The organism is Kitasatospora sp. NPDC048298 (genome assembly GCF_043201465.1).
Classification (GTDB): Bacteria; Actinomycetota; Actinomycetes; order Streptomycetales; family Streptomycetaceae; genus Kitasatospora.
The window spans coordinates 1-188,769 of record NZ_JBICYZ010000010.1; the positions used below are offsets into that span (position 1 = coordinate 1).

At 74.4% G+C, this 188,769-nt stretch carries 107 protein-coding genes and 3 pseudogenes; 59 read left to right on the forward strand and 51 right to left on the reverse strand.

Features of this window, described 5'->3' with window-relative positions; genetic code table 11:
- Positions 1-124: 124 nt before the first annotated feature.
- Positions 125-1,537 (reverse strand): pyridoxal phosphate-dependent decarboxylase family protein, encoded by a 1,413-nt coding sequence (locus tag ACGF0D_RS11040; protein WP_392914799.1) that lies wholly within the window; start codon positions 1,535-1,537, stop codon positions 125-127.
- 273 nt (positions 1,538-1,810) lie between these two features.
- Here ACGF0D_RS11040 and ACGF0D_RS11045 point away from each other — a divergent pair, with 273 nt between their 5' ends.
- From ACGF0D_RS11045 to ACGF0D_RS11055, 3 genes are all read left to right on the forward strand, one after another.
- Entirely contained in the window at positions 1,811-3,169 is a 1,359-nt protein-coding gene (locus tag ACGF0D_RS11045; protein ID WP_392914801.1) for a cytochrome P450, read from the forward strand.
- Between the two features lie 95 nt (positions 3,170-3,264).
- A complete protein-coding gene (locus ACGF0D_RS11050; RefSeq protein WP_392914803.1) occupies positions 3,265-4,254 on the forward strand; it encodes a pentalenene synthase in 990 nt (329 codons plus the stop codon).
- Between the two features lie 100 nt (positions 4,255-4,354).
- Positions 4,355-5,554 carry a cytochrome P450 gene (locus ACGF0D_RS11055; RefSeq protein WP_392914805.1) on the forward strand — a complete coding sequence of 400 codons (1,200 nt, stop codon included), beginning with the start codon at positions 4,355-4,357 and terminating at the stop codon, positions 5,552-5,554.
- A gap of 31 nt (positions 5,555-5,585) precedes the next feature.
- Here the strand turns inward: ACGF0D_RS11055 and ACGF0D_RS11060 are convergent, their stop codons facing one another.
- From ACGF0D_RS11060 to ACGF0D_RS11080, 5 genes are all read right to left on the reverse strand, one after another.
- Complete coding sequence (locus ACGF0D_RS11060) at positions 5,586-6,878, reverse strand: MFS transporter (protein WP_392914807.1); 1,293 nt, start codon at positions 6,876-6,878, stop codon at positions 5,586-5,588.
- Between the two features lie 38 nt (positions 6,879-6,916).
- Positions 6,917-7,510: an ArsR/SmtB family transcription factor gene (locus tag ACGF0D_RS11065; RefSeq protein WP_392914809.1), complete on the reverse strand. Its 594-nt coding sequence runs from the start codon at positions 7,508-7,510 to the stop codon at positions 6,917-6,919.
- 68 nt (positions 7,511-7,578) lie between these two features.
- Positions 7,579-8,499 carry a transglutaminase-like domain-containing protein gene (locus ACGF0D_RS11070; protein ID WP_392882168.1) on the reverse strand — a complete coding sequence of 307 codons (921 nt, stop codon included), beginning with the start codon at positions 8,497-8,499 and terminating at the stop codon, positions 7,579-7,581.
- A 187-nt stretch (positions 8,500-8,686) separates the two neighbouring features.
- The gene (locus ACGF0D_RS11075; protein ID WP_392914811.1) at positions 8,687-11,563 is read right to left on the reverse strand and encodes an RNA repair domain-containing protein; all 2,877 of its coding nucleotides are present in this window, start codon (positions 11,561-11,563) and stop codon (positions 8,687-8,689) included.
- The gene (locus ACGF0D_RS11080) at positions 11,563-13,344 is read right to left on the reverse strand and encodes an RNA ligase family protein (protein WP_392914812.1); all 1,782 of its coding nucleotides are present in this window, start codon (positions 13,342-13,344) and stop codon (positions 11,563-11,565) included. Before ACGF0D_RS11080 ends, ACGF0D_RS11075 begins: the two co-directional genes overlap by 1 nt.
- Before the next feature lie 215 nt (positions 13,345-13,559).
- Here ACGF0D_RS11080 and ACGF0D_RS11085 point away from each other — a divergent pair, with 215 nt between their 5' ends.
- From ACGF0D_RS11085 to ACGF0D_RS11105, 5 genes and pseudogenes are all read left to right on the forward strand, one after another.
- A complete protein-coding gene (locus ACGF0D_RS11085; protein WP_392914814.1) occupies positions 13,560-14,345 on the forward strand; it encodes a class I SAM-dependent methyltransferase in 786 nt (261 codons plus the stop codon).
- Between the two features lie 146 nt (positions 14,346-14,491).
- A complete protein-coding gene (locus ACGF0D_RS11090; RefSeq protein WP_392914816.1) occupies positions 14,492-20,452 on the forward strand; it encodes a hypothetical protein in 5,961 nt (1,986 codons plus the stop codon).
- Positions 20,449-21,969 (forward strand): hypothetical protein, encoded by a 1,521-nt coding sequence (locus ACGF0D_RS11095; RefSeq protein ID WP_392914818.1) that lies wholly within the window; start codon positions 20,449-20,451, stop codon positions 21,967-21,969. The genes ACGF0D_RS11090 and ACGF0D_RS11095 overlap by 4 nt, the downstream gene beginning before the upstream one ends.
- 190 nt (positions 21,970-22,159) lie before the next feature.
- Positions 22,160-22,483: pseudogene (locus ACGF0D_RS11100) on the forward strand (carboxylesterase family protein); the annotation flags it as partial.
- A 197-nt stretch (positions 22,484-22,680) separates the two neighbouring features.
- Entirely contained in the window at positions 22,681-23,865 is a 1,185-nt protein-coding gene (locus ACGF0D_RS11105; protein ID WP_392914820.1) for a cytochrome P450, read from the forward strand.
- 75 nt (positions 23,866-23,940) lie between these two features.
- On the opposite strand, the gene ACGF0D_RS11110 is transcribed toward ACGF0D_RS11105, so the two are convergent.
- Positions 23,941-24,678: a FadR/GntR family transcriptional regulator gene (locus ACGF0D_RS11110; RefSeq protein ID WP_392914821.1), complete on the reverse strand. Its 738-nt coding sequence runs from the start codon at positions 24,676-24,678 to the stop codon at positions 23,941-23,943.
- A 56-nt stretch (positions 24,679-24,734) separates the two neighbouring features.
- Between ACGF0D_RS11110 and ACGF0D_RS11115 the strand changes: the two genes are divergently transcribed.
- From ACGF0D_RS11115 to ACGF0D_RS11150, 8 genes are all read left to right on the forward strand, one after another.
- Positions 24,735-25,547 (forward strand): gamma-glutamyl-gamma-aminobutyrate hydrolase family protein, encoded by an 813-nt coding sequence (locus tag ACGF0D_RS11115; protein ID WP_392914823.1) that lies wholly within the window; start codon positions 24,735-24,737, stop codon positions 25,545-25,547.
- Entirely contained in the window at positions 25,544-26,989 is a 1,446-nt protein-coding gene (locus ACGF0D_RS11120; protein WP_392914825.1) for an amino acid permease, read from the forward strand. The genes ACGF0D_RS11115 and ACGF0D_RS11120 overlap by 4 nt, the downstream gene beginning before the upstream one ends.
- Positions 26,990-27,225: 236 nt before the next feature.
- A complete protein-coding gene (locus tag ACGF0D_RS11125; protein WP_392882145.1) occupies positions 27,226-28,458 on the forward strand; it encodes an alpha/beta hydrolase family protein in 1,233 nt (410 codons plus the stop codon).
- A gap of 464 nt (positions 28,459-28,922) precedes the next feature.
- Positions 28,923-33,002, forward strand: coding sequence for an amino acid adenylation domain-containing protein (locus ACGF0D_RS11130; protein ID WP_392914827.1), 4,080 nt, complete (start codon positions 28,923-28,925; stop codon positions 33,000-33,002).
- Entirely contained in the window at positions 33,002-42,415 is a 9,414-nt protein-coding gene (locus tag ACGF0D_RS11135; RefSeq protein WP_392914828.1) for an amino acid adenylation domain-containing protein, read from the forward strand. The genes ACGF0D_RS11130 and ACGF0D_RS11135 overlap by 1 nt, the downstream gene beginning before the upstream one ends.
- A gap of 92 nt (positions 42,416-42,507) precedes the next feature.
- Complete coding sequence (locus ACGF0D_RS11140) at positions 42,508-43,575, forward strand: GSCFA domain-containing protein (RefSeq protein ID WP_392914830.1); 1,068 nt, start codon at positions 42,508-42,510, stop codon at positions 43,573-43,575.
- On the forward strand, positions 43,538-44,230 hold the full coding sequence (locus tag ACGF0D_RS11145; protein ID WP_392914832.1) for a hypothetical protein: 693 nt from the start codon (positions 43,538-43,540) through the stop codon (positions 44,228-44,230). Before ACGF0D_RS11140 ends, ACGF0D_RS11145 begins: the two co-directional genes overlap by 38 nt.
- Positions 44,231-44,262: 32 nt before the next feature.
- Positions 44,263-45,135: a TauD/TfdA dioxygenase family protein gene (locus ACGF0D_RS11150; RefSeq protein WP_392914833.1), complete on the forward strand. Its 873-nt coding sequence runs from the start codon at positions 44,263-44,265 to the stop codon at positions 45,133-45,135.
- A gap of 42 nt (positions 45,136-45,177) precedes the next feature.
- Here ACGF0D_RS11150 and ACGF0D_RS11155 read toward each other — a convergent pair whose 3' ends face one another.
- From ACGF0D_RS11155 to ACGF0D_RS11190, 8 genes are all read right to left on the reverse strand, one after another.
- On the reverse strand, positions 45,178-45,945 hold the full coding sequence (locus tag ACGF0D_RS11155; RefSeq protein WP_392914836.1) for a SpcZ: 768 nt from the start codon (positions 45,943-45,945) through the stop codon (positions 45,178-45,180).
- A gap of 333 nt (positions 45,946-46,278) precedes the next feature.
- Complete coding sequence (locus tag ACGF0D_RS11160) at positions 46,279-51,432, reverse strand: hypothetical protein (protein WP_392914837.1); 5,154 nt, start codon at positions 51,430-51,432, stop codon at positions 46,279-46,281.
- Between the two features lie 279 nt (positions 51,433-51,711).
- On the reverse strand, positions 51,712-55,857 hold the full coding sequence (locus tag ACGF0D_RS11165) for an AAA family ATPase (protein WP_392914839.1): 4,146 nt from the start codon (positions 55,855-55,857) through the stop codon (positions 51,712-51,714).
- A 5-nt stretch (positions 55,858-55,862) separates the two neighbouring features.
- Positions 55,863-56,960, reverse strand: a complete 1,098-nt coding sequence (locus ACGF0D_RS11170) for an effector-associated domain EAD1-containing protein (protein ID WP_392914841.1) — start codon at positions 56,958-56,960, stop codon at positions 55,863-55,865.
- A gap of 4 nt (positions 56,961-56,964) precedes the next feature.
- Positions 56,965-58,038 (reverse strand): trypsin-like peptidase domain-containing protein, encoded by a 1,074-nt coding sequence (locus ACGF0D_RS11175; RefSeq protein ID WP_392914843.1) that lies wholly within the window; start codon positions 58,036-58,038, stop codon positions 56,965-56,967.
- A 55-nt stretch (positions 58,039-58,093) separates the two neighbouring features.
- Entirely contained in the window at positions 58,094-59,431 is a 1,338-nt protein-coding gene (locus tag ACGF0D_RS11180; protein ID WP_392914845.1) for an alpha/beta hydrolase, read from the reverse strand.
- A 161-nt stretch (positions 59,432-59,592) separates the two neighbouring features.
- Positions 59,593-60,291, reverse strand: coding sequence for a hypothetical protein (locus tag ACGF0D_RS11185; protein ID WP_392914848.1), 699 nt, complete (start codon positions 60,289-60,291; stop codon positions 59,593-59,595).
- Positions 60,288-60,851, reverse strand: coding sequence for an RNA polymerase sigma factor (locus ACGF0D_RS11190; protein WP_392882116.1), 564 nt, complete (start codon positions 60,849-60,851; stop codon positions 60,288-60,290). The genes ACGF0D_RS11185 and ACGF0D_RS11190 overlap by 4 nt, the downstream gene beginning before the upstream one ends.
- A 406-nt stretch (positions 60,852-61,257) precedes the next feature.
- Here ACGF0D_RS11190 and ACGF0D_RS11195 point away from each other — a divergent pair, with 406 nt between their 5' ends.
- A complete protein-coding gene (locus ACGF0D_RS11195; RefSeq protein ID WP_392914851.1) occupies positions 61,258-62,088 on the forward strand; it encodes an SAM-dependent methyltransferase in 831 nt (276 codons plus the stop codon).
- Positions 62,089-62,238: 150 nt separating this feature from the next.
- Here the strand turns inward: ACGF0D_RS11195 and dnaE are convergent, their stop codons facing one another.
- Positions 62,239-65,802: a DNA polymerase III subunit alpha gene (gene dnaE, locus ACGF0D_RS11200; protein ID WP_392914852.1), complete on the reverse strand. Its 3,564-nt coding sequence runs from the start codon at positions 65,800-65,802 to the stop codon at positions 62,239-62,241.
- 357 nt (positions 65,803-66,159) lie between these two features.
- Here dnaE and ACGF0D_RS11205 point away from each other — a divergent pair, with 357 nt between their 5' ends.
- Both ACGF0D_RS11205 and ACGF0D_RS11210 read left to right on the forward strand, forming a co-directional pair.
- The gene (locus ACGF0D_RS11205) at positions 66,160-66,480 is read left to right on the forward strand and encodes a hypothetical protein (RefSeq protein ID WP_392914854.1); all 321 of its coding nucleotides are present in this window, start codon (positions 66,160-66,162) and stop codon (positions 66,478-66,480) included.
- Positions 66,481-66,585: 105 nt separating this feature from the next.
- A complete protein-coding gene (locus tag ACGF0D_RS11210; protein ID WP_392914855.1) occupies positions 66,586-67,500 on the forward strand; it encodes a Crystal protein ET79 in 915 nt (304 codons plus the stop codon).
- A gap of 73 nt (positions 67,501-67,573) precedes the next feature.
- Here the strand turns inward: ACGF0D_RS11210 and ACGF0D_RS11215 are convergent, their stop codons facing one another.
- The 7 genes from ACGF0D_RS11215 to ACGF0D_RS11245 all read right to left on the reverse strand — a co-directional run bounded on the left by ACGF0D_RS11215 (position 67,574) and on the right by ACGF0D_RS11245 (position 79,307).
- Complete coding sequence (locus tag ACGF0D_RS11215) at positions 67,574-70,270, reverse strand: LuxR C-terminal-related transcriptional regulator (RefSeq protein ID WP_392914856.1); 2,697 nt, start codon at positions 70,268-70,270, stop codon at positions 67,574-67,576.
- Positions 70,271-70,604: 334 nt separating this feature from the next.
- On the reverse strand, positions 70,605-71,561 hold the full coding sequence (locus tag ACGF0D_RS11220; protein WP_392914858.1) for a helix-turn-helix domain-containing protein: 957 nt from the start codon (positions 71,559-71,561) through the stop codon (positions 70,605-70,607).
- Between the two features lie 117 nt (positions 71,562-71,678).
- On the reverse strand, positions 71,679-72,431 hold the full coding sequence (locus tag ACGF0D_RS11225) for a carbohydrate ABC transporter permease (protein WP_392914996.1): 753 nt from the start codon (positions 72,429-72,431) through the stop codon (positions 71,679-71,681).
- Between the two features lie 65 nt (positions 72,432-72,496).
- Complete coding sequence (locus tag ACGF0D_RS11230) at positions 72,497-73,435, reverse strand: carbohydrate ABC transporter permease (protein ID WP_392914860.1); 939 nt, start codon at positions 73,433-73,435, stop codon at positions 72,497-72,499.
- The gene (locus ACGF0D_RS11235) at positions 73,407-74,678 is read right to left on the reverse strand and encodes an ABC transporter substrate-binding protein (RefSeq protein ID WP_392914863.1); all 1,272 of its coding nucleotides are present in this window, start codon (positions 74,676-74,678) and stop codon (positions 73,407-73,409) included. Before ACGF0D_RS11235 ends, ACGF0D_RS11230 begins: the two co-directional genes overlap by 29 nt.
- A gap of 165 nt (positions 74,679-74,843) precedes the next feature.
- Positions 74,844-77,591, reverse strand: coding sequence for an AAA family ATPase (locus tag ACGF0D_RS11240; RefSeq protein ID WP_392914865.1), 2,748 nt, complete (start codon positions 77,589-77,591; stop codon positions 74,844-74,846).
- 111 nt (positions 77,592-77,702) lie between these two features.
- The gene (locus ACGF0D_RS11245; protein WP_392882086.1) at positions 77,703-79,307 is read right to left on the reverse strand and encodes an MFS transporter; all 1,605 of its coding nucleotides are present in this window, start codon (positions 79,305-79,307) and stop codon (positions 77,703-77,705) included.
- Between the two features lie 460 nt (positions 79,308-79,767).
- On the opposite strand from ACGF0D_RS11245, the gene ACGF0D_RS11250 reads away from it, so the two are divergent.
- Both ACGF0D_RS11250 and ACGF0D_RS11255 read left to right on the forward strand, forming a co-directional pair.
- Complete coding sequence (locus ACGF0D_RS11250; RefSeq protein ID WP_392914868.1) at positions 79,768-80,535, forward strand: alpha/beta fold hydrolase; 768 nt, start codon at positions 79,768-79,770, stop codon at positions 80,533-80,535.
- Positions 80,536-80,741: 206 nt separating this feature from the next.
- On the forward strand, positions 80,742-81,806 hold the full coding sequence (locus ACGF0D_RS11255; RefSeq protein ID WP_392914871.1) for an alpha/beta hydrolase: 1,065 nt from the start codon (positions 80,742-80,744) through the stop codon (positions 81,804-81,806).
- Between the two features lie 24 nt (positions 81,807-81,830).
- On the opposite strand, the gene ACGF0D_RS11260 is transcribed toward ACGF0D_RS11255, so the two are convergent.
- On the reverse strand, positions 81,831-82,832 hold the full coding sequence (locus tag ACGF0D_RS11260) for a S41 family peptidase (RefSeq protein ID WP_392914873.1): 1,002 nt from the start codon (positions 82,830-82,832) through the stop codon (positions 81,831-81,833).
- A gap of 90 nt (positions 82,833-82,922) precedes the next feature.
- On the opposite strand from ACGF0D_RS11260, the gene ACGF0D_RS11265 reads away from it, so the two are divergent.
- From ACGF0D_RS11265 to ACGF0D_RS11295, 7 genes and pseudogenes are all read left to right on the forward strand, one after another.
- Positions 82,923-83,435 carry an ArsR/SmtB family transcription factor gene (locus ACGF0D_RS11265; RefSeq protein ID WP_392914875.1) on the forward strand — a complete coding sequence of 171 codons (513 nt, stop codon included), beginning with the start codon at positions 82,923-82,925 and terminating at the stop codon, positions 83,433-83,435.
- 220 nt (positions 83,436-83,655) lie between these two features.
- Positions 83,656-83,961: a GNAT family N-acetyltransferase gene (locus tag ACGF0D_RS11270; protein WP_392914877.1), complete on the forward strand. Its 306-nt coding sequence runs from the start codon at positions 83,656-83,658 to the stop codon at positions 83,959-83,961.
- Between the two features lie 414 nt (positions 83,962-84,375).
- Complete coding sequence (locus ACGF0D_RS11275) at positions 84,376-85,482, forward strand: LLM class flavin-dependent oxidoreductase (protein ID WP_392882073.1); 1,107 nt, start codon at positions 84,376-84,378, stop codon at positions 85,480-85,482.
- Positions 85,483-85,502: 20 nt separating this feature from the next.
- Positions 85,503-86,126, forward strand: a complete 624-nt coding sequence (locus ACGF0D_RS11280; RefSeq protein WP_392914879.1) for a CE1759 family FMN reductase — start codon at positions 85,503-85,505, stop codon at positions 86,124-86,126.
- A 209-nt stretch (positions 86,127-86,335) separates the two neighbouring features.
- Positions 86,336-87,862 (forward strand): FMN-binding glutamate synthase family protein, encoded by a 1,527-nt coding sequence (locus tag ACGF0D_RS11285; protein ID WP_392914882.1) that lies wholly within the window; start codon positions 86,336-86,338, stop codon positions 87,860-87,862.
- Between the two features lie 276 nt (positions 87,863-88,138).
- Positions 88,139-88,711 (forward strand): annotated as a pseudogene (locus ACGF0D_RS11290) (carbohydrate binding domain-containing protein); the annotation flags it as partial.
- Positions 88,712-88,885: 174 nt separating this feature from the next.
- Positions 88,886-89,845, forward strand: a pseudogene (locus ACGF0D_RS11295) (chitinase); the annotation flags it as partial.
- A gap of 129 nt (positions 89,846-89,974) precedes the next feature.
- On the opposite strand, the gene ACGF0D_RS11300 reads toward ACGF0D_RS11295, so the two are convergent.
- The gene (locus ACGF0D_RS11300; RefSeq protein ID WP_392914884.1) at positions 89,975-91,018 is read right to left on the reverse strand and encodes an NAD(P)-dependent alcohol dehydrogenase; all 1,044 of its coding nucleotides are present in this window, start codon (positions 91,016-91,018) and stop codon (positions 89,975-89,977) included.
- A 299-nt stretch (positions 91,019-91,317) separates the two neighbouring features.
- On the opposite strand from ACGF0D_RS11300, the gene ACGF0D_RS11305 reads away from it, so the two are divergent.
- Together ACGF0D_RS11305 and ACGF0D_RS11310 are read left to right on the forward strand one after the other, a co-directional pair.
- Complete coding sequence (locus ACGF0D_RS11305; RefSeq protein WP_392914886.1) at positions 91,318-92,643, forward strand: peptide ligase PGM1-related protein; 1,326 nt, start codon at positions 91,318-91,320, stop codon at positions 92,641-92,643.
- A gap of 41 nt (positions 92,644-92,684) precedes the next feature.
- Positions 92,685-93,683, forward strand: a complete 999-nt coding sequence (locus tag ACGF0D_RS11310; protein WP_392914889.1) for a zinc-binding alcohol dehydrogenase family protein — start codon at positions 92,685-92,687, stop codon at positions 93,681-93,683.
- A 50-nt stretch (positions 93,684-93,733) separates the two neighbouring features.
- Here ACGF0D_RS11310 and ACGF0D_RS11315 read toward each other — a convergent pair whose 3' ends face one another.
- Genes ACGF0D_RS11315 through ACGF0D_RS11325 form a run of 3 tightly spaced genes read right to left on the reverse strand, consistent with a single transcriptional unit; the run spans position 93,734 to position 96,456 of the window.
- Positions 93,734-94,264, reverse strand: a complete 531-nt coding sequence (locus ACGF0D_RS11315) for a MaoC family dehydratase (RefSeq protein ID WP_392882058.1) — start codon at positions 94,262-94,264, stop codon at positions 93,734-93,736.
- Positions 94,265-94,282: 18 nt separating this feature from the next.
- Positions 94,283-95,518 (reverse strand): aminotransferase class I/II-fold pyridoxal phosphate-dependent enzyme, encoded by a 1,236-nt coding sequence (locus ACGF0D_RS11320; RefSeq protein WP_392914891.1) that lies wholly within the window; start codon positions 95,516-95,518, stop codon positions 94,283-94,285.
- 2 nt (positions 95,519-95,520) lie between these two features.
- On the reverse strand, positions 95,521-96,456 hold the full coding sequence (locus ACGF0D_RS11325; protein WP_392882054.1) for an HpcH/HpaI aldolase/citrate lyase family protein: 936 nt from the start codon (positions 96,454-96,456) through the stop codon (positions 95,521-95,523).
- Between the two features lie 246 nt (positions 96,457-96,702).
- Between ACGF0D_RS11325 and ACGF0D_RS11330 the strand changes: the two genes are divergently transcribed.
- From ACGF0D_RS11330 to ACGF0D_RS11345, 4 genes are all read left to right on the forward strand, one after another.
- Positions 96,703-98,547, forward strand: a complete 1,845-nt coding sequence (locus ACGF0D_RS11330) for a hypothetical protein (protein ID WP_392914894.1) — start codon at positions 96,703-96,705, stop codon at positions 98,545-98,547.
- 394 nt (positions 98,548-98,941) lie between these two features.
- A complete protein-coding gene (locus tag ACGF0D_RS11335) occupies positions 98,942-100,021 on the forward strand; it encodes an inosamine-phosphate amidinotransferase 1 (protein ID WP_392882049.1) in 1,080 nt (359 codons plus the stop codon).
- A 127-nt stretch (positions 100,022-100,148) separates the two neighbouring features.
- The gene (locus ACGF0D_RS11340; RefSeq protein WP_392914897.1) at positions 100,149-100,808 is read left to right on the forward strand and encodes a hypothetical protein; all 660 of its coding nucleotides are present in this window, start codon (positions 100,149-100,151) and stop codon (positions 100,806-100,808) included.
- A 78-nt stretch (positions 100,809-100,886) separates the two neighbouring features.
- Positions 100,887-101,732 (forward strand): PIG-L family deacetylase, encoded by an 846-nt coding sequence (locus ACGF0D_RS11345; RefSeq protein ID WP_392914900.1) that lies wholly within the window; start codon positions 100,887-100,889, stop codon positions 101,730-101,732.
- A gap of 302 nt (positions 101,733-102,034) precedes the next feature.
- Here ACGF0D_RS11345 and ACGF0D_RS11350 read toward each other — a convergent pair whose 3' ends face one another.
- The 5 genes from ACGF0D_RS11350 to ACGF0D_RS11370 all read right to left on the reverse strand — a co-directional run bounded on the left by ACGF0D_RS11350 (position 102,035) and on the right by ACGF0D_RS11370 (position 105,836).
- Entirely contained in the window at positions 102,035-102,226 is a 192-nt protein-coding gene (locus ACGF0D_RS11350) for a hypothetical protein (protein ID WP_392914903.1), read from the reverse strand.
- Between the two features lie 102 nt (positions 102,227-102,328).
- Entirely contained in the window at positions 102,329-102,679 is a 351-nt protein-coding gene (locus ACGF0D_RS11355; protein ID WP_392914906.1) for a hypothetical protein, read from the reverse strand.
- Between the two features lie 112 nt (positions 102,680-102,791).
- On the reverse strand, positions 102,792-102,992 hold the full coding sequence (locus ACGF0D_RS11360; protein WP_392914909.1) for a hypothetical protein: 201 nt from the start codon (positions 102,990-102,992) through the stop codon (positions 102,792-102,794).
- A 67-nt stretch (positions 102,993-103,059) separates the two neighbouring features.
- Positions 103,060-103,242 carry a hypothetical protein gene (locus tag ACGF0D_RS11365; protein ID WP_392914911.1) on the reverse strand — a complete coding sequence of 61 codons (183 nt, stop codon included), beginning with the start codon at positions 103,240-103,242 and terminating at the stop codon, positions 103,060-103,062.
- A gap of 68 nt (positions 103,243-103,310) precedes the next feature.
- Positions 103,311-105,836 carry a S8 family serine peptidase gene (locus ACGF0D_RS11370; protein ID WP_392914914.1) on the reverse strand — a complete coding sequence of 842 codons (2,526 nt, stop codon included), beginning with the start codon at positions 105,834-105,836 and terminating at the stop codon, positions 103,311-103,313.
- A gap of 507 nt (positions 105,837-106,343) precedes the next feature.
- Here ACGF0D_RS11370 and ACGF0D_RS11375 point away from each other — a divergent pair.
- The gene (locus tag ACGF0D_RS11375) at positions 106,344-107,057 is read left to right on the forward strand and encodes a BTAD domain-containing putative transcriptional regulator (protein WP_392914917.1); all 714 of its coding nucleotides are present in this window, start codon (positions 106,344-106,346) and stop codon (positions 107,055-107,057) included.
- Positions 107,058-107,134: 77 nt separating this feature from the next.
- On the opposite strand, the gene ACGF0D_RS11380 is transcribed toward ACGF0D_RS11375, so the two are convergent.
- From ACGF0D_RS11380 to ACGF0D_RS11395, 4 genes are all read right to left on the reverse strand, one after another.
- On the reverse strand, positions 107,135-108,322 hold the full coding sequence (locus ACGF0D_RS11380) for an aminotransferase class V-fold PLP-dependent enzyme (protein ID WP_392914920.1): 1,188 nt from the start codon (positions 108,320-108,322) through the stop codon (positions 107,135-107,137).
- A gap of 13 nt (positions 108,323-108,335) precedes the next feature.
- On the reverse strand, positions 108,336-109,670 hold the full coding sequence (locus tag ACGF0D_RS11385; protein ID WP_392882024.1) for a pyridoxal-phosphate dependent enzyme: 1,335 nt from the start codon (positions 109,668-109,670) through the stop codon (positions 108,336-108,338).
- Entirely contained in the window at positions 109,667-111,160 is a 1,494-nt protein-coding gene (locus tag ACGF0D_RS11390) for a Y4yA family PLP-dependent enzyme (protein ID WP_392914923.1), read from the reverse strand. The genes ACGF0D_RS11385 and ACGF0D_RS11390 overlap by 4 nt, the downstream gene beginning before the upstream one ends.
- A 272-nt stretch (positions 111,161-111,432) precedes the next feature.
- Positions 111,433-112,191, reverse strand: a complete 759-nt coding sequence (locus tag ACGF0D_RS11395; protein ID WP_392914926.1) for a class I SAM-dependent methyltransferase — start codon at positions 112,189-112,191, stop codon at positions 111,433-111,435.
- Positions 112,192-112,474: 283 nt separating this feature from the next.
- On the opposite strand from ACGF0D_RS11395, the gene ACGF0D_RS11400 reads away from it, so the two are divergent.
- The 4 genes from ACGF0D_RS11400 (at position 112,475) to ACGF0D_RS11415 (ending at position 118,196) form a co-directional block, all read left to right on the forward strand.
- Positions 112,475-113,419 (forward strand): ABC transporter ATP-binding protein, encoded by a 945-nt coding sequence (locus tag ACGF0D_RS11400; RefSeq protein WP_392914928.1) that lies wholly within the window; start codon positions 112,475-112,477, stop codon positions 113,417-113,419.
- Complete coding sequence (locus ACGF0D_RS11405; RefSeq protein ID WP_392914931.1) at positions 113,416-114,807, forward strand: ABC transporter permease; 1,392 nt, start codon at positions 113,416-113,418, stop codon at positions 114,805-114,807. The genes ACGF0D_RS11400 and ACGF0D_RS11405 overlap by 4 nt, the downstream gene beginning before the upstream one ends.
- A 4-nt stretch (positions 114,808-114,811) precedes the next feature.
- A complete protein-coding gene (locus ACGF0D_RS11410) occupies positions 114,812-117,562 on the forward strand; it encodes an alkaline phosphatase family protein (protein WP_392914934.1) in 2,751 nt (916 codons plus the stop codon).
- Positions 117,563-117,737: 175 nt separating this feature from the next.
- Positions 117,738-118,196: a universal stress protein gene (locus ACGF0D_RS11415; protein ID WP_392882009.1), complete on the forward strand. Its 459-nt coding sequence runs from the start codon at positions 117,738-117,740 to the stop codon at positions 118,194-118,196.
- 41 nt (positions 118,197-118,237) lie between these two features.
- Here ACGF0D_RS11415 and ACGF0D_RS11420 read toward each other — a convergent pair whose 3' ends face one another.
- Positions 118,238-119,287: a lactonase family protein gene (locus tag ACGF0D_RS11420; protein ID WP_392914937.1), complete on the reverse strand. Its 1,050-nt coding sequence runs from the start codon at positions 119,285-119,287 to the stop codon at positions 118,238-118,240.
- Positions 119,288-119,571: 284 nt separating this feature from the next.
- Here ACGF0D_RS11420 and ACGF0D_RS11425 point away from each other — a divergent pair, with 284 nt between their 5' ends.
- The 9 genes from ACGF0D_RS11425 to ACGF0D_RS11465 all read left to right on the forward strand — a co-directional run bounded on the left by ACGF0D_RS11425 (position 119,572) and on the right by ACGF0D_RS11465 (position 165,234).
- Positions 119,572-120,621 carry an NAD(P)-dependent alcohol dehydrogenase gene (locus tag ACGF0D_RS11425; protein ID WP_392882005.1) on the forward strand — a complete coding sequence of 350 codons (1,050 nt, stop codon included), beginning with the start codon at positions 119,572-119,574 and terminating at the stop codon, positions 120,619-120,621.
- A gap of 61 nt (positions 120,622-120,682) precedes the next feature.
- Positions 120,683-122,509: a glycoside hydrolase family 15 protein gene (locus ACGF0D_RS11430; RefSeq protein WP_392914999.1), complete on the forward strand. Its 1,827-nt coding sequence runs from the start codon at positions 120,683-120,685 to the stop codon at positions 122,507-122,509.
- The gene (locus ACGF0D_RS11435; RefSeq protein WP_392914940.1) at positions 122,506-123,873 is read left to right on the forward strand and encodes a glucose-6-phosphate dehydrogenase; all 1,368 of its coding nucleotides are present in this window, start codon (positions 122,506-122,508) and stop codon (positions 123,871-123,873) included. Before ACGF0D_RS11430 ends, ACGF0D_RS11435 begins: the two co-directional genes overlap by 4 nt.
- An 8-nt stretch (positions 123,874-123,881) precedes the next feature.
- On the forward strand, positions 123,882-124,433 hold the full coding sequence (locus ACGF0D_RS11440) for a gluconokinase (protein WP_392882001.1): 552 nt from the start codon (positions 123,882-123,884) through the stop codon (positions 124,431-124,433).
- Between the two features lie 832 nt (positions 124,434-125,265).
- Positions 125,266-126,633 (forward strand): serine hydrolase domain-containing protein, encoded by a 1,368-nt coding sequence (locus ACGF0D_RS11445; RefSeq protein WP_392914942.1) that lies wholly within the window; start codon positions 125,266-125,268, stop codon positions 126,631-126,633.
- 147 nt (positions 126,634-126,780) lie between these two features.
- Entirely contained in the window at positions 126,781-144,441 is a 17,661-nt protein-coding gene (locus ACGF0D_RS11450) for a non-ribosomal peptide synthase/polyketide synthase (protein WP_392914944.1), read from the forward strand.
- A 10-nt stretch (positions 144,442-144,451) separates the two neighbouring features.
- Positions 144,452-164,356 (forward strand): non-ribosomal peptide synthase/polyketide synthase, encoded by a 19,905-nt coding sequence (locus ACGF0D_RS11455; RefSeq protein ID WP_392914947.1) that lies wholly within the window; start codon positions 144,452-144,454, stop codon positions 164,354-164,356.
- Between the two features lie 75 nt (positions 164,357-164,431).
- Positions 164,432-164,635 (forward strand): MbtH family protein, encoded by a 204-nt coding sequence (locus ACGF0D_RS11460; RefSeq protein ID WP_392881993.1) that lies wholly within the window; start codon positions 164,432-164,434, stop codon positions 164,633-164,635.
- Positions 164,636-164,724: 89 nt separating this feature from the next.
- Positions 164,725-165,234 carry a GNAT family N-acetyltransferase gene (locus ACGF0D_RS11465; RefSeq protein ID WP_359830103.1) on the forward strand — a complete coding sequence of 170 codons (510 nt, stop codon included), beginning with the start codon at positions 164,725-164,727 and terminating at the stop codon, positions 165,232-165,234.
- A gap of 213 nt (positions 165,235-165,447) precedes the next feature.
- Here ACGF0D_RS11465 and ACGF0D_RS11470 read toward each other — a convergent pair whose 3' ends face one another.
- Genes ACGF0D_RS11470 through ACGF0D_RS11490 form a run of 5 tightly spaced genes read right to left on the reverse strand, consistent with a single transcriptional unit; the run spans position 165,448 to position 170,899 of the window.
- A complete protein-coding gene (locus ACGF0D_RS11470; protein ID WP_392914950.1) occupies positions 165,448-166,482 on the reverse strand; it encodes an ABC transporter ATP-binding protein in 1,035 nt (344 codons plus the stop codon).
- Positions 166,479-167,501: an ABC transporter ATP-binding protein gene (locus ACGF0D_RS11475; protein WP_392914953.1), complete on the reverse strand. Its 1,023-nt coding sequence runs from the start codon at positions 167,499-167,501 to the stop codon at positions 166,479-166,481. Before ACGF0D_RS11475 ends, ACGF0D_RS11470 begins: the two co-directional genes overlap by 4 nt.
- Positions 167,498-168,394, reverse strand: a complete 897-nt coding sequence (locus ACGF0D_RS11480) for an ABC transporter permease (RefSeq protein ID WP_392881986.1) — start codon at positions 168,392-168,394, stop codon at positions 167,498-167,500. Before ACGF0D_RS11480 ends, ACGF0D_RS11475 begins: the two co-directional genes overlap by 4 nt.
- Complete coding sequence (locus ACGF0D_RS11485) at positions 168,381-169,349, reverse strand: ABC transporter permease (protein ID WP_392881984.1); 969 nt, start codon at positions 169,347-169,349, stop codon at positions 168,381-168,383. Before ACGF0D_RS11485 ends, ACGF0D_RS11480 begins: the two co-directional genes overlap by 14 nt.
- A complete protein-coding gene (locus ACGF0D_RS11490) occupies positions 169,346-170,899 on the reverse strand; it encodes an ABC transporter substrate-binding protein (RefSeq protein WP_392914954.1) in 1,554 nt (517 codons plus the stop codon). The genes ACGF0D_RS11485 and ACGF0D_RS11490 overlap by 4 nt, the downstream gene beginning before the upstream one ends.
- A gap of 250 nt (positions 170,900-171,149) precedes the next feature.
- Between ACGF0D_RS11490 and ACGF0D_RS11495 the strand changes: the two genes are divergently transcribed.
- From ACGF0D_RS11495 to ACGF0D_RS11505, 3 genes are all read left to right on the forward strand, one after another.
- Positions 171,150-171,749 carry a TetR family transcriptional regulator gene (locus ACGF0D_RS11495; protein WP_392881981.1) on the forward strand — a complete coding sequence of 200 codons (600 nt, stop codon included), beginning with the start codon at positions 171,150-171,152 and terminating at the stop codon, positions 171,747-171,749.
- 186 nt (positions 171,750-171,935) lie between these two features.
- Complete coding sequence (locus tag ACGF0D_RS11500; protein ID WP_392914957.1) at positions 171,936-172,718, forward strand: tyrosine-protein phosphatase; 783 nt, start codon at positions 171,936-171,938, stop codon at positions 172,716-172,718.
- Positions 172,712-174,487 carry a glycoside hydrolase family 3 protein gene (locus tag ACGF0D_RS11505; protein WP_392914962.1) on the forward strand — a complete coding sequence of 592 codons (1,776 nt, stop codon included), beginning with the start codon at positions 172,712-172,714 and terminating at the stop codon, positions 174,485-174,487. The genes ACGF0D_RS11500 and ACGF0D_RS11505 overlap by 7 nt, the downstream gene beginning before the upstream one ends.
- Before the next feature lie 128 nt (positions 174,488-174,615).
- On the opposite strand, the gene ACGF0D_RS11510 is transcribed toward ACGF0D_RS11505, so the two are convergent.
- The gene (locus ACGF0D_RS11510) at positions 174,616-175,953 is read right to left on the reverse strand and encodes a cryptochrome/photolyase family protein (protein ID WP_392914965.1); all 1,338 of its coding nucleotides are present in this window, start codon (positions 175,951-175,953) and stop codon (positions 174,616-174,618) included.
- Between the two features lie 172 nt (positions 175,954-176,125).
- Between ACGF0D_RS11510 and ACGF0D_RS11515 the strand changes: the two genes are divergently transcribed.
- Positions 176,126-177,109, forward strand: a complete 984-nt coding sequence (locus ACGF0D_RS11515; RefSeq protein ID WP_392914967.1) for an aldo/keto reductase — start codon at positions 176,126-176,128, stop codon at positions 177,107-177,109.
- 29 nt (positions 177,110-177,138) lie between these two features.
- Here ACGF0D_RS11515 and ACGF0D_RS11520 read toward each other — a convergent pair whose 3' ends face one another.
- The 3 genes from ACGF0D_RS11520 to ACGF0D_RS11530 all read right to left on the reverse strand — a co-directional run bounded on the left by ACGF0D_RS11520 (position 177,139) and on the right by ACGF0D_RS11530 (position 178,797).
- The gene (locus tag ACGF0D_RS11520) at positions 177,139-177,540 is read right to left on the reverse strand and encodes an SsgA family sporulation/cell division regulator (protein WP_392881970.1); all 402 of its coding nucleotides are present in this window, start codon (positions 177,538-177,540) and stop codon (positions 177,139-177,141) included.
- Between the two features lie 179 nt (positions 177,541-177,719).
- Positions 177,720-177,971 (reverse strand): hypothetical protein, encoded by a 252-nt coding sequence (locus tag ACGF0D_RS11525; protein ID WP_392914968.1) that lies wholly within the window; start codon positions 177,969-177,971, stop codon positions 177,720-177,722.
- A gap of 196 nt (positions 177,972-178,167) precedes the next feature.
- The gene (locus ACGF0D_RS11530; RefSeq protein WP_392914970.1) at positions 178,168-178,797 is read right to left on the reverse strand and encodes a DedA family protein; all 630 of its coding nucleotides are present in this window, start codon (positions 178,795-178,797) and stop codon (positions 178,168-178,170) included.
- A gap of 200 nt (positions 178,798-178,997) precedes the next feature.
- Between ACGF0D_RS11530 and ACGF0D_RS11535 the strand changes: the two genes are divergently transcribed.
- Complete coding sequence (locus ACGF0D_RS11535; RefSeq protein ID WP_392914972.1) at positions 178,998-180,218, forward strand: GNAT family N-acetyltransferase; 1,221 nt, start codon at positions 178,998-179,000, stop codon at positions 180,216-180,218.
- Between the two features lie 418 nt (positions 180,219-180,636).
- Here the strand turns inward: ACGF0D_RS11535 and ACGF0D_RS11540 are convergent, their stop codons facing one another.
- Positions 180,637-182,007 carry a hydrolytic protein gene (locus ACGF0D_RS11540; RefSeq protein ID WP_392914974.1) on the reverse strand — a complete coding sequence of 457 codons (1,371 nt, stop codon included), beginning with the start codon at positions 182,005-182,007 and terminating at the stop codon, positions 180,637-180,639.
- A gap of 218 nt (positions 182,008-182,225) precedes the next feature.
- Between ACGF0D_RS11540 and ACGF0D_RS11545 the strand changes: the two genes are divergently transcribed.
- The 3 genes from ACGF0D_RS11545 (at position 182,226) to ACGF0D_RS11555 (ending at position 186,221) form a co-directional block, all read left to right on the forward strand.
- Positions 182,226-182,960, forward strand: coding sequence for a LuxR C-terminal-related transcriptional regulator (locus ACGF0D_RS11545; protein ID WP_392914975.1), 735 nt, complete (start codon positions 182,226-182,228; stop codon positions 182,958-182,960).
- Between the two features lie 173 nt (positions 182,961-183,133).
- Positions 183,134-184,336, forward strand: coding sequence for an alpha/beta hydrolase family protein (locus ACGF0D_RS11550; protein WP_392914977.1), 1,203 nt, complete (start codon positions 183,134-183,136; stop codon positions 184,334-184,336).
- Positions 184,337-184,499: 163 nt separating this feature from the next.
- Positions 184,500-186,221, forward strand: coding sequence for a hypothetical protein (locus tag ACGF0D_RS11555; protein WP_392914979.1), 1,722 nt, complete (start codon positions 184,500-184,502; stop codon positions 186,219-186,221).
- Between the two features lie 95 nt (positions 186,222-186,316).
- Here ACGF0D_RS11555 and ACGF0D_RS11560 read toward each other — a convergent pair whose 3' ends face one another.
- The 3 genes from ACGF0D_RS11560 to ACGF0D_RS11570 are packed head-to-tail and all read right to left on the reverse strand — an operon-like array spanning position 186,317 to position 187,590.
- Positions 186,317-186,517: a DUF397 domain-containing protein gene (locus ACGF0D_RS11560; protein WP_392914980.1), complete on the reverse strand. Its 201-nt coding sequence runs from the start codon at positions 186,515-186,517 to the stop codon at positions 186,317-186,319.
- A gap of 27 nt (positions 186,518-186,544) precedes the next feature.
- On the reverse strand, positions 186,545-186,745 hold the full coding sequence (locus ACGF0D_RS11565) for a DUF397 domain-containing protein (RefSeq protein WP_392914982.1): 201 nt from the start codon (positions 186,743-186,745) through the stop codon (positions 186,545-186,547).
- The gene (locus ACGF0D_RS11570; protein ID WP_392914984.1) at positions 186,742-187,590 is read right to left on the reverse strand and encodes a helix-turn-helix transcriptional regulator; all 849 of its coding nucleotides are present in this window, start codon (positions 187,588-187,590) and stop codon (positions 186,742-186,744) included. The genes ACGF0D_RS11565 and ACGF0D_RS11570 overlap by 4 nt, the downstream gene beginning before the upstream one ends.
- A gap of 260 nt (positions 187,591-187,850) precedes the next feature.
- Here ACGF0D_RS11570 and ACGF0D_RS11575 point away from each other — a divergent pair, with 260 nt between their 5' ends.
- From ACGF0D_RS11575 to ACGF0D_RS11585, 3 genes are read left to right on the forward strand one after another with little or no spacing between them, the layout of a single operon-like run.
- On the forward strand, positions 187,851-188,219 hold the full coding sequence (locus ACGF0D_RS11575) for an ATP-binding protein (RefSeq protein ID WP_392914987.1): 369 nt from the start codon (positions 187,851-187,853) through the stop codon (positions 188,217-188,219).
- Positions 188,216-188,482 (forward strand): hypothetical protein, encoded by a 267-nt coding sequence (locus ACGF0D_RS11580; RefSeq protein ID WP_392914990.1) that lies wholly within the window; start codon positions 188,216-188,218, stop codon positions 188,480-188,482. Before ACGF0D_RS11575 ends, ACGF0D_RS11580 begins: the two co-directional genes overlap by 4 nt.
- Positions 188,470-188,604, forward strand: a complete 135-nt coding sequence (locus ACGF0D_RS11585) for a hypothetical protein (RefSeq protein ID WP_392914993.1) — start codon at positions 188,470-188,472, stop codon at positions 188,602-188,604. The genes ACGF0D_RS11580 and ACGF0D_RS11585 overlap by 13 nt, the downstream gene beginning before the upstream one ends.
- The last annotated feature ends 165 nt before the right edge of the window (positions 188,605-188,769 follow it).

Genomic DNA, 188,769 nt, shown 5'->3' on the forward strand with positions numbered 1-188,769 from the left:
CCCGGGGGGAACAGTGACCCGCGGCCCTACTGGCCGCGCGGGGGGGGGGGGCCCCCCCCCCGGGCCCCCCCGGGGGCCCCCGCGGGCCCGGGGGGGGGCCCCGCGGGGCCCGAGGCCGTGACTCTCAGGCCGTCGCTTTTCGGACGGCCCGGGCCAGCGCCCGGGCCGTCCGCCGGACGTCCGCCTCGGTGGTGCGCCAGTTGCTGAACGCCGCGCGCAGGGCGGGCCGCCCCGCGTAGTGAGTGGGGGTGAGGAAGGCCTCCTCGGCCAGCTCGGCGGCGAGTTCGGCCAGCCGCTCCGGGGTCGGGTCCGCCGCCAGCGTGAAGCAGACCACGTTCAGCCGCACCGGCGCGAGCAGTTCCAGGCCGTCGATCCGGGCCACCTCCGCGCCGAGCGCCCGGGCACCGGCGACGCAGCGCTCCACGATCTCCCGGTGCCCGGCGCGGCCGTACGCCCGCAGGGTGAACCAGGCGGCGAGGGCGCGCAGTCGGTGGGAGTTCTCCGGCGTCAGGTGGACCAGGTCCGGCTGCTCGCCGAGAGGCCCGAGGTAGGCGGCGGCGTTGCGGAAGACCCTGGCCTGGAGGTCCGGGCGGCGGGTGAACTGCACGGCGCTGTCGTACGGCACGTTGAGCCACTTGTGCAGGTCGACGCAGACCGAGTCGGCGAGGTCCAGGCCCGCCACCAGCTCCGCGTGCTCCGGCGACAGCGCGGCGAAGGCGCCGAAGGCCGCGTCCACGTGCAGCCAGAACCCGTACCGCTCGCGGAGCGCGGCGATCGCCCGCAGGTCGTCGAAGTCGACGGTGTTGACCGTCCCGGCGTTGGCCACCACCACGCACGGCCCGTCCGCCTCGGCCAGCGCCCGCTCCAGCGCCGCCACGTCCACCGCCTCCCGGCCCGGCAGGACGGGCACCGCCCGCAGCGCCGCGCGGCCCAGGCCCAGCACCGACAGCGCCTTGGCGACACTGGAGTGCGCGCTGCCGGACAGCACCCGCACCGGCCCCAGCGCGCCGGCGCCGTCCTCGGCGACATCCACGCCGAGCCGCTCGCCCAGCCACTCGCGGGCGACCGCCAGCCCCACCGTGTTCGACATCGCCGCGCCGCTCACGAAGGTGCCGTGGTGCGCCGCCGAGAGGCCGAACAGCTCGCGCAGCCAGCCGACCGTCTCCCGTTCCAGCTGCTGACCGGCCGGATCCAGCGAGGAGTTGGAGTTCTGGTCCACGGCCGAGGTCAGCCAGTCGCCGGCGAGTGCCGCCGGTGTCGCCCCGCCCGTCACGAACCCGAAGTAGCGCGGCCCGGCGCTCGCCGACAGCCGGGGCTCCCAGCGCCGCTCGAACTCCGCCAGGGCGGCGCGCACCCCGCCGCCCTCGGTGGCGAGCGGGGTGGCCGTGGGGTGCTGTGTCGGCTCGGCCTCGGGCCGTTCGGGCCGGGCGACCACGGGCCGCTCGTCGAGGCCGGCCAGGAAGGCGAGCGCGTGCCGCCGGGCCTCCTCCAGGACCTCGGGCAACTGGCCCAGATCGGCGGCGAGTTCGGGGTGCATGGCATTTCTCCGTTGGTCGGTCGGGCGGTGTGATGGAGGCTAGCCACCGGGGCGGGCGGCGTCCCGGTCCAATCCGGTGCGGGTGGCCTGAAACCTTCGACAGGTGGGGGGAATTCACGCCGTTCGGCTCAAAACCACCCCGGCAGTCGCAATTCCAGCCGGTCCCTTGACCTCTCCGGAGGTGGCGAACGATGATCACCGTGCACCGCGAGCGAGTGAATGTTCCACTGTCCGACGGATTTTCGATCCGAGGCTTCAGGGAGGTGCAGGGCTGTGCGTTCCACCACCGCTCCCGTGGCGGCGCCCGTGGCACAGGGGCGCTTTCCACTACTCGGTCACCTGCCGCAGCTGGCCGTCAGACGGGTCGAGTTCCTGCAGTCGATCAGGGCGCAGGGCGGCATCGTCAGGATATTCCTCGGGAATCGCCCGGTGTTCGTCCTGAACTCGCCGGAGGCCGTCCACGAGGTTCTCCTGACACAGAGCCGGAAGTTCGGCAAAGGGCTGCTGTTCGACGTCGCACGGCCTTTCATCGGCAACGGCATCATCACCTCCGAGCGGGATTTCCACATCCGCCAACGGCGGGCGCTCCAACCGGCTTTCCACCGGGACAGCATCGCCGCGTGCGTCGGCACGATGACCGACCTCGCCGAGGAGCAGGTGTCGGCCTGGCGCACCGGCGAGGTGATCGCCATGGACCTGGTGCTGCGCCGGATGATGACGGCCATGCTCGTGGCGACGCTGTTCAGCACCGAACGCCCGGACGGCGCCACGGCCGTCGCCGAGCTGGGGGAACGCGTCGCCGAGCACCTGACCACGGTGATGCGCGGGGTCTTCGTGGGCACCCTGCTGCCCGCTCCGATCGCCTCCTCACCCGCGCTGGGGCACCGCAGGTACCTGGCCGCCGCCGAGGCGCTGCGCGAACTCGCGGACACCGCCGTCCGGCAGGCCCGACACGACCCCGACGACCGCGGCGACCTGCTGTCGATCATGTTCGCCGGCACCCCGGGCAAGCCCGAGGGGATGACCGACCTGGAAGCCCGCGACGAACTGCTCTCCCTGCTGATGGCGGGGGCGGAGACGACGTCCACCACCCTGGCCTGGGCGCTCCACGAGCTCGGCCGGCGCCGGGACCTCGCCGAACGGATGAAGGCCGAGTGCGACGCGCTGCCCGCCGGCGCCCTGCCCGGCCCGGCGACGCTCCCGTTCACCGACCGCTTCCTGCGCGAGGTGCTCCGGCTGCACCAGCCCAGCTGGCTGCTCATGCGGCGCGCCCTGGAACCGGCGCGGGTCTGCGGGGTCGACCTCCCGCGCGGGGCCGAGCTGATCTACAGCGCGCTGACGATGCACCGCGACCCGGCGTACTACCCCGACCCGCTGCGGTTCGACCCGGACCGTTGGCTCGTCCGCCCCGAGAAGGACCTGCCGCCGGGCGCCTACGTCCCGTTCGCCCTGGGCAACCGGAAGTGCATCGGGGACCACTTCGCGATGACCGAGATGCTGGTCGTCCTGCGGTCGATCGTCTCCCGGTGGCGTCCGCGGCCGGTCGCGGGGCACCGGGTCCGGCCGGTGGTCCAGGCGCTGATCCGGCCCAACGCGCTGCCCATGCGCGTCTCACCCTGGCCGGCGGGCTGAACCGGTCCCGTTCCGACCGGCCCACCGGCCCCGTTCCGACCGGCCGGCTCCGTCCCCGGGGCCGACCGGTCCCCTTCCCGGAGGTGCGCCACACCATGACATCGACGGCAGAGCCCCTGTCCCCGGACCAGGAGGCGCCGGCCCAGGCCGCGGACCTCGCCTTCCTTCCCTTCCCGCGCCGGATCAGCCCGGACTTCCGGACCGCCCACGACCGCCACCTCGCCTGGCCGGAGTCCTTCGGTTTCCTGTCCACCGAAGCGGAGCGGGCCCACCACCTGAAGGGCCAGTTCCCGCTGATCGCGGCCATGTTCTATCCGAACGCGACCGGGAGCGAACTGGACCTCGGCGTCGACCAGCAGAGCTGGTACTTCCTGTTCGACGACGCGCTCGACGAACAGTGGGGCGCCTCGCCCGAGCGGGTCCGCCACCTCGTCGGACTCGTCCGGGAGGGCGTCACCGGCGAGGCGTCACCGCTGCCGCTGGCCGCCGCCTTCGCCGACATGCGCCGCCGCAGCTGCCAGGGCATGCCGGAAGACTGGATCCGGCGGTCCGCGGCCCACTGGTCCTCCTACCTGGAGCACCACGTCCACGAGGCGCGCAGCCGACAGTCCGGAGCGCCGCTGCCGCTGAGCACCTACCTGCGCGTCCGGCGCCACACCATCGGGGTCGCACCGGTCATCGACCTCGCCGAGCGGCTGTCCTCCTGCGTCCTGCCCGACCACCTGTACGCGCTGCCGCACCTGTCGGTCATGCGCGAGATGACGAAGACCTTCATCATCTGCGACAACGACATCGTCTCCCTGGAGAAGGACGCGGCCCAGGGGGAGCAGAACAACCTGGTGCTCTGCCTGGAACGGGAACACGGCCTCACCCGGCAGGAGGCGGTGGACCGGGCGCTGCACCGCCGCAGCGAAGCCCTGGAGCTGTTCACCGGCGCCCATCGGGCCCTGCTCGACGCCCCGGCGGCCGGCCGCCTCGACCCGGCCGAACGCGACCTGCTGCGGCGCTACTGCACCGAGGCGCTGCAGACCACCATCCGCGGCGCCTACGACTGGCACCACGCCTCCACTCGCTACCACGGGTGAGGCCCGACCGTTCCCTGACCCGCGTCCCACGACCCGCGTCCCATGACCCGCGTTCCACGACCCGCGTTCCCCGGACCGATCCAGCTGAGGAGCCCGCACCATGCCCGACCGCCGCTCGGCGTCCTTCGTCGCCTCCGAACGGGACCGGACCTGCCCGTTCGACCCGTCGCCCGACCTCCGCCGGATGCGCGAGGAGGACGGCCTGCCGCGCCTGCGGGTGACCCACCCGGTGCGCGGCGACATCGAGGCCGTCGTCATCACCAGGTACGGCGACGTCCGGGCGGCGTTCGCGGACGAGCGCCTGGTGACGGGCAACGGCATCGACCCCTCGCTGCCGCGCACCCTGTTCAACCACCCGGGCTTCCTGCCCGCCTACAGCGGCCAGGAGCACAGCCGCCTGCGTCGGATGCTCACCGGAAGCTTCACCGTCCGTCAGGTCGAGCGGCTGCGGCCCGCGATCGAGACGATCGTCGCCGACCACCTCGACGCCATGGCGCAGCGCGGGCCGGTCGCCGACCTGGTCGAGGACTTCGCCCTGCCCATCCCCTCGCTGGCGATCTGCGAACTGCTCGACGTCCCGTACGGGACCCGGGCGATGTTCCAGCGCTGCTCCCAGGTGATCATGGACGGGACCGCGGACGCCGGGCAACTGGTCGCCGCCTCGGCCGAGTTGAACACGGCCATGGCGGAGATCGTCGCCCACAACCGGGCCGCGCCCGGGGGCGGCGTGCTGGGTGAGGTGGTGCGGCAGCACGGCGCGGAGCTCACCGACGAGGAGCTCGTCGGCTTCGGTACCACCCTGCTGGTCGGAGGGCACGAGACCACCGCGACGATGCTCGCCCTGAGCGTGCTGGCCCTGCTCCGCCACCCGGAGCAGCTCGCCGCGCTGCGCGACGACCCCGAGGCCACCGGCCCGGCCGTGGAGGAACTGCTGCGCCATCTCGCCATCCCCGCACCGCTGCTGCGCACCGCCGTGGCCGACGTCGAGGTCAACGGGCACCGGATCGCCGAGGGCGAGCACGTGCTGCTCTCCCCGCTGACCGCGAACCGCGACCCCGAACTCGTCCCCGAGCGCCCGGACGACCTCGACCTGCGCCGCCGCCCGGTCGCCCAGCTGTCCTTCGGCTTCGGCGCCCACCAGTGCCTCGGGCAGCAACTGGCCCGGCTGGAAATGAAGGTGGCGCTGCCGGCCCTGCTGCGGCGCTTCCCCGCCCTGCGGCTCGCCGTCCCCGAGGCCGACCTCCGCTTCCGCGAGGGCTCGACGGTCTACGGCGTCGAGGCGCTTCCGGTCACCTGGTAGCCGGCTCGTCGCGCAGGCCCGGCGGGGGACCTCAGCGGGCGGCGGCGCGCGGGAGCTCGGCGCGGCGGACCGCCGGGGAGGCGAGGGCCAGCGCGGCGCCGAGGCAGGAGAGGGCGCCGCAGCCGACGAAGACCGGGGCGGCGCCCCAGGCACCGATGGCGGCGCCGACCAGCGGATAGCTGAGCGGGGCGAGGCCGACCATGGTGAGCATCATGACGGAGGTGACCCGGCCCAGGTAGGCGGGGTCGGCGGTGGTCTGGATCAGGGCGTTGTCCAGGCTGCCGAAGACGCCCGCGCCCAAGCCCACCAGGGCGGCGAGGACGGCCGCCGTCCACAGCTGCGGCACCAGCGCCATGGCCGCCGCACCGACGCTGCCCGCCAGCAGGGTGCCGGCCATGGTCAGGCCGGCCCGGGGAAGCCGCCCGACGACGGCGAGCAGCGCGGCACTCGCGGCGGCCCCGGCGCCGAAGCAGCCGACGATCCAGCCGTAGCCGGACGGGCCCCAGCCGCGCTCGGCGTTGAGCAGCACCATGCCGACGTTGAGGGTGCCGGTGAGGCCGAGTTCGCAGACGGCTCCGGCGGCGACCAGCGGGCCGAGCAGGGGGTGGCGGCGGATGTAGCGCAGCCCGTCGAGCAGCTCGGCGCGCGGGGTGCCGCGCCGGGGTGGGGCGGCGCTCGCGTCGTTCGGTTGCGCGTCGTTCGAGGGGGCTTCGAGCGGGCTGATCCGCACGGAGAGCAGCAGCGGCAGCGAGATCGCGAACAGCAGTCCCGCGGTCGCGAAGGCGGCGGCCGGGCCGCCCAGGCCCATGGCCAGGCCGCCCAGCGGCGGTCCGGCGATCTGGCCGAGGCGCATCGCCAGCGAGCGCAGGCCGGTGACCCTGGCCAGCTGGTCGGGGCGGGTGATCCGGGGCGGCAGGGCGCCGACGGCGGGGACGAACAGGGCGTCCACGCCACCGAAGACCAGCGCCACCGCGACCAGCAGCCAGAGTGCGGGCGTGGTCAGCGCGATGGCGGCGGCCACCGAGAGGATCAGCAGACAGCGCAGGGCGTCGCTGCCGAGGATCACCCGGCGCGGGTCGAGCCGGTCGGCCAGGACGCCGCCGCCGAGCATGAGCAGGGCGCGCGGGGCGGCGCCCGCTGCCATGACCAGGCCGACCTCGGTGGGCCCGGCGGACCGCTGGGCGGCCCAGGCGAGGGCGGCGAAGTAGACGCTGTCGCCGATCAGGGAGGCGGTGTACGCGGCGAGCCAGCGCAGCACGTTGCCGTCGCGGTGGGCGGGCGGTGTGGCGCTCGCGCGGGAAAGGGTCGGTTCCGCGAGGGTCATCGGGGACTCCGGCGGTCGGGGACACGGCGGCGCCGGTGTCAGGGGCGGAAGGGGAACCCGTACAGGTGGACGGACACGTGCTCGCGGCCGACGGTGTCGCCGGCCGTCCTCGCGGCCTTGCCACGCTCCCGCCAGCGGCGCGAGAGGGCCTGCAACTCCTCGTTCAGCTCGGCGAGTTCGGGCGCGGTGAGATCGAGCATCCACTCGGAGCTGAACGCCGCGTCCGCCCACTCCCGGCCCCAGGCGGCGCTCTGGTCGAGGTAGACGCGGTACTGGGCGGAACGGGAGTCGACCAGGCCCTTGGTCACCGCGTTGACGGCGGCGGCGCCCTCGGGCGTGCCGGCGAGCTCGGACTCCCGGAAGCCCCAGCCCTCCTCGGAGGCGACCTGCCACCAGCGCTCCCGGCCGTCGGTGCTCCGGCCGCTCGCCTCGATGACGAAACCCTGCTCGGCGAGCTTGCGCAGGTGGTAACTGACCAGGGACGGCGCCTGGTCGACCTGCTCGGCGAGCTGGGAGGCGGTCGCGCTGCCGGCGGCGTAGAGCAGGCGGTAGAGCTGCATCCGCAGCGGGTTGGTGAACGCCTTCAGGCGGGACAGGTCGGTGATCCGGTCGGGCCGGGGCTCTTCGGGCATGCTTCGACGATAGATCTGAAAGAAAAATTGCGCAATGAAATTTTCGGATCCAGGGCGTGGGGCGGCCGTCAGCGCAGGGTGACCTCGCGGGGGCCGTTGAAGGGGGCCAGGGACAGGACGGTCCTCGGGGTGCGCAGGGCGTCGTGCTCGGCGAAGAGGCGGCGGACGGAGGGGAGGTCGACCGGGCCGACGGTCAGGTGGGCCACCTCGTCGTACGGCGCGTGGGGCGTGTTGGTGGAGGCGGTGCCCCAGGTGTCCCAGAGGAGGGTCTCGACCTTGTTCAGGGCGGCGAGGTCGAGCCGGGTGGAGTGGGCGACGAACCACTCGCCGTTGAGCGGGCCCTCCTCGGGCGGGTGGACGCCGAAGGAGTCGGCGGCGGCCCGGTCGGAGCGGATGGTGCGCCAGGCCCGGCCGGCGACCAGGAAGCGGTCGCGCGGGACGTCCATCGGGTCGAAGTCCACCTCCCAGGCGGCGGCGACCTTCGGGTCGGTCAGCTGAGGGTCGGCGAGCAGCCAGCCGCGACGGTCGTCCCAGTACTCGGTGGCCACGTGGTCGCAGTGGAAGCCGTCCGGGCCGAGGTAGTCCGCGAAGCCGCAGCGCAGCCGGGCCGGGACGCCGACGTGGCGGAGGAAGGAGCAGTGCAGCAGGGCCAGGTCCCGGCAGACGCCGACGAAGCGGTCGGCCGGCGCCCGGGGGTGGCTGAGCGGGGCCGGGTCGCGGTCGGCGATCAGGTCCAGGATGTCGTCGAGGTAGCGCGTCTCGGCGTCGTGGTGGAGCCGGTCGGCCGGGATGGGGTGGTGGAACAGTTGGCCTTCGAGCCGATGGATGATCAGGTTCCGGGCGATCCGGGCGAGTCGGCTCGGATCCTTGGGGAGTTCGGTGTAGCGGGGGAGGTGGGCGCCGGGGTCGGAGAAGACGCTCTGCCCGAGGTAGAAGGCGGGGAAGTCGGCGGAGGGCACGGGGGAGCTCCCATGGGGCTTCGGCCGCATGATCGATGGCTGGGCCGCTGGTCCTCACCGTGGCAAATTTTGCGGGCGATTGTCCAGAAGAGCCGGACGGGAAGGGGTGGTTCGGCTGGTCGGTGTGGTTCCTCGGGCGGGCGTCGTGCGGGCGATCGGGATGGGTCCGGCGGGCCGAGGCGGCCGGTGGTTCGGCGGGCCGGGGGCGGCCGGTGGTTCAGCGGGTCGGGGTGGGGACGCCGCCGCCGTCGACGTACTCGACCCGGACGCCGGGCAGGGGCCGGGACCAGGCCTTGGCGAGCGGGGCGATCCGGGCGGCGGGGAGCGGGGCGGGGCCGAGGCCGATCGGGAGGTGGACGCGGCCGTCGGCGGTCCGGTACGGGTGGGGCCAGGCGTGCAGCCGGGTGGCCCCGGCCTCCTCCAGGGCGGTCAGCAGGGCGCGGATGCGGCCCCGGACCAGGCCGAGTGACTCCTCGTCGGTGCCGACCACGGCCCAGGCGGCGTGCCGCCGGTGCAGCGGGGGAGCGGCGAGCAGGGCCGGCCAGGGGGCTTCGGCGGCCGCACCGGAGGCTGCCTTACCGGCCTTACCGGCCTCGGTGGTCAGTTCCCAGGCGCGGTAGAGCTCCTCGGCGAGCAGGTCGCGCAGCTCCGCGCCGACCTGGGTGGTGCAGCTGCGGACCGGGGCGGAGGGGGTGAGGACGGTGAGCGGGCCCGAGCAGGGAGGCGTCGGGTCGCCGGTGAGGGCGACCGGCCGGCGCCAGTCCCAGCTCGCCCAGGTTTCGGTGAAGCGCAGGAAGAGGTCGTCCTCGGGGCCGCCGGTCGCCTCCAGGACGGTCCGCGCGGTCAGCACCGACCAGGCGAGCGAAGGCAGTTGACCGAAGGGCGCGGAGTCCAGGCCGCGCGCCCGGGCCCAGGCCTTGACCTGGCGCGCCAACCGGACGAAGCGGGGGTGGCGGTCGCCGAGCGCCGTGAGGATCGCCTCGGCGTCCGTGACCGCGCTCAGCGCGACGGCCTCGGCCTCGCCCAAATCGGCACGACGGTCGACGGCTCGGGCCGGATCGAGCGCGCCGGTGAAGACCACCACGAGGTCGACCGACAGGCCGTCGGCGGCCAGCCGAAGCCCCGGCACCCGGGCGCCGCGCACCTCGCGCAGCCCCCGGGCCTGTGGCAGCGCGGCCGCCACCCGGGCGCGGACGGCGGGCAGGTCGGCGGCGCCGGGCAGCGCGACCACCAGGTCCAGGTCCCCTCCGTCGAGCTGGCAGCCCAGCCGCCGGGAGCCGACCGTGTGCACCACGCCCTCCGGCAGGGCCGCCGCGACGCGCCGGGCCAACGCCCGGGCGGTGTCGGTGTGTCGGGCCGACTCCGGGGCGGGCGAGGCGATCGGCTGCTCGGGCACCGTCCGCACCTCGCCCGTCCCCAGCGAGACCACCGCGCGCGGCCGCATCGGCTCGGCGCCCCGACGGGAGAGCACCACCAACTCGCCGACCCGGGCCGGGACCGCGGTGAGCCGGGCCGCGCAGTCGGCGGCCGCGCGCTGCGGGTCCTCGCTGCGCCCGAGGGTCAGATGCGGGGTGAAGCCCCCCACCCGGCCGCGGCAACGGGGGAAGCGCCGCTCCAGCGCGTGCCGCAGCGCCGCCCACGGGGCGGGGGACGCGGCGGCCGGGTCCAGCCAGACGGTGGCGTCCTCGCGGTGCCCGAAGGTGTGCACGCCCTCCAGTCGCGCGGTGAACGGCGCCACCTCGGCGGCCGCCGCGCCCAGCAGCGGCAGGGCGCGGTCGAACTCGGCCTCCGGGACGAAGCCGAACAGCAGGTTGACGTGCGGGGGCCAGCGGCGCAGCTGCGGGTCGTACGCCTCGCGCAGCCGCTGGATCGGTGGCCACAGCTCCTCGGGCGGCAGCCAGGCGACGGCGGTGCGGGCGGTGGGCGCCGCGTCCAGGACGCCCGGTGAGCGGCCGGCCGAGCCCTCGCCGTCGAGTACGTCGAGTACGTCGAGCACGAGGTCGACGGCCACGCCGTAGTGGTCGGAGGGGAGGAGCCCGTCCTCGGTCGGGCGGTCGCCGAGCAGGACGGCGGCGGTGGCGTGGGTGCCGTCGCCGCGGTGCAGGACGCGGTCCAGGCGGCCCGGCCGGCCGGTCAGCGAGGAGACCGCGGCGAGCGGGTTGGCCGTCGGGTCGAAGGTCGGGGTGTCGTCGGCGGGCCCGCGCACCTCGGTCCAGGCGTCCCGCAGGCCGAGCGCGGCGGCCGGTCCCGACGCGTCGGAGCGGGCGTCGTTGAAGTCCCCGAGTAGCAGCAGCTCGCCCTCGACCCCGGCCGAGCCCTCGGCCAGTCGGGTGAGTTCGGCCCGGCGCCGGCCGGCGCCGTCCGGTGAGTGGTCGCTGCTGAGGTGGACGGCGGCGACGGTCAGCGGTCCGCCGGCGGTCCGTACCGAGAGGGCGGTGACGGCCTTGTGCGGGCCCAGCGCGTGCCGTCCGGCCGCCAGCACCGGCAGCCGGCTGAGCAGCAGCAGGCCGTGGTCGTCGACCTCGGGCCCCAGCGGGTCGGCGCCCAGGGTGTACCCGGCGCGGACCCAGGGCGCCGCCAGCAGCAGCGTGACCAGGGCGGGCTCGACCTCCTGGAGGGCGATGACGTCGGCGTCGGCGGCCGCCAGCGCGGCGAGCAGCAGGGGCCTGCGGCGGGCGGTGGCGATGCGGTCGGTGTCGTAGCGGTCCCAGAGGGTGTTCCAGGTGACCACGCGCAGGCCGGCGGCCGTCGGGGCCCGCGGACCGGCCTCCGCGGGCCGCCAGCCGCCGTCCGGGTGCCAGGCGTACGGGGTGGTCGCGGTGAAGAAGGGCGCGGGCAGCCGGGGCGGGTCGGTGCGGCGCCCGGCCTCGGTGCGGTCGAGCAGGTCGACGCCCGAGGCGCGGTCCCAGACCCGTACGCCGTCCGCCTCGACCCAGTGCACCCGGTGCCAGGGGATCTCGCCGGAGGCGGTGAAGGCCTCCAGCGGGACGCGCTCGGTGCGGTCGTCGCGCTGGCGTACGCCCAGGGTGAACCGGGCCGGGTCGAAGCGGGCGTCCCAGCGGATGCGCTGGCAGATCTGTTCGATGGGGCGCATCAGTCCTCCTGCTCGTCGATCGTGCCCGCCGTGTCCTCCACCGTGCCACCGGGGCCGACGTACCAGGTGCGGTGCGCCTGGCCGGGGTACGGCGGGCCGTAGCGGTGCAGCTGCGAGGCGAGCACCTCGGCGGGCACCGGGTGCGGCCGGACGGCGTTGCGGCGCAGCAGCTCGTCCGCGCCGACCACCGGCACGACCTGGGTGACCAGGGCGTCGCGGCGTTGGGCGACGGCGTGGACGAGGGAGCGCTGCTGTCGGTTGAGCGAGGTGGCGTCCCAGACGGCGGTGGGCCCGGTGGGGCCGCCGGGGACCAGGGCGGCCTCCAGTCGGGCCAGCCCGACGCGCAGCACCTCGGCGTTGTCGCGCTGGTCGGCGCGCGAGCCCCGGGCGGCACGCAGGTCGTCCAGGCTGATCCGGGCGGCCACGCCGCCGAGCCCGGCGGCGAAGCTGCTCTTGCCGCTGCCGGAGGGGCCGCAGAGGTGGACCAGCCGGGGGAAGCGGCCGTCGCGCCAGCGCCAGGTGGCCGCCACGGCCTCCTCGGCGGTGGCGATCCGGCCCAGGGCGTACGCCTCGCGGGCCTGGGCCCAGCAGCGGTCGGCGGCGTCGCGGTCCAGGCCGGCCAGCGCCTCGCGCAGGCCGGCCCGCAGCGGGGCGAGCGGCGCCTGGCCGAGCAGCCCGGCGTCCTCGGCGTACAGCGCCGACCAGGCGACCAGCTCGCGCTCCGCCCGGCCGGGGGCGGCGGTCGCGGCGACGGCGTGCAGTACCCCGAGGTCGGCGGCGGCCGAGAGCCTGACCAGCCCGGCGCGGCGCTCCTCGTCCGGGTAGGGCCGCTGGAGGGCCGGGTGCAGCCCGACGAGGTCGGCGACCCGCCGGGCCAGCGGCAGGCCGAGCGGTCCGGCCAGCCGAGGGGCCAGCGACTGGCGGGGGGCGGTGCGCAGCGCGGTGGCGAGCACACCGGCCAGCCGGGCGTCGCCGCCCCGGCCCAGTTCGTCCAGCCGGGCCGACACCTGGGCCAACTCCTCGGGCGGGAAGGTGAGTTCAGGGATCCCCAGGGCGGCTGCGAGGGCGGGGGGTTCGGGCAGCGCACCGGACCGTACGGCCCAGAGCGCGGCGCCCGGGCCGAGCCCGTTCTCCACCACCGCGGCGTGCATCCAGTGGGTGTCGGTGCGCACGTGCCGCGGGCGCACCCACTTGGCGACCCGCTCGCCGAACTCGGCCCGGGGGAAGCCCCGGACGGTCCGCACCACGTACCCCTCCTGGTGGTCGAGGTCCAACCGCAGGGCGTGCAGGGCCCGTTCGTCGTAGCGGCCGCGCCACAGCACCCGGGGGGTGGGGATGCCGAGGCGGCGCAGGAAGCGGACGGTGTCGTCCCAGTCCAGGCAGTGGTCCCGGCCGTCGGGCCCGCCGGTGGCGCCTGCCCTGCCCGCTCCGCCCGTCGCGCCCGTCCAGACCGAGAAGCCGTAGAACCAGCTCTCCAGGTCGGTGTACGGGATCGAGTGCCGGGCGAACAGGTTCTCGCCGCAGATCCGCCAGCCGTCCGGGATGCGCGGGGCGATCCGGCCCTGGAGGCCCTTGACCCAGGCGCGAGAGGGGTGGTGGGCGGAGTCCAGCGAGCGGGCGTGCAGGCCGTCGCGGTAGAGGGTGGTGTTCTCGCCGTCCAGCTTCTCGGTGACGACGACCTCGGCGCCGGTCAGTGCGGACAGGTCCCCGGTCCGTACGTCGTCCGCCGCGGCGCCCGGTGACCAGGGCAGATGCGGCGTCCGGGGGTAGTGCACACGCATGTCCGGCTCCCTGGGCGTTCTTGATCCGGCGGACACTGTAGGAGCGGCCGCGAGGCCCCGGCCACCGATTAACCGGGGGCCGGGCCGGTCGCCGGGGGGAGGGCCTGGCGGCGGAACCCGGACGACACGCGGGCAGGAACGTCACTGCACCCCCGCGCCACACCCCCGCGGTGCAATGGCGCGACCCGACACGCCGTCAACAGGGGAGGCCGACAGTGGAGACCAGGACGAGGGACGCGGATCCGGTCCGGGTGCTGGACGTGGCGAGCGCCGACTACCGCCGGGCGTTCGAACTCTTCCTGGCCGGCACCGACGAGAAGCCGATCACCCACGCCCGGCTGGGCGAGATCGCGGCCGCCCTGCCACACCGCCGGGTCCTGCTGGACCTCGGCGCGGGCGACGGCCGCACCACCGCCCACCTGAGCCGCTCCTTCGACCGCACGATCGCGGTGGAACCCAGCGCCGCGATGCGCGAGAAACTCCGCACGGCCTGCCCCGACGCCCTGGTCCTCCCGGAGCCGCTCGACCGGGCGCACCCGCCCGAGCAGGCCGACCTCGTCCACCTCTCGCACGTGCTCTACTACGTGCCCGAGGCGCACTGGCTCGGCACCGTCACCCGCGCCCTGGACTGGACGGCATTCGGCGGCACCCTCCTGGTGGTGCTCCAGAACCCGGAGAGCCCCTGCATGCGGATGGCCGCGCACTTCACCGGCGTCCGCTACGACCTCGGCCCGCTCGCCGACCGCCTGCGCGAGCGGCACCCGGAGCACGACTACGACCTCGAAACCCTCGACCTCCACTACCGCACGCCCCACCTCGCCGAGGCGGTGGACGTCGCCGAGTTCATGGTCAACGTCGCCGACCTGGCCACCCTCGACCCCCGCCCCTCCCGCACGGCCCTCACCGCCTACGTCCAGGAGCACTTCGCCCTCCCTGCCGGCGGCTACGCCATCGGCCACACCCAGGACATGCTCATCATCCGCCGCGCCGCCCGCACCTGACCCGCCGCCCGGGGCCCGTCCCCGGTTGACCCGCCGCCCGGGTTGTGTACGACCTCTCGTCAATCCGATGTTTGAAAGCCGAGAGGGAGTGCTGAACTGGCCGATTCCCCTGCGGACGAGCTCGGGAGCGTGTGAGGATGGCGGGCGTGCCGCCAGCTCCCGAACTTCGCCGTTGGCTCTCCAGTCAGCCGCCGGATGCCCTTCAGCACCTGCTCGCCTTCGTCGCCGTCGTGCACGGCCACCCCTTCGCGTACCGGGGCGAACCGACCCGGCAGGCCGGCGCGAACGCCGCGGGCATGCGTTCCTGGGTCGCCAAGGCGCCCATGGACCTGCTCCTGCACATAGCCGCGGTCGGCCACGAGGTGGCCGACCAGATGGCCCGTCAGCGCGGCTTCACGAAGCAGGGCTTACGGAGCGTGGGCACCGAGTGCCTGACGGCGGTGTTGACGAGCCTGCCACCGTCGCTCGCCTGCCTCGCCCTCCACTGGTATCCGCTGGCCGACGAGGACATGCCCGAGCGCGGCCGGGTCCTGGAGCACTGGGACGCACTGTGGGAGGCCGCTGTCACGCCGGCCGACTGGCCCGAGCCGAAACGCCGGCGCGCGAGCAGGACGGAGCCGCCCGGGTTCGGCGCGGCCGCGCAGGAGGACCAGTGCGGCGACCCGCACAGCACACGATCCGAAGCCGCAGACGGGGAGAACTTGGTGTCTGACGACCTGGCGGGGCAGCTCGAAGCCGCTGCGCACCGCCTGCGCAGGGAAGGCGAGGCGCTGGCCGGGCGGCTGGAGAGCCTCGCGGTGGACGTCCGCCGGGGAGCGGGGAATCGGGACGCCGGCCTGTCCGCGGCGGTGGACGCCTGGTACGACCGGCGGGCTGCCACGGCCGAGTTGGCGCTCGGACTCGGCGCCGACGTCCGGTGGACGGCCGCGCAGACCCATGACGACCTCGACCGGATCCTGGCGGACGTCCGCTCGGCGAAGGTCGTCGAGGAGATCGCGGCGGCGGAGGCCGAGCGTGCGGACCTCGTCGCCATGGTGGCCACGGTGAACTACGCGGGCGTGCGGAGTGCGCTGCAGGTGGAGATCGACGCCATCGACACCCGGCTCCGGGAGCTGCGGTCGGTCACGGAACGGCAGCCGGTGCCCGGCCCGGCCGACGTCACCCGCCCCGAGGAGTCCGCCGGGCCGGACGGGGCGGCCGAGGCCGCGGGCGAGGAACTGCCGTCCCCGGCCGGTGCGGAGGCGGAGGCGGATGCCGTCCCGGCCGCGATCGAGCGCGAAGCGCAGCCGCCGGAGGTCGCGGTCGAGGCGTCCGAGCAGCCCGTCGACACCCTCGACACGCCGGTCCCCGAGGAGGAGTTCGCGGTCCAGGAGACCGTACCGGCGGAGCCCACGGCGGGCGACGGCGCGACCGGATCCGAGCCGGCGCCGGCCGGCGAGGCCCCGGAGACCGTACCGACGGAGCCGTCCGTGTCCCCGCGGACCGCGGCCGAGTCCGACAGCCGAGTCGGGCCCGCCACCACCGCCACGGTCGCGATCGGTGAACCGCCGGTCGTGCCCGAGCAGTTGGTGGAGAAGCGCGCCGTCCACCCGCTCGGCATCCCGAAGCAGACCTCGCCCGAGGCCGAGCCGAAGGCCGCCGAGCCGGTCGCGGCACCGGTGACCGTCGAGCCGACCGCCGAGCCGACCGCCGAGCCGACCGCCGAGCCGACCGCCGAGCCGACCGACGTCTGGACGCGGACCGGTGCCGGCCCCTCCCCGGTCGCGCAGCTGATCTCCGAGGGCCGGCTGGCCGAGGCGTACTGGCTGACCACGGCCGCCCGGGAGCGCCGGGAGCGGCGCCAGTCCCTGGCCTTCGCCACGTCGGCGTTCGGGCTGGTCCCCGGGCAGCAGGCCGCGATAGCCCTGCAGATCGGCGTCGAGGACGGGGCGCTGCCGACCGCGGAGGACCGCGACGGCTACCTCATCGCGCTGGCCGCCGCGGTGCGCAGCGGACTGCAGGCGGGGTGGGCGCTGCCGATCGTCAACGACTTCGCCCAGCTCCCGGGCCTGCCCGAGGTCTGGAACGAGCTCTTCCGGACGCTGGCCCTGGAGATCCGCAGGGGGGTGTCCGTCCAGCCGGGCGACGAGGTCCGGCTCGGGCAGGACGACACCGTCGACCCGGCGGACCTGCGTGACCGGGCGCAGGCCCTCAAGGCCCGTCTGGGGACCAGCAAGGTGGCGTACCAGCTCGCGTCGCGGGTGCTCCAGACCCTGCTCAAGGACGACGCGGAGCTGGGGCACACCCTCAACCTGATCGTGGCGTGGTCGGCGGGCGGCGCCACCTCCGAAGAGCTCCGTCAGGACCTGGAGAACACCTACGGGGAACACGACGCGATCGATCGGATCATCAGGGAGGCGACGCGCCGGGTCAGTTCGCCCAACCAGCGGAAGACCAAGATCATCGCCACCGCCCTGGACCAACTCCGAGGGCGCATCGGGGAGGTGATGGCGCTGCTGCGCGAGGCGGTCCAGGTCGCCGAGATGCCGCCGCGCGGCGACAGCCGGCGGCTCGGAAGCGAGCTGGTCGCGGCGCTGCGGGCGGCGCGGCAGGCGGCACCGCTGCCGGGCCCCGGCGGCGAGGCGGTCCGGCTGCTGCTCGACTGGATCGGCACCGGAGACTCCCGGGGCGTCTCACGGGCCCTGCCCGGCCTGCCCGGCACCGACGTGCTGCTCGTCCTGCCCCGCCTGGCCTGGACCGCGGCGGCCGACGGCCAGGACACGCCCGACCTCGGCGCCGCGGACTCCCTGGACGCGCTGCTGGAGCTCGTGCGGCCCGCCGACCCGGGGAAGGCCTTCGCCGCCCACCTCGACCGCGGTGACCTGCACATCGCCGGGCGACTGCTCGACCTGGCGGCGGCGGGCCGGCTGGGCACCGTCGCCGCGCCCGAGGCGAACCAGCTGGACGCGTGGCGGCGCAGGCTCGGCGACGCCGAGGCCCATTGGCGGGAGCGGGCCGACGCGGCCCTGCGCCAGGCCGACAACCTCTTCGCGCAGGTCCGCCTGCAGAACCTGCTCACCCCCGAGCAGGAGAGCCATCTGGCGGCCCAGCTCCTCGACCTCAAGACCTCGGACCGCAGCCTGCGGTTCCGTCCGCTGCTGGAACGGGTGCGGGACGTCGTCTCCCAGCTGAAGGACCGGATGGTGGAGAAGACGGACCAGCTGCGCGAGCAACTGGTCGAGCTGAAGCTCGAAGCGGCGGACCTCGCCCGGATCAGCGCGCTGATCGACCGCGGCGACGTCGCCACCGCCGAGGAACTGCTCACCTTCGCCCGCAAGGGCGACCGCATCCCGGAGCAGGTCGTCGAGACCGGCACCGAGCTGGCGGCCTTCCTGGAGGGCGTGCGCCACCCGGACTCGCCCAAGGCCGGCAGCACCGGAGCCGACGCGCGCTGGTGGTTCGACCACTACGCGCGCGGGCGCTCCGGACAGGCGGAGACCGACGCGGTCACGGCGGCCCTGGCGGCCTGGGAGGCGCTCGGACGGTTGAACGAGCGCCGCAACTCCTTCCAGAAGCACGTCCCCAGCGTGTTGCGGATGCTCGGCCTGAGCGTCAAGGGCCCGGTCCGGCTGGTGGACCAGGACCGCAAGGACTGGCAGGTGATGACGCTCTCGATCACCGCGGAGATCAGCGACAACGTCCCGGGCTACGTGTCCCTGATCGGCTCCCGTGCCAAGGGCGTCTACCGGGTCCTCCTCGTCGGCACCGAGGAGGTCGGCGCCGACGCCCTGCTGCGTCACCTGCCCGAGTCCGCGCTCGGCGCCAACATCATCCTCTACCTGCAGCCGCTCGGCATCGGCGGGCGCCGGCGGCTCGCCCAGGCCTCCCACCAGAAGCCGCAGCAGGCGATCGTCGTCGACCCGGCGGTGTTCGGCTGGATCGCCGCCGGTGAGGCCCGATCCTTCCGCGCGGTGCAGCGGGTGACGCTGCCGTGGGCCGCGTACCGGCCGTACGAGCCCTTCCGGGCCGGTCAGGTCGCCGCCGAGGTGTTCAAGGGCCGCGACCACGAGAAGCGCACGATCATGGCCCGCGAGGGCGGCCTCTTCCTCTACGGCGGGCGGCAGCTGGGCAAGTCCTCGCTGCTCCAGCAGGTGGCCGACAGCTTCCGGTCCGGGCACGGCGGCAACCAGGTCGCGGTCTACACCGACCTCCGGTTCGCCGAGATCGGGCTCAGCCGGCTTCCGCAGGAGATCTGGGGCGTGCTGGCGCAGCAGCTGAAGGCCGCCGGGGTGCTCGACCGCAGCGTCTCGGAGCACGCTGCCCCCACCGCCATCGGCGACCAGGTCCAGCAGTGGCTGAACGCGAGCGAGGAGCGCCGTATCCTCTTCCTCGCCGACGAGGCGGACGCCTTCCTCAACGCGGACGCCCGGCCGGTCGAGACGGCGGGGGCGCAGTCGACCTTCCGGACCCTCACCGGCCTGATGAAGCTGATGGCCGACACCGAGCGCCGCTTCAAGATCGTGTTCGCGGGCCTGCACCAGGTGCAGCGCTACAACCGGCTCACCAACTCCATCACCGGGCACGGCGGCGAACCGGTCCTGGTCGGTCCGCTGCGCGCGAAGGCCGCGATCGACCTGGTCGTCGAGCCGCTGGCCGCGGCCGGACTCTTCTTCGAGAACCCCGATCTGGTCTGGAGCATCCTGGCCCTGACCAACAACCAGGCCAACCTCGTGCAGATCGTCTGCGAGGGGCTGGTCGAGGAGATGCAGGGCCGCTCCCTGTCCGCGGAGGGCGGGCGCCCCCGGATCACCAACGCCGACGTGCAGAAGGTCGTCGAGAACGGAGGCATCCGGGACAAGATCCGGGACCGGCTCCGCCTGACCATCGACCTGGAGGACAGGTACCGGGTCCTGACGCTGATCCTGGCCCTGCGCAGCCTCACGGACGGCTACGCCCGCGGCTACACGCCCCAGGAGCTCCAGGAGGAGGCGCACCGGGTCTGGCCGGACGGGTTCCCGGAGCAGAACGGCGTGGACGAGGTCAGGACCGACCTGGTGGAGATGGAGGGCCTCGGCCTGGTCCTCCCGCTCCCCGGCCGGAGCAACAGCTTCGTCATGCGCAGCCCGAACCTCGTCAACATGCTCGGCACCCGTGACGAGCTGAAAGCGGAGCTGCGCACCAGCGAGTTCACCCAGAAGTACGACTACAACCCGCGCGTCGCCCGCCGGTCCATCGGCGTCGACCGCAAGCGGGTCATGCGGATGAGCCCGTTGACGGACGAGCAGTGGCACGACGCGCTGTTCCGGCGCACGGCGGTGGTCACGGCCACGGCGGCGCTCGGTGCCGGCTCCCTGGCCAGGGCCGCGGAGCAGCACGTCGGACGAGCGTGTCAGGTGGTGCCCGTGGCGCCCGCGGAGCTGACCCAGACGGTCACCAAGTGGGCCCGGGAGCGCTCCCCGCACCTGCTCTTCGTCGACCTGCGGGGCGTTCCGGTGGCGCGGGTGCGGGCCGACGTCGAGCGGCTCGCCAAGTACGCCTCGGTGTCGGAGGAGGAGGGCAAGGAGATCCCGCGCCGGCGCGCGCTGGTGGTCGTCGACCCGTTGACCGCGCTGCGCCCCGACTTCCCGAAGGTTTCCCGGACGCAGCCGCGGCGCTGGAACACGACCAGCCTGCGGGCCTGGCCGGAGCAGCCCTTCGTCTCGGTCCAGGAGCGTCGCAACCTGATCGAGGTGACCGGGGGCTGGCCCGGCTTCGTCGAGCGGGCCATCGCCCAGTACCTGCAGGGCACCCCCCGGGAGACGGTCTTCGACGACCTCCGGGCCCGGACGGACGACCCGGAGTTCGCCCGTGACCACCTGCGGCGGGTCGGCCTCTCCGACCGCCGGGTCGGGCAGATGGCCGGCTGGGCCGACATGTTCAGCCCGGAGGAGCACCGGCAGGGAAGGGCCCACACCATCCCGCAGGACCTGGCCGTCGTGCTCGACGACGACCTGGACGAGGCCGAGGCGCTGCTGGCGGACCTGGAGGCCCTCGGGGTCCTCGACGACGACGGCGAGGTCCTCACCGTCGACAGCGTCACCTTCCGCGCACTCAAGACCGTGGCGGGCGCGCAGGGTGGGGCGGTGTGACCGAGCTCGTCGATCCGGCCGGCGCGCTGTCCGCGGAGGCGGTCCGGTACCTGCCGGGCGCACGGCGCCACTGTGCCGGGGTGCTCGCCGACCTGCGCGCCGGGCTGAGCTGCGTCTGGCTGTTCCCGGACGCCGAGGTGGAGTCGGGCCGCGCCGACCGGGCCGTGGAGCAGGTGATCCACGGCCTGGACGACGTCGTGGACGTTCCCGGCCGGGAGCCGGGTCCGCGCCCGGCTCCGGCCGCGGACCCGCCGGAGCCGTGGGGTTCCTGGGAGCCGCTCGGCAGCGGGGGCGAACCGGGCGATCACCGCTTCGAGGACGCCTTCGACGTCGACGACGGTTTCTTCGACGTCGACGACGGCTTCGGGGACTGGGACGCGTTCGGGGCTGTCGGCGGTGGCGGCCACCGGGCGTCCGACGGCCTGCCGCCGGCCCCCACCCCCGACGACCGGTCGTCCGACGGCCCGGACACCGACGTCGCCGCGCGCCTGGCCCGCAGCCTCGGCCTGGACGGGGACCTGGTCTCCGGGCTGGTCGGCGGCGCGGACGGCCGTACGCCCGTGCTCGTCGTCCGGGCCTGGGCCGAGGCGGACCCGCACGCGGTCTCGCGGCTGGTACGACGTTTCCAGGCCGCCGTGAAGGAGGCCGGCCTCAAGCCGAGCGATCGCCCGCGCCTCCTGGTGGCTTCCCGCCTCCAGGACCTGGAGGCGGACACCATGGGGCTGCTCGACGGAACGGTGTCGAGGCCGCACTGGTGGTGGGGGGTCTGGAACCACCTCGACACGGCCACCGTGGTCGCGGACGCGATCCCGCACACGGGCTTCGGACAGGCCCACGACCGCATGACGCCGGCCAAGCTCATCCGGCACGCCCTGCGCCGCGAGACCGTGGTCCAGACGGCCGGGCCGGATCTGGGACTGGCGGTGGAGCTCGCCAGGGCCTGGAACGGCAGGACCGGCGACCTGGCCTCCGCCCTCCGTGCGTGCTGCCCCGTGGACACCGCCGTCGAGCAGGGCGCCCAGGGGCAGGCCACGCCCGGAGCGGCGTACGCGCCGCTCCCCGAGAACGGCCTGCGTGAACGCTGGTCGGCCGGGCTGGTCGACAGCTGGGAGGGGCAGGTCCGGCACAGCCCCCGCGCCGGTGCGAGGAGCTCCGGTGGCACGGAACTCGACAAGCTGGTCTGGCAGGCCCAGAACCGCGTCCTGCTGCCGCTCATCGACGACGCCCGCCTCGGCTTCGTCGAGCTGCTTCCACGCATAGCGGTGCGCGGTGTCACCCGACTCGTCGACACCTATGTCCGGCGGTCCCTGCGCGACGCCAACGGCTCGTCGGCGGATGCGGCATCCATGGAACTCGGTGAGCTCTACGACGCGGCGGTGCACCGGGACATCACCCTGACCGAGGTCCAGTTCGCCCGGCTGCGCACGCTCCGGCGGGCCCGCAACAAGCTCGCCCACCGCACGCCCATCGACGATGCCCTGCTCCAGGACCTGCTGGACGCGCTCTCCGGCTTCTGACACCCGCGCCCGGTGAGGGGTGGCCCGGCGGGGCGGGCAGTGGGAATTCGGTTGCGGCCGTGCCGCGCAGGAGGAAGGCTCCTACGGCCCGAACCTCCCGAAACCCTTCCGAAACCGGACGTCCCGATGAGCAACGTCATAGCCGGCACCCGTCACGGTCAGGTCCGAGGAGGGCCGCGCCGCCCACGGCGCGGACACCTACGTCTACGAGTACACCCAGCCCTCCCCGGTCCTGGACGGCGCCCTCGGCGCCTGCCACATGGCCGAGCTCGGCTCCGTGTTCGGGAACCCGCACGACCCGCTGACGGACCCGTCGACCCATCCGCTGCTGTCCGACCGGATCCGCGGCGCCTGGACGTCCTTCGCCCGCCACGGCCGCCCCACCGACGGCCACCTGCCGTCCTGGCCCGCCTACCTGCCCGGCCGGTCCGTCATGTTCCTGGACGCCACCGCGCCCGCCGTCCGCCAGGACCCGGCCCGGCCCGAACGGCTCCTGTGGGACGGGCGGCGCTGACCGGAACGCCGGAGACCGGGCGGCACTGACCGGAGCGCGGGGGGACCGCGCGGCGCAGGGGGCGGCTCCGGCTCGAAAGAGGGCGCGCGCACGAGGCCCGCGCGCGCCCGCACGCCGCACGGGATCGGCGCCGAAGCGCGCGGCGGCGCGAGCACCTGGGTATCGGGAGTGGATATCGGGTGGTCTCGGGAGGGTCCATGAGTGAGCAGGAAGCGCCGCCGGTCTCGATCTTCTACCGTCGCGACGGGCTCGGCCCGGGCCCGGCGCTGAGCGAGGCCCAGCGGGGGGAGCCGGTCCGGCGGGTCCGGGACTTCTGGCTGCACCGGGTCGGCGAGTACTGGCTCGTCACCCGGCACGCCGACGTGCGGCGCGTGCTGGCCGACCAGGAGACGTTCGCGATGTACGACCCGGAACGCGCTCCGGTCCTGCCGAACGAGCTCCTCAACATGGACGCGCCGGAGCACACGCGGCTGCGCCGGGTCCTGACGCCGGAGTTCACCGGGAAGCGGATCCGCTCACTGGAGCCGATGATCCGCACCCTGGCCGACGAGCTGATCGACGCCATGGAGTCGCGGGGGCGCTCGGCGGACCTGATGGACGACTTCGCCCTGCCGCTGCCCCTCGGGGTGATCTGCGCGTTGCTCGGCGTTCCCGACCCCGACCAGGGGCAGTTCCACCGCTGGTCCCGCACCACGCTGGACCTCGGACTGCCGATGGAGGAACGGCTCGCGGCCGGCCGGGAGTCGCACGCGTACATGGCCTCCCTGGTCGCGGAGAAACGGCGCAGCCCGGATGACGGGATGATCGGCATGCTCGTCCGGGAGCACGGCGGTGCGGTGTCGGACTCCGAACTGGTCGGTGTCTGCGAGCTGCTGCTGCTCGCCGGCCACGTCACCGTGTCCAACACGATCGGCCTGGGCGTGCTGGCTCTGCTGTCGCACCCGGAACAGGCCGCCCGGCTGCGCGCCGCCGCCGAGGACGATCCGGTGATCGACACCGCCGTCGAGGAGCTGCTGCGCTACCTGTCGGTGTCCAGCACCGCGCTGGCCCGGACGGCGCGGCGTGACACCGAGGTCGGCGGTGTGCCGATCAAGGCCGGTGACCAGGTCGTCTGCCAACTGCCCGTGGCCAACCGCGACCCGGCGCTCGGCGCCGGGATGGAGCGCTTCGACATCGGACGCGTGCCCGTGTCGCACGTGGCCTTCGGGCACGGCCCGCACCGCTGCCTCGGCGCACCGCTGGCCCGCGTCGAACTGCGGGTCGCGGTGCCCGCGCTGCTGCGGCGGCTGCCCGGGCTCGCCCTCGCGTGCCCGGCCGAGGACGTCGCCTACCGGGTCAACAACGAGGTCTACGGTCTCCACGCGCTGCCCGTCACCTGGTGACCGGTGCCGCCGCCCCGACCGACGGCCGGGGCGGCGGCACGCGCACCTGGGTACCGGGCGGCGTTCGCCGGTCCGTCAGGCGGGGCGGGGCGGCTGCTGGACGAAGGGGAGGAAGAGGTCCGCGGTGGCCTCGGCGTGGACGGTGAACTGTTCGCGGGCCCGGGCCGGGTCGCGGTCCTCGATCGCGGCGGCGAGGGCGCGGTGGCGCTGGTCGGGGGTGCTGCGGGCCTCGGTGCCGCCGGGGTGGTTGGCGAGCAGCCGGGTCAGCTCGTGCTGGATCCCCTGCTCGGCCTCCAACAGGCGCTTGGAGCCGGAGAGTTCGGCGATGTGCAGGTGGAGTCCGGCGTCCGCCGTGCGGTAGGCCTCCGCGTCGGCGAGGGCCGCGTCGGCGGTGGCCTCCAGCTCGCGCATCCGGGCCAGTCCCGCTTCGGAGGCCTGCCGGGCGGCCCGGGCGGAGGCCTCTCCGGACACGGCGATCCGCCAGGCCGTCAGCTCCTCGATGTCGGCGAGCGTGTACGGGTGGAGGGCGGTCAGTTCGCCGATGCGGGTGAGGATGTCGGGGACGACGTAGGTGCCGGCGCCGTGGCCGCGCCGCGTCTCGATCAGGCCGTCCTCGCGCAGCACCGCCATCGAGTGGCGGACCGTCATCACGGCGACCCCGAACAGCTCGGCCAGGGTCTTCTCCGGCGGTAGGCGGTCACCCCCGACGAGGATCCGCGCGCCGATCAGTTCGCCGAGCCGGCGGGCGATGGCCTCCGCGGCCCCCGCAGAACGCACCGGCTCGATGTGTTGAGTCCACCCCTTGCCATCCATGAAATCTATCTTCTAGATTTCGCATCTCATCCGCAAGCCGTTCAACAGGAGAGCCTATGAGCGTCACCGACCACCCGGCACCCCTCATCGGGATACCCGTACGCCTCAGCGACGGCGACGCCCCGGACGCCGACGTGCGGATCGGCGAGGCGAACCGCATCTTCGACGAGGTCGTCGGCCTGGTCCGGGCCGCCGGCGCCGAGCCCGTCCTGCTGCAGCCGGACTCCGCGGACAGCCCGCTGGACGAGCGGCTCGCCGGCTGCGCCGGCTTCGTGGTGCCCGGCGGAGGGGACGTCGACCCGGCCCTGTACGGTGCCGACTCCGACCACCCGTCGCTGTACGACGTCAACCCCGTACAGGACGGGCTGGACGCCGCGGTGGTCCGGTACGCCCTGGAGCACCGGCGGCCGATGCTCGGGATCTGCCGCGGCATGCAGCTGCTCAACATCCTCCGCGGGGGGAGCCTCCACGTCGACATGGCGCCGACCCCGGTCACGCACAACCCGGAGCCCGGCGTCGAGTGGGCCGTCCACGACGTCGCGCTGTCGGCCGACAGCGCGGTGGCCGAGGCGTTCGGGCGAGGCCGGATCCCGGTGGCCTCCGGGCACCACCAGGCGGTCGACCGGGTGGGCGACGGACTGCGGGTGTCGGCCCGCGCCGACGACGGGTGCGTGGAAGCCGTCGAGGCGTCCGGCGACCCGCAGGCGGCCTGGACCGTCGGCGTCCAGTGGCACCCGGAGGCGCTCGAACCCGACTCCGAGCTGCGGCTGCCGCTGTTCCGCGCGCTGCTGGCCCAGGTGAACGCCCAGACGGACGGCCGGGTGAACGCCCAGGCGGACGCCCAACCGAGAGTGGAGCCGCAGTCGTGAGCGATACCAAGGGAACCGCGGGCGCCGGTACCGTCGCGGCCGGGCAGGACCGCACGGTCGGGCAGACCGGCGCGGCGGGCGGCGGGCCGCAGCTGTCGCGGAGCCTGCTCAGCCGCCACATGACCATGATCAGCATCGGCGGAGCGGTCGGCGCCGGGCTGTTCGTCGGCTCGGGCGTGAGCATCCAGCAGGCGGGCCCGGGCGTCCTGATCGCCTACGGCCTGACGGCCGCCATCGTCGTGGTCGTCATGCGGATGCTCGCCGAGATGTCCGTGACCCGCCCCGACACCGGCGCCTTCGCGGTGTACGGCCGACTGGCGTTCGGCCGCTGGGCCGGGTTCGCCAGCGGCTGGATCTACTGGGTCGGCTGGCCGCTGGGCATGTGCATCGAGTCCATCGCGGCCGGGCAGATCGTGCACGGCTGGCTCCCGGCCCTCCCGGTCTGGCTGGTCGCCCTGGTGATGCTCGGCACGGTGACCGCCGTCAACCTCGTCTCCGTGCGCGCCTACGGCGAGATGGAGTTCTGGGTGGTGTGGGTCAAGGTCGCGGTGATCGCCCTGTTCATCGCCGTCGGCCTGGTCGCGGTCGCCGGCCTGCTGCCGGGCACGTCCGCGCCCGGCACCGGGAACCTGCTGGGCCAGGGGGGCTTCCTCCCGATGGGCCTCAGCGGTGTCGTGATCGCCACCTCCGGCGCGATGTTCTCCTTCTCCGGTACGGAGATCGTGACCATCGCCGCCGGCGAGGCCGAGGACGCCGCCGCCGCGATCCGCAAGAGCACCCGGACGATCATGTGGCGGGTCACCGTCTTCTACCTCGGCTCGCTGTCCGTGGTCGTCCTGCTGCTGCCCTGGAACAGCGCCGCCGTCGGCGAGAGCCCGTTCGCCGCCACCCTCGAGTACCTCGGCATGCCCGGGGCGTCCACCGTGCTGAACATCGTGCTGTTCGCGGCGATGCTCTCCACGATGAACTCCCAGGTCTACGCCAGCTCCCGGATGCTGTTCGCGCTGGCCCGGGACCGCGACGCGCCGTCGCTCTTCGCCCGGATCTCCCGGCGCGGGGCACCGCACGCGGCGATCCTGTTCACCTCCGCGCTGGCGGCGCTCTGCCTGCTCCTGCAGGTCTTCCACCCGACGACCGCCTTCAGCCGGCTCGTCGACATCACCGGCGACACCGTCTACGTCACCTGGATCGGCATCGCCGCGGCCCACCTGGTGCTCGGCCGTCAGGACCGCGCCGGCGGGCGCCGGCCCGTCCCCGGCACCGGCGTCTGGCTGTTCCCGGGGCTCACCTGGGCGGCGCTGCTCGCGCTCCTCGGGCTGTACACGGTGATGATCGTCCTGGAGGACTCGCGCGTCGACGCCCTGCTGGCGCTGGCGCTCACCGTGGCCGTGTCCCTCACGGGGCTGTGGCTGCAACGGAGGCAGTCGTCGCCGTCGGCCTGAGGGCAGGCCGGGTCGGAGCCGACCGACAGCGCGTACCGCGCGGGGGGATGCGGCCGGGGGCGGAGTTCGTGATCCGCTCCTGGTCGCACATTTCCGGACCCACCCGCCCGCTCAGGGTGGAGGCGGCTCCGCCCGAGCGGCGGGGTCCGTCCGGCGCGGCGGGTCCGACCAGCGGCTGAGCTGGTTACGTTGCGGGCAGGACGCGCCGGCGCCGGCCGCGAACCTAACGTGGCGTCATGTCGACAACTCCCCGGTGGCGCAGCGCCGCCCGGTTCGCCGTACCCATCGCCGCCCTCCTCTCGCTGGCCGGCCCGCAGACCGCTTCGGCCGTCTCCCCGGCCGCCGGACCGCCGCCCTCTGCCGCGGCCTCTTCGGCCTCTTCGGCTTCGTCGGGCTCGTCAGCCTTGTCGGCCTCGCCCGCCGGCGCGGCGGCCGAGGTGCGGGTGCCCGCGCCCACCACGCGCCGCCCGATCGGCGCCACCTCGGTCCACCTGGTGGACACCGGCCGGCCCGACCCCTGGCGGCCGGACACCGCCACCCGCGAACTGATGGCCACCCTCTGGTACCCGGCGCAGTCCGCGCGCGGCGAGCAACTGCCGTACCTCTCCCCGGAGCTGTCCACCGCCCGGTACGGCACCCCGGACCTCGCCGCCGTGCGCACGGGGGTCAAGGCCCGCACGGTGCCGGCGCCCGGGCGGCATCCGTTGGTCGTGCTCTCGCCCGGCTTCGGCTACGACCGCTCCTCGCTCACCGCCCTCGCCGAGGACCTCGCGGCCCGGGGCTACGCGGTGGCCGCGCTGGACCACACCTACGAGACGGCCGTGCAGTTCCCCGACGGGCGGATCGAGGCGTGCCTGATCTGCGACAAGGTGGACGACCGGCTGGCGGCCGAGGTGATCCGCAGCCGGGCGAAGGACATCGGCTTCCTGATCGACCGACTGACCGCGCCCGGGCCAGGCCTCGTCCGCGGCCTGCGGATCGACCGCGACCGGATCGGCGCGGCCGGCCACTCCATCGGCGGCGCGAGCGCCGTCGAGGCGATGCGCCAGGACGGCCGGATCCGCGCCGCCGCCAACCTGGACGGCGACTTCTTCGTCCCGCTCCCGGCCGACGGCCTCTCCCGCCCGGTGCTGCTGCTGGGCGCGCAGCGCCACGCCGGCCAGTCCCCGACGGCGAACTGGGACGAGGCCTGGCGGCACCTGACCGGCTGGAAGCGCTGGCTGGACCTGCCGGAGGCCGGACACCTGTCGTTCTGTGACGTGCACTGGCTGGTGGACGCCCTCGGCATCCGCGAGCAACTGCCGCCCGAGGGCCTCGCGGAGCAGTACGGCAGCATCAAGGGCGACCGCGCGCTCGCCGCCACCCGGGCGTACCTCGGCGCGTTCTTCGACCGGCACCTGCTCGACCGCCCGGGCCGGCTGCTGGACGGGCCCTCGGCGGCTTATCCGGAGGTCCGCTTCGCCAAGTAGGCCCGCCGGCTCGGCGGATCCGGCCCGGTCTGCCCTGGTCCGCCCCGGTGCGCTCCGGCCCGCCCCGGGGGCCGGGGCGTCCTCGGCGAACGATTCCGGTCAAGGTCGAGCCGGTCTCCGCCGGTCGTGTCCGGAGACGAACGTTCGGACGGGGGAAGAAGATCCGGACTCTTGCCCCGGCCGAATTAGTCATCTTAACTAGGCACCCATGGCCGTAGATCCACTGCGGTTCGTCATCGCCGGCCTCACCGGCACCCCTGTGCGCTGCCCCGGTTCGCCCATGCCCCGACGGGTGCCGACCACCCGTCATCCCAGAGCCCGGTGCGCGGTCGAAGCGGTCTGACCGGGCACCGATCGAGGCGATCCCTCCGCGCCGCCGGGTCACCGACCCGCTGCCGCCACGCACCGCCGCCCCCACTGCGCCGTCGATCCCTGCAGTGACCCTCCCCTGGAAAGGTCCGGCTTTGTCGCAGACGCACCAGCCCCACGGCACCACCACCGACCAGGCGGACGCGCCTCCCGCGCGACAGGACGGCGGCCCGGCGGCTGCCGGAGGCCCGCTCCCGGAGCTGTCGCCGGGGCAGCGGCGGCTCTGGATGCTGGCACAACTGGACGGCGCCGGCACGGCGTACAACGAGACCCTGGCCTTCGCCCTGCGCGGGCCGCTGGACCGCGCGGTGCTCGCCCGGGCTTTCGACGAACTGGTCTCCCGGCACGAGGTGCTGCGCACCCGGCTGGTCGCCACCGGGGACGATGTCCACCAGCTGGTCGGTCCGCCCGACTCCGGCTACGCCCTGGTGACGGACGACCTGACCGGGCTCCCGGACGCCGACGCGCGCGTCGCCGCCCTGCAACGGGCGGAGGCCGACACGCCGTTCGACCTGGGCCGGGGCCCGCTGGCGCGCGGCCGGCTGATCGCCCTGGCCGAGGAGCACCACGTGCTGCTGCTGACTCTGCATCACACGGTGTTCGACGGCTGGTCCATGAACGTGATCCTGCGCGAGGTCGGAACGCTGTACACGGCCTTCCGTGACGGCGCGGACTCCCCGCTGCCGCCGCTGTCCCTGCAGTACGCCGACTACGCCCGCTGGCAGCGCGCGTGGGCGGCCGGGGACGAACCCGCGGTGCAGGCCGCCCACTGGCGGGCGGCGCTCGCCGGCGCGCCGACCCTGCTCGAACTGCCCACCGACCGCCCCCGTCCGCCGGAACAGGACTACCGTGGCGGCCGGGTGCCGATCCTCGTCGACGGCGAGCTCGGCACCGCCCTCAAGGAGCTCGCGCGGCAGCAGGGCGCCACGCTGTTCACGGCCGTGCTGGCCGGCTGGTCCGTGGTGCTGTCGCGGTTGACGGGCCAGAGCGACATCGTCGTCGGCGTCCCGAGCGCGAACCGCCGCCGCGGCGGCTTCTCCGAGCTGGTCGGCTTCTTCGTCAACTCCCTCGCCGTACGGGTCGATCTGGCGGACTCGCCGACCGGATCGGCCCTGCTCAAGCAGACGCGCGCCGCGCTGCGGGCCGCCCTGCAGCACCAGGACCTGCCGTTCGAGCAGGTGGTGGAACTGGTCAACCCGCCGCGCAGCACCGCCCACACACCGCTGTTCCAGACCATGCTCGCCTGGCAGCCCTCCCGGAACGGCGCGCTGGACCTGCCCGGGATCGAGGTCGAGCCGTTCCCGATCCCGTACGCCGCGGCCAAGTTCGACCTGGCCCTGTCGCTGGCCGAGGAGGAGGACGGCCGGGTGACCGGGTACCTGGACTACGCCTGCGCGCTGTTCGACCGCCGGACAGTCGAGCGCTACGCGGGCTATTTGCGCCGGGTGTTGACCCAGCTGGTCGACCGGCCCGACCTGGGCGTGGACGACCTGGAGCTGATGGACGAGGAGGAGCGCCGCCTGGTCCTGTCGGACTGGAGCGGAGCCGACCGCGCCGACCGCGCCGACCGTACCCGCCGTGACGACCGGGACGAGGCCTCGGCCGGCTTGGTCGAGCGCTTCCAGGCCCAGGTGCGGGCCCGCCCCACCGCTCCGGCCCTGGTCTGCGCGGGGGAGCGGCTCGACTACGCCGAGCTGGACCGCCGCGCCAACCGGCTGGCGCACGCGCTGATCGCCCGCGGCGTCGGCCCGGACCAGGTGGTCGGCCTGCACTCCGGACGCTCGACCGAGCTGGTCGTGGGCGTCCTCGGCATCCTCAAGGCGGGCGCCGCCTACCTGCCGCTGGACCCGGGGCAGCCGGTCGAGCGGCTGGCCGCGATGGTCGAGGACGCGGCGCCGGCCCTGGTGCTCAGCGACGCCGAACTCCCCTCCGAGGGCCGGCACTCCCTGCGCGCGGTCGAGGCCGAGGCGCGGCGCGACGACGCGCCGGAGGTCACGGCCGGGCCGTCGCAGCTCGCCTACGTCATCTACACCTCGGGCTCCACCGGCCGCCCCAAGGGCGTGGCGGTGACCAGGGGCAGCGTCACCAACCTCCTCGACACCTGGCTGGCGCGGTTCGGCGCCACCCCCGGCGAGGCGGCCTCCGCCTGGTCGAGCATCGGATTCGACGCCTCGGTGCACGAGTTGCTGCTGCCGCTCACCACCGGCGCCGTGCTCCACCTGGTCCCCGAGGAGCTGCGCGGCGACCCGGAGGAACTGCTGGCCTGGATGCGCGAGCACCGCGTCGTACAGGCCTTCCTGCCGCCGTCCTACGTCACGTGGATCGACGAGGACCCCGGGGCCCGCCTGGCCGGGCTGGCGCTCCGTCAGCTGCTCACCGGGGTGGAGCCCCTCCCGGAGCGGGCGCTGCACCGCCTCCGGCAGGCGCTGCCGGGCCTGCGCGTCTGCTACGGCTACGGGCCCACCGAGGCCACCCTCTACAGCACCGCCTACACCGACCCGCAGCCGCTGGACCGGCCCTGCCCGATCGGCCGCCCCCTGGACAACACCCGCCTCTACCTGCTCGACCGCCGGCTGCGGCCGGTGCCGACCGGGGTGACCGGCGAGGTCCACCTCGGCGGGGCGAGCCTCGCCCGGGGCTACCTGCACCGCCCGGACCTGACCGCCGAGCGGTTCCGCGACGACCCCTTCGTGCCCGGTGAACGCCTCTACCGCACCGGCGACCTGGCCCGCTGGCTCCCGGACGGCAACGCCCAGTACCTCGGCCGCGCCGACGACCAGGTCAAGCTGCGCGGCTTCCGGATCGAGCCGGGGGAGGTCGAGGCCGCGCTGCTGGCCCTGCCCGGTGTGCGGGAGGCGGCGGTGCTGGCCGACCGCGACGCCACGGGCGAGCTGCGTCTGATGGCGGGCGTGGGCGTGGGCCTGGGCGAGGGCCGGGACGACGCGCAGCCGCGCAGGCCGCACGAGTGGCGTGCCGCCCTGGCGCGGCGGCTGCCGGACTACATGATCCCCGCGCTCTTCGTCGAACTGCCGCGGCTGCCGCTCAACCGCAGCGGCAAGCTGGACCGCGCAGCGCTGCTGGACGCCGCCCGCTCGGCGACCCGTACCCAGGTCAACACGGCGAGCCCGCGGGACCACGTGGAGATGGCGCTGCACACCATCTGGCGGCGGGTGCTGCTCCATCCCGGCATCGGGATATCCGACGACTTCTTCGAGCTGGGCGGCACCTCGATCTCCGCGATCAAGGTGGCCCTGGCCGTCCGCGAGGAGTTCGGCGAGACCCTGCCGATCCGCGAGATCGTGCAGAACCCGACCATCGAGGCCCTGGCCGAACGGATCCGGGCGGGGGCGTCGGGCACCGCGGCGGGCGCACCGGACGGCAACCTGGTCGAGTTCCGCGCGGGGGACGGCCGGCAGCGGGTGGTCTGCGTCCATCCGGCCGGCGGCACCGCCTTCTGCTACCTGCCGCTGGCCGCGGCGCTGCCGGAGCGGGTCGGCGTCCTCGGGATGCAGTCGCCCGGGATCAACCCCGGGGAGACGCCGCTGCCCACCGTCGAGGCCATGGCGGAGCGGTACCTGGCCCTGGTCGACCCCCGGCCGGACGAGACGCTGGTGCTGTGCGGGCTCTCCTACGGCGGGCTGGTCGCCCACGAGATGGGGCGCCGGCTGGCCCTGGCCGGGCACACCCGGTTCAGCGTGGTGCTGCTCGACACCCACGGCACCGAGGACGCGGAGCGGCTCGCCTCGATCGAGCCGGTGCCGATGGCGGAGTTCCGCGACAAGCTCGTCCGGTTCAACGGGATGTACCCGGGGATCGAGGACGAGCAGATCGAGCGGTACTTCCGGATCTACAACCACAACCGGATGACCGCCCGCGACTACCAGGCGCCGCCCTCACCGGCCCGGCTGGTGCTGGTCGAGGCCGCCGGGGACGGGGCGGAGGAACAGGAACAGCAGCAACAGGAACAGCGGCAACAGGCGCTTGAGGTACGCGCGTTCTGGCAGCGGCGGGCCGGCGGCGGCCTGCTGGTCGAGCCGGTCGCCGGCGGCCACTGGGACCTGCTGGAGAGCGCGGAGGTGCCCCGGATAGCCGAGCTGATCGCCGCCGAACTGGACCGGTTCCCGGTGCCCCCGCCGCCTGGACAGCCGTCCGCCGAGCCCGCCGTGGAGGCCTGATGCGCGCCGAGAGCGCCGTACCCGCCGCGCCCCCGGCCACCGGCCTGGCCCGGGCCGTGCACGAGCAGGCCCTGCGCACCCCCCGTGCGGCCGCGCTGGTCGACGGAGACGTGCGGCTGGACTACACCGGCCTGGACGCCGCCGCCGCGGCGGCGGCCCACGGGCTGCGCCGCGCCGGCGTCCGCCCCGGCCAGGCGGTGGCGGTCTGCCTGCCGCGCTCCTGGCAGCTGGTCTGCGTCATGCTGGGCGTCCTGCGGCTCGGCGCCCAGGTCGTCCCGCTGGACGCGCAGAGCCCGGCGGACCGCCGGCGCCACATCCTGACCGACTCGGGCAGCGTGGCAGTGGTCCACGGCGGGACGGCACCCGACGACCTGCCGGGCGGGCTGCTCGCGCTGGCGGCGGCGGCGCTGCTCGCCGCCGGACCGGCCGAGGACGACACGGTCTCCACCGGGGCACCGGTGTCCTTCCTCTTCTACACCTCGGGCACCACGGGCCGCCCCAAGGGCGTCGAGGTGCGGGACGCCGGGATCCTGCGGCTGGCCGCCCCGGGGTACATCCGCATCGAGGAGGGGGCCCGCTACGCCTGCCTGTCCAATCCGGCGTTCGACGCCCTCAGCTTCGAGGTCTGGGTGCCGCTGCTGACCGGCGGCTGCTGCGTCGTCCTCGGTGACGAAGCCGTCCAGACGCCGCACCGACTGGCGGCCGCCCTGCTGCGGGAGCGCATCGACACGGCCTTCGTCACGGTGGCCCTGTTCAACGCGGTGGTGGACACGGAGCCGTCCTGCTTCGCCGGGGTCGGGCAGCTGCTGGTCGGCGGCGAGCAGCTGAACGCCTGGCTGATCCGCCGCTGGTACCGGCACAACGCGGCGGCCCCCACCCGGCTGCACAACGTCTACGGCCCCACCGAGGGCACTACCTTCGCGCTGTGCCACCCCGTCCCGCGAGACTTCGACGGCGACGTGGTCCCGATCGGACGGGCGCTGCCGCAGACCGGGGCCGTGCTGGTCGTCCCGGACGGCGACCGGACCGCGGCGCCCGGCGAGGTGGCCGAACTCCTCCTGTCCGGTGCCGGTCTGGCGGCCGGCTACCGCAACCTGCCCGAGGAGACGGAGCGCCGCTTCGTCCGGCTGCCCTGGTACGACGACGGCCGCGCGACGCACTACCGCACCGGGGACCTGGTGCGCGCCGACGCCGACGGCCTGATCGAGTACGTCGGGCGCGCCGACCGCCAGGTGAAGGTCCGCGGCTTCCGCATCGAGCCCGGCGAGCTGGAGCGGCAGATCCTCGGGCACCCGGCGGTGCGGCAGGCGTACGTCTGCACCCGCAGGGCCGGGGAGCACGGCCCGAACGAGCTGCTGGCGTATGTCGTCCTCGGCGAGGACGTCCCGTTCGAGGAGTTCGACCGCCATCTGGCGGCCGGGCTGCCCGGCTACATGAGGCCCCATCACATCCACCTGGTGGACGCGCTCCCGCTGACCGCCAACGGCAAGGTCGACCAGGCCGCCCTGCTGCGCCGCGAGGACCGGCCCTGGCGCCGCCCGGAGAGCGACCGCGCGGGCGCCGAGGCGACCACCGACCGGCAGCGCGAGGTGCTGGCCCTGGCGGCCGAGGTGCTCGGTGTGCCGGACCTGCGGCTGGACGACCGCTGGATCGCCTCCGGTGGGGACTCGCTCAAGGCGCTGCGGCTGCGCTTCGAGGTGCGCCGGCGCTGGGGCTGCGAACTGCCCCAGGCCCGCGTGCTGACCGGGGACGTGGCCGGGATCGCCCGGGCCGTGGCGGAGGCCGGGCCGGCCGCCGCCACGCCCTACCCGGTGCCGCCCGCCCCCACCCGGGCGCGCTCGGCGCCCGCCACCAGCGAGCAGCAACGCCTGTGGCTGCTGCAGCAGCGGGCGCCGCGCTCCCGGGCGTACGCGGTGGAGCTGGCCTTCCGGCTGGACGGCGCGGTCGACGCCGACGCCCTGCGGGCCTCGCTGCGGGAGCTGGTGCGGCGGCACGCGGCCCTGCACACCGCCTTCCGGGCCGCGCCCGAGGGCCTGCGCCAGCTGGTCGGGGAGCCGTACGACCCGTGGACCGAATCCGAATCCGAACCCGAGCCCGGCTGCTCCCCGGAGGAGCTCGGGGTCGGCGGTGAGGACGGTGCGCGCGGTGAGGACGGGGTCCGCGCCGAGGACGGTGCCCGCGCCGAGGCGAACCGTTTCTTCGCCGCGTCGTTCGACCTGGCGCGCCCCCGGATGCTGCGTGCCCGCTGGCTGCCCCAGGACGGCGGCGGGGTGCTGCTGCTCCACCTGCACCACATCGCCGTCGACGGCTGGTCGCTCAACGTCCTGTTGGCCGACCTGTCGACCGGCTACCGGCACGCGCACGACGGCGCCGCCGAGGCCGCGCGCCCCACGGACGGCGCCCCGGCGCGCACCCCGCTGGACTACGCCGCCTGGCAGGCCGACTGGTTCGCCGGCCCCGCCTACCGGGCCCAGCGTGCCGAACTGCGGGCCCACTACGCCCGGACGGACGACTCGCCCGACCATGAGGCGCTCGACCACGACCCGCTGGACCCGGCCGGCCCCCGGCCCGCCTCCGCGGCCCGCCTGCTCCACACCTCCCTGGACGTCGTACGGCGCGCCGCCGTGGACCGGCTCTGCGCCGAACTGGGCATGACCCGCTTCGAGTTGCTGCTCGGCGTCTTCGCCTGGAGCCTGTACGGGGTGACCGGCGCGGCCCGGCCGCGGATCGCCGCCCCGGTGGCCAACCGGCCGGTCCAGGAGTTCGAGGCCAGCGTCGGCATGTTCGCCAACACCGTGCTGCTGCCGCAGGCCGTCGCGCCCCGCGAGGACCTGCGCGGCCAGCTGCTGCGCCTGGGCGCCGACGCCCGCCGGGTGCTGGACCGCCAGGACGTGGCGCTGGCCGACGTCCTGGCCGACCGGGAACCGGCCGGCGGCGACACCCCCTTCGACTACCTCTTCGTCCTGGAGAACACCGACTTCGCCGCGCTGGCCCTGCCCGGTTGCGCCTCCCGCCCCCTGTGGTGGGCCCCGGCCGAGGCCAAGTGCCCGATGACGCTGTCCGTCGTCGAGCACGAGGGCGGGCTCGACTGCCTGTGGGAGTACGCCGACGACCGCTTCGACGCCGCCGAGGTGGCGGCCATGGCGGGCCTGTTCCGGCGCGGCCTGGACCTGCTCGCCGACGGTGGGACGGCGACCCCGGTCCAGCTCGCGGCACCCTACCGCCGAGCACTGCCGGAACCCGGCCGCGGCGCCTCGACGGAGCTCGCCTGGACGACGGTGGCCGAGGGCTTCGCCCGGCAGGTCGCGCGCACACCCGCCGCACCGGCCCTGAAGTCCGAAGGCCGGTCGCTGAGTTACGCCGAACTCGACGCCCACGCGGCGGCGCTCGCCGCCGAACTGCGGGCCGCCCACCCGCTGCCGGAGGACGACGACCGCCCGTGCCACGTCGCGCTGCACCTGCGGCCTTCGGTCGAGCACGTGGTGGCGCTGCTGGCACTGGCCCGGCTCAACGTGACCATCGTGCCGCTGGACCCGTCCTACCCGGCCGCCCTGCGCCGGCAGGTGCTGGACCAGGCGGAGCCGCTGTGCGTGCTGCTCCCACCGGGCGGTGACCCGGAGTTCGACGCCGTCGACCCGGGCCGAGTCGCACGCCACCCGGTGGTGCTGTCACCCCTCACCACGGCACCCGCACCCGCCACCGCCCCGGCGCACCGCGGAGCCCGTCCGCTCTACACCCTGTTCACCTCGGGCTCCACCGGTGTCCCCAAGGGCGTGCAGGTGTCCGACCGCACCCTGGCCAACCTGCTGCAGTGGCAGGCCGCGTCGGGAGGACTGGCGGCCCCGGCGGCCACCCAGCAGTTCTCCATGCTCTCCTTCGACGTGTCCTTCCAGGAGGTCTTCGGGACGCTGTGCGGCGGCGGCTGCCTGCACCTGGTGCGGCCCGGCTGGCGCCAGGACGCCCCCGCACTGCTGGAGCAGCTGGAGTCGGCCGGGATCGAGCGCGTCTTCATGCCCTACGTCGCCCTCCAGCTCCTCGCCGAGCACGCCGTCCACCTGGGCCGCTACCCCTCCCGGCTGCGGGAGGTGGTCACCGCCGGCGAGCAACTGGTGTGCACCGACGCGATCCGCCGCTGGTTCGCCGGTCTGCCCGGCGCACGGCTGTTCAACCACTACGGCCCGACCGAGACCCACGTGGTGAGCAGCCTGTGCCTGGACGGCGACCCGTCCCGGTGGCCCGAGCGCCCCGCCATCGGCCGGCCGGTGGCGGGCGCGGTGCTCACGGTGGTCGACGAGGCCGACGAGCCCGTTCCCCCCGGCCGCGCCGGCGCCCTGCTGATCGGCGGCACCATGGTGGCGCGCTGCTACCTCGGTGACCCGAAGCTCGACGACACGCGCTTCGTCGAGCTGCCCGGCCTCGGCCTCTGCTACCGCAGCGGCGACCGGGCCCGGTTCGACCGGCAGGGCCGGCTGCACTTCCTGGGCCGCGACGACGACCAGATCAAGCTCAGCGGACACCGGCTCGAACCGGGACAGGTCGAGGCGGCCCTGCTGCGGCACCCGGCCGTCGTCAACGCCGTGGTGGCCCCCGACGGCGGGGAGCTGGTGGCCTGCCTGCAGTGCCGCGGCGAGGCGCCCACCGCCGAGGACCTCACCGCGCACCTGGCGCCGCTGCTGCCGGGCCACGTCCGGATCGCCCGCTTCCGGGTCGTGGAGGAGCTGCCCAGGACCCCCAGCGGCAAGCTGGACCGCCGGGGCGCGCTGCGCTCCGCCGGGCGGGAACTGCGCCGGCCGACGGCCCGCGCGGCCGGCCTGACGGCACGCGAAGCCCTGCTGACCGAGGCGTTCGAGGCGGTCACCGGTCTGACGATCGACCCGGGACAGACCTTCTTCGACGCCGGAGCCTCCAGCCTGGCCCTGATGCGCTTCCACCTCCACTGCACCACCGAAGCGGGCCTGCGCTTCACCGTCGCCGACCTCTTCGAACACGTCACCGTACGGGCGCTGGCCGCCTTCCTGGACCGGTCCGCGACGGCCGCCGCCACCGCCCCGCCCGCTGTGTCTGCCCCGTCCGCCGAGGCCGCCCCGCCCGCCGCGGACGAGCCGATCGCGGTCGTCGGCATGGCGGTCCGGCTCCCGGGCGCGTCCGACCTCTCCGCGTTCTGGCGGATGGTCACCACGGGCGGCACCGGCATCGAACACTTCGACGCCGCCGACGGCCTGGTCGGGGCGCGCAGCCAGTTGGACGGCCCACTGGACTTCGACCCGGAGCACTTCGGCATCAGCCGGCCGGAGGCCCGGCTGATGGACCCCCAGCAACGGCACCTGCTGATGAGCTGCGTCGAGGCACTGGCACACGCCGGGATCGCCGACCCGTCGGGCCTGCGCGTCGGCCTGGTCGCCGGCGCCGGCGAGAACACCTACTTCCAGTCCATGCTCCGCGAGGCCGACCCCGAACGCCTGCCCGACGGGTTCCAGTTGGCCCTGCACCACGACAAGGACTTCCTCGCCACCAAGGCGGCCTACCACCTGGGGCTGACCGGCCCCGCCTTCACCGCCCAGGCGGCCTGCGCCAGTTCCCTGGTGGCCGTCCACGTCGCCGCCGGGATGCTGCGCCAGGGCGACGCCGAGGTGATGCTGGCCGGCGGAGTCCTGGTCGACCCGACCCTGACCGACGGATACCGCTACCAGCCGCAGCACATCTTCTCCGTGGACGGCCGCTGCCGGCCCTTCAGCGACGACGCGAGCGGCACCATCGGCGCCAGCGGCGTCGGCGTGGTGGTACTCAAGCCGCTCCGCCTCGCCCGCCGCGACGGCGACACCGTCTACGCCCTGATCACCGGCTCGGCGCTGAACAACGACGGCTCCGACAAGCTGAGTTACAGCGCCCCCTCGCTCGCCGGGCAACGCGAGGTGATCCGCGCCGCCCTGCGCCGCAGCGGCCGCAGCGGCGCCGACCTCGGCTACGTCGAGGCCCACGGCACCGCCACCCGGCTCGGCGACCCGGTCGAGGTCGGCGCCCTGCGCCAGGCCTTCGACCTGGACCGCTCCGGCCACTGCGCGCTGACCTCGGTCAAGAGCCAGATCGGACACCTGGGCGCGGCGGCCGGAGTGGTCGGACTGGTACGGGCCGCGCTCGCCGTCCACCACGGCGTGATCCCGCCCAACGTCGGCTTCCACGCCCTCAACCCGCAGCTCGGCGCCGACCCCACGCCGTTCTACATCCCCACCGAAGCCCGGCCTTGGCCCGCCGACCGGGACCGGATCGCGGCGGTGAGCAGCTTCGGGATCGGCGGTACCAACGCCCACGCCGTGCTGGAGGCCGACCGGCCGGCCCCGGGGACGGCGGGCGCGGCGGCGTCGGACACCGCCGTGGCTCCCTGCCTGCTGCTCTCCAGCAGCAGCGAGGCGGGCCTGCGCGCCGACGCCGCCCGGATCGCCGACTACCTGGAGGCCAGGCCCGCCGCCTATCCGCAGGTACTGCGCCACCTCCAGGCGGGCCGTCCCGCCCGCCGCCGACGGCTGGCCGCGGTCTGCCCCGACGCTGCCTCCGCCGTCGCCTGGCTGCGCGGCGCGGGGCCGATCACGGACGTGGGAACGGAGGAGGCCCGTACCGGGGCACCCGTCCCGGGCGAAGGCCGTACCGCCGAGGAGACGGCCGCGGCCTGGCTGGCCGGCGCGCGGATCGACTGGCCCGCCGGCCCCGCCCAGGCACCGTGGGACTTCCCGCCGCCCGCCTTCGCGCCGGCGGAGTTCGACTTCCCCCGCGCCACCGCGACCCCGCACCCGGCCCGCTCGGTGATTCCGGCCGCCGCCGACGTCCCGCGGCGCCTGCCGGAGGCCGCCTGGCTGCACCAGCCGCACTGGGCCCGGCTGCGCCGCGCGGGCACGGCGATCGGCGCGCCCACCTCCCGGCTCCTGGTGCTGCTCACCGACGGACCGGCGCCCCCGGACGCGGTCCGCGCCTTCGAGGCCACCCACGCCCGGGTGGTGCGGGTCCGCGCCGCCGAGGCGTTCGCCCGGCGGGGCGACGACGCCTACGAGGTCGACCCGGCCGACCCCGCCTCGCTCGGCCGGCTCCTGGACGCCCTGGCGGCCACCGGAGCGGGCGACGGCGGCATCGACTGGCTGCACGCGCTGCCGCTCGGGATCGGCGGGCCGGTCGGCCGGGACAGCCTGGCCCGGGCCGGCTGGGCCTGCCTGGACACGCCGGCCGCGCTGCTGCGGGCCGCCGCCGAGGCCGCCGGGTCACTCCGGCTCAGGCCGTGGTGGCTGTCCTACCGGGCGAGGCCGGTGGACGGCCCGGTGGGTCGGCCGGAAGCGGGCCTGCTGGCCGGCGCCGCCGAGGTGGCACCCCAGGAGGGAGCCACGGCGGGCCACTGGGTCGACCTCCCCGAAGCCGACCCCGCCCACTGGGCCGCACCCCTGGCGGCGCTGCTCGCCGAGGCCGCGACCACGGCGGACGCGGCCGTACTTCCGCGCCGGCTGGCGCTGCGCCGGGGCCACTGGTGGGAGCAGGTCACGCTGCCGGTGTGCACGGCCGGCCCGGGCCTCGCCGGACTGCCCGACCGGGGCGTGCACCTGGTCCTGGGCGGCACCGGCGGGATCGGCCGCGGTATCGCCGCCTGGCTGCTGGAGAACGGCGCCGCCCGGGTCCTGCTGCTGGCCAGGCGCCCCCGGCTGCCGGAGGAGCTGACGCCCTGGGCCGACCGGGTCGAACTGGTCGAAGCCGACCTCGCCGAGTCCACGCCCGAGGAGGTCCTGGCCCGGATCGGCCGTCACACTGAGCGGCTCGACAGCGTGATCCACGCCGTCGGGGTGGCGAGCGGCGGCATGATCACCCGGCGCGACGCCGCGGCGATGAGCCGCGCCTCCGCCGCCAAGCTGCAGGGCGCGCTGCTGGTCGAGCAGCTGATCGAGCGCTACCGGCCGTCGACGGCGGTGTACTGCTCCTCGATGTCCGCGGAGCTCGGCGGCGTCGGCCAGTTCGACTACGCGGCAGCCAACAGCCTGCTCGACGGCTTCGCCCAGTACGAGTCCGGCGACACTGAGTCCACCGTCCGGCTCGGCGTGAACTGGGACGTGTGGAGCGAGACCGGCATGGCGCTGCGCGTGCCCCAGACCGACGCACGCCACCGGGCGCACCTCTCGGTCGGCCTGACGGTGGCCGAGGGCCGGCGGGTGTTCGCGCGGGCCGTGGGACTGCAGCTGCCGCAGGTGCTGGTCTCCACCACCGACCTCCACGAGTCCCGGGCGTTCTACGCGGCGCCCGGCGCCCGGGCCCTCGTGCCTGCCGACCCGAAGGCGGTGCCCGCCGAAGACGCCGACGCGGCCGATGCGACCGACGCGGCGGACGCGACCGACGCGACCGACGCGACCGACGCATCGGACGCGAGCGCGGCCGTCCTGCTCCGCGACTGGCTGTGCGACTGGCTGGACGTCGACCACATCGATCCCGACGCCCCGCTCTACGACCTGGGGGCCGACTCGCTGACCCTGCTCGACCTGATCGGCGTGGTGAAACGTCACCTCGATGTCGAGCTTGACGTCACGCGGTTCAGCCACCGGGTCTCCCTCACCGAGATCCTCACCCGGTTGTCCGAGGCGGCACCCCCCGGGGCCGTCGCCACCGAGGACGTGGTCCCGGTGGTCTGGCAGCACGGCACCGGAGACGACGTGCTGTGCCTGGTGCACCCGGTCGGCGGCGACATCCAGGCCTACCGGTCCCTGGTGTCGGCACTGGGTCCCCGGCTGACCGTCTGCCTGATCGCCGATCCCGCGCTGGAACGGCCCGGGGCCGCGGACTGGACGCTGGCCGAACGGGCCCGCCGCTACGCCGCCGCCCTGCGAGCCCGCTTCGCGGACGGCACCCGGCGGCTGCACCTGGCCGGCTGGTCCTTCGGCGCCTGGGCGGTGATGGGCATGGCCGCGGAGGCGGAGGCGATCGGCCGGCCGGTCCACGGCGTCCACCTGATCGACCCGCCGCCGCCCGGGTCCGGCGCGCTCTTCCAGGGCTACGACGACGCCCAGCTCCAGGCGGTGTTCGAACACGAACTCGGCCAGGGCGGGTCCGGGCCGGCCGGTCCCGAGGCCCACGGCTACGCCGAACGCCTGGTCCGGTGCTGCCGGGCCAACCTGCGAAGCATGGCCGAGTACCGGATGCCGCTGCTGAGCGCCACGCCCAGCCGGCTGTGGCTGGCCGGGCGGCCGGTGCCGGGGCTGCCCTCGCCCGGGTCACCGGAGCGGCAGCGGGAGCTGTGGCGCCCGCACCTCCCGGAACCCAGCACCTGGCACCGGCTCGACACGACGCACTACGGCATCGTCCGCCCGCCCCATGTGCACGCGGTGGCGGCGGCGATCGACGCGGCCTCGGACGACCCGCCCGGGGAGAGCGGCGACCGCCCCCGGAGGTGATCCCGGCACGCTCCCCGCCCCGGCGATCCGGGCCGCACCAGCCGCTCCCGTCCCGCACCGACGCCCCGCCCGACCATCGGAGACCGTCCCTCGTGAACCCCTACCAGTCCCTCCCCGCGCGCTCGTTCTGGCGCTCCGCCGTGGCCGAACCCGACCCGCTCGCCATCGACGACCTGTGGACGCCCGCGTTCGAGATCGGGCAGGACGAACCGGTCCTCACCGCGGGATCCTGCTTCGCCGCGCACATCGGCCGGGCCCTGCTGGAGCGGGGCATGAACTGGTACGACGCGGAACCGGCCCCGCCCGGGCTGACCGAGGAGGAACGCAGGGCGCGCCACTACGGGGTGTTCTCGTTCCGCACCGGGAACATCTACACCGCCGCCATGCTGCGCCAGTGGCTCTCCTGGGCCTTCGGCCGCACCACCCAGCCCACCGAGGCGTGGCTGGAGGACGGCCGGTACCACGACCCCTGCCGCCCGTCCGTCGAACCCGGCGGCCACGCCTCCGCCGAGGAGATGCTGGCCGCCCGGGCACGGACTCTCGCCGCCATCCGCGAGGCCGTCACCGAAGCCGGCTGCCTGGTCTTCACCCTGGGCCTGACCGAGGCGTGGCGGGACCGCGCCGACGGCACCGTCCTCCCGTCCTGCCCCGGCACCGTGCGCGGCACCTTCGACCCGGACCGCCACGTCTTCCACCAGTTCACCTTCGAGGAGGTCCGCCGCGACCTGACGGAGGCCGTGGCACTGGCCCGCGAGGCCAACCCGCGGCTACGGGTCCTGCTGACCGTCTCACCGCACCCGCTGACCGCGACCGCGACCGGCGGCCACGCGCTCACCGCCAACACCTACTCCAAGTCGCTGCTGCGGACGGTGGCCGGGCAACTGACCCGGGAACTCGACGACGTGGACTACTTCCCGTCGTACGAACTCATCACCGGCCTCCCGTTCCGCAGCCGGTTCTACGCGCCGAACCTGCGTGAAGTGACGCCCGAGGGCGTCGACTTCGTCATGCGCCACTTCATGGCCGGGCTGTCCCGCCCGGCGGCCGGCCCGCGCCCGGCGGCCGACCCGCGACCGGTCCGGACCGGCGCGCCGGCGGCGGAGCCGAAGGGGGTGGACACCTGTGACGACGCCGTCCTCGACTACTACCGCCCCCGCTAGGTTCCTGCTGCTCGGCGACTCGCACGCGGGCCCGATCGGACGGGCCGCGAAGGCCGCCCGGATCCCCTTCCAGGGCGGTCCGATCGGCGCCGGGCGCGAGTTCACCGACGACTTCTTCGAGCCGCGCGAGCACGACGTCGTGTTCCGCAAGGCCGAGGCCGACGCCTACTACCGGAGCTTCCTGGCCGACCTGGACGTGGACGGCCTCGGGCACCTCGCGGTCCCGCTGGTGTGCACCTTCGGCCTCAGCTCGCACTTCGTCGCCACCCGGGAGAACTGGCACCTCTACCGCCGCGACGGCGGCTTCGCCCCGGGCTTCCTCACCGGACCGCTGTTCGACGCCGTCGTCCGCGCCACCGTCCGCGACGCACTGGCCTTCTACCGCCACGCACTCGGCCTCGGCCTGCGGGTGCTGGCCGTGCTGCCGCCGCAGCGGGTGCCGGAGCAGTCCGACCCGACGGTGTTCACGGCCGCGCAGGAGACCGTCCGCAGCGCGCTCGACGAACTCGGCGTCGAGCTCGTCGACCTCCGGGCCCGCACCACCGGACCGGACGGCCTCCAGCGCCCCGAACTGTGCGAGGCCGACGACGCCATCCACGGCAACCTGGCCTTCGGCCGGCTGGTCCTCGCGGACCTGCTGGCCCGCGGGCTGTGACGAAACCAAGCACCCCACCACAGGAGCAGGTCATGGAGCAGTACGAACTGGACGCCGTCAGGGCCGTCACCACCAGGCCCGCCAAGGAGTACCGGACCATCACCGTCGACCCCGTCACCCCGGTGATCGGCGCCGAGGTCACCGGCGTCGACCTCTCGCGGGAGCTGCCGGGCGAGCAACTGGCCGAACTGAAGCAGGCGTTCCTCGACCACCACGTCCTGGTGTTCCGCGACCAGCACCTGACGGACGAGGACCACAAGCGCTTCGCCGCGCACTTCGGCGAACTGCGCCCCGTCAACCCGCCCCCGGTCGACGCCGATCCGTACATCCTGGAGATCAGCACCGACGCCGCGGCCGAGAACGTCGCCGGCAACGGCTGGCACGCCGACGGCACCGCCGACGCCGAACCCTCGCTCGGGTCGATGCTCCACATCACCCGCGTACCGGAACCGGGCAGCGGCGGCGACACCCTGTTCGCCAACATGCACCTGGCGTACGAGATGCTGTCCCCGACGATGCGCGGGCTGCTCGACGGCCTGACCGCCGTGCACGACGGCCTCGTCGCCTTCCAGGGCCACACCCCGCCGCCGGGATACGTCATCCCCAGGAACGAGCACCCGCTGGTGGTGCGGCACCCCGAGACCGACCGCAGGATCCTCTACGTCAACAAGGCCTACACCGCGCGCATCCCCCAGCTGTCCGCCGACGAGAGCCGGGCCCTGCTCGACCTGCTCTGCGCGCTGCCGGCCCAGCGGCCCATGCTGACCTGCCGCATCCGCTGGACCCCCAACACCCTGGTGTTCTGGGACAACCGCTGCGTCCAGCATTACGCCACCTACGACTACCACCCGCACACCCGCTACGGCCGCCGGGTCGCCATCAACGGCGGGCCGCTCAAGGGCTGAACCGGCTCCGGCCCGGGCCGCTCAGTCCTTGAGCGGCCCGGCTCAGGCCGCGTCCGCGCGGGCCAGACTGTCGGCGAGGCCGTCGGCCAGCCGCGCCCAGGTGGCGCGCTCGCCTTGCTCGTCCCGCCGGTCGGCGTGCACCCGCACCACCGCGCGGACCCGGGCGAACGGGCAGGTCTCGGCATAGGCGTCCGGGTCCGCCGCCGCGTAGGCGGCCGCCAGGGCCGCCGAGTTGGCCAGCGCGTTCGCGTCGGCATGGGCCCGCACGTTGGCCGTGGTGTTGAGCTCCGCGTAGGTCTCGCCGTACCGGGCGGCCTCGGCCGCGTCGTAGCCGTTCGCCAGCGCGAAGGAGCCGGCGGCGGCAGCGGCCGTGGCATGGGCCTCGGCGTACGGGTACGCGTGGTGGAAGAGCTCCCGCAGCTCCGGTTCGAGGGCCGCGCGCCACGTGGCCTCGTCGACCCGACGACCGCTCAGCGCACCCGCGTGCAAGGCCAGGACGGCCTGGAGGGACGCGGCGGACCGGCCGTGCCGCTCGCTCGCCTCGGCCAGCACCGGGCCGACAGCCGAACAGTGCCAGTCGTGGATCACGCTGAACGGCACCCGGCCGCTCAACCGTGCCAACTCCCGCCGCACCCGGCGCGCCCAGGCCCGAGCCGCGTCCGCGTCCATGCCGTCGCACAGCACCTCCGACACCTGCGCCAGCCAGGCCGGCCCGGTCGGCCCGCCTCCTGTCGGTGCCGCCCCGCCGGAGGCCGGTGAGTCGGCGCCGAGTGAGGAGTGGGCGGCGGGAACGGTCTCGGGTGAGGTCATCTGGTCTGCTCCTGAGTGGTGGACGATCCGACCCCTCGCCTACCCACGCGGACGACTCGGGTCACCTCGGCGTCGAGGTCCGCGCCGGAGCGTACGAAGGGTGGTGGGGGGGGGGGGGGGGGGGGGCCCGCCCCCCCCCCCCGGGCGCCGCCGGGGGGGGGGGGCCCCCCGGCGGGGGGGGGGCGGGCCCCCCCCCGGGGGCGGGGGGGCGGGGGGGGGCCCGGGGGGGGGGGGCGGGGGGGGGCGGCGGGGGGGGGGGGGGGGGGGGGGGCGGGGGCCCCCCCCCCCCCCACCACCCTTCTTCCGCTCAGGGCTGGTTCAGCCCGATCGGCGTCAGAAGGCCGCTCCTCCCTCTGCGGCCAGGAGGGGCATCAGCCAGTCGAAGTCGGTCAACATGAAACCGGTGGTGAGGTAGGGCAGCTTCGAGTCGAACTCCGCCGGCAGTGTCCAACCCTGGTACTGGAGGTAGGGGTTCTGCCACGCCACCAGGTGGCTGCCGCTGCCGGTGTTGTCCTGCTTCGGGCCTTCGGCGTGATCCCAGCCGTCCCCGTGGCCGTCCCCGTGGCCGTGGCCGTGGCCGTGGCCGGGGTGGTGCTGGTCGCACTTCTCCTCGCACGGCGGGAGGCACCGGGCGAGCGCGGAGGACGGCGGGGTGGTCACCGGCGCGGTCCCGGGCGGGGAGTTCGGCGGCACGTAGGAGGCGGTGACGGTGTTGACGGTGTCCTTACTGATCAGGCTGGAGCAGTAGAAGGTCTTCGTCTCACCCGCCGCCAGGTCGAACGACCCGGCCGCCACCTCGCAACCCCGCTCCTGGGCATCGTTCAGGGTGATGCCGGTCAGGTCCGCGGTGCCGTTGTTGGTGACGGTGATCTGCCAGAAGGCCAGGCACTTGTCCGGCTCACACATGTCCTCGGGCCCGTTCCCCTTGCGCAGGGTCACCTCCTTGACCCACGGCCCGGTCCCGCCGGCACCGCAGTCGGCGGCGTTGTCGGACTCGCAGACCTTCTTGTCGACGATCAGCGACGGGGTGCCGGTCACGTCGACGGTGGCCTCGGACGGGGGCGTGGTGATCGGGGTGCCGCCGGGGCCGGGGAACGACGCCGTCACGGTGTTCACCGTGCGCTGGGTGACGTTCGCCAGGTCACAGAAGACCTGCCGCGACGCGCCCACCGCCAGGTCGAACGTTCCCGCGGCGGTGACGCAGGACGGCGAGACGCTGTCCGTGAGGGTGATGCCGGTGACGGGGACGTTGCCGGTGTTGGTGACGGTGATCCGCCAGTAGGCGGTGCTGCCCGAAGGCACGGTGGTGTTCTTGGCCCAGGGGCCGGGGCCGCCCGCCATGCAGTCGGCGGCGTTGGTGGAGGTGCAGACCTCCTTGTTGATGCTGATCGAGGGGACGGCGGGCGGGGTCACGTCGACCGTCGCGTCGGACGGGGGTGTGGTGACCGGGGTGCCGTCCGGGCCGTGGCCTGACGCCGTCACGGTGTTGACGGTGTGTGCGGTGACGTTCATCAGGTCACAGAAGACCTGGTGTGACGCCCCCGCGGCGAGGTCGAACGTTCCCGCAGCGGTCACGCAGGACGGGGAGACGCTGTCCGTCAAGGTGATGCCGGTGACGGGAACCGTACCGGTGTTGGTGACGGTGATTCGCCAGTACGCCGTGTTCCCGGAGGGGATCGTTGTGCTCTTGGCCCACGGGCCGGGGCCGCCCTCCACACAGTCGGCAGCGTTCGTGGAGGTGCAGACCTCCTTGTTGATGCTGATCGAGGGAGTGGGCGCAGGCACGTCCACCGTCGCGTCGGACGGCGGTGTGGTGACCGGGGTTCCGTCCGGGCCGTGGCCCGACGCCGTCACGCTGTTGACGGTGTGCTGGGTGACGTTCGTCAGGTCGCAGAACACCTGGTGCGACGCGCCGACGGCGAGGTCGAAGGTGCCGGCGGCGGTGACGCAGGACGGGGAGACGCTGTCCGTGAGGGTGATGCCGGTGACGGGAACCGTGCCGGTGTTGGTGACGGTGATTCGCCAGTAGGCCGTGTTCCCGGAGGGGATGGTGGTGCTCTTGGCCCAGGGGCCGCTACCACCGTCGACGCAGTCGGCGGCGTTGGTGGAGGTGCAGACCTCCTTGTTGATGCTGATCGACGGTGCGGCGGGCGGGGTCACGTCCACCGTCGCGTCGGACGGGGGTGTGGTGACCGGGGTGCCGTCCGGGCCGTGGCCCGACGCCGTCACGGCGTTGACGGTGTGTGCGGTGACGTTCGCCAGGTCGCAGAAGACCTGCCGCGACGCGCCCACCGCCAGGTCGAACGTTCCCGCGGCGGTGACGCAGGACGGCGAGACGCTGTCCGTGAGGGTGATGCCGGTGACGGGGACGTTGCCGGTGTTGGTGACGGTGATCCGCCAGTACGCGGTGTTCCCGGAGGGGATGGTGGTGCTCTTGGCCCAGGGGCCGGGGCCGCCCTCGACACAGTCGGCAGCGTTGGTGGAGGTGCAGACCTCCTTGTTGATGCTGATCGACGGTGCGGCGGGCGGGGTCACGTCCACCGTCGCGTCGGACGGGGGCGTGGTGATCGGTGTGCCACCCGGACCCGGGAACGACGCCGTCACCGTGTTGACGGTGTGTGCGGTGACGTTCGTCAGGTCACAGAAGACCTGGTGTGACGCCCCAGCGGCGAGGTCGAACGTCCCCGCAGCGGTCACACACGACGGCGAGACGCTGTCCGTCAAGGTGATGCCGGTGACGGGAACCGTACCGGTGTTGGTGACGGTGATTCGCCAGTACGCCGTGTTCCCGGAGGGGATCGTGGTGCTCTTGGCCCACGGGCCCGGACCGCCCTCCACGCAGTCGGCGGCGTTGGTGGAGGTGCAGACCTCCTTGTTGATGCTGATCGACGGCACGTCCACCGTCGCCTCCGACGGAGGCGTGGTGATGGGCGTACCGTCGGGGCCGTGGCCCGAAGCCGTCACGGTGTTGACGGTGTGTGCGGTGACGTTCGTCAGGTCACAGAACACCTGGTGCGAAGCCCCAGCGGCGAGATCGAACGTTCCCGCAGCGGTCACACACGACGGGGAGACGCTGTCCGTGAGGGTGATGCCGGTGACGGGAACCGTACCGGTGTTGGTGACGGTGATCCGCCAGTACGCGGTGCCGCCGGGAGCGACAGTCGCGTTCTTCGCCCATGGCCCGGGTCCACCGTCCGCACAGTCGCCGGCGTTGCCCGAGGTGCAGACCTCCTTGTTGATCGTCAGCTGCGGCGCACAGTCCGGTCCGGGAGTGACCTGGAGGGTGACGGTGTTGGAGGTGACGGGAGCGCTGCCGTTGGTGACGGCGGAGGCCTGGTTGGAGATGGAGGTGACGGAGCAGTCCGTGCCCACCGTGGTGTCGAAGCAGATCTGTGGGGCGTCACCGACGAAGGTGACCTGCATCTGCGGCTGGCCCCCGGTGAAGGAGGAGTCGTTGATGAGGTCGATGTTGCCGATGACCTGGATGGGCTGGTCGGTGATCGGTACCGAGGAGATGTCCGCCGTCCCCGTGGCCGGGTCGAACGGGAAGGTGCCGATGGTGGTGCCGTCGGACGCCAGCACGGTCACCGTGGACTGGTTGAAGTTGACGGTCGTCGGGTCGATGCCGAAGAGGCTGACCGTCCCGTAGGACCTGACGTGTCCGGTCGCCCCGTCGCAGTAGTACGCCGAGGGGTTGATGGTGCTCTGGGCCCTGGTCTTGAGGCAGGGCGAGGCGCCGGTGACCGGGTCGAGGGAGAACAGGTAGCCGGCGTCGCCGAGGCTGTACTTGCACTGGCCGTCGTAGGCGAAGCCGTACGGACTGGTGAGGCCGCCGTTGACGTTGGGCGGGCCGTTGACGACGCCGTTGCTGCCGTACTGGGCGCACGGGCCCTGGATCGTCCAGTCGTAGCAGAACAGGGTGCTGCTCAGGGTCGGGGTGTTGCCCGTGTAGAGCCAGAACGGGAACTCGGTCTCCAGGTGCCCGTTGGGGGAGGTGATGGTCAACGGGACCTGGTAGTTGGCCTCACCGGGGCCGACGTTGGTGCTGACCAGGGTCTGGAGGCTGGGGGGCGCCGCGATCGGGTTGCCGGCGAAGTCGAAGCAGACGGGGGTGCCGATCGGCGGGTTGGTCTGCTGGTAGACGCCGCCGGCGACGGTGCAGACGCCGGTGGCGGCGCCCGAGGAGTCGTGCATCGCGAAGACGTTGTCGACCCGGGCAGGCCCGCTGCTGATGGGGGTGACGACGACCTTGGGGGTGGCCCAGCCGGTGCAGGCGGCGCCGGTCGACGGGTCGAAGCAGCCCATCACCGACGGCAGCGGGTTCCGCTGGTTGTCGGTGACGTAGACCTTGCCGTCGATGACCGTCATGGTGCCGACGTAGTCACCGGGGAAGCCGCCGGCCTCGTTGGGGGGCAGTCCGATGTTGAAGGTGCCGCAGGAGGCGTTGGCGGTGCGGTCGTAGCAGAGGATCTCGCCGGTGCTGGAGACCGCGTAGATCAACCCGTTCGGTGCCTCGACCACGCCGCCGATGACCGTGCCGCTGCCCTGCTGGAGGACCGTGAAACCGCAGCTGGCCTGGGCCTGGAGGTCGATGCAGCCGACGCCGATGCGCTGGAAGACGACCCGGTCGACCGCCGCGTAGTACAGCTTGGAGCCGACCAGCACGTAGGTCGGCGTCCGGGTGCTGCCGAGGTCGCCGGTGGTCGCGCCGGGTACCGAGGAGTTCAGCGCCTGCGGCCAGGTGGTGGGCGCGCCGCTCGGGGTCGGACAGGGGCCGTTGCTCAGCAGGTCCGTACAGACCACGGCGGCGGTGTTCGAGGACCCGTGGTGGTAGATGTTCCAGGCCTGGGGCGTGGCGACACCGTTGATCGTGGCGGTGAAGAGGATGGGGGTGAAGCCGTCGCCGCCGGTGGCCGTGTTGACCGGCTTGAACGGTGGCGGGATCGGGACCACCGCGCCGGTCGCGGGCGCGGAGAGCTTGGGGTTGCTCGCCTGGAGGGCGTTGGTGGCCGTGCCCGAGTCGGTCGTGGTGTAGGTGGTGCCACCGTTGGTGGACCACTCCTTGGAGAAGCCCGGGGGCACCTGGAGCGAGCCGGGTACGTAGGTCTGGGTCTGCGGGGTGCTGCCCGGTCCGCCCTGGATCACGTCGGTGATCGTGGTGGAGACCGGCGCGTTCTCCGGGTTGGTGGCGGAGACCACCCAGCGGACGGGGTCGCCCGGGGCTGCGGTGGTGGTGCTGCCGGTGGCGAGGTCGGTGCCGGTCTTCGTCAGGGTCACCGGCAGCTGACGGCCGGTGTGACGGCCGGTGGCACCGGCGGTGGACGTGGTCGGGGTGTCGGCGGCGTGCGCCGCCGGCGCGGTGAAGGACGCGGACGCCGTGGCGAACGCGAGGAGGAGGGGCAGTGCCGCCCGGGTGAGGCGGTCTCGGAGCGCTACCGGTCCATGGCGTCTTCGCTCGCCTCCGCTGGTGGGTGGACAGCGCCTCATGACGATTCCCTTCGATTGAGCGACCCGGTGTCACACGGTGTGCTGGACAGTGGTGGTGATGCGGGCGGGCAACCGTGGGGCAGGGGCGTGCAGTGAATGAGCCGCTACCCACAGTGACCGTACGGGTGTAGTATGACGTCTGAAAATCCGACAAATAGCTTTAATGCCCCCAAACGAGGAGGCATTCACCCTGGTGTGTGGGACAGCGGGCCGACCGGCCCCGGGGGATGCGAAGGGCGGCCGGAGCAGTGCGCTCCGGCCGCCCTTCCTGTCGTGGTGTCAGACGAGGCCCGTGGCCAGGAGGAGGTCGCTGACCCGTTCGGCGCCCGAGGTGACGGTGACTCGGTAGAGGCCCGGCCGGGGGAGGGTGACGGCGGCGACCAGGGTCGCCTCGCTGAGGAGGAGCCGGGGTGTGGCCACGGTCGCCCCGGTGGCCTCGTCGGCGATGCGGCAGGTGGTGCCGTCCGGCGGCGCGCCGTGCACCATCAGCGGCCAGGGCTGCCCGGAGACGGCCGTCTCGGGGAGGGACAGGCCGAGCCCGGGGCGCTGGAGGGCGCCCGTGGCCGGGCGGGGCCGGTGGGCGGCCGGCCGCCGGTCGGTGAGCACGGACCGGACGAGCTCCAGGACGTTCGGATCCGAGGGGAGGGTGCCGTGCCGGCCGGACACGTACAGGACGGCGTTCGAGGCGGAGGGCGCGGCGGCATCGCGGGGGACGAGACCGTCTCCGCCGCGGTCCCAACGGACGATTTCGCCAGACACGCTCCGGTACGGGCGGCCGTCGGCGTGGGTGCGCGGTGCCGTCAGCAGCGGCTCGACGCCGTCCTCGGTGAGCCGCAGGCCCTGGACGGTCGGCTGGCCGATGCCGACCACGGCGCGGGTGCGGGGCAGGAAGGGCGCGCGGGACTCCGCGGCCCGTGCGGCCAGGGCGGCGGCGGCTAGGTTCGGGTTGCCGCCGAGACGGCGGATGTCGTTGAGGTGGAGTCGGCGCGGTCCGTCGTCGGTCTCGACGCAGCGGAAGTCGGGCAGCAGGTCGTACACCCCGGGCAGAGTGGCGGCCAGGCCGTGCAGGGAGCGCGGCAGGAACCGGCGGCGGCTGCTGAGCATCTCGGCGACGGCGGGGGTGCCGTGGAAGGGCGTGCCGATGGTCACCAGGTCGCGGGTGAGCGCGGCGAGCCGGGAGTCGGCCGCCAGCGCCGCCCGGGCGACGAGTCCGCCGGTGGAGTGGGCGACGAAGACCAGCCGGGGTTCCTCGCCGGGCCCTGCTGCCCGGAGGCGGTGCGGGCTGGCGCGCCAGGCGGCCAGGTGGTGGTGGGCGGCCTCGGCCAGCAGGCGCGCGTTCACCTCGGCGGAGAGTCGCCAGTCGTAGGGGAAGGGCAGGACGGCGTCCTGGTGGGGGACGGTGGTGTGCAGGACGTCGAGCAGGGGTTGGTAGTTTTCCAGGCCGCCGAGTGTCGAGAGCCAGGCCGGGGCGCGCAGCAGACCGTCGGGGCGCAGGCGGCCGGGCCTGCCCGCGCGCTCGGCGGGGGTGACGTGCAGCGAGGGGAGGTTGCGGAGACCCAGCCGGAGGAGGTTGGAGGGTTTCGGATCGCCCCAGACGCGTCGGCCGGTCTCGGTGTCGAGGAGCGCACTGCCCATGAAGCCGGGAAGGAAGACGACGGCGTCGTGGGTGATGTCACGGGCCGTCGGGTGGTCGGCGGCGGGGGGCAGCAGTACGGTGTCCACCTCGTGCCGGAGGTTGTGGACCACTGCTGTGTTCCAGGCTTCGGGGTACTCGCCGTCCCGGCCGAGGTAGGTGTTGACGGCGTCGCCGAAGTCCACGCTGGTGAGAGCGGGGCCCGACGGGTCGGTGTCGGTGTCCGCGTCGGTCGTGGCGACCGGGACGTCGACGCCGGTGGTCCGGGTGAAGTCCTGCAACTCGTCAGGGGTGAGGGTGTCGCGCAGGGCGGCGTCACCCCCGTCGGAGAGGTCGACGCCGGACTGCTGGGCAGTCATGGCGACCAACTCGGGTGCATCGTCGCCGAGTTCAGCGGCGATCTTGCGAACGAGGTCAGGATTCCGGGCGATGTCGCGCGGGTCCAGCTCGCTGACGATGGCGAGTGTGCGGGTGCGAAGTCGCCGGGCGTCGAGCGAGTCCAGCGAACCGCCCGTCCTGTGCAGGCGTAGGAGGACCACATTGATGCCGAGCAGGACCAACGTGTCCTGGATGGCTTCCGCCGCGAGCAGGGCTCGGTTGAGCAGTTCGTGAGCCAGGCCGAAGTCTCCACGACCCGTGGCACTTTGGGCGCGCAGAATGAGCATGGCGGCGGTGGTGATCGGGTCGGTCTCGTCGTCGAGAATGGCGTCGGCCATGGCGTCCACCTCGTCCCAGCGGCGCAGGGCGGCCAGGACGTTGATGTACTGAGCGGCGAGTAGGCCATTCTCGCCCACCTGTTGGGGACGTTCCTGAAGGACCGCCAGCGCCTCGTCAGGATGGCCGTCGACGAGGAGCTGATCCGCTGCCCGCAGCGCCTGTCGGGCCCAGGTCTCGTCGTCGGCCTGCGCCCGGATCTCCTCGGGGGCGATGTTCCCCAACTGTTCGGCGAGGTAGGCCTGTGAGCGCGGTGGCAGTTCGTCGTAGGCCGGCTCCAGCAGTCGGCCCGCCTCCTCGTCCCACCGGTCGTCGAGGGTCGCGGTCGGCTCGCCCAGGGCCAGCCGGTGGTACAGCTCCTCGACCCGGTCGCCGTTCTCCTCGTAGTGGGCGACCGCCCGCTGGTGGATCAGCTCCACGACCTCGGGATGGTCGTGCCGGAGCAGTGGCAGCATGACGGCGCGGACGTCCGCCCGGTGGACGACCGAGAACTGCCCCGGTACCTCCTCGACCAGGGAGACCTCCTTCCGGAACCGGTCGAACAGCTCCCAAGCGCGGTCCTCGTCCACGGTGCCGAGGCCGCAGGGATCGGCCAGGACGTGCCGGATGACCTCCGGCGTGACCTTCCGGACGACCAGGCCGGGGCTGGCGATGCGGCGCAGGTCCGGGTCGTCCAGGTGGTCGAGGATGCGCCGGTACAGCACGCCCTGGACGGTCTCGGCCTCCAGCTTCTCCCGCAGCTGGTCATGTAGCGCTGGGTCCCGCAGGGCGTCGGACTCGTGGCGGAGCAGGGCGGCGGCCAGCTTGAGGTTGAGCGGGCTCCGGCCGACCGTGTCGGTGACCAGGTCCAGCTCCTCGTCGGTGGCCCGGGTGAGTTCGGTGACGTGCCGGCGCAGGAAGCGGCGGGCCGTCGCCGGGTCGAAGCCGTCGAGCGGAACGTGACGGAAGCGGGGGTCGTCGACCGGCGCGCGGCCGGCGGCGATGACGCGCAGATTCGGGCAGGTCCAGCGCAGGCTGTCCAGGGCGTGCAGCAGACGTTCCTGGGCGTGTCGGCCACGGCGCTGCACCCGCTCGAAGGTGTCCAGGACGAGCAGTGGCACCTGGCCGCCGTACTCGGACCCGAAGGCGGTCAGGAAGGAGCCGAACCGGTGGAGCAGCAGGTCGGTGTCCCGTGCCTGTGAGCCTCGGTGTTTGGACGAGGAACTGCGGTCCTGCTCCGCGCCTAGGTCGGCGGCGACGGCGCGCCGGAGGGAACGCTCCAGGGCCTCGGCCCTGGGGCTCAACCAGGGTGCCAGCAAGGCGACTTGGCGGACGGCCTCGATCAGGACGGTGAGCGGGCGTTCCGGCGCCAGCTCGGGACGCTCGAAGGTCAGGTAGAGGTGGGCGACGGAGCCCCGGGCGTCACGGTCCAGCAGGAAGCGCGACAGCAGTGTGGACTTGCCGACCCCGCCCGGTCCGTGGACCAGGAGCCAGGGGGAGTAGCCGTCCTGGCCGTCCACGTACCCGCCGAGGGTGCTCAGTTCGTCCCGCCGGCCCGTGAACGTCTCGTCGGCGAGCGCCCGGAGCGGTTGCAGCAGCCGGGCGCGCTTGAGGTTGTGCTGCAGCTCGTCGGTGGACGGCAGGGTCAGTCCGTGGTCGGCGAGCGCGGCCCGGGTGCCGGGCGTGTCACGGAACCAGCCGACCACGGTGAGGGCGGCGTAGAGCTCGTCGAAGCCCTGCTGCTCCAGCGGGGGGTTCCGTTCGGTGAGGAACCGCTCGGCCCAGTCGCGGGCGGCGTCGCGATCCGCGCGGGGGGCGGCGGTGAGGGCGGCCCGTAGGCGTTCCGGGCCGCCGAGGGCCTCGATGGTGAGGGTGCGCACCTCGGGGGTGAGCCGCCAGCGGCGACCCTCCCGGGTGGTGACCCGTTCGCAGTCCTGGGTGAGGAAGTCCCGCAGGGACGCGTCGACTTCGTCCGCGTCCCTCGCCGCGGCGGCTGTCTCCGCCGTGGCCGTCTCCAGGCTCTCGGCGGTGAACGCGCCGAGCAGGGCGGTCCGTTCGCGGTAGCCGGCGCGGGGCGGCAGGGTGATGGTCTCGGTCACCGTCGTCAACGTCCCTGGTAGAGGCTTCGGCCGAGGCCGACAGCCGTGTGCTGGATCGCGGCGGTCAGGGGGAGCGGGCCGTCGGGGAGGCAGGCGTCGTGGCCGGTCTCGTTCAGGAGCTTGGCGGTGAGGTCGCCGGCCGTCTCGGCGTCGATCGGGCAGCCGGCGTCCGCGGCGACCGCGTGGAAGTACTCGTGGAGGTCCGCGACGCCGATCGGGGTCAGCCGTTCCCTGGCCGCGTGCCACTCGATGTCGGGTGGCAGCCAGCCGTCGTAGGCGAGCAGTACGATCCGCAGCCGGTCCGCCATCTCCTCCTCGACCACCGCCTCGACCAGCCGGCTGACCGCGCGCAGGGCGGGTTCGGTGAAGCGGAGGGACTCCGAGTCGTCGAAGACGAGCCAGTGCCGGGGCCGCGCCGGGCCGGACCGCCTCTCCTCGCGCATCAGCCCCCTGAGCTGGCTGATCAGCCGGTCGGCCTGCTGGTCCTCGGAGGAGTGGTGGTCGATGTCCATGCTCCACTCCCGGAACTCGTCGTTGAGGAACGCGGTCAGATCGGCCACCCGGACCGGCTCGGTGTACAGGCTCATCCGGATCCGGCACGGGTCGATCCCCTGGCTGGTGAGCACGTGGTGGATGAGGAACCAGGTGAAGGTCCGCCCGGTCCGCGGACCGCCTTCGACGGTGAGCACGCGCTGGCCGCGGTCCTGGACCATCTGCCGCAGCCGGTCACGGAGGGACTTCCGGTCGAAGAAGGCGCGCTGCCGGTCGTTGATCAGGCCGTGGCCGAACGGGTCGGTGGGCTGCTCGGCCGCCTCCTCGGTGAGCAGGTACCTGAAGACCACCGCGTTGGCCTGGGAGTTGGGATCGTCGGCGGCGGCCTGGACGAGCTTGCGCAGCCGCCCGGTCGCGGCCGCCAGCTCGACGATGTCCGGCCAGACGTCGAACATCCTTTCCTGCCAGTGGATCTCCGCCGCGCCGATGCCCGCGAGGGCGGCGAGCTGCCGGGACGCGGGCTGGAGGCCGTAGGAATCCATGAGGGTGTTGAGCAGCCTCTGGGCTCTCGGGTCGTCCTGCGGGAACGAGCGTTGGTCCAGCAGTGCCACCGGCTCACCTCACCCCGGCGGCGGCCAGGTCCGCGGCCACCCGTTCGATGCGCAGGCCCTCGTTGCGGAACTCCGACGTGCTGAGCAGTCCTCCGACGCGGGTGTTGCGCCGGTGCAGGGCGACCAACTGCCAGCGCTCGTCGAAGACGGGGGAGCCGGAGGAGCCGTACGCGGTGTCCGTCCAGTACTGCACGACCTGCTCGTCCACGTGCCGGACCACGTTGTGGCGGGCGGCGAGCTTCTTCACCAGGCCGTGCGGGTGCTGGATGATGCAGACCCGGTCGCCCTCGGCGACGGAGACCCGTTCGGGGAGCGGTACCACCAGGGCGTCCTCGGGCAGGGGGTCGGCGGCGCGGATCACGGCCCAGTCGGCCTCCGGCCGGCCGACGGCCGTGGCGGCGTCGCACCGGACGGTGCGGTAGGTGAGTTCCCTTCCGTCGAGGTCCTGCTCGTAGCCGAACCAGGCCTCGACCGCCTCGGCGGGCCGGTTCCCGGAGTACAGCACGTGGTGGTTGGTCAGCAGGAGGTCGGGCCCGATCCGGAAGGCGGTGCCGTAGCAGCTCGTGCCGTCGGTGTGGGTGACCAGCAGCCGGCAGACGGCGGTGGCGAGTTCGGCGCCGCGGCGCAGGAACGCGACGTCCTGGTACTCGGAGGTGCGGAAGATCTGGCGTTCCTGCTCGTCCGGGTCCCGGAAGGCGGCCCAGGTGTCCGCCGACGGCTCCGGTTCGGGGGCGGGGAGCACGGGGCGGGCGGCGAGCAGTTCGCGGATGCGGGTGGCGAGGGCCACGTCCGGGCCGGCGGCGATCCGTTCGAGCAGGGGGCGGAGCTTCTCCTGGTTCCGGGCGACGGTGATCAGCTCGAACCAGACGAGCGTCAGCGGCTGGTCCCAGTTGATCGCGGCCGGGAGGATGCCCGCCTGTTGGGCGAGCTCCAGCACCGGGTTGACCCGGAAGTGGACGGACGCGAGCAGGTCGCGGAGCTCGACAGCACCGGGGTCGGTCCATCGGAAGGGGTAGCTGTCCAGGAAGTGGGGTCGCGGGGAGGGGGTCCCGCCCTGCGAGGGGATCGTCGTCGCCATGCCCTGTGTGTTCGCTCGTCGGGTCGGGGGAGGGGGAGGGACCGCCGCCTGGGGGCTACGGCTGGAAGGCCCAGTACGCGCCGTCCGGGTGCGGGACCCGGGCCAGCCCGTAGCGCTGGGACGGCCCGTGGCCGTGGCGCAGCAGCCCGTGCAGGTCGGAGAGGACGGACCGGTGGTCGCCCGGGTAGGAATGGCCCATCAGGCCGGTGTCGAGGTCGGAGACGTCGACGGTGTCCAGGCCGGGGGCGACCACCAGGCCCGGTCCGGCCTGGCCCGCCCGCGGGTGTTCGGCCAGGCGGTGGGAGGCGGCGAGTGCCAGGTCGTTGGCGGAGACGTAGAGGGTGCAGCCGCGCGCCTGGCGGACGATCCGCGGCAGGAGCTGACGGAACACCTCGGCGTCGACGTCGGGCGCGGTGAAGACGACCTGCCCGAGCCGGCCCGCCCCCGCGGGGAGGGCGGTGGTGTCCAGGTCGGCCAGGGCGTCGACGACCACCCGGTTGCCCATGCTGTGGGCGACGATGTGCAGTTCGTCGACGCCGGTGTCCGTCAGCACGTGCCGCAGGAAATCCTGGAAGTACGGGACGGCCCGGCGGGCGGCGTTGCCGTCGGCCGCGTAGTCCGTGACGGAGGCCTTGGACGGCCAGCTGTACAGCATGGGCAGGCCGGTGAAGTTCAGGTCGTAGGCGATCTGGGCGGCGCGGACGGCGGCGTCGGCGAAGGAGACGTTGTAGCCGTGGACGAACACCAGCGCCGACCGGGGGCCGCCGGCGCCCTCCGGGAGGTGGTGGCCCCGGGCCAGCTCGGCGAACTCGGTGGCGGTGAGCGGGCTGACGTCGCCGAGGCGGGTGTCCCGGGCCGGGTTGGTGCGGAACTGCAGCCGCCACCAGCGGGGCTTCTCGACGGCGCCGACCCGGTGGTCGTCGGGGACGTTCACCAGGGCCTGCCCGTACGACAGTTGTCCGCGCTCGCCGCCGTACCCCGGCCCCGTCCGGGGGCCGCCGTTCCCGGTGGCCGGCGCGCGGTCGGTGGCGTAGAGGACGGGGACGAGCAGCGACCGCGGCATCGTGTCCCAGGAGGGCGGCGGGGCGTCCGGACCGAAGCGTTCCCGGCCCTCGGTGAGCGCGTCGAACTCGGCGGCCAGGAGGTCGCCCAGCGGCGGGTGCGCCTCGAAGGCGGCGGCCACCGTGTGGGCGGCCTGCTCGACGGCGTCGGGCGCGCCGTTTCCGGGCGCACCATCCCCGGGCGCGCCGGACAGGGCCGACGGCGCCTGGTCGAGCGCGGCCTCCAGGGCGCGAAGCGCCACCAGGACCTCGGCCTCCAGGCGTTCGCGCTCGGCTTCGGACAGGCTGTCGGGCACCTTCGGCCAGACCCGGGCGACGGCCGGCTCCAGCATTTCCCACGCGTCCAACATCGGCCCCCAACTGGATCGTTCGCGATGAACCCGACGGTGTGACAACGGTATCGAACCGGATCGATCGCATCATAGGGCCTGGGTGGACGGGCACGTCGAACGGCGGGTCGAAGCGGATGCCCGGGGCGGGTCCGGGCCGGGTGTCAGAGGTGGCGGGAGTGTCTGGAGGCGTGGGCGAGGTCGTCCACGAGGGTGGGGGAGGGCTGGGGGATCTCGCCGTGGTCCTCGTCGTCGGAGTGGACGGGCAGCTGGTGGACGACGGCGGCGACGCGGGCCGGCAGGCGCAGCGTCAGGCCCTCGTGGCAGGCGGCGAGGGTCTCGGCCCACACGGCGGGCGGGAGCGGCCGGCCGGGCCAGGGCGCGGTCGGCGCGGCCCGGTCGCGGGGTTCGGCGGCGAGCCGGTCGGCCTGGTTGCGCCAGTAGTCGGAGTCGCGGAACTCGCCGCGGCTGGCGTGCAGGAAGGACAGGCAGCTGGCGGCGGTGGTGCTGCCGCCGCCGGCGGCGAACTGCAGCCAGAACTGGCAGCCGTCGTCGTGTCCGGTCAGGTGGAGCAGCGCCGCCAGGACGAGCGCGCCGCCGGGGTGGACGCGCTGCCGGTTGTTGGTGAGGGCCTTCAGGGAGTCGGGGGCCTCGGGCTGGGCGATGATCAGGGTCGCGGCGAGGTCGAGTTCGTGGCGGGCCTGGAGGTGTTCGGCGCCCAGGGGGGCCCGGGCGCGGACGAGGCGGCGCAGGTCGGGGGTGGACACGCCGTCGGGCAGCTCGACCGGTTGATCGGGTTCGTCGTCGTACCCGTAGGGCCAGTTCCAGGGGGCGGCTGCCCGGCGGTCGTGTCCCCGTGTCACTTCATGTCCTCCGTGGTGGTTTCGGCGCCGAGGAGCCGGCGGAGCCTGGCCAGGCCCTGACTGGTGGTGGTGCGGGCGTTGGTCTCGGTGATGCCGAGGTAGGTGGCGATCAGCGGGTAGTCGATTTCCAGCATGTAGCGGAGGACGATCATGTCGTACTGGCGCTCCGGCAGGCGCAGGATCGCCTTGTAGAGCGCCTCGTAGTCGTTGTCGAGGTTCTCCAGGCTGATCCGGGCCTGAGCGTGGGCGCGCCGGATGGCGACGGCCCAGTCCGGGAGGACCGCCCTGGGCGGGGTCTGGCCGGTGCTCAACTCCCGGTCGGCGATGCACCGTTTGGCGATCATCCAGGCGTGGGCCTCGACGTCGGGCTGGCTCAGGACGCCGACCCAGTTCTGTCGCAGTTCCCGGCGGATGCTGCGGACCGCCTGGTCGACGAGTTCCGGGTCGTGAAGCCGCGCCCGGGCGACCGCGCGCCAGGCCTTCTCGTGGCGCTCGCAGAACGGCCGGTACGACAGTCGGTGAGTGGGCCGAACCGCTGCCCACTCGTCGTCACTGGTCAATGATCCTCCTCGTCGGCCCCGGGGGGACGACGTTCGGCCGACCCGGGGTCGGGCACGGTGGGGTCCGTGGAGGACTCGCCGTCCTCCCTACGGACATCCAATCGTTCCGGGGAGTCGAATGTGAAGGCAATCACAAAAAGGCTTATACGACCTGACATATGACGATGAGTTAAATGATGATCAGTCATATTCGATCGGAAGCGATCGGGTTGGGCTCCGGGTCGGCCGCACCACGTCGAGCCGGGCAGCCCGCGCCCGGCGGGGCGGGACGGCACCTTGATTGTCCGCGGCGGGGTGTGGGCATAGTGGACGATGGCCCGCGCCAGGGGTTCGCCACACCTCGCCACGGGGTTCGTGGTGCGCGCCGGCCTGCGGGCGTGACAACAGCCGACGCAGGGGGAAACGCATGGCAGCAGAGCAGCACGACGACACCGTCACACCGTCGGACGCCGAGGTCAACCTCGCCATCCACCGCCCGCACACGGCACGGATGTACGACTACTTCCTCGACGGCACGACCAACTTCCCCGCCGACCGGGAGGCCGCCGGACACGCCCTCGCCGTCTTCCCGCAGGCCCCGTTCGCGGCCCGCGCCAACCGGGCCTTCATGCACCGCGCCACCCGCGCGCTCGCCCGGAGCGGCATCACCCAGTTCCTCGACATCGGCACCGGGATCCCCACCTCGCCCAACCTCCACGAGATCGCCCAGCGGACCGAACCGCGGGCCAGGATCGTCTACGCCGACAACGACCCCATCGTCCTCACCCACGCCCAGGCCCTCCTCCACAGCAGCCCCGAAGGGCGCACCGCGTACGTCCAGGCCGACGTCCGCGAGCCCGAGGCCCTGCTGGAGGCGGTCCGGGCCACCGGTGTGCTCGACTTCACCCGGCCGATAGCCCTGAGCCTGGTCGCCCTGCTCCACTTCGTCCCCGAGGGCGCCCACGAGATCGCCGAGACCCTCAGGAACGCGATGACGGTCCGCGGTTCGGCCCTCGTGATGAGCCACTTCACCCCCGACTACGCCCCCCAGGACGCGGCCCGCATGGAACGGGTCTACCGCGACAACGGCAACCCCGTCCGGGCCCGCGACCACGACGAGTTCAGCCGGTTCTTCACCGGCTGGGACCTCCTCGACCCCGGCATCACCTCCACCCCCCGCTGGCGCCCCGAGCCGGACGCCGAACGGATCAGCGACGCCCAGGCGTCCTGCCTGGCCGCCGTGGCCATCCGTCCCTGACCGGCCCTCGACGCCAGTCTGGCAGGCCGCCGCCCCCGATGTGAAAGGCCGGCGCGAGGAATTCGCACCGGGCCTTCGACCGCCCTCCGGAGGAGTCGGCGCCCCCGGGCCCGGAGCGTGATGCCCGGGCCCGGGCCGCGACGTCCTGGGTCAGGACCGGATGCTCGCTCCCGCCCAGGCCCGGTTGCCCAGGAGGGTCTTGATGTCCGAGGCGAGCCCGTTGTCCGGGTTCACCCGGAATCCGAGCTCGTAGAGGGTGTTCTTGTCCCAGTTGGTGGTGAGCAGCCGGACCGGGACGTCGCCGGGGTGGGACTGGAGGGCGAGTTTGAGTTCGGCGACGACCCGGGGGTTGATCCGGGCGGCGGGGACGGTGATGTGGACGGGCGGCTTGGTGCCGAGTTCGGCGGAGGAGACGTCGAGGGTGGTGATCTCCTGGCCGAAGACGCTCAGTGACCCGTCGCGCTCGTTGAGCCGGCCGCGGATCGAGATCACGTTGTCCTCGATCATCTGCTCGGCCATCAGGTTGTAGGTCGCGGGGAAGAACAGCACCTCGACCGAGCCGTCGCGGTCGGCGAGGGTGATGATCGCCCACGCGTTGCCGGCCTTGTTGATCCGCCGGTCGACGCCGGTGATCAGCCCGGCGAGGCGCACCTCGCCCTCGGAGCGGCCGGAGCCGAGGAGTTCGGCGATCGAGGTGTCGCGGCTCTGGGAGAGGATGTGCTCGGCGCCGTCGAGCGGGTGGCTGGAGACGTAGAGGCCGAGCATCTCGCGTTCCAGGGCGAGGAGTTGGCGGCGCGGCCACTCGTTCTCGGTGAGCTGGAAGTCCAGTCCGATGCTGGGCCCGCCGTCGCCGCCGTCGAGGGCGCCGAACAGGTCGTCCTGCCCGATGGCCTGTTGCTTCTTCACCCCGGTGACGGCGTCGATCGCGCTCTCGTGCACGGTGCTGAGCGAGAGCCGGGAGTGGCCGAGCGAGTCGAAGGCGCCGGCCTTGATCAGGGAGTCGATGGTGCGCTTGTTGCACACCACCAGTTCGACCTTGTCCAGGAAGTCGGCGAAGGAGGTGTACTTGCCCTGTTCGTCGCGGGTGCGCACGAGGGACTCGATCACGGGCACGCCGACGTTGCGCACCGCCTTGAGGCCGAAGCGGACGTCGCTGCCGACGGCGGTGAAGTCGACCACCGACTCGTTGACGTCGGGGGAGAGGATCTTGATGCCCATCTGCCGGCACTCGGCAAGGTAGACCGCCATCTTGTCCTTGTCGTCGGCGACGGACGTGAGCAGGGCGGCCATGTACTCGGCGGGGTAGTTGGCCTTGAGGTAGGCGGTCTGGTAGGAGACCAAGCCGTACGCGGCGGAGTGCGACTTGTTGAACGCGTAGCCGGCGAACGGGACCAGGACGTCCCAGACCGCCTGGATGGCCTCGTCGGAGTAGCCGCGTTCCTTGCAGCCGGCGTGGAAGGGGACGAACTCCTTCTCCAGCACCTCCTTCTTCTTCTTGCCCATCGCCCGGCGGAGCAGGTCGGCCTGGCCGAGCGAGTAGCCGGCGAGGACCTGGGCGGCGCGCTGGACCTGCTCCTGGTAGACGATCAGGCCGTAGGTCGGGCCGAGGACCTCCTTGAGGGGCTCCTCCAGCTCGGGGTGGATCGGGATGATCTCCTGCTGGGCGTTCTTGCGCAGCGCGTAGTTGGTGTGCGAGTTCATGCCCATCGGGCCGGGCCGGTACAGCGCCGAGACGGCGGAGATGTCGGCGAACTCGGTGGGCTTCATCAGCTTGAGCAGGGCGCGCATGGGGCCGCCGTCGAGCTGGAACACGCCGAGGGTGTCGCCGCGGGCGAGCAGCTGGTAGGTGGTGGGGTCGTCGATCGGGATCTTCTCGATGTCGACGTCGACGCCCCGGTTGGCCTTCACGATCTTGATGCAGTGGTCGATGATGCCCAGGTTCCGCAGACCCAGGAAGTCCATCTTGATCAGGCCCATGGCTTCGCAGGACGGGTAGTCGAAGCCGGTGATGATGGTGCCGTCCTTGTCCCGCATGTGCAGCGGGATCAGGTCGAGCAGCGGCGTCGAGGAGAGGATCACCGCGGCCGCGTGCACGCCGGTGCCGCGGATCAGGCCCTCGATGCCGAGGCCGGTGTCGATGATCTTCTTGACGTCCGGCTCGTTCGCGTAGAGCCCCCGGATCTCGGTGCCCTCGTTGTACCGGGGGTGCTTCTCGTTGAAGAGGTCGGCCAGCGGGACGCCCTTGCCCATCACGTCCGGCGGCATCGCCTTGGTGATCCGGTCGCCCATCGAGAACGGGTAGCCGAGGATCCGGTTGGCGTCCTTGACGGCCGCCTTGGCCTTGATCGTGCCGAAGGTGTTGACCTGCGCGGTGTACGCGGAGCCGTACTTCTCGGTGACGTAGCGCACCATCTGGTCGCGTTGGCGATCGTCGAAGTCGATGTCGACGTCCGGCGGGTTGATGCGCTCGGGGTTGAGGAAGCGCTCGAACAGCAGGTCGTGTTCCAGCGGGTCGAGCTGGGTGATGCCGGTCAGGTAGGCGACCATCGAGCCGGCCGCCGAGCCACGGCCGGGGCCGACCGGGATGCCGTTGTCGCGGCCGTACTGGCAGATGTCGGCGACCACGAGGAAGTAGGCGTCGAACCCCATCGGGGTGATCACGCCCATCTCCAGCTCGACCCGGTCAAGCACCTCCTGGCTCGGGTTGTCGCCGTAGCGGTGCTGGAGGCCGGCCGCGATCTTCTTGCGCAGGTACGAGGCCTGGGTCTCGCCCTCGGGCACGTCGAACTGCGGCATCCGGTCGACGTAGGTGAAGACCTCCTCGTACGACTCGACCCGCTCGGCGATCGCGAGCGTGTTGTCGCAGGCCTCCGGGAGGTCGCGGAACAGCTCGCGCATCTCCTCGGCGGTCTTCACGTAGTAGCCCGAGCCGTTGAACTTGAAGCGGTTCGGGTCGTCCTTGTTCTTGCCCACGCCGACGCAGAGCAGGCTGTCGTGGGCGTCGGCCTGGTCGGCGGTCACGTAGTGCGAGTCGTTGGTGGCCAGCAGGGGGATGTTCAGCTGCTTGGCGAGCCGGAGCAGGTCCTCGCGGACGTCGCGCTCGATGTCCAGGCCGTGGTCCATCAGCTCCAGGAAGTAGTTCTCCTTGCCGAAGATGTCCTGGTACGCGCCCGCGGCCTTCACGGCCTCCTCGTACTGGCCGAGCCGCAGCCGGGTCTGCACCTCGCCGGAGGGGCAGCCGGTGGTGGCGATGATGCCCCCGGCGTTCGCGGCGATCAGCTCGCGGTCCATCCGGGGCTTCATGTAGTAGCCCTCCATCGACGCGAGGGAGGAGAGCCTGAACAGGTTGCGCAGGCCGGTGGCGTTCTGTGCCCACATCGTCATGTGGGTGTAGCGGCCGCCGCCGGACACGTCCTTGCCGCCCTCGCCGTCGGCGCCGGTCGGGCGCTGGCCGCCGGGCGACCAGAACACCTGCTTCTTCAGGAAGCGCGAGGACGGCGCCACGTACGCCTCGATGCCGATGATCGGCTTGACGCCGGTCTTCGCGGCGGCGTGGAAGAACTCGTAGGCGCCGAACATGTTGCCGTGGTCGCTCATCGCGATGGCGGGCATGCCCTGTCTCTCCGCCTCGGCGAACAGCTTGCCGTTCTTCGCCGCTCCGTCCAGCATCGAGTACTCGGTGTGGACGTGCAGGTGCGCGAAGCTGTCGGACACGGCGCTGTGCTCCTGGGACGGGTGTCGGGAGGGGGAGCGGTCCACGCTAGCCGATCGGCGGCGGTGACGCGCCGGGCGGGGGCCGGTTGCCGAGACCTTGACGCATCCTTCCCGCTTCCCTGACGGGCTCTGCGCGTTCGCGACGGCGCCGGGGCCACCGTCGACCGAACTCGGCGTCGTCGCGCGCCGTTCGGGTGCTCGCGGGGCCCGCGGCGGGCCAAGTTCGCGGTTTTCCACGATGCCCGGGCGTGGTGGCCCCGTGCCAGTCTGTGACTGCCACCGCAGCCCGCGACCGGGCCGGGCGGATCCGTCGCAGGGGACCGGCCGTTCGCGGGGAATTCCAGGAAGGACATTGTCATGAACAGGCGAATCCGTGCGGCCTCGCTCTGCGCCGTGCTCGCCGCCGCGGTCCTCGTCGGCGGTACGGCCCAGGCCTACGCGGCCGCGGCCTCCCCCGCCCAGGCGCCGGCCGCGGCGCCCGCGGCCGTCACGCCCGTCGCCCAGGAGGGCGCGTCGGCGCTCGCGATCGACATCTGGCACTGGGTCGGCCGGTACGACTCGTACTTCGCCGCGGAGGCGGCGTACTGGGTGCTGTACGGCATGGGGAGCGCCGTGCTGATGAAGATCGAGCAGACCTACGCCGACAACGCGCCGAGGTGGGAGCTCTACATCCAGTGAGCCCCCGGCGCCGGCACCGAGCCGCGCCGCCCGCCGATGCGAACAAGGCGAGCGTGACACACGTCCGTTCGCCCAGCCTCGAAGAGAGTTGGTAGACCCATGCGCATGACCTCCATGACCGGTCTGGGCCGTACGGCCGCAGGAGCGCTCACCGCCGTGCTGATGGCGGCCGGAGCGGTCGCCCTCGCCCCGTCCGCGCAGGCCGCGGCCGGACAGTCCACGGCGCCGCAGGCGTCCGCGGAGCAGCGCCCGGCCGCCGGGAACGAGGCGGCGGGCGTGCCGCTGCTCGCCGCGGAACGTTCCACGAAGGTCACGCTGTCCAACAGCACCGGGTCCGGCCTGACCAAGACGTGGGAGAAGCTCGACCACGGCTGCTGGTCGAACGACATGCTGCCGTCCGACTACATCCCCAACGGCAAGTCGGCCAGCTGGCAGAGCGAGTCCTGCGGGTTCGCGACCGGGACGGAGGGGAGCATCACCTACACCCTCGCCGACGGCGGCGAGGTCAAGCTGCACTGGAACAACCCCTACTGGGGCAGCAACGACTACAGCTGCGACGTCCCGGACGGCTACACCTGTTCCAGGAGCGGTGGCAGCGGGGACAACGCCTCCACCACGTTCAGCATCGGGAAGAAGTCCAAGGCTGCCGCGGCGCCCGCCCTGATGAGCGCCTCCCGGAGCACGAGCGTCAACCTGACCAACAACTCGGGGAAGCTGCTCACCCGTTCCGGCGCGAGCCTGCAGTGGGGGATCTGGTCCGACGGCATGATGCCGCCCTCCATGGTCCAGTCCGGTGTCACCGCGAAGTGGGCGAGTGAGTCGGAGGGCTTCATGACCGGCACGGAGGGCACGGTCACCTTCAACGTGGTCGGAGAGCAGAACGGCGTCACGGTGCACTGGAACAACCCCTACTGGGGTGGCAACGGCTACAGCTGCGACGCGCCGTCCGGCTACAAGTGCACCTGGCAGGGTGGCAGCGGTGACAACGCCGCGGTCTCCTTCACCCTGTCCAAGGCCTGATCACGCCCGATCGAACCGGTGCCGCCCTCGTCCGGGTCGGGTGCTCCGCACCCGGGCGAGGGCGGCACCGGCTTCAGAGCACCGCCACGAGTTGGGTGCGCCGGGCGATCCGCAGCTTCCGGTAGGCGTTGGTGAGGTGGGTCTCCACGGTGCGGTGGGTGAGGCACAGCGCGGAGGAGATCTGGGCGTTGGTGTGCCCCGCCGCCGCCAGTTCGGCCACCCGCCGTTCGGCGGCGGTCAGCGCGTGCCCGCCGTTCCGGTTCCGCACCCCGCCGCCGCGCAGTGCCTGCTCCGTCAGGTCGAGGAGACGGCCGGCGGCGTCCGGTCCGCCGGCCTGGCCGCCGGGCCCGCGTACGGGCTCGGCCAGCCGCCGGGCCACGGCGTGCGCCTCGCGCAGGGTGTCGCGGCCCTTGCGGCCGTTGCCCGCCTCCAGGTGGGCCCGGCCGAGGTCGACCAGGGTCTCCGCGAGTTCCACGGGGGCGGGACTCGTCCGGAGCAGGTCGGCGCCCTCGGTCAGCGAGCCCAGGGCCAGCTTGCCGCCCACGGCCGCGGCGTACGCCCGCAGCGCCCGGCCGACGGTGCGGGGCGTGCCCCAGGTGCGGGCGTGGCGCAGTTCCTCCTCGGCGAGTTCGCGGGCCTCCTCCCGCCGGCCGAGCCGGACCAGGGCCAGTGCCGCCCCGGAGCGCCACGGCGTGGCGACCGGGCTGACGAAGTCGTGGGCGCTCTGGCCGGCTCCGCAGGCCAGGTAGTCGTCGAGGGCCGCCTGCCAGTCGCCGTCCGCCGCGTGCAACAGGGCCCGGGCGTAGCCGAGTTCGTTCCACTCCCAGGAGCTGTCGCTGCCGGACGGGCCGACCAGGGCCACCGCCTCCCACGCCTCGGCGCGCCGACCGGTCTCGCGCCGGGCGGTCGCCACCATGGCCGCCAGGTGCGGCAGCCGGACGCCCTGTCCGGCGGTCGCCTCCACCAGCGGGGCGTTCTCGGCGATGACGCGGTCGAACTCGCCCGCCCAGAGCGCCGCCTCGGCCCGGACGCTGAGCAGGCACTGCACTCCCACGTCCGTCAGGTCCGGGGGGACGGGCCGGACGGGCAGGCACAGGGCGGCCAGCTCGCGGGCCTCCTCCAGGCAGTCCGCCCACTGCAGCAGGGTGGCGGCGCTGCCGAGCCAGGCGGTCCGCAGCCGCGGGTCCACCGGGGCCGCCAGGCGCGGCCGGACCCGGGCGAGCGCCTCGGCCGCCGAGCAGAGGCCGGCCCCGGCCTCGTACTCGGTGATCAGCCCGCACACCAGCGGCTCGATGGCGGGCGGTGCCGTCGGGGCGAGCGCGCGCAGACCGGCGACGGCGCCCCGCCAGGCGTCGTTGTCGTGCGAGGAGACGAGCGCGCCGAGGGTCTGCAGCACCTGGACGAGCTCGTCGTCGTCGGCGACGACACTGGCCTGGCGCAGGACCCGCAACGCGGTGTCGGGATCCCGGCCCGCGACCAGGGCCGCGCTGAGCGCGGTCGCCGCGGTCGCCCGTTCCCGGTGGCAGGTGTGCAGGTCCAGGCCGGTGTGGAGCCGGCGGATGGCCGCGGTCGCGTTGTTCGGCAGCTCCAGGGCGCCGAGGCGCAGGGCGAGGGCGGCGCGCCGTTGCGGGTCGAGCGGGCCGCTCAGGGCGTGGCGCAGGTACCCGGCGGACTCCGCGGGCCGGCCGGCGCGCAGCGCCTCCTCAGCGGCCTCGGCCAGGGCGCGGGCCATCCACGCCTCGCCGGGCCGGTCCAGGTGCAGGAGCCGGGAGGCCACGGCGGTCGCGGGCGCGCCGCTCTCGTCGAGCAGTTCCGCGATCCGGGTGTGCAGCGCGCCGACCTCCTGCGGCTCGGCGGCGGCCAGTACGGCCTCCCGGGCGAAGGGATGGCTCAGCAGCCGGCTCAGCCGGCGCACCGACCGCTCGCCCGGGGGCCGCCCGGACGGGCAGAGGCCGGCGAGCCGGTGGAGCAGGGCGGGGTCGGCGGGCGTCCCGCCCTCGGCCGCGACGGCGACGGCGAGGCAGGTGTGGCGCAGGCACGGATCGGCTTCCCGCCGCAGCCAGTCGGCGATCGCGTCGCGGTAGCGACCGCGCGGGCGGGCGGACGGCAGGAGGGGGAGCGGCCCGTCGGCGAGGTCGGCGACGAGCGCCCGTACCAGGGTCGGGTTGCCGGCGCCGGCCTCGACGCAGGTCACGGTGGACTGCTGGTCCAGTCCGGCGGCCCGGGCGAGGCGGACGACGGCGGACACGCTGAGGGCGGGGAGGGCGACGGAGACGCCCGTGGCGGGCGGGAAGGGCGCCGGGCCCGACGGGTCGGCGCACTCGGTGAGCACCAGCAGGACGGGGACGTCGGCGAGGCGCCGGGCGAGGTAGCCGATCCAGCGCCGGGACGGCTCGTCGGCGAGGTGGAGGTCGTCCACCGCGAGCAGGGCGGGCCGTTCGGCGGCGGACCGGGCCAGTCGCGTCACCAGCCCGTGGAACAGCCGCTGTTCGTCCGGTCCGGCCAGGGCGGAGAAGGGAACGGCCTCGTCGTCCGGGAACAGCTGCCGGACGAGCCCGAACGGGAACGCCGTCTCCTCCGGTACGCCGCGCGCGCGTCCGATGTGCATGGCGTCGCCGTCGGCCTGCTGCCGGACGATCGCCTCCAACGCGGTGCTCCGCCCTCTGCCGGCCACCGGCGCCGAGAGCAGGACCCAACGGCCGCCGCCCGCTCGGGCCGATGCCGCGGCTGCCGCGGCCATGTCAAGCACCTCGTCGCGCTCCAAGAGCATGTGTCGACCAACCCCTTCGGCTGTTCGTCCCGCGGTGCCGGTCGGGGCTCGCGCCACCCGCCGGGATTCGGCCTCCGTGGCACCGGCGCCGGATTTCCGCGGGAACACCGTGACGATCTCGTTCTGGGTCGATCTTCACCCGGGTACGGGGCGCGTCCGCTCATCGCGTGGAAAACGGCGCGATCATGCGCGTGACCGTGCTGGATCCCGCTGCTTTTATCACGTTTCACATACGAACTTTCCGCTGGTGGCGGTCCGTCGCGGAAATGTGGTTCGAATGGGAACGGTCCGGTCCGGCAATTCCTCGGACGTGTGTTCGGTGACCGCGGGGGCGTCAGCCCGTCGGCTTGCCGTCCGTCTGCCAGTCCCTCGGTGACATGCCGTAGGCCGTGCGGAAGGCGCGGCTGAAGTGGCTGGAGTTGGCGAAGCCCCAGCGCCGGGCGATGCCCGCCACGCCGAGCTCCGCGGCCATCGGGCGCAGCAGGTCCCGGCTGCAGCGCTTCAGCCGCTGGGTCCTGATCCACCCGCCGACCGTGAGGCCGTCCTGCTGGAACAGCTTGTGGAGGAAGCGCACCGACATGAAGTTCGCCTCCGCGATGGTGGACGGCGAGAGGTCCGGGTCGCGCAGGTTGCGCAGGATGTGGTCCTTGACCCGCTCCAGCGAGGCCGCGCTCTGCGAGTCCTGTGGCCGGGTGCGCCCGGCCCGGTCGTCGACGAGCAGGGCCAGCAGGTCGAGCGCCGTGGCGGCGGCGCGGCGCCCGAGGGCCTCGTCCAGCCCGGCCGCCTGGCGCGCCATCTGCCGGAGGTAGGTCGCCAGCAGCGCGGCGCTGCCCTCGGTGCCGCTGAACGCCGTCGCGGTGAGCGCCCGCAGGTCCTCCTCCCGCACGTGGAGTTCCGCGCGGGGGAAGTGGAAGGAGGTGAAGGTGAAGTCCTCGTCGATCCTCTTGCGGAACACCCGGGAGGTGTCGGTGAAGGAGAACTCGCCGGGCCGGATGAACGTCTCCCTGCCGTCCTGCTCCTTGAGCGAGGTGCCCCGCTCCTGAACGCTGAGGATGAGCGTCGGCGAGTCGTCGTCGGTGAGCAGGCGCCGGTTGCGGGTCAAGGTCTGGGGCCCCGCCTGGACCCTCGAGATCCGCATCGGGCCGAGCGGGCGGCCGGCGATCTCCCCGGGCGACGGCACCTCCTCCAGGAGGTCCACCTCCAGCGGCACGAAGGTGTGGCACATCGCGTCGTGCCACGCCTCCGCCCGGTCGGAGGCGGAGAGCGGTGCGGTGGAGAGAGACGCGGGCACCGGGTTCCTCTCAGCTCGGTCGCCCCGGTTCGGGGATTCCGGGACAGCCTGCCGGTCGGCCCGCGGCGGGGCATCGCGTGAACACGTGAGATCAGGGAGGAGCCGTCCTCACGTGCCTCACTTGAGGGCTCCGTCGGTCGCGGCGGTGGTGACGTGGCGCTGGGCGACGACCAGCAGGACGGCGGCGGGCACGGACGCCAGGACGGCGGTGGCCATGACGGCGTTCCACTGGGTGGTGTGGGCGCCGATGTACTGGTACACGCCCAGCGTGATCGGCCGGACCGTCTCCGTGGTGGTCAGGGTGAGGGCGAAGAGGAAGTCGCTCCAGGCGAAGAGGAAGGTGAACACCGCGGCCGTGACCAACGCGTTGGTGCTCAGCGGGAGCACCACGGAGCGGAGGATCCGCAGGCTGCCGGCGCCGTCCACGCGCGCGGCGTCGACGATCTCCCGGGGGATGGTCCGCATGGACGCCCGCAGGATGACGATCGCGAACGGGACTCCCGCGGTGGAGTCGGCGAGGACCAGCCCGAGGTGGGAGTTCAGGAGCCCCAGGTCGCTGTACGCGCCGTAGAGCGCGTCGGCCACGACGATGCCCGGCACCATCTGGGTGACCAGGACACCCAGCAGCACGAGGTCGGTCCCGCGTGGCCGCAGCCGCGTCAGCGCGTACGCCGCCGGGGCGGCGAGGGTGAGGCTGAACGCCGCGCTGCCGAGGGCCACGACCAGGCTGGTGACGAGGTTGCGCCCCTGGTCGCGCAGCGCGGTGGCGTAGCCGCCGAGGTCCGGGTGGAGCGGGAACCACCCTCCCCGCAGGGTGTTGCCCGCGGGCTGGAGGGAGGCGTTGACCATCCAGTAGACGGGGAACAGCATCAGCGCGAGCAGGGCGATCCCGACGACGGTGGAGAGCGGGCCGCGGCGGCGGCCGGACGCGCGTTTCACGGGCTCGCCTCCCAGGCGGCGCGGGCACGCCGGTCGGCGCGCAGGTAGGCGAGGGCGGACACCAGCGACAGGACGACGAGCAGATTGCCCATCGCGGCACCGCGCCCGAAGTCGTACTGCCGGAAGGACAGTTCGTAGGACTGGGTGGCGAGGGTCTCCGTGGCCTCGGCCGGCCCACCGCCCGTCACCACGAGGATGATGTCCAGCACCTTGAGCGTGTAGACCACGCCCAGCACCAGCACCACGCTGACCACGGGCCGCAGCAGCGGCCAGGTGATGTGGCGGAACGTCGCCAGGCGGCCGGCGCCGTCCAGCGCCGCCGCCTCGTACACCTGCGTGGGGATGTCCTGCAGACCGCCGTACAGGATCGCGGTGTTGAAGGGGATTCCGACCCAGATGTTGACGAGGACCACCGCCAGCAGCGCCTGCGAGGTGCCGGTGAGCCAGGGGACGCCGGAGGACGAGAGGTGGAGGCCGCGCAGTACCGCGTTGATCACCCCGCTGTCGGGGTCGAGCATCCACCGCCACGTCGTCCCGGAGACGACCAGCGGCAGCAGCCACGGCAGCAGCAGGAGCGAGCGCAGCAGGCCGCCCAGCGGGAAGCGCCGCCGGAAGAACAGGGCGAGGGCCAGACCGACGGCGAACTGCCCCAGGACCGAGCCGGCGGTGAACAGGACCGTGGTCAGGAGGGTCGTGGGGAACCGCTCCGAGGAGAGGACCGCCGCGTAGTTCCGCAGCCCCACGAACGGCGCCTCACCCGTGTAGAACGTCGTGACGGTGTGGTGCCGGAAGCTCGTCACGACGTTCTCGGCGAGCGGGTAGCCGAAGAACAGCAGCAGGTACGCCGCGGCCGGCGCGAGGAACATCCACCGCGCCGACCGCTTCCGGCGCCGCGGTGGGACCGGGTCAGTTCTCGGTCGCGAGCCGCTGCGCATGCCTGAGGGCTTCCTCCGGGGTCTGCTCGCCCGTCAGCGCGGACTGGATCGCGGTGTGGATCCCGGTCGCCGCCTGGGGCCACCTGACGCCGAGTTCGCCGGTACGGGCCCGCGCCGCCTCCACGCTCCCGACGAAGGCGGCCATCGACGGGGTCTGCTCGGCGTACTGGGCGGCCACCGCGGTGCGGGAGGGCACGGTGAAGTGCTGCCGGGCCGCGGTGAGCATGTTCGCCGGGCTGTTCAGACAGGCGAGGACCTGGGCGGCCTTCTCCTGCCGGGCCTTGGAGGGGCCCTTCGGGACCGTCCACACCTCGCCGCCGAGCGGGGTGACCGGGGTCTGCCCCAGCTGGGGCACGGGCACCGGGGCCACTCCCCAGTGCAGGTTCGCGTCCTGGTTCAGGGCCGGGATTCGCCACGGGCCGTTGATCATCATGGCGGTCCTCCCGGCGACGAACTGGTCGTGGACGTCGGCCTGCGTCCAGTTCAGCACGGACTTCGACATCGACCCGCTGTTCACCAGATCCACCCACAGCCGGAGCGCCTGCGCGGCCTGGGGGGTGTCCAGCTGCTTCTCGTCGCCGCCGTTGGACCACAGGAAGGGCAGGAACTGCCAGGTGCCCTCGAAGGTCGGGTTCGCGTCGACCGCCATGCCGTAGCGCCCGGGGCGGGTCAGCGCGGCGGCCGCCGCCTTCAGCTCGTCCCAGGTCCTCGGGACGGCGACACCGGCCTCGGCGAGCATGTCCTTGTTGTAGACCAGCGCGACCGTGCTGACGTTGGGGGCCAGCCCGTACACCGTGCCCTCGTAGGTGCCCGCGGACCGGATGCCCTCGGCGAAGCCGTCGGCGTCGATGCCGTACGCGTCCAGCGGGGTCAGCGCTCCGGTCCTGGCGATCTGCTGCAGATCGGGGTTGTCCAGCATCAGCAGGTCGGGAAGGGTCCGCGACGACGCCTGCTGGAGGACCTTCGGGATGAGGGACGCCCCGGGGACGCTGGTCTGCTCGACCTTCACACCGGCGCTCCGGCCGCACGCGTCGAGCATCTCGCCCCACTGGGCGTGCTCGGACTCGTCGGTGTAGTAGTCGAGCGCGGTGATGGAGGTGACCTCACCCCCGGCCGAACCGGGGCCGGAACCGTTGCCGGAGCCGGAGCCGCTGCCGCACCCGGTGGCGGCGAGCGCCAGGAGGAGGGTTCCGGTCAGGAGGGCGGCGGTACGCCGCGCCGGCGGGCTGGCCGGTGAGAACATGCTGGTGCCTTTGTCGAGTGACGGGGTGACCTGGTCGGTCGCCGGGAGGGACCGGACTGCAGGAGTGCCGTCAAAAGCGGTCCAGCCGGCCCCTTCCGTTCGAACGCCCATTAAACAGGTCGCCGTCGGCGGCATGATCGCCACCCTCCTCGACGGCCCTCCAGCTCAGCCCTCGGGCAGCGACGCGACCAGGTTGGCGAGCTGGACCCGGGAGCTGATCGACAGTTTCCGGAAGACGGCGGTCAGGTGGGTGTTGACCGTGTGCGGGGAGACGACGAGCGCCTCGGCGGCCGACCGGTTGGTGTGGCCCTGGGCGATGAGGTGCGCGACCTTCCGCTCCGAGGCCGTCAGAGCCCCCCACCCCTGGACGGGGCGCGGCGCGGCGGCCGCCTTCCGCAGGCCGGCCTCCGGTCCCTCCAGCGCGCGTCGCACCTCCTCGGCCGCGGCGTGGGCGCCCGACTCGGCGAAGGCGCCCCGGGCGTGGGCCAGCGCCGCCGTGGCGCGGTCCTTCCGCCCCGCTGCCAGGAGCGCCCGGCCGAGATCGGCGTACGCGGCGGCCCGGACCAGCCGGCGGGGGCTCTCCGCGAGCAGCTCCACGGCGTGTTCGAGTACGGCGGGGTCGTTCGCCACCAGCCCGCGGGCCTGGGCCGCGAGGCCGGTGGCGGTCGGCACCGACGGGTTGCGCCCGGCGTGGGCCTCGGCCTGCGCGGCCAGGTCCTCGGCGAGTTCGGGCGCCCCGCCGCGCAGGGCCATCCGGACCGCGGCGTCGACCCAGTCCCGCAGCAGCCGCCAGCGCATGAAGAACCCCTCCCGCTGGATCTGGCGGATCCGGTCGACGGCGAGCCCGAGGTCCCCGTCGGCCTCGGCGTGCACCGCCTCCAGGAAGCGCACCGCGGCCGTGTTTCCCGGGTTCGGCTTGACCGCCAGGCGTTCCCGCGCGGCGGCCAGGTGCTCCCGCGCCGCCTCCCGGTCGCCGCGCAGCAGGGCGAGCCGGGAGCGGATGACCCGGCCGTTCACCTGCTGGACGGGCACCCGCAGTTCGTCCTCCAGGCGCTCCATGGTCTCGAAGCCCGCCTCGGCGTCGTCGAGTCGGCCGAGCCCCAGGTCGTGCTGGCCGCGGGCCCACAGCAGCATGGCCTGACGCGTCGCCACGGCCTCGCCCGCCGGCCCCAGGAGCAGGCGTTCGGCCGCCGCGAAGTCGTCCGCGTGCAGGTGCGCGACGATCTCCTCGGGGAGGAAGCCGGAGTCGATGGCGCTCAGCGCGGCGAAGCGCTCCAGCCCGAGCGCCGTCTCACCGGCGTTCAGCGCGATCTCGCCGAGCCCGGACAGGGCCAGGACGTGGGCCTCCCGGTCACCGGCGGCGGTGGCGGCGCGCAGTGCGGCCTCGCCGGCCTCCCGCGCCGCGACGAGGTCGCGGCCCCGGGACAGGGCCAGCGCGCGCAGGGCGGCCAGCCGGGCACAGATCTCCGGGGCGGAGCCGCCGGTGGTGAGCGCGGCCTCGGCCCGGCGGCGCAACTCCTCGGCGAGGTCCAGGGACCACAGCGTCCCGCCGAGGGCGGCCTGGAGCCGGCCGAAGGTCGCCAGCGGCGGCCGCTCGGCCAGCAGCCGGTCGCCCGCCGACAGCGCCTCCCGGTTCCGGCCGGCCCGGGTCAGGGTGAGGATCGCCTGCTCGCCCACGGCGAACTTCAGCGGCCCCGGCGACGGCACCAGTTCGAGGGCACGCGTCATCAGGTCGGCCGCGAGGCCCGGCGTGACCGGCAGCACGTCCTCGGCCGCCCGCCGCAGCAGCGCCACGGCCTCCTCGTCCCCGGGTACGGCTCCCCGGAGGATGTGCGGCACCGCGTCGACCGGCCGCCCGCCGGCGGCAACCAGGTGGCGCGCGGCCTCGCGGTGCAGGGCCTTGCGGGCCGACGGCGGGACGTCGGCGTAGACCGCCTGGCGCAGCAGGTCGTGCCGGAACACCAGGTGGTCGCCGTCGTCGTCCAGGAGCCCGGCCCGTACGGCCTCCTCCAGTGCCGGGACCAGTGCGGCGGCCGACTGGCCGCAGAGCGCGGCGGCGTCCTGGAAGCCGAACCTGCGGCCCAGCACCGCCCCCATCCGGAGGAAGTGCAGCGTGTCGGGCCGCAGGGAACCGAGCCTGCCGCGCACGCCCGCCACGAGTCCGGAGGGCACGGCCTGCTCCGCGGCGTCGGCGGTCCGCAGCCCCGCCAGCAGCTCGACCGCCAGGAACGGGTTCCCGCCGGCGCTGCCGAGCAGGTCCCGTACAAAGGTGTCGGCCGCCGTTCCGAGGGCGTCGTCGGCCAGCTGGCCGATGGCCGCGCCGGACAGCGGGCCCAGGGCCACCGTGACCGTCGGAAGGTTGCCGGTCGCCGCCGCGACGACCTCCTCCGCCGGGCCGGCGGGCTCCTGTCGCGCGGTCAGCAGCCACAGCACCGGTGAGGTCCGCAGCCGGGTCGGGAGCTGCTGCAGGGCGAACCGGCTCAGCGCGTCGGCCCACTGCACGTCGTCCAGGCCGATCAGCACCGGCCCGCTGCCCGCCAGGGCCTCGACGGCCTCCGCCAGGCGCTCCACCAGCCAGATCCGCTGGTCGTGACGGCGGGCCAGATCGACGAAGGCGCCGTCGGACAACAGCGGCCGGTCGCCGTGCAGGAGACTGGCCGCCAGGGACGAGAGCGGCACGACGTGGTGCAGTTCCTCGGCCTTGCCCAGGCCGACCGCGAAACCCGCGGCCCCGGCCCGGGAGACGGCCTCGGCGAGCAGCGTGGTCTTGCCGATGCCGGGTTCCCCCTGGATCAGGGCCAGCCCTCCGCCCCCGGTGCGGGCCACCGAGGTGATCAGTGCCTGGAGCTCCTCGAGCTCGGCCTCCCGGCCGCGCAGTCCACTGCGGGACAGCGGACCGCCCGACCCTGCCATGTCCGCCCTCTCCCGTCGCACCCGTCCTGCTGCCGTTCGCAGCTTCCCGAGGGTACGCCGTTCGTGGCCGCCGCTTCGCGGGCCCGGGGCACCGCCGTCCGCGAAGGCCCGTCAGCGCGCCATGGTGGCGTGGGTGACGGTCGGCTCCCGGGTGAGCAGCGTGCGGGCTTCGGCCTCGAAGGCGCGGTCGGTGCCGGTGTAGCGCCCGTGGTGCTGGGCGCAGTGCTCCGACCACGACGTCACGGTGAACGTCTCGACGAACCGCTCCGGCCGGGCGGCGTCCCGGTACAGGCCCCAGGTGACCGCTCCGGTCCGGCGCCGGGAGGCCTCCACCTTCCGCATCGCCGCGGCGAAGGCCGGACGCCGCTCCGCCCGCACCTCGTACGTCACGGTCACCAGCACCGGCCCGTCCTGCGGCGCCGGCTCGACGGCCAGCCGGGGTTCGGGCCAGGCCTCCGAGAGCGTCGGGTCGTTCTGGCCGCCGAGCAGCGGCAGCAGCCGCAGCGTCAGCACCCCGCCGAGGAGGGTCACCGCCGCCAGGAGCATCGCCACCGACACGCCGGCGTGCTGCGCCACCTGCCCCCAGACCAGCGAGCCGAGGGCACTGCCGCCCTGGAAGACGAGCAGGTAGAAGGCGGAGGCGCGGGCCCGCACCCAGGCCGGCAGGGCGACCTGGAGGCTCGCGTTCAGGGTGGACAGCGCGGTGATCCACGCCGCTCCGGCCAGGACCAGGGCCAGGAAGGCCACCGGCACGCTGCCGCCGACGGCCAGGGCCACCAGCGCGCCCGCGAAGACGGCCCCGGCGAGCGCCAGCGAGCCGTTGCCGCCGATCCGTCGGGACACCGCCGGCAGCACCGCCGCTCCCGCGACCGCTCCCAGCCCGACGGCGCCCAGCAGCACGCCGTACCCGGCCGCACCGAGCCCGAGGGACTCGTGCGCGGACACCGGCAGCAGCGCCCACAGGGCGGAGGCGCCGGGCACGAACAGGGCGCTGCGCAGCAGGATCCGGCGGATCCGCGGTGCGCTGCGCACGTACCGGCCGCCGGCGCGCATGGCCGCCAGCAGGTGCTCGCGCTCCTGCCCCGGCCGCGGCGACCGCTCCTGGTCCCCGGGCCGCCAACCGGCCAGCACCACCAGGATCGCGAGGAAGGAGGCGGCGTTGACGGCGAAGGTCCAGCCGACCCCGAGGGCGGCGACGAGGATCCCGCCGAGGGCCGGGCCGACGGCGCGCGCCAGGTTCATGTTCACCGCCCCCAGGGCCGCGGCCTGGCGCAACTCCTCCCGGGGGACGAGCGAGGGCTGCACCGCCTGCCAGGCCGGGCCGTTGAGCGCGTTCCCGCAGCCCAGGAGGAAGGTGAGGGCCAGCAGCGTCCAGGGCCCGAGCACTCCCGCGAAGGCCAGCGCGGTCAGCACCGCGGCCACCAGCGCCATGGCGGCCTGCATCGCCAGCAGCAGGCGGCGCCGGTTCACGAGATCCGCGAGGACCCCGGCCGGCAGGGCGAGGAAGAGCACCGGCAGGCCCGCGGCGAGCTGGACCAGGGAGACCTGGCCCGCGCCGTGGCCGACCAGCAGCCACTGCGCCCCGACGGTCTGCATCCAGCTGCCCACGTTCGAGGTGAACTGGGCCAGCCAGAGGTCACGGAAGACCCGTCGGCGCAACGGCGACCAGGCCGAACCGCTCGCGGTGCCGTGTTGTCCGCCGTCGGTCCCGGTCATCGACGCACCACTCGCTCGTCCTCTCTCACACTGCCCACCGGACGCCCGACGACGCGACGGTACGGGGGAGTCGACGTCGTCGGGCGGCCCCAGGAGAGCCCCTCGCTCCCTGTCCCGGGAACGCTAGGCGGCCCGGCGCCGACGGACTTGCCCGTCAGCGCCCACCGCTGTGCGGATCCTGCACGCCTGCGGACGCACGGCCCCCGGAGCAGCGGGAACGTGCTTCGTGGGCACCCGTCCCGGTGGCCTTGCTACAGAGCGATGAAGCTTCGTCGGGCAATCCCTACGTCGGTCGGTGGTCACCCGGTCCGGTGCGCGGCGAGAATCGTCACGACGAGCCGCCGCCCATCTCCTCGGCGGGGCAGGCCCATGCCGCCCACGCCGACCGGCGAAACCCGGCCTGAACCCGCCCCCGCAGCCCTGTCGCGTCCGGCCGTCCGGCGCCAGTCGAAAGGTCGCCATGCCCTCCACCCGGCCCACCGTCGTGCTCGTCCACGGCGGTTGCTCCGACGCCAGTACCTGGTTCGGCGTCGTCGCCGAGCTCCACCGCCGCGGACTGACGGTCCTCGCCGTCGCGAACCCGTTGCGGGGCCTCGCCCATGACGCCGCCTACCTGGCCGACGTCGTCGCGGGCATCGACGGCCCCGTCGTCCTGGTCGGCCACTCCTACGGAGGCGCCGTGATCACCGAGGCCGGGGCCGCCCCCAACGTCCTCGCGCTGGTCTACGTGGCCGCCTACCTGCCCGACGTGGGGGAGAACTACTGCGCGCTCGCGCGCCGTTTCGCCCCCTCGCCGCTGATCTCCCGGCTGCGGCACACGGAGTTCACCGCCGGCGGCACCGAGCGGGCGACGGAGCTCTCGGTACCCGCGGACTGCTTCCGGCCGCTGGTCGCCGCCGACCTCGACGCGGAGCTGGCGCAGGTGCTGGCCGCGATCCAACGCCCCGTAGCCGACCGGGTGTTGATCGACGCGCCGACGGTGGCGGCCTGGCGCGCGAAGCCCTCGTGGGCCCTGGTGACGGGTGCCGACCGGGCGCTGCCGCCGGCCGTCCAGCGCTTCACGGCCGAGCGCGCCGGTGCCACCGTCCTCGAACTGCGCGACGCCTCCCACAGCGTGGCCGTCTCCCGGCCCACCGCGGTCGCGGAACTCATCCACGATGCCGGCAAAGCCGATCGTGTACAGTCGGCGGATCTCCCGATCGAGGAAACCGCACCCGATGGACATTGAGGCGCTCGTCGTGGGGGCGGTCGACGCGCCGCTCGCCCCGGCCGGAATCCGTGCACGATCAGACCAGCGGCGCCGGCGCCCCGGCAGTACGGTCGGTGGCGTGTCACCGGCTCGGGCGGACCGGCGTTCCGCTCGGCTCGGACCGAGTCCACGCCGGGGCGCGCAACGCCTTGCCGCGTCCCTTCGATCAGGTCAGGAGCGACGAGTTGTCCGAGCCCACCCCGCAGCCTGAGCGGCGCCCGGTGCTCGACCGGGCGCTCCAGGAGTTCCTGGACGCCGGGGCCGGCCGGTCCGCCACGGAGCTGCCGGACCTCTCCTTCCTCGCCTGTGACCTCGCGCCGGGTGCCGGGTCGGGCGGTTGGCCGGATGGCTGGCCGAGCGCTTGGTCGGACGAGTGGCCGGCCGACGGCGAGTTCGAGGACGAGGACGAGTTCGAGGACGACCCGTGGGGCATCGAGTCGGAGTGGCTCGCCCTGCCCTGTGAGTCCGCGGGGCGGGTGCACGTCCAGGTGACCAGACCCGTCGGCGCCGCCCGGCCCAGTCCGGTGGTGCTGTTCCTGCCCGGCCTGGGCTGGTCGCTCGGTGACGCCGACTGCTACGCCCGGCTGGTGCGGGAGTTCGCGCTGGGTGCGGACGCGGCCGTCGTGTACGTGGACTACGCCCGGGCCCCGGAGGCGCGCTACCCGGTGGCCGTCGAGCAGTGTTACGCGGTGGCCCGGTGGATCCACCAGCACGGTCATGAGATCGGGCTGGCGGGGGAGCGGATCGCCGTCGTCGGGGACTCGGCGGGGGCCAATCTGGCGGCGGCGCTGACGCTGCTGGCCCGGGAGCGCGGTGAACTTCCGCTGGTCCAGCAGGTGTTGCTGTACCCGGTGACCGACGCCGACTTCGACACCCCGTCCTACCGCCGGTTCGCCACCGGCTACTTCCTGCACCGTGAGCACATGCGCCGGTTCTGGGACGACTACCTGCCCGAGCGGGACCGGCGCTCGGAGGCGACGGCCGCGCCGCTGCGGGCGTCGCTGGAGCAACTCGCCGGGCTGCCGCCGGCCCTGGTGGTCACCGCGGAGGCCGACGTGCTGCGGGACGAGGGCGAGGCCTATGCGGCCAGGCTCCGCGCTGCCGGGGTGCCGGTGGTGGCCACGCGCTACCAGGGGGTGATGCACGGCTTCCTGCTCGTCGGCGGGATCCATCCCACGGGCACCACCCGGGCCGCGCTGATCCAGGTCGTGGACACCGTGCACATGGCGCTGCACCGCCGGCCCTGGTGAGGTGAGGGCCGGCGGCGCCGGGCGTCAGAGCCGGTCGTCCGACGGCGCGGGGCGGTCCTCGGCCCGGCCGCCCAGCGCCCGCCGGGCCTCCTCGGCGGACGGGGTGTCACCGCCGAGCCGGGCCACCTCGGCCAGCGCCGCGCGGTGGGCCACCTCGTGGGCCAGGGCCGGGTCCGTCGCGGTGTCCGGGATCACGCCGGTGCCCTCCCAGTTGCCGCCCGAGACCGGGTTGATCGAGCGGGCGGTCGGGATGGTGGCCTCCAGGTGGGGGTGGAGGGTGAAGCCCCGGCGGGGGTTGGCGCCGCCGCCGGACACCTCGCCGACCACCACGGCGCGGCCGCGCTGCTGGAGGTCGTACGCGAGTTCCTCGCCGCCCGAGAAGGTGGCCGCGCTGATCAGCACGTAGAGCGGCTTGCTGCCGCCGAACCGCGGGCCGGGGACCTGGGCGGGGCTCCAGAACTGCTGCTCGGCGTCCTCCTCGCGGTCGTAGAGGGTGTTGAGGTGCGTCGGCTCGTCGAAGAGGTGGCCGCAGATGTGGGCGGTCGTGTACGGGTGGCCGCCGACGCACTCGCGCAGGTCCAGGATCAGGGCCTCGGCCCGCGCGACCAGGGCGAGCGCGGCGTCCAGCGATCCGCCGGTCATGTCGAGCGGGAAGAGGATCGGCGCGAGCTTCAGCAGGGCGACCCCGCCCTCCAGGCGCTCGATCCGGGGCACGCCGCCGAGTGAGAGGTCGGCGGCCCTGGTCAGTTCGGCGAGGACGGCGCCGTCCTCCTTGTCCGCGGGGATCGGGTGGGGGTGGAACTTCAGCCGCAGGTGGCCGTCGGCGTTGACCGACCGGAGGTCCTCGGTGACCAGCCGGCCGAGCGTCTCGGGATCCTCGGCCCGGTGGTAGCGGCCCTGGGACAGCGCCTCGGCGAGGCGCCCGGCGATCCGCTCGCCGACCTCGGGGAAGACGTAGAGCTCGGTGGTGAGCCGGCGCACCTCGGTGACGATCCCGGTGATCTCGGCCGACTGAAGCCCCGCCATCTGTTGCCCCCCGCTGGTGATGATCGATCAGGTCGGCACGAGTAGAGCACGCGGCTTGCGAAAGCGTCAAGAAAATTGGACGCTTTACGGGTGGAGGATCAGACCCAGGACCAGGAACTCACCATCGAGAGCCCGCGGCAGTACAAGGCGCTCTCCCACCCGCTGCGCCAGCGGCTGCTGCTGGCACTCGGCGGGGAACCCGTCACCGTCGGCCGGCTGGCGGCGCTGCTGGACAGCCGCAAGGGCACGGTGGCGCACCACCTCAAGGTGCTCCAGGACGCCGGCGTCGTCCGCATCGTGGAGACCAGGAAGGTGCGCGGCGGCAGCGAGCACCTCTACCAGCGAACCGCCCGGCGGATCACCGTGGCCGGAGCGGACGCCGGGCCGACCACCGCGCTGCTCGGGGCGGTGGCCGAGGAGTGCGCCAAGGCCCCGCAGGAACCGCTGCTGGTGCTGCGGCACCTGCGGCTGACCGCCGACCAGGCCGCGCGCCTCGGCGCCGCCCTCCAGGCCCTGGTGGACGAGGCCACCGAGGCCCCGCCGGGAGAGCCGGTGCACGGCGTGCTGGTGGCGCTCTACGAACAGGGCGGCGGGCGCGGTTGACCGGTCGCCGGGACGGGACGCCGCCGAGGGCGTCGAGCGCCCTCGGCGGAGGTTCGGCTTCCGTTCGGTGCGCGGACCGACCGCAGCCGGTGCACCGTCGGAACAGGCCCCGGCCAGGCACGTTCCTAGCCTGAGGACCGACACCGAGGGGCTCCGGAGGTCTGCTCCGGTGCCGCGCGTTCCAGTGGCGGCCAGTGCCGCGACCAGCAGGAGGAAGACCATGGGACAGACCGTCAGCGACGACGCGGAGAAGTCGCGCTTCGAGATCCGTGACGGCGGGGAGCTCGCCGGTTTCGCCGAGTACCACCGGTCCGGCGGCGAGATCGCCTTCATCCACACCGAGATCGACCCCCGGTTCGAAGGACGCGGCCTGGGCGGCGTGCTGGTGCGCGCGGCGCTGGACGAGGCGCGCGAGCAGGGGCTCGCCGTCCTGCCCTACTGCCCCTTCGTCCGGGGCTGGATCATCAGGCACCCCGAGTACGCCGACCTCGTCCCGGCCTCGCACCGGGCGCGCTTCGGCCTCTGAGGCGTTCGGACGGTTCGCTGCCGGCGTGCCGGCAGCGAACTGCCGCCGTTATGCCGCCGTTCTGACGCATGCCGACGGGCTCGGGCTCCGGGTGGTTCCCCACCCAGGGCCCGAGCCCGTCCGGCGTCGCCCGCCCGGCGCGGCAGGAGTGGGCCCGTGTCCACGGCTCCGGCCGGATCGGCGGGGCGTCACGCCGAGGACGCTAGCCCGCGGTCGGCGGGAGGTTCTGCTCGCTCCGCGCCCGGGACTGTTCCGACAACGCACGAGCACGGCCACCCCGGCCCGCCGCCGACGGCAGTGCGCTGCCGGGCAACTGGCGATGCGTTGCGAAGTCCGTCCGCCCGTCGTCGGTTGCCTAGGTTTCGCTGGGCGGCCCGACCGGGCCGCGACCAGCCGAGGGATAGGCGAAACCCCATGCAGTTCGGGATATTCAGCGTCGGTGACGTGACGGTCGACCCGACCACGGGCCGGGAACCGAGCGAGCGCGAGCGCATCAAGGCGATCCTGGCCATCGCGCTCAAGGCCGAGGAGGTGGGCCTGGACGTCTTCGCCATGGGCGAGCACCACAACCCGCCGTTCGTCCCGTCCTCGCCGACGACCATGCTCGGGTGGATCGCCGCGAGGACCGAGCGGATCGTGCTCTCCACCGCGACCACCCTGATCACCACCAACGACCCGGTGAAGATCGCCGAGGACTACGCGATGCTGCAGCACGTCGCCGACGGCCGCGTCGACCTGATGCTCGGGCGCGGGAACACCGGCCCGGTCTACCCGTGGTTCGGCCAGGACATCCGCCAGGGCATCCCGCTCGCGGTGGAGAACTACGCGCTGCTGCGCCGGCTGTGGCGCGAGGACGTGGTCGACTGGGAGGGCCGCTTCCGCAGCCCGCTGCAGGGCTTCACCGCCACCCCGCGCCCGCTGGACGGCGTGCCGCCGTTCGTCTGGCACGGCTCGATCCGCAGCCCCGAGATCGCCGAGCAGGCCGCCTACTACGGCGACGGCTTCTTCCACAACAACATCTTCTGGCCGCAGGAGCACACCCGGAAGATGGTCGAGCTCTACCGCGAGCGCTTCGCCCACCACGGCCACGGCACGCCGGAGCAGGCGATCGTCGGCCTCGGCGGGCAGGTGTTCATGCGGAAGAACTCCCAGGACGCGGTGCGCGAGTTCCGTCCGTACTTCGACAACGCGCCGGTGTACGGCCACGGGCCCTCGCTGGAGGAGTTCACCGAGCAGACCCCGCTGACCGTGGGCAGCCCGCAGGAGGTCATCGAGCGCACCCTCGGCTTCCGCGAGGCCGTCGGCGACTACCAGCGCCAGCTGTTCCTGATGGACCACGCCGGCCTGCCGCTGAAGACCGTGCTGGAGCAGCTCGACATCCTCGGCGAGGAGGTCGTGCCGGTGCTGCGCGAGGAGTTCGCCAAGGGCCGGCCCGCGACCGTTCCCGACGCCCCCACCCACGCCACGCTCCGGGACGACGCCCCCGCCACGCCCGGGGACGACGCCCCCGCCACCTCCTGACCAGGACGGAGTTCTTCCCCATGGAACCGACCTCGCCGATCACCCTGGCCGTGGTCTCGGGCGGCCTCAGCCTGCCCTCCTCCACCCGCCTGCTGGCGGACCGCCTCACCGAGGCCGCCTCCGCCGAGCTGGCCCGATCGGGCCGTGAAGTCCGGGTGCTGGTGCACGAGTTGCGCCCGCTGGCCACCCCCATCTCGCACCACCTGCTGTCCGGCTTCCCCTCGCCGTCCCTGGGCGACGCGCTGGAGCAGGTGAGCACGGCCGACGCGCTGATCGCCGTGTCCCCGATCTTCTCCGCCTCCTACAGCGGACTGTTCAAGTCGTTCTTCGACCTGCTCGACCCCGGCGCCCTGGAGGGCAAGCCGGTGCTGATCGGCGCGACCGGCGGCACCGCGCGCCACTCGCTGGCCCTGGAGCACGCGCTGCGTCCGCTCTTCGCCTACCAGCGCGCGCTCGTCGCTCCGACCGCCGTCTTCGCGGCCTCCGAGGACTGGGGCGGTACGGGCGACAGCCGCACCGACACCCTGCCGCGGCGGATCGAACGGGCCGGGGCGGAGCTCGCGGCGCTGACCCTCGCGGCGCCGGCGAATCCGCGGCGGGCCGACGGTCCGACCGTCACCCCCTCCGCGCTCGGCTTCCACTGACCCGGCGAGCACTCCCGGGGATCCGCTCCCGCCGTCACGCACCCGACGGCGGGAGCGTCCGCGTGTCCGGGCCGCCCGGTGCGGCCCCTGACCGCCGACCCGTCGACCGGGCCTCTTAACATCATTTGGCACTGTATTTGGCACTGTTCGACGGACGCCGATGCCCGCGAGCCCGCGTGCCCGCCGTCCGACACCGAGGAGGAACGTCCATGCAAGCCCGGAAGATCGGCGCGGTCGCCGCGTCAGCGGTGGCGATCCTGGCTGCCCGCGACCTCGTCCAGAAGAGGCACGCGCTGCTCCGGAACTTCCCGGTGGTCGGGCACGCCCGGTACCTGCTGGAGCGGATCGGGCCGGAGCTGCGGCAGTACATCGTGACCTCCAACGAGGAGGAGCGCCCCTTCAGCCGTGACCAGCGCACCTGGATCTACGCGTCGGCGAAGGAGGAGAACAACTACTTCGGGTTCGGGACCGAGGTCGACGTCGAGCACGTCCAGGGCCACGCCTACCTGAAGCAGCGCACCTTCGCCGGCACGCTGCCCGACACCCACGACCCGCAGGCCCCGCTGCCCTCGGCCAAGGTGCTGGGCGGGCCGCGCGGGCGCGCCAAGGCGTTCCGGCCGGCGAGCGTGGTGAACATCTCGGCCATGAGCTTCGGCTCGCTCTCCGGCGCGGCCATCACGGCGCTCAACAAGGGGGCCGCGCTGGCGGGCACGATGCACAACACGGGCGAGGGCGGCCTCTCCCCGCACCACCGCAACGGCGGTGACCTCGTCCTCCAGCTCGGCACCGCGTACTTCGGCTGCCGAGACGAGGACGGCAGCTTCAACCTGGACAAGCTGAAGGAGGTGGTCGCCGGCGCCCCGGTCAAGGCGATAGAGATCAAGCTCTCCCAGGGCGCCAAGCCCGGGCTGGGCGGGATGCTCCCGGGCGCGAAGGTGACCCCGGAGATCGCCGGGATCCGTGGCATCCCGGTCGGCAAGGACTGCGCCTCCCCGTCGCGGCACACCGCGTTCGGCGACGTCGACTCGATGCTCGACTTCGTCGAGCTGCTCGCCGCCGAGACCGGCCTGCCGGTCGGGGTGAAGAGCGCGGTGGGAGAGCTGGGCTTCTGGCAGGAGCTGGCCAGCCTGATGGCGCGCGGTGACCGCGGGGTCGACTTCGTGACGATCGACGGCGGCGAGGGCGGCACCGGGGCGGCGCCGCGGATGTTCGCCGACTCGGTGTCGCTGCCGTTCCGGATGGGCTTCTCCCGGGTCTACGGCACCTTCGCCGAGCTGGGGCTGACCGACGACCTGACCTTCATCGGCTCGGGCAAGCTCGGGCTGCCCGAGAACGCCGCGGTGGCCTTCGCCCTCGGCGCCGACATGATCAACGTGGCCCGTGAGGCGATGCTGTCGATCGGCTGCATCCAGGCGCAGAAGTGCCACACCGACAAGTGCCCCACCGGCATCGCCACCCAGAACCCGTGGCTGGCCCGCGGCGTCGACCCGGCGTCCAAGGCCGACCGGACCGCCAACTACCTGCGCACCCTGCGCAAGGAGCTGCTGAAGGTCTCGTCGGCCGTCGGCGTCGCCCACCCCGGGCTGATCACCGCCGACGACGTCGAGATCCTCAACGGCGACTACGAGGCCCGTACCCTGGCCGGGGTCTACGGCTACAAGGACGGCTGGGGTGAGCTCGGCCCGCAGCTCGCCGAGGAGATCACGGCGCTGATGACCGCCCCGCGGACCGTCTGACGCCCCCCTCGCCGGAGCCGCAGCCGCGGCCCGGGATCGGCCTCCAGGGCGCCCGCACCGACCCGGATCGGTGCGGGCGCCCTGTCATGACGGTCGGAAGCATGCGGGGAAATTGGTCCAGACCTCAAATGGTCCAGACCTATTGACGTGCCTTGCCGCCCCTCCTACGATCCGGTCGGGCACTGCTCCGCACATCCCCCCACTTCACCCAGAGCCGGGCGTCACGCCCCCACGCGTCGGTCATGTCCATGACGCTCGGCGGAAAGGGAGCACAGCATGTTTCGTCGGAGGTCACGCACGCCGCGCCCGTCGGGCGGGAGCGAGCCGCTCGGAACTCCCCGGCCGCGGCGGGCGGCCGTGGAGCGCGCGACGCGGGTGGACCGGACCGGCCGCGCCCGGCCCGGGTCGACCGTCCTGCACCGCTCCCTCGCCGGGGTGAGCGCCGCCGCCGTCATCGGGGCCGGCCTCGCCGTGGCCGGCACCACCGTCACGGCCGGGGCCGCCACCCCCAACCTGGTGGCCAACCCCGGCTTCGAGAACGGACTCTCCGGCTGGACCTGCTCCGGCGGTACCGCCGCGACCGTCGGCAGCCCGGTCCACTCCGGGGCCGCCGCGCTCCAGGCCACGCCGACCGGCCAGGACACCGCCCAGTGCAGCCAGACCATCAGCGTGCAGCCCAACTCCCAGTACACGCTGAGCGCCTACGTCCAGGGCAGCTACGTCTACCTGGGCGCCACCGGCACCGGCGGCGGCAGCGACCCGTCCACCTGGACGGCGAGCAGCGCCTCGTACGGCCAGCTCAGCGTGGGCTTCACCACCGGGGCGAACACCACCTCGGTGACCGTCTACCTGCACGGGTGGTACGGGCAGCCCGCGTTCTACGCGGACGACGTGTCGCTCACCGGCCCCGGCGGCAGCAGCCCCTCGCCGACCGCCACCACCCCCACGACCCCGCCGCCCACCAGCACCCCGTCTCCCACCAGCACCACGCCGACCACGCCGCCGCCCACCACCACCCCGCCGGGCGACACCTGCCCCACGAAGCCCAAGCCCTCCGGCAAGGTCCTCCAGGGATACTGGGAGAACTGGGACGGCGCCTCCAACGGCGTCCACCCCGGCATGGGCTGGGTCCCCATCACGGACAGCCGGATGGCCGCGCACGGCTACAACGTCATCAACGCCGCCTTCCCGGTGATCCTCTCGGACGGCACCGTGCTGTGGCAGGACGGCATGGACGCCAACGTCAAGGTCTCGACCCCCGCCGAGATGTGCCAGGCCAAGGCGGCCGGGGCGACGATCCTGATGTCGATCGGCGGCGCCGCCGCGGGAATCGACCTGAGCTCCAGCACCGTCGCCGACAAGTTCGTCGCGACCGTCGTCCCGATCCTCAAGAAGTACAACTTCGACGGCATCGACATCGACATCGAGACCGGCCTGTCCGGCAGCGGCAACATCAACACGCTGTCCGCCTCCCAGGCCAACCTGATCCGCATCATCGACGGCGTGCTGGCCCAGATGCCCGCCGGCTTCGGCCTGACGATGGCCCCCGAGACCGCGTACGTCACCGGCGGGAGCGTCAACTACGGCTCGATCTGGGGCGCCTACCTGCCGATCGTCAAGAAGTACGCCGACAACGGCCGGCTGTGGTGGCTGAACATGCAGTACTACAACGGCAGCATGTACGGCTGCTCCGGCGACTCCTATCAGGCCGGCACCGTCCAGGGCTTCACCGCGCAGACCACCTGCCTGAACAACGGCCTGACCATCCAGGGCACCACCGTCAAGGTGCCCTACGACAAGCAGGTGCCCGGCCTGCCGGCCCAGCCCGGCGCGGGCGGCGGCTACATGGACCCGGGCCTGGTCGGCCAGTCGTGGAACGCCTTCAGCGGCTCGCTGAAGGGGCTCATGACCTGGTCGATCAACTGGGACGGCTCGAAGGGCTGGAGCTTCGGCGACAACGTCAAGCGCCTCCAGGGGCGTTGACGCCCCGGTGGCACACTGCTGAGATCCCGCTGAACCCCCGCGCCCCGGTGCACCGTTCCCGGCGCGGCCCCGGTCCCCGACCGGAGCCGCGCCCGGCCCGGAGCCCGGGGCGGTCGGTTCCGGGGTCGGTCAGATGGTGGCGGTGTCGATGACGAAGCGGAAGCGGACGTCGCCGGCGCGGACGCGCTCGTAGGCGTCGTTGATCTGCTCGGCCCCGATCAGTTCGATCTCGGCCGCCACACCGTGCTCGGCGCAGAAGTCCAGCATCTCCTGGGTCTCGGCGATGCCGCCGATGCCCGAACTGCTCATGCTGCGGCGGCTGCCGTACACCGACCGGAGGTCGACCTGCAGCGGCTCCTCCGGGAGACCGAGGTTGACCATGGCGCCGTCGGTGCGCAGCAGCGAGAAGTAGGCGGCGACGTCCAGCGGGGCGGAGACGGTGTTGAGGACGAGGTCGAAGGTGCCGGCCAGCTCCTGGAAGGTCGCCGGGTCGCCGGTGGCGCGGTAGTGGTCGGCGCCCAGCCGCAGGCCGTCGTCCTTCTTGCGCAGGGACTGGGAGAGCACGGTGACCTCGGCGCCGAGCGCGTGGGCGATCTGCACGCCCATGTGGCCGAGCCCGCCGAGGCCGACGACGGCGACCTTCCGGCCGGGGCCGGCCTTCCAGTGCCGCAGCGGGGAGTAGGTGGTGATGCCCGCGCACATCAGCGGGGCGGCCCTGTCCAGCGGCAGCGCGTCGGGGACGCGGACGACGTAGTTCTCGTCGACGACCACGTTCTTCGCGTAGCCGCCGTACGTGGGCAGGCCGTCCTTGCCGACGGCGTTGTACGTCCACACCGGGCCGTCGGCGCAGTACTGCTCCAGGCCGGCCCGGCAGTTGTCGCAGACGCGGCAGGAGTCGACCATGCAGCCGACGCCGACCCGGTCGCCGACGGCGTACCGGGTGACGCCAGGGCCGACCTCGGCGACGACACCGGCGATCTCGTGCCCGGGCACCATGGGGAAGATCGCCTCGCCCCAGCCCTCGCGGGCCTGGTGGATGTCGGAGTGGCAGATGCCGACGAAGGCGATGTCGATCAGTACGTCGTGCTCGCCGACCGCGCGGCGCTCGATGGTCGTGCGCTCCAGCGGGGCCTTGGGGGCCGGTACGGCGTAGGCGGCGACGGTGGTGGTCATGGGAGTGCGTCCCTCTCTGCGGATGGAGCCGTGGCGGTCGGGCCGGCTGCCGTACGGGCGGTCCGACGGCTGCCGCGGCGAGTACGGCGACACCGTAGCCGAGGACGGCGGCGAACAGGGCGGGCCCGTCCCGCCGCGCGGGTCGCGGACCCGGCGGTTGTTCGGCGTTTTGTTCAATGACCGAGGGCCGAACCAGAACAACCCCGGTGCGCTACACCGGTAGCGCACGTCACACCCGTGCCGTGGGTGACACGGGACCTTGAGCCGCACCAGCGCCGAACGCCGGGAGAGTCCACCAGATGACGACGCTCTGCATCGCGAACAGCCGAACCGAGGAGATGGTCGGGGACCTCACCGGGATGACGCCGCGGGAGCGGCTCTTCTCCGGGTGCGCGGCACAGCGGATGCTCTGGTGGGCCGAGGACGGCGACGTCCTGGTGCTGCCCTGCGGCCCCGACCCGGAGTTCCTGGCGTACGTCACCGGGCTGACCGGCGTGCGGGCCGACGCCCTGACCTTCGTGGTGCCGCCGCCGGGGGCCCAGGGCGACCAGGTGCTCACCACCGACCGCCTGGCCGACCCGGGCTTCCGCGCCGAGCTGCGCCGCGTCCTGGACGGGCGCACCGTCGACGAGGTGCTGGCCATCTCGCCGAACGGCGCGGTCGCCGAGCTGGCGGACGCGCTCGGCGTGGCCCACGCCATGCCCGGCCGGCCCTTCGCCGCGCAGGGCGGCAACGCCCTGGTCAACAGCAAGGCGGGGTTCCGGGCGCTGGCCGCCGGCGCCGGGGTGCCGATCCCGCCGGGGCTGGTGGCGGGCACGCCGGCGGAGGTGGAGGCCGCGATCGAGCGGCTGCTGGCGCGCGGGCACAGCGTGATGGTGAAGGTCGAGTACCAGGGCGGCGGCCTCGGCAACGAGATCCTCGCCCGGGACGAGAAGGTGGAGGCGGTCGGCGCCGAGCGGGTGGTGCCGCTGCCGGACCGGGCGGCGGTCGCCGGGTACGTCGCCGAGCGGTGGACCTGGCTGACCGGCGGGCGCGGCCAACGGGTCGTGGTGGAGCGGTACTTCGCCGACTCCGTGCCGCTGTACGCCCAGTTCCTGATCGACGACGCGGCCGTGTCGCTCGCCGGCTGCGGCGAGATGCTGATGCGGCCGGTGGTGGTCGGGGAGATCACCCCGCCGGTCACGCCTGCCCCCGAGGTGCTGGCCGAACTCGTGGACCAAGGCGCCCGGTTGTGCGAGGTGCTGCGGGTGATCGGCTACCGGGGCACGGTCAGCGCGGACGCCGTGCTGACCCCGGAGGGCGAGATCTACTTCCACGAGACCAACGCCCGGCTCACCGGCTCCAGCCACCTGCTCGACATCTTCTTCGGCCGCCTGCTGCGCGCGGAACACCGCGGCTCGCGCCACATCCTGGAGCTCGGGGGCCTGCGGGCGCCGTCCCTCGCCGAGGCCGTGGCGGCCACCGCCGCGGCCGGGCTGGCCTTCGACCCGCAGACCGGCACCGGCGTGCTGTTCAGCAGCGACTTCGGGCCCGCCGACGGCTCGCTGATGTACGGCGTGATCGCCGAGACCCCGGAGGCCGTCCGCGCCCTGGAGGCCGCGCTGCTCGCGCTGTTCGCCGGATGAGGCCCGAACGGACCCCGGACCCGACGGAGGAGATCGACGGGATGGACGAGACGGACGAGAAGGACGAGGTGACCGTGGACGGGAGCGGGATGCGCGCGCTGGTGATCCACCGTTACGGCGGGCCGGAGGAACTCCGCGTCGAGACGGTGCCGGAGCCGCAGGCCGGCCCCGGCCGGGTGCTGGTCGACGTCACCCTGGCCGGCCTCAACTACGCCGACCTGGAGTGCCGCACCGGCGAGTACCTCCGCTTCCCGCTGCCGGCGGTGCTCGGCGTCGACGTGGTCGGGCGGCGCCGCGAGGACGGTCGGAGGGTCGTCGCGCTGCTGCGCACCGGAGGCGGGTACGCCGAGGTGGCCGTCCCCGAGGCGGCGCACACCGTGGAGGTGCCGGACGACGTGGACGACGAGCAGGCGCTCGGGCTGCTGGAGCAGGGGGCGACGGCCTACGGCGCGCTGACCCTGGCGGGCCGGCTGCGGCCCGGCGAGGCCGTCGCGGTGACCGCGGCCGCGGGCGGGGTCGGCCACTTGGCGGTGCAGCTGGCCAGGGAACTGGGCGCGGGCCGGGTGGTCGGGCTGGCCTCCACCCCGCAGAAGCGGGAGTTCGTGCGCTCGCTGGGCGCCGACACCGTGCTCGACCCGGCGGACCCCGACCTGGCCGAACGGCTCGCGGAGTCGGGCGGGTTGGACCTGTTCCTCGACTCCGTCGGCGGCCCGGTGCTGCGCGCCGGGCTGGCCGCGCTGGCCCCCTTCGGGCGGCTGGTGTCGGTCGGAGCGCGGGAGGGGGTCGAGGACAGCTTCACGATGGGCGAGCTGACCGAGCGCTCGGCGGGGGCGCAGGGCTTCTGGCTCAAGCACGTCCTGACGGACCGGAAGCTGTTCGAGGGCGTCGCCGACCACATGTTCCGGCTCGCCGCCGAGGGACGGCTGGTGGCGCGGATCGACCGGACGGTGCCGCTGTCCGGGGTGGCCGGGGCGCACCGGGCGATGGCCGCGCGGGAGACCGTGGGCAAGGTGCTGGTGGACGTCCGCCGCGCGGACTGAGCGGCGTGCCGGGGAGGCGGGCCGACCGGCCCGCCTCCCCGGTTCGTGTGTCAGTACCCCGCGACCTCGTCCAGGCCGTGGCCGCGCAGCGGGACGAGGAAGCTGCGTTCGAACACCACCACGGTCTCGCCGGTGGACTTCGTCCCGGTGGTGCGGCAGCGCACGATGCCCTGCCCGGCGCGGCTCTCGGAGAGCCGCTTGGCGAGGGTCTCGGTCTCCGCGTAGAGCGTGTCGCCGGCGAACACCGGGTGGGTCATCCGGATGTTCTCCCAGCCCAGGTTGGCGATGGTGCGCCCGCTCGTCGAACGGGCGGTCATCCCGCCGACGATGCTCAGCGTCACCAGGCTGGAGACGATCGGCTTCCCCCACGGGGTGTGCGCGCTGTAGGCGGCGTCGATGTGCAGGGGGGCGTCGTTCATGCTCAGCATGCTCATCAGCACGTTGTCGAGCTCGGTGACGGTCCGCCCGGGGCGGTGCTCGACCACCTCGCCGACCTCGAACTCCTCGTAGTAGCGCCCGACCACCTCGCGGTAGCGGCGCTCGCCGATCCGCCGGTAGCCGGCGGGTTCGGTCGTGTCCATCGCGGCTGCTCCCAGGTCCTAGAGGTCTGCGGTGAGTTCCTTGACGTGGCCGGCGAAGTCGCGGATCATCGGCTCGTCCATGTCGGCGCGCATCATCAGTCGGAGCCCGGCCTCGCCCTTGGGCACGATCGGGAAGAACACCGCCGAGCTGTAGTAGCCGCGCTCGAAGAGCTGGGCGGACAGCTTGACCGCGCGCTCGGCGTCCCCGACGTCGACCCGGCGCACCGGCAGGCCGTTGCCCGCGAAGGTGGTCGGCAGCAGTTCGTCGAAGAGCTCGATGTTGCGGGTCAGCTTCGCCTGGAGGTCGGCCAGTTCGGGGGAGCGGTGGATGGCCGCGCTGGCCAGTGAGGCGCCGACCAGCGGCAGCGGGATGTTCTGCGACCAGCCGACCGGGCCGGCGTGCCGGTGCAGGAACTCGAACTGCTCGCGGTTGCCGAGCATCGCGACACCGCCGCTGGTGCCGAAGCCCTTGCCGAGGCTCGCGGTGATCACCGTCAGCGGGTTCATCTCCAGCCGGGAGCGGACGTAGCCCTCACCTCGCTCGCCCATGATGGACAGCGAGTGGGAGTCGTCGATGTAGAGGAACAGTCCGTAGCGGTCCTGGAGTTCGAGTAGTCCGTCGAGGGCCGCCGTGCCGCCCATCGAGTAGGCGCCGTCGGCCACGTAGGCGACCCGCGGGTACTTGCGGCAGATGTCCTCCAGGTAGTTCAGGTCGTTGTGCGGACAGGTCAGCACCAGCGACTCGTCCGCGCAGATCGGCTTCGCGTAGGCCATGCAGAAGTGGCAGAAGCGGTCGAAGACCATCACCCGGGGCCCGCCGCCGCCCTGACAGGTGCCGTCCAGGTGGCCGGAGGCGATCAGCGGCAGGATGCCGGCGGTGAGCGAGGTACAGGACGCCCCCGGCAGGATGTGGGCGCCGAACAGTTCGCCCAGCTCCTCCTCCAGCTGGACCAGCAGGTTGTGCCGGATCCGGGTGGTGGAGATGACCAGCGAGGTGCTGCGGGACTCGGTCAGCGCGTCCACCGCGCCGGCCAGCAGCGCGGGGTGGTTGTTCAGGCCCAGGTACGAGCAGGAGACCATGTTGGCGAACTCGTGGCCGGTCTCGCGGACGATCAACCGGTTGTTCGACTCCGAGTCCGCCGTGATGCCGATCAGGCCGTTGGCGGCGGCCGCCTGCCAGACCGGGTCGGCGCTGGCCAGCATGGCCTCGGCGTTGCGGTACCGGCGTGGGCCGAGGATGGATTCTTCGGTCATCGTCACTTCTCCGTCGAGTGGTTCGGGGTGTCGGTGGGCGCGTGGCCCCGTGGGTGCTGTCGTGGGTGGTGCAGGGGGTGGGGGGAGACCTCGGGCCGGGGCGGGTCGAACTGTTCGATCAGCCGCTGCGAGGCCTCGAAGAACGGCATGCCGACCATCACCCCGTCCACCACGGTGACCGAGCGGCCGTTCTCCAGACCCGCCGCGACCACCCGGCGGGCACGTTCCAGCAGCTCCTCGCCCGGGCTGAACACCTCGTTGATCAGACCGAGTTGGCGCGGATGGACGGCGATCTTGCCGCTGAACCCGAAGTCCCGGGCGAGCCCGGCCTCCCGGCGCAGCCCGGCGAGGTCGGTGACCTCGAAGAACGGGGCGTCCATCGCCTCCACCCCGGCGGCGCGGGCGCTGTTGACCACCCGGCCGCGGGCGTGGGTCAGGGCCTCCCAGGAGAGCCGGGCGCCGACCGCGAAGGCGTAGTCGGCCGAGCCGAAGACCAGCCCGCGCAGCCGGTGCCCGGCGGCCGCGATGGCGGGCGCGTGCTCGATGCCCAGCGGGGTCTCCACGACGGCCAGGAACTCCGTCTGAGGGCAGTCCGAGGCGAGCGCGCCGGCGGCTATCTCGATGTCCCGGGCGGACTCCGCCATCGGGATCAGCACCAGGTCCGGCTTGACCCGGTACCGGGTGATGGCGATCAGGTCGCGCAGACCCTCCGGTCCGGAGAGGGTGTTGATGCGCACCGCGCTGCGCGCGAGCTTGGTGGACGGGAGGGTGAAGAACTCCTCGGCGAGCCGACGGGCCTCCTCCTTTCGGGCGGGTGGGACCGAGTCCTCCAGGTCGACCATGGCGATGTCGGCCCCGGACTGATGGCTCTTGGCGTACCGCTCCACCGCCATCGCGGGTGTCGACAGGAGGGAACGGCAGTACCGCGTGAACTTCATGGATATCTCCGAAGTCAGCGAAGGCTGCGGGTTCCGGTTCTATCCCACCGGCTTTGTTCGGCGCCGTGCGGCTGGACATTGAACACCAACTCGGAACAACCGACCCGCACGCACCATTGTTTGACGCCGACGGTCCTGTGCATGATGAATCAACGGGGGGGATGGACACGAGGCACGCGCGGCGCGCGTGGCGCGTGTGGCACGCGAGGTTTTCAGGACACCGCTTCAACGGAGAAGGGGGCCGTAGTGCCGCGTCGGGAAAGTCCACTTGACCCCGGGGACGGGCCGCTGCTGCGCTTCGCGGGTGATCTGCGGGCCCTTCGGGAGCGGGCCGGAGGCCTGCCGTACCGTCAACTGGCGCTCCGCGCCCACTGCTCGGCGGCCAGTCTGTCGGTGGCGGCGGGAGGACGGCGGCTGCCCAGCCTGGCGGTCACCCTCGCCTATGTGCAGGCCTGCGGCGGGGACGTGCGGGAGTGGCAGCACCGCTGGCAGCTGCTCGCCGCCGAGCTGGCCGCCGAGACCGCGGCCCGGCGGCGCGCCCAGGACGTCGGACGGGCCCCCTATCCGGGCGCGGCCGCGTTCGAGGCCGTCGACGCCGAGCGGTTCTTCGGCCGGGAGGCGCTGCTGGGACGGCTGATCGCCCTGCTGACCGAACGGCGGCTGGTGATCGTCTCCGGGCCGTCGGGGGCGGGCAAGTCCTCGCTGGTCAGAGCCGGGTTACAGGCCCGGCTCGGCGGGGTTCCGGCCGCCGGTGCGGATCCCGGGAGACCGGCGGCCGGGGGTGGGGCGCAGCGGCCCCCGGCCGACGACGGTGTCCCGGTGGCGCTGCTGACCCCCGGTGAACGGCCGATGGAGGCGTACGCGCTGGCCCTCGCCCGGCTCGGGCAGCGAGCCGGGGACACGGCGCGCGGCGGGGCGGGAGCGACGGCCGGGGACCCGGTGCTGGTGGTGGACCAGGGTGAGCAGCTGCTCACCCGCTGCCGGGACGCCGCCGAGCGGGCGCGCTTCCTGGACGCGCTGGTGGCGACCGCCACGGGCGGTACGGGCGAGGCGCCGGACGGCCTGCCGCCGGCGGCGCCCGCCCGCTGCCGGGTGGTGCTGGTGCTCCGCTCGGACCAGTGCGGGCCACTGCTCGCCGAGCACCCGGGACTGGCCGAGACGGCCGGGCGGCACGGGATGCTGTCGGTGGGGCGTCCGGCGCCGGACGAGCTGCGGCGGGCGATCACCGAGCCGGCGGCACGGTCCGGCTGTACCGTCGAGGGCGCGCTGCTGGCCGTCCTCATCTCGACCGCCGCGCAGCAGCCGGGCGCACTCCCGCTGGTGTCCGCGGCGCTGCTGGAGACCTGGCGGAGGCGCAGCGGCAACGCGCTCACCCTGGCCGGGTTCCAGGCCACCGGAGGCTTCGAGGGCGCGCTGGCCCGGACGGCGGAGACGCTGTACAACGGGCTGGACGCGTCCGACCAGGCGCGGGCGCGGTCGGTGTTCCTGCGGCTCGGCGGGGAGTTGGTCGGTGTCGGCGAGGAGGCCGCCGCCGGCGTGCCGGGCCTGGGCGAGGGGCTGGGGCCCGGCGGTGGGCCGGTGTCGGGCGGCGCCCTGGTGCCGGGCGGCGACGAGGGCACCCGCAAGCCGGTCCGGCGGGCCGAGTTCGACGACCCCGGGGTACCGGAGATGGTGGAACGGCTGGTCCGGGCACGGCTCGTGGTGGTGGACCGGGACACCGTCGAGCTGTCCCACCAGGCGCTGCCGCAGGCCTGGCCCAGGCTGCGCGGCTGGTTGGCGGAGGGCCGCGAGGCGCTGGGGGAGCAGCGCAGGCTCTCGGCGGCGGCCCGGGGCTGGGCGGCCTCCGACCGGGATCCGGAACTGCTGTGCCGGGGCGGCCGGTTGGAGCAGCTGATGCGGCGGGTGGCGGCCGGGGAGCTGGCCACGGCCGGGGTCGAACGGGCCTTCCTGGCGGCCTCGGCCCGGGCGGCCGTCGCCGACCGGCGCCGGGCGCAGCGGCAGAACCTGGCGGTGGCCGGGGTCGCCGCGGCGGGCGGGGCGCTGCTGGCCCTGGCGGGCGGGAGCCGGATCCGCCGGGCCTGGCGGTGGTGAGCGCGGGGCCGGGGCGCTCGCCCGGGGAGGCCGCGGGGCCTTCGGCCCGGCCCGTGCGCCGACCGGCCCCGGGGGCGACACACGGGTATTGATCAGCGTCGGAATAACGGGAGTCGAACAACGGGCGAGGCGCGCGCAGGTGCGTCGGGACGGCCCATTCGGTGCCGATCACGGTCCTTGCGCGGCCGTGGTGGTCCGGGTAGCTTGACAGTCGATCCCGGCCCTTCGAAAGGCGAATTCGACTGCCAGGCCGGTGAATTCCCGTACGCCGCGGTCGGCCGGAGCCGGTCCGGCGATTAATCCGTCCGGCGACGCGGTTCGAGGCCGTGCGGTTCCGAGCCGTCGCGTGCGCCGTGTCGTCCACGATTCCCCAAACCCGTGTCAAGGGAGAGCCATGTCCGATTCGGCCCGTCCGGTCCACAGCTGGGACGAGTTCAGCACACTGCGGGAGATCGTGGTCGGGACCGCCGTCGGCGCCCGGCTGCCCGAGCAGAGCGAGCCGTCCTCCTGGCTGTCCTGCTTCCCGAAGACCAGTGCCGCCGACCTCGCCTCGATCGAGGTCGGCCCCTACTCGCGGCAGGTCGTGGAGGAGACCGAGGAGGACCTGGACGCGCTGGTGGCCACCCTGCGCGGCCTCGGCGTCACCGTCCACCAGCCCGAAGCGGTCGACCACGCGGCCGGCTTCTCCTCCCCGCTCTGGGAGGCCGACGGCGGCTTCCACTCCTACTGTCCGCGGGACCTCACCCTGGTGGTCGGCGAGACGCTGATCGAGGTGGCGAGCCCGATGCGGCAGCGCTACTTCGAGGTCTTCGGACTACGCGGCCTCTTCCAGGACTACCTGCGCCGCGGGGCGCGCTGGCTGGCCGCTCCCCGGCCGCGACTGGGCGACGAACTCTTCGAGTTCGACGCGGACGGGCTGCCGCTGCTCGGCGAGGCCGAGCCGGTCTTCGACGCCGCGAACGTGCTGCGGCTCGGCCGGGACGTCTTCTACCAGGTCTCCCGCAGCGGCAACGAACTCGGCCTGCGGTGGCTGGAGTCCACCCTCGGCCTGCTCGGCGACGGCGGCCTGCGGCTGCACCCGCTGCGCGACATCTACGGCTACACCCACATCGACAGCACCATCGCGCTGCTGCGGCCGGGGCTGGTGCTGCTCAACCCCGAGCGGATCGGACCGGACACCGTCCCGGAGCCGCTGAAGGGCTGGGACGTCCTGTGGTGCCCGCCGGCCGAGCCCTCCGGCGACACCCCCGAGCACGCGCTCAGCGAGAGCTGGATCAGCATGAACCTGCTGATGGTCTCCCCGGACACGGCGATCGTCGAGTCCGGCCAGGAGGGCCTGATCAAGGTGCTGGAGCACGCCGGGATCACCGTCCTGCCGCACCGGCTGCGGCACTCCCGGGTGCTCGGCGGCGGGTTCCACTGCGTCACCCTGGACATCCGGCGCGACGGTGGGCTGGAGGACTACCTGTCCTGACCGGTGCGTGCGAGGGGGCCCGGCCCCTCGCACGCGGGTCGGGGCTTGCGGGCCGGCCCGCGGGCGAAACGATCGGTCTCGATCCGGTCGCGATCGGCTGACAGTGCCGCGTGGCAGAGTTCGTCCCATGAACATCGCTACCACGCTGCACAGTTGGGACGAGTCCGTGGCCCTCTTCGAGCGCCGCGGCCTGCCCGTCTCCTCGTACGAGAACCTCTACGAGGAGTCGTACGACGTCCACTCCGGTGCCCTGTCGATCGACGGGCACCTCGACCTCGACGCCACCGAGCCGTACGGCACCGGCTACGTCGTGGACGGCGACCTCGACGTCAGCGGCGCCGTCCTCAACCTCGACGACGGCTGCCCCGCGCTGATCGTGCTCGGCGACCTGCGGGCGGCCGCCGTCTACCTGGAGGGGGACGCCAAGCTGTTGGTCCGCGGCAGCGTCCACGTGGAGGCCTTCGTCGGCAGCATGACCGACAAGCTGGTCATGCTCCACGGGGACCTGCACGCCCGGGTCACCGTGCTGTCCGCCGGATTCGAGCCCGATCTGGTCGAGGGCATCCTGCACGGCCCCGTCCTGGCGCCCGCCTACCTCGCCGCCGACTACCCGGCGCTCGCCGGCGCCGAGGCGGTGCTGGTGCCCGAGGTCCTGTGCGCCGGCGCCGACGACGACCCCGACGGCCAGGGCGTGTTCGACACCCCGGGTGTCCACGGTGGCCGCCTGCAGAGCCGCATCGAGGCGGGCCTGCCCGTCACCCTGGCCGGCGGGCTTCCCGGTCGGTGAGCGGGATTTCGGGAGCGACCACCCCTCGCCGTGGCGCAGACTGGGGCGAGTACTTTTCACACCGGAGGATGGATTCTCATGGTTGACCGGCCCCTGACGCTGATGGCGGTGCACGCCCACCCCGACGACGAGGCCACCGGGACGGGGGGTGTCCTCGCCCGGTACGCGGCGGAGGGCGTCCGCACGGTCCTCGTCACGTGTACGGACGGCCGCTGCGGCGACGGACCGGGAGGGGTCAAGCCGGGCGAGCCCGGGCACGACCCGGAGGCCGTCGCCGCGATGCGCCGGCAGGAACTGGAGGCCAGCTGCGAGGTGCTGAAGGTCACTCACCTGGAGCTGCTGGAGTACGCCGACTCCGGGATGATGGGCTGGGCGAGCAACGACGCGCCCGGGTCGTTCTGGCGCACGCCGGTGGAGGAGGGCGCCGCCCGCCTCGCCGAACTGATGCGGCAGTACCGGCCCGACGTGGTCGTCACCTACGACGAGAACGGGTTCTACGGCCACCCCGACCACATCCAGGCCCACCGCATCACGATGGCGGCGCTGGAGTTGGTCGAGGAGCCGGCGTCGAAGGTCTACTGGACGACGGCGCCGCGCTCGGCCATGCAGCGTTTCGGCGAGGTGATGCGGGAGTTCGGCGGGGACCGGGAGGAGCCGGACCCGGCGGAGGAGGCCGAGATGCCCGACATGTCGGAGATCGGCCTGCCGGACGAGGAGATCAGTACCTGGGTGGACACCACCGCGTTCGGCGGCCGGAAGTTCGACGCCCTGGCCGCGCACGCCAGCCAGGGCGAGAACATCTTCTTCCTGAAGATGGGGAAGGAACGGTTCACCGAACTGATGGGCATGGAGACCTTCGTGCGGGTCAAGGACACCACGGGTACGGCCGTCCCCGAGAACGACCTCTTCGCCGGTCTGCGCTGATCCCTGGGCAGCGGTGTGGCGGGGGGGGGGGGGGGGGGGGGGGCCCCCCGGCCGGGGGGGGCGCGGGGGGCGGGGGGGGTTACCCGCAGAGGCGCACGCCGGCGGGGGTGGGGGGCGGCGGGGTGTTGTTGGGTCCCAGGGGGGGGGGGTGCCCGGGGGGGGCCCCGGGGCCCGGGGGGGGGGGGGGGGGGGGGGGGGGGGGGGGGGGGGGGGTTGGGGGGGGGGGGGGGGGGGGGGGGGGGGGGGGGGGGGGCCCCCCCCCCCCCCCACGGCGTGGACGCAGTGCCCGTGGGCGTATCCCGTCAGAGCAGCAGGCCGGCGGCGATCGGGAGCGCCGTCTTGAAGATGCTCCAGAGGTTGTCGGCCTCGACGCCGGAGGCGTCGCCCAGGGCGCCGCCCGCGCGGCCGGTGCGGTCGATCGGCGGGGCGAGCTTCGGGAGCTGCGGGGTGGGAGTCCACGCCCGGTGATCCTGGCGGACGTCTTCCATGGTCATGGTCGCTCTTCCCTTCGTGGGTGGGGGTTCCGCCGGCCGGGCGGCCCGGGGCGGACCTGCTCGCAGGCCCGGGGCGGAGCCGCCCGGGACGGCCGGCAGGGGTCAGATGAAGCCTCCGATCACGGGGGGTGGGGCCGGCATGCAGCCGGGGGTGGGGGCACCGTCACAGACCCAGGGCGCCGGGTCCGCGAAGCTGGGGCCGTAGAGCCCACCGGGGCCGTCCATGATCTGCGTGACCGGCTTCGTGTCGGTGCCCGCGCCCTCCCTTGCGGGGTTGGTCACCGCCTCGGACGGCTCGGGGCCGGCGATGAATCCGAGGTTCACGCTCAGGGACGACATGCTCCCTTGCGGGCTGGGGTCGATGTCGGCGACTTCCTTGACCACCTTCAGATCGGCGTCGTACCCCACGGTGCGGTCGATCGGCGGCACCTGGGGTGGCGGCTGCTCGTACATGGTCCTGTCTCTCCTGTCCGGTGCTCCGGTGGCCGGTCGTGCGTGGCCGCGTCACCGGGCGGGGTGGCCGGCGCCGGACCTTCGCGGCCCGGCGCCGGCGCTGGGTGCCTCATCAGAGGAACGTTCCGATCGTCTTGAGCACGTCGGCGCCGCCGGAGACGAGGTCGCTCCACCTGAAGTCGGCCTCGACACCGGGGGAAGCGCCCAGGGCGCCGCCGGTGCGGCCGGTGCGGTCGATCGGCGGGGCGAGCGTCGGGAGCTGGGGGGTGGGGGACCACGCCCGGTGTTCCTCGCGGAATTCTTCGTTGGTCATTTCTGCTCATCCCTTCTCGTCGTGCTGGTTGCACTCCGTCCTCGGCGGGGCCCGTCGGGGCGGGGCGTCAGAGGGCGGCGTAGCACATGCCCCGGGCCGGGCCGGGAAGGTCGGCACAGACCGACCGGGCCGGTGCGGCGCCCGGGTTGTCGGGCAGGCGGCCGGCTTCGTCCCGGCCGTCCCTGTGGACCGGCGGGGCGAGGACCGGCAGTCTGGGCGCGATCCTGGGGGCCGGTGCGGGGGTTCTCATGATCCGCCTCCTCCTGAGGGGTGGCGTGGGGCCGTTCCGTCGGCGTGGGTGCCGGCGGTGTCGGGGGTTCAGCTCTCCAGGAACTGGTGGGGCGGCGCCAGGGTGACGGGGTACTCGTCGCTGACGTCCATCGTGAACAGCATGGAGACCCGCGCGCGCCGGTCGTTCTCGGGGTCGAAGAACGTCACCTTCACGTCCTGGCAGTCCGATCCCATGCGGCAGTACGGGCTCTTCTCGACCGAGATGGTGTCGATGCAGTAGAGCGAGATCGGCTGGCTGGGTTCCGTCACGGTGGTGGGGACGGTCTGGCCCAGCAGAATGGCCTGGCTGATCGGACCGGCGATCGCGTAGGCATTCGTCCCGGCGGCGTTGAGCGCCCGGTCGGCGGATGTCTGTCCGAGGTTGCGGAACTGGTAGTAGAGCTTGTCGAGGAAGGTGTCGATGGTCTTGCGGATGTAGTCCTTGTCGACCGTCAGGTGCTCGTCCTGGGCCTTCTTCAGGACGGCCTCCACCACCTTGTCCACCAGCGTCTTCTGCTGCCAGATGAAGATGCCACGGCTCTTGACCTCGACGACGGGCACGACCTGCCCGGAGAACAGCCGGACGGTCCGGTCGGTCAGCCGCCCGGGTATCGAGATCCGGGAGACGTACTGGTCGTCCTTGTCCGGGCGGAGGTGCTGGCCGTAGTGCGCGTCCCGGAACGACCGGTAGACCGTGGACACCGGGCGAGCGGGTGAGGCGAGCGCCATCAGGGCGTCAGCGAGCTTGGAGTGGTCGTCGATCATCGCCTGCACGTCCGCCTTCGTGGCCCCGAGGAACACGAGGGGGTCGCTGGCCCAGTCCATGCCGGCGGCGGGTTCGGCCTCGAGCGCGTAGAGCGGCGTGCTGTCCAGGTTCAGCGTCCAGGTGACCTTGTCGGAGGCCCACGGGTTGGCGGTCAGGTACGCGTGCAGCTGCTCGGCGTTGTAGGGATTGGCGGGCTGCTCCTTCGTCACGCCCGGATGGTCCGGGTCGGGCACCTGGATGGTCGGCATCAGCTGGCGGAAGCTGTCCCGGCGGGCCTCGGTCAGGAAGTCCACGCCGATCTCGCCGATCGCGTAGACCAACGGGCGGTTGTTGGTGGAGGCGCAGGAGGGTCGGACGCCGCCGCCCGCGGGTGAGCCGCCCGGTGGCCCCGCCATCGACGGCCCGGCACCCGACAGCCCGGCCGTCGACGGTCCGCCGCCCTGGCACGCGCAGGGGGCCGCCGGGGCCTGCCCGAGCGCCGTGGCGCCGACTGGCGGCGCGGGCATGGCCGGGGCGGGCGCGTGCACCGCTTCGGGCGGCGGGACGGGGGCGGGGCTCAGGGGTTGGGCGCCCGCGGCGGTGGCGCCCGTCACCCCGGCGACGGCTGCGGCCGGGGTGACGGCTTCGAACGGTGCGCTCTGCGCGGCCAGGAAGGCCTGAACGGCCTCGGGGTCCGGCACGGCCTGGGCGGCGGCAGGGGCCGCCTGCGCGGCCGCTGCGAGCTGGGCGGCTTGAAGGGCCTCGGGGGTGGCGGCGGGAACGCTCTGGGTGTCCATGGTGCTGGCTCCCTCGTGCGAGTCGTGTGGGGAGGTCCCGATTGGCGAGGGTGCGCCGGCCGTGGCGACCCCGACCTCGGGGGAGAGGGTGGCGCGGCGGGCGGCCGCCGCCGTGGTCCCGGCGCGGACCGGGCGGTCCGTCAGGTCGTCCGCGTGGGTGATCAGCTCGTACGCCCGGGCCGCGTCCAGATGTCCGACCAGCCGGCGCCGGCACTCCGGCGCCTCGGCGGGTGCGCAGGGCACGGAGCGCGCGCCCCGCAGCAGGGCCCGGCCGGCCGCCCGCGGGTCGGCCGGGCGCCCCGCCCGCACCTGCGCGCCGACCAGCACGGCGGCGACCCCGGACACCAGCGGTGTGGCGAAGCTGCTGCCGGTCAGGGTGGCGCTCCCCCCTCCCGGGGCGGCGCCCTCGATGTCCCGCCCGGGGGCGAGCAGGCCGTGGGAGGCGTACGCGGAGCCCCAGTTGCTGATGTCCAGCGGTTCGCCGTCGGGGCCGGCCGCGCCGACGGCGAGCACCGTCGGGGTGGCGGCCGGCACCTGGGCGCAGTCGCAGCCGTCGTTGCCGACGGCCGCGACCACCAGGACCCCGCGCTCGTCGCACAGCCGCAGCGCCTTCGCCAGCATGGGCTCCGGCTCGGTGCCCCGGCCGATCTCGCCCCCGCTGATGTTGATGACGTGGGCGCCCTCCTGCACGGCGCGTTCGACGGCCCTGGCCAGGTCGAGTTGGGGCACCCGCCCCTCGCCCGCGTCCGTGAAGACCGGCAGGAGCAGCCCGCGGCAGTGCGGGGCGATCCCGGCCAGCGGGCTGTCCTGCCGGCCGAAGAGCAGGCCCGCGACATGGGTGCCGTGCAGCGACATCGGGCCGGAGCCGGCCGGTTCGGCGACGAGCGTGTCCAGCCGGGTGAGGTCCGCGCCCTCGAAACAGGGGTGCGACAGATCGACGGGACCGTCCAGGACCGCGATGCACACCGCCGGGTCGCCGAGGAGTTCCTCCTCGGGGGCGCGGACGTCGCGCAGCACCGATCGGGCCTTCATGGGGCATCGCCTTTCCGGTGTCGGGCGGGGCGTCGGGTGCGCTCCACCGGGGCGGCAGGTGGTGCCAGTCAACGGGCCGGGCGTCGCCCGGGTGTGCCGGGGAGCGTCACGGCCGGCGCGTGGGTGCCGTCGCGGGCGCGTCGCGTCCTCGTGGCGCAGCCGCTCCCGCCATGCTCCGTGCCACGGGCCGGTGGATGCACGCACGGTGACCGTCGGCCGGTCCGCGGGCCGGTCCGGGTGCCCGCGGTGAATCGGCAGCCTCCTCCAACACCCGTTCGGCGGCGGCCCATTAGGGTGTCGGCCGGTCGGCCGGGGGCGCGGTCGTGACGGTCGGCGACGACGGCGGTGACGCCGCCTCGGCGTCACCGTGACGGTGCCGCAACGTCCGTACGACGTCCGCGTGACGCCGGGCCGGGGCCGTACGGACACGGCGGTGACAGGCCTCGGCCGCAACCGGTGCGCGCCCGAACGGGTGCGGGTGACGGCGCGGCGCGGCAGAGTGGGGGTGTGTTGTGGGACGGTCCGAGCATCGAACTGCTGCGGGGCTTCGAGGCCACCGACGCGGGAGGCTGTGTCTCCCTCCCGGTGAGTGCGCAGCACCTGCTGGCCTTCCTCGCCCTGCACGACGACGGCGTCCAGCGCGGCGCGGCCGCCGAACGGCTCTGGCCGGACTGCACCCAGTGCCGCGCGGCCGCGAACCTGCGCACCGCCCTCTACCACGCGCGGCGACGCGGCCGGGCCATCCCGATCGAGAGCCCGGGGCAGTGGCTGCGCCTCGCACCCGTCGTCGGGGTGGACCTGCGCTCCGCGCGCCGCTCCGCGCAACGGGTCGTGGCCGGCGCGGACCGGTTGCCGGCCGGCTGCGACGAGCTCGTGGACGACCTCTCCGCCGAACTGCTGCCGGGCTGGGAGGAGGAGTGGCTGACCCTGGAGCGCGAGCGCTGGGACCAGCTGCGGCTGTACGCCCTGGAGAGCCTGGCCCACCAACTGTGCGACGAGGAGCGCTACTTGCCGGCACTCCAGACCGCGCTGGCGGCGATCGCCATCGACCCCGTCCGGGAGACGGCCCACCGGATCGTGGTCGAGGTGCACCTCGCCGAGGGCAACCTCGCCAGCGCGCTGCGCTCCTACCAGCACTACCGCTCGTTCCTGCAGCGGGAGCTCAACGTCGCCCCGTCGCCGAAGATGACCGGACTGGTGCGCAACCTCCAGCGGATGTGACGGCGCGAGTCCCAGGACAGGCCCAGGCGTGTCTGACAATTCCCGTCGCCTGCCTGGCGCGAATTGTCAGACACGCCCTACAGCGAGCGCAGGACGGAGAGCAGCAGGTCGACCTCCTCCGGGCTGTTGTAGACGTGCAGGCTCACCCGCACCGAGCTCTCGCTCTCGCCGGCCCGCGCCTGGCAGTGGCCGTCGCAGCGCACCATCAGGCCGTGGCTAGCGAGGACGAAGCCCAGGTCGTTGGAGCCGATCCCGCGGTGCCGGAAGGTGACGATGCCCTCGCGCTGCTGGACCGCGGAGTCCGCGGCCAGGCTCGACTGGCAGCCGAGGACCTCGTACGGCTCCAGGGTCCGCAGCCCGTCGGTGAGCCGGGCGGCCAGGGCGGTGTTCCACCGCCGGATGCGCTCCGGCCCGGCGGCGTCGAGCCAGTCCAGGGCGGCCTCCAGCCCGGCGATCCCACTGGTGTTGGGCGTGCCGCTCCAGCCGCCGGGGGCGAAGGCCGGGCCCCGGGTGTTGCGGGCCCAGACCGCGCCGGTGCCGGGCAGGGCCATCGCCTTGTGTCCGGAGAAGACCACGAAGTCCACGTCCAGCGCGGCGACGTCCACCGGCAGGTGGCCGACGCTCTGCGCGGCGTCCAGGCAGATCGGCACCCCGGGCCCGACCGCGGCCCGGATGCGGTGCACGTTCATGTCGCCGCCGTACACGTGGTGCACATGGGTGGCGGCGACGAACGCCGTTCGCCCGGTGACGAGTTCGGCCAGCGCGTGGTGGTCGTAGTCGTGCGAGGCCGGGTCGTACGGCAGCTCGTGCACCGTGATCCGCACGCCCTGGCGGGCCAGCAGCCGCTGCGCCTCCAGCCAGGGCAGGGCGTTCGCCTGGTGGTCGGCGAACGGCACGATGATCTCGTCGCCGTCCCGCAGGTGGCGGGGGAGCCAGTCCAGGGCCACCGCGCGCAGCCCCTCGGTGGCGCCGCTGACGAAGTGGACGCCGGAGTGCTGCTGCGGGGCCGGGTCGCCCAGGAAGCGGGCGACCCGGGTGCGGGTGCGTTCCACCAGCGCGGTGGTGGCGTTGGCCCAGGTGTACGTCCCGCGGCCGGCGTTGGCGTTGCCGGTGGTCAGGTAGCGCTGGACGGTTTCGAGCACCGCCCGGGGCTTCTGCGAGGTGGCCGCGCTGTCCAGGTACGCCTGCTCGGGGTTGCCGGTGATGATGGGGAACTGTGCCCGCAGCCCGCGGTGCCAGTCGCGGAGTTCGTCGAGGGTGGTCATGGGCCGCCTCCGCTCAGTCCCGGACCAGCGGCGCGCCCGCGTCGCGCCAGGCGATGATGCCGCCGGCCAGGCTGCGCGCGTCCCGGTGTCCCATCCGGGTGAGCAGCGCCGCGTACGTGGCCGACTTCTCGCCGACCGGGCAGGCCAGCAGCACCGGCTGGTGGGTGCCGAACGGCAGGCCGCCGTGCAGGAGTTCGTCGAACAGCTCGTCGACGATGTTGATCGAGCCCTCGATGTGCAGCGCCGCGTAGGCGAAGGGGCCGCGCAGGTCGACCACCAGCGGGCGCTCCTCGGCGATCCACTTCCGCGCGGCGTCGACGTCGACGACCCGGGCGGCGGCCAGTTCGGCGGGGGTCACCGTGCCCACCGAGTTCGGCCGGGCGGGCTGGTTGAACAGTTCAGGCCGGCGCCGGCGGATGTAGCTCAGGTAGCTCTCCACCCGGTCGCAGACGATGAAGACGGCGGTGTGCCGCTCGCCCGTCCCCCGCTCGGCCAGTTCGGCGTCCACGGTGCGCAGGTGGCGCAGCGCGCCGAAGTAGGCGCCGCCGCCGGTCGGGCCGGCCGGCAGGCCGCAGCGGCGCACCAGGGTGAGCATGCCGTCGATGGCCTGGTCGGCGGTCACGGTGGCGATGGAGTCGTAGGTGGCCGGGTCGAACAGCCCGACCTCGTGCACCTCGTCGATGGTGCGGATGCCCGGGATGAAGTCGGACTTGTGGGCGACGAGTCCGACCACCTCCACGCCCGGGTCGTGGGCGCGCAGCACGGCGGCGACGCCGGTGGACGAGCCGGCGGTGCCGACGCAGGCGACGAAGTGGTCCGGGGCGCGGCCGTCGAGGTCCCGGACGATCTCGGGGCCGGTACCGGTGAGGTGGGCGTCGAGGTTGAGCCGGCTGTAGTACTGGTCGGTGTGCAGGTAGCCGGAGCCGCTCTCGGAGAGCATCCGGTGGATGCGGGTGAGCGGGTCGTCGGTGTCGGTCGGGTCGAGGCACTCGGTGCGGCCGGGCAGTTCCTCGATCTCCGCGCCCAGCAGCAGGAGCAGGTCCTTGATCTCGGGGACCTTCATCCGGTTGGTGACGCTCCTGAACGGCAGTCCGTGCATGCCGGCGATCAGCGCGAGCGCCTTGGCGGTGTTGCCGCTGGACAGTTCCACGATGGTCTCGCCGCGCTCGACGGCGCCGGGGAGGGCCTCGCGGGTCATGTTCCAGGCGGCGCGGTCCTTGACCGAGCCGAACGGGTTGAGCAGCTCCAGCTTGGCGTACAGGTCGACGTGCCGCAGGCCGGTGACCGCCGGGTCGATCCGGACCAGCGGGGTGTTGCCGATCGCGTCGGTGATGCTGTCGTACCTCATGCGTGTCCGTCCCCCCGGTGTCCTGCGGCCGCCACGTCGACGGGCCAGTACTGCTCGTCCAGTCGCCACCGCCAGGCGCCGTCCTGCCGGTACGCGGCGACCTTGCGCGCGACGGGCTGACGCAGCGCCTCGCCGGCGCCGAAGTCCATCAGGTAGCCCGCGGTGTTGGCGAAGGCGAGCAGGTCGCCGGGGGCGGGGAGGCGGGGCAGGAAGACCGTCCGGCGGGTGATCAGGTCGGTCTCCAGGCAGAGGTTGCCGATCAGGTGGACGCCGACCGGCTCCTCGGGCGGGCCGCCGGGCGTGGACGGGGTACCCGGTCGGGGGATCAGCAGCGGGTCCATCAGCACCCCGTGCTCCTCCAGGCCCACGTCCCGCGCGTTCGTCTCCAGCCGCACCAGGCATTCGCCGGCCGGTGTGTGCCGGACCTCCAGGACGCGGGCGAGCGTCGCCCCGCACTGGTCGGCCAGGGCCCGGCCGGGTTCCACCGCCAGGTCGTACAGGTTCTCCAGCAGCAGGGTGCCGAGCGGCCGTCCGAGGGTGGGCGCCGGGTGGGAGAGCAGCTCGTCCAGGTAGGCCTCGGCGGCCACCGGGCGGTGCGCCGGGTAGAGGCCGAGGGCGCCGCGCAGCCGGCCGGACTCGGCGCGCAGCCCGTAGCCGTGGCCCTGCCAGGTGAGCGGGGGCCGCCGGCCCAGGACGGCGTCGGCCAGCTCGGTGGTGTACCGCTCCCACTGGGCGGCGTCGGCCAGGTAGTTGACCCCGAACCCGCCGCCGATGTCGATGGTGCGGGGGTGCAGGCCGCGGCGCCGGCACTCGTTCATCACCGTGACGCAGGTTTCCAGGGCGACGGCCTTCTCCGCGATGCCGGTGGTGTCCAGGTGGTAGGCGACGCCGGTGGTCTCGACGGCGTCGCGGTGGCGTTCCAGCGCGTCGAGCAGCTCGTCCAGTTCGGCGACGTCGGTGCCGAACCGGCTCGGCCGGGTGAGCACGGTGACGCCCGGGGCCCGGAAGCCGGACAGCCGCGGCATGACGCGCACCGGGGGCAGGGCGTGCTTGCGCACCAGGTCGGCCAGCTCGTCGAGTTCGGCGCGGGAGTCCAGGTGGACGGTGACGCCGGTGCGGGCCGCCAGCCAGAGGTACTCGCGGTTCTTCGGCCCGGTCGCCATGATCCGGTCGGGTGCGCAGCCGGCCCCGAGCACGTGCTGGAGTTCGGCGAGCGAGGCGACGTCCAGTCCGGCGTCGGTGGCGGCGAGCCGGCGGACGAGGGCGCTGGAGCGGTTCGCCTTGTGGGCGAAGTGGATCCGGCCGGTGAGGTGGTGCTTGCGGTAGACGGCCTGGAAGCGGGCCAGGTTGTCCGCGATCTGCTCGGGCAGGAGCAGGTTGAGGGGGGAGCCCAGGGCGTCGGTCAGCGTGTGCAGGAGGTCGTGTTCCTCCAGGAGGGATCGGAGGGGGGCCTCCAGTCGTGGTTCGAGATACAGCGGTAAGGGCCGCATGCGAAACCAGCTCTCCCTGAGAAGTCGGCGTGCGGGGGCCGCAGCCGCCGACAGGCTGCCCCGTGTCGGCCCTCGTCCCCCCGGCGGTCCGCGCGTCGGTGTGGCGCGCGGGCGGTCGGACACCCGCGCGCGGCTCCCACCGCAGAGGCGTCGGCGACCTCGGGCAACGGTAACCCTTTCCCTGGGTGATCGACAGGGCGCTTTCTGTCACGCCATCGCAAAGACTGTGCCGATCCGGAACCCGCCTTATCCACAAGGGCCGTGAGCAGGGCTCAGCGCAGCGCGACCAGGACGGAGCTGGTGCCGTACTGCCACACCGGTCCGGCCTGGCGGAAGCCCGCCTCCCGCAGCAGTTCGCCGTGCCGGGCCGCCGACAGGCCGTTGCCGGGGCCGTCGGTCGGGGGCAACTGCCGCTCGCGGGCCGTCAGCAGGTCGGCGAACTCGGGGACCCGCCCGGCCGCGGCCCACCACTGGGACCAGTCCTCGGCGGCGCCGGTGCCCTTGCGCTGGGCGCGGCGGCGGCCGATCGCGAGGGCGAGTTCGGCGAGCGGCCGGTCCTCGGGGATGAGGTGGTCGCCGTTGACCAGGACGCCGCCGGGCCGCAGGACACCGGCGAGGTCGCGGTAGATCCCGAGCAGCGCGTCCGGCGGTGGGTAGTGCAGCGCGGTGGTGGACACCACGGCGTCCAGTGGGCGGTCGAGGCCGAGGTCCTCGACCCAGCCGGGCCGCCCGATCAGGGTCTCGACCCAGCGGGCGATCTCGGGGTGCCGGGCGCGGCCGAGGGCGAGCAGCAGCGGGTCGATGTCGACGGCGAGGATCTCGGCGTGCGGCAGGCGGGCCGCGACCCGTGCCGACAGCGAGCCGGGGCCGCTGCCGAGGTCCGCGACGAGCGGCCGTCGCCGGCGGCCGACGGTCTGTTCCAGGACGTCGGCGATGACGGTGAACCGCTCCTCGCGTTCCACCGCGTACCGCTCCTGCTGGCGCTCCCAGCGGTCCACCCAGGCGTCGGCCAGGGCGGCGTCCACTCGCATCCCGACTCCCGCCGTGTCCGTGCGCATTCGAGGCTTCGCCTTCCGCCCATGTTTGTCATGTTCATCGGGCTCCGCAACCGGTTCGGTGCGGGAGATCCAGCGAAACGATATCCGTTTTCATGTGAACCTTTCCACTCGGTGCGTCCGCGGCCGCCGCACCCCGGGAAGCGATCGCAGGACCGCCACAGCGCCGGCCGCTGCTGTTCCAGCGGTGTTCAACCGCGCGCTCCTGACGGCGGCAGGTCAACCCCCTAGGTTCCCTGGGGAACTTCGAGAAGGAGCCATGAAGGAAACCCAACCTGCCGTACGCGCCCGTGGACTGACGAAGTGTTTCGGCGACGTCGTCGCGCTCGACGCCGTCGGGCTGGAGCTGACACCGGGGCGGATCCACGGGCTGGCCGGGCCGAACGGCGCCGGGAAGACCACCCTGCTCGGGCTGCTGCTCGGGCTGGCCGTCGCCGACGACGGCGAGCTGGAGGTGCTGGGCAGACCGGTCGGCCGGGCGCTGCCGGCACCGCACGGGGTGGCCGGCTTCGTGGACGGGCCCGGGCTCTACCCCTCGCTGACCGCACGGAAGAACCTCGCCGCGCTGGCGACGCTGCGCGGGCAGAGCGACCGGCCCGGCCGGATCGACGCGGTGCTGGCCGAGGTCGGCCTGAGCGAGGTCGCCGACGACCGGGTACGGGGCTTCTCGCTGGGCATGCGGCAGCGGCTCGGACTGGCCGCGGCGCTGCTCACCGAACCCCGGCTGCTGGTCCTCGACGAGCCGTCCAACGGCCTGGACCCGGCCGGCAAGCAGCACGTGCACGGGGCGCTGCGGCGGCTCGCCGCCGACGGCGTCACGGTGGTGCTCTCCAGCCACCGGATGGACGACCTGGAGGCGCTCTGCGACGAGGTCACCATCCTGGCGACCGGGCGGGTCCGCTTCTCCGGCCCGCTCGCCGAGTTGGCCGCGGAGCACCGCGAACTCGACCACCGGCTGCTCACCTCCGACCCGGCCGCCGCGCGGCGGGTGGCCGCCACCGTCGCCGGGGTGCGGGTCCTGGCCGCAGCCGGGACGGGACGTACGGCCGGGGCGCCGGTGGTGCGCGCGTCCGGACCGGCCGTCGAGGAGCTGGTGGCCGCGCTGGTGCGCGCGGGCGTACGGGTGCGCGAGGTCGCACCGGTGGTGCCGCCGCTGGAGGCGGCGTTCCTGGCCCTGACCGAGCAGCAGGAGGACGGGCGATGAACGCAACCGCAGTCGACCGGACGGCGGTCGCCGCCGCCGAACCAGGCGCCCGCCCGGTACCGGTGGCCCGGGTGTACCGCTTCGAACTGGTCAAGCTGCTCTCGCAGTGGCGGATCAGACTGCTGATGCTGGCCTGCCTGACCGCCCCGGCGCTGTTCACCGCCGCCGTCGCCCAGCAGGGCACGCTGCCCTCCGACACCCTGTTCGGCCGCTGGATGCACGCCACCGGCTGGGCCGGGCCGCTGGTGGTGCTGGGCTTCGCGGGCTCCTGGGCGCTGCCCCTGCTGACCTCCGTGGTCGCGGGTGACGTCTTCGCCGCCGAGGACCGGCTCGGGACCTGGCGCCACCTGCTGGTGACGGTCCGCTCGCCGCGGCGGATCTTCGCGGCGAAGGCCCTGGCCAGCGTCACCGTGATCGTGCTGCTGGTGGTCGCACTGGCGGCCTCCGGCGCGGTCGGCGGTCTCGCCGCGGTCGGCGACGAGCCGCTGGTCGGCGTGGACGGGCACCTGCTGTCGCCGTCGGACGCCGCCGGGAGCGTCCTGCTGGCCTGGGCCTGCGCGCTGGCGCCCACCCTGGCGCTGGCGGCGCTCGGGCTGCTCGGCTCCGTCCTGCTGGGCCGCTCGCCGATGGGGCTGCTGGTCCCGGCGCTGGCGGCGGTCGCGATGCAGCTCGCCCAGGTGCTGCCGCTGCCGGTGGCGCTGCGCCTCGCCCTGCCCGGCTACGCCTTCGTCGCCTGGAACGGGCTGTTCGCCGAACCGGGCCGGCTCGACGAACTGCTGGTCGCCGTCGCGGTCAGCCTGGTCTGGGCCGCGGTCGCCACCGCGGCGGCCTACCTGCTCTTCGTCCGGCGGGACTTCACCACCGGCAGCGAGGACGGGGTGGGGCGCCGCGCGCTCTCCTACGGGGTGCTGCCGCTGGCCGGGCTGCTCGCGCTGACCACCGGCGCCGTCGCGGCGGCCACCCCCTCGACCGGCTCGGGGATCTCCCAGGCGAAGGTCCAGCAGGAGGTCGCCACCGTGTTCGCGCACCTGTACCGGCTGCAGACCGAGCAGCTGCACCGCCCCGCCGTGACGGAGGCCAAGCTGCGGGCCGGCGCGGCCTGCCAGCGGGGCGACGGCCAGGTCGACCCGGAGGGGCCGGGCAACGACTGGCGCTGCGTGGTCACCTGGCACCTGCCCGGGACGGACGCGCCGGGGACGGCCGTCTACCAGCTCGACGTGGCCTCGGACGGACGGCTGATGGCCGACGGCGACGGCCCGAAGGAAGTGAACGGCTACTTCCTGGTGCACACCCCGGCCGGGGACGCACCGAACCCGCTGTGGCAGTTCGACGGTCAGGTCGCACTGCTCGCTTCCCCAACGAACGCACCGAACCCAACGAAGGGCTGACGCCATGCAGGTAACGCGTCGTCGACGCAGCCGGAACGAGCACGTGGTCCTCCTCGGCCGCCGGGTGGGCCGCAGGGCCGCACTCGCCACGGCCTGCATCACGGCGGTGGCCGTGGCCACCGGCACCGCTTTCGCGAGCACCCAGCAGTTCGGCACCGACCGGGTCGGCCAGACCACCGCCGACGGCCTGGTGATCTCCAGCGACCAGTACCTCGCCCCGTACGGCAGCCGGCAAGTGATCAACAACGGCAAGATCATGGGCTCCACGGTCAGCCCTGACGGCGGCCACCTGGCCGCCGCGGTCGCCGACGGCGACGCGGCACTGGTCGTGGTGGACCTGAAGACCGGCAAGGTGCAGCAGCGCGTCGGCACCAACAAGGCCGACGAACTGCGCATCCCCAACGGCTCGGTCGGCCAGGAGTCCCCGGTCTACTCGCCGGACGGCAAGCAGCTGTGGCTGGGCCAGCTGGACGGCTACACCCGGTTCACCGTGCAGCCCGACGGCACGCTCGCCAAGCCGGTGGCGGTGCCGATCCCGGCCGACGGCGACAAGCACGCGCTCACCTCCGGCGCGGTGTTCTCCGCCGACGGCTCGACCGTGTACGCGGCGGTCAACGGGCAGAACCGGGTGGTCGCGATCGACGCGGCGAGCGGCGCGGTCAGCCAGAGCTGGACGGTCGGCAACGCGCCGCGCGGCGTCGTGCGGGTCGGCGGCAAGCTGTACGTCTCCGATGAGGGCGGACGGGCGGCCACCGCCGAGGACACCACGGTCAACTCGTACGGCACCCAGGTTCCGGCCGACCCGGCGACCGCCGCCACCACCACCGGCACGGTCAGCGTGATCGACCTCGCGTCCCCGGCCGCGGCCGTCGGCTCCATCCCCGTCGGCCTGCACCCGACCGCGCTGTACGCGAAGAACGGCGTGCTGTTCGTCGCCGACACCGCGAGTGACGAGGTGTCGGTGATCGACACCGCGCACGACAAGGTCGTCCAGACCATCTCCACCAAGCCGTGGCCGGAGGCCTCCGTCGGCTACGAGCCCACCGCGGTGACGCTCACCGAGGACGGCCGCCTGCTGGTCACCCTCGGCCGGGCGAACGCGGTGGCCGTCTACCGCTTCGCCGGCGCGCAGGAGCCGGTGAGCTACGTCGGCCTGCTGCCCACGGACTACTTCCCGGCGGAGGTCGCCACCGTCGGCTCCAAGGTGATCGTCTCCAACACCCGTGGCATCGACGCCCGTCGGCCCAACAGCACCGGCGCCCACAAGACCCACGACACCACCTCCAGCCTCACCTCCTTCACGCTGCCCGGCGACAAGGAGATCCGCTCCCAGACGGCCAGGGTCTTCCGGCAGAACGGCTGGACCAACAACGCGGTCAAGCTCGCGAACGGCCACAAGGCGAAGGCCGAGCCGGTGCCCAAGCGGATCGGGGACCCGTCGCCGATCAAGCACGTCTTCCTGCTCGTCAAGGAGAACCGGACCTACGACCAGGTCTTCGGCGACGTCGCCCAGGGCAACGGCGATCCCAAGCTGGCCCAGTTCGGCGCCAACGTGACGCCCAACCAGCACGCGCTGGCCGAGCAGTTCGGGCTCTACGACAACACCTACGACATCGGCACCAACTCCGCCGAGGGCCACAACTGGCTGATGCAGGCGGACAATCCGGAGTACACCGAGTCCTCGGCCGGCGAGTACGAGCGCAGCTACGACACCGAGGACGACGCTCTGGGCCACCAGCGCTCCGGCTTCCTGTGGACGGGCGCGCAGGCCGCGGGCCGGACCGTCCGCGACTTCGGCGAGTTCCACCAGTTCCTGGACAAGCCCGCCGACGCCACCTGGCAGAACCTGTACTGCGACGCCAGGACCATGGACGAGACCGGGCAGGGCAGCGCCTACGCCCTCAAGTCCTCCTCGCCGATCCCCTCGCTCAACAGCGTCTCGGTGCCCGGCTTCCCGAAGTTCGACACCGACGTGCCGGACCTCTACCGCTACCAGATCTGGAAGCAGGACTTCGAGCAGAACGGCCCGGCCGACCTCAACATGCTGTGGCTCTCCAGCGACCACACCGGAGGCCCGGCGAGCCCGGCCTCCCAGGTCGCCGACAACGACCTGGCCACCGGGAGGATCATCGACGAGATCAGCCACAGCGAGTACTGGAAGGACTCGGCGATCTTCGTCGTCGAGGACGACTCCCAGGCCGGCCTCGACCACGTGGACGGCCACCGCGCCCCGATCCAGATCATCAGCCCCTGGGCGCAGCACGGCGCCGTGGACAGCCGCTACTACTCGCAGATCACGATGGTCCGCACCATCGAGCAGATCCTCGGGATCCACCCGATGAACCAGAAGGACAGCGCGGCCACCCCCATGACGACGGCCTTCACCGACCGGCCGGACTACACCCCGTTCGACGCGGTGCCCAACCGGACGGCGCTGACCGACGGCCTGAAGACCCCGCCCTCCTGCGGCCTCGACGTGCCCGGGCAGCAGGACCTGCGGGCGGCGGCCGCGCCGGCCACGACCGCGCCGCCGGCGGCGGAGCAGGCCGTCGCGGCCCGCTGGGACGCCTGGAAGTCGCAGCAGCGGCTGACCGGCCCGAACGCGGTGCCGGACCACGCCAACCCGGCGCAGATGGAGCACCTGGTCTGGTACCAGACGCACAACTGGACCACGCCGTACCCGGGCGAGGACGCGGTCCTCGCCCCGGAGGACGTGCCCGGCGCCTACCTGCCGTCGCCGGAGAACGACGGCTGATCCCGTGCCGCAGCCGGGCCCCGGGTCGCGCTTTCGACCCGGGGCCCCACGCACCCGCCCGGACCAGCCGGACTGCGCACCCGGGGTGGTCGGTACCAGGCTGGACCCCGGAGCCCGGTGACGGCGGACCACCGACCGGTGCGATCCTCCGCCGCCGTCGAGTCGAGGAGGAGTCATGGCCGACCAGCCTGAGGAGAAGGGCCGCATCGTGGTCGGGGTGGACGGCTCGGAGTCGTCCGAGCGGGCGCTGCGCTGGGCCGTGCGCCAGGCGGAGCTCACCGGCGGCGCGGTGGTGGCGGTGATCGCCTGGGAGTACCCGACGTACCACGGCGCGCGCGGCTGGTTCCCCCCGGCGGCCACCGACGAGCGGGAGCTGGAGGGCCGGGCGCGCCAGGAGGCCGACCGGGCCGTGCGGCAGGCCGTGGGGGAGGACCCGCCGGTCGAGGTGCGCACCGAGGCGCGCTACGGCTCCCCGGCGGGATCACTGGTCGAGGCGGCCCGGGGAGCGGACCTGCTGGTCGTCGGCAGCCGCGGCCTCGGGGGCTTCAAGGGCATGCTGCTGGGCTCGGTGGCTCAGCACTGCACCCGGCACGCCAGCGTCCCGGTCGTGGTGGTCCGCGACGAGGAGCAGTGAGCGGCCCGCCGGCCCGGGAGCCGTCCTCCGGCGAGGGGGCCTCAGACGAAGAGCACGGTGGACGCCGACGGGACGGCCAGTGAGCCCACCCGGCGCGGGACGCCCGTCACGACGTCCAGGTCGAACCAGGTGACGTCGCCGGAGTGCTCGTTCGCCGCGTACAGCCGGGTGCCCGTGGGGCCCAGCACCAGGTCGCGCGGCCAGCGGCCCCCGCAGGGCACCGAGGTGAGCACCCGGGCCCGCTCGCCCGTCCCGTCCAGGGCGAGCACCACGATGGTGTCGGTGCCGCGCTCCGCCGCCCACAGGAACCGGCCGTCGGGGGAGACCACCGGGGCCGAGGGGGAGACCGGGCCCTGGACGCCGTCGGGGAACAGCGGGACCTCCGCGACCGGTTCGAGCGCCCCGGCCTCGGCGTCCCAGCGGCAGACCGTCACGACGGGGCGCAGCTCGCCGAGCACGTACGCGTGCCGGCCCGAGGGGTGGAAGGCCAGGTGGCGCGGCCCGGTGCCGGGCGGCAGTGCGGTCTCCCCGTGCGGGGTCAGCCCGCCCGTGGCCGGGTCCAGGGCGCAGATCCGCACCGAGTCGGTGCCGAGGTCGACGCTGAGCACCCAGCGCCCCGACGGGTCGGGGAGCACCTGGTGGGCGTGCGGGCCCCGTTGGCGGTCCGGGTGCGGGCCGCTGCCCCGGTGGCGCAGGACGCCGCTCGGGGGCCGCGGGGTGCCGTCGGCGGCGAGCGGCAGCACGCTGACGCTGCCGGAGCCGTAGTTGGCGGTCAGCAGGTGGCCCCGGCTGACGCTCAGGTGGGTGGGCTCGTCCCCGTCCACCGGTACGGGGTCGCCGAGCGGCCGGGGCACCGGACCGGCGATGTCGTAGGCGGTGACGGCGCCCGGCGCGGTCTCGGAGACGGCGTAGAGCACCGGGCCGCCGTCCGCGGCCCGCCCGAGCGCGAGGTAGGACGGGTCGACGGCGGCGACGACACCGGTGGCGGTGAGGGCCCCGGTGCCGGGATCCGGCGAGGCCAGGACGATCCCGCGCCCGCCCGTCGAGGTGAACGACCCGATGAAGGCCCGCTCCGCGCCGCTGTCCGCCATCGCAACCTCCGCTGTCCGCCGTCCGTCGTGCGCCGTCCCGTCGTGCGCGCTCAGACGCTAGCAGCCGTCCCCGCCGCGCCCGGGGCAGGAGCACGCGTTTTTTCACCGGAATGCACCGCTGCCGGGGGCGGCCGGATCGCGCAGCGGCCCGATCCCCGGGAACGTGGGAGCCGTTGGCCGCGCGGCCGGTCACGGCCGCCCGGTGGGGCGGGATCCGTGCGGCCCCGTAGCCCCGTGGTGGTGCGACAGCCCCGTGGTGGCGCGGCAACAGGAAGGACGGGCCAGTGAAGGCCTTCGTGATGAAGGAGATCGGGCGGGTCGGCTTCCTGGAGAAGCCCGTGCCGCGGCCCGGTCCGAACGACGCCGTGGTGCGCACGACCCGGGCGCTCATCTGCACCTCCGACTCCCACACCGTCAAGGGCGGCATCGGCCCCCGGGAGAACCTGACCCTCGGGCACGAGGCGGTCGGCGTGGTGCACGAGGTGGGCAGCGAGGTGAAGGACTTCCGTCCCGGCGACCGGGTGCTGGTCGGTGCCATCACGCCCGACTGGGGGGACCTCGCCTCCCAGAACGGCCACTCCTCGCAGTCCGGCGGGCCGCTCGGCGGCTTCAAGTTCGCGAACCTCAAGGACGGGGTCTTCGCCGAGTACTTCCACGTGAACGACGCGGACGCCAACCTCGCCGCGATCCCCGACGCCATCTCCGACCAGGACGCGGTCTACTGCGCCGACATGCTCTCCACCGGCTTCATGGGCGCCGAGCACGGCGCCATCCCGGTGGGCGGGACGGTCGCCGTCATCGCCCAGGGGCCGGTCGGCCTGATGGCGACGGCCGGGGCCAGGCTGCGCGGCGCCGGCCTGGTCATCGGGGTCGAGTCGGTGCCCAGCCGGCAGAAGCTCGCGCGGACGTACGGGGCGGACGAGATCGTGGACTTCACCCGGGAGGACGTGGTCGAGCGGATCATGGAGCTGACCGGCGGGCAGGGCGTCGACACCGCCATCGAGGCGCTCGGCGCGGACGCGACCTTCCAGACCTGCGTCAAGGTCACCAAGCCCGGCGGCACCATCTCCAACACCGGCTACTTCGGCGAGGGCGAGTTCGTCCGCATCCCGCGCGTCGAGTGGGGCGTCGGCATGGCGGACAAGACGATCGCGACGGGGCTCTGCCCGGGCGGCCGGCTGCGGATGGAGCGGCTCCTGCGGGTGCTCGCCGGCGGGCGCCTCGACCCGTCGCACATGACGACCCACGAGTTCGCCTTCGACGACATGGAACGGGCCTTCGAGGTGTCGGACAAGAAGCTGGAGGACGTCGTGAAGGTGATGATCAGCTTCTGAACGGCCCCCGCGGACCGTGTCCGCGGTGATCGAACCCCCGGCGCTGCGGAAGCGAGACGGCATGTACGACCCCGATCCACCGTTCCGGCCGGTCCGCCGGCGCAAGGGCTACCTGCCGCTGGAGGACCTCGGCCTGATCGGGAACGGCGCGACCGCCGCGCTGGTCGGCCTGGACGGCGCCATCCCGTGGATGTGCCTGCCCCGGTTCGACTCCGAACCGCTGTTCTGCGGCCTGCTGGACCACGCCCGGGGCGGGCACTTCACCCTCGCCCCGGAGGAACTGGTCGAGGCCAGGCAGCGCTACGAACCGGACACCGGCGTCCTGACCACCGAACTGCGCTGCCCCACCGGCCTGGTGCGCGTCACCGACGCGCTGACCGTGCGCTCCGGCGCCGACCTCACCGACGACGCCCCCGCCGACCGCGGCGAACTGGTGCGCTCGGCCGTGGTGGTGGACGGGAGCGTCCGGCTGCGGGCGGAGCTGGAGCCGCGCGGCGGCGCCCAGGCCAGGGCCCTGTTCAGCGGACTGGAGGTCCGGCCGAACCGGCGCCCGGACCTGCGGCTCCACCTGCGCTCCAACCGCCCGCTGAGCGGCCTGCACAGCACCCACGAGCTGCGCCGGGGCGAACACCTGGACCTGGTGCTCTCCTGGGGCCGCTTCCACCGGCACCACCGCTTCGACGCCGAGGCGACCCTGAAGGGCACCGCCGAGGCCTGGCGCCGCTGGATGGGGCACTTCGCGTACGACGGCCCCCAGGAGCCCCTGGTCCGGCGGGCCGCGATCACGCTGAAGCTCTGCGACGACTGGGCCAACGGCTCGCTGGTCGCGGCGCCCACCTCCTCGCTGCCCGCGCCGATCGGCGGGATCCGCAACTGGGACTACCGCTACAGCTGGATCCGCGACGCCGCCTTCGCCGTGTTCGCGCTGCGCCGGATCGGCTTCCGCGGCGAGGCCGACGCCTTCCTCGGCTGGGTCCTCGACGCCTTCGAGGCCAGCCGGGGGCCCCGGATCATGTACGACCTGCGGGGCGGCCTGGTGCCGGACGAGGTCGAGGACGGCGAACTGGAGGGCTACCAGCGCTCCGCCCCGGTGCGCTGGGGCAACGGCGCGGCCGACCAGGGCCAGCACGACGTCTACGGCGAGATCCTGGACTGCGCCGACCAGTGGCTGCGGGCCGGCGGCGAGATCCAGCCCGGGCTGTGGGACGGCCTGGCCGGGCTGGCCGACACCGCCGCGCAGGCCTGGCGGCAGCCGGACCAGGGCATCTGGGAAGTGCGCAGCGAGGGCCGGGTGTTCACCTACTCGGCGGGCCTGTGCCAGGTGGCCCTGGACCGGGCCGCGCAGATCGGCGAGCGGCTCGGCCTGCCCGCCCGGACGGACCGCTGGCGCGCCTCGGCCGAGGAGCTGCGCCGGCTGATCCTGGAGCAGTCCTGGGACGAGGACGCCAGGACCCTCAGCGCCCACCTGGACGGCGGCGGCGCACTGGACGCGAGCCTGCTCGCGCTCCCGCTGCGCCAGGTGGTGCCGGTCGACCACCCGCGGATGGTGGCGACCGTCGCGGCCGTCACCGAGCGGCTGTCGGCGGGCGGCGGGCTGCTCCACCGCTACCTGCACGAGGAGTCCCCGGACGGCCTGCCGGGCGACGAGGGCGCCTTCGTGCTGTGCAGCTTCTGGCTGGTCGACAACCTGGTCGGCCAGGGCCGGATCGACGAGGCCGAGGAGCTGTACGCCTCGCTGTGCTCCCGGGCGAGCCCGCTGGGGCTGATGTCCGAGCAGATCAACCCGTCCACAGGAGAGTTCATGGGCAACTTCCCCCAGGCGTTCAGCCACATCGGGATCATCGCCGGCGGCGTCAGCCTCGGCCGGGCGAGGGGTGGGCGGGGATGATCGACCGGCTCGCGATCCTCGGCGCGACCGGGGACCTCAGCGCCCGCTTCCTGCTGCCGGCACTGGCCGCGCTGCGGGCGGCGGGGCACGTCGGCGACTCGCTGCGGGTGACCGGGGCGAGCCGGGAGGACTGGGACACCGGGCGGTACCGCGCCTGGGCCGAGGAGCGGCTCGACCGGCACGGCGGGGACCTGCCGGCCGACGCCAGGAAGGCGGTGCTCGACGCCCTGGACTACCGGCGGGCCGACGTCACCGACCCGGCCGACGTCGCCGCGGTGGTCGCCGGCGAGGGGCCGGTGGCCGTCTACCTGGCGCTCCCGCCGGCGCTCTTCCCGGCCGTGGTCACCGCCCTGCACGCGGCGGGCCTGCCGGCCGGCAGCCGGATCGTCCTGGAGAAGCCGTTCGGCGAGGACCTGGCGGGCGCGCAGGAGCTGAACCGGCTGCTCGCCGACCTGGTGCCGGAACAGGCGGTGTTCCGGGTCGACCACTTCCTGGCCATGACGACCGTCCAGAACGTGCTCGGCAGCCGGCTCGCCAACCGGGTGCTGGAGCCGATCTGGAACAGCACCCACATCTCCCACGTGGACATCGTCTGGGACGAGACGCTGGCGCTGGAGGGCCGGGCCGGGTACTACGACCACGTCGGGGCGCTCAAGGACATGGTCCAGAACCACCTGCTGCAGCTGCTCTGCCTGGTGGCGATGGAACCGCCGATCACGCTCGGCGAACGGGACCTGCGCGACCGCAAGGTGGACGTGCTGCGCTCGGTGCGGCCGCTGACCGAGCACGACGTGCTGCACCGCACCCGGCGGGCCCGCTACCTGCCCGGCCGGATCGGGGAGCGTGAGGTCCCCGCCTACGCCGCGGAGGAGGGCGTCGACCCGGAGCGCCGCACCGAGACCTTCGCCGAGGTGGAACTGGAGCTGGACAGCTGGCGGTGGGCCGGCACGACGTTCCGGCTGCGCAGCGGCAAGGCCCTGGGCGAGGACCGCAAGGAGGTCGCGGTGCACTTCCGCCCGGTGCCGCACCTGCCGTTCGGCCACAGCGGGGAGGCCCGGCCCAACGTGCTGCGGTTCGAGCTGGAGCCGGAGGGGCTGGCCCTGGAGCTGACCGGCATCGGCGCCCACGCCCACGGGCTGGCGCCGATCCTGATGACCGCGGGGATGGAGCCGCAGCAGCTGCCCGCCTACGGCCGGCTGCTGCTGGACGTCCTGAACGGGGATCCGGCGCTGTCGATCCGCGGCGACGAGGCCGAGGAGGCCTGGCGGGTGCTGGAACCCGTGCTGACCGGCTGGGAGCGGGGCCTGGTTCCGCTGGACGAGTACCCGGCCGGGTCGCAGGGGCCGCCCGTGAAGTGGTGGTAGGCGCTCCGATGCCCCTCGGTGGTGCGCGCCGCACCCCGTGCGTCGTGGTCATGGGGGTGGCCGGCACGGGCAAGTCCACGGTGGCCAGGCTGCTCGCGGAGCGGCTGGGGGTGCCCTTCGCGGACGGGGACGACTTCCACCGTCCTGACTCCATCGCCCGGATGGCGGCCGGCATCCCGCTCGACGACGCGCGGCGCGGGCCCTGGCTGCGGGCCGTCGGGCGGTGGCTGGGCGAACGGGACGCGGCGGGCGGCGGCGGGGTGATCACCTGCTCCGCGCTGAAGCGGCGCTACCGGGACACCCTGAGGGAGGCCTGCCCGGACGCCTTCTTCCTGCATCTGACGGGCAGTCGCGAGCTGCTGGCGGAGCGGATCGGCGGGCGCACCGGCCACTTCATGCCGCGCTCGCTGCTCGACTCGCAGCTCGCCGCGCTCGAGCCGCTCCAGCCGGACGAGCGGGGCGCGGTGCTGGACGTCGGCCCGGCTCCCGGCCCGCTCGTCGAGGCGGCCCTGGGGCTGCTGGCGGGGCCGGGTGGTGTCACTCGCGACACACCCGGTTGATTCCGTCGCGTTCCGACACATCCGTCACAGGCGCCCGGGAAATCACTCGAATATTGCCGCGAATGATTGTTCGAGTGACTGGTGAGATCTGAACCTTGTATTTTCAGCCAAAGAATGTGCGCCCCACATCGGCCGTTCCGGCCACGGCCGGGAGTCGCACCTGGGATTTTGGGGTTCCGATTACCGATGGGGCCACTTTCCGTTCAATCGGTAGGGGTTGCGAGCGGCTGAGCCGCCGTGAAGACTGTTGCGCGTTCGTCGTCCGGACGTTCGGGACGGCAGGGATTGCGCGACTCCTCGGCCGCGTCGGCGCGTACCGCGCGGCGGGCGCGGGGGTGGATCGCGAATAAGGGGGATGGACATGCCGGATACGGCCATTGCGCAGGTGGGGGCCGGGAGAGCGGTCCGTCGACGGGGGACGGGTTTCTGTTGGATCGTTCCGGTGGGGTAGGGGTATTCGGCCGGTTCGCGGTTCACCGCGCGCCCTTGTGCGGGGCCGCCGTTCACCGCCCGGCGGGGGAATTCCGGTCGCATTCGTACCGCCCGCCCCGGGCGCGACGGTGCGTCCCCGGAACGGCTCCGCGTGGCCGGTACGGCGCGCGGTCGGCGGGTGCCCGGGGATTCCCGTTCCCGGGGCGGCCGGCCGGCGCGGGCCGGGCGTGCGCCGAATCCCCTCGTTCCCGCGCGTCCTGAGTTCCCGCGCGTCCTGAACTGGGCGCATCGAGCAGACGGCACCGAAGGCCGGGGAATTCCCGCTGTGCCGCACACCAATCCGCAATTCCACCGCGGCGCCCGGCGCGCCCGCGGCCGAGAACCAGTGGGAGCTACCGTCATGCCGTACGCCAGCCCGGCGCCCGTCCGAGAACGGGCGCCGCTTCTCCCGCGCAGCGAGCTGCAGCACCGGCTCGACGCGCTCGCGCGCGCCCACCGGGTGCCCGGTGCCCAACTGGTGCTGGACACCGGCGCGGAGACCGTCGCCCTGCACACCGGGGTGGCGGACACCGGAACCGGGGAGCCGTTCACCGAGGACACCGCCGTCCCGGTGGGATCGCTCACCAAGCCCTACACCGCCGCCCTGGTGCTGCTGCTCGCCGACGACGGCGACCTCGACCTCGACGAACCGGCGGCCGAGCACCTTCCGGAGCTGAGACAGCTGCCTGAAGTAACGATTCGCCACCTGCTCGGCCACACCGGCGGACTGCCCACCGGGCCGGACTCCGACGCCGCCGCCCGCACCACCGCGACGCGCTACCTCTCCGCCGTGTGCACCGCCCCGGACGCGCTGTTCCGGCCCGGGACGGACTTCTCCTACTCCAACGCCGGCTACGTCGCCGCCGGGCGCCTGGTCGAGACGGTGACCGGGATGCCCTGGCGCGAGGCGGTGCGCGCCCTGCTGCTCGAACCCTTCGGCACCACGGCGGTGTTCGTCGACACCGCCGCCCCCGGGCGGCCCGTCGCCACCGGCCACGCGCTCAACGCCGCGACCGGCCTGGCCCGGGCGGTCCGGCAGAACCTGGCCCCGCTGGAGGCCCCGGCCGGCGCCCTGCTGGCGAGCGCCGCGGACCTCGCCGCCCTCGGCGCCGCCCTGGTCGGCCGGGCCAAGGCACTGCCCCCGGACGTCGCCGAGCTGATGCGCCGCGCCCTGCCCGGCGCCCGGCCCGGAGCGCTCGCGGACGGCTGGGGCGCCGGAGTGGCGCTCTACCGGCAGGACGGCCGGCTCTGGTGCGGCCACGACGGCAACGCCATGGGCACCTCCTGCCACCTGCGGGCCGACCCGGACAGCGGCGTCGTGGTCGCCTTCACCGGCAACGCCGGCGCCGCCACCGCCCTCTGGCGGGAACTCGCAGCCGAACTCGAGGAGTTGGTCGGGGTGCGGGTGCCCGCGGCGATCGATCCGGTGGGCGCCGCCGGCCCCGTGCCGCTCGCCGAGGCCGCGGCCCTGGCCGAGTGCGCGGGCGACTACCGCAACGGTTCGATCCGCTACCGGGTCGAGTCGGCCGGCGACGGACCGGCCACCCTCTCGGTGGACGGCGACCTGCCGCTCCCGCTGCGCTGCTACTCCGACCTCTCCTACGACCTGCTCGACCCGGACACCGGCCGCCCCGAGCCCGGCGGACGATTCCACCGCGACGCGGCCACCGGCCGGATCGACCGGGTACAGGTCTCCGGCCGCACGGCCCGCCGGGCCGCCGCCGGCTGAACCGGCCGGCCCCGCCGCCGCCGTACGCCCGCACTCCCGGTACTCCCGCACTCCCGCACCACCGCCACACCGTTCCCCGGGCCCGAGGGGCGGCTACCGCCTGCCCCGGTGCCCTCGTCGTCGCCCCCATCGGAAGGACCTTCCGCCATGGCCGACCGGCCTGCCCAGCCCGTGCGCCCGTTCGCTCCGCCGCAGGCCGGCGGCACCGCCGAAGCCCCGGGAGCCGTCGCACCCCGGACCCTCGACGCGCTGTTCGCCGCCCAGGCGGCCCGCACGCCCCACGCACCCGCGGTGACCGACGGCCGGCGCGCCTGGACGTACCAGGACCTCGCGGAACGCGTCGAGCGGCTGGCCCGCGAGCTGCGCCGGCGCGGCGCCGGCCCGGAGCGCACGGTGGCGCTGGTCCTGCCGCGCTCCATGGAACTCGTCGCCGCCGAACTGGCCGTCGTCCGGGCGGGCGCCGCCTTCCTGCCCGTGGACCCGGCCTACCCCGCCGAGCGGCGGGCGCTGATGCTCGCCGACGCCGACCCCGTGATCGTGCTGGACGACCCGGCCGCGGTCCGCGACACGCTGGAGACGGGCGACCCCGGCGACCCGGGCGTCCCGGCCGTGGCGGGCACCGACCACCCGGCGTACGTGATCTACACCTCGGGCTCCACCGGCACCCCCAAGGGCGTGGTCGTCACCCACCGCGGGATCGCCGGCTTCACCGCCGCCGCCGTCGAGAACTACGCGGTCCGGCCCGGGGACCGGGTGCTCCAGTTCTCCTCGCCCAGCTTCGACGCCTCCGTCCTGGAGCTGTTCGTCTCCGTCCTCACCGGCGCCACCCTGGTGATCCCCCCGGACGGCCCCTGGCTGGGCGAGGAACTCGCCGCCGTCCTGGACGAGCACCGCATCACCCACACCCTGATCCCGCCCGCCGCCCTGGCGACCGTCCCCGCCGGCGCCGGCCACCACCTGCGCACCCTGATCGTCGGCGCCGAGGCCTGCCCCGCCGAACTGGTCGACCGCTGGGCGCCCGGCCGACGCATGATCAACTCCTACGGCCCGACCGAGGCCACCATCGTCGCCACCTGGACCGGACCGCTCACCGCCGGCACCGGCACCCCCGGCATCGGCGACGCCCTGCCGCACGCCCGGGTGTACGTCCTCGACGAGGCCATGCGGCCCCAACCGGCCGGCGCCGACGGCGAGCTGTACCTCGGCGGCGAGGGCGTCGCCCGCGGCTACCTCGGCCGCCCCGGCCTGACCGCCGCGCGCTTCGTCGCCGACCCCTTCGGCCCGCCCGGCGCCCGGCTCTACCGCACCGGCGACCGGGCCCGCCGCAACGCCGACGGGGAACTGGAGTTCCTCGGCCGGCTCGACCGGCAGGTCAAGGTCCGCGGCTTCCGGATCGAGCCCGGCGAGATCGAGGCCGCGCTGCGCGCCCACCCCGCCGTCGACCAGGCCGTCGTCATCGTCCGCGAGGACGAGCCGGGCCACACCCGGCTGGTCGGCTACGCCACGCCCGCCGACCCCGGGCACGCCCCCGACCCGGCCGAGCTGCGCACCGCCCTGGCCGCCGCGCTGCCCGCCCACCTGGTGCCCGCCGCCGTCGTCGTCCTGGACGCGTTCCCGCTCACCCCACAGCTCAAGATCGACCAGCGGGCGCTGCCCGCGCCCGCCCGGCGCACCACCGCCGCACCGCTCGCCCCGCGCACCGGGCGGGAGCGGGACCTCGCCGCCATCTGGGCCGAGGTCCTCGGCCACGACGAGGTGGGCGCCGAGGACGACTTCTTCGACCTCGGCGGCGACTCCGTCCTCGCCGCCCGCACCCTGACCCGGATCGCCGAACGGCTGGGCGCCCGGCTCACCCTGCGGGACGTCTTCACCGCCCGCACCGTCGCCGCCCTCGCCCCGCTGCTCGACCAGCCGGCCACCGCCGCGCCGAACGAGCCCGTCCCGCCCGCCCCGCGCGGCGAGCCGCTGCCGCTGTCCAGCGCCCAGCGCAGGCTCTGGTTCCTGGACGACCTCACCCCCGGCGGCACCGCCAACAACACCGGCGTGGCCCTGCGGCTGCACGGCCCCCTCGACCGGGAGGCCCTCGGCCGGGCCCTGCGGCGGCTCACCACCCGGCACGACTCGCTGCGCACCACCGTCGCCACCGTCGACGGACGGCTCGTCCAGCGGGTCGCCGAACGGGCCGAACCGCCGCTGCGCACCGAGGACCTCGGCGCCCTGCCCGCCGGGGAGCGCGCCGCGGCGGCCGAACGCCTGCTGGCCGAGGAACTGGCCCGGCCCTACGACCTGGCCACGGGCCCGCTCACCCGGCTGCTGCTGATCCGGCTCGCCGCCGACGAGCACCTGCTGCTGCTGGCGCAGCACCACATCGTCACCGACGGCTGGTCGGTGGGCGTCCTCACCCGCGAACTGGCCGAACTCCACCGCGCGGAGGCCGCCGGCGAACCGGACACCCTGCCCGCCCCCGCCCTCCAGTACCCCGACTACGCCCACTGGGAGCAGCACCGCCGCACCGACCACGCACCGGACCTCGCCTACTGGAAGCGCACCCTGGCAGGCCTGCCGACCCTGCGGCTGCCCACCGACCGCCCCCGGCCCGCCCAGCGCGCCGGCCACGGTGCCGCGCACCGCCACCACCTCCCGGCCGAACTGGTCGAGCGGCTGCGCCACCTCGCCGCAGGCCGCGGCACCACCGTGTTCACCCTGTTCGCCGGGGCGTCCGCGCTGCTGCTCTCGCGCTACTCCGGCCAACGGGACGTGGCCCTCGGCACCGTCACCAACGGGCGGGAGCGGCGGGAACTGGAGGAGGTGACCGGCTTCTTCGTCAACACCGTGGTGCTGCGCGGCGACGTGGACGAACGGGCCACCGTCGACCGCTTCGTGGAGAGCATGCGCACCACCCTGCTGGACGCCTTCGCCCACGCCGAGGTGCCCTTCGACCGGGTGGTCGAGGAACTGGCCCCGCCCCGCGACCCCAGCCGGACCCCGCTGGTCCAGGTCGTCGTCGTCCAGCAGACCCCCACCACCCCGGCGCCCACCGGCGGACTGCGTTTCACCGACCACCCGCTGCCCCGCCCGGCCGCCCGCTTCGACCTGGTGCTGGAGTTCACCCCCGACGAGGCCGGCGGCTGCACGCTGACGGTGGAGTACGACACCGACCTGTTCGACCGGCGGACCGTGACCGCGCTGGCGGACCGGCTGCACCACCTGCTGGCCGGGATGGCGGACGGGCCGCAGCGCACCCTCGCCGAACTGCCGATGATCCCCGAGGCGGAGCAGCGGGCGCTGCTCGACGCCCGGAAGGCACCCGTGGAGCTCCCGGGCGTCCTGGCGGCGGCACTGCCCGGGTGGACCGGGGCGTACGTCCTCGACCGCGGGCTGCGACCCCAACCGGTGGGCGTCCCGGGCGAGTTGTACCTCGCCGGGGACTTCCCCCAGCAGCAGGGGCTCGTCGCCGACCCGTACGGAGCGCCGGGGGAGCGGCTCCACCGCACCGGGGAGCTGGTGCGGTGGACGGCCGACGGCGAACTGGAGCACCTCGGCCGGGTCGAGCACTGGGCCGAGCCCCGGGGGCTACAGACCGACCCGGAGGAGGCGGCGCAGGCGCTGCGGCGCTGCCCGGGCGTGGCCGAGGCGGCCGTCGTCCTCACCGAGGGCACCGGGCGGCTGGTCGGCTACGCCGTGCCCGTCCCCGGCGGCCGGATCGAGCCCGAGGCGGTGCGCCGCACCCTCGCCCTGACCCTGCCCGACCACCTGGTCCCCGCCGTCGTGGTGCCGCTGACCGCCCTGCCGCTGGGCCCCGACGGCACCCTCGACCGCGGCCGGCTGCCCGACCCGGGACCGGTCGCGCCCGCCACCCGCCACGTCGCCCCCCGCACGCCCGCCGAACGCGCGCTCGCCGGCATCTGGGCCGAGGTGCTGCGGCTGGAGCGGGTCGGCGCCGACGACAACTTCTTCGACCTCGGCGGCGACTCCATCCTCGGCATCCAGGTGGTGGCCCGCTCCCGGCAGGCCGGACTGGCGGTGACCTCCCGGGACCTCTACCGTCACCAGACCGTCGCCGCGCTCGCCCTGGCCGCGGAGGACGCCCAGGCCCCGGCCGCCCCCGCGCCGGTCGCCGCCACCGGCGACGCCGTGCCGACCCCGATCCAGCGCTGGTGGTTCGAGCTGGCCGCCGGCCGGGCCGGCCACTTCGGCCAGGCGCTCTCCCTGCTGCTGCCCGACGACCTCGACCGGGCGGCGCTGGAGGACGCCCTGAACGACCTGGTCGCCCACCACGACGCGCTGCGCTCGGCCTTCACCGCCCCGGACGACGCCGGGGCCGTCCGGTGGCGGATCCAGGATCCGGCCGCCCGGATCCCCCTGCCCCGGCACACCGGCCCGGACCGCGACACCCCGCACTTCGGCCCCTACGACCTGGGCGGCGGCGGGCCGCTGCTGCGCGCCGTGCTGCACGAGCGCGCCGAGGGGCGCCCGCCCGTCCTGCACCTGGCGGTGCACCACCTGGTGGTGGACGGGGTCTCCTGGCGGGTGCTGCTGGAGGACCTCGACACCGCCTACCGCGCCCGCCGCGACGGCCGGGACGGGGCCGCCGCGCTTCCGGCGAAGTCCTCCCCGCTGCGGCAGTGGTCCGAGCGGCTGAGCGACTTCGCCGCCGGGGGCGGCTTCGAGGACGAGAGCGCCTACTGGGCGCGGGCCGTTCCCGCGCCGAGCGCCGAGCCGTTCGCGGCGGAGCTGGACGGCCCGGACACCTACGCCACCGAACGCTCCGTCACCGTCCGGCTGAGCGCCGCCGACACCGCCGCCCTGCTGCGCACCCTGCCCGACACCTACCGCACCCAGGCCAACGACGTGCTGCTGAGCGCGCTCGGCCGGGCGCTGTGCGCGGAGAGCGGCCTGGAGCGGGTCGTGGTGGACGTCGAGGGCCACGGGCGCGAGGAGCTGTTCCCCGACCTCGACCTCAGCCGTACGGTCGGCTGGTTCACCACCCGCCACCCCGTCGCCCTGGCCGCCCCCGCCGGAGCCGACTGGGACACCGTCCTCAAGCAGGTCAAGGAGCAGCTGCGGGCCGTCCCCCGGCGCGGCCTCGGCTTCGAGGCGCTGCGCCACCTCGGCCGCCCCGGCACCGCGCCCGAGATCCCGCCGGCCCGGATCGGCTTCAACTACCTGGGCCGCATCGCCCTGCCGGACGACCAGGACGGGCTGTTCCGCGGCACCTTCCGGCCGCTGGAGCTGGACGCCGACCCGGCCGTCGAACGCCCCCACCCGCTGGAGGTGGTCGGCCGCCTGGACGGCGACGCGCTGGAGTTCACCTGGTTCCACTCCGCCGCCGTCCACCGCGGCGGGACCGTCGAGGCGCTGGCCCGGCGCTTCGCCGCGGAGCTGGCCGACCTCGCCCGCCACGCGGCCCGCCCCGGCGCCGCCGGGCGCACCCCGTCCGACTTCCCGCTGGCCCGGCTCGACCAGGCGGCGGTCGACCGGATCACCGGCGCCGACCCGGGCGCGGTGGAGGACGTCCTGCCGCTCACCCCGACCCAGTCCGGCATGCTCTTCCACGGCCTCGCCGAGGAGGACAGCGGCGCCTACTTCCAGCAGCTGGACTTCGTCCTCGACGGGGTGCCCGACCCGGCGCGCCTCGCCGAGGCCTGGCAGTGGGTCACCGACCGCACCGCGGTGCTGCGCGCCCACGTCCGCTGGCAGGAGGTGCCCGAGCCGCTGCTGGTGGTGCACCGCCGGGTGGCCGTGCCCGTCACCCACCTGGACTGGCGCGAGCTGCCCGAGGAGGAGCGCCGCACCCGGACGGCCGAACTGCTGGACCGCGACCGGGCCCGCGGCCTCGACCTGGCGAAGGCCCCGCTGCAGCGGCTGCTGCTGATCCGGCTCTCGGACGGCCGGGTGCGGGTGCTCTGGTCCTTCCACCACCTGGTGCTGGACGGCTGGAGCCTGTTCCAGGTGCTCTCCGACGTCTTCGCGGTGCACGCCGCCCTGGTCCGTTCGGGAGCCGCCCTGGCCGGCCCGGGAGCGGAAGTCCCGTACGGCACCGTGCCGGAGCGCCGCCCCTACCGCGACTACCTGGCCTGGCTGGCCGAGCGCGACCACGCCGAGGCCGAACGGCACTGGCGCACCCGCCTCGCCGGACTGGCCGAGGCCACACCGCTGCCGTACGACCGGGAGCCGGTGCGCAGCCACCGCGCGGAGTCCACCCGGGCCGTGCCGTTCACCCTGCCCGCCGCCGCGACCAGGGCCCTGGAGGACCTCGCGCGCGGCTCCGGGCTGACCCTCAACACGCTCGTCCAGGGCGCCTGGGCGGTGCTGCTGGGCCGCCAGGCCGGGCGGGCCGAGGTGGTGTACGGCACCACCTCCTCCGGGCGGCCGCCCGAGCTGCCCGGCGTCGAGACGATGACCGGCCTGTTCATCACCACCCTGCCGACCCGCACCACGCTGCCCGCCGACGGCACCCTGCTCGACTGGCTGCGGGCCCTCCAGCGCGAGCAGAGCGAGGACCGGCGGCACGGCTTCGTCCCGCTCGTCCGGATGCGATCCTGCACCGAACTGCCCGAGCAGACCGCCCTGTTCGACAGCCTGGTGGTCTTCGAGAACTACCCGGTCGACGAGGACGCGGCCGACGCCCACGGCCTGCGGCTGCGCGAGCTGGACGGCATCGAGACCACCAACTACCCGCTCGCCCTGCTGGCCTACCCGGGCCCGGAACTGTCGCTGCGGCTCTGCTACGACCCGCGGCTGTTCGACGAAGCCACGGTGCGCAGGCTCGCCGGGCAGCTCACCGCCGTCCTGGCGGGCCTGCCCGAGGGCGCCCACCGCCCGCCCGCGCGGCTGCCGCTGCTGACCGGGCAGGAGCGCCGGCGCGTCCTGGTCGACTGGAACGCCACCGCCGCCGAGGAGCCCGCCGCCGACATCGCCGAGCTGTTCGCCGCCCAGGTGCTCCGCACCCCCGGCGCGATCGCCCTGGAGGCCGGCGACCGACACCTGACGTACCGCGAACTCGACGCCCTGGCCGCCGAGCTGGCCGCACGGCTGACCGCGCACGGGGTCCGGGTCGAGCAGCCCGTCGGGGTGCTGATGGAACGCTCCGTCGACCTGGTCGTCGCCCAGCTGGCGCTGGTCCGCACCGGCGGGGTGTACGTGCCGCTGGACGGCCGGGCGCCGCGCGAGCGGCTGCACCGGATGCTGGCCGAGGCCGGCGCGGACCTGCTGCTCACCGACGCCCACCGGGCGGGTGCGGCCGCCGAACTGCGCCCCGCCGAGCGGGTGCTGCGGGTGGACCTGCCCGGCGACCGGCAGGCCCCGGCCCCGGCCCCGGCGGCCGTCCACCCCGACAACGTCCAGTACCTGATGTTCACCTCGGGCTCCACCGGCACCCCCAAGGGCGTCGCGGTGCGCCGCCGGGACGTCGCCGCACTCGCCCTGGACCGCGCCTTCGCCGGCCACGACCGGGTGCTGGTGCACTCCCCGCACGCCTTCGACGCCGCCACCTACGAACTCTGGGTGCCGCTGCTGCGCGGCGGCACCGCCGTCCTCGCCCCGCCGCAGGACCTGGACGCCGCCGCCGTCCGGCACGCCGTCACCGAGCGGGGCGTGCGCTTCCTGTGGCTGACCGCCGGCCTGTTCCGGCTGCTCGCCCAGGAGGACCCGGGCTGCCTGCGCGGCGCCCGCGAGGTGTGGACCGGCGGCGAGGCGGTGCCCGGCGCCGCCGTCCGCAAGGTCCTGGCGGCCTGCCCCGGCCTCACCGTGGTCGACGGCTACGGCCCGACCGAGACCACCACCTTCGCCACCCGCCGGGCCTTCCGGGCCGGCGACGACCTGCCCGCCGTCCTGCCGATCGGCCGCCCGCTGGACAACACCCGGGTGTACGTCCTGGACGGCGCGCTCCAGCCGCAGCCCCCGGGCGTCACCGGCGAGCTGTACATCGCCGGGGCCGGCCTCGCCCGCGGCTACGCGGGCCGCCCCGGCGAGAGCGCCGCCCGCTATCTCGCCGACCCCTTCGGCCCGCCCGGCGGCCGGATGTACCGCACCGGCGACACCGTCCGGTGGAGCGAGGACGGCGAACTGCACTTCGTCGGCCGCGCCGACGACCAGATCAAGATCCGCGGCTTCCGGATCGAACCCGCCGAGATCGAGGCCAGGCTCACCGCCCACCCGGCCGTCGCCGAGGCCGTCGTCTCGCTGCACCAGGACGCCGGACGCAAGCGCCTCGCCGCCCACCTAGTGCCCGCCGAGGGCGCCGAGCCGCCCGGCGCCGCCGAACTGCGCGCCCACCTGGCCGCCGACCTGCCCGACTACATGCTGCCCGCGGCCTTCGTCACCCTGCCCGAACTCCCGCTCACCGCCAACGGCAAGGTGGACCGCCGCAGGCTCCCCGTCCCCGACTGGTCGGCGGGCGGCGACCGCCCCCACCGCGCCCCCGGCACCGACCGCGAACGGCTGCTCGCCGCGATCTGGTCCGAGCTGCTCGGCGTCGAACGGGTCGGGCTGGACGACGACTTCTTCCTGCTCGGCGGCGACTCCATCCTGAGCATCCAGGTCGTCTCCCGGGCCCGCGCCGCCGGACTCGCGCTCTCCCCGCGCGACCTCTTCCGGCACCCCACCGTCGCCGCCCTGGCCGCGGCCGCCGGCAGCGCCGTCACCGTGGCCGGCACCGAACCCGTCAGCGGCGAGGTCGGCCTGACGCCGATCCAGCACTGGTTCCTCGACCCGAACCCGCCGCACGCCGGGCAGTTCGACCAGTCCGTCGTGGTGGAGGCCCCCGGCGCCGTCGACCCGCAGGCCCTGCGCCGGGCGCTGGCCGCCCTGTGGGCGCACCACGACGCGCTGCGCTCCCGCTTCACCCGCGCCGAGGACGGCACCTGGCGGCAGCACTGCGCCCCCGCCGACGAGGCCGCCCCCGAGCTGCTGGAGGTGTGCGCGCCGGGCGCCGCGGACGAGGCCGCGGACCGCTCCTTCCGGCTGGACGGCGGCCCGCTGCTCACCGCCCGTCTCCTCACAGGTGACGGCACCCGGCCCGACCGGCTGCAGCTGGCCGTCCACCACCTGGCCGTCGACGGCGTCTCCTGGCGGGTCCTGCTGGAGGACCTGGAGACCGCCTACCGGCAGGCCGTCGAGGGCCGCCCGCTGCGGCTGCCCGCCCGCACCAGCTCCGTCCGGGAGTGGGCCCGCCGGCTGGCCGGGCACACCGCGGCCGGCGGCTTCGCCGGACAGCGCGCCCACTGGGCGGCCGCCGCCCGGGCCTGTGCCGAGCCGCTGCCGGTGGACGGCGAGGGCGGCAACACCGCCGCCGACCTGCGCGAGGTGACCGTCCGGCTGGACCGCGAACGCACCGACGCCCTGCTGCGCCACGTCCCCGCCGTCTACCGCACCCGGATCGACGACGTGCTGCTCACCGCGCTCGGCCGGGTGCTCGCCGACTGGACCGGACGCCGCACCGTCGCCGTCGGCCTGGAGGGCCACGGCCGCGAGGACGGCCTGTTCGACGGCCTCGACCTGTCCCGTACGGTCGGCTGGTTCACCTCGCTCTTCCCCGTCGCCCTGGACGTCCCGGCGGGCGACTGGGGCACGGCGCTCAAGGCCGTCAAGGAACAGCTGCGGGCCGTGCCCGACCGCGGCCTCGGCTACGGCGCGCTGCGCCACCTCGCCCGGGACGGGGCGCTCGCCGACGCGCCCGCCCCCGGCATCAGCTTCAACTACCTGGGCCGCTTCGACTGGTCCGCCGACGGCGCCGCCCTGGTCCGCGCCGTCCCAGGCGGCCTCGGCGGCACGGAGGCCCCCGGCACCGAGCGCCCCCACCTGCTGGACGTCGTCGCCCGGGTCGAGGACGGTCGGCTGGAGATCGGCTGGTACTTCAGCGCCGGCCGGCACCACGCGAGCACCGTCGACGGGCTGGCGCGGGCCATGCTGGGCGCGCTGGAGGAGATCGTCGCCCACTGCGCCGAGCCCGGCGCCGGCGGCCGCACCCCGTCCGACTTCCCGCTCGCCCGGCTCGACCAGGCGGCGGTGGATCGGATCGCCGGGGACGGCCGATCCGTCGCCGACGTCTACCCGCTGACGCCGATGCAGGCCGGGATGCTCTTCCACAGCCTGCTCGACCCGGACGGCGACACCTACGTCAACCAGGTGCAGCTGGTGCTGTCCGGGGTCACCGACCCGCACGCGCTGGCCGAGGCCTGGCAGCAGACCGCCGACGCCAACGCCATCCTGCGCACCCGGCTCAGCTGGCAGGACGGCGCCGAACCGCTCCAGGTCGTCCGGCACCGGGCCGCCGTCCCGGTGACCCACCACGACTGGAGCGGCCGCCCCGCCGAGCAGGTCGAGCGGGACACCGCCCGGCTGCTCGCCGAGGACCGCGCGGCCGGGCTCGACCTCGGCGTCGCGCCGCTGCTGCGGCTGACCCTGATCCGGCTGACCCCGACCCGGGTGCGGGTGGTGTGGACCTTCCACCACGTGCTGCTCGACGGCTGGAGCGCCGCCCAGGTCTTCGACGAGGTCTGCGAGCGCTACGCCGCCCTCACCGCCGGCCGCGCCCCCGCCCCGGTGGAGCGTGCGCCCTACGCCGACTACCTGCGCTGGCTGGCCGGCCAGGACCGGGCGCAGGTCGAGGGGTACTGGCGCGACACCCTGGCCGGCTTCCCCGCCCCCACCGAACTGCCCCGGGACCGCCGCCCGGCCGGCGCCCACCGCGCCTCCTCCTCGGCCTCGGTACGGGTCGCGCTCGGCCCCGAGCTGTCCGACCGGCTGCGCGACACCGCCCGGCAGGCCGGGCTGACCGTCAACACCGTGCTCCAGGGCGCCTGGGCGCTGCTGCTCTCCCGCTACGGCGGCGGGCAGGACGTGGTCTTCGGCACCATCGTCTCCGGCCGGCCCGCCGAACTGCCCGGCGTCACCTCGATGGTGGGGCTGTTCATCAACGCCCTGCCGACCCGGGTGCGGATCGACGCCGCCCGCCCGCTGCTGGACTGGCTGCGGGAGGTGCAGGACCAGCAGTCCGAGGCCCGCCGGCACGACGCCGTCTCGCTGGCCCAGCTCCAGGGCTGGAGCGAACTGCCCGGCGGCACCGCCCTGTTCGACAGCATCGTGGTCTTCGAGAACTACCCCTTCGACGCCGAGTCGCTGACCAGGCACGGCCTCGGCGTGGAGACCGAGCACGTGCTGGAGCCGACCAGCTACCCGCTCAGCGTGGTGGTGGCACCCGGCGCGGACATCGAGGTCAGCCTGGACCACGACCCGGCCGCCTTCGACGCCGCCACCGTCGAACGGCTCGGCGCGAGCCTGCGCACCCTGCTCGCGGGGATGGCCGCCGGCCTCGACCGGACGGCCGGCGACCTGCCGCTGCTGGACCCGGCCGAGGGGCGCGCCCTGCTGGACCGCCTCGCCGGCCCGGTGCGCGAGGCGCCCCGGCGGACCGTGCCGCAGGCCTTCGCCCGGCAGGCCGCCCGCACCCCCGACGCCCCGGCCGTCCGCTCCGGCGACGAACAGCTGACCTACCGGGAGCTGGACGAACGCTCCAACCGGCTGGCCCGGCTGCTGATCGAGGCCGGGGCCGGCCCCGAGCGCTTCGTCGCGCTCGCCCTGCCCCGCACCGTCGAGCTGGCCGTGGCACTGCTCGCGGTGCTCAAGAGCGGCGCCGCGTACCTGCCCGTCGACCCCGGCTACCCGGCCGAGCGGATCGCCTACCTCTTCGAGGACGTCCGGCCCGACGCCGTGGTCACCGGCGCGGACGCCGGGCAGCGGCTGCCGGACGGCCCGTACGCCCGGATCGTCCTGGACGACCCCGCCTGCCGGGAACGGCTCGCCGCCGCCCCCGCCGAGCCCGTACGCGAGGAGGAGCGGCACGGCGCCCTGCTCCCGGAGCACCCCGCGTACGTCATCCACACCTCCGGCTCGACCGGCCGCCCCAAGGGCGTGGTGGTCGCCCATGCCTCGGTGCTCGCCCTGACCGACTGGGCCGCCGCCGAGTTCGCCGGCCACGGCCTGGAGCACGTGCTCGCCGCCACCTCGCTCAACTTCGACGTCTCGGTGTTCGAGATCTTCGCGCCGCTGCTCTCCGGCGGCCGCGTGGAACTGCTGCGCGACCTGCTGGCCCTGGCCGAGCGGCCCGGCCCGCTGCGCGCGGGCCTGCTGAGCGCCGTGCCCTCCGCGCTCGGCGGACTGCTCGCCGACGGCACCGTCCACCTCGCCGCGGACACCGTGGTGCTGGCCGGCGAGGGACTGCCCGCCCGCACCGTGCGCCAGGTCCGCGAGGCCGTCCCCGGCTGCCGGGTGCTCAACATCTACGGCCCCACCGAGGCCACCGTCTACGCCACCGCCCACACCTGCGACCCCGCCGACCCGGACCGCGACCCGCCGATCGGCCGGCCCGTCGGCGGCGCCCGCGCCTACGTCCTGGACGAGCGGCTGCGCCCGGTGCCCGTCGGCGCGCCGGGGGAGCTGTACCTGGCCGGCACCGGCGTGGCACGCGGCTACCTGCGCCGCCCCGGGCTGACCGCCGGGCGCTTCCTGCCCGACCCGTACGGCCCGCCCGGCAGCCGGATGTACCGCACCGGCGACCGGGTGCGCTGGAGCGCCGACGGCGAACTCGACTACCTCGGCCGCGCCGACGACCAGGTCAAGGTGCGCGGCTTCCGGATCGAACTCGGCGAGGTCGAGGCCGCGCTGGCCCGCCACCCCATGGTGGCGGCCGCGGCCGCCCGGGTGGTCGACCAGGACGGCCACAAGCGGCTGGTCGGCTACGCGGTGCCGCGCGACGGCGCCCTGCCCGACCCGCGCGAGTGGCGGGACTTCCTCGGCCGCACCCTGCCCGACCACCTGGTGCCCGCCCTGGTGGTGCCGCTGGAGCGGCTGCCGCTCGGCGCCACCGGCAAGCTGGACCGGCGCGCCCTGCCCGTCCCCGTCCCCGCCGCCCAGGGCACCGGGAGCGACCGGCAGCCGGGCACCGACACCGAGCGGGCCCTCGCCGCGATCTGGCGCGAGGTGCTCGGCGTGCCCGAAGTGAGCGCCGACGACAACTACTTCGCCCTCGGCGGGGACTCCATCCTCGGCATCCAGATCGTTTCGGCGGCCCGCCGGGCCGGCCTCGCGCTGACCCCCCGCCACCTGTTCGCCCACCAGACCCTGGCCGAACTCGCCCGCGCCGCCGAACGGTCGCCGCGCCCCGAGCAGGCCGCCGACCAGGGCGCCGTCACCGGCGACGCCCCACTCACCCCCGTCCAGCACTGGCTGCTGGACACCCTCGACGGCGACCCGGCCCGGCTCACCCAGTCCGTCTCCTTCACCCTCGCCCCCGACACCGACGAGCCCACCCTGCGCGCCGCCCTGGCCGCCGTCCTGGACCACCACGACGCCCTGCGGATGCGCTACGAACCGCTCGCCGACGGCCGGTGGCGCCAGCACGGCACCGCCCCCGGCCAGGCCCCCGACCTGCGCGTCCACGAGGCCGCCGGGGGCGAGCGGCGGGAGGCCGTCCTGCGGGAGCTCGGCGAGCGCCTGGCCGACGGCTTCGACCTGGCCGCCGGACCGCTGCTGCGGGCCGCGCTCTGCCGCTTCCCCGGCGAGCCCCGCCCGGTGCTGCTGCTGGCCGCGCACCACCTGGTCGTCGACGCGGTGTCCTGGAGGATCCTGCTGGAGGACCTGGAGCGCGCCCACCGCGCCCTGGCCGCGGGCGAGCTGCCCGACCTCGGCGCCAAGACCACCTCCTTCCGGGCCTGGGCCGAGCGGCTCTCCGCGCACACCGCGGCCGGCGGCTTCGACCAGGAACTCCCGTACTGGCAGGGCCTGGTGGACGACACCCCGCCCACCGGCCTGGACGACACCCTGCCCACCGACCTGGACGGCGCCAACACCGCCGACACCGAGGAGTCACTCACCTTCGCCCTGGGCGCCGAGGACACCCGCCGACTCCTCCAGGACGTCCCCGACGCCTACCGCACCCGGGTCAACGACGTCCTGCTCTGCGCCCTCGGCCGGGTCCTGGCCCGCTGGACCGGACGCAGCCGGGTGCTGGTCGCCCTGGAGGGCCACGGCCGCGAGGAACTCCTCGACGGCGTCGACCTGTCCCGCACCGTCGGCTGGTTCACCACGATGTACCCCGTCGCCCTGGACGTGCCCCCGGGCGCCGACACCGGCACCGCCCTGAAGGCCGTCAAGGAGAGCCTGCGCGCCGTCCCGGGCGGCGGCCTCGGCCACGGCGCCCTGCGCCACCTGCGGCCCGTGCCGGGCCTGGCCCTGCCGCGGATCGGCTTCAACTACCTGGGCCGGCAGGACCGGACCGCCACCCCCGGCGGCCTGCTGCACGCCCCGGCCGGCCCGCTCACCGGCGGCATGGACCGCACGGCCCGCCGCCCCCACCTGCTGGACGTGCTCGGGCAGGTCACCGAGGGCCGGCTCTCCTTCACCTGGTCCTACTCCCGCGCGGTGCACCACGGCGGGACGGTCGCCAGGCTGGCCGCCGAACTGCTGGACGAGCTGCGGGAGATCGTCCGCCACTGCGCCGAACCCGGCGCCGGCGGCCGCACCCCCTCCGACTTCCCGCTGGCCGGCCTCGACCAGGCCGCCGTCGACCGACTGGCCGGCAGCGGACGGGAGGTGACGCAGATCCAGCCGCTCACCCCCACCCAGACCGGCATGGTGGTGCACGGCCTGGACGAGGCCGAACACGGCCTGTACGTCGAGCAGATCACCTTCGTCCTGGACGGCGCCCGGGACGTGGGCCTGCTGGCCGCCGCCTGGCAGCACGTCGTCGACCGCACCCCGGTGCTGCGCACCTCCGTGGTGCTGCGCGACGTCCCCGTACCGCTCCAGCTGGTCCACCGTGAGGCCGCGCTGCCGGTCACCGAACACGACTGGAGCGCCCTGACGGCGGCCGAACAGCGCGACCGGCTGGAGGAGTTGCTCGCCGACCGCCGGGGCCGGCCGCTCGCCCTGGACCGGGCCCCGCTGCTGAGGCTCGACCTGATCCGGCTCGGCCCGGACGCCGTCCGGGTGGTGTGGGAGTTCCACCACGTGCTGCTGGACGGCTGGAGCGTCTTCCACGTCCTCGCGGACGTGCTGGCCGCCCACGCCGCCCTCGCCCGTGGCGAGCGGCCCGCCCTGCCCGAGCGCCGGCCCTTCGCCGACTACGTCGGCTGGCTCGCCGCCCGCGACACCGCCGCCGCCGTCGAGCACTGGCGCGGCGTACTGGCCGACCTCACCGCCCCCACCGCGCTGCCCTACGACCGCCGGCCCGCCCCGGGCGACACCGCCCGCTCCGGGGACTGGCTCTCGCACCGGCTGGACGAGGCGAGCACCGAGCGGCTCCAGGAGTTCGCCCGCCGCCACCGGCTGACCCTCAACACCGTGGTCCAGGGCGCCTGGGCGCTGCTGCTGTCGCGCTGGAGCGGCGAACGGCGGGTCTGCTTCGGCACCACCGTCTCCGGCCGGCCCACCGACCTGCCCGGCTCCGACGACATCGTCGGCCTGTTCATCACCACCCTGCCGGCCCGGGTCGCCGTCGACGGCCGGCAGCCGTGCGCCGACTGGCTGCGCGCCCTCCAGGAGGAGCAGGCCGAAGACCGCCGCCACGACCACCTGCCGCTGGCGCGGATGCACGGGCTGAGCCAGGTCCCGCCGGGCACCGAGCTGTTCGACAGCCTGGTGGTCTTCGAGAACTACCCGGTCGGCGACGCCACGGCCGGCGCGTACGGCCTGCTGGTACGCGAACTGGACGCCCGGGAGGCCACCAACTACCCGCTCACCGTGGTCGTCTCGCCCGGCGAGCGGCTCGCCGTGGAACTCGGCCACGACCCCCGCCACCTCGACCGGGAGACCGCAGGCCGCCTCGCCGACCAGCTGCTGCACACCCTGTCCGCGCTGGCCGACTCGGACGGCACCACCCCGCTGGACGAGCTGGACCTGCTGCCGCCCGGCGAACGCGAGCGGCTGCTGCGTGGCCCGGCCCGCCCGGCGCTCGCCCCGGTGCCCCCGATGACCCTGCCCGCCCTGGTCGAGGCCGCCGCGGACCGGTGGCCGCGGGCCGTCGCCCTGAGCGCCGCCGGCCGGGAGCTGACCTACGCCGAGGCCGAGGCCCACGCCGACCGCCTCGCCCACCGGCTGATCGCGCGCGGCGCCGGCCCCGGGGAGATCGTCGCCCTGCTGCTGCCCCGATCGGCGGACACCGTGCTCGCCGAACTGGCCGTGGCGAAGACCGGCGCCGCGTTCCTGCCCGTCGACCCGCACTACCCCGAGGAGCGGATCGAGGCGATGCTGCGCGACGCGGCGCCCGCCCTGACCCTGGACGCCAAGGATGTCGCCGAACTCCTGGCCGCCTCGGACGGAGCCCCGGACCACCGCCCGACCGACGCCGACCGGACCCGCCCGCTCGACCCGGACGACCCGGCCTACGTCATCTTCACCTCCGGCTCCACCGGCACCCCCAAGGGCGTCGTCGTCACCCACCGCGGCCTGGCCGCCTTCGCCGCCGCCGAGGCCGAGCACTACCGGATCGCCCCCGGGGACCGGGTGCTGGCCTTCGCCACCCCCAGCTTCGACGCCTCGGTGCTCGAACTGTGCCTGGCCCTGCCGCACGGCGCCCGGCTGGTGGTGCCCGAGCCCGGCCCCCTGCTCGGCGCCCAACTGGCCGGGCTGCTGCGGGCGGAGGGCATCACCCACACCCTGCTGCCGCCCGCCGCCCTGGCCACCCTGCCGGCCGACACCCCCGGCAGCCTGCCCGCGCTGAAGACCCTGATCGTCGGCGCCGAGGCCTGCGGCGCCGAGCTGGTCGCCCGCTGGGCCCCGCACCACCGGATGGTCAACTCCTACGGCCCCACCGAGGCCACCGTGGTCGCCACCTGGTCCGCGCCGCTGACCGCGGACGGCGCCGCCCCGCCGATCGGCCGCCCGCTGCCCGCCACCGGCGCGTACGTCCTGGACGCCCGGCTGCGGCCGGTGCCCGACGGCGTTCCCGGCGAACTGTGGCTCAGCGGACCGGCCCTGGCCCGCGGCTACCTCGGCCGCCCCGGCCTGACCGCCGCCCGCTTCACCGCCGACCCGTACGGGCCGCCCGGCACCCGGATGTACCGCACCGGGGACCTGGTGCGCCGCGACCGCCACGGCGAACTGCACTACCTGGGCCGCACCGACCACCAGCTCAAACTGCGCGGACACCGGATCGAGGCGGGCGAGGTGGAGGCCGTGCTGACCCGCCACCCGGCCGTGCTGGACGCCGTGGTGAGCATCCGGGAGGACGAGCCCGGGCTGCCCCGGCTGGTCGCCCACCTGCTGGCCGCCCCCGGCACCGAACCACCGACCGGCGCCGAACTGCGCGCCCTGGCCGCCCGCTCGCTGCCCGGGCACATGGTGCCCTCGGCCTTCGCCGTGCTGGAGCGCTTCCCGCTCACCGCGAGCGGCAAGACCGACCGCGCCGCCCTGCCCGCCCCCGCACCGGAGGAGGCCGGGCCGGCCGGGCGGGTCGCGCCCCGCACCCCCACCGAGGAGGCGGTGGCGGAGATCTGGGCCGAGACCCTGCACACCGCCGTCGGCGCCACCGACGACTTCTTCCAGCTGGGCGGCGACTCCATGCGCGCCCTGCTGATCGCCTCTCGGGCCAACGACGCCTTCGGCGTCACGCTCACCCCCCGCGACGTGCTGGTCTCCCGCACCGTGGCCGCCCTGGCCGACCTGGTGGAGGACCTGGTGCTCAGCGAACTCGAAGCCGCCGCGCTGGACGGACTCGATGCCGCCGCGCTGGACGGACCGGAGGAGTCCGCCCCCGGCAACCCCGACGAAGCCGCCGACTCCGGCCGCCCCGACGATGACGAACGGTGAGGAGCCGACCATGACGACGTCGAAGCGAGACCGCGCCGCCGCCCTGCCCGCCGACCTGCGCGAGGCCCTGCGCCAACGCCTGGCCGGCCGGGCCGGCGGGGCCCAGGCGGCCGCCGAACGGGCCATCCCGCGCGCCGACCGCAGCCGTCCGCTGCCGCCCTCCTTCGTCCAGCAGCGGCTCTGGTTCCTGGACCGGCTGCGCCCCGGGGACCCGCGCTACAACAGCGCCGTCGCCCTGCGGTTCACCGGAGCACTGGACCACGCGGCGCTCGCCGCGGCGCTCACCGCCGTGGTCGCGCGCCACGAGGCGCTGCGCACCACCTTCACCGAGGCCGACGGCCGGCCCGTGCAGACCGTCCGGGCGGCCGGCCCGGTGGAGCTGCCGGTCCGGGAGCGGGCCGCGGGGGAGAGCCTCGACGACGTCCTGCTCCAGGAGTACTCCCGGCCCTTCGACCTCGCCCGAGGGCCATTGCTGCGCGCCCTGCTGGTGGCCGAGTCGCCGCAGGCCCACGTGCTGCAGCTGACCGCCCACCACATCGTCACCGACGGCTGGTCGATGGGCGTCGTGCTGGACGAGCTGTGCACCGCCTACGACGCCCTGGCTCGCGGCGCCGAGCCCGCCCTGCCCGAAGTCGCCGCCCAGTACCCGGACTTCGCGGTGTGGCAGCGCGAGCAGCTCTCCGGCGACCGGCTGGAGAAGCAACTCGCCCACTGGCGGGAGAAGCTGGTCGGCGCGGTGCCGCCCGAGCTGCCGCTGGACCACCCGCGGCGCGGCGAGGAGGCCGGCCCCGGCGCCCTGCACACCTTCACCGTCCCCGCGCCGCTCACCGCCCGGCTGCGCGCACTCGCGGCCGAACGCCAGGGCACCCTCAACACCGCGCTGGTGGCCGGCACCCAGGCGCTGCTGGCCCGCTGGTCCGGGCAGGAGGACGTCACCGTCGGCACGCTGATGGCCGGCCGCACCCGCACCGAGCTGGAACGGGCCGTCGGCTGCTTCGTCAACACGGTGGTGCTGCGCACCCGGGTGGTGCCCGACGGGTCCTTCCGCGAGCTGCTCACGGCCGCCACCGAGACCGGCAACGACGCCCTCGCCCACGGCGACACGCCCTTCGAGCGGCTCGTCGAGGCGGTCGGCGCGCCCCGCGAGGCCGGCCGCAACCCGCTGTTCGACGTGCTGGTGCTGCTGCACCCCGCCCCGCCCGCCGCCGGCGACCCGCACGGACTCGCCACCGCCCCGGTCACCGTGCCCCGGCAGGCCGCCACCTTCGACCTCAGCGTCGAGTTCGTCCCCGACGGCGAGGCGCTCACCGGCGTCCTGGAGTACCGCGCCGACCTCTTCGACGCCCCCACCGCCGGCCGGATGGCCGACCAGCTGCTGCGGCTGCTGGAGGGCGCCGCCGCCGAACCCGACCGCCCGCTCGCCACCCTGCCGCTGCTCTCCGCGCGGGAGACGGAGCAGGTCACCCGGGAGTGGAGCGGCACCGCGCTGCCCGTCGAGGCCGTCGGCCTCCCCGAACTGTTCCGCCGCCGAGCGGCCCTGACCCCGCACGCCCCGGCCCTGGTCGCCGGGGAGGAGCGGCTGGACTACGCGACCCTCGACGCCCGCGCCGAACGGCTCGCCCGCCGGCTGGTCGCCCACGGCGCCGGCCCCGAACGGCTGGTCGCGCTGCGGCTGCCGCGCACCGCCGAGCTGGTGGTGGCCCTCCTCGCGGTCTGGAAGGCCGGCGCCGGCTACCTCCCGCTGGACCCTGCACTGCCCGAGGAGCGCGTCCGCTACCTGCTGGAGGACGCCCGCCCGGCGCTGCTGCTGGACGAGGAGACGCTGCGCGCCCTGGCGGACACTGACATTGACACCGACGCCGGCCCGCTTCCCGAGCCCGACCTCTCCACCACCGCGTACGTGCTCTACACCTCCGGCTCCACCGGCCGCCCCAAGGGCGTCACCGTCCCGCACCGCGCCCTGGCCCACCTGCTCGCCGCCCACCGGGCCGGCTTCGTCGCCGACGCCGGCGGCGGGCCGCTGAACGTCGCGCTGACCGCCTCCTTCTCCTTCGACACCTCGCTGGAGGGCGTGCTGCTGCTGGCCGACGGCCACCCGCTGCACCTCGTCGACGAGACCACCCGGATGGACCCGGCCGCGCTGGTCGAGTACGTCGTCCGGCACCGGATCGACTTCCTCGACCTCACCCCCTCCTACCTGCGCCAGCTGCTGCCCGCCGGGCTGCTCGACGACCCCCGCCACCACCTCCGGGTGCTGATGCTCGGCGGCGAGGCCGTCGCCCCCCGGCTCTGGCGCGAACTCGCCGCCCGCCCCGAGGTGGCCGCCTACAACTACTACGGCCCCACCGAGTGCACCGTCGACGCGCTCGCCTGCCGGATCGACGGCGGGGACCGGCCGCTGGTCGGCCGCCCGCTGCCCAACGTCCGCGCCTACGTCCTGGACGGGCGGCTCCGGCCGGTGCCACCCGGGGTGAGCGGCGAACTCCACCTGGCCGGCGAGCAGGTCGCCCGCGGCTACGCCGGCCGCCCGGGGCTGACCGCCGCCCGCTTCCTCGCCGACCCGTACGGCCCGCCCGGCACCCGGATGTACCGCACCGGCGACCTCGCCCGCTGGACGGCCGACGGGCGCCTGGAGTACCTCGGGCGCGCCGACGACCAGGTCAAGGTGCGCGGCCACCGGATCGAGCCCGGCGAGATCGAGGCCGCCCTGCTCGACCTGCCGGAGGTCGCCGCGGCCGCCGTGGTCGCCGTCCCCGACGCCCACGGGCAGAACCGGCTGGCCGCCTACCTGGTCTTCGCCGAGGGCGCCGCCCGGCCCTTCGCCGAGGGCGCCGCCCGGCCCTTCGCCGAGGGCGCCGCCCGGCCCTTCGCCGAACTGCGCGCGGCCCTGCGCCGGGTGCTGCCCGACCACCTGGTGCCGTCCTCCTTCACCGTGCTCGACGCGCTGCCGCTCGGCACCAGCGGCAAGCTGGACCGCCGCGCCCTGCCCGCCCCCGAAGCGGAAGGCCGGGAGGGGGAGTTCGTCGCCCCGCGCACCCCCGAGGAGGAGATCCTCGCCGCGATCTGGGCCGAGGTGCTCGGCGTGCCGAGGGTCGGCGTCACCGACAACTTCTTCGAACTCGGCGGCGACTCGATCCTGAGCATCCAGGCCGTCTCCCGGGCCCGCGCCGAGGGCCTGCGGATCGGCTCCCAGGACGTCTTCCGCCACCAGACCGTCGCCGACCTGGCCGCCGCGGCCCGCACCGCCGAGGCACCCGCCGCCGCGCCGCGCCGCCAGGACGGGCCCGCGCCGCTCACCCCCGTCCAGGAGTGGTTCTTCGCCGCCCACGGACCGCTGCGGCACTTCACCATGTCGATGCTGCTCGACCTCCCGTACGACCTGGACGAACCCGCCCTGGAACGGGCCCTGACCGCGCTGGTGGCCGCCCACCCGGCGCTGCGCACCCGGTTCGCCGAAACCGGGGCCGGCCTGCGCCAGGAACCGGTCGCGGACGCCGGAAACCTGCTCAGCCGGCTCGACCCCGGCCACGACCCCGAGGCCACCCGGCTGCGGGCCGCCGAGGCCGCCCGCGCCGAACTGGACCCGGCCACCGGCGCCCTGCTGCGCGCCGTCCTGTTCCGCGCCGCCGACGGCGCCCGCCCCCAGCTGTTCCTGACCGCCCACCACCTCGCCGTGGACAGCGTCTCCTGGCGGGTGCTGCTCGCCGACCTGGAGCAGGCCTACCGGCAGGCCGCCGCGGGCACCGCCCCCGAGCCGGAGCCCGAGCCCACCGCGTTCACCGACTGGGCCCACCGGCTCGCCGAGCTGGTCCGGGCCGGCGGCCTGGACCGGGACCTGCCGTACTGGAGGGCCGAGACCAACACCCCCGCCGAGCCGCTGCCCGTCGACCGGCCCGGCACCCCCACGGCCGGCTCGGTGCGCACCCTGCGCGGCCGGCTCGACCGGGCCACCACCGGGGCGCTGCTGCGCAAGGTCCCCGAGGTCTACCGCACCCAGGTCAACGACGTGCTGCTCAGCGCGCTCGGCCGGGCCCTCGCCGACTGGACCGGCACCGGGCGGGCCACCGTCGCCCTGGAGGGCCACGGCCGCGAGGACCTCTTCGACGACCTCGACCTCTCCCGCACCGTCGGCTGGTTCACCACCCAGTACCCCGTCACCCTCACCCCGGCCGGCCCCGCCGACGCCCCCGACTGGGCCGCCACCCTCAAGCAGGTCAAGGAGCGGCTGCGCGCCGTGCCCCGCCGCGGCCTCGGCTACGAGGCCCTCGCCCGGCTCGGCTCGCCCTCGGCGGGCGCCGCCGCCCTGCGGAACGTCCCGCTGCCGCAGGTCTCCTTCAACTACCACGGGCAGTGGACCGCCCCCGCGGCCGGGGACTTCGCGCCCGCCGGGCAGGCCCCCGGCCGGGACCTCGCCCCCGACGAGCCCCTGGACCACCTGCTGGACGTCTCCGCCGTGGTCGCCGACGGCGAGCTGGAACTCACCTGGCACTACAGCGAGGAGGTCCACGAGGCCGACACCGTCCGGGGCCTGGCCGAGGCCGTGCTCACCGCCCTGACCGCGATCGTCGAGCACTGCGCCGAGCCCGGCGCCGGCGGCCGCACCCCGTCCGACTTCCCGCTGGCCGGCCTCGACCAGGAGCAGCTGGACCAACTGGTCGGCGACGGCCGGGACGTGACGGACCTGCTGCCGCTCACCCCGCTCCAGGAGGGCATGCTCTTCCACCGCCTGGTCGGCGGCGAGGACGACGTCTACCTGGACCAGGCCGCCCTGCTGCTGGAGGGCGTCGCCGACCCGCACGCCCTCGCCCTGGCCTGGCAGCGGGTCGCCGACCGGACGCCCGCACTGCGCACCTCGGTGGTCTGGGAGGGCGTCCCCGCCCCGCTCCAGGTGGTGCGCCGGGGCGTGCGACTGCCCGTCACCCACCTGGACCTGCGGGCCGCCGACCCGGCCGAACGCGCCGAACGGCTGGACCGGCTGCGCGCCGAGGACCTCGCCCTCGGCCTGGACATCGCCACCGCCCCGCTCACCCGGCTCACCCTGGTCCGGCTGCCCGAGGCCCGGCTCCAGCTGCTGTGGACCTCCCACCACCTGATCCTGGACGGCTGGAGCCTCGCCCAGGTGCTCACCGACGTGTTCGCCGAGTACGCGGCGATCACCACCGGCGGCGCGCCCGCCCCGGCGGTGCGCCGGCCCTTCGCCGACTACGTGCACTGGCTGGCCGGGCAGGACGCCGAGGCCGCCCGGGCCCACTGGCGGTCCGTCCTGGACGGCTTCGCCACCGCCACCCCGCTGCCCGCCGACCGGGTGCGGCGCGAGGCCCACCGGGCCCGCTCGGCCGGCTCCCACAGCGCCGCCCTGACCGAGCAGGCATCCGAGCGACTGGCCCGCACCGCACGGCAGTCCGGGCTGACCCTCGGCACCGTGGTGCAGGGCGCCTGGGCGCTGCTGCTGTCCCGCCACAGCGGCGAGCCTGACGTCCTGTTCGGCACCACCGTCTCCGGCCGGCCCGAGGAGCTGCCCGGCGTCGAGTCGATGATCGGCATGTTCATCAACACCCTGCCCACGAGGGTCCGGGTGGACGGCTCCCGCACCGCCGCCGACTGGCTGCGCGAACTCCAGGACGACCAGGCCGAGGCCCGCCGGCACGCGGCCGTCTCGCTCGCCGAACTCACCGGCTTCAGCGACGTCCCGTCCGGCAGCGCGCTGTTCGACAGCATCGTCGCCTTCGAGAACTACCCCTTCGACGACGCCGACGCCGCCAGCACCGGAGTGCGCCTGGCCGAGGTGTCCTCCCGGGACGCCACCAACTTCCCGCTGGTGCTGCGCGCCTACCAGGGCGGGCAGGTCGGCTTCGACCTCGCCTACGACCCCGAGCTGTTCGACGCCGCCACCGTGCGCGGCCTCGCCGATCGGCTCTGCCTGCTGCTCACCGAGCTGGCCGCCGGCCTCGACCGCCCGCTGCGCGTCCTGGCCCGGACCACCGAGGAGGAGCGGCGCCGGCTGCTGGTCGACTGGAACGGCGCCGCCCAGGGCCGCCCCGAGCGCACCCTGGTCGAGCTGTTCGAGGAGCAGGCCGCCCGCACCCCGGGCGCCGTGGCCGTCACCTGCGGCGCCGAGCAGCTCTCCTACGCCGAACTGGACGCCCGGGCCGACCGGCTCGCCCACCGGCTGGCCGAGTTCGGCGCCGGCCCCGAGCGGTACGTCGCCCTGGCGCTGCCCCGCAGCACCGAGCTGGTGGTGGCCGTCCTCGCCGTCCTCAAGAGCGGCGCCGCCTACCTGCCGCTGGACCCGGCCCTGCCCGCCGAACGCCGCGCCGAACTGCTGCGCGACGCCGCCCCGGTGGCCCTGGTGACCTTCGAGGAGCCGGCCGGTGTCGAGGTCCCCGTCCTCGCCCTGGCCCGCCCCGAGGTGCGCGCCGACCTCGCCCGCCGCCCGGCCGGCCCGCTCGGCGCCGAACGCCGTCCGCTGCCCGACAGCCCCGCCTACGCCATCTTCACCTCCGGCTCCACCGGCCGCCCCAAGGGCGTCGTGATACCGCACGCCAACGTCGTCCGGCTGTTCGAGCAGACCCGGGAGCAGTTCGGCTTCGGCCCCGAGGACGTCTGGACGCTCTTCCACTCCTACACCTTCGACTTCTCGGTCTGGGAGCTGTGGGGCCCGCTGCTGCACGGCGGCCGGCTCGTGGTGGTGCCCGAGGACACCGCCCGCTCCCCGGAGGACTTCCTGCGGCTGCTCGCCGACGAGCGGGTCACCGTCCTCAACCAGACCCCGTCCGCGTTCCACCAGCTGGCCCGCGCCGACGCCCAGCACCCGGACGTCTCCGCCCGGCTGGCGCTGCGCACCGTGGTCTTCGGCGGCGAGGCGCTGGACGTCACCCGGCTCACCGACTGGTACCGGCGCCACCCCGAGGACGCCCCGCGCCTGGTGAACATGTACGGCATCACCGAGACCACCGTGCACGTCACCCACACCGAACTCGACCGGGCCACCGCCGCGGCCACCGCCGGCGGCCCGGGCCCGATCGGCACCGGCATCGCCGACCTGCGGCTGTACGTGCTCGACGACGACCTGGCCCTGCTGCCCCCGGGCGCCGTCGGCGAACTGTACGTGGCGGGCGAGGGCCTGGCCCGCGGCTACCTCAACCGGCCAGGCCTCACCGCCACGCGCTTCCTCGCCGACCCGTTCGGCGCCCCCGGCAGCCGGATGTACCGCACCGGCGACCGCGCCCGCCGACAGGCCGACGGCACCCTGCGCTACCTGGGCCGCGCCGACCAGCAGGTCAAGATCCGCGGCTACCGGATCGAACCCGGCGAGATCGAGGCCGCCCTCCAGACCCACCCCGGCGTGGGCCTGGCCACCGTCGGCGTCTACCAGGACACGTCCGGCACCCGCCGGCTGGTCGCCCACGTCGTCGGCGAGGGCCAGGAGCAGCCCCCGGGCGCCGCCGAGCTGCGCGCCCACCTGGAACGGCTGCTGCCCGCCTACCTGGTGCCCGCCGCGTACGTCCCGCTGGCCGCGCTGCCGCTCACCCCCAACGGCAAGCTCGACCGGCGCGCCCTGCCGCTGCCGGGACCGGACGGCTTCGCGGCCGGCCGCGAGCGCACCGTCCCCCGCACCCCCGCCGAGCGGCTGGTCGCCGAGGCCTGGACGGAGGTCCTGGACACCGGCGAGGTCGGCGCCGAGGACGACTTCTTCGCCCTCGGCGGGGACTCCATCCTCGCCGTGCGGGTCACCGCCCGGCTGCGCACCGCCTTCGGCTCCGCGGACCTCTCGCCCCGGCTGCTGTTCACCCACCCCGTGCTCGCCGACCTCGCCGCGGCGCTCGGCGAGCCGGGCCGCCCCGGCACCGCACGGACCGTCATCCCCGCCGCCGACCCGGGCGCCGAGCCGCCGCTCTCCTACGCCCAGCAGCGGCTCTGGTTCCTCGACCGCTTCGAGCCCGGCAGCACCGAGTACACCTCGCTGTCCGTGCTGCGGCTGCGCGGGCCCCTCGACCGGGAGGCGCTGGGCACCGCCCTGGACGCCCTGGTGGAGCGGCACGAGGCGCTGCGGACCGGCTACGCCGAACGGGACGGCCGGGCCCGCCAGGTGGTGCGCCCGCCGTACCCCGTCGAGCTGCCCTGCGAGGACGTCCCGCCCGCCGAGCTGGACGCCCTGCTGGAGCGGATCGCCGCCACCCCCTTCGACCTGGAGGCCGGCCCGGTGCTGCGCGCCCACCTGGCCCGCACGGCCGCCGAGGAGTACGTCCTCGCCCTGGCCGTGCACCACATCGCCACCGACGGCTGGTCGATGGGCGTGCTCGGCCGCGACCTCGGCGAGCTGTACGCCGCCGCCCTGGCGGGCCGTGTCCCGCGGCTGCCCGAACTGCCGCTGCGGTACACCGACTTCGCGGCCTGGCAGCGCACCCGCACCGCCGCCGCCGAGGCCGACCTCGACCACTGGCGCCGGGCCCTGGACGGCCTGGAGCCGCTGGAGCTGCCCACCGACCGGCCGCGCCCGGCGGTGCGCACCCGGGAGGGCGCGCTGGTCACCTTCGCGCTGCCCGCCGAGCTGACCGCCCGGCTGCGCGAGCGCGGCCGGGAGGCCGACGGCACCCTCTACACCGTCCTGCTGGCCGCCTGCCAGGTGCTGCTGGCCCGCTGGTCCGGGCAGCGCGACATCGCCGTCGGCACCGTCACCTCCGGCCGCGAGCAGGGCGAACTCCACGACCTGGTCGGCATGTTCGTCAACACCCTGGTGCTGCGCGGCGACATCCGCCCCGAGCGGTCCTTCCGCGAGCTGCTGACCGCCGCCCAGGCCACCGTCCTGGACGCCCTGGCCCACCAGGAGGTGCCCTTCGAACGGCTGGTGGACGCCCTCCAGCCGGAGCGCGACACCAGCCGCACCCCGCTGTTCCAGGTGATGGTGGCCCTGCACAACCTCGGCGCCGAGGCGCCCCGGCTGCCCGGCCTGACGGTGGAACCGATCACCCCGCCGGTCCGCAACGCCACCTTCGACCTCTCCTTCGACTTCGCCGAGCACGACGGCGGCCTGACCGGCTACCTGGAGTACAGCACCGGGCTGTTCGACGCCCGGACCGCCGAGCAACTCGCCGCCCGGCTGACCACCCTGCTGGCCGCCGTCGCCGAGGAGCCGGGGACGGCCGTCGGGGCGCTGCCGCTGATGACCGGGCAGGAGCGGCGGCAGGTGCTGCGGCAGGGGCGGGTCGAGCCGCTGCCCGGTCCTGACACCACCTTCACCGCCCTGTTCGAGGAGCAGGCCGCCCGTACCCCCGGCGCCACCGCGCTGGTCGCCCGGGACGCCACCCTGGACTACGCCGCGCTCAACGCCCGGGCCAACCGCCTCGCCCGCCACCTGGTGGCCCTCGGCGCCGGCCCGGAGCAGGTGGTCGCCGTCCGGCTGCCGCGCACCTCCGAGCTGGTGGTGGCGCTGTTCGGGGTGCTCAAGGCCGGGGCCGCCCTCCAGTTCGTCGACCCGGACCTGCCCGAGGAGCGGGCCGCCCTGCTGCTCGACGACACCCGGCCGCGTACGGTGCTGACCGAGCGGGCCCTGCGCGAGGTGCCCTGGGAGGCCCTGCCCGGCCACGACCTGACCGACGCCGAGCGGAGCACCCCGCTGCTGCCGGGGCACGCCGCCTACCTGATCCACACCTCCGGCTCCACCGGCCGCCCCAAGGGCGTGGTCGTCGAGCACCGCCAGCTGGTCAACCTCTGCCGCGACCACCGGGAGGGGATGCTCGCCCCGCACACCGCCGACGGCCGCCGGCTGAAGGTCGCCCTCAGCGCCTCCCTCTCCTTCGACACCAGCTGGGAGGGCCCGCTGCTGCTGGTGTCCGGCCAGGAACTCCACCTGATCGACGAGGACGTCCGGCTGGACCCGCAGGCCTTCTGCGCCCGGATCGTCGAACAGCGGCTCGACGTCGTCAACGTCACCCCCTCCTTCCTGCGCGAACTCACCGCCGCCGGGCTCTTCGCCCCCGCCGCGCACCACCCCCGGCTGCTGCAGCTCGGCGGCGAGGCCGTCCCCGCCGCCACCTGGCGGGAACTGTGCGCCGCGCAGGCCGAGTTCGGCATCAGCACCTACAACCTGTACGGGCCCACCGAGTGCACCGTCGACGCCGTCTACGCCCGCTGCGCCGACCACCCCGGGCGCCCGGTGATCGGCCGGCCGGGCCGGGGCGTCACCGCCTACGTGCTCGACGGCGCGCTGCGCCCGGTGCCGCCCGGCATGCCGGGGGAGCTGTACCTGGCCGGTGAGCAGCTCGCTCGCGGCTACCTGGGCCGGCCCGGACTGACCGCCACCCGCTTCCTGCCCGACCCGTACGGCCCGCCCGGCACCCGGATGTACCGCACCGGTGACCTCGCCCGCTGGGACGCATGGGGGTCCCCCCGGCCGGAGGCTGGGGGAGGGCAGCTGGAGTTCCTCGGCCGCGCCGACGAGCAGGTCAAGATCCGCGGCTTCCGAATAGAGCCCGGCGAGGTGGAGGCCGCCCTGCTGTCCCACCCCGACCTCGCGGACTGCGCCGTCGCCGCCCGCGACCAGGGCGGCCGGACCGTCCTGGTCGGCTACCCGGTGCCCGCCGGGGAGCGGGTGCCGCCCGCCGAGGAGCTGCGGGCCTGGCTGCGCCGCACCCTGCCCGACCACCTGGTGCCCACCGCCTTCGTCCCGCTGGCCCGCATCCCGCGCACTACCAGTGGCAAGACCGACCGGCGCGCCCTGCCCGCCCCGCCCGCCCAGCCGGACCGCACCACCCCGTACGTCGCCCCGCGCCCCGGCACCGAGGAGCTGCTCGCCGCGATCTGGGCCGAGGTGCTGGGCGTGGAGCGGGTCGGCGCCCGGGACAACTTCTTCGCCCTCGGCGGGGACTCCATCCTCAGCATCCAGATCGTCTCCCGGGCCCGCGCCGCCGGACTCGCCCTCACCACCAAGGACGTCTTCCGCTACCAGAACGTCGCCGAACTCGCCCTCTGCGTCGGCGAGTTGTCCGACCTCGCGGAGCCGGGGGAGGAGGCCGAGCCCGCCGAGGCGCCGCTCACCCCGATCCAGCACTGGTACCTCGACGGCCGCCGGCCCGGCGAGGCGCTGCGCTTCACCATGACCCAGCGCCTCGCGCTGGCCCCGGACACCGACCCGGCCGCCCTGCACCGGGCCGTGCTCGCCCTGGTGGAGCACCACCCGGCGCTGCGCACCCGCTTCCGCCACGGCGGGACCGGCTGGTACCAGGAAGTCCTCCCCGCGGGCCCGGATGGCGTCTTCACCCGCCACCGGGGCGCGGCGGAAGCCGAGGTGCAGCAGGCCGCCGAGCAGGCCCAGCGCTCCCTCGACCCGGTCGAGGGCCGGATGCTGCGCGCCCTGTACTTCGACGGCGGCGAACGGCAGCCGGGCCAACTCGTGCTGACCGTCCACCACCTGGCCGTGGACGGCGTCTCCTGGCGCATCCTGCTCGCCGACCTCGAAGCCGCCTACCGCGCCGCCCGGAGCGGCGCACCCGTCCGGCTGCCCGAGCCCGGCACCTCCTACACCCGGTGGGCCGCCCGGCTGGAGCGGCACACCCGCTCCGGCGCCCTGGACGCCGACACCGCCTACTGGACCCGCACCGGCGAGGCCCCGGCCGAACTGCCCGCCGGGCGTCCCGGCCCCAACACCCACGGCACCGCCGCCACCCTCACCGTCACCCTGGACGAGGAGACCACCGAGGCCCTGCTGCGCCGCGTCCCGGAGGTCTACCGGACCCAGGTCAACGACGTCCTGCTCAGCGCGCTCGGCCGCACCCTGGCCCGCTGGTGCGGCCGCGGCTCCCTGCTGATCGGCGTCGAGGGCCACGGCCGCGAGGACCTCTTCGCCGACCAGGACCTCTCCCGGACGGTCGGCTGGTTCACCGCCGAGTTCCCGCTCGCCCTGCGCGTCGACCCCGCGGCCGGCTGGCACGACACCCTGCGCTCGGTCAAGGAGCAGCTGCGCGCCGTCCCGCTGCGCGGACTCAGCCACGGCGCCCTGCGCCACCTCCACCCGTCCGCCCTGCCGGCCGACGCGGCCGCGCCGCAGTTCGGCTTCAACTACCACGGCCAGTGGGACACCCGCGGCGGCGCCGACGGGCTGCTGCGCGGCTCGCTGCCCCCGGCCGGGCGGGACACCGACCCCGACGAGCCCCGCCCCTACCTGCTGGACGTCATCGGCGCGGTCCAGGACGGCCGGCTCGAACTGGGCTGGACCTACCCCGCGGCGGTGTACGAGGAGTCCACCGTCCGCGCCCTCGCCGAGCAGACCCTGCACGCCCTGCGCGAACTGGCCGAGCACTGCGCCGCCCCGGGCGCCGGCGGCCGCACCCCGTCCGACTTCCCGCTGGCCGGCCTCGACCAGGCCGCGCTGGACCACCTGGTCGGCGACGGCCGCGAGGCCGAGGACGTGCTGCCGCTCACCCCGCTGCAGTCCGGCATGCTCTTCCACGGCCTGGTCGACGAGGACGGTGCCTACGTGGACCGGATCGCCGTCCGGCTGGCCGGCGTCACCGACCCGGCGGCCTTCGCCGAGGCCTGGCAGCTGGTCGCCGACCGCACCCCGGCGCTGCGCACCGCCGTGCACTGGCGCGGCCTGCCGCACCCCGTCCAGCTGGTCGCGCGCCGCGCCGCCCTGCCCGTCCGTCACCTGGACTGGCGCGGCCTGACGTCCGAGCGGCGCGCCGCCGCGACCGAGCGGCTGCTCGCCGAGGAGCGGGCCGCCGGGCTGGACCTCGGCACCGCGCCGCTCACCAGGCTGGCCCTGGCCGCGCTGCCCGGCGACGAGGTGCTGCTGCTCTGGTCCACCCACCACGTGATCCTGGACGGCTGGAGCACCGGGCAGCTGCTCACCGAGGTGTGCGAGGAGTACGCCGCGCTGACCGGCGGACCGCAGGCCCCCCGCCCGGTCCGCCGCCCCTTCGCGGACTTCCTCGGCTGGCTGCGCGAGCAGGACGGGCGGGCCGCCGAGGAGCACTGGAGCGCGGCCCTGGAAGGGTTCACCGAACGGACCGCGCTGCCCTACGACCGCCGGCCCGCCGGGGCCCACCGGGCCCGCGCCACCGCCGCCGTCCACCGCGAACTCGACGGGGCGCTCTCCGCCCGGCTGCGGGAGAACGCCGCGGCCGCCGGACTGACCGTCAACACCCTGGTCGAGGGCGCCTGGGCGCTGCTGCTGGCCCGCTACGGCGGCACCGGGGACGTCGTCTTCGGCACCACCGTCTCCGGCCGGCCGGCCGAACTGCCCGGTGTCGAGACGATGATCGGCCTGTTCATCAACACCGTGCCGGCCCGTGTCCAGCTGCCGACCGGGAGCGTGCGGAACTGGCTGCGGGACCTCCAGGACCGGCAGAGCGACGGCCGCCGCCACGACCACCTGGCCCTGCCCCGGATCCAGGGCCTGAGCGAACTGCCCGCCGGGGAGGCGCTGTTCGACAGCATGCTGGTGTTCGAGAACTACCCCGTCGACGAGTCCGCCGCGGACCGCACCGGCGTCCGGGTGGTCGAGGTGCGCGCCGACGACGCCACCACCTTCCCCTGGTGCCTGCGCGCCCACCTCAGCGGACAGCTCGCCTTCGACCTGGCGTACGACCCCGCGCTGTTCGACGAGAGCACCGCCCGGGATGCCGCCGACCGCCTCGCCCTGCTGCTGACCGCCCTCGCCGACGGCCTGGACGGCGACCTCGCCGCGCTCGACCCGCTCACGGCGGCCGACCGCGCCCTGCTCGCCTCCTGGCACACCACCGCCCGCCCGCCGGCGCCGGACAGCCCGCTGCGGATCTTCGCCGAGCAGGCGCGCCGCACCCCCGACGCCCCCGCCGTGCGCGACGGCGAGCGGGAACTGACGTACCGCGCACTGGACGACTGGTCCGACCGGCTGGCCGCCCGGCTGCTCGCCGACGGCCTGGCCCCCGAGGGCCGGGTGGCGCTGGCGATGGACCGCGGCGCCGAACTCGTCGTCGCCGAGCTGGCCGTCCTCAAGGCGGGCGGCGCCTACCTGCCCGTCGACCTGCGCGCCCCCGAGGAGCGCCGCCGCGCCCTGCTCGACCGGGCCGGCGCGGCCCTGCTGCTCACCGCCGAGCAGGTCGCCGCCGCACTCGACGAACCGGCCCCGGCGGCGCCCGCACGGCCGAGCGCCGACCCCGACCGGCTGGCGTACGTGATGTACACCTCCGGCTCCACCGGCGAGCCCAAGGCCGTCGCCGTCCGGCACCGCGACGTGGCCTCGCTCGCCACCGACAGCCGCTTCGCCGACGGCAGCTGCGCCCGGGTGCTGCTGCACTCGCCGGTCGCCTTCGACGCCGCCACCTTCGAGGTGTGGGCGCCGCTGCTGAACGGCGGCTGCGTCCTCGTCGCCCCCCGGGGGCCGCTGGACGCCACGCTGCTGCGCCGGCTCGCCGGGCCGGACGGGCCGTCCGCGATCTGGCTCACCGCCGGGCTGTTCCGGCTGCTCGCCCAGGACGCGCCGGACTGCTTCAGCGGCCTGCGAGCGCTGTGGACCGGCGGGGACGTGGTGCCCGCCGCCGCCGTGCGCCGCGTCCTCGCCGCCTGCCCCGGGCTGACCGTGGTGGACGGCTACGGCCCCACCGAGACGACCACCTTCGCCACCGCCCACGCCCTGTCGGACGCCGCCGCGGTGCCCGACACCGTCCCGATCGGCCGCCCGCTGGACGACCGGCGGGCGCACGTCCTGGACCGGCGGCTGCGGCCCGTCCCGCCGGGCTGCGCGGGCGAGCTGTACCTGGCCGGCGAGGGCGTGGCCCGCGGCTACCTCGGCCGCCCCGGCGCGACCGCCGCCCGCTTCCTCGCTGACCCCTCCGGCCCGCCCGGCGCCCGGATGTACCGCACCGGGGACCTCGCCCGCCGCCGCGCCGACGGCACCGTCGAGTTCCTCGGCCGCGCCGACGACCAGGTGAAGATCCGCGGCTTCCGGGTCGAGCCCGCCGAGGTGGAGGCCGCCCTGGCTGCTCACCCGCTGGTCTCCGACGTCGCCGTGGTCGTCCGCGAGGACCGGCCCGGCGCCCGCCGGCTGGTCGCCTACCCGGTCGGCGCCGCCGACCCCGAGGAGCTGCGGGCCTTCGCCGCCCGCACCCTGCCCGACTACCTCGTCCCGGCCGCCTTCGTCCCGCTGGCCGCCCTCCCGCTGAGCCGCAACGGAAAGGTCGACCGGGCCGCCCTCCCGGCGCCGGAACCCGGCGGCGAGCGCCGCTCCCGCACCGAACCGCGCACCGCGGCCGAACACCGCACCACCGAGGTGTTCGCCGAGGTCCTCGGCATCCGCCCGCCCGGCGTCGACGAGGACTTCTTCGCCCTGGGCGGCGACTCCATCCTCAGCATCCGGCTCGCCGCCCGCCTCGCCGAGGCCTTCGGCACCGACCTCGGCCCCCGCGCGGTCTTCGACCACCCCACCCCGGAAGGCCTGGCCCGGCTGCTCACCTCCGAGCCGGGCACCCCGGCCCGCCCGCCGGTGCTCCCGGTCGCCCGCGCCGGCGCCGCCCCGATGTCCTACGCCCAGCAACGCCTCTGGTTCCTGGAGGAGTTCGCGCCCGGCGGCGCCGAGTACGTCACCGCGCTCGCGCTGCGGCTGCGCGGCACCCTGGACACCGAGGCCCTCGGCGCGGCCCTCGGCGCCCTGGCGGCCCGGCACGAGTCGCTGCGCACCACCTTCGACAGCGTCGACGGCCACGGCGTCCAGCTCGTCCACCCGCCGCGGGACGTCCCGCTGCCGCTCCACGACCTCGCCGAACTGCCGTACAGGGAAAGGGAGGAGGCCCTGCGCGAGCTGCTCGCCGCCGAACGCGCCCGCCCCTTCGACCTGCGCCGCGGACCGCTGCTGCGGCCCGCCCTGGCCCGGCTCGCCGACGGCGAGCACGTGCTCGCGCTGACCCTGCACCACATCGTCACCGACGGCTGGTCCACCGCGGTGCTGCTCACCGACCTCGCCCACCTCTACCGCGCCGAACTCGACTCCACGCAAGGCCCGTTGGCGCCGCTTCCGGTGCAGTACGCCGACTACGCGCACTGGCAGCGCACCGCCGGCGCCCCCGCCGAGCAGCAACTCGACTACTGGAGGCGGCAACTGGACGGCGTCGCCCCGCTGCGGCTGCCCACCGACCGGCCCCGGCCCGCGGTGCGCACCAGCAACGGCGCCACCGCCCGGCTGGAACTGCCCGCCGACACCGCCCGCCGGCTGGCCGAGGTCGGCCGCGAGCGCGGCACCACCCTGTTCACCACCCTGGTCGCCGCCGCCCAGGCCTACCTGGCCCGGCTCGCCGGGGACACCGACATCGCCGTCGGCACCGTCACCTCCGGCCGCGACCGCCCCGAGGTCCAGAGCCTCGTCGGGTTCTTCGTCAACACCCTGGTGCTGCGCTCCCGGGTCGAGCCCGGGCAGCCCTTCGACGCGCTGCTCGGCGAGGTCCGGCAGACCGTCCTGGACGCCCTCGCCCACCAGGACGTGCCCTTCGAGAAGGTCGTCGACGAGGTCCAGCCGGTGCGCGACACCAGCCGCAGCCCGCTCTTCCAGGTCCTCGTGGTGCTCCAGAACGCCCCGTCCGCCGCACTCGACCTGCCCGGCCTGGACGTGGGCGACGTCGAGACCGACAACACCCGCACGGCCTTCGACCTGGTGGTGGAGTTCGCCGAGGCCGACAGCGGAGCGCTGCACGGCCTGCTCACCTACAACACCGACCTGTTCGACCCGGCCACCGTCGAGCGGATGGCCGGCCAGCTCGCCACCCTGCTGACCGCCGTCGCCCAGGACCCGGCCCGCGCCGTCGGCGCGCTGCCGCTGGCCAGCCCGGACGCGCCGCCCGTCGAGCCGACCGGCACCTTCCGCCCGGTGCCCGAGGCGACCCTGCCCGAACTCTTCCAGCGGCAGGCCGCCGCCACCCCCGACGCACCGGCCCTGCTCGACGGCGAACGGGAGCTGAGCTACGCCGAACTGGACCGGGCCGCCAACCGGCTGGCCCACCGGCTCATCGGGCGCGGCGTCGGGCCCGAGCGGCTGGTCGCCCTCGCGCTGCCCCGCTCGGCCGCCATGGTCGTCGCCCAGCTCGCCGTCGCCAAGGCCGGCGGCGCCTTCCTCCCCGTCGACCCGGACTACCCGGCGCCCCGGCGGGAGTTCATGGTCCGCGACGCCGGCACCCACCTGCTGCTCGACGACCCGGCCGAGGTGTGGGCCGCCGACGGGCCGGACACCGCGCCCACCGACGCCGACCGCACCACCGCCCTCACCCCCGCCCACCCGGCCTACACCATCTACACCTCCGGCTCCACCGGCACCCCCAAGGGCGTCCTGGTCACCCACGCCGGCCTCGCCGTCTTCGCGGCCGCCGCCGCCGAGCAGTACGCCGTCGGCCCCGGCGACCGGGTGCTCCAGTTCGCCTCGCCCAGCTTCGACGCCTCCGTGCTGGAACTGTGCATCGCCCTGCTCACCGGGGCCGCCCTGGTCACCGGGGAGGAGGGGCCGCTGGTCGGCGAACGGCTCGCCGAGGTGCTGGCCGCCCGCCGGATCAGCCACACCCTGATCCCCCCGGCGGCCCTGGCCACCCTGGAACCGGAGACCGCCGCCGCCCTGCCCGGGCTGCGCACCCTGGTGGTCGGCGCCGAGGCCTGCCCGGCCGACCTCGTCGACACCTGGGCCCCCGGCCGACGGATGATCAACTCCTACGGCCCCACCGAGGCCACCGTCGTCGCCAGCTGGACCGACCCGCTCGCCCCCGGCGGCGGCAGCCCCGCGATCGGCCGCCCCAGCGGCGCCACCCGCGCGTACGTCCTGGACACCGCCCTGCGGCCGGTGCCGCCCGGCATCACCGGCGAGCTCTACCTGGCCGGCCCCGGCCTCGCCCGCGGCTACCTCGGCCGGCCCGGCCTCACCGCCGCCCGCTTCCTGCCCGACCCGTACGGCGCGCCCGGCACCCGGATGTACCGCACCGGCGACCTCGCCCGCCGCGACGCCGACGGCCAACTCCGGTTCGCCGGACGCGCCGACGAGCAGATCAAACTGCGCGGCTTCCGGATCGAACCGGGCGAGATCGAGAGCGCCCTGCGCCGCAGCCCCCTGGTGCGCGACGCCGTCGTCACCGTCCGCCCCGACGGCCCGGGCGGCGGCCGGCTGGTCGGCTACGTCGTCCCGGCCGACGCCACCGCCGGCGCCCCCGCCCTCGAACTGCGCCTCCACCTCGCCGAGTCACTGCCCCCGCACCTCGTCCCCGCGGCCTTCGTCCCGCTGGAGCGCCTCCCGCTCACCCCCAACGGCAAGCTCGACCGGCGGGCCCTGCCCGACCCCGGGCCCGCCCACGCCACCTCCGGCGGCCCGGGCCGGGCGCCGGAGACCGACCTCGAACGCCGGATCGCCCGGATCTGGGCCGACGTCCTCGGCCTCGACGAGGTCGGCGCCGACGACAACTTCTTCCTGCTCGGCGGCGACTCCATCCTCAGCATGCAGGTGGTGTCCCGGCTGCGCCGCGACGGCCTCCACCTGGCCACCCGGGACCTGTTCAGCCACCAGACCGTGGCCCGGCTCGCCACCGTCGTCACCGCCGTCACCGAACGCGCCGACGACGGCCCGGTGACCGGCGACGTGCCGCTCACCCCCATCCAGGAGTGGTTCCTGACCACCCCGCGCGCCGCCCACCACCACTTCAACCAGTCCACCCTGCTCGAACTCGCCGCCGACCCCGACCCGCAGGCGCTGCGCGCCGCCCTCGACGCCCTGCTGGAACACCACGACGCGCTGCGCATGCGCTACACCCACGACGAGACCGGCTGGCACCAGTTCAACCCGCCGCCCGCCCCCGTCGACGGCCTCCTGGTCCACCACGACCTGACCGGGCAGGGCACCGAGGCCGCCGACGCGGCCATGGCCAGGGCCGCCGACGAACTCCACGCCGGCTTCGACCTCGCCGGCGGCCCGCTGCTGCGCGCCGCCCTGTTCACCGGCCACCCGGACCACCCCGCCCTGCTGCTCCTGGTCGCCCACCACCTCGTCGTCGACGCCGTCTCCTGGCGGGTGCTGCGCGACGACCTGGAGAGCGCCCACCGGCAGGCCGTCCGCGGCGAGAAGATCGGCCTCGGGGAGCGCGGAACCTCCTTCCGGGACTGGGCGCACCGGCTCTCCGCCCACGTCGCCGAGGGCGGCCTGGACCACGAACTCCCGTACTGGGAGGAGGCGGTGACCGCCCGGACCGACCTGCCCGGAGGCGCCGGCGGTGACGACTCCGAGAGGGGCGCGGTCACCGTCGAACTCGACGAGGCGGACACCGAGGCGCTGCTGCGCGCCGCCCCCGCCGCCTACCGCACCCGGGTCAACGACGTGCTGCTCGCCGCCCTCGCCCTCGCCCTGGCCCGCTGGAGCGGCCGGGAGCGGATCGCCCTGGACCTGGAGGGGCACGGCCGGGAGGACCTGCTGGAGGGCGTCGACCTGTCCCGTACGGTCGGCTGGTTCACCACCGTCCACCCCGTCACCTTCCACGTCCCCGACCCCGCCGACCTCGGCCCGGACCGCGACTGGCGCGCCCTGGTGAAGTCCGTGCGCCGGCAACTGCGCGCGGTGCCCGGCAACGGCCTGGGCTTCGGCGCCCTGCGGACCTTCGGCGGCCCCGAGGTCCGCGAGCGCCTCGCCGCCGGCGGGCACAGCCAGGTGGTCTTCAACTACCTCGGCCAGTGGGACGCCCGGCCCGAGACCGCCGACGACGGCCTGGTCCGCGCCGAACTCGGCTCCTTCGGCCGGGACCACGACCCCCGGGACGGCGGCTCCCACCCGCTGGAGGTGGTCGGCGCGGCCCAGCACGGACGCCTCGCCTTCACCTGGCACCACCGGCCCGCCGCCCACGACACCGCGGCCGTCCGCCGGGCGGCCGAGGACTTCGCCGCCGCCCTGCGGCAGATCGCCCGGCACGCCCGGGAAGGACGGTGACCACGCCACCACCCACCCGCACCGACCCCGCACCGACCCCGTGACGACCGACCGACGATGACGAAGGAGCCCGACATGGACGAGAACACCCGCTACCAGGTGCTGCGCAACGACGAGGAGCAGTACTCCCTCTGGCCCGCCGACCTCGACGTACCGGCCGGCTGGCAGCCCGTCGGCACCGAGGGCACCGAGGCCGAGTGCACCGCGTACGTCGACGAGGTGTGGACCGACATGCGCCCCAGGAGCCTGCGCGAGCGCATGGAGAACGCCGGAGCCTGACCGGCCCCCGGTCCCCGGTCGGGGGCGGGGCCCGCAAGCCCCGCCCCGGCCGCCGCACCACCGAACCACCACGACCCGAGGAGAGCACCGTGACCCCTCCGCTGCGCACCGAGCACCTGGAGTTCATCCCCTACCGGACCGAGGACGAGGACGCCTTCGTCTCCCTGCTGCGCGACGCGGACGTGTGCCGCTGGATGGGCCAGGACCTCGTGCCCGAGCCGGACATCCGCACGCTGTTCCGCGCGATCCTGAGCGACGTCTACCCGCAGAACCTCTTCGACGTCTGGGGCCTCTGGGTGGACGGCGCGTACGCGGGCCACGCCGAGGTCAAGCGCGCCGGGAACGTCGACGGCCACGAGCTGGTCACCGCGCTGGCCCCGGCGTTCTGGGGCCGGGGCCTGGGCGGCGAGGTGGTGCGCGGCCTGATCCGCTACGCCGGTGAGGAGCTGGGGCTCAAGGAGGTCTACGGCATGGTCGGCGCCGAGAACACCCCGAGCCTGACGATGTGCCACCGGCTCGGCTTCCGGCACCTGCGCGACGTGGTCGGGGACGACGGCTCGGTGACCAAGCTGGTGGCCATCTCCACCGACCAGGCCTGATCCGGGCCCGAACGGTGGGGCGGGCTGAGCGAGGACGAGCGCCGCGCCCTGTTCACGAGCGACCCGCTTCCGTCCGGCGTCTGACCGGCGAGGATCCGCCCGACCCGTGGGGCCCCGGCTGTCCGGTCGGGGCCCCACGGGCTTGCGGTGCACGCACCTCGACGCCGCGCCCTGGTCCGGCGATTTCCGCAGGACGCGCCCCTGGCGCGGCGGTCAGGCCGCGGGAGCGGCGTCGATCAGCGGGCGGTGGCAGGCCACCGCGCGGCCGGGGGCCAGCTGCCGTAGGGCGGGTTCCTCGGTGGCGCAGCGGGAGTCGGCGAGGGGGCAGCGGGTGCGGAAGCGGCAGCCGCTGGGTGGGGCGAGCGGGGAGGGCGGGTCGGCGGGCAGCAGGCCGGTGTCGCGCAGCGGGCGGCCGGGTTCGGGGACGGCGGCGAGCAGCGCCGCGGTGTACGGGTGGGCGGGGGCGGCGAGGACGGCCTCGGTGGGGCCGCGCTCGCAGACGCGGCCGAGCTGGAGCACGGCGACCTCGTCGCTGACCGCGCGGACCACGCCGAGGTCGTGGGAGATGAAGAGGCCGGCGAGCCCGCGTTCCTCGGTGAGCCCGCGCAGCAGGTTGAGCACGGTGGCCTGGGCCGAGACGTCGAGGGCGGAGACCGCCTCGTCGGCGATCAGGACGCGCGGTCCGGCGGCCAGTGCCCGGGCGATGGCGACCCGTTGGGCCTGTCCGCCGGAGAGCTGATGGGGCCGCCGGTCGCCGAACAGGGCGGGCGGCAGGCCGACGGCCTCCAGCTGCCGGGCGACGGCCTCCTCGCGGTCGCGGGTGCCCCCGTGGGCCGGGTCGGGGTGGGCGTCGAGGGGTTCGGCGACGAGGTCGCGGACCCGGCGGCGCGGGTTGAGGGAGGAGAGCGGGTCCTGGAAGACCATCTGGAGCCGGGGTCGGACGGCCCGCAGGGCGCGCGGGGAGAGCGTGGCGAGGTCGGTGCCGTCGAGGGTGACGGTGCCGGTGGTGGGCGGGGGCAGCCGCAGCAGGGCCTTGGCGATGCTGCTCTTGCCGGAGCCGGACTCGCCGACCAGGGCGAGGGTGCGGCGCGGGTACAGCGCGAGGTCGACGCCGCTGACGGCGTGCAGCGGGCCGGAGCGGGTGCGGTGGACGACGCTGAGGCCGGTGGCCTCCAGGACGGCCTTCGCGGGGGCCGCCGTCTCGGGGCCGGTACCGACGGGCCCGGTGCGGTCGGGGGCGGTGGTCATGCCGCGGACTCCAGTTCCTCGGGAGCGGTGGTGTCGGCCTCGCCGAGCGGGAAGTGGCAGTCGGCGGTGTGGCCGTCGGCCGCGGTGTGCACCGGGGGCCGGGTCGTGGTGCACAGCTCCGTCGCCCGCTCGCAGCGCGGGGCGAAGGGGCAGCCGGGGACGGGCCGGGTGAGGTCGGGCGGCGAGCCGGGGATGGCGGGCAGGGTGCGGCGCAGCGGGCCGGTGACCCGGGGGACGGAGCGCAGCAGTGCCGCGGTGTAGGGGTGCAGGGGGTGCCGGGTGACGGCCTCGGTGGGGCCGGTCTCGACGATCCGGCCGCCGTACATGACGGCGATGCGGCGGGCCCGCCCGTACAGCAGGCCGATGTCGTGGGTGATCAGCAGGGTGGCGAGGCCGCGGCTGACCCGGTGGTGGTCGAGCAGGTCGAGGACGGTGCGCTGGACGGTGACGTCGAGGGCGGTGGTGGGTTCGTCGGCGAGCAGCAGGGCGGGTTCGCCGGCCAGGGCGGCGGCGATGCCGACGCGCTGGCGCAGACCGCCGGAGAGCTCGTGCGGGTGGGCGCGGGCCCGCCGGGCGGGGTCGGGGACGTCCACGGCGGCGAGCAGCTCGGCGGCGGTGCGCAGCCGTTCGCGCCGGGAGAGGCGGCGCCGGTTGGTGATCGACTCGGTGACCTGCTCGGCGATCCGGACCACCGGGTTGAGCGAGGTCATCGGGTCCTGGTGGACCATGGCGATGCCGGTGCCGAGCAGTGCGGCGCGGCGGGCGGGGGTGGCGGCGAGCAGGTCCTCGCCGTTCAGCCGGACCTCGCCGGTGGCGACGGCCCGGGTGGTGCGCGACTCGACGCCGAGGACGGTGCGGGCGAGCACGGACTTGCCGGAGCCGGACTCGCCGACCACGCCGAGGCACTCGCCGGCCGCGATGGTGAGGCCGACGCCGTGCAGGACGTGCAGGGAGCGGCCGTCGGGGGTGTGCAGGACGGTGTCCAGCGAGCGGACGTCGAGGACGGGGGCGGAGGTCATCCGCGCGCTCCCTTCGCAGCGGCGGGGCCACCCGAACGCAGGTGCTCCCCGAGGTAGTTGAGGGCGAGGACGGTCAGGCAGAGCACCGCCGCGGGCGCCAGCGAGATCCACGGCGCGCTGCCGAGGGTGGTGCGGCCCTCGGCGATGATGCCGCCCCAGGAGGGCTCCGGCGGGCGCAGCCCGAAGCCGAGGAAGCTGAGCGAGCCCTCGGCGACGATGGCGACGGTGGTGGCGGTGAAGGCGAAGGTGAGTGCGGCCGGCACGACGTGCGGGACGATCTCGCGGCGCAGGATGCGCAGCGGGGCGGTGCCGATCATCCGGGCGGCCTGGACGAAGCCGCGCTCGCTGAGCGAGAGCACCACGGCCCGTACCACCCGGGTGAAGTGGGGGACGGTGAACAGCCCGATGAGCGTGCCGATCACGGTGAGGCTCGGGCCGCGCATCGAGACCACGATCATCACCAGGATCAGGCTGGGGACGGACATCAGCAGGTCGGTCCCGAAGCCGATCGTCTTGTCGACCGGGCCGCGGAACCAGCCGGCGGCGAGGCCGAGGGTGCCGCCGCCGAGCAGGCCGACCAGGATGGTCAGGGCGGCGACGGTGAAGGAGGCGCGGGCGCCGGCGACGGTGCGCTGCAGGATGTCCCGTCCGGAGCCGTCGGTGCCCAGCCAGTGGTCGGGGCCGGGGGCGGCGGCGGGGTGGGCGAAGTCGCCGTGCAGCGGGTCGAAGCCGGGCAGCAGCGGCAGCAGCAGGACGGCGAGGGCGACGACGGCCAGCCAGGCCGCGGCGGCGAGCACGCCGGCGGGCGGCCGGCGCCGGGCGGCGCGGGTGGCGGCGGCCGCGGGCTCGGCGGACTCGGCGGGTGCGGCGGTCACGGTCTCAGCGGTGCTCATGGGCGATCCTCGGGTCGATCGTGCGGTACAGCAGGTCGACCGCGAGGGTGGCCGCGACCACGCCGAGGGCGCTGACCACCACCACGGCCTGGACGACCGGGAAGTCCCGGCCGGCGATGGCCCCGGCGGCCAGGCTGCCGACGCCGGGGACGGCGAACAGCGACTCGACCAGCACCGAGCCGCCCAGCGAGGTCCCGATGCCGATTCCGACCAGCGTCACCAGCGGCAGGCTGGACGGCCGCAGGGCGCGGCGCAGCAGCAGCCGGGTGGTGCCCATGCCGCGGCTGCGGGCGGCGGCGATGTACGGCTGGTCGAGGGTGTCGATCAGCTGTCCGCGCAGGGTGCGGGTGAACACGGCGGCCTCGGTGAGGCCGAGGGTGAGGGCGGGCAGGACGAGGTGGCGGAGGTTCTCCGCCGGGTCCTCGGTGAACGGGGTCCAGCCGGTGGCGGGCAGCACGCGCAGTTGGACGGCGGCGATCCAGATGAGCAGCAGGCCGAGGGCGAAGCCGGGGACGGCGAGCCAGCCGAAGGTGCCGGCGGTGGCGATCCGGTCGAAGGTGCCGCCGGGCCGCCAGGCGGAGAGCAGGGCGACGGGCACGGCCAGGCAGAGCGCCACCAGTTGGGCGGCGAGGAAGAGTTCGAGGGTGACGGGGATGCGGTCGGCGAGTTCGGTGGTGACGGCCGCTCCGGTGGACAGCGAGTGGCCGAGGTCGCCGTGCAGGGCGTCGCCGATCCACTGCCAGGTGGCGGCGAGCACGTTGCGGTCCAGGCCGAGTCCGGCCTCGTAGACGGAGATCTGCTCGGGGGTGGCGGTGGGGCCGAGGGCGGCGACGGCGGGCGAGCCGGGCATCAGGTGGGGCAGGGCGAGCGCGGCGACGGTGACGAGCAGCAGCACGGCCGCGGCGCGGCCGAGCCGTCCGCCGTACCGCAGGGCGGTCCGGGTGCCGGGGGTCATCGCTTCACCCACAGGGTGGCGGGGGAGACGCCGAGGACGGTGCGCTTGGACAGGTCGGGCAGTCCGCCGACCCTGGCGGCGCCGAGGTAACCGACGATGTTCTCGGTGAGGAAGGCCATCGGGGCCTCGTCGACGACCCGCTGGGCGGCCTGGCGGTAGGCGGCGGTGCGCTGGCCGGGGTCGGTGGAGGCGCGGCCCCCGGCGATCGCCTGCTCGGTCTCGGGGTCGGACCAACCCGCGAAGTTGTACGGCGAGTTCGCCAGGTAGAGGCTGCCGAGCGCGGTGTCGGTGTCGCCGAACATGCTGGTGACGAAGTCCATCACCTGGAACTTGCGCTGGAGCATCGCGGTGCCCAGGCTCGCCTGGTCGAGCGGTTTGACGGTCATCCTGATCCCGGCCTCGCCGAGCATCTGCTGGAGCACGGTGGCGCGCTGCTGGGCCTCGGGGCGGCTGTCGACGAGGTAGTCGAAGGCGAGGTCGGGGTGGCCGGCCTCGGCGAGCAGGGCGCGGGCCTTCGCCGGGTCGTGGGCCGGGTACGCGGCGGCCGTGCGGTACGGGGAGCGGGAGCCGATCGGGCCGTCGGAGACGGCGCCCTGGCCGAGGAAGACGACCTTCTCCAGGGCCTCGCGGTCGATCGCGAACTGCACGGCCCGGCGGACCCGGGCGTCGTCGAACGGCGCGGACCTGGTGTTGAAGACGACGGTGCTGGTGGAGCCGGGACCGGTGGCGGTGCGCAGCCCGTCGGCGGCGGCCTGCTTGAGCTGGCTGGGCGTCTCGGTCCAGATCAGGTCGGTGTCGCCGGAGCGCAGCGACTGGTAGCGGCTGTCGGTGTCGGGCAGCACCCGGTAGACGAGCTTGTCGGCGTGGCCCTTCGCCCCCCAGTACGCGGGGTTGCGGGTGAGGGTGACGGAGACTCCGGGCTGCACGCTCTCCACGGTGTACGGGCCGGAGCCGACGGCGGGGGAGTCGCCGGCCGGCGCCTCGGCGACGTAGCCGAGGGCGCGGGTGAACAGGTTGGGGAAGCTTGAGTCGGGCGCCTTGAGGGTGAAGGCGACGGTGGTCGGGCCGGTGACGGCGGTGGCGGCGATGGTGGCCGCGTCGAGGGCGCAGGAGCACTTGCTCTCCGGCTTGGCGAGCCGGGCGACGTGGTCGGCGACGGCCTGGGCGTCCAGCGGCTTGCCGTCGGCGAACCTCACGCCCTCGCGCAGTTCGAGGGTCCAGACCGTGGCGTTCGCGTCGGGGGTGAAGGACTTGGCGAGGTAGGGCTGGACGGTGCCGTTGTCGCCGTTGACCATCAGCGGGTCGAAGAGGGCGTTGGCGAGGACCATCATCGGCATCGAGGTCAGGGTGCCGTCGGCGGGGTCCAGCTTGGCGAACGGCCGGTCCAGGCCGATCTTGAGCGTGCCGCCGTCCACGGCCGGCCCGTCGCTCGCCGAGCCGGTGCTCCCGCCGCCGGTGCCGGACAGCGCGTCGTCGGAGGCGGAGCAGGCGGTGAGGGTGAGCGCGGCCGCGCAGGCCGCGGCTGCCAGGAGGTGGGTGTGCCGCTTCATGGTTCCTCGGTTCGGGGGAGTGGGCGGGGCGGGGTGTGGGGGCGGCCCGGGGGAGTGCGGCCGCCGACGACCGTCACCATTCCGGAAGTGGCAGTACTGCCAAAAGGCAGTCGTGCAAACTTCCGATGACGAAACCCGGAAGAGTCGGAGCCCGCCTTGAGCGCACCCGGTCGGACGTGATTCGGTACTGACAGCCGCCCTCCTCGGCGGCCCACCCACACCCAACTCACCGAACGGGGACGGAAGAACGATGCAGGGGACGGACACCGTGGCGGAGCCGGGCATGCGCGACCGCAAGAAGGCGCGCACCCGCGACAGCATCCGCACCGCGGCACTCGACCTCTTCGAGGAACAGGGCTACGAGCGCACCACCGTGGACCAGATCTGCCGCCGCGCCGACGTCGCCCACCGCACGTTCTTCCGCTACTACCCGGCCAAGGAGGCCCTGCTGTTCGGCTGGGACTTCGGCCAGACCCTGCTCGACGCCTTTGCCGTCGCCCCCGCCGAACTCCCGCTCTGGGCCGCGCTCGACCACGCGGTGACCACCACCGGCGGACGGCTGGAGGAGCCCGTCGAGCACACCGCCCGGCGCCGCAGCCTGCGCCGGGGCCTGCTCGACGTCCACTCCGTCCACAACTACGCCCTGGTCGTCATCGACGCGTTCATCGAACGCACCGTCACCATCGCCGCCGAGCGGCTCGGCGTCGACCGGGACACCGACCTGCGCCCCACCGCGCTCGGCGCGATGTTCGGCGGCATGGTGCGGCGGCACATCCTGGTCGGCCAGGAGAGCGGCACGCTGGCCGACTGGGTCAGGGCCTACCGGGACGTGCTCGCCGTCGCGGGCTGACCCGGCCCCAGATCCCAGATCCCAGATCCCAGGCCCCAGACCCCCGACCTCCGTTCACCGTTCACCGGGCGATGCCGCCGGCCGCCCGGACGGCACCGCACGCCCTGCGCCACCCCCCCCGCGCAGCATCGCAGCCCCCCTCACAGACCCCCCGCGCCACCCTTCGCACCTCCTGAAAGGCCCCGCATGTCCCTGGTCAACTTCCGCGACCCCGCCGCGCTCACCGACCCCGCGAGCCGGTGGATCCGCCCCGGAGCCCTGTTCCGCTCCGCCCAGCCCTTCCCCGCCGCCGACGCGGACACCGTCGCCCAGCTGCGCGAGCACGGCATCACCACCATCGTCGACCTCCGGGGCGAGGCCGAGAGCAGCCCCGAGGACTGGGCCGCCGCCGAGGCCGCCGGCATCGCCGTCGTCGCCGCCCGGATCGACCCCACCAACGACGAGCTGGAACGGGCCATGCGGGCCATGACCACCGCCGAGGACCTCGGCGCCTTCTACCTGCTGATGGCCGAGTCCGCGCCGCGCTCCCTCGCCACCGCCGTCGAGGCCGCCGCCCGCCCGGGCGGCGCGCTGGTGCACTGCGCCGCCGGCAAGGACCGCACCGGGCTGCTCACCGCGCTGCTGCTGGAGCTGCTCGGGGTGCCCGCCGAGGAGATCGTCGCCGACTACGCCCGCACCAACGAGGCGCTCCGGCAGATCTGGGCGGGCCTCGCCGACCGCAACCGCGCCGCCCTCAACGAGGTCGAGGCCGGCCGGCTGACCGTCCCCGCCCCGCTGCTGGAGGCCCCCGCCGGGGCGATGAGCAGCTTCCTCGACCTGGTTCGCACCCGGCACGGCGGCGCCGCCCGCCTCCTGACGGCCTGCGGGGTCACCACCGAGACCCTGGACGCGTTCCGCGCCAAGGCCGCCGCCGCCCGTACCACCGCCGGTACCGCCGCCTCGGACACCGCCGGGGTGACGGCATGCTGACCCTGCTGCGCCACACCGACGGCACCCCGTTCCGTGACCTCAACCACAACGGCACCATGGAGCCCTACGAGGACCCGCGGCTGCCCGTCGAGGACCGGGTCGAGGACCTCCTCGGCCGCATGACCGTGGCGGAGAAGGCCGCCCTGATGCTGCACGGCCGGATGCTCCCCGGGGAGCACCCGCCGTTCCCCTCCAACGCCCACCTGATCGCCGAGCACGGCCTCACCCACTTCGCCATGATGGCCGTCCCCGACCCGCGGGCGATGGCCGAGTGGAACAACCACGTCCAGGACCTCGCCGCGGCCGCCCGGCTGGGCATCCCGGTCACCCTCTCCTCCGACCCCCGGCACGGCTTCACCGCCAACCCGGCCACCGCCCACACCGGCGGCGGCTTCAGCACCGGCCCCGAGCCGATCGGTCTCGCCGCCACCGACGACACCGAACTGGTGCGCCGCTACGCCGACCTGATCCGCCGCGAGCTGTGCGCCGTCGGCATCCGGGTCGCCATCCACCCGATGGCCGACCTCGCCACCGAGCCCCGCTGGGCCCGGATCAGCGGCACCTTCGGGGAGGACCCGGAGCGCGCCTCGCGCATGATCACCGCCTACGTCGAGGGCCTCCAGGGCGAGCGGATCGGCCCGGACAGCGTCGCCTGCATGACCAAGCACTTCCCCGGCGGCGGCCCGCAGGCCGGCGGCGAGGACTCGCACTTCGCGGCCGGGCGCCGACTCGTCTACCCCGGCGGCGAGTTCGAGACCCACCTGCGGCCCTTCGAGGCGGCCTTCGCGGCCGGCACCGCGCAGATCATGCCCGCCTACGCGATCCCCTCCGGCAGCGGCCTCACCGAGGTCGGCGCCAACTTCAACCGGGACGTCATCACCGGCCTGCTGCGCGGGCGTTACGGCTTCGACGGCGTGGTCTGCACCGACTTCAACGCCATCACCGGCATGGACGTTCCCGGCGTGGTCACCCTGCCCCCGCGGCACTGGGGCGTCGAGGAGCTGTCCGTCGCCGAGCAGGTCGTGCTCACCCTGGACGCCGGCGCCGACCAGCTCGGCGGCGAGACGGACCCGGAGCTGATCCTGGCCGCCGTCCGCTCCGGCGCCGTCACCGAGGCCCGGCTCGACGAGTCGGTCCGCCGCATCCTGCGCGACAAGTTCCGCCTCGGCCTCTTCGACGACCCGTACGTGGACCCGGACGCCGCCGCCGAACTGGTCGGCGCCCCGGAGGGCCGGGCGCTCGGCCGTGAGGTCCAGCGCCGCTCCGTGGTCCACCTGGCCGGCGCGCCGCGCCCCGCCGAGCGGCTGTACGTCGAGGGCGTCGACCCGGCCGTCGCCGGCCGCTACGGCACCCTCGTCGAGCACCCGGAGCAGGCCGATCTGGCCGTCGTCCGTCTCGCCACCCCGTACGAGCGGCGCGAGGGCATGCTGGAGCAGCACTTCCACAGCGGCTCGCTGGAGTTCGAGCCGGCCGAGGTCGAGCGGCTCACCGCGCTGGCCGCCACCGTCCCCACGGTCTTCGCCGCCCAGCTGGAGCGGCCCGCCGTGCTCACCCCGCTCGCCCCGCACGCGGCCCTGCTGATCGGGGATTTCGGCGCCGCGGACGAGGTCGTCCTGGACGCCGCGCTCGGCCGCGCCCCGATGACCGCGACCCTCCCGTTCGACCTGCCCGCCTCCGACGCCGCCGTCGAGGCCGCCCGCGAGGACGTCCCATTCGACACCCGTGACCCGCTCTTCCGCTGCGGCCACCGCGCCACCGACGGAGGCTGAGCCACCCCGCGCCGGGGCACGCCACCAGCGCGCTCCTCGGCGCGGGGCGCTCACGGCCCGGTCCCGGAAACGGGCGCCCCGTACCCGCCTTGGCCACGCGCCGGGCCGTCGGGTGGCGTCCGGCCGGTTCAGTCCAGGCCCCGGGCCCGGCGGAACCGCTCCGTGAGGGCGTCCGGCGCGATGAGCGGCGGCGGGTAGTCGGGAGCGGGGTCGAGCAGCCAGGGGCGGTGGACGGTGGGCCCGGACAGGTGGGCGAGTTCGGGCACCCAGCGGCGCACGTACGCCCCGTCCGGGTCGTACCGGTCGGCCTGGCGCAGCGGGTTGAGCACCCGGTTGGGGCGGGTGTCGGTGCCGGTGCCCGCGACCCACTGCCAGTTCAGCTGGTTGTCGGCCACGTCCCCGTCGACCAGCAGGGACAGGAAGTGGGCGGCGCCGATCCGCCAGTCCAGGTAGAGGCACTTGGCGAGGAAACCGGCCGTCAGCAGGCGGGCCCGGTTGTGCATCCAGCCCTCCGCGGCGAGCTGGCGCATCCCGGCGTCGACGATCGGGTAGCCGGTGCGGCCCTGCCGCCAGGCCTCGGCCTCGCGCTCGTCGCGGTGCCAGCGGTCGTTCCTGGTCCGGTAGTCGCGGTGCGCGGCGTCCGGGCGGGCGGCGAGCACCTGGTGGTGGAAGTCGCGCCAGGCGAGCTGCCGGACGAAGGCCCGCGCGCCCTCGCCGTCCCGTCGCAGGGCGCGCTCGACGAGTTCGGTGGGGGACAGGCAGCCGAAGTGCAGGTACGGGGAGAGCCGGGAGGTGGCGTCGGCGGCGAGGTCGTCGTGCACCCGCGCGTACGCGTCGACGTCCCAGCGCCGCCACCGCTCCCTGGCCGCGCTCTCGCCCCCGGGCGGCAGGGCGGGCGAGAGCGGCCCGGTCAGCAGCAGGTTCTCGCTGCCGATGCCGTCAGGGGTGTCGATCGCCCGGGGCGCGGCCAGCACCGTACGGCGCGGCGCCTGCTGCCAGGCCCGGTGGTACGGGGTGAAGACGGCGTAGTGGTCCCGGCCGGCCGGGGTGATCCGGCCCGCCGGGACGACCGTCACCGAGGCGTCGTGGACGTGCAGGCGGTCGCCGAACACCGCGCGCAGCCGGGCCTCCCGCCGCTGCGCGAAGGCGCTGACGCCCGCGGCGACGTGCACGCTGGCGGCGCCCGCTTCGGCGTCCGCCTCGGCGGCGACCCGGGCGGCCTGTTCGGCGGGCTCGCCGCGCCGCACGACCAGCCGGGAGCCGATCCGGCGCAGCGAGGCGTCCAGGTCGGCGAGGCAGTCGGCCAGGAACGCCTGCCGGTTGGGCACGGCGAACCCGGCGGCCTCGACGGCCGGGTCCAGGACGAACAGCGGGACGACCCGGTCGGCCGTGGACCGGGCGGCGTGCAGCACGGGGTTGTCGTGCAGCCGGAGGTCCTGGGTGAACAGGGCGATCGATACGGTCACGGGTGGGGCCTCGCAGGGGGTGCCGTCGGGGTGCGGACAGTCCTACCGGATGCGCGCGGCCGCCTGCCGCGAGGATTGGACCGAACGGCCCAGCGGGTCCCGCCCGGCGGGCCCCCGGACGGGTGCCGGAGGCGGCGTGCTGCGGCGCGGCGCCGCATGAGAGGCTCGCCCCATGGAACAGCGCGTACTCGGCCGCACCGGCCGCCCCGTCTCGATCGTCGGCCTCGGCACCTGGCAGCTCGGCGCGGACTGGGGGGACGTCCGGGAGGAGGACGCCCTGGCCGTCCTGGAGGCCTCGGTGGAAGCCGGCGTCACCCTCTTCGACACCGCCGACGTCTACGGCGACGGCCGCAGCGAGCGGCTGATCGGCCGCTTCCTGAAGGACCGCCCGGACGCCGGGGTGCTCGTCGCCACCAAGTTCGGCCGCCGGGTCGAGCAGCGGCCCGAGCACTACAACCTCGCCAACTTCCGTGCCTGGGCCGACCGTTCACGGGACAACCTGGGCGTGGAGCGGCTCGACCTGGTGCAGCTGCACTGCCCGCCGACGCCCGTGTTCTCCTCGGACGAGGTGTTCGACGCCCTGGACACCCTGGTGGCGGAGGGCCGGATCGCCGCCTACGGGGTGAGCGTGGAGACCTGCGCCGAGGCGCTGACCGCGATCGCCCGCCCGAACGTCGCGAGCGTCCAGATCATCCTGAACGCGTTCCGGCTCAAGCCGCTGGAGCAGGTGCTGCCCGCCGCCGAGGCCGCCGGGGTGGGGATCCTCGCCCGGGTGCCACTGGCCTCGGGCCTGCTGTCGGGCCGCTACGACGCGCACACCGTCTTCGGCCCGGACGACCACCGCACCTACAACCGCCACGGCGAGTCCTTCGACCAGGGGGAGACCTTCTCCGGGGTGGACTTCGCGACGGGCGTCGAGGCGGCGGCGGAGTTCGCCGCGCTCGCACCCGAGGGGGCGAGCGCGGCGCAGACGGCGCTGCGGTGGGTCACCCAGCAGCCGGGCGTGACGACGGTGATCCCCGGCGCCCGCAACGTCACCCAGGCCCGGGCCAACGCGGCCGCCGCCGAGCTGCCGGCGCTGCCGCCGGCCACCCTGGCCTCGGTGCGCGAGCTGTACGACCGGCGGATCCGGCCCCAGGTGCACGCCCGCTGGTGACGGCGGGCGGTTGAGGGGCGGGCCGGGGCTCAGGAGAGCAGCCGGGCGAGAGCGGCGTCGACGTCCAGGTGCTCGGCCTCGGCACCGGCCGGCACCAGGCGGAAGGAGTCGAGGAGGAACGCCGTCACGACGCCCGCGGAGACGCTGACCACCGCCCGCGCGCCCAGGGACCGCAGGGTGATCAGCAGCCGGCCCGCCGGCCCGGGTGCGACGGTCACGTCCCCGGAGCCGACGGGGCCGTGCAGGCCCCCGTCCAGCAGCTCCCGGGCGAAGGTCCACTCGGCCCGGTCGTCGTCGCCGAGCGGCGGGAACGCCAGGCACACCGCGTACGGCGACGCGGTGTCGAACCGCAGCTGCGCCTCGACGGCCAGCTCTGGGCACGGGCCTTCGGGCAGGGTGACGGCGATGGACCAGGAGGTGGCGACGGTCATGTGACGGGCTCCCGTTCTGGCGGTGGCACCGGCTCGCGCTCCGGCCCTGGCGGCCGGTGGACGGTCGGTGGTGGCAGCGCTCGGTTACCCGCCCGTCCCCGGTGCATTCCCGCCGTCCGCGCGTGACCGTACGGAGCCCCTACCGGGCCACGGTCCCGCTACGGCGCCCCACGGCCCCGCTACGGCGCCACCGTGTCCGCCGCGGGCGGCTCCGGGCCCTCGTCCTTGTCCGGCTTCGCCTTCCGCCGGACGTCGGCCGGGGTGGGCACGCTGACGGAACGCTCCTTGGCGGAGCGCTCCCGGGCTCCGGCCCTGCCCTCGGCCTTCGCCCGGACATCGGCCGGGGTCGGGGACGTGATCGCGCGTTCCTCGGCGGACCGCTCCTGCGTCGGCTCGTCCGGCCGCGTTCCGTGCTCGTCGCGTGTGGTCATGGCTGGTTTCCCCTCTCCGGGTCCTGGGCCTCAGCGGATGGGATACCGGGCAGCTGCCCGGGATGCCCGGTGGTGAACCGGGCGGACGGCGTCGGTGCGGCCGTCAACCCTCCGACCGTAACCCCGTCCCGGGAGCCGCGCCGCCCGGAAACGGTGCGCCCGACCCTCCGACGGGCGGGCCGCGGGGCGCCCGGTGTCAGGGCTGACCGCCCCGGTCGCCCCGGTTCGCGGTCCTCCGCCGCCGCAGGTACCAGACGAGGAGGGCGATGACGACGCCGCCGGCGATCGCGAGCGCGAGGACCTGCCCGACGGTGCTCTCGACCCGGGTGTAGGCGGCCCCCGAGAAGTAGCCGAGGAGGGTGAACCCGACGCCCCACAGGAGGCCGCCGAGGGCGTTGAACAGCAGGAACCGGCGGTAGGGCATGCGCGACATGCCGGCCAGGGTGGGCACCATCGCGCGGAAGAAGGCGACGAAGCGCCCGAAGAACACGGCGGCCGGCCCGCGCCGGCGGATCAGGTCCCGGGCCCGCTCGACCCGGTCCGCGTGGCGTCGCATCGAGCGGGTGTCGAGGAGCCGCGGGCCGATGTGGCGCCCGATCTCGTAGCCGGCGGTGTCGCCGAGGATCGCCGCGCAGACCACGAACAGGACGAGCCAGCCGAGCGAGACCCTGCCCTGGTGGGCGAGGAACCCGCCCAGGACGGCCGCGGTCTCGCCAGGGACGAGGAAGCTGAAGAACAGGGCGTCCTCGACCAGGACGAGGCCCGCGACGACCGCGTACCCGACCGGACCGGACAGGCCGCTCAGCCAGTCGGTGATCGAGTGCATCAGCCACCCCGTTCCGGACCGGCGCTCCTCCCAACGTAGCGCTTGCGCTCGGGTCCGGCGGCTCGTGCTCGGTGGCCGGCAGCGACGGCGCGGGGCCCTTCCCGGCGGGTAATTCGGTTGACCGGTCCGTGTCGTGACGCTGGACTTCGGGGGGCGCCGCACGAGGTGGCGCCGGCGAATCGGGGAGGCAGCAGCACCACATGGAGATCCGTTCCACGACCGACCAGGACCTCGGCGCGTTCGTCGACACCTTCCACGCCGCGCTGGGCCGCTTCCCGGACGCTCCGAACGCGGACGGCGGCGGGGTCTGGTGGGCGGCGACCGAGATGGACCGCAACCTGCTCGCCGTGACGGCGGACGGCCGGCCCGTCGGCACCGCCGGTGCGCTCACCTTCGAGCTCACCCTGCCCGGGCAGGCCGTCGTCCCGGTCGCCGGGGTGACGTCGGTCGGCGTCCTGCCCAGCCACCGGCGCCAGGGCCTGCTCACCGCGATGATGCGGCGTCAGCTCGCCGACCTGCGGGCCCGGGGCGAGTTCCTCTCGGTGCTGCTGGCCGCCGAGGCCGGCATCTACGGCCGGTTCGGCTACGGCCCGGCGACGTACACCCAGCGGCTGACGGTGCAGCGCCGCCAGGCCGCCTTCGACCCGTCCCGGACGCGGCGGGCGGCCGAGGCCCCGGCGGGCGGCTCGGTCGAACTGCTGCGGCGGGCCGAGTGCGGGGCGGTCATCGAGGAGGTCTACGACCGCTACCGCCGCACCAGGCCCGGCGCGCTGTCCCGCCCGCGCCGCTGGTGGGAGCTGGGCGCCGGACAGGTTCCGATCGCCCCGACGCCGCGCTACGTCGCCGTCCACCGGGACGCCGACGGCACCCCGGACGGGTACGCCGTCTACTGGAAGGACGGCGACACCCTGACGGTGGACGAGACCGTCGCCCTGGACGACGCCGGCTACACGGACCTGGCCCGGTACGTGCTCGGCCACGACCTGGTCGGCGAGGTCGTGTTCCGGCACTGCGCGCCCGACCACCCGCTGCGCTGGCAGTTCGCCGACTTCAACGCCGGCCAGTTCAACGGCCACACCGACTGGCTCTGGGTGCGGATCCTGGACGTGCCGCGGGCGCTGACCTCGCGCGGCTGGTTCACGGACGGCGAGCTGGTCCTGGACGTGGACGACCCGTTCCTCGGCGAGCAGCACCGGTACCTGCTGACCGTCCGGGACGGCAAGGCCGAGTGCGTGCCGACGGACCGGGAGCCCGATCTGTCCCTGGACGTCCGCGACCTGGGCGCGGTCTACCTCGGCGGCACCGCCCCGAGCCGGCTCGTCCGGGCCGGGCACGTCCGCGCCCACCACCCCGACGCGGCCGCCCGCGCCGACGCCCTGTTCCGTGCCGAGCGCGAGCCGCACTGCCTGCACTGGTTCTGATCGGTCGCCCGCCGACCGAACGCGGTCCAAGGAAACAGCCGAACGCCGTCCCCGCCCGTGAAGGGCGGGGACGGCGTTCGGCTGTTTCGCGCGTTTTCGGACGGATCATCAACGGTGCGAGCAGGCCCGATGGTTCACGGGGGCCAGTCGGTTTGCCCTCGCGGACCAGGCGGATTGCCCTCGGAGGACAGACCGTGGCATGGCGCGGGCGGGTCGGTTTTGTTCGTACGGGTGCACTCTGCAACAGTGTCCATCATGTATTGACATGGTCACGAGACGTGAGAGGCGAAGTCGGAGAAGAAGGACGTCGGGGACGTCGGGGGCGAACGGGTCGGAACGGGCCCGTCGGTATCAACGGGGCAACCGGTGCGCCCTTCCCGCCCGGGGAGGGGAAGGGCATCATCCTGCGCGCGTCGGTTCAGTTCCCCTGCCGGATGTCGCTCAACGTCCCGCTGATGTTGAGGAGTTCGTGGCACGTGGGCGCCTGCTTGCCCGAGGCCGGGGTACCCGGCACCTCGCAGGTCACGTTCGCCGTCACGGCCTGGTCCTCGGGGACCTGGATGGGAGTCACCCAGTGGTAGTCCTGGTTGCGGAAGGTCTCCAAGGCGATGGTGGTGATCGTCTTGTTGCCGGCGGTGATGGTCACCACACCCTGGTCGCCCTGGAAGTTGGCGACCACGAGGTCCGTGATGTCGAACACCTTGCCGTGCGGCACCTGGTAACTGCCCGTCGTGGACGCGCCGTTCTCGGTCTGCACGTCGATGGTGGCGGAACTCTGCTGCCCGGTGCCCGGCACCGCCAGGCCGCCCGGGCCGGGGCCGCCCTGGCCGCCGGGGCCGGTGCTCGGCTTCCCGGCGCCCGGCTTGGCCTGGCCGCCGGGCGTGTTCCCGGCGGACGGCGCCGAGGGGTTGTCGCCGGCCGGGGCACCGGCGGGCTGGGCCGGGGTGGCGCTCTGCTGGGCGACGGCCTGCTCGGCGGCCTGCTTGGCGGAGCTGCGCACCGCCGGGCGGACCAGCGCGAACCAGGCCAGCAGCAGCGCGATCAGCAACGCCAGGAGCGCCAGCAGCCACCGGGGGAAGATCGGCAGCTGGACGAACTCGCCCTCGAGGACCGGCTTCTGAACGACCGCCGCCTCGGCCTCCGGCCTGGCGTCCTTGCCGGCCTTGGCGTCCTTGCCCTCCGCCCCCTCCTCCGGGCCCACCGTGACCTCGAACGGCCAGGTCGCCTGCTTGCCGAACCAGATCAGCTTGCGGGTGCGCGCCTGAACCCGCACCTCCCCGGACTCGCCGGGCTCCAGCCGCAGCTTCTCCGGCGCGACGGCGAACCGCAGGTCCTCGCCGGCCTGTCCGGGAGTGAACGTCACGGCGGTCGGCGCGTTCCCGAGGTTGCGCACCGAGGCCCGGTAGCGTCCGCGCAGCCAGCCGCGGCGACGGCGCGGGGCGAGCGCGGCCCGCAGCTCGTGGAACGGCGTCACGGTGACGGTGGCCTCCGGCACCGCCACCAGGTCGGGGCGCTCCACCGGCAACACGCGGATGCCGAGCGGGAACTCGCCGGCCCGGGTCGAGGGGGAGCGCGGCGGAGCCAGTCGGACCGTCACCGTCTCGGAGGTCCCGGGGAAGAGCGAGATCCGGGCCGGCTCGACCGTCGTCCACGCGGCGCAGTCCCCGACCGCCTCGAAGGTGTAGGCCTCAACGATGTCGAGATCGTTGCGTACCGTCAGGGTCGTGGTGGCCACGCCACCGGGGGCCACCGTGATTGCTGGCAGGCCGAGTTCGGCGGATGTGGTCATAGCGTGACGGTAGGGCGGTTCGCCGCCGAAGAAGAGGGCCGTACGGGCAAGCTGTGGGCCACACCCCTTGCCCGTCAGGACCGACCGGAGACCCCGCCCGGTGCCGTCGCGGGAACGGCCCGGCGCCATGCGGCCCGCCGCCCCCAGATACCCCCGGCCGGACCTGCCTCGCGGCGGCCGGCCGTCACCCTCGCAGGAACAGAGAAATGGAGTAGTCGATGACGTCGACCGATACAACCCGTGAGGAAGCCGTCACCGCGCGCCGGACCGGAGTCGCGTCGCGCTCCGGCATCGCCGCCGCCCCGCGCGTCCCCGAGCAGTCGCGCGGCAGGAGGGGAGTGCGGGTGGCGGTGTTCGCGGAGGACCTCATCCTGCAGACCGGCGTGGTCCAACAGCTGCGCCAGCGGCCCGAGGTGGAGCTGCTGAGCGAGGGCGAGGCCGGGCGGGCCGAGGTCTCCCTGCTGGTGGTCGACGCGCTGAGCGAGACGGTCACCGAACACCTGCGCCGGCTGCGGCTCGCGACGTCGGGCCGGATAGGCCTGGTGGTGGGGCAGTTCGAGGCCGGCGGGCTGCAGACGATAGTGGAGAACGGGGTCGCGGCCGTGCTGCGCCGGTCCGAGGCCGACCAGGACCGGTTGGTGCACCTGATCACGGCGCTGGCGAACGGAGAGGGCGTGATGCCAGGGGATCTGCTGGGCGAGCTGCTCGACCGGATCGGCATGCTCCAGCGCACCATGCTCGATGGGCGGGGGCTGACCCTGTCCACGCTGACGGCGCGGGAGGCCGAGATGCTGAAGCTGGTGGCCGAGGGCTTCGACACCAGTGAGATCGCGACGAAGACGTCGTACTCCGAGCGCACGGTGAAGAACGTGCTGCACGAGATCATCACGCGGCTCGGCTTGCGCAACCGGGCCCACGCCGTGGGCTATGCGATGCGCCGAGGTCTGATCTAGGAGAAAGGAGACGGTGCCTCGCCCGAGCTCGGGCGAGGCACCGGGTGGAGAACGCTCAGCGGAGCCCGAAGTCGAACTCCCCGGTGGAGACGGTCAGGGTGTAGCCAGTACCACCCTCAAGACGGAAGCCCGCATGATCGAGTGTCAGGGCGGGGCCGGGCAGGATCGTGCCCGTGAACACCACCTCGAACCGCAAGCGCCGTATCGGCGCTGTCGCAATCCTGGCTCTCGCCGCATCAGTGGCCGCGACCGGCACCGGACTCGCCGCCACGACCCCGCCGGCCACCGTGCACGCGACCGCCGCCACAGCTGCCGCCGCGCCCACGCGGTCCTTCCAGGGCACGCTCCCCGCGCCGACCGGCCCCTACGCCGCCGGCGAGGACGTCATCCACCTCACCGACACGAACCGTCCCGACCCGTGGGTGCCGTCATCCGGCCCACGCCAACTGACCGTCACGATGGTCTACCCGGCCGTCCCCGGGACCGGGACTCCGGCCCCTTACATGACCCTCGGCGAGGCAGCCGGAGTCCTCCAGCGCCGGAAGCTGCCGGCGAGCTCCGGTGTCACCCCGCAGAACCTTGCCGGCGTCACCACTCACGCCTTCGGCGGCGCGCGGCCGCAGAGCGGCAAGTATCCGCTGGTGGTCCTCTCAGCCGCGTACGAGAACCCGCGCATGACGCTCACCTCGCTCGCGACCGACCTGGCCAGTCACGGCTACGTCGTCGCGCTCGTCGGCCACACCTACGAGGACAGCGGCGAGACGCTGGCGAACGGCCAGACGTCGCCGTGCGCGATCTGCGATGGCCCGGCGTGGCTCGACTTCGACTCCCTCGCCGCCAGCCGCGCTCTGGACGTGTCCTTCGTGATCGACCGGTTGACGCATGGCAATACCGCGTGGCGCCTGGCACACGTCATCGACAAGCACGAGATCGGCATGGCCGGACACTCCATCGGCGGAGCGGCGGCCGCCGCCACGATGACCGCCGACCCGCGAGTACGGGCCGGAGTGAACATGGACGGCTCCTTCCACCCGGCCCCGATGCCCGGCCAGATCAACCGGCCGTTCCTCATGCTCGGTGCGCCCCCCTCCGACCACTCGGCCGGCGGTGGCGACAACTGGGAGCAGGCCTGGGCCGCCCTCGGCGGCTACAAGAAGTGGCTGACGGTCGCCGGCGCCGACCACTTCAGCTTCAGCGACCTGGACCTGCTTCTGGAGGAGGCCGGGTTCCCGACGGCGCCCCTCTCCCCGGAACGCGGGGTGGTGATCACGCGTGAGTACGTGACGGCGTTCTTCGACCGGACGCTGAAGGGGATCCACAGTCCGCTGCTGGACGGCCCCTCGCCGAACAATCCGGAAGTACTCTTCCAGCACTAGTGCGTCGGCCTCTACCGCGGCGACCCCGCCGGCTGACCGGCAACCCCCGAAGGATCAACGCGGCGCTGCACTAGGATCCGGCGGGTCGCACGCGAACCTGATGCCCCTTCACGCTGCTTCGGGGCCGCGTGCGACCACGTCGCCGTACACCCCTGGAGATCCGATGCCACGCGTCCCCGCCCGAAGACTGGGCCTGGCCTGCCTCGTCACCACCTTGCTGGCCACCGGCCTCACCGCCGTACCGGTGGGCACAGCCGCAGCCACCGGCCCCGCCACGGCCGCCGCCCCCGCCACGGCCACCGCCGCAGCCCCACCGAACGGTGTGCTCTTCGACGACTTCCACTACACCGGCCCGGACGACCCCGACCTCGCCGCGCACGGCTGGACCGTGCGGACCGGTACCGGCGGGCCCGGCCCGGCCGCGGCATGGGACGCGGCCGGAGTGAGCTTCCCGTCCGACCCCACCGTGCCGGGCGGACAGGTGCTGCGACTGCGGGCCGTCACCGACGGAACGTCCGGCGGCACTCGCCAGGCCCAGATCAACACCGCGCAGAGCAAGTTCTACGCCGGCACCTACGCCGCCCGCGTCCACTTCGCCGACCAGGCCACCGCGGGCGACGGCAGCACCGACCACCCGGTCCAGAGCTTCTACGCCATATCACCGTTCCACCAGCACCTGCCGAACGCCGAGACCCCGCAGTACAGCGAGCTCGACCACGAGTACCTGCCCCGGGGCGGCTGGGACCAGGCCAACCCCGGCGCCTCGTACAACACCACGGCGTACCACGGTTCCGCGGACAGCGACAACCTCCACACCGGCCGCTCCCTCCAGGGCTGGCACACCCTCCAGACCACGGTCTGGAACGGCACCGCCACCTTCTACCTGGACGGCACCGTCCACCACACCGCACCGGCCCGGTACTCGCCACGCGAGCCGATGACCATCGACTTCAATGCGTGGTTCATCGACCTGAACTCGCCAGGCCACACGCGCAGTTGGGACGAGGAGGTCGCCTGGGTCTACTACAACGACTCGGCCGCCCTGTCGCCCGGCGACGTCACCGCCGCCACCAACGGTCTGCTCGACAGCGGAACCCACTTCGTCGACACCGTGCCGAGGCCGACCGCCCCCAACGACCACACCGGCGACGGCATCAGTGACCTCTCCCTCCTCTACGACTACGAGCCGAGCGACCCGGCCGCAGGCTGCCCGCAGAGCGGCTCCGAGCACACCCGCGTCCTCGGCCTGGCCGCCAAGTCCGACTACACCGGCGCGCTCGACGGCCTGACGACCCGCTCGGACGACCCGTGCGCGCCCGGCCGGCCGAAGTTCACCGCCTCCGGCGACTTCGACGGCGACGGCAAGGCCGACCTCGCCGCCTACTACGACTTCGGCACCGTGGGCTCCACCTGCCCCGGCATCAGCCACGTGGCCGTCGTGGAGTGGCTGGCCGGAAAGCCGGCCCGGAAGGTCTGGGAGAGCACCTGCTTCGGCGGCGGCACCACGGCCTTCACCGCCGGGGACTTCACCGGGGACGGGCGCAGCGACCTCGCGCTGCTGTACGACTACGGTGCCGGCCACGTCAGCCTGTTCACCCTCATCGCCGACCCGTCGGGCGGCTTCGGCGGCCTGGTGCCGCAGTGGGACGCCTCCGCCTGGGGCACCGGTACGAAGTTCCTGACCGCCGGCGACCACAACGGCGATGGCAAGGCCGACCTCGCACTCTTCACCGACTACGGAAACTCGGGTGCCACCTGTCCGGGCAACGCCCACCAGGCGGTTCACACCTTCACTGCGGATCCGTTCGGCACCGGCGCGTTCCAGGCCCCGGTCAAGGCGTGGGAGAGCACCTGCTTCGGCGGCGGCACGGCGTTCTTCAACTGACCGCCGGCTGACCGCCGCCCGTCCTGGGGCGTGTCGATGCGGCAAGCGAAAGCGGTGCCTCGCCCGAGCTCGGGCGAAGCACCGCTTGGGAGCCGTTAGAGGAGCCCGAAGTCGAACTCCCCGGCGGAGACGGCGGCGATGAAGGAGGAGTGGGCCGCCCGGTCGAAGGCCAGGGCCGGGCCGTTCGGGTCTTTCGAGTCGTGGATGTAGGAGATCGGGCCGCTGGGGATGGCAACCTCGACGCAGTTGTCGTCGCCGGCGCTGTAGCTGGACTTCTTGAAGGTCGGCTGGGTCACTTGATCCTGTCTCTCTGGCGGGAGTGTTCAGACGAGCCCGAAGTCGAACTCGCCGGTGGCAACGGCGCTGATGAATGCCGAGTGGGCCGCCTGGTCGAAGGCCAGGGCCGGGCCGTTCGGGTCTTTCGAGTCGCGGATGTAGGAGATCGGGCCGCTGGGGATGGCAACCTCGACGCAGTTCTCGTCTCCGCCGCTGTAGCTGGACTTCTTGAAGGTCGGCTGGGTCACTTGATCCTGTCTCTCTGTGCGGTGATGAAGGCGAGCGAGGAGTCGACGGACATGGCTTCTGCTGTGATTTCCTGGAAATTCGACCTGCAGAGCTCCACGTCGGCTGGATCCTCGACCCACAAGCAGCTCATCATCCCTTCGACCAGGACGACGTCGAGGTCCTTGCGCTGTGGGAATCCCATGAGCGTGAACGCTCCGTACATTCCCGGGTGAACTGCCGCGCCGATCGGCATGACCTGAATGTTGATGTTGGACAGGCTGCTGAGAGTCAACAGCCTGTCCAACTGCGGGACCATGACCTCGGGGCGGTTCGCGTTCGAGCGGAGGGCCGCCTCATGGATGACGGCCCACACCTGCACGGGGTTCGGGCGCGTCAGGATGGACTGACGCGCCATTCGAACCTGGACCAGATCCTCGACGGTCCCACCTGACCGGTTGCGCAGGCGCTCGATGATGATGCGCGCGTATTCGGGGGTCTGGAAGAGGCCGGGAATAAAGGCCGGTTCGTACGTCCGGTAGGTGGTGGCGTCGGCTTCCAGAAGGATCAGGTCGTTCGCCGTGGTGTTGATGACGTCGCGATAGCTCAGCCACCAGCCGCGTTTGCTCCCGTCCTTCGTGATGGCGAGCAAGCTGGCCCGGTAGTCCTCGTCGTCGCATCCGTAGTAGTCGAGGAGCTTGATGACGTCCTCGATCTTGGCTGCGGTGTGGGCGGTCTCGATCCGAGTGAGCTTGGGCTGGCTCATCCCGGTGGCTTCCGCGGCTACCTCGGCGGTGAGTTTCCGTTCTTCACGGAGCTTCCGCAGTTCGCCGCCGAGCCTTCGCCGGCGGACGGTCGAGACTGCCATGTTGTCCCCTCCTGAGCTGTCAGTTGACAAGTTTGCCTGTGTGAAGGGCGTCAGCGCTACCAGTAACTGGCGTTCGAGACTGCCGAATTCAGGTTCGATTTGTATATATGCGAGACGCGCCAGCTGACTTGCATTGGGAATCGCATAGGCCCCATGCTGAGCGTAGCGGATCGACTGCTCTGAGTAGGCATCGATCTGCGATCTCGCCGTCCCCTGACTGGCGGCGGATGATCCACTTCACCCCCCACGGAGGTTTCTTCGTGTCTCCCCTTGGACTCCCCCCTGACTGGTCGGCCGCGCGCGAAGAGTTGCGCGAACTGACCTCGCGCGCCGGGTGGACGCCCGACCTGGTCGCCGATGCCGAGACCGCGCTCCTCGAACTGTTCGTCAACGCCTGGCGCCACGGCGGCAGTGCGGCGCCGCTCGTCGTCATCGCGCTGCTCGACCACGTCCTCCGGGTCTCCGTCAGCGACGGGAGCCCCATCCGCCCGGTCAGTCGCGACGGTTCCGACCTCCTCGCGGTCTCCGGCCGGGGCCTGCGGCTCGTCCGCTCCCTCACCGACCGCTTCGGCACCGAGGACCGCAAGACCGGCAAGTCCGTCTGGTTCGAGCTGGACGCCGCCGCGTGACCGCCGATCACCGCCGCCCGACCGGGCCGGCCGACCCGATCATGCGCACCTACACCGAGCCGGAGGTCGCCTCCCTGCTCGACGAACTCCGGGAGCGCGGCCGCAAGTTCGGCCTCATCTGGCCCTCCCTCGCCACGGACCGGGTGGTCGACGGCCGCGTCCTGGTCCGCTTCGGTGCGGCGCCGGCCAGCACCGTGCTCAACCTCCTGGCGGTCCTCCGCCACTACGAGTACGAGAAGGCCGAGGCCCCGTGCGACTCCTGATCGACCTCGCCCTTCCCCTCCTCCTGCCCTTCGCCATCGCCGTCGTCGGCCTCGGCGCGGTCGCCGTCCTGCGGATGCCCAGCCGCCCGGACTCCATCCGGGGCCACCGGCCGCCGTCCTGAAGCCCTACGCAGGAAGTCGGCCCCGCGACTCTGCTGGCGAAGTATTTGATCTGGGTCAGGCCGCTGCTGCGATGGCGTGTTGGGTGCAGAGTGTGTGGATGCGGGTGGGGTGGCGGTCTGGTCGGGTGGTGGTGTCGTAGTGGGTGCCGAGTCGGCGGATGTTGA

Bases quoted from the DNA above. Each gene is read 5' to 3' on its own strand.
- ACGF0D_RS11040 (WP_392914799.1), bottom strand. From the start codon at position 1,537: ATGCACCCCGAACTCGCCGCCGATCTGGGCCAGTTGCCCGAGGTCCTG.
- ACGF0D_RS11050 (WP_392914803.1), top strand. From the start codon at position 3,265: ATGACATCGACGGCAGAGCCCCTGTCCCCGGACCAGGAGGCGCCGGCC.
- ACGF0D_RS11055 (WP_392914805.1), top strand. From the start codon at position 4,355: ATGCCCGACCGCCGCTCGGCGTCCTTCGTCGCCTCCGAACGGGACCGG.
- ACGF0D_RS11060 (WP_392914807.1), bottom strand. From the start codon at position 6,878: ATGACCCTCGCGGAACCGACCCTTTCCCGCGCGAGCGCCACACCGCCC.
- ACGF0D_RS11065 (WP_392914809.1), bottom strand. From the start codon at position 7,510: ATGCCCGAAGAGCCCCGGCCCGACCGGATCACCGACCTGTCCCGCCTG.
- ACGF0D_RS11070 (WP_392882168.1), bottom strand. From the start codon at position 8,499: ATGCGGCCGAAGCCCCATGGGAGCTCCCCCGTGCCCTCCGCCGACTTC.
- ACGF0D_RS11075 (WP_392914811.1), bottom strand. From the start codon at position 11,563: ATGCGCCCCATCGAACAGATCTGCCAGCGCATCCGCTGGGACGCCCGC.
- ACGF0D_RS11080 (WP_392914812.1), bottom strand. From the start codon at position 13,344: ATGCGTGTGCACTACCCCCGGACGCCGCATCTGCCCTGGTCACCGGGC.
- ACGF0D_RS11105 (WP_392914820.1), top strand. From the start codon at position 22,681: ATGAGTGAGCAGGAAGCGCCGCCGGTCTCGATCTTCTACCGTCGCGAC.
- ACGF0D_RS11110 (WP_392914821.1), bottom strand. From the start codon at position 24,678: ATGGATGGCAAGGGGTGGACTCAACACATCGAGCCGGTGCGTTCTGCG.
- ACGF0D_RS11115 (WP_392914823.1), top strand. From the start codon at position 24,735: ATGAGCGTCACCGACCACCCGGCACCCCTCATCGGGATACCCGTACGC.
- ACGF0D_RS11125 (WP_392882145.1), top strand. From the start codon at position 27,226: ATGTCGACAACTCCCCGGTGGCGCAGCGCCGCCCGGTTCGCCGTACCC.
- ACGF0D_RS11135 (WP_392914828.1), top strand. From the start codon at position 33,002: ATGCGCGCCGAGAGCGCCGTACCCGCCGCGCCCCCGGCCACCGGCCTG.
- ACGF0D_RS11150 (WP_392914833.1), top strand. From the start codon at position 44,263: ATGGAGCAGTACGAACTGGACGCCGTCAGGGCCGTCACCACCAGGCCC.
- ACGF0D_RS11155 (WP_392914836.1), bottom strand. From the start codon at position 45,945: ATGACCTCACCCGAGACCGTTCCCGCCGCCCACTCCTCACTCGGCGCC.
- ACGF0D_RS11160 (WP_392914837.1), bottom strand. From the start codon at position 51,432: ATGAGGCGCTGTCCACCCACCAGCGGAGGCGAGCGAAGACGCCATGGA.
- ACGF0D_RS11175 (WP_392914843.1), bottom strand. From the start codon at position 58,038: ATGGCGACGACGATCCCCTCGCAGGGCGGGACCCCCTCCCCGCGACCC.
- ACGF0D_RS11180 (WP_392914845.1), bottom strand. From the start codon at position 59,431: ATGCTGGAGCCGGCCGTCGCCCGGGTCTGGCCGAAGGTGCCCGACAGC.
- ACGF0D_RS11195 (WP_392914851.1), top strand. From the start codon at position 61,258: ATGGCAGCAGAGCAGCACGACGACACCGTCACACCGTCGGACGCCGAG.
- ACGF0D_RS11205 (WP_392914854.1), top strand. From the start codon at position 66,160: ATGAACAGGCGAATCCGTGCGGCCTCGCTCTGCGCCGTGCTCGCCGCC.
- ACGF0D_RS11210 (WP_392914855.1), top strand. From the start codon at position 66,586: ATGACCTCCATGACCGGTCTGGGCCGTACGGCCGCAGGAGCGCTCACC.
- ACGF0D_RS11215 (WP_392914856.1), bottom strand. From the start codon at position 70,270: ATGCTCTTGGAGCGCGACGAGGTGCTTGACATGGCCGCGGCAGCCGCG.
- ACGF0D_RS11225 (WP_392914996.1), bottom strand. From the start codon at position 72,431: ATGCTGTTCCCCGTCTACTGGATGGTCAACGCCTCCCTCCAGCCCGCG.
- ACGF0D_RS11230 (WP_392914860.1), bottom strand. From the start codon at position 73,435: ATGCGCAGCGGCTCGCGACCGAGAACTGACCCGGTCCCACCGCGGCGC.
- ACGF0D_RS11235 (WP_392914863.1), bottom strand. From the start codon at position 74,678: ATGTTCTCACCGGCCAGCCCGCCGGCGCGGCGTACCGCCGCCCTCCTG.
- ACGF0D_RS11240 (WP_392914865.1), bottom strand. From the start codon at position 77,591: ATGGCAGGGTCGGGCGGTCCGCTGTCCCGCAGTGGACTGCGCGGCCGG.
- ACGF0D_RS11245 (WP_392882086.1), bottom strand. From the start codon at position 79,307: ATGACCGGGACCGACGGCGGACAACACGGCACCGCGAGCGGTTCGGCC.
- ACGF0D_RS11250 (WP_392914868.1), top strand. From the start codon at position 79,768: ATGCCCTCCACCCGGCCCACCGTCGTGCTCGTCCACGGCGGTTGCTCC.
- ACGF0D_RS11260 (WP_392914873.1), bottom strand. From the start codon at position 82,832: ATGGCGGGGCTTCAGTCGGCCGAGATCACCGGGATCGTCACCGAGGTG.
- ACGF0D_RS11270 (WP_392914877.1), top strand. From the start codon at position 83,656: ATGGGACAGACCGTCAGCGACGACGCGGAGAAGTCGCGCTTCGAGATC.
- ACGF0D_RS11275 (WP_392882073.1), top strand. From the start codon at position 84,376: ATGCAGTTCGGGATATTCAGCGTCGGTGACGTGACGGTCGACCCGACC.
- ACGF0D_RS11280 (WP_392914879.1), top strand. From the start codon at position 85,503: ATGGAACCGACCTCGCCGATCACCCTGGCCGTGGTCTCGGGCGGCCTC.
- ACGF0D_RS11285 (WP_392914882.1), top strand. From the start codon at position 86,336: ATGCAAGCCCGGAAGATCGGCGCGGTCGCCGCGTCAGCGGTGGCGATC.
- ACGF0D_RS11300 (WP_392914884.1), bottom strand. From the start codon at position 91,018: ATGACCACCACCGTCGCCGCCTACGCCGTACCGGCCCCCAAGGCCCCG.
- ACGF0D_RS11305 (WP_392914886.1), top strand. From the start codon at position 91,318: ATGACGACGCTCTGCATCGCGAACAGCCGAACCGAGGAGATGGTCGGG.
- ACGF0D_RS11310 (WP_392914889.1), top strand. From the start codon at position 92,685: ATGGACGAGACGGACGAGAAGGACGAGGTGACCGTGGACGGGAGCGGG.
- ACGF0D_RS11315 (WP_392882058.1), bottom strand. From the start codon at position 94,264: ATGGACACGACCGAACCCGCCGGCTACCGGCGGATCGGCGAGCGCCGC.
- ACGF0D_RS11320 (WP_392914891.1), bottom strand. From the start codon at position 95,518: ATGACCGAAGAATCCATCCTCGGCCCACGCCGGTACCGCAACGCCGAG.
- ACGF0D_RS11325 (WP_392882054.1), bottom strand. From the start codon at position 96,456: ATGAAGTTCACGCGGTACTGCCGTTCCCTCCTGTCGACACCCGCGATG.
- ACGF0D_RS11335 (WP_392882049.1), top strand. From the start codon at position 98,942: ATGTCCGATTCGGCCCGTCCGGTCCACAGCTGGGACGAGTTCAGCACA.
- ACGF0D_RS11340 (WP_392914897.1), top strand. From the start codon at position 100,149: ATGAACATCGCTACCACGCTGCACAGTTGGGACGAGTCCGTGGCCCTC.
- ACGF0D_RS11345 (WP_392914900.1), top strand. From the start codon at position 100,887: ATGGTTGACCGGCCCCTGACGCTGATGGCGGTGCACGCCCACCCCGAC.
- ACGF0D_RS11350 (WP_392914903.1), bottom strand. From the start codon at position 102,226: ATGACCATGGAAGACGTCCGCCAGGATCACCGGGCGTGGACTCCCACC.
- ACGF0D_RS11355 (WP_392914906.1), bottom strand. From the start codon at position 102,679: ATGTACGAGCAGCCGCCACCCCAGGTGCCGCCGATCGACCGCACCGTG.
- ACGF0D_RS11360 (WP_392914909.1), bottom strand. From the start codon at position 102,992: ATGACCAACGAAGAATTCCGCGAGGAACACCGGGCGTGGTCCCCCACC.
- ACGF0D_RS11365 (WP_392914911.1), bottom strand. From the start codon at position 103,242: ATGAGAACCCCCGCACCGGCCCCCAGGATCGCGCCCAGACTGCCGGTC.
- ACGF0D_RS11370 (WP_392914914.1), bottom strand. From the start codon at position 105,836: ATGAAGGCCCGATCGGTGCTGCGCGACGTCCGCGCCCCCGAGGAGGAA.
- ACGF0D_RS11380 (WP_392914920.1), bottom strand. From the start codon at position 108,322: ATGACCACCCTCGACGAACTCCGCGACTGGCACCGCGGGCTGCGGGCA.
- ACGF0D_RS11385 (WP_392882024.1), bottom strand. From the start codon at position 109,670: ATGAGGTACGACAGCATCACCGACGCGATCGGCAACACCCCGCTGGTC.
- ACGF0D_RS11390 (WP_392914923.1), bottom strand. From the start codon at position 111,160: ATGCGGCCCTTACCGCTGTATCTCGAACCACGACTGGAGGCCCCCCTC.
- ACGF0D_RS11395 (WP_392914926.1), bottom strand. From the start codon at position 112,191: ATGCGAGTGGACGCCGCCCTGGCCGACGCCTGGGTGGACCGCTGGGAG.
- ACGF0D_RS11400 (WP_392914928.1), top strand. From the start codon at position 112,475: ATGAAGGAAACCCAACCTGCCGTACGCGCCCGTGGACTGACGAAGTGT.
- ACGF0D_RS11405 (WP_392914931.1), top strand. From the start codon at position 113,416: ATGAACGCAACCGCAGTCGACCGGACGGCGGTCGCCGCCGCCGAACCA.
- ACGF0D_RS11410 (WP_392914934.1), top strand. From the start codon at position 114,812: ATGCAGGTAACGCGTCGTCGACGCAGCCGGAACGAGCACGTGGTCCTC.
- ACGF0D_RS11415 (WP_392882009.1), top strand. From the start codon at position 117,738: ATGGCCGACCAGCCTGAGGAGAAGGGCCGCATCGTGGTCGGGGTGGAC.
- ACGF0D_RS11420 (WP_392914937.1), bottom strand. From the start codon at position 119,287: ATGGCGGACAGCGGCGCGGAGCGGGCCTTCATCGGGTCGTTCACCTCG.
- ACGF0D_RS11430 (WP_392914999.1), top strand. From the start codon at position 120,683: ATGTACGACCCCGATCCACCGTTCCGGCCGGTCCGCCGGCGCAAGGGC.
- ACGF0D_RS11435 (WP_392914940.1), top strand. From the start codon at position 122,506: ATGATCGACCGGCTCGCGATCCTCGGCGCGACCGGGGACCTCAGCGCC.
- ACGF0D_RS11440 (WP_392882001.1), top strand. From the start codon at position 123,882: ATGCCCCTCGGTGGTGCGCGCCGCACCCCGTGCGTCGTGGTCATGGGG.
- ACGF0D_RS11445 (WP_392914942.1), top strand. From the start codon at position 125,266: ATGCCGTACGCCAGCCCGGCGCCCGTCCGAGAACGGGCGCCGCTTCTC.
- ACGF0D_RS11450 (WP_392914944.1), top strand. From the start codon at position 126,781: ATGGCCGACCGGCCTGCCCAGCCCGTGCGCCCGTTCGCTCCGCCGCAG.
- ACGF0D_RS11455 (WP_392914947.1), top strand. From the start codon at position 144,452: ATGACGACGTCGAAGCGAGACCGCGCCGCCGCCCTGCCCGCCGACCTG.
- ACGF0D_RS11460 (WP_392881993.1), top strand. From the start codon at position 164,432: ATGGACGAGAACACCCGCTACCAGGTGCTGCGCAACGACGAGGAGCAG.
- ACGF0D_RS11470 (WP_392914950.1), bottom strand. From the start codon at position 166,482: ATGACCACCGCCCCCGACCGCACCGGGCCCGTCGGTACCGGCCCCGAG.
- ACGF0D_RS11475 (WP_392914953.1), bottom strand. From the start codon at position 167,501: ATGACCTCCGCCCCCGTCCTCGACGTCCGCTCGCTGGACACCGTCCTG.
- ACGF0D_RS11480 (WP_392881986.1), bottom strand. From the start codon at position 168,394: ATGAGCACCGCTGAGACCGTGACCGCCGCACCCGCCGAGTCCGCCGAG.
- ACGF0D_RS11485 (WP_392881984.1), bottom strand. From the start codon at position 169,349: ATGACCCCCGGCACCCGGACCGCCCTGCGGTACGGCGGACGGCTCGGC.
- ACGF0D_RS11490 (WP_392914954.1), bottom strand. From the start codon at position 170,899: ATGAAGCGGCACACCCACCTCCTGGCAGCCGCGGCCTGCGCGGCCGCG.
- ACGF0D_RS11495 (WP_392881981.1), top strand. From the start codon at position 171,150: ATGCAGGGGACGGACACCGTGGCGGAGCCGGGCATGCGCGACCGCAAG.
- ACGF0D_RS11500 (WP_392914957.1), top strand. From the start codon at position 171,936: ATGTCCCTGGTCAACTTCCGCGACCCCGCCGCGCTCACCGACCCCGCG.
- ACGF0D_RS11505 (WP_392914962.1), top strand. From the start codon at position 172,712: ATGCTGACCCTGCTGCGCCACACCGACGGCACCCCGTTCCGTGACCTC.
- ACGF0D_RS11515 (WP_392914967.1), top strand. From the start codon at position 176,126: ATGGAACAGCGCGTACTCGGCCGCACCGGCCGCCCCGTCTCGATCGTC.
- ACGF0D_RS11520 (WP_392881970.1), bottom strand. From the start codon at position 177,540: ATGACCGTCGCCACCTCCTGGTCCATCGCCGTCACCCTGCCCGAAGGC.
- ACGF0D_RS11525 (WP_392914968.1), bottom strand. From the start codon at position 177,971: ATGACCACACGCGACGAGCACGGAACGCGGCCGGACGAGCCGACGCAG.
- ACGF0D_RS11530 (WP_392914970.1), bottom strand. From the start codon at position 178,797: ATGCACTCGATCACCGACTGGCTGAGCGGCCTGTCCGGTCCGGTCGGG.
- ACGF0D_RS11535 (WP_392914972.1), top strand. From the start codon at position 178,998: ATGGAGATCCGTTCCACGACCGACCAGGACCTCGGCGCGTTCGTCGAC.
- ACGF0D_RS11540 (WP_392914974.1), bottom strand. From the start codon at position 182,007: ATGACCACATCCGCCGAACTCGGCCTGCCAGCAATCACGGTGGCCCCC.
- ACGF0D_RS11545 (WP_392914975.1), top strand. From the start codon at position 182,226: ATGACGTCGACCGATACAACCCGTGAGGAAGCCGTCACCGCGCGCCGG.
- ACGF0D_RS11555 (WP_392914979.1), top strand. From the start codon at position 184,500: ATGCCACGCGTCCCCGCCCGAAGACTGGGCCTGGCCTGCCTCGTCACC.
- ACGF0D_RS11570 (WP_392914984.1), bottom strand. From the start codon at position 187,590: ATGGCAGTCTCGACCGTCCGCCGGCGAAGGCTCGGCGGCGAACTGCGG.